Annotated in this window: 207 protein-coding genes, 3 tRNA genes, 1 other RNA gene and 1 pseudogene (2 of these 212 running past the window's edge); 105 read left to right on the forward strand and 107 right to left on the reverse strand. The window is 40.1% G+C overall.

Going from position 1 to position 230,686, the window contains the following annotated elements; translation table 11 throughout:
- The 10 genes from ettA to AAG807_RS04630 all read left to right on the forward strand — a co-directional run.
- Positions 1-379 carry the end of an energy-dependent translational throttle protein EttA gene (gene ettA, locus AAG807_RS04585; protein ID WP_341901206.1) on the forward strand. It extends 1,304 nt beyond the left edge of the window, so the window shows 379 of its 1,683 coding nt (coding positions 1,305-1,683); its start codon lies beyond the left edge, outside the window; its stop codon occupies positions 377-379.
- Between the two features lie 84 nt (positions 380-463).
- Positions 464-679: a VF530 family protein gene (locus tag AAG807_RS04590; protein ID WP_341901207.1), complete on the forward strand. Its 216-nt coding sequence runs from the start codon at positions 464-466 to the stop codon at positions 677-679.
- A gap of 107 nt (positions 680-786) precedes the next feature.
- A complete protein-coding gene (locus AAG807_RS04595) occupies positions 787-2,241 on the forward strand; it encodes an aminoacyl-histidine dipeptidase (protein ID WP_341901209.1) in 1,455 nt (484 codons plus the stop codon).
- 99 nt (positions 2,242-2,340) lie between these two features.
- A complete protein-coding gene (locus AAG807_RS04600; protein ID WP_341901211.1) occupies positions 2,341-3,549 on the forward strand; it encodes a sensor histidine kinase in 1,209 nt (402 codons plus the stop codon).
- Between the two features lie 45 nt (positions 3,550-3,594).
- Positions 3,595-4,443: a DnaJ domain-containing protein gene (locus tag AAG807_RS04605; protein WP_341901213.1), complete on the forward strand. Its 849-nt coding sequence runs from the start codon at positions 3,595-3,597 to the stop codon at positions 4,441-4,443.
- Between the two features lie 51 nt (positions 4,444-4,494).
- Positions 4,495-4,716 (forward strand): DUF3820 family protein, encoded by a 222-nt coding sequence (locus AAG807_RS04610; RefSeq protein WP_294862257.1) that lies wholly within the window; start codon positions 4,495-4,497, stop codon positions 4,714-4,716.
- A 1-nt stretch (position 4,717) separates the two neighbouring features.
- A complete protein-coding gene (locus AAG807_RS04615) occupies positions 4,718-5,548 on the forward strand; it encodes a J domain-containing protein (protein ID WP_341901216.1) in 831 nt (276 codons plus the stop codon).
- Position 5,549: 1 nt separating this feature from the next.
- Positions 5,550-6,326, forward strand: coding sequence for a DnaJ domain-containing protein (locus AAG807_RS04620; protein WP_341901217.1), 777 nt, complete (start codon positions 5,550-5,552; stop codon positions 6,324-6,326).
- 203 nt (positions 6,327-6,529) lie between these two features.
- Positions 6,530-6,706 carry a hypothetical protein gene (locus AAG807_RS04625; RefSeq protein ID WP_341901219.1) on the forward strand — a complete coding sequence of 59 codons (177 nt, stop codon included), beginning with the start codon at positions 6,530-6,532 and terminating at the stop codon, positions 6,704-6,706.
- 126 nt (positions 6,707-6,832) lie between these two features.
- Entirely contained in the window at positions 6,833-7,213 is a 381-nt protein-coding gene (locus AAG807_RS04630; protein WP_341901221.1) for a helix-turn-helix transcriptional regulator, read from the forward strand.
- On the opposite strand, the gene mnmA is transcribed toward AAG807_RS04630, so the two are convergent.
- On the reverse strand, positions 7,200-8,378 hold the full coding sequence (gene mnmA / locus AAG807_RS04635) for a tRNA 2-thiouridine(34) synthase MnmA (protein ID WP_341901222.1): 1,179 nt from the start codon (positions 8,376-8,378) through the stop codon (positions 7,200-7,202). The genes AAG807_RS04630 and mnmA overlap by 14 nt on opposite strands.
- A gap of 276 nt (positions 8,379-8,654) precedes the next feature.
- Between mnmA and AAG807_RS04640 the strand changes: the two genes are divergently transcribed.
- A complete protein-coding gene (locus AAG807_RS04640) occupies positions 8,655-9,377 on the forward strand; it encodes a hypothetical protein (RefSeq protein WP_341901224.1) in 723 nt (240 codons plus the stop codon).
- A gap of 63 nt (positions 9,378-9,440) precedes the next feature.
- On the opposite strand, the gene AAG807_RS04645 is transcribed toward AAG807_RS04640, so the two are convergent.
- Complete coding sequence (locus tag AAG807_RS04645) at positions 9,441-11,216, reverse strand: ABC transporter ATP-binding protein (protein ID WP_341901227.1); 1,776 nt, start codon at positions 11,214-11,216, stop codon at positions 9,441-9,443.
- A 93-nt stretch (positions 11,217-11,309) separates the two neighbouring features.
- On the opposite strand from AAG807_RS04645, the gene AAG807_RS04650 reads away from it, so the two are divergent.
- Genes AAG807_RS04650 through yajC form a run of 4 tightly spaced genes read left to right on the forward strand, consistent with a single transcriptional unit; the run spans position 11,310 to position 14,070 of the window.
- Positions 11,310-12,407 (forward strand): Glu/Leu/Phe/Val dehydrogenase dimerization domain-containing protein, encoded by a 1,098-nt coding sequence (locus AAG807_RS04650; protein ID WP_341901228.1) that lies wholly within the window; start codon positions 11,310-11,312, stop codon positions 12,405-12,407.
- A 21-nt stretch (positions 12,408-12,428) separates the two neighbouring features.
- A complete protein-coding gene (nusB, locus tag AAG807_RS04655) occupies positions 12,429-13,376 on the forward strand; it encodes a transcription antitermination factor NusB (RefSeq protein WP_341901231.1) in 948 nt (315 codons plus the stop codon).
- Between the two features lie 4 nt (positions 13,377-13,380).
- Complete coding sequence (locus AAG807_RS04660; RefSeq protein ID WP_341901232.1) at positions 13,381-13,785, forward strand: DUF1573 domain-containing protein; 405 nt, start codon at positions 13,381-13,383, stop codon at positions 13,783-13,785.
- 21 nt (positions 13,786-13,806) lie between these two features.
- Positions 13,807-14,070, forward strand: coding sequence for a preprotein translocase subunit YajC (yajC, locus tag AAG807_RS04665; protein WP_341901233.1), 264 nt, complete (start codon positions 13,807-13,809; stop codon positions 14,068-14,070).
- A gap of 63 nt (positions 14,071-14,133) precedes the next feature.
- On the opposite strand, the gene AAG807_RS04670 is transcribed toward yajC, so the two are convergent.
- Entirely contained in the window at positions 14,134-14,406 is a 273-nt protein-coding gene (locus AAG807_RS04670; protein WP_341901235.1) for a hypothetical protein, read from the reverse strand.
- Positions 14,407-14,999: 593 nt separating this feature from the next.
- Positions 15,000-16,178, reverse strand: coding sequence for an acetyl-CoA C-acyltransferase (locus AAG807_RS04675; RefSeq protein WP_341901237.1), 1,179 nt, complete (start codon positions 16,176-16,178; stop codon positions 15,000-15,002).
- A gap of 135 nt (positions 16,179-16,313) precedes the next feature.
- On the opposite strand from AAG807_RS04675, the gene AAG807_RS04680 reads away from it, so the two are divergent.
- Both AAG807_RS04680 and AAG807_RS04685 read left to right on the forward strand, forming a co-directional pair.
- Positions 16,314-17,297 carry a DUF3078 domain-containing protein gene (locus AAG807_RS04680; protein WP_341901238.1) on the forward strand — a complete coding sequence of 328 codons (984 nt, stop codon included), beginning with the start codon at positions 16,314-16,316 and terminating at the stop codon, positions 17,295-17,297.
- An 18-nt stretch (positions 17,298-17,315) separates the two neighbouring features.
- Entirely contained in the window at positions 17,316-19,397 is a 2,082-nt protein-coding gene (locus AAG807_RS04685; RefSeq protein ID WP_341901239.1) for a hypothetical protein, read from the forward strand.
- Between the two features lie 48 nt (positions 19,398-19,445).
- Here AAG807_RS04685 and AAG807_RS04690 read toward each other — a convergent pair whose 3' ends face one another.
- Positions 19,446-20,366: an SPFH domain-containing protein gene (locus AAG807_RS04690; RefSeq protein ID WP_341901240.1), complete on the reverse strand. Its 921-nt coding sequence runs from the start codon at positions 20,364-20,366 to the stop codon at positions 19,446-19,448.
- Positions 20,367-20,635: 269 nt separating this feature from the next.
- Between AAG807_RS04690 and AAG807_RS04695 the strand changes: the two genes are divergently transcribed.
- Positions 20,636-20,764, forward strand: coding sequence for a hypothetical protein (locus AAG807_RS04695; protein WP_281281538.1), 129 nt, complete (start codon positions 20,636-20,638; stop codon positions 20,762-20,764).
- Between the two features lie 36 nt (positions 20,765-20,800).
- Here AAG807_RS04695 and AAG807_RS04700 read toward each other — a convergent pair whose 3' ends face one another.
- The 4 genes from AAG807_RS04700 to AAG807_RS04715 form a co-directional block, all read right to left on the reverse strand.
- Positions 20,801-21,604 (reverse strand): hypothetical protein, encoded by an 804-nt coding sequence (locus tag AAG807_RS04700; RefSeq protein WP_341901243.1) that lies wholly within the window; start codon positions 21,602-21,604, stop codon positions 20,801-20,803.
- Positions 21,605-21,700: 96 nt separating this feature from the next.
- Positions 21,701-23,773: a M13 family metallopeptidase gene (locus tag AAG807_RS04705; protein ID WP_341901244.1), complete on the reverse strand. Its 2,073-nt coding sequence runs from the start codon at positions 23,771-23,773 to the stop codon at positions 21,701-21,703.
- Positions 23,766-24,227 carry a GNAT family N-acetyltransferase gene (locus AAG807_RS04710; RefSeq protein ID WP_341901246.1) on the reverse strand — a complete coding sequence of 154 codons (462 nt, stop codon included), beginning with the start codon at positions 24,225-24,227 and terminating at the stop codon, positions 23,766-23,768. The genes AAG807_RS04705 and AAG807_RS04710 overlap by 8 nt, the downstream gene beginning before the upstream one ends.
- A 72-nt stretch (positions 24,228-24,299) precedes the next feature.
- Complete coding sequence (locus AAG807_RS04715; protein ID WP_341901247.1) at positions 24,300-25,946, reverse strand: acyl-CoA carboxylase subunit beta; 1,647 nt, start codon at positions 25,944-25,946, stop codon at positions 24,300-24,302.
- Between the two features lie 99 nt (positions 25,947-26,045).
- Between AAG807_RS04715 and AAG807_RS04720 the strand changes: the two genes are divergently transcribed.
- On the forward strand, positions 26,046-26,690 hold the full coding sequence (locus tag AAG807_RS04720; protein ID WP_341901248.1) for a protein-L-isoaspartate(D-aspartate) O-methyltransferase: 645 nt from the start codon (positions 26,046-26,048) through the stop codon (positions 26,688-26,690).
- A 100-nt stretch (positions 26,691-26,790) separates the two neighbouring features.
- Here AAG807_RS04720 and AAG807_RS04725 read toward each other — a convergent pair whose 3' ends face one another.
- Entirely contained in the window at positions 26,791-27,573 is a 783-nt protein-coding gene (locus AAG807_RS04725) for a DnaJ domain-containing protein (protein ID WP_341901249.1), read from the reverse strand.
- Positions 27,574-28,473: 900 nt separating this feature from the next.
- On the opposite strand from AAG807_RS04725, the gene AAG807_RS04730 reads away from it, so the two are divergent.
- Both AAG807_RS04730 and AAG807_RS04735 read left to right on the forward strand, forming a co-directional pair.
- Positions 28,474-29,007, forward strand: coding sequence for a sigma-70 family RNA polymerase sigma factor (locus AAG807_RS04730; protein ID WP_341901251.1), 534 nt, complete (start codon positions 28,474-28,476; stop codon positions 29,005-29,007).
- Complete coding sequence (locus AAG807_RS04735; protein WP_341901252.1) at positions 28,994-30,106, forward strand: head GIN domain-containing protein; 1,113 nt, start codon at positions 28,994-28,996, stop codon at positions 30,104-30,106. Before AAG807_RS04730 ends, AAG807_RS04735 begins: the two co-directional genes overlap by 14 nt.
- Positions 30,107-30,267: 161 nt before the next feature.
- On the opposite strand, the gene trxB is transcribed toward AAG807_RS04735, so the two are convergent.
- From trxB to AAG807_RS04815, 16 genes are all read right to left on the reverse strand, one after another.
- A complete protein-coding gene (gene trxB / locus AAG807_RS04740) occupies positions 30,268-31,215 on the reverse strand; it encodes a thioredoxin-disulfide reductase (protein WP_341901253.1) in 948 nt (315 codons plus the stop codon).
- Between the two features lie 167 nt (positions 31,216-31,382).
- Complete coding sequence (locus AAG807_RS04745; protein ID WP_341901254.1) at positions 31,383-31,940, reverse strand: rRNA adenine N-6-methyltransferase family protein; 558 nt, start codon at positions 31,938-31,940, stop codon at positions 31,383-31,385.
- On the reverse strand, positions 31,933-33,207 hold the full coding sequence (locus AAG807_RS04750) for a dihydroorotase (RefSeq protein WP_341901255.1): 1,275 nt from the start codon (positions 33,205-33,207) through the stop codon (positions 31,933-31,935). The genes AAG807_RS04745 and AAG807_RS04750 overlap by 8 nt, the downstream gene beginning before the upstream one ends.
- Positions 33,208-33,210: 3 nt before the next feature.
- Positions 33,211-35,262 carry a BatA domain-containing protein gene (locus tag AAG807_RS04755; RefSeq protein WP_341901257.1) on the reverse strand — a complete coding sequence of 684 codons (2,052 nt, stop codon included), beginning with the start codon at positions 35,260-35,262 and terminating at the stop codon, positions 33,211-33,213.
- 233 nt (positions 35,263-35,495) lie between these two features.
- Positions 35,496-36,260: a TIGR02757 family protein gene (locus AAG807_RS04760; RefSeq protein ID WP_341901258.1), complete on the reverse strand. Its 765-nt coding sequence runs from the start codon at positions 36,258-36,260 to the stop codon at positions 35,496-35,498.
- A 40-nt stretch (positions 36,261-36,300) separates the two neighbouring features.
- A complete protein-coding gene (locus AAG807_RS04765) occupies positions 36,301-36,951 on the reverse strand; it encodes an ABC transporter ATP-binding protein (RefSeq protein WP_341901260.1) in 651 nt (216 codons plus the stop codon).
- The gene (locus AAG807_RS04770; protein ID WP_341901263.1) at positions 36,951-38,162 is read right to left on the reverse strand and encodes a bifunctional 3,4-dihydroxy-2-butanone-4-phosphate synthase/GTP cyclohydrolase II; all 1,212 of its coding nucleotides are present in this window, start codon (positions 38,160-38,162) and stop codon (positions 36,951-36,953) included. Before AAG807_RS04770 ends, AAG807_RS04765 begins: the two co-directional genes overlap by 1 nt.
- 53 nt (positions 38,163-38,215) lie before the next feature.
- Entirely contained in the window at positions 38,216-38,683 is a 468-nt protein-coding gene (locus AAG807_RS04775; RefSeq protein ID WP_341901264.1) for a DUF6265 family protein, read from the reverse strand.
- The gene (locus AAG807_RS04780; RefSeq protein WP_341901265.1) at positions 38,632-39,813 is read right to left on the reverse strand and encodes a glycosyltransferase; all 1,182 of its coding nucleotides are present in this window, start codon (positions 39,811-39,813) and stop codon (positions 38,632-38,634) included. Before AAG807_RS04780 ends, AAG807_RS04775 begins: the two co-directional genes overlap by 52 nt.
- On the reverse strand, positions 39,803-40,969 hold the full coding sequence (locus AAG807_RS04785; RefSeq protein ID WP_341901266.1) for a glycosyltransferase: 1,167 nt from the start codon (positions 40,967-40,969) through the stop codon (positions 39,803-39,805). The genes AAG807_RS04780 and AAG807_RS04785 overlap by 11 nt, the downstream gene beginning before the upstream one ends.
- Entirely contained in the window at positions 40,966-42,450 is a 1,485-nt protein-coding gene (locus AAG807_RS04790; RefSeq protein ID WP_341901267.1) for an LptF/LptG family permease, read from the reverse strand. Before AAG807_RS04790 ends, AAG807_RS04785 begins: the two co-directional genes overlap by 4 nt.
- A 35-nt stretch (positions 42,451-42,485) precedes the next feature.
- Positions 42,486-43,298 (reverse strand): choice-of-anchor J domain-containing protein, encoded by an 813-nt coding sequence (locus tag AAG807_RS04795; RefSeq protein ID WP_341901269.1) that lies wholly within the window; start codon positions 43,296-43,298, stop codon positions 42,486-42,488.
- Positions 43,299-43,322: 24 nt separating this feature from the next.
- Complete coding sequence (locus tag AAG807_RS04800) at positions 43,323-43,787, reverse strand: DUF4268 domain-containing protein (protein WP_341901270.1); 465 nt, start codon at positions 43,785-43,787, stop codon at positions 43,323-43,325.
- Positions 43,788-44,284: 497 nt separating this feature from the next.
- Positions 44,285-45,943: a T9SS type A sorting domain-containing protein gene (locus AAG807_RS04805; RefSeq protein ID WP_341901273.1), complete on the reverse strand. Its 1,659-nt coding sequence runs from the start codon at positions 45,941-45,943 to the stop codon at positions 44,285-44,287.
- An 855-nt stretch (positions 45,944-46,798) separates the two neighbouring features.
- Entirely contained in the window at positions 46,799-47,167 is a 369-nt protein-coding gene (locus AAG807_RS04810) for a hypothetical protein (RefSeq protein WP_341901275.1), read from the reverse strand.
- A gap of 9 nt (positions 47,168-47,176) precedes the next feature.
- Entirely contained in the window at positions 47,177-48,436 is a 1,260-nt protein-coding gene (locus tag AAG807_RS04815) for a Shedu immune nuclease family protein (protein WP_341901276.1), read from the reverse strand.
- 398 nt (positions 48,437-48,834) lie between these two features.
- Here AAG807_RS04815 and AAG807_RS04820 point away from each other — a divergent pair, with 398 nt between their 5' ends.
- Both AAG807_RS04820 and AAG807_RS04825 read left to right on the forward strand, forming a co-directional pair.
- Positions 48,835-49,875, forward strand: a complete 1,041-nt coding sequence (locus tag AAG807_RS04820) for an MBL fold metallo-hydrolase (RefSeq protein ID WP_341901280.1) — start codon at positions 48,835-48,837, stop codon at positions 49,873-49,875.
- Positions 49,876-50,233: 358 nt separating this feature from the next.
- Positions 50,234-54,631, forward strand: coding sequence for a T9SS type A sorting domain-containing protein (locus AAG807_RS04825; protein ID WP_341901282.1), 4,398 nt, complete (start codon positions 50,234-50,236; stop codon positions 54,629-54,631).
- 407 nt (positions 54,632-55,038) lie between these two features.
- On the opposite strand, the gene AAG807_RS04830 is transcribed toward AAG807_RS04825, so the two are convergent.
- From AAG807_RS04830 to AAG807_RS04840, 3 genes are all read right to left on the reverse strand, one after another.
- Positions 55,039-56,349, reverse strand: coding sequence for a hypothetical protein (locus tag AAG807_RS04830; RefSeq protein ID WP_341901283.1), 1,311 nt, complete (start codon positions 56,347-56,349; stop codon positions 55,039-55,041).
- Positions 56,350-56,612: 263 nt separating this feature from the next.
- Positions 56,613-58,289, reverse strand: coding sequence for a WG repeat-containing protein (locus AAG807_RS04835; protein WP_341901285.1), 1,677 nt, complete (start codon positions 58,287-58,289; stop codon positions 56,613-56,615).
- A 203-nt stretch (positions 58,290-58,492) separates the two neighbouring features.
- Positions 58,493-58,819 carry a hypothetical protein gene (locus AAG807_RS04840; protein WP_341901287.1) on the reverse strand — a complete coding sequence of 109 codons (327 nt, stop codon included), beginning with the start codon at positions 58,817-58,819 and terminating at the stop codon, positions 58,493-58,495.
- A 167-nt stretch (positions 58,820-58,986) separates the two neighbouring features.
- Between AAG807_RS04840 and AAG807_RS04845 the strand changes: the two genes are divergently transcribed.
- On the forward strand, positions 58,987-59,442 hold the full coding sequence (locus AAG807_RS04845) for an SRPBCC domain-containing protein (protein WP_341901289.1): 456 nt from the start codon (positions 58,987-58,989) through the stop codon (positions 59,440-59,442).
- Between the two features lie 5 nt (positions 59,443-59,447).
- On the opposite strand, the gene AAG807_RS04850 is transcribed toward AAG807_RS04845, so the two are convergent.
- From AAG807_RS04850 to AAG807_RS04895, 10 genes are all read right to left on the reverse strand, one after another.
- On the reverse strand, positions 59,448-60,401 hold the full coding sequence (locus AAG807_RS04850) for a hypothetical protein (protein WP_341901291.1): 954 nt from the start codon (positions 60,399-60,401) through the stop codon (positions 59,448-59,450).
- A gap of 284 nt (positions 60,402-60,685) precedes the next feature.
- A complete protein-coding gene (locus AAG807_RS04855) occupies positions 60,686-62,617 on the reverse strand; it encodes a M56 family metallopeptidase (RefSeq protein WP_341901292.1) in 1,932 nt (643 codons plus the stop codon).
- Positions 62,618-62,638: 21 nt separating this feature from the next.
- A complete protein-coding gene (locus tag AAG807_RS04860) occupies positions 62,639-63,040 on the reverse strand; it encodes a BlaI/MecI/CopY family transcriptional regulator (protein WP_341901294.1) in 402 nt (133 codons plus the stop codon).
- 266 nt (positions 63,041-63,306) lie between these two features.
- Complete coding sequence (locus AAG807_RS04865; protein WP_341901296.1) at positions 63,307-63,750, reverse strand: hypothetical protein; 444 nt, start codon at positions 63,748-63,750, stop codon at positions 63,307-63,309.
- A gap of 82 nt (positions 63,751-63,832) precedes the next feature.
- The gene (locus AAG807_RS04870; protein ID WP_341901297.1) at positions 63,833-64,690 is read right to left on the reverse strand and encodes a M90 family metallopeptidase; all 858 of its coding nucleotides are present in this window, start codon (positions 64,688-64,690) and stop codon (positions 63,833-63,835) included.
- A 109-nt stretch (positions 64,691-64,799) separates the two neighbouring features.
- Complete coding sequence (locus AAG807_RS04875; RefSeq protein WP_341901298.1) at positions 64,800-65,813, reverse strand: hypothetical protein; 1,014 nt, start codon at positions 65,811-65,813, stop codon at positions 64,800-64,802.
- A 113-nt stretch (positions 65,814-65,926) separates the two neighbouring features.
- Complete coding sequence (locus AAG807_RS04880) at positions 65,927-68,131, reverse strand: hypothetical protein (protein ID WP_341901300.1); 2,205 nt, start codon at positions 68,129-68,131, stop codon at positions 65,927-65,929.
- 3 nt (positions 68,132-68,134) lie between these two features.
- Entirely contained in the window at positions 68,135-69,163 is a 1,029-nt protein-coding gene (locus tag AAG807_RS04885) for a S8 family serine peptidase (RefSeq protein WP_341901302.1), read from the reverse strand.
- On the reverse strand, positions 69,163-70,281 hold the full coding sequence (locus tag AAG807_RS04890) for a hypothetical protein (RefSeq protein ID WP_341901304.1): 1,119 nt from the start codon (positions 70,279-70,281) through the stop codon (positions 69,163-69,165). The genes AAG807_RS04885 and AAG807_RS04890 overlap by 1 nt, the downstream gene beginning before the upstream one ends.
- 371 nt (positions 70,282-70,652) lie before the next feature.
- On the reverse strand, positions 70,653-73,826 hold the full coding sequence (locus AAG807_RS04895; protein WP_341901305.1) for a gliding motility-associated C-terminal domain-containing protein: 3,174 nt from the start codon (positions 73,824-73,826) through the stop codon (positions 70,653-70,655).
- A gap of 442 nt (positions 73,827-74,268) precedes the next feature.
- Between AAG807_RS04895 and AAG807_RS04900 the strand changes: the two genes are divergently transcribed.
- Positions 74,269-75,801, forward strand: a complete 1,533-nt coding sequence (locus AAG807_RS04900) for an alkaline phosphatase D family protein (protein WP_341901307.1) — start codon at positions 74,269-74,271, stop codon at positions 75,799-75,801.
- A 101-nt stretch (positions 75,802-75,902) separates the two neighbouring features.
- On the opposite strand, the gene AAG807_RS04905 is transcribed toward AAG807_RS04900, so the two are convergent.
- The 3 genes from AAG807_RS04905 to AAG807_RS04915 form a co-directional block, all read right to left on the reverse strand.
- On the reverse strand, positions 75,903-77,393 hold the full coding sequence (locus AAG807_RS04905) for a T9SS type A sorting domain-containing protein (protein WP_341901308.1): 1,491 nt from the start codon (positions 77,391-77,393) through the stop codon (positions 75,903-75,905).
- Positions 77,394-77,831: 438 nt separating this feature from the next.
- Positions 77,832-78,161, reverse strand: a complete 330-nt coding sequence (locus AAG807_RS04910) for a hypothetical protein (protein ID WP_341901310.1) — start codon at positions 78,159-78,161, stop codon at positions 77,832-77,834.
- Between the two features lie 179 nt (positions 78,162-78,340).
- Entirely contained in the window at positions 78,341-78,955 is a 615-nt protein-coding gene (locus tag AAG807_RS04915; RefSeq protein ID WP_341901312.1) for a hypothetical protein, read from the reverse strand.
- 184 nt (positions 78,956-79,139) lie between these two features.
- Between AAG807_RS04915 and AAG807_RS04920 the strand changes: the two genes are divergently transcribed.
- Positions 79,140-80,069, forward strand: coding sequence for a lipase family protein (locus AAG807_RS04920; RefSeq protein ID WP_341901313.1), 930 nt, complete (start codon positions 79,140-79,142; stop codon positions 80,067-80,069).
- Between the two features lie 81 nt (positions 80,070-80,150).
- Here the strand turns inward: AAG807_RS04920 and AAG807_RS04925 are convergent, their stop codons facing one another.
- Entirely contained in the window at positions 80,151-80,585 is a 435-nt protein-coding gene (locus tag AAG807_RS04925; protein WP_341901315.1) for a hypothetical protein, read from the reverse strand.
- Positions 80,586-80,814: 229 nt separating this feature from the next.
- Here AAG807_RS04925 and AAG807_RS04930 point away from each other — a divergent pair, with 229 nt between their 5' ends.
- The 5 genes from AAG807_RS04930 (at position 80,815) to AAG807_RS04950 (ending at position 85,341) form a co-directional block, all read left to right on the forward strand.
- Positions 80,815-81,186, forward strand: a complete 372-nt coding sequence (locus AAG807_RS04930; protein WP_341901317.1) for a hypothetical protein — start codon at positions 80,815-80,817, stop codon at positions 81,184-81,186.
- Positions 81,187-81,188: 2 nt separating this feature from the next.
- Complete coding sequence (locus AAG807_RS04935; RefSeq protein WP_341901319.1) at positions 81,189-81,887, forward strand: ceramidase domain-containing protein; 699 nt, start codon at positions 81,189-81,191, stop codon at positions 81,885-81,887.
- A 288-nt stretch (positions 81,888-82,175) separates the two neighbouring features.
- The gene (locus tag AAG807_RS04940) at positions 82,176-82,724 is read left to right on the forward strand and encodes a GNAT family N-acetyltransferase (RefSeq protein WP_341901320.1); all 549 of its coding nucleotides are present in this window, start codon (positions 82,176-82,178) and stop codon (positions 82,722-82,724) included.
- A gap of 212 nt (positions 82,725-82,936) precedes the next feature.
- Positions 82,937-84,091, forward strand: a complete 1,155-nt coding sequence (locus AAG807_RS04945) for an AI-2E family transporter (RefSeq protein WP_341901322.1) — start codon at positions 82,937-82,939, stop codon at positions 84,089-84,091.
- 107 nt (positions 84,092-84,198) lie between these two features.
- Positions 84,199-85,341: a WG repeat-containing protein gene (locus AAG807_RS04950; RefSeq protein ID WP_341901323.1), complete on the forward strand. Its 1,143-nt coding sequence runs from the start codon at positions 84,199-84,201 to the stop codon at positions 85,339-85,341.
- A 4-nt stretch (positions 85,342-85,345) separates the two neighbouring features.
- On the opposite strand, the gene AAG807_RS04955 is transcribed toward AAG807_RS04950, so the two are convergent.
- Genes AAG807_RS04955 through AAG807_RS04965 form a run of 3 tightly spaced genes read right to left on the reverse strand, consistent with a single transcriptional unit; the run spans position 85,346 to position 87,522 of the window.
- Positions 85,346-86,056 (reverse strand): diphthine--ammonia ligase, encoded by a 711-nt coding sequence (locus tag AAG807_RS04955; protein WP_341901326.1) that lies wholly within the window; start codon positions 86,054-86,056, stop codon positions 85,346-85,348.
- Positions 86,044-86,898 (reverse strand): aminotransferase class IV, encoded by an 855-nt coding sequence (locus tag AAG807_RS04960; protein WP_341901327.1) that lies wholly within the window; start codon positions 86,896-86,898, stop codon positions 86,044-86,046. Before AAG807_RS04960 ends, AAG807_RS04955 begins: the two co-directional genes overlap by 13 nt.
- Positions 86,899-87,522: a rhomboid family intramembrane serine protease gene (locus AAG807_RS04965; protein WP_341901328.1), complete on the reverse strand. Its 624-nt coding sequence runs from the start codon at positions 87,520-87,522 to the stop codon at positions 86,899-86,901.
- A 167-nt stretch (positions 87,523-87,689) separates the two neighbouring features.
- Between AAG807_RS04965 and AAG807_RS04970 the strand changes: the two genes are divergently transcribed.
- The 15 genes from AAG807_RS04970 to AAG807_RS05040 all read left to right on the forward strand — a co-directional run bounded on the left by AAG807_RS04970 (position 87,690) and on the right by AAG807_RS05040 (position 103,514).
- Positions 87,690-89,183 carry a L,D-transpeptidase family protein gene (locus tag AAG807_RS04970; RefSeq protein WP_341901330.1) on the forward strand — a complete coding sequence of 498 codons (1,494 nt, stop codon included), beginning with the start codon at positions 87,690-87,692 and terminating at the stop codon, positions 89,181-89,183.
- 124 nt (positions 89,184-89,307) lie between these two features.
- Positions 89,308-89,958 (forward strand): ribulose-phosphate 3-epimerase, encoded by a 651-nt coding sequence (gene rpe / locus AAG807_RS04975; protein WP_341901332.1) that lies wholly within the window; start codon positions 89,308-89,310, stop codon positions 89,956-89,958.
- Positions 89,959-90,372 (forward strand): hypothetical protein, encoded by a 414-nt coding sequence (locus tag AAG807_RS04980; protein WP_341901334.1) that lies wholly within the window; start codon positions 89,959-89,961, stop codon positions 90,370-90,372.
- A gap of 67 nt (positions 90,373-90,439) precedes the next feature.
- Positions 90,440-91,846 (forward strand): OmpA family protein, encoded by a 1,407-nt coding sequence (locus AAG807_RS04985; protein ID WP_341901336.1) that lies wholly within the window; start codon positions 90,440-90,442, stop codon positions 91,844-91,846.
- Positions 91,847-91,896: 50 nt separating this feature from the next.
- The gene (locus tag AAG807_RS04990; protein ID WP_341901338.1) at positions 91,897-92,367 is read left to right on the forward strand and encodes a hypothetical protein; all 471 of its coding nucleotides are present in this window, start codon (positions 91,897-91,899) and stop codon (positions 92,365-92,367) included.
- Between the two features lie 178 nt (positions 92,368-92,545).
- Positions 92,546-92,644: signal recognition particle sRNA small type (gene ffs, locus AAG807_RS04995), an RNA gene on the forward strand.
- 559 nt (positions 92,645-93,203) lie between these two features.
- Positions 93,204-93,860: a fructose-6-phosphate aldolase gene (gene fsa / locus AAG807_RS05000; protein WP_341901340.1), complete on the forward strand. Its 657-nt coding sequence runs from the start codon at positions 93,204-93,206 to the stop codon at positions 93,858-93,860.
- Between the two features lie 151 nt (positions 93,861-94,011).
- Positions 94,012-94,512, forward strand: coding sequence for a DUF6702 family protein (locus AAG807_RS05005; RefSeq protein WP_341901341.1), 501 nt, complete (start codon positions 94,012-94,014; stop codon positions 94,510-94,512).
- A gap of 2 nt (positions 94,513-94,514) precedes the next feature.
- Positions 94,515-96,803, forward strand: a complete 2,289-nt coding sequence (locus tag AAG807_RS05010; protein ID WP_341901343.1) for a M1 family metallopeptidase — start codon at positions 94,515-94,517, stop codon at positions 96,801-96,803.
- Between the two features lie 24 nt (positions 96,804-96,827).
- The gene (locus AAG807_RS05015) at positions 96,828-97,433 is read left to right on the forward strand and encodes a hypothetical protein (protein ID WP_341901345.1); all 606 of its coding nucleotides are present in this window, start codon (positions 96,828-96,830) and stop codon (positions 97,431-97,433) included.
- On the forward strand, positions 97,411-97,554 hold the full coding sequence (locus AAG807_RS05020; protein ID WP_341901347.1) for a hypothetical protein: 144 nt from the start codon (positions 97,411-97,413) through the stop codon (positions 97,552-97,554). The genes AAG807_RS05015 and AAG807_RS05020 overlap by 23 nt, the downstream gene beginning before the upstream one ends.
- Positions 97,555-97,588: 34 nt before the next feature.
- Positions 97,589-98,218, forward strand: coding sequence for a hypothetical protein (locus AAG807_RS05025; protein ID WP_341901349.1), 630 nt, complete (start codon positions 97,589-97,591; stop codon positions 98,216-98,218).
- The gene (locus AAG807_RS05030; protein ID WP_341901351.1) at positions 98,215-98,739 is read left to right on the forward strand and encodes an NADPH-dependent FMN reductase; all 525 of its coding nucleotides are present in this window, start codon (positions 98,215-98,217) and stop codon (positions 98,737-98,739) included. Before AAG807_RS05025 ends, AAG807_RS05030 begins: the two co-directional genes overlap by 4 nt.
- Positions 98,740-99,114: 375 nt before the next feature.
- Positions 99,115-101,070, forward strand: a complete 1,956-nt coding sequence (locus AAG807_RS05035; RefSeq protein WP_341901353.1) for a T9SS type A sorting domain-containing protein — start codon at positions 99,115-99,117, stop codon at positions 101,068-101,070.
- Positions 101,071-101,159: 89 nt separating this feature from the next.
- Positions 101,160-103,514 (forward strand): T9SS type A sorting domain-containing protein, encoded by a 2,355-nt coding sequence (locus tag AAG807_RS05040; RefSeq protein ID WP_341901355.1) that lies wholly within the window; start codon positions 101,160-101,162, stop codon positions 103,512-103,514.
- Between the two features lie 70 nt (positions 103,515-103,584).
- Here the strand turns inward: AAG807_RS05040 and AAG807_RS05045 are convergent, their stop codons facing one another.
- Entirely contained in the window at positions 103,585-104,733 is a 1,149-nt protein-coding gene (locus AAG807_RS05045; protein WP_341901356.1) for a metallophosphoesterase, read from the reverse strand.
- Between the two features lie 168 nt (positions 104,734-104,901).
- Between AAG807_RS05045 and AAG807_RS05050 the strand changes: the two genes are divergently transcribed.
- Positions 104,902-105,708 (forward strand): universal stress protein, encoded by an 807-nt coding sequence (locus AAG807_RS05050; protein WP_341901357.1) that lies wholly within the window; start codon positions 104,902-104,904, stop codon positions 105,706-105,708.
- A gap of 57 nt (positions 105,709-105,765) precedes the next feature.
- Positions 105,766-106,599: a S1-like domain-containing RNA-binding protein gene (locus tag AAG807_RS05055; protein ID WP_341901359.1), complete on the forward strand. Its 834-nt coding sequence runs from the start codon at positions 105,766-105,768 to the stop codon at positions 106,597-106,599.
- Between the two features lie 75 nt (positions 106,600-106,674).
- On the opposite strand, the gene AAG807_RS05060 is transcribed toward AAG807_RS05055, so the two are convergent.
- Positions 106,675-107,454: a response regulator gene (locus AAG807_RS05060; RefSeq protein ID WP_341901360.1), complete on the reverse strand. Its 780-nt coding sequence runs from the start codon at positions 107,452-107,454 to the stop codon at positions 106,675-106,677.
- The gene (locus tag AAG807_RS05065; RefSeq protein WP_341901364.1) at positions 107,451-108,488 is read right to left on the reverse strand and encodes a histidine kinase; all 1,038 of its coding nucleotides are present in this window, start codon (positions 108,486-108,488) and stop codon (positions 107,451-107,453) included. Before AAG807_RS05065 ends, AAG807_RS05060 begins: the two co-directional genes overlap by 4 nt.
- 73 nt (positions 108,489-108,561) lie before the next feature.
- Here AAG807_RS05065 and AAG807_RS05070 point away from each other — a divergent pair, with 73 nt between their 5' ends.
- The 3 genes from AAG807_RS05070 (at position 108,562) to yidC (ending at position 113,460) form a co-directional block, all read left to right on the forward strand.
- Entirely contained in the window at positions 108,562-109,521 is a 960-nt protein-coding gene (locus AAG807_RS05070; RefSeq protein WP_341901366.1) for a polymorphic toxin type 23 domain-containing protein, read from the forward strand.
- Between the two features lie 219 nt (positions 109,522-109,740).
- Entirely contained in the window at positions 109,741-111,351 is a 1,611-nt protein-coding gene (locus AAG807_RS05075; RefSeq protein WP_341901368.1) for a CTP synthase, read from the forward strand.
- A gap of 159 nt (positions 111,352-111,510) precedes the next feature.
- Positions 111,511-113,460 carry a membrane protein insertase YidC gene (gene yidC / locus AAG807_RS05080; protein ID WP_341901370.1) on the forward strand — a complete coding sequence of 650 codons (1,950 nt, stop codon included), beginning with the start codon at positions 111,511-111,513 and terminating at the stop codon, positions 113,458-113,460.
- Between the two features lie 75 nt (positions 113,461-113,535).
- Here yidC and AAG807_RS05085 read toward each other — a convergent pair whose 3' ends face one another.
- The 3 genes from AAG807_RS05085 to AAG807_RS05095 all read right to left on the reverse strand — a co-directional run bounded on the left by AAG807_RS05085 (position 113,536) and on the right by AAG807_RS05095 (position 117,020).
- Positions 113,536-114,705: a hypothetical protein gene (locus AAG807_RS05085; RefSeq protein ID WP_341901372.1), complete on the reverse strand. Its 1,170-nt coding sequence runs from the start codon at positions 114,703-114,705 to the stop codon at positions 113,536-113,538.
- A 201-nt stretch (positions 114,706-114,906) separates the two neighbouring features.
- Positions 114,907-115,386, reverse strand: coding sequence for a nuclear transport factor 2 family protein (locus AAG807_RS05090; protein WP_341901374.1), 480 nt, complete (start codon positions 115,384-115,386; stop codon positions 114,907-114,909).
- A 59-nt stretch (positions 115,387-115,445) separates the two neighbouring features.
- Positions 115,446-117,020 carry a S8 family peptidase gene (locus tag AAG807_RS05095; RefSeq protein ID WP_341901376.1) on the reverse strand — a complete coding sequence of 525 codons (1,575 nt, stop codon included), beginning with the start codon at positions 117,018-117,020 and terminating at the stop codon, positions 115,446-115,448.
- 100 nt (positions 117,021-117,120) lie between these two features.
- Between AAG807_RS05095 and AAG807_RS05100 the strand changes: the two genes are divergently transcribed.
- The 3 genes from AAG807_RS05100 to AAG807_RS05110 all read left to right on the forward strand — a co-directional run bounded on the left by AAG807_RS05100 (position 117,121) and on the right by AAG807_RS05110 (position 122,172).
- Positions 117,121-119,706, forward strand: coding sequence for a S8 family peptidase (locus AAG807_RS05100; protein ID WP_341901377.1), 2,586 nt, complete (start codon positions 117,121-117,123; stop codon positions 119,704-119,706).
- A gap of 38 nt (positions 119,707-119,744) precedes the next feature.
- Entirely contained in the window at positions 119,745-120,395 is a 651-nt protein-coding gene (locus AAG807_RS05105) for a DUF5606 domain-containing protein (RefSeq protein WP_341901379.1), read from the forward strand.
- 82 nt (positions 120,396-120,477) lie between these two features.
- On the forward strand, positions 120,478-122,172 hold the full coding sequence (locus AAG807_RS05110) for a M3 family oligoendopeptidase (RefSeq protein WP_341901381.1): 1,695 nt from the start codon (positions 120,478-120,480) through the stop codon (positions 122,170-122,172).
- A gap of 48 nt (positions 122,173-122,220) precedes the next feature.
- Here AAG807_RS05110 and AAG807_RS05115 read toward each other — a convergent pair whose 3' ends face one another.
- Positions 122,221-123,303, reverse strand: a complete 1,083-nt coding sequence (locus AAG807_RS05115; RefSeq protein WP_341901382.1) for an acyltransferase — start codon at positions 123,301-123,303, stop codon at positions 122,221-122,223.
- Positions 123,304-123,324: 21 nt separating this feature from the next.
- On the reverse strand, positions 123,325-123,714 hold the full coding sequence (locus AAG807_RS05120) for an START-like domain-containing protein (RefSeq protein ID WP_341901384.1): 390 nt from the start codon (positions 123,712-123,714) through the stop codon (positions 123,325-123,327).
- A 63-nt stretch (positions 123,715-123,777) separates the two neighbouring features.
- Between AAG807_RS05120 and AAG807_RS05125 the strand changes: the two genes are divergently transcribed.
- Both AAG807_RS05125 and AAG807_RS05130 read left to right on the forward strand, forming a co-directional pair.
- Positions 123,778-124,527 carry an isoprenylcysteine carboxylmethyltransferase family protein gene (locus tag AAG807_RS05125; RefSeq protein WP_341901386.1) on the forward strand — a complete coding sequence of 250 codons (750 nt, stop codon included), beginning with the start codon at positions 123,778-123,780 and terminating at the stop codon, positions 124,525-124,527.
- Between the two features lie 62 nt (positions 124,528-124,589).
- Positions 124,590-124,663: transfer RNA gene (locus AAG807_RS05130), tRNA-Met, on the forward strand.
- Positions 124,664-125,000: 337 nt separating this feature from the next.
- Here AAG807_RS05130 and AAG807_RS05135 read toward each other — a convergent pair.
- The gene (locus AAG807_RS05135; RefSeq protein ID WP_341901388.1) at positions 125,001-125,501 is read right to left on the reverse strand and encodes a DUF4402 domain-containing protein; all 501 of its coding nucleotides are present in this window, start codon (positions 125,499-125,501) and stop codon (positions 125,001-125,003) included.
- Between the two features lie 1,112 nt (positions 125,502-126,613).
- On the opposite strand from AAG807_RS05135, the gene AAG807_RS05140 reads away from it, so the two are divergent.
- Positions 126,614-127,153, forward strand: a complete 540-nt coding sequence (locus AAG807_RS05140; RefSeq protein WP_341901390.1) for a heme NO-binding domain-containing protein — start codon at positions 126,614-126,616, stop codon at positions 127,151-127,153.
- A complete protein-coding gene (locus tag AAG807_RS05145; RefSeq protein WP_341901392.1) occupies positions 127,150-129,945 on the forward strand; it encodes a PAS domain S-box protein in 2,796 nt (931 codons plus the stop codon). Before AAG807_RS05140 ends, AAG807_RS05145 begins: the two co-directional genes overlap by 4 nt.
- 152 nt (positions 129,946-130,097) lie before the next feature.
- Here the strand turns inward: AAG807_RS05145 and AAG807_RS05150 are convergent, their stop codons facing one another.
- From AAG807_RS05150 to AAG807_RS05195, 10 genes are all read right to left on the reverse strand, one after another.
- Positions 130,098-130,598 carry a DUF4402 domain-containing protein gene (locus tag AAG807_RS05150; RefSeq protein ID WP_341901388.1) on the reverse strand — a complete coding sequence of 167 codons (501 nt, stop codon included), beginning with the start codon at positions 130,596-130,598 and terminating at the stop codon, positions 130,098-130,100.
- 802 nt (positions 130,599-131,400) lie between these two features.
- Positions 131,401-131,757 carry a hypothetical protein gene (locus AAG807_RS05155; RefSeq protein ID WP_341901394.1) on the reverse strand — a complete coding sequence of 119 codons (357 nt, stop codon included), beginning with the start codon at positions 131,755-131,757 and terminating at the stop codon, positions 131,401-131,403.
- A 177-nt stretch (positions 131,758-131,934) separates the two neighbouring features.
- Positions 131,935-134,400: a carboxypeptidase-like regulatory domain-containing protein gene (locus tag AAG807_RS05160; protein WP_341901397.1), complete on the reverse strand. Its 2,466-nt coding sequence runs from the start codon at positions 134,398-134,400 to the stop codon at positions 131,935-131,937.
- A gap of 75 nt (positions 134,401-134,475) precedes the next feature.
- Positions 134,476-135,024, reverse strand: a complete 549-nt coding sequence (locus tag AAG807_RS05165; RefSeq protein WP_341901399.1) for a DUF4402 domain-containing protein — start codon at positions 135,022-135,024, stop codon at positions 134,476-134,478.
- Positions 135,025-135,035: 11 nt separating this feature from the next.
- Complete coding sequence (locus AAG807_RS05170) at positions 135,036-135,845, reverse strand: molecular chaperone (protein WP_341901401.1); 810 nt, start codon at positions 135,843-135,845, stop codon at positions 135,036-135,038.
- Positions 135,846-135,996: 151 nt separating this feature from the next.
- The gene (locus AAG807_RS05175) at positions 135,997-137,367 is read right to left on the reverse strand and encodes a sigma-54 dependent transcriptional regulator (RefSeq protein WP_341901403.1); all 1,371 of its coding nucleotides are present in this window, start codon (positions 137,365-137,367) and stop codon (positions 135,997-135,999) included.
- A gap of 3 nt (positions 137,368-137,370) precedes the next feature.
- Positions 137,371-138,459 (reverse strand): hybrid sensor histidine kinase/response regulator, encoded by a 1,089-nt coding sequence (locus AAG807_RS05180; RefSeq protein WP_341901405.1) that lies wholly within the window; start codon positions 138,457-138,459, stop codon positions 137,371-137,373.
- A gap of 216 nt (positions 138,460-138,675) precedes the next feature.
- On the reverse strand, positions 138,676-141,459 hold the full coding sequence (locus tag AAG807_RS05185) for an ATP-binding protein (RefSeq protein ID WP_341901407.1): 2,784 nt from the start codon (positions 141,457-141,459) through the stop codon (positions 138,676-138,678).
- Between the two features lie 86 nt (positions 141,460-141,545).
- Positions 141,546-142,115: a pentapeptide repeat-containing protein gene (locus tag AAG807_RS05190; RefSeq protein WP_341901408.1), complete on the reverse strand. Its 570-nt coding sequence runs from the start codon at positions 142,113-142,115 to the stop codon at positions 141,546-141,548.
- A gap of 4 nt (positions 142,116-142,119) precedes the next feature.
- The gene (locus AAG807_RS05195; RefSeq protein ID WP_341901410.1) at positions 142,120-142,620 is read right to left on the reverse strand and encodes a hypothetical protein; all 501 of its coding nucleotides are present in this window, start codon (positions 142,618-142,620) and stop codon (positions 142,120-142,122) included.
- Positions 142,621-142,774: 154 nt separating this feature from the next.
- On the opposite strand from AAG807_RS05195, the gene AAG807_RS05200 reads away from it, so the two are divergent.
- Positions 142,775-143,401 carry an NAD(P)H-dependent oxidoreductase gene (locus AAG807_RS05200; protein ID WP_341901412.1) on the forward strand — a complete coding sequence of 209 codons (627 nt, stop codon included), beginning with the start codon at positions 142,775-142,777 and terminating at the stop codon, positions 143,399-143,401.
- A 55-nt stretch (positions 143,402-143,456) separates the two neighbouring features.
- Here AAG807_RS05200 and trxA read toward each other — a convergent pair whose 3' ends face one another.
- From trxA to AAG807_RS05270, 14 genes are all read right to left on the reverse strand, one after another.
- Positions 143,457-143,753, reverse strand: a complete 297-nt coding sequence (gene trxA, locus AAG807_RS05205) for a thioredoxin (protein ID WP_341901413.1) — start codon at positions 143,751-143,753, stop codon at positions 143,457-143,459.
- Positions 143,754-143,834: 81 nt separating this feature from the next.
- Positions 143,835-144,152, reverse strand: coding sequence for a rhodanese-like domain-containing protein (locus AAG807_RS05210; RefSeq protein ID WP_341901415.1), 318 nt, complete (start codon positions 144,150-144,152; stop codon positions 143,835-143,837).
- A gap of 24 nt (positions 144,153-144,176) precedes the next feature.
- On the reverse strand, positions 144,177-144,410 hold the full coding sequence (locus tag AAG807_RS05215; protein ID WP_341901418.1) for a rhodanese-like domain-containing protein: 234 nt from the start codon (positions 144,408-144,410) through the stop codon (positions 144,177-144,179).
- 1 nt (position 144,411) lies between these two features.
- Positions 144,412-144,615 (reverse strand): DUF6132 family protein, encoded by a 204-nt coding sequence (locus AAG807_RS05220; protein WP_341901420.1) that lies wholly within the window; start codon positions 144,613-144,615, stop codon positions 144,412-144,414.
- Positions 144,612-144,818: a DUF2892 domain-containing protein gene (locus tag AAG807_RS05225; RefSeq protein ID WP_341901422.1), complete on the reverse strand. Its 207-nt coding sequence runs from the start codon at positions 144,816-144,818 to the stop codon at positions 144,612-144,614. Before AAG807_RS05225 ends, AAG807_RS05220 begins: the two co-directional genes overlap by 4 nt.
- Before the next feature lie 100 nt (positions 144,819-144,918).
- Entirely contained in the window at positions 144,919-146,652 is a 1,734-nt protein-coding gene (locus AAG807_RS05230) for an NAD(P)/FAD-dependent oxidoreductase (RefSeq protein WP_341901424.1), read from the reverse strand.
- A 309-nt stretch (positions 146,653-146,961) separates the two neighbouring features.
- Positions 146,962-147,288 carry a VOC family protein gene (locus tag AAG807_RS05235; RefSeq protein WP_341901426.1) on the reverse strand — a complete coding sequence of 109 codons (327 nt, stop codon included), beginning with the start codon at positions 147,286-147,288 and terminating at the stop codon, positions 146,962-146,964.
- Between the two features lie 69 nt (positions 147,289-147,357).
- The gene (locus AAG807_RS05240; RefSeq protein WP_341901428.1) at positions 147,358-147,696 is read right to left on the reverse strand and encodes a hypothetical protein; all 339 of its coding nucleotides are present in this window, start codon (positions 147,694-147,696) and stop codon (positions 147,358-147,360) included.
- Positions 147,697-148,794: a DUF695 domain-containing protein gene (locus tag AAG807_RS05245; protein WP_341901430.1), complete on the reverse strand. Its 1,098-nt coding sequence runs from the start codon at positions 148,792-148,794 to the stop codon at positions 147,697-147,699.
- 34 nt (positions 148,795-148,828) lie between these two features.
- Positions 148,829-149,917, reverse strand: coding sequence for a tetratricopeptide repeat protein (locus tag AAG807_RS05250; RefSeq protein WP_341901432.1), 1,089 nt, complete (start codon positions 149,915-149,917; stop codon positions 148,829-148,831).
- A 63-nt stretch (positions 149,918-149,980) separates the two neighbouring features.
- Positions 149,981-150,460: a hypothetical protein gene (locus AAG807_RS05255; RefSeq protein ID WP_341901434.1), complete on the reverse strand. Its 480-nt coding sequence runs from the start codon at positions 150,458-150,460 to the stop codon at positions 149,981-149,983.
- Positions 150,461-150,464: 4 nt separating this feature from the next.
- Complete coding sequence (locus tag AAG807_RS05260; RefSeq protein WP_341901435.1) at positions 150,465-150,917, reverse strand: DinB family protein; 453 nt, start codon at positions 150,915-150,917, stop codon at positions 150,465-150,467.
- Between the two features lie 476 nt (positions 150,918-151,393).
- A complete protein-coding gene (gene bshA / locus AAG807_RS05265) occupies positions 151,394-152,539 on the reverse strand; it encodes an N-acetyl-alpha-D-glucosaminyl L-malate synthase BshA (RefSeq protein ID WP_341901437.1) in 1,146 nt (381 codons plus the stop codon).
- Positions 152,540-152,686: 147 nt separating this feature from the next.
- Positions 152,687-155,638 carry a glycoside hydrolase family 3 N-terminal domain-containing protein gene (locus AAG807_RS05270; protein WP_341901438.1) on the reverse strand — a complete coding sequence of 984 codons (2,952 nt, stop codon included), beginning with the start codon at positions 155,636-155,638 and terminating at the stop codon, positions 152,687-152,689.
- Between the two features lie 284 nt (positions 155,639-155,922).
- Here AAG807_RS05270 and mutL point away from each other — a divergent pair, with 284 nt between their 5' ends.
- The 7 genes from mutL to AAG807_RS05305 all read left to right on the forward strand — a co-directional run bounded on the left by mutL (position 155,923) and on the right by AAG807_RS05305 (position 164,230).
- On the forward strand, positions 155,923-157,815 hold the full coding sequence (gene mutL / locus AAG807_RS05275) for a DNA mismatch repair endonuclease MutL (RefSeq protein ID WP_341901440.1): 1,893 nt from the start codon (positions 155,923-155,925) through the stop codon (positions 157,813-157,815).
- 1 nt (position 157,816) lies between these two features.
- Entirely contained in the window at positions 157,817-158,617 is an 801-nt protein-coding gene (locus AAG807_RS05280) for a rhomboid family intramembrane serine protease (RefSeq protein WP_341901442.1), read from the forward strand.
- Positions 158,618-158,625: 8 nt separating this feature from the next.
- Positions 158,626-159,519 carry a rhomboid family intramembrane serine protease gene (locus AAG807_RS05285; protein WP_341901444.1) on the forward strand — a complete coding sequence of 298 codons (894 nt, stop codon included), beginning with the start codon at positions 158,626-158,628 and terminating at the stop codon, positions 159,517-159,519.
- Between the two features lie 37 nt (positions 159,520-159,556).
- Positions 159,557-160,648 carry an endonuclease/exonuclease/phosphatase family protein gene (locus AAG807_RS05290; RefSeq protein ID WP_341901446.1) on the forward strand — a complete coding sequence of 364 codons (1,092 nt, stop codon included), beginning with the start codon at positions 159,557-159,559 and terminating at the stop codon, positions 160,646-160,648.
- A gap of 49 nt (positions 160,649-160,697) precedes the next feature.
- Positions 160,698-161,159, forward strand: a complete 462-nt coding sequence (locus AAG807_RS05295; RefSeq protein ID WP_341901447.1) for a hypothetical protein — start codon at positions 160,698-160,700, stop codon at positions 161,157-161,159.
- Between the two features lie 916 nt (positions 161,160-162,075).
- Positions 162,076-162,864 carry a pyrroline-5-carboxylate reductase gene (proC, locus tag AAG807_RS05300; protein WP_341901448.1) on the forward strand — a complete coding sequence of 263 codons (789 nt, stop codon included), beginning with the start codon at positions 162,076-162,078 and terminating at the stop codon, positions 162,862-162,864.
- A gap of 58 nt (positions 162,865-162,922) precedes the next feature.
- Positions 162,923-164,230 carry a DEAD/DEAH box helicase gene (locus tag AAG807_RS05305; RefSeq protein WP_341901449.1) on the forward strand — a complete coding sequence of 436 codons (1,308 nt, stop codon included), beginning with the start codon at positions 162,923-162,925 and terminating at the stop codon, positions 164,228-164,230.
- Positions 164,231-164,341: 111 nt separating this feature from the next.
- Here the strand turns inward: AAG807_RS05305 and AAG807_RS05310 are convergent, their stop codons facing one another.
- Positions 164,342-164,767 carry an acyl-CoA thioesterase gene (locus AAG807_RS05310; RefSeq protein ID WP_341901450.1) on the reverse strand — a complete coding sequence of 142 codons (426 nt, stop codon included), beginning with the start codon at positions 164,765-164,767 and terminating at the stop codon, positions 164,342-164,344.
- 547 nt (positions 164,768-165,314) lie between these two features.
- Between AAG807_RS05310 and AAG807_RS05315 the strand changes: the two genes are divergently transcribed.
- From AAG807_RS05315 to AAG807_RS05345, 7 genes are all read left to right on the forward strand, one after another.
- Positions 165,315-167,180 carry a carbamoyltransferase gene (locus AAG807_RS05315; RefSeq protein WP_341901451.1) on the forward strand — a complete coding sequence of 622 codons (1,866 nt, stop codon included), beginning with the start codon at positions 165,315-165,317 and terminating at the stop codon, positions 167,178-167,180.
- A 5-nt stretch (positions 167,181-167,185) separates the two neighbouring features.
- Positions 167,186-168,397, forward strand: coding sequence for a hypothetical protein (locus AAG807_RS05320; protein WP_341901452.1), 1,212 nt, complete (start codon positions 167,186-167,188; stop codon positions 168,395-168,397).
- Positions 168,398-168,547 carry a DUF5989 family protein gene (locus AAG807_RS05325; protein WP_294861244.1) on the forward strand — a complete coding sequence of 50 codons (150 nt, stop codon included), beginning with the start codon at positions 168,398-168,400 and terminating at the stop codon, positions 168,545-168,547.
- Between the two features lie 10 nt (positions 168,548-168,557).
- Entirely contained in the window at positions 168,558-168,935 is a 378-nt protein-coding gene (locus AAG807_RS05330; RefSeq protein WP_341901453.1) for a hypothetical protein, read from the forward strand.
- Between the two features lie 61 nt (positions 168,936-168,996).
- On the forward strand, positions 168,997-169,956 hold the full coding sequence (locus AAG807_RS05335) for an NAD(P)-dependent alcohol dehydrogenase (RefSeq protein WP_341901454.1): 960 nt from the start codon (positions 168,997-168,999) through the stop codon (positions 169,954-169,956).
- Positions 169,957-169,967: 11 nt separating this feature from the next.
- The gene (locus tag AAG807_RS05340) at positions 169,968-170,288 is read left to right on the forward strand and encodes a hypothetical protein (RefSeq protein WP_341901455.1); all 321 of its coding nucleotides are present in this window, start codon (positions 169,968-169,970) and stop codon (positions 170,286-170,288) included.
- Between the two features lie 96 nt (positions 170,289-170,384).
- Complete coding sequence (locus AAG807_RS05345) at positions 170,385-170,870, forward strand: hypothetical protein (protein ID WP_341901456.1); 486 nt, start codon at positions 170,385-170,387, stop codon at positions 170,868-170,870.
- A 65-nt stretch (positions 170,871-170,935) separates the two neighbouring features.
- Here AAG807_RS05345 and hisIE read toward each other — a convergent pair whose 3' ends face one another.
- From hisIE to hisG, 7 genes are all read right to left on the reverse strand, one after another.
- A complete protein-coding gene (gene hisIE, locus AAG807_RS05350; protein ID WP_341901457.1) occupies positions 170,936-171,523 on the reverse strand; it encodes a bifunctional phosphoribosyl-AMP cyclohydrolase/phosphoribosyl-ATP diphosphatase HisIE in 588 nt (195 codons plus the stop codon).
- Between the two features lie 126 nt (positions 171,524-171,649).
- Positions 171,650-172,447, reverse strand: a complete 798-nt coding sequence (hisF, locus tag AAG807_RS05355; protein WP_341901458.1) for an imidazole glycerol phosphate synthase subunit HisF — start codon at positions 172,445-172,447, stop codon at positions 171,650-171,652.
- A complete protein-coding gene (locus AAG807_RS05360; protein WP_341901459.1) occupies positions 172,434-173,162 on the reverse strand; it encodes a 1-(5-phosphoribosyl)-5-[(5-phosphoribosylamino)methylideneamino] imidazole-4-carboxamide isomerase in 729 nt (242 codons plus the stop codon). The genes hisF and AAG807_RS05360 overlap by 14 nt, the downstream gene beginning before the upstream one ends.
- Positions 173,159-173,797 (reverse strand): imidazole glycerol phosphate synthase subunit HisH, encoded by a 639-nt coding sequence (locus tag AAG807_RS05365; protein WP_341901460.1) that lies wholly within the window; start codon positions 173,795-173,797, stop codon positions 173,159-173,161. The genes AAG807_RS05360 and AAG807_RS05365 overlap by 4 nt, the downstream gene beginning before the upstream one ends.
- On the reverse strand, positions 173,797-174,933 hold the full coding sequence (hisB, locus tag AAG807_RS05370; protein ID WP_341901461.1) for a bifunctional histidinol-phosphatase/imidazoleglycerol-phosphate dehydratase HisB: 1,137 nt from the start codon (positions 174,931-174,933) through the stop codon (positions 173,797-173,799). The genes AAG807_RS05365 and hisB overlap by 1 nt, the downstream gene beginning before the upstream one ends.
- A complete protein-coding gene (gene hisD / locus AAG807_RS05375; RefSeq protein WP_341901462.1) occupies positions 174,930-177,296 on the reverse strand; it encodes a histidinol dehydrogenase in 2,367 nt (788 codons plus the stop codon). The genes hisB and hisD overlap by 4 nt, the downstream gene beginning before the upstream one ends.
- A 2-nt stretch (positions 177,297-177,298) precedes the next feature.
- On the reverse strand, positions 177,299-178,156 hold the full coding sequence (hisG, locus tag AAG807_RS05380; protein WP_341901463.1) for an ATP phosphoribosyltransferase: 858 nt from the start codon (positions 178,154-178,156) through the stop codon (positions 177,299-177,301).
- Positions 178,157-178,502: 346 nt separating this feature from the next.
- Between hisG and AAG807_RS05385 the strand changes: the two genes are divergently transcribed.
- Together AAG807_RS05385 and AAG807_RS05390 are read left to right on the forward strand one after the other, a co-directional pair.
- A complete protein-coding gene (locus AAG807_RS05385) occupies positions 178,503-179,369 on the forward strand; it encodes an SDR family oxidoreductase (RefSeq protein ID WP_341901464.1) in 867 nt (288 codons plus the stop codon).
- A 16-nt stretch (positions 179,370-179,385) separates the two neighbouring features.
- Positions 179,386-180,306 (forward strand): helix-turn-helix transcriptional regulator, encoded by a 921-nt coding sequence (locus AAG807_RS05390; RefSeq protein ID WP_341901465.1) that lies wholly within the window; start codon positions 179,386-179,388, stop codon positions 180,304-180,306.
- 189 nt (positions 180,307-180,495) lie between these two features.
- On the opposite strand, the gene AAG807_RS05395 is transcribed toward AAG807_RS05390, so the two are convergent.
- Positions 180,496-180,777, reverse strand: a complete 282-nt coding sequence (locus AAG807_RS05395) for a hypothetical protein (RefSeq protein WP_341901466.1) — start codon at positions 180,775-180,777, stop codon at positions 180,496-180,498.
- Positions 180,778-180,962: 185 nt separating this feature from the next.
- On the opposite strand from AAG807_RS05395, the gene AAG807_RS05400 reads away from it, so the two are divergent.
- A complete protein-coding gene (locus AAG807_RS05400) occupies positions 180,963-181,535 on the forward strand; it encodes a hypothetical protein (protein ID WP_341901467.1) in 573 nt (190 codons plus the stop codon).
- A 23-nt stretch (positions 181,536-181,558) separates the two neighbouring features.
- Positions 181,559-182,212, forward strand: coding sequence for a hypothetical protein (locus AAG807_RS05405; RefSeq protein WP_341901468.1), 654 nt, complete (start codon positions 181,559-181,561; stop codon positions 182,210-182,212).
- 169 nt (positions 182,213-182,381) lie between these two features.
- Here AAG807_RS05405 and hemB read toward each other — a convergent pair whose 3' ends face one another.
- Positions 182,382-183,353, reverse strand: coding sequence for a porphobilinogen synthase (hemB, locus tag AAG807_RS05410; protein ID WP_341901469.1), 972 nt, complete (start codon positions 183,351-183,353; stop codon positions 182,382-182,384).
- A 323-nt stretch (positions 183,354-183,676) separates the two neighbouring features.
- On the opposite strand from hemB, the gene AAG807_RS05415 reads away from it, so the two are divergent.
- From AAG807_RS05415 to AAG807_RS05425, 3 genes are read left to right on the forward strand one after another with little or no spacing between them, the layout of a single operon-like run.
- A complete protein-coding gene (locus AAG807_RS05415; RefSeq protein ID WP_341901470.1) occupies positions 183,677-184,564 on the forward strand; it encodes a hypothetical protein in 888 nt (295 codons plus the stop codon).
- A 12-nt stretch (positions 184,565-184,576) separates the two neighbouring features.
- Positions 184,577-184,999: a hypothetical protein gene (locus AAG807_RS05420; protein ID WP_341901471.1), complete on the forward strand. Its 423-nt coding sequence runs from the start codon at positions 184,577-184,579 to the stop codon at positions 184,997-184,999.
- A gap of 28 nt (positions 185,000-185,027) precedes the next feature.
- Complete coding sequence (locus AAG807_RS05425) at positions 185,028-188,105, forward strand: ATP-binding cassette domain-containing protein (protein WP_341901472.1); 3,078 nt, start codon at positions 185,028-185,030, stop codon at positions 188,103-188,105.
- A gap of 74 nt (positions 188,106-188,179) precedes the next feature.
- Here AAG807_RS05425 and fabG read toward each other — a convergent pair whose 3' ends face one another.
- The 7 genes from fabG to proS all read right to left on the reverse strand — a co-directional run bounded on the left by fabG (position 188,180) and on the right by proS (position 193,631).
- Entirely contained in the window at positions 188,180-188,926 is a 747-nt protein-coding gene (gene fabG / locus AAG807_RS05430; protein WP_341901473.1) for a 3-oxoacyl-[acyl-carrier-protein] reductase, read from the reverse strand.
- Positions 188,927-189,069: 143 nt separating this feature from the next.
- Complete coding sequence (locus AAG807_RS05435) at positions 189,070-190,779, reverse strand: putative porin (protein ID WP_341901474.1); 1,710 nt, start codon at positions 190,777-190,779, stop codon at positions 189,070-189,072.
- A gap of 74 nt (positions 190,780-190,853) precedes the next feature.
- Positions 190,854-191,105: a 30S ribosomal protein S20 gene (gene rpsT, locus AAG807_RS05440; RefSeq protein ID WP_341901475.1), complete on the reverse strand. Its 252-nt coding sequence runs from the start codon at positions 191,103-191,105 to the stop codon at positions 190,854-190,856.
- A 30-nt stretch (positions 191,106-191,135) separates the two neighbouring features.
- Positions 191,136-191,207 (reverse strand) — tRNA-Glu (locus tag AAG807_RS05445).
- A gap of 32 nt (positions 191,208-191,239) precedes the next feature.
- Positions 191,240-191,314, reverse strand: a tRNA-Glu gene (locus AAG807_RS05450).
- 69 nt (positions 191,315-191,383) lie between these two features.
- A complete protein-coding gene (locus tag AAG807_RS05455; protein WP_341901476.1) occupies positions 191,384-192,064 on the reverse strand; it encodes a hypothetical protein in 681 nt (226 codons plus the stop codon).
- A gap of 91 nt (positions 192,065-192,155) precedes the next feature.
- On the reverse strand, positions 192,156-193,631 hold the full coding sequence (proS, locus tag AAG807_RS05460; RefSeq protein ID WP_341901477.1) for a proline--tRNA ligase: 1,476 nt from the start codon (positions 193,629-193,631) through the stop codon (positions 192,156-192,158).
- Between the two features lie 86 nt (positions 193,632-193,717).
- On the opposite strand from proS, the gene AAG807_RS05465 reads away from it, so the two are divergent.
- Together AAG807_RS05465 and AAG807_RS05470 are read left to right on the forward strand one after the other, a co-directional pair.
- Positions 193,718-194,692, forward strand: coding sequence for a hypothetical protein (locus AAG807_RS05465; protein ID WP_341901478.1), 975 nt, complete (start codon positions 193,718-193,720; stop codon positions 194,690-194,692).
- A 9-nt stretch (positions 194,693-194,701) separates the two neighbouring features.
- Complete coding sequence (locus AAG807_RS05470; RefSeq protein ID WP_341901479.1) at positions 194,702-196,192, forward strand: hypothetical protein; 1,491 nt, start codon at positions 194,702-194,704, stop codon at positions 196,190-196,192.
- On the opposite strand, the gene AAG807_RS05475 is transcribed toward AAG807_RS05470, so the two are convergent.
- The 3 genes from AAG807_RS05475 to AAG807_RS05485 form a co-directional block, all read right to left on the reverse strand.
- Positions 196,183-197,715 (reverse strand): hypothetical protein, encoded by a 1,533-nt coding sequence (locus AAG807_RS05475; RefSeq protein ID WP_341901480.1) that lies wholly within the window; start codon positions 197,713-197,715, stop codon positions 196,183-196,185. The two genes, AAG807_RS05470 and AAG807_RS05475, sit on opposite strands and share 10 nt — an antisense overlap.
- A gap of 187 nt (positions 197,716-197,902) precedes the next feature.
- Positions 197,903-198,892, reverse strand: coding sequence for a glucosaminidase domain-containing protein (locus AAG807_RS05480; protein WP_341901481.1), 990 nt, complete (start codon positions 198,890-198,892; stop codon positions 197,903-197,905).
- A gap of 151 nt (positions 198,893-199,043) precedes the next feature.
- Entirely contained in the window at positions 199,044-200,087 is a 1,044-nt protein-coding gene (locus tag AAG807_RS05485; protein ID WP_341901482.1) for an acyl-CoA reductase, read from the reverse strand.
- Between the two features lie 101 nt (positions 200,088-200,188).
- Here AAG807_RS05485 and AAG807_RS05490 point away from each other — a divergent pair, with 101 nt between their 5' ends.
- The 9 genes from AAG807_RS05490 (at position 200,189) to AAG807_RS05530 (ending at position 207,725) form a co-directional block, all read left to right on the forward strand.
- Positions 200,189-200,536 carry a 4Fe-4S dicluster domain-containing protein gene (locus AAG807_RS05490; protein WP_294859937.1) on the forward strand — a complete coding sequence of 116 codons (348 nt, stop codon included), beginning with the start codon at positions 200,189-200,191 and terminating at the stop codon, positions 200,534-200,536.
- A gap of 56 nt (positions 200,537-200,592) precedes the next feature.
- Positions 200,593-201,714, forward strand: coding sequence for a hypothetical protein (locus AAG807_RS05495; protein WP_341901483.1), 1,122 nt, complete (start codon positions 200,593-200,595; stop codon positions 201,712-201,714).
- A 72-nt stretch (positions 201,715-201,786) separates the two neighbouring features.
- A complete protein-coding gene (locus AAG807_RS05500) occupies positions 201,787-202,101 on the forward strand; it encodes a DUF3276 family protein (protein WP_341901484.1) in 315 nt (104 codons plus the stop codon).
- A gap of 107 nt (positions 202,102-202,208) precedes the next feature.
- A complete protein-coding gene (locus AAG807_RS05505; RefSeq protein ID WP_300353786.1) occupies positions 202,209-203,021 on the forward strand; it encodes an AAA family ATPase in 813 nt (270 codons plus the stop codon).
- The gene (locus AAG807_RS05510; protein ID WP_341901485.1) at positions 203,011-203,925 is read left to right on the forward strand and encodes a ParB/RepB/Spo0J family partition protein; all 915 of its coding nucleotides are present in this window, start codon (positions 203,011-203,013) and stop codon (positions 203,923-203,925) included. The genes AAG807_RS05505 and AAG807_RS05510 overlap by 11 nt, the downstream gene beginning before the upstream one ends.
- Positions 203,925-204,476 carry a DUF5683 domain-containing protein gene (locus AAG807_RS05515; protein WP_341901486.1) on the forward strand — a complete coding sequence of 184 codons (552 nt, stop codon included), beginning with the start codon at positions 203,925-203,927 and terminating at the stop codon, positions 204,474-204,476. The genes AAG807_RS05510 and AAG807_RS05515 overlap by 1 nt, the downstream gene beginning before the upstream one ends.
- A gap of 40 nt (positions 204,477-204,516) precedes the next feature.
- Positions 204,517-205,239: a 4-hydroxy-tetrahydrodipicolinate reductase gene (gene dapB, locus AAG807_RS05520; protein WP_341901487.1), complete on the forward strand. Its 723-nt coding sequence runs from the start codon at positions 204,517-204,519 to the stop codon at positions 205,237-205,239.
- Positions 205,240-205,244: 5 nt separating this feature from the next.
- Positions 205,245-207,134, forward strand: a complete 1,890-nt coding sequence (locus AAG807_RS05525) for a S26 family signal peptidase (protein WP_341901488.1) — start codon at positions 205,245-205,247, stop codon at positions 207,132-207,134.
- A 3-nt stretch (positions 207,135-207,137) separates the two neighbouring features.
- Positions 207,138-207,725: a WbqC family protein gene (locus tag AAG807_RS05530; protein ID WP_341901489.1), complete on the forward strand. Its 588-nt coding sequence runs from the start codon at positions 207,138-207,140 to the stop codon at positions 207,723-207,725.
- Positions 207,726-207,915: 190 nt separating this feature from the next.
- On the opposite strand, the gene AAG807_RS05535 is transcribed toward AAG807_RS05530, so the two are convergent.
- Together AAG807_RS05535 and AAG807_RS05540 are read right to left on the reverse strand one after the other, a co-directional pair.
- Positions 207,916-209,295 (reverse strand): hypothetical protein, encoded by a 1,380-nt coding sequence (locus AAG807_RS05535; RefSeq protein WP_341901490.1) that lies wholly within the window; start codon positions 209,293-209,295, stop codon positions 207,916-207,918.
- A 92-nt stretch (positions 209,296-209,387) separates the two neighbouring features.
- Positions 209,388-210,455 (reverse strand): branched-chain amino acid aminotransferase, encoded by a 1,068-nt coding sequence (locus tag AAG807_RS05540; protein WP_341901491.1) that lies wholly within the window; start codon positions 210,453-210,455, stop codon positions 209,388-209,390.
- A 111-nt stretch (positions 210,456-210,566) separates the two neighbouring features.
- Here AAG807_RS05540 and AAG807_RS05545 point away from each other — a divergent pair, with 111 nt between their 5' ends.
- Positions 210,567-211,727, forward strand: a complete 1,161-nt coding sequence (locus AAG807_RS05545; RefSeq protein WP_341901492.1) for a hypothetical protein — start codon at positions 210,567-210,569, stop codon at positions 211,725-211,727.
- A 12-nt stretch (positions 211,728-211,739) separates the two neighbouring features.
- Complete coding sequence (locus AAG807_RS05550; protein WP_341901493.1) at positions 211,740-213,632, forward strand: ATP-dependent DNA helicase RecQ; 1,893 nt, start codon at positions 211,740-211,742, stop codon at positions 213,630-213,632.
- Here the strand turns inward: AAG807_RS05550 and AAG807_RS05555 are convergent.
- The 5 genes from AAG807_RS05555 to AAG807_RS05575 all read right to left on the reverse strand — a co-directional run bounded on the left by AAG807_RS05555 (position 213,601) and on the right by AAG807_RS05575 (position 217,501).
- Complete coding sequence (locus AAG807_RS05555; RefSeq protein WP_341901494.1) at positions 213,601-214,422, reverse strand: helix-turn-helix transcriptional regulator; 822 nt, start codon at positions 214,420-214,422, stop codon at positions 213,601-213,603. The genes AAG807_RS05550 and AAG807_RS05555 overlap by 32 nt on opposite strands.
- Positions 214,423-214,505: 83 nt before the next feature.
- Entirely contained in the window at positions 214,506-215,228 is a 723-nt protein-coding gene (locus AAG807_RS05560; RefSeq protein WP_341901495.1) for a hypothetical protein, read from the reverse strand.
- An 11-nt stretch (positions 215,229-215,239) separates the two neighbouring features.
- Positions 215,240-216,175: a YihY/virulence factor BrkB family protein gene (locus AAG807_RS05565; RefSeq protein ID WP_341901496.1), complete on the reverse strand. Its 936-nt coding sequence runs from the start codon at positions 216,173-216,175 to the stop codon at positions 215,240-215,242.
- Positions 216,144-217,082, reverse strand: a complete 939-nt coding sequence (locus AAG807_RS05570; RefSeq protein ID WP_341901497.1) for an ABC transporter ATP-binding protein — start codon at positions 217,080-217,082, stop codon at positions 216,144-216,146. The genes AAG807_RS05565 and AAG807_RS05570 overlap by 32 nt, the downstream gene beginning before the upstream one ends.
- Positions 217,082-217,501, reverse strand: coding sequence for a hypothetical protein (locus tag AAG807_RS05575; protein WP_341901498.1), 420 nt, complete (start codon positions 217,499-217,501; stop codon positions 217,082-217,084). Before AAG807_RS05575 ends, AAG807_RS05570 begins: the two co-directional genes overlap by 1 nt.
- 207 nt (positions 217,502-217,708) lie before the next feature.
- Here AAG807_RS05575 and AAG807_RS05580 point away from each other — a divergent pair, with 207 nt between their 5' ends.
- The 12 genes and pseudogenes from AAG807_RS05580 to AAG807_RS05635 all read left to right on the forward strand — a co-directional run bounded on the left by AAG807_RS05580 (position 217,709) and on the right by AAG807_RS05635 (position 230,368).
- Positions 217,709-218,878 (forward strand): class I SAM-dependent rRNA methyltransferase, encoded by a 1,170-nt coding sequence (locus AAG807_RS05580; RefSeq protein WP_341901499.1) that lies wholly within the window; start codon positions 217,709-217,711, stop codon positions 218,876-218,878.
- Positions 218,878-220,215: an MATE family efflux transporter gene (locus tag AAG807_RS05585; protein ID WP_341901500.1), complete on the forward strand. Its 1,338-nt coding sequence runs from the start codon at positions 218,878-218,880 to the stop codon at positions 220,213-220,215. The genes AAG807_RS05580 and AAG807_RS05585 overlap by 1 nt, the downstream gene beginning before the upstream one ends.
- Positions 220,208-221,161 (forward strand): methionyl-tRNA formyltransferase, encoded by a 954-nt coding sequence (gene fmt / locus AAG807_RS05590; RefSeq protein ID WP_341901501.1) that lies wholly within the window; start codon positions 220,208-220,210, stop codon positions 221,159-221,161. The genes AAG807_RS05585 and fmt overlap by 8 nt, the downstream gene beginning before the upstream one ends.
- Before the next feature lie 176 nt (positions 221,162-221,337).
- Positions 221,338-221,613, forward strand: a pseudogene (locus AAG807_RS05595) (HU family DNA-binding protein); the annotation flags it as partial.
- A 226-nt stretch (positions 221,614-221,839) separates the two neighbouring features.
- A complete protein-coding gene (locus tag AAG807_RS05600; protein WP_341901502.1) occupies positions 221,840-224,293 on the forward strand; it encodes an outer membrane beta-barrel family protein in 2,454 nt (817 codons plus the stop codon).
- 119 nt (positions 224,294-224,412) lie between these two features.
- On the forward strand, positions 224,413-225,081 hold the full coding sequence (locus tag AAG807_RS05605) for an RNA methyltransferase (RefSeq protein ID WP_341901503.1): 669 nt from the start codon (positions 224,413-224,415) through the stop codon (positions 225,079-225,081).
- Between the two features lie 181 nt (positions 225,082-225,262).
- On the forward strand, positions 225,263-225,505 hold the full coding sequence (locus AAG807_RS05610; RefSeq protein WP_341901504.1) for a 30S ribosomal protein THX: 243 nt from the start codon (positions 225,263-225,265) through the stop codon (positions 225,503-225,505).
- A 205-nt stretch (positions 225,506-225,710) separates the two neighbouring features.
- Positions 225,711-226,781, forward strand: coding sequence for a 3-phosphoserine/phosphohydroxythreonine transaminase (gene serC / locus AAG807_RS05615; RefSeq protein ID WP_341901505.1), 1,071 nt, complete (start codon positions 225,711-225,713; stop codon positions 226,779-226,781).
- Positions 226,782-226,892: 111 nt separating this feature from the next.
- A complete protein-coding gene (locus AAG807_RS05620) occupies positions 226,893-227,861 on the forward strand; it encodes an NAD(P)-dependent oxidoreductase (RefSeq protein ID WP_341901506.1) in 969 nt (322 codons plus the stop codon).
- A gap of 12 nt (positions 227,862-227,873) precedes the next feature.
- Complete coding sequence (locus tag AAG807_RS05625; protein ID WP_341901507.1) at positions 227,874-229,109, forward strand: DUF1015 domain-containing protein; 1,236 nt, start codon at positions 227,874-227,876, stop codon at positions 229,107-229,109.
- Positions 229,110-229,112: 3 nt separating this feature from the next.
- Positions 229,113-229,775 (forward strand): YggS family pyridoxal phosphate-dependent enzyme, encoded by a 663-nt coding sequence (locus AAG807_RS05630; protein WP_341901508.1) that lies wholly within the window; start codon positions 229,113-229,115, stop codon positions 229,773-229,775.
- Positions 229,772-230,368 carry a DUF1684 domain-containing protein gene (locus AAG807_RS05635; protein WP_341901509.1) on the forward strand — a complete coding sequence of 199 codons (597 nt, stop codon included), beginning with the start codon at positions 229,772-229,774 and terminating at the stop codon, positions 230,366-230,368. Before AAG807_RS05630 ends, AAG807_RS05635 begins: the two co-directional genes overlap by 4 nt.
- Before the next feature lie 12 nt (positions 230,369-230,380).
- On the opposite strand, the gene AAG807_RS05640 is transcribed toward AAG807_RS05635, so the two are convergent.
- Positions 230,381-230,686, reverse strand: the end of a protein-coding gene (locus AAG807_RS05640; protein WP_341901510.1) for a GDSL-type esterase/lipase family protein. The gene runs 405 nt beyond the window's last position; the window shows 306 of its 711 coding nt (coding positions 406-711); its start codon lies beyond the right edge, outside the window; its stop codon occupies positions 230,381-230,383.

The raw sequence follows: 230,686 nt of genomic DNA on the forward strand, positions 1-230,686 counted from the left end.
CCTGTCGAAATTCAACTTTGCAGGATCAGATCAAAGTAAAAAGGTAGGAGTACTTTCCGGTGGAGAGCGAAACCGTTTGCATTTGGCTATGACCTTGATGACGGAAGCGAATGTGCTCTTGCTGGATGAGCCTACGAATGATATCGATGTAAATACTTTACGTGCACTCGAAGAAGGAATTGAAAGTTTTGCGGGATGTGCAGTGGTTATTTCCCACGACCGCTGGTTCCTGGATCGTATCTGTACACATATCCTGGCTTTTGAAGGTGATTCCCAAGTTGTTTGGTTTGAAGGTTCTTATTCGGAATACGAAGAGAATAAGCGCAAACGTTTGGGAGATGCAGCGCCGAAGAGAATTAAATATAGAAAACTGGTTTAATTCAAAATGTAGAATGCAAAATGCAAAAATAGGAGTCTGGTATTTTTTTGAATTTTGCATTTTGAATTCATAATTTGAAGAAAAATGGATCCACTTCACGGAGTAACACTGGAAAAGATAGTCACCGAACTGGTAGAAGAGTTTGGTTTCGAGCGATTGGGGAAACTCATTCCGATTAATTGCTTTATCAGTAATCCAAGTATCAAATCAAGCTTGACTTTTTTGCGTAAAACCCCTTGGGCACGTACGAAAGTGGAAGAATTGTACATAAACAGAATTATAAACATCCGAAATAGTTGAATAATTCCGAATTCCTAATTCCGAGTTACGAATGGGAATTCTGATTGTTAAAATAATTTGACTGTCTAATTCGTAATTAGGCATTCGTAATTCGTAATTAGAAAAGCATGGAAGTAAGAGATTTAGAACCGAAAGCATTGTGGAATCATTTTGCTGATTTGAATGAAGTTCCTCGTCCCTCAAAAAAGGAAGAGCGTGTGATTGCGTTCATGATGAACTTTGGAAAGTCGCTTGACCTGGAGACGATTCAGGATCATATTGGTAATGTAATTATCAAAAAACCGGCAACCTCAGGAATGGAGAACAGGCAAACGATTGTGATGCAATCGCATTTGGATATGGTTCACCAAAAGAATTCGGATACGATCTTTGATTTTGATACGCAAGGAATCGAAATGTTGGTGGATGGCGACTGGGTAAAAGCAAACGGAACGACTCTTGGTGCGGATAATGGGATTGGAGTTGCCACGATCATGGCGATTTTGAAATCAACAGATATCGCACATCCTGCTATAGAAGCTCTTTTCACGATCGATGAAGAGACGGGAATGACGGGAGCTTTGCAGGTTGATGCTTCCAATATTTCGGGAACGATCTTGTTGAACCTGGATACGGAAGACGATGATGAATTGTCAATTGGTTGTGCCGGTGGTATCGATACGAATACGAAAACGGAGATCACTTATGAAGATCTTCCGAGTAACTATGTTTGTTTTGAGATCAAATTGAGAGGATTGCTTGGTGGTCATTCCGGTATGGATATTCATTTGGGAAGAGGAAACGCAAACAAATGGATGAACCGATTGTTCAAGCACGTGAAATCTCAGGTAGATTTGAAATTGTGCAGTTTGGACGGTGGAAGTTTAAGAAATGCCATTCCAAGAGAAAGTACGGCGGTTGTTGCTGTTTCAGAAGATGAGAAAACAAAATTCCATCAAGCAGTTGATCAGATAATCGCTCAAATCGAGTCGGAATATCAATCAATTGAAAAAGATGCGAACTGGACCATTTTTGAAAGTGGAGATTTAAATAGAGTAGTAAAAGATTCTGATTTTGAACGAATTATCAATTCTATTTATTCAGTTCATAATGGTGTTTATAGAATGAGTCCGGCTATTGCAAGCTTGGTGGAAGCATCCTCCAGTCTGGCGAAAGTGATGGTTGGTGACGATCAATTTACGACCCAATCTTTGCAACGTAGCTCGGTTGAATCTTCTAAAACAGATGTGGCAAATACCATTCGTGCAGCATTTGAAAGTGTTGGGATAGAGGTTGTTCAAGGCGGAGAATATCCGGGTTGGGAACCGAATGCAGATTCTGCAATTTTGAAAGTGATGGCTGATTTGTATCGTACGCAATTCAATGCAGAACCAAATATCAAAGCATGTCACGCTGGATTGGAATGTGGGATTCTTGGAAAACACTTCCCGGGAATGGATATGATTTCCTTTGGACCGAATATTCGTGGGGCGCACTCTCCGGATGAATGTGTTCAGATTTCCTCCGTCCAGAAATTCTGGAATTACTTATTGGAGGTGTTAAAGCAGATTCCAGTGAAATAATTGAAATGGCGCCAAAAAGGCGTCATTTTTTTGTTCCATTTTTTTCAATTTAAAGGATATCCAAAAAAAGATGCTTTATTTGTTCTTGAAATCTAAATGATGGATAAACTGAACACGAATTGGTTGGAGTTTCATGAAAAAATGAAATTCCGTCTGGTCTTGCATTTGCTTTACTTTTTCGCAGGGTTAATGGCCTTGGTGACGCTAGTCAACCTTTCCAATGAGCATTTTAGTGCCATGCCCAATTTCTTTGCTGTGGGAATGTGCATTGTTGGTTTGGTCGTAATTCATGTAACGAAAAATTACCGTTTGGTTGGTGCTATTTGTTCCATTTTGACTTTCTGTATTGTTTCCGGTGCATTCCTATTCCTGAAAGCAACGCATTATCTGACTCCGATTTGGATGATTGTGAATATCATGTTTACTTTTTTCATACTTGGAAAGAAGTGGGGGATTCCCATTTTGATAGTTCATTTCCTGGTATTGTTTTATTATCTCGTTTATATCCACGAGAGCAATATTGTTGCGGTAAAATCCTTCTCCGGGAACGATGTCACAACTTTTATCCTGGAATATTCCATTGTTGGATTTGCAATCGCCTATATCCTGAACCTATATGTTTTGACTACCAATTATTCGCGGATTGAGTTGATTGAGAATAATCAGAAGCTTTCGAATCAGAATAAGCTTATTTCTAAGCAGAATTCAGAAATGGAAGTGATGCTTCGTGAAATTCATCACCGCGTCAAGAACAACCTGCAGATCATTACCAGTTTGCTTCGGCTTCAGGCGAATAATATGGATGAGGAGCATGGCGGTTCCTATCAGGAAGCAATCGATCGGGTCACTGCAATGGCGATCATTCACGAGAAAATGTATCAATCCGGATCTTTATCCAAGTTTGATTTGGAGAAATACCTGAAGTCATTGGTGGATAGTTTGTTGATGAATTATTCCATCTCCAAAAAACCAACTTTCGAAATTCATGTGGAAGTGGAGGACATGAAGTCCAAAAGCATTGTCCCACTTGCACTTCTGATCAATGAGCTTTTGCTCAATTCCCTGAAACATGCTTTTCAAAGTCAGGATGATCCGAAGATTTCAATTAGTCTGAGTGAAAATGAAGCGGACAAGTCCAATCGCTTTGTTTTGGTTTACAGTGATAATGGATTGTGGGTTGCCGATTCTGTAGCTTCTTTCGGAACGGAGATCATTCAAGCTATGTCGGAACAAATGGAAGGCACATTTACGCTGGAAACGAATGATTTTGGGACGAAATATGTTTTTGATTTGGCTAATTTGAGCTAAATTTACCGGATTAAATGAAACACGCTAATACCTAAAAGGAATACGATGAGTTGGTCTTTGTTGCTGGATCTTTCAGCGAGTCATTTGCAGAAAATTGCAGAAAATGATCGGGAAGCTGAAAGGCAAAGGCTGATCGAGACATTGACTGGTTTGTCTCTTACGGTAATCATTATGTCAGTACCGGCATACTTTCTTATCCGATATGTTTATTTCAAGCTTAAAAAAGAGTTTCGTTTCAAAACAAAATTCAATCAGTACAATCATATCGATGCATTAGTTCTGCTCAGTATGAATGTGTTGAGGACCAATCCGGAGTGTTTTCAGGAAAAATGCATTTATCTGAAAGAATACATTGTTTACCTGTATCCTAAAAGTAATTCGTTTCACGAATCCTTGAAAATGTCTTACAATGATATATATCGTTCAGAGTCTATTGTGAATTGGTTGAATCGTTTTCATGTGGAGGAGGAGCGAAGGGATGTTGTACGCTTTTTGATTCATATGGCTGCTCAGGACGGTATAGTGGCTCCGCGGGAAAAATCAGAGCTTTTCCGGATTATAGATGCCTTTTCCCTTGCGCGGAAAGAATGGATTGATCTGATGGATGGTATCAATGATGCTTTTATGGAGCGACAAAATAGTTGGCGCAAAAGGCAAAGTTCTCAAAATAGAAATTATCGGGATGATTTGATTGTAAGGTCATTGGATTATTTCGGAATGAAGCGTGAAGCGATTGATGAGCAACTACTGAGGGATAAATACCGAAAGCTTGTGAAAGAATATCATCCTGACCGTCATCCGAATGCCACAGTGGAAGAACGCAACGAATTGGAGGTGAAGTTTCAGGAGCTTCAAGTGTATTATGAGGAATTATTGAAACTACTTGATAACTGATTTGGGGTGAAATTTGTTTTTGATTTGGCTAATTTGAGCTAAATTCACCGAATGGATGAACATCAATTAGTATCGTTGGCAAAAGCCAAAATGCCTTTTGGAAAGTATAAGGACCGCTACTTGATCCATTTGCCTGAAAATTACCTGGTTTGGTTCAAGCAGAATGGCTTTCCGGCTGGTAAGTTGGGGCAGCAATTGGAATTGATCTATGAAATCAAGTTGAATGGCTTGGAGCATTTGATTTATCCTTTAATGCCTAAATCGAACTATTGATATGATTCAGCTTAATTCATTTCTTTTAATTGGTGGTTACAGTCGTCGTTATAATTATTCACCGATGCCACCTGAGGAGCGTTTCTGGACGGGGATCATAGTTTTAGTATTGTTTGTAGGTGTGATCGGTTATGTGGTTTATAAAAGCCTGATAAGCAAAGATGCTGATGATGAAACTGATTCCGAATGGGATAAAGGAATCATCCCGTGGAACTTTCTCCCGACTACAGAGAATATTTATGAGATTTTTATAGCTTCAGCATGTGCGATTGTGGTGAGGGATTTGGATAATTACTATATGAAGTTCCCTTATATTGATAGCTATTTAAAGAAGAATTTTCGAGATCAATATTATTATGCGGAAGATTCGTATGCTTATTCCATGAGGCATGTGGTGCGAATTGATTCTCTTGCCGGTTGGTCTAATAGGAACCTGCAAAAAGGATGGAAGGTTAAATTGATTAACTTTTTAGCGGGAGTTGCTATATATGACGGTGGGATCAATAATGATGAGCAGCGCTATTTGCTGGCTCTAATGGCTAAGTTGAATTTAGATATAACTGATTTTGAGTCGATTTACCAGGAGAAACTGACACGAAAGAATGAAAGAACCTATCGCGCGGAGGCGCATTTTTCTAGGAAAGAGTCGTTTTATACCATTTTAGGTTTGGAAATGAATGCCTCCATGGAAGAGGTGAAGGCTACTTATCGTAGATTGGTTAAATTGACGCATCCGGATCGTTTTATGAATGAATCTCCGGAAGTTCAGAAACAGATGAGCGAAAAGTTTCAGGAAATTCAAATCGCTTATGAATCTATTGTAAATTCATGACATGTTGGTGATTGGGATCGTTTTTGGATTTTGTCTAATTCTTTTGGTTGTAATCTTAACCAGAAGACAAGTGAAAGATGTGAAAGAACGGAAAGTCAGTTCTGAATTGGTCCTGAAGCGCAGTTTTCAACCTCCTTCGGGAAAGAAAACTGAAAAAATGGTCTTTCAGATCTATGTTTTACTTGCTGCGTGGATGATGCGAAAAAATGCAGTTAAATCATTTGAAAAACAGTCTTTTATCGTTATTTATATCAATGAAAAGTTTAATATTGATTCGTTGATTGTGGCCAATGAATTGGAATTAGTGGGTGAAACATCCATTCATGTTCGAAGCGTTGCGAATTGGGTGATTCAGAAGATGACCGGATCTCAGGAGCGGGCAGAGCTGATCGATTTTCTCATTAATCTGGTTTTTGTAGATAATGAACTAATTGACCGCGAATTTACTGCGCTTGTTCGATTGGGCGAGTTGATTGGTGTGCAGTCTGTTTACATTGAAAAAAAAGTGATAGAACACCGTAAGCGTGTTTTTGGAGCTTCTGCAAACAATGAGCGACTTCACAGTATTGCAAATGTGGGGATCAGAAGAAAGATGGCGCTTGCAATATTGGATCTGGGACAAAATGCTTCGGAGGAAGATGTCAAGAAAAGTTACCGGAGACTCGTTAAGGAGTATCATCCGGATCGAAATCCTGATTTGGGTGAAGAGGAGCGAGCGATTCATGCTCAGCGGTTCCTGGAGATTCAGGATGCTTATGAAGAGCTTATTTCGAATTGATCTTCAATTTAGTTTCACAAATGTGCTTTTTGGTTTAAATGTCTGATTTTTAATTTTTTAAATCGACTTATTGGAATCGGTAATTAAATCAATTTCTATTTTTTTTCATTTTTTTTGATGGGATATGTAACCAAATGTGGATTCGTGGCGTAAATGGGTCAAAACGGAATCGCATTTAAGTTTTATATAATATGGAAAGCACAATGATTAATAACGCAGTAAGCTTGGCGAAAACAAAATTAGAGCGCCATAAAGCAATGGGAAAGAATAGCAACTTGAGTATTGTAGAGGTTGCCCGATTAATGGATTTGGTTACATTTGGACCGAATATGCCGTCGGTTACGAATAGCATGCTTTTCTTTGGATATAGTTCAAACTGATTGATTTAATATAGTATTGGAAGTCCTTTTCGCTACAGCGGAGAGGACTTTTTTTTGTGCTTAAATGTTACAAATGTGAAAATGAATTAGGATAGAATTGTAAATATTAAATGATACATTTGTATCATGGAGGTAAAAGACCGTTTACGTATGATTATGGATTCGCATAAATTGAATGCGGGATCCTTTGCGGATAGGATTGGTGTGCAAAGATCGAATGTGAGTCATGTGCTTAGTGGGAGAAATAAGCCGAGTTTCGACTTTGTGGAGAAGCTGTTGATTGCATTTCCGCGTGTTTCCGCTGAATGGTTGTTTACCGGTAAACAATCCAAGAAAGAAGTGGATGAAATGCCTGTGGCAAGCTCTGATGTTAAGACTGTCAAGGTGAATGATCCGGTTCTTTCGAAATTCCAAGAGGGTGGTGGTTCTTCACAAAAGAAGATTGTGAAGACTTTGGTCTTTTATGCCGATTTCACCTTTGATGTGTTTCTTCCTAATGAGAAATGATTCCTGAGCCTATCAATTCATCTACCAGATAAAGTGCTGCAAATTGACCTGGAGCAATTCCGCGTTGCTTTTTATTGAATAGGATGTAAAAGCCGTCTTCCAGGCGTGTTAATGTGCCTTTTTGAAGTGGTTGACGGTATCTGATACGTATATCAAACTCTTTCAAGTCCCCAATTTTCATCTGGAACAAAGGGTTGATCCAATGCATCTCGTCTGTTTCGATTTTTAAAGCCCATTTGTTTAGTCCGGGATGATCGTCCTTCTGACCGGAGTAAACCGTATTTGTTTCGGTGTCTATGCCGATTACAAAGGAAGGGTTGGGTCTTCCGCCGATGTGAAGTCCTTTTCGTTGTCCGATGGTGTAATAATGTGCTCCAATGTGTTTTTCAACTTCAGCTCCCATGGTTGGGGAGTAGATGAATTCCTTGCTTAGATCCACTACGTGGTTTAGGTCGACCGGAATATTGGAATAATCTACGAATTGATTTTCCAACTCGTTTATTTCTATTATTTTACCGTGGTTAACCTTAAGTTTTTGTTGAAGAAATTCGGGTAATGAAATTTTTCCTACAAAACACAATCCTTGTGAGTCTTTCTTCTCTGCTGTAACCAGGCCGATCTCTTTTGCAATGGCTCTAACTTCCGATTTTTGGAGGTTTCCAATGGGGAAGAGTGCTTTGGAAAGTTGTTCCTGGGATAATTGACACAAGAAATAAGATTGGTCCTTGTTGGGGTCCAGTCCTGCTAATAAGTGATGAATCCCGTCTTCTGTCGTGCTTTTCCGGCAATAATGTCCTGTGGCAACAAAATCAGCTCCCAGTTCCATGGCGGCTTTTAAAAACACGTCAAATTTGATTTCCCGATTGCAGAGTACATCCGGGTTAGGGGTTCTTCCGGCTTCGTATTCTGCAAACATGTAGTCTACGATGCGTTCCTTGTATTCTTTACTTAGGTCCAATACTTGAAAGGGAATTCCCAGGTGTTCGGCTACCAGAAGTGCGTCATTGCTGTCGTCTATCCACGGACAATCATTGGAAAGTGTCACGGTTTCATCGTGCCAATTACGCATAAATAAGCCAATAACCTCATATCCTTCCTGTTGAAGTAAATATGCTGTAACACTGGAATCTACACCGCCTGATAAACCAACAACCACTCTTTTCATGGTGCAAATTTACGAACTTTTAAAAAGCGTTTTTGAAAATTAGATTTCTTTCGAAAAATTAACAGTTACAAAAGTGAATTATTGGATAATACATTTGTAATCAGTGAATAGTGGCTTCAACTAAGCTCAGCCACCCGAATTGAATCTTTTTGTTTGAAGATGAAAGGAGACTGAGCGCTTGTCTGCCGAACAGGCAGGGAGTCGAAGTCTGCTTTGAATAATGTAAATATTAGTTAATGGGAAAGAAAGCCTCAAAAAAAGTCATATTTTCGCCCTATGAAACTGATTGTTCTAATCTTATTAATGGTATCGGGTAATGCTTTAGCTCAGCCATGCACAAAAGTTTGGTTAAGGGGGAAGGTAGAGGATACCTTGAATAAGCATACATTCCTGAATCTGATGGTGGTGAACACTTCCACCGGAAAAGGTGTTTTTGGTCAACCGGATGGAACTTTCGGAGTTTATGTGAGTAATAATGATTCGATTATCTTATCCGTCAAAGGGTATGAGCGTTATGGATTTCGGGTGATCGGAGATTCTTCCTGCCATTTTGATGTATACGCAGTTGTGGAACGGAAAGCGCGTCAGATTGATGAAGTAGTCATCAAACCGCTGAAATCACTTCAGGAAATCAAGGAAGAACGTGCTGCTTTGGCATTGAGAGAAACACGAACAATTACGGGGATTGAGGCTTTCCAAAGTCCGATAACGGCCTTGTATCAACGTTTCTCTAAAAGAGAACAATCCAAAGCGCTGGTTGCGCAAAAACAATACGAAGATTCGAAAGAAGAAGTAGTACAGGAATTGTTGAAACTCTATGTTTCTTATGATATCATTAAATTAAGCAACGACGATTTCATCGATTTTATTCGCTTCATGTCGATGGATGAGAATTTCCTGAAAACCGCAACTGATATCGAATTGATCACATTCATCAAGGATAAACTGGAGCACTACATGCTGCTTCATCCTGAAAAAGAGGTGGAAGACAAAAAGTAAAATGAGAAACAGAATGAATAGGAATTTTTATCCTCATTCTCGCTCTCATTCTCATTCTGAAAATTAGTCCTCAAACACCTTCGGTTCTTCCATCAATTGCTTGTCGTATAATTCACGATACTGACCGGTTGTCTGCAGTAGATCGGCAGGTTTTCCTTCTTCCACAATCCGACCATTTTCAAGGACCAGGATGTAATCTGCATTTCTTAAGCTGGAAATTCGGTGGCTTACAATGACGGAAGTTGTTTGTTGCTCCTGATTCAAGCGCTTTAAATTTCCAAGGATGATTTCTTCTGTTTCCGTGTCTACTGCTGATAAACAATCGTCTAGGAGTAAGATGTCCGGCTTACGGATCAATGCACGGGCAATACTCACGCGCTGTTTCTGTCCACCGGAAAGATTCACACCACGTTCACCCAAAATGGTTTCGAATTTATCGGGAAAGGCTTCTATGTTGTGTAATACATGAGCGTTTTTGCTTGCTTCGATTACTTCTTCCTTTGTGGTCGATTCCAGGTTCAATGCCCCGAATGTAATGTTATTGTAGATCGTATCCGAAAACAGGAATACATCTTGCGGAACAACCGAAAGGTGCTTTCTGTATTCTTTTAGATTGATGGTAGAAAGTTTTTCTGAATTGTAAGTTATCTCACCCGCACTTGGATCCAGTTGACGGACGATTAGTTGCAGGAGAGTTGATTTTCCGGAACCTGTTTTTCCAATGATTCCCAATGTTTCACCTCGTTTCAATGTGAAGTTGATGTTGGATAATACATCTGGTAAATCCGGTTTGTAGCGGAAAGACATGTCGGTGAATTGGATTTCCTGGAAGAGTTCCAAAGATGCTTCCGATTGGTTTTTGATTGCAGGTTCCGTTTTTAGAAATTCATTGATGCGTTCCTGCGATGCAGCTGCGCGTTGATTGATGCTCGTTACCCAGCCGATACTGGCAAATGGCCATGTTAAACTGTATATCAATAGAATGATTGAAACAATATCACCTGTTTTGATTGTTCCATCAAAGGTCAACATTCCTCCGACGTAAATGCTTAATAAGGTGCTTGCACCAATCAACAGTGAAATAGTAGGCATGAACAATGCATTGGTGCGAACCAGGCGCATGGTTTTGGTCAAATAGGATCTTGAACTTGCTTCAAAATTTTGCTTGGCGTGTTTTTCCTGAATATAGGCTTTAATCACACGAACTCCGGAGAATGTTTCCTGGCTTAGTGTGCTTAAACGGGATTGTTCCTGTTGGACTTCCTTGCTCAGTTTATTCATTCGGGAGGAAACCAGATAGATTAAGCCAGCCATAATTGGAAGCGGGGCAAGAGCATAAAGTGCCAATTCAGCATTGACTTTCAACATTTGATACAAGCTGAAAGGGAACAGTACCATTAGGTTGATGGTATACATGACTCCCGGACCCAGATACTGGCGGACCTGTGAAACATCTTCTGAAATGCGGTTCATTAAATCACCGGTCGATTGACTTTTATAGAAGCTGTAATCCAATTGCTGGTATTTATCGAAGATCTCATTTTTCAGGTCGAATTCGATGTAACGCGACATGACAATCAATGTCTGGCGGGTCAGAAATAGGAAAAATCCCTTAATTATGTTAAAAAGTATAACAAGTCCGGCAAGACCAAGTACAGTCCAAAACAAGGTTTGACCAGGGCTCAGTTTATTTTCTCCCGAAAGAAAGTTCATGGATTGACCTATAAAAACAGGGATTTGAGCACCAAAGTAATTACCGGCGATAATACAGAGAATACCAAGGAGGAATCGCCAACGGTATTTGAAGAAATATTTGTTTAAATAGCTTAGAGACTTCATTCGATAAATTTCCTATTTTTGCGAGCGCTAATGCGATTTTGTTCGAATTACAAAATTAGCCATTCGCATTGAAATAAAGATTAAAAGTCGCGTATGTTTGAAGTAAAAGAAGTCAAAGATTTAAATCTGGCTGAAAACCCCGTTATTTCTCAAATGAGTATGTATAACCACGAGCAATTGTTATTCTGTAACGATACTGCAACTGGTTTGAAAGCAATTATTGCTGTACATAACACCGTTCTAGGACCTGCTTTGGGAGGAACTCGCATGTGGATGTACAACAATGAAATGGAAGCTTTGAATGATGTGTTGCGTCTTTCAAGAGGGATGACTTACAAGAATTCAATTTCAGGATTGAATCTGGGTGGTGGAAAAGCAGTGATCATTGGAGATTCGCGCTCAATGAAATCAGAAGCTTTATTCCGTCGTTTCGGGAAGTTCGTAAACTCATTGGCTGGAAAATACATTACTGCAGAGGATGTGGGTATTTCACCTGTTGATATGGTTTGGGTTTCCATGGAAACAAATCACGTAGTTGGTTTACCGGGAAAAAGTGGAGATCCATCTCCTGTAACTGCTTATGGCGTTTACATGGGAATGAAAGCATGTGCTAGTCAACAATTCGGGTCTGATTCATTGGCAGGTAAAAAAGTGGCTGTTCAAGGTGTTGGTCACGTGGGAGAATACTTGGTGAAACACCTGGTTTCCGAAGGTGCTGAAGTAACGATTACGGATATTCATCAGGAAACGTTGAAAAGAGTTTCGGATCAATACGGAGTGAAAGTGGTTGGTTTAGACGAAATTTACGACGTACCAATGGATATTTACGCTCCTTGTGCGTTAGGTGCAACGATCAATGACGACACGATCAATCGCTTGAAGTGTTCAATCATTGCAGGAGCAGCAAACAATCAATTGGCAAATGAAAAAGTTCACGGTCAATTGGTAAAAGACAAAGGGATTATTTACGCGCCGGATTTCGCATTGAATGCAGGTGGTGTGATCAATTGTTATTCCGAAGTTGCAGGTTTATCTGCACAATGGTCTATGGCGAAAGCAGAAGAAATTTACTCGACCATTGGAAATATCGTTTCCCGTTCAAGTGCTGAAGGTGTTCCAACCTATCAAATTGCAAACAAGATGGCCGAAGAGCGCATCGAATCAATCGGTAAAGTGAAATTACCACTATAAAAGTTAGGAGAGTAGTTTATAATGCTGAATAGAAGACATTTACGAATTAAAGTTTTGCAAGCCCTTTATGCCTATTTCCAGGCAGACGAGGAGAGCATCAAGAAAACCGAAAACGAATTGATACAAGCTGTGGATCGTATTTACGATTTGTATTTGTATCTGTTGCTGAGTTTTGGTGAATTGAAAGATATTGCAGAACATCGTATTGAAGAAAATAAAAAGAAAATTCGTCCGACAGATGAAGATTTGAATCCCAATAGAAGATTTGTGGATTCGGTAATCATTCAGACTTTGCAGGACAGTTATTCATTGCGCGAGGCTTCGGAAGACCGCTCTGTAAACTGGATCGGTGACGAACACCATGAAATGTTCCGCAAGATCTTCATTCAAATGAAAGAAGGGGAAACCTGGTTTGCTCATATGAATAGTGAATCGACAGGTTTTGAGGAGGATAAGAACTTCATGATCAACCTGTTTAAGGCGGAAATCGCAAATTCACCCTTGATTTATCACTTCTTTGAAGAGAAAAGTATCCATTGGTTGGATGATATTGATTTGGCTTGTCAAATGGCTATCAAATCAATCAAGGCGATGGAAGAGGGTGAGAAGTTTGTCGCAATGCCTTTGTATAAGGACAAGGAAGATGAACAAGAATTTATTCGGACTTTACTTCGTAAGACCATTTCGATGGACTCTGAAAATTTAAAGTTGATTGATGAATTGACTGATAACTGGGAATTGGAGCGGATTGCCAAAATGGATATTCTCCTTTTGAAAATGGCGATTACAGAACTTCAGGTATTCAACAATATTCCTAAAAAGGTGACTTTGAACGAATATATTGAGATCTCGAAATTCTATTCAACTCCTAAAAGTCATGGATTTATCAACGGAATCCTGGATAAGGCCGTTGATAGATTGGTAAAGGATGGTAAAATTGCTAAACTCGGAAGAGGTTTAATGGATTAATGTTATGAGAAAAATGATGTTTTTATTCCCGATGGCTATCGGGATGGCTTTATTGACAGCTTGTGGATCTGATTCTCCTTCAGAAATTGTTGGATACAAGACCACTATGAAGATCGCCAGCGTTTTTAATGCAGGAAAAATTGCAAGAGGTGAAGTGATTCACGCTAATTTTGTAGTGGAAAACACAGGTGATTATCCGTTGGTATTATCTGATGTTTCAGGATCTTGTTCTTGTACGGTAGCAGATTGGAGTAAAGATCCGATTGCACCGGGAGAAAAAGGATTTGTAAAAGCAAACGTAAAGACGGAATCCTTTTCAGAAGGACCGGTTACCCGAAGTGTAACCATTTTGTCGAATACAACGCCTCCGAATACCAAAGTGGTAGTTGAGGCAAATATTATCAAGTAATTAAAAATAAAAAATAGAGTTATGCAAATTATAATGCTCGTGTTGATGTTAGTGGTGTTTTACTTCTTTTTAATTCGACCACAACAGAAAAAACAAAAAGAGCTTAAATCGTTTCGTGAGAATTTGAAGCAAGGTGATAAAGTAGTCACTATTGGTGGAATTCACGGTAAGGTCCTTGAGATTACAGATACAACAATTTTGATCAGTTGTGAAGGTACCAAATTGCGTTTTGAAAAATCTGCAATTTCTACGGCAGTTGCTGAAAACTTGGGAGTACAGGCTTAATCCAATCGGATAAAAAATTATAAAAAGGTCGGGGTGAAAAATTTTTCGCCCCGACCTTTTTATTTATGCAATATATGTCTTTGTGAAATTCATGGAGAAAGTCGTTGCATTCTCTCTTCTGTCACGACGTCTGTTGACTCTTCTTCGTGTGCGTCTTCTCACACGTCTGCGTTCTCCCGGAACTGCCTGTGCGAAAATTTGCCCTGAAGATTCTGTTGAGAATAAGGCACTGGTAGTATTTTCTGCTGAAATACCTTCTGGTGTTTCCATGCTAAGCATGCTTAAGGATAAAGCTCCATAAAGGAAAGTGCTCAAGATGATGTGTTTTGCTTTCATAGTTTTGAATTTAGTAAGTATGTGCTTTGTATAAGATTATCAAAATGCGGAAAAGTTTAAAACAAAAAGAATGCCATTTATTTCTCATACATGTCGATTGGTGGTGCTTTTTTTATTGTCTCCCGCAGATTGCGCAGAGAACGCAGAAGTTTGAATGTTTATTCACAATGCTTAAATTTATTTCCGGAATAAATAGGTCAACATTTTAATCATTATCATGAATGCATTCGAAATTTTAAAATTCACAAAAAAGTATTTCCCTTTGGTTAGAAAGGAAGGTGTTGAGTTTGATGATTATGTAAATACTATTGAGGGCTTCTGATTATCAAAATGCAAAAGTAAGATGTGTAGAAATTATTAAGGGGTAAAAATCAAATTATACGGACACTAAATTTGCTTTGTTAGAAGAAGCATTGAGTTATTTGCCTGCAACTAAGATAGATTTTATTTAGTTTCTATTTTTTTTCTGTGTAATCAGCGATATCAGCGAGAGAAATTGGTGCTATGCATCCGTGTTCCTCTGTGCTCGTCCATGGGAAAATTAAAAATGCCACCCCCGAAGGAAATGGCATTCAATTTATAGTGAATTTCTATTAGATATTCTCAATAATCATAGCAGAAGCGCCACCGCCACCGTTACAGATTCCGGCACCACCGATCTTTCCTCCGTTTTGTTTCAAAACATGAATCAATGTTACGATGATACGTGATCCCGAACTTCCAAGCGGGTGACCCAAAGCAACAGCTCCACCGTTCACATCCACTTTCGCAGGATCCAATCCTAAGATTTTTGTATTTGCCAATCCAACGACAGAAAATGCCTGGTTCAATTCCCAGAAATCTACCTGGTCAGTTGTCAAGCCAGCTTTCGCCAACGCTTTTGGAATTGCTTTGGAAGGTGCAGTTGTGAAAAACTCAGGTTCGTGAGCAGCATCTCCATAACCAACAATTTTCGCGATTGGTTTCAATCCGTATTTTTCAACAGCTTCTTTGGAAGCCAGGATCAATGCAGAAGCCCCATCGTTCAATGTGGAAGCATTTGCAGCCGTGATGGTACCATCTTTGTCAAAAGCAGGTTTCAACGACGGGATTTTATCTAAAAATACGTTTTTGTATTCTTCGTCTTCGATTACCATGATCGGATCACCTTTACGTTGAGGAACAGAAACTCCAACGATTTCATCATTGAATTTTCCAGCTTCCCAAGCGGTAGCAGCACGTTTGTAAGAAGTGATTGCAAAATTATCCTGATCCTCACGAGTGAACTCATATTTTTTAGCTGTCAATTCAGCACATGTTCCCATTGAAACTTTACTGTAAACATCCAATAAACCGTCTTTTGTAATTCCGTCCAACATCGTGATGTTTCCGAATTTCACACCGTTTCTTCCATCTAAATAATGAGGAGCCTGGCTCATATTCTCCATTCCACCGGCAACTACGATCTCATTATCGCCAGCTAAAATTGTCTGAGCACCCAACATGATGGCTTTCATTCCTGAAGCACAAACTTTGTTGACAGTTGTACAAGGAACCGTATTCGGCAAACCGGCACCAAGAGCTGCCTGACGTGCAGGAGCTTGTCCAACACCAGCCTGGAGTACATTTCCCATGAACACTTCATTGATTAATTCAGGCTTCAATCCTGATCTGTCCAATGCTCCTTTAATAGCAGTTGATCCTAACTGAGTAGCAGGGATGGAAGATAAACCTCCCATAAACGCTCCCATCGGAGTGCGGACCGCAGCAATAATGTATACTTCTTTCGACATAGCAATTTTAAATTTCGAACCCAAATTTACTCATTTTTCTTCTTTTATGGAGTTGTTTAGACGATTCTAAATCAGCTTTGTTTATTTAATATATGATTTAACTAAATTTGTAACTTTTTTAAAACCGAATTACTTATGAAAATCATTATTCTCCTCTTGACAATCCTGACGAGTTCACTTGTTTTTTCTCAGGCAGATCCTGAAAAGTTGCGTGACGAAATCAAGAAATTGGATGCCTTGCATGATTCATTGATGCCGAAATATTGGACGGTTACCAGTTTATTCGGATTGTCGGGTTCGCAAACAGCTTTTGTAAACTGGGCAGCCGGTGGTAGAAATAATGTGGCTGTTTTGGGATTTGTGGATTTTTCTGCGATTTATCAGAAGCGTCGGATCAAATGGACCAATGATGTGAAATTGGCACTGGGTGGAATGTATTACACGGATTCAACCGGTAAAAAACAAGGACTTCAAAAAACGGATGACCGGATCGATTTGGCATCTTCGGTAGGATATGAATTTAAGAAGTATTGGTTCTTAACTGCCATTGGAGGTTTTAGAACACAGTTTTTAGATGGATTTAGCTTTCCAAATGATTCTATGCCTATTTCCAGATTCATGGCTCCGGGATACGCTAGTTTCTCCTTAGGAATTGAATATGCTCCGGTGAATTATTTCAATGTGTATTTATCCCCGATTGCAGGTAAGATGACCTTTGTGAATGACCAGAGATTGGCAGATGCAGGAGCATTTGGGGTACAGGCGGCAGAATTGGATACCAGTGGAAATGTGCTGAAAAGAGGGTTGCGTTTCAGAAATGAGATCGGGGCTTACTTCAGATTGCGCTTCCAAAAGGAATTGTTCAAGAACATTGAAATGAAAACCCGTTTGGAATTGTTTAGTAATTACGTGAACAATCCACAGAATATTGACGTGAACTTTGAAAACATCTTCACTTTTAAAGTGAATAAATGGTTTCAGGCATCCCTTCAGTGGAACCTGATCTATGATGATGATATCGATATTCGCGACTCAAAAGGAAAAACCGGACCGAGAACACAATTTAAATCGGTATTAGGTATCGGAATTTCATACACTTTAACGAATACGAAAAAGTAAAAAGCGTATTTTCGTTGCATGAATTATTTTTCCGATCATTCTCTATGGTGGTTGCTTCCTATATCAATACTTGCTGTAGGCTTCTCGTTTTATTATTATTTCAGAACAGAACAGAAATCGGTCTGGGGAAGGAACCAATTACGCGTTCTATTTTCCCTTAGAACGCTGAGCCTTTTTCTTATTGGACTGTTATTGCTTGGATTAGTATGGGAAACCATTACGTACCGACCTGAAAAACCCTTGATCATCACTTTGGTCGATTCGTCATCTTCCATGCTGAATTACAAGGATAGCAGCCAGGTGAAGAAGCGGATAGGAAACTTCCGTCAAGAATTGCCAAAAGCATTGGGAGACGGATACGAATACCTGGAATTGGCAGTCGGAACGAATGTCCGTGATTTGGATAAGCTCGCATTAACTGATAAATCGAGTGATCTGGCGGCTGGTTTCAAACAGATTAAGGACCGGTTCTTCAATCGGAATATCGGTGCGGTGGTATTGATCTCCGATGGAAATTACAATCAGGGTGTACATCCGATGTATGAAGCGGAACGGATTGAATTGACTCCTGTTTTTTCATTGGCGGTTGGTGATACGACCTTGAAGCGGGATATTGTTGTCAGATCTGTCAACTCCAATGAAGTAGCTTTCCTGAATAATGAATTTCCAATTCAGGCTTTGGTTGATTTTCAACGTGTTCCTTTAGGTTCTTACCAAGTGAATTTGCTTCAGAATGGAAAGGTGATCCAATCACAGAAAGCGGTGGTAAGTAATTCAAACCTGGATCAGAAGGAATTCCTGTTTACTATTTTGGCAAAAAATAAAGGGTATCAGCGTTTCACGGTTTCCGTGCAGCGAATAGGAGGAGAGTTCACAAAAGACAACAACCAGCAGACTTGTTTTGTAGAGGTCATTGATTCGAAGAGCAATATCCTGTTATTGGCAAGTGCACCACATCCGGATATTGCAGCATTGCGTTCCGTCTTTGAGTTGGATCAGGAAGCGGTCATATCCTCCGAATTGATTACCAATTATTCACTGGGAGCGAAATTTCCAGATTTTGTGGTTTGGTATGAGAATGGTCTGCGCCCAAATGCGGGCTTATTCAAGCAATTGCAAGATAAGGGAATCCCGGTTCTAATGATTTTAGGTCCGAATGTCACCACAAGCCTACTTCAAACCTATGGATTGGCAATGAAAGCTCCGAATGGAAATCAGTATGAAGACGTTTACCCTTCAGTAGCCAAAGGATTCAATTCGTTTGGATTGTCTGCAGATTTCACATCTATCGTTCCTGTTTTAACTCCGTTGAGAACCAAGTTTGGAACCTATAAACTTCCATCAAACAGCGTGGTCGTTTTGAATCAGCGAATCGGAAATATTGCAAAGGAAGATCCGTTGATCGCGGTTTCTCAGACTCAGAAATCAAAAATCGGATTCATCCTGGGCGAAGGTCTTTGGCGTTGGAAAATGAAGGAATTCATGCAAAAGAAAACAACAGTCGGTTTTGAGGAATTCGTTCAAAAGTTGACCCAGTATATTTCAGTGAAACAGAATCGGGAACCTTTGCGGGTGACTTTGCCCAAACGATTCAATACAATCGAAGATATCATCTTTAAAGCGGAGTTTTATAATGAAGCGATGGAATTAATTACTACTCCGTCTGTTGAAATGACCATCACCAAGCGCGGTTCAAAGGGATTCAAACAATTGTTTTCTCCAACTGCGAATTTCTATCAATTGAATGTGGGTCAGTTGCAATCCGGAACCTATGACTGGAAAGTGGTTGCAGACAACAATGGAAAGAAATACACGAAAGCCGGTTCTTTTGCTGTGGATGAGATTTCATTGGAAGATCAGGATACAAGAGCCAACTTCTCGACATTGAACCAATTGGCTGTTCAATCGAATGGTTCTTATAAAACATTGGATCAGTACAAAGCGTTGATCCAGGAGATTAAAACGAGAGGAGATATCACCACGATCCAATACGAAGACACAGGATACCAGGAATTGATTGACTGGAAATGGATCTTTGTATTGATTATTTCATTGCTTTCAGCAGAGTGGTTCCTGAGAAGGTGGTGGGGATCTTATTAATAAAAATTTGTAGGGACGCGATGCATCGCGTCCCTACAAATTTTTAAATTATTTCTTCAGCATATCATTTGCGAGCAGCTGTTTTACGGTTTTTTCCATTCCTTCAATAGAACCGTCAAGGAAGATCACATTTCCTTTTCCTTTTTCTGCAAATTCTTTCACCGCTTCTGTCCACATCGAGAATAAAATCAAAGATGTATCCAAATCTGCAGCTTTCATTTTTTCAGCAGCCTCCGACATACCTTGTGCAACTTCCTCACGGAATAGTGCGATACCTTGTCCTTTCAATTGAGCAGCTTCCTTTTCAGCCTGAGCAGCAATCTTGATCGCATTTCCTTCCGCTTCCGCAGCTTTTGTTTTGGTGATCAGTAATGCCTGACCTTCGTTCTCAGCAGCAGCTTTCAAGTTGTTTGAAGCAACCACTTTCGCCATGGAAGTCGTGATCTCTGCATCAAACGTAATGTCATTCAATTGTAAGTCTATCAAATGGAATCCCCAGGTTTCCAAGGTATGATCCAAACTTTCTTTTACATCAGCTACAATTTCACCACGCAACAACAAAATTTCAGCTTGCTTTTTCGTTGCAACGAATCCGCGAACTGAACCTTCAATAGTACGAATCAATGCTTGAATGAAGTTTTGCTGATTCACGAATTTGAAGGCTACATTTTTGATTGTTTCTTCATTTGCATCTAGCACTGAGTAAACAAGCATAGCTTTGAAATACACATTTGCCTGATCTTGCGTAATTGCCTGGAATTCCATTTCAATAGCTCTGTTCTGAATGGATACACGTGTATTTAACCGTTCGAAAAATGGAATTCGAAGGTTTAGTCCCGGTTTCATGATTCTTCGGTATTTACCGAACATCGTCACAACTGCTATGGTTCCTTGTTGAACTGTTACAAAGCTGAAAATGAGAAGGAGTACAGCTACTCCGATTAAAATGTATTTAATTTCTACTACCATAAAAAGTGATTTGAAACAAATATACTCTAAATTCAATCCCGATAGTTTAAAAACCTTGACCCCAGCGTCAAAGGCTATCGGGATCAAAATGCAAAAATTAACTACTATTTGTTGTTCGGATACTATCCAAGGTGGCTGAGCGGAGTCGAAGCCACTGTTTCAAATTTTTCAGAAAAAGTTTTTCACTGTTATAAAATAAACTGGAATTAAAAGCGTTAAAAGAAAAAACGCCCTTTAATAAGCCTATGGTAAACAAATACTTGACAAACATGCAAACACAGGAAGTTACTGAGATTGCGAATCCATCCGCAGCTGTTATCAGTCAAATACTGAACTACAGCAAGTCATTGGAAGTAAAGAAATTGAAGCGCAAAAAAGTGCTTTTAAACTTAAACTAGAAAAGAAGGGTCCTTAAACGGACCTTTTTCATTATTCTATTTTGATCTCGAATTTATATAATCCCGTAAGGATTTCCCCTCTTCGGTAAGTTTGTAATTATCATGTTCCTTATCAAAAGCAATTAAATTTTGTGCAAGCAATATTTGAGCATCCTTATCAGATATTTCTGTTCTATCCACGATGTCATGCTCGGAAAATAATGATTTAAACTGTTCAACTGTTTTTGGAAACGAAAGTGCCAATGTTATATATAAGCTAAACTTATTGTTTTTATTTGAAGAAGACGATTTATTCAGTTGGTCTATCTCTTTTGATAAATTATTAATAGTGTTGTCTTTACTTTGCAGAATGGTGTTTAGCTCCTCAATTTTCTTTTCTAAAAATAAGTTTGATTTTGTTAGTCTTTCAAACTCACTTTCATTACTCATTTCTTCAAAGAATTTGTTTCTTTCGACTTCAAGTTGAATATCATCTTCTATATCAGCCATTTTTAAATTATATTGTTGCTCCCGAATTTTATCATTAATAGGACCTGTTATCCAGTTTGAAGTAACATTTATTACACTCTCTAATATCGGAACAATTAATAAGTAAATTCCAACCCCGATAAATGGACAAAAAAAAGTCCCCCATGTTGGTTGGGTATAATTGCTGGAAAGTTTGACCTTTATAGAATCACTTGAAAAGATTAAATACAATATACTTTTCCAATTAAGAATAATCCACGTAATTATGTATGAAGCTATTACGTTGGATTTTGTTCTGTGATTAAATTCTTTTTTAAGGTTGGTTCCAATTTTTTGAAACAAGTTCTCTGTTTTTTCTTCTTTTTCTGACATCGTAGTGAAACTGGTTAAGTTACAAATCTAAAAATTTCCAACAAAAAAAAGCACCATCCATTTCCGGATGATGCTTCAATTAATTTCGTTATTAGACTACCAGATCTTTGCGACCTTTTCGTCTGAATTTCTCATTTTATCTCCCGGCTTCACATTGAAAGCAGCGAAGAATTCAGGGCAGTTCATCAACGGTCCGTTCACACGATACATTCCAGGTGAATGCGGATCGGTAGCAATTCTCTTTTTCAATTCCGCTTCCGTATAATTGATCTTCCACAATTGGGCATAGGAAATGAAGAAACGTTGAGCAGGAGTGTATCCGTCGATTACCACGTTTTTCTTGAAATCATCCGTCATGGTGTAAGCGTAATAAGCCATTGTCAATCCACCTAAATCCGCGATGTTTTCTCCCATTGTCAATTCCGGATTCACACAGTTGTCTGAAATAGGGCAGAACGAGCTGAATGTTTTTCCTAAGATCTCCGTTTTGGAAACGAATTTTTGCTTGTCCGTATCTTGCCACCAGTCATTGTAGCTTCCGTCAGCGGCGAATTTGGAACCATTGTCATCAAACCCGTGAGTGAACTCGTGACCAATCACCATTCCGATTCTTCCGTAGTTCACCGCATCTTCCGCTTTTTCATCGAAGAAAGGAGGCTGCATGATTCCAGCAGGGAAAGCGATCTCATTTAAAAGCGGGTGGTAGTATGCGTTCACCAAATGTGCAGGCATTTCCCATTCCTTGCGATTCACCGGTTTGTTCAATTTCTCCAGGTTCTCTTTAAAGGAGAAACTACGGCAATTATCAATGTTTGCAACGTAATCAACCGGACTGATGATCAATCCTTTGTAGCTTTTCCACTCATCCGGGAAACCTAATTTTCTTCCGATTGCATTCAATTTTGCCAAAGCCTCTTTTTTGGTGTTGTCAGACATCCAATCCAAACCTTGGATTCGCATTCTGAAACTAGCCAATAGATTGTCGACCATTGTATTCACTCGGTTTTTAGCATTTACAGAGAAGTTTTTCTCAACAAACGCTTTTCCAAGTAATTCAGCTAAAGTAGAACCTGTGATCTCTTCGATGCAACGCTCATCAATCGGTTTCATGGTGCTTGTACCGCTTAAAACTCCGCTGTAGAAGTCAAAATTGTGTTTCACCCAAGTCTCATCCAATTTTCCGGCGTAAGCATTGATTGTGCACCAGGACAAGTAGTTATTCCACGATTGGAAGGAAACCTTATCCATCATTGTGTTCACTTGTTTCAGGAAGTCAGGCTGTCCAACAATCAGTGAATCAAAGTGTTCGCATCCGATCTTAGCAACGTATGCTTCAAAGTCGAACTTAGGCATGGACTTGGCAACATCGTCGAATGATAGTTTGTTGTATGTTTTTTCCGGTAAGCGCAATTCTGCAGGAGTCATCATGGCACCAGCCAATTCTTTCTCGAAATTAAAAATGTCGCTTGCTTTCTTTTTAGCTGCTTCTTCCGAATCACCCAATAATTGGAATGACTTCTGAATGTGCAGGATATACGCATCTCGGATTGTCTGCTTATTTTCCTGGAAATAGTAATCACGGTTCGGTAAGCCAATTCCTGCCTGTCCCAAATAAATGACATTCTTGTCGACATCTTTCAGATCTTGTCCGACACCAAATCCAAAAACAGATTCAACACCTAACTGATGCTGCTGAGCGATCACGTTTACAAATTCATCTTTCGATTTGATTTCTGCAATTTTCGCCAAACGGTCTTTCAAAGGTTTTGCACCGGTTGCATTTCGAACCGTCATATCCGTATAAGATGTGAAGTAATCTCCTAACAATTGGTCCTGACTTCCGGATGATTTTGTTTTTGATCCGGCTGCAGTTTGAAGGATTTCTTTCAAGGTAGCCTTGTTCCGTTTATCCAATTCATTGAAACTTCCCCAGCGCGATTCGGTATTTGGAACAGGATTGTTTTTGCACCAGGTTCCGTTTGCGAACTGAAAGAAATCATCTTGTGGCTTTACGGATAAATCCATGTAAGACACATCGATCGTTGTTGGTTTTGAAGAAAGATCAGAAGTGGAAGAAGCCACTTTTTCAGGTGTTTCTACAACAGCTTTTGGCTGGCATGCAATCAATGAAGTTGCAACCACTGCCAGTGGAAGTATTTTATTAACCATTATTTGCGGGTTTAAGCATTTCAACATGTGGGATCTCATCTTCATAGTATTCTTTTCCTGTAGAGACGAATCCGGATTTGTTATAGAATTTTTCCAAGTGTTTTTGAGCAGAAATGCGAATTGGAACGTTACCAAATTCTTCCTGGACAAATTGGACACATTTTTCCATTAACTCAATTCCAACACCGTTTCCACGACATTCGGATGTCAGAACTACACGACCGATAGCAACCTCCGGATACGAGATACCCGGGTGAAGAATACGTGCAGTAGCAATCACGTCACCTTTTCCATCACGTAAAAGTAAATGATACGCTTTCTTATCTTTTCCATCCAAATCCAGGTAGGAACAATTCTGTTCTACTACAAACGCCTTCAGTCTCAATGCAATGATGTCATGAAACTCATTCAGTGTTAGTTCTTTGTAAGGTTTAAACTGCCAATTTAAATGCATCTTTCTTTTAATTAAAAATTATGAATTCAAAATGCAAAAGGTTTTGAATTTTGCATTTTGCCTTTTGAATTATCAGGTTTGAATTACTCCAACGTTATATGGTTTTTCAGCTTTTTTATGGCTCGCCATTTCAATTCCAACGGATAAGAATTCTCTTGTTTTAGCCGGGTCGATGATTGCATCCAACCACAAACGGGATGCTGCGTAATACGGTGAAATTTGTTCGTCGTAACGCGATTTAATTGCGTTGTAAAGTTCTGCCTCTCTTTCCGGGGTAATTTCTTCCTCACCACGGGCTTTCAAGGAAGCCACTTCAATCTGAAGCAAGGTTTTCGCTGCCGCTGCACCGCTCATTACAGCAACTTCTGCAGTCGGCCAACCAACGATTAGTCGTGGATCATAAGCTTTTCCGCACATGGCGTAGTTTCCTGCTCCGTAAGAGTTTCCTACAACAACCGTGAATTTCGGAACAACCGAGTTTGCCATTGCATTCACCATTTTTGCTCCGTCCTTAATGATTCCGGCGTGTTCCGATTTAGAACCTACCATGAATCCGGAAACGTCCTGGAAGAAGATCAAAGGAATATTTTTCTGATTGCAATTCATGATGAATCGTGCAGCTTTGTCGGCAGAATCATTGTAGATCACTCCACCAAATTGCATTTCACCTTTCGCATTCTTGGACAATTCGCGCTGATTCGCAACGATTCCGACGCTCCAACCATCCAAACGTGCATAGGCACAAACGATTGTTTTTCCGTAATCACTTTTGTATTCTGTCAAACTGCCTTCATCAAAGATACAGTCCAGGATATCGTGTACATTGTACGGTTTATGTCTTTCCGAAGGAAGGATTCCGTAAACTTTCTTCGCTTCTTCTTTGGGGGCGATGGATTCAATACGGTCAAATCCGGCAGACTCTGAAGCTCCGATTTGTCCCATCATTTTGCGAATCGTCATCAGACATTCTTCGTCATTCGCCACTTTGTAATCGCAAACACCGGAGATTTCTGTGTGAGTAGTCGCTCCACCCAAGGTTTCATTATCGATATTTTCTCCAATTGCAGCTTTTACCAGGTAAGAACCAGCCAGGAAAATCGTTCCTGTTTTGTCAACGATCAATGATTCGTCCGACATGATCGGAAGGTAAGCACCACCGGCAACACAACTTCCCATTACAGCTGCGATCTGTGTAATTCCCATGGAACTCATCACCGCATTGTTTCTGAAAATACGTCCGAAATGTTCTTTATCCGGGAAAATTTCATCCTGCATCGGAAGATAAACACCTGCAGAATCCACCAGATAGATAATAGGTAGTTTGTTCTCCATTGCAATCTCCTGAGCACGGAGGTTTTTCTTAGCGGTTATTGGAAACCAGGCACCGGCTTTCACTGTAGCATCATTTGCAACAACAATGCATTGTTTTCCGGAAACTTTACCAATGACCATGACAACACCGGCAGAGGGGCAACCGCCGTGTTCCTTGTACATTCCCATTCCGGCAAAAGCTCCTACTTCGAAACGTGGGGTATTCGGATCAAGTAGCATATCGATTCGCTCGCGGGCTGTCATTTTTCCTTTTTCATGAAGTGCGGCGATGCGTTTTTCACCACCACCTTTCATTACGGTAGCTAATTCAGACTCCATTCGGGAGATCTTTAGCCTCATTTCGTCGTCGTTCTTATTGAATTCCAATTCTTTTGAATCAATTGCCATGTTTTTTCGTTTATTAGCGTTCCAAATATACACAATTCACTGTAGAAACTTTCTTGAAAAAAGGGAAAGAATGAGCGATTTCTAAATTACTTTTGTTAGATGCAAGATACTTACAAGCACAAAGGAATGAGAAAGCAGTTGATTGACCAATTGCGCCAAAAAGGAATAAGCGATGAACGTGTATTGACTGCATTTGATGCGATTCCACGACATTTCTTTTTGGATTTGGTGTTTGAAACACAAGCTTATTCAAATGTTGCCTTTCAGATCGGGGCAGGTCAAACCATTTCCCATCCGTATACTGTCGCTTTTCAAACCTCGATCTTAGAATTGAAAAAAGGGGAGAAGGTGCTTGAAATTGGGACTGGTTCCGGTTTTCAAACGTGTATCTTGTGTTCCATGGGAATGAAAGTATTCTCCATAGAACGTCAGAAAGAATTACATATCAAAGCCAAGAAGATCATTGATCACTTTCGGTTTACTCCGAAGTTATTTTTCGGTGATGGGTATGAAGGAAAGGAAACTTTTGCCCCATTTGATAAGATTTTGGTGACATGCGGAGCTCCTTTTATTCCTGAAAAACTGGTTAAACAGTTGAAAGTAGGAGGGATGATGGTGATTCCGGTTGGAGATCTGGAGTCTCAGGAAATGCATCGCATCACCAAGATTTCTGATACGGAATACAAGGAAGAAGTGTTTGGGAACTTCAGTTTTGTGCCGATGCTTGAAAAGACAGTACGGTAAAAGGTGCCTTCGACTTCGCTCAGTCACCTTTTGTTTTAGTTCTATCGGACACTGAATGCTTGCGCTAGAGCTACAGCATAGGCGCAGCGTAGTCGAAGTGTCAATTCAATAAGCTTTCATAAGCATTCTGAATCTCCACAAACTTCTCTGCGGCCATTTTCTGTTGTGATTCTGTTCCGGTTGCAAAATTATCCGGGTGGTGGATTTTGACCAGTTTCCGGTAAGCTTTCTTGATTTCATGCGGTGTAACACCTTTTTGGATTCCCAGAATTTCGTAAGCATAGGATGTCTTCGGTTTTGCTGAAGCTTTCTTTTTCTCGTTCTCTTTTTTGTGTTCGTTGTAAGAAGCATAAATAGCTATGATCTTCGTGAGGTTATCCGGATCCAATCCCAAATCCTGATTGATCTGTTTTAAGAAATTCAATTCGGACGAACTCACTTTTCCATTGATCAATGCCAATCCTGTCAGGAAATAGATGATTTGTGAACGCGTTCCTTCATTCTGTAAATGGAGCTTCATCCAATCGGTGATCGTTTGGGTGCGAATGGGGTATTGAAGCGAGAACAACAGGGAATCTCCAAAATGGTAGTTTGCTTTTGTAAAATAACGATTGAAGTAATTGTTGATGAACTGCACTCTCTCCTTGGATTCCTGGTAATTGAGGAGGATTAGTTTCGCTCCTAACGCCAGATACGCTTCCAGGTAATTGTCTTCTGTCGGTTTGAGCGTTTGAGGGAAAATTCCCTTGCGCCAGGAACGTGCATGACGGGTTTTATAGGCGTATAAGGCGATTCCACCAAAAAACGGAACTCCAAACAGCAGGGCTACCAACCAAATCGGAAGGTTAGTTGCTGGCTCAAAATAGGTTTGCAGAATTCGCATACGAACGAATTTATAAAATATTAATCCAAAAATTATTTAAAGTAACAAAAAGTGATTTTCGGGTTTAAGCGATTGGAAATTTTACTTTTGCGATCAGATGGAAAAAACAGGCAGTCTGAAGTATTTGAGAATAGTCACAATCATTCTTTTGATAGTGTATGTTTTGTTTATGCTCATGAATTTTCTGAAAGGAATTTGGGATTGGACATTTTATTTTGGTAATGGAGAATTGAATTCTTTGATACGAATCAAAAATTACATGGGAAAATTTCACCTGGTGATTTATGTGTTAATCTATATACTGGAAGTCGTTTTTTTGCTTGTTTTGAATCGGTTGGTAAAAAAGTATGGAATAGGAAAAGGATACCACTTTTTAATCATCTTACTTTCATTCCTGCCTGTAGCAAATTGCTTCCTTTTCTATATTATCAAGAGGAAATTGAATAAACAACTGTTTACTTATTCAGAAATGAGTGTTAGGAGATCTGATTTGAAAATTGTTACTACTTGGGTTTTGATGATCCTTTTCATCATTTATACATTTTTAATACCACTTCTGATGTTTTATGTAGTTGAACCCGAGTTGGTTTCAGGGGCTGATTATTATTTGCATTTTTCAATTTTGGTAACTGATTGCTATTTTTTAATAACCTCACTTATCTGGTTACTCTATTACCTTGAATTTAAACAGGTGCTGAATAAAATAGATTTAAATAGAAGCGGAATAGGTAACACTCAATTACTGGATAATTGATGCTTTTTATTGATAATCAATTAGTTATCTCGTGTTATCCATTAATCAATTACACTCTTTTACATTTCTTTTAAAAAAAGTTTCAATCCCGTGTCACTTTTCCGAATCTCGTTACACTAACTTTATCAAGAGACCAATTTAGCAGCATGGCGACCGCGAAAAAGAAACGTTTTATGGAACTGTATGAACCTGTGCATGTCAGGTTTGAAAAGTTCTGCAAAGCGAGAGCGTACGGAAATTTCAATTTCAAGGATTTGATGCATGATGCGTTGGTAGTCGCCTATGAACGATTTGAATCCCTGAAAAATGATGGAGCGTTTTTACATTTTCTCTTCGGAATCGCCATCCGATTGTTAGCGAATGAAAACCGTAAAATCAGTACGGAACGGTTATCCGACCATTCACAAGCATACAATTATTCGGTAGAAAGTGACCGGACGGATAAGCTTTTGGAAATTAATTTGCTTTATGAAGCGATTGCCAGTTTGCCTGACTTACAAAAGGAGAGCATCATTCTCTTTGAGATTTCAGGGTTTTCAATCAAGGAAATAGCGGATTTACAGCAATCTTCAGAAGATGCGGTGAAACAACGATTGGTCAGAAGTAGAAAAAAACTCTTGGAATTAATGACCGAGAACAGGAATGTGGAACAAAAAAGCTTGAGCTATGACAGAAGATAAACTGAACGGTTTGTTTGATGAGATTCGGAATGAATCTGCTCAAACTTCCATTTCCGAGGTCGATCAATGGATTGATGCAGCGGCAGCAGCGGCTGTAACAGTTGGACTCTTAGCAACATTGAAATTAATACTCATTAAAAAACCTTTGATTATGTGGACTACATTATTAACAATAACCGGGACAGCTTCATTGGGAGTTGCACTGATCTTCAATCAGCCGGAAGTAAAAGAAAAGCCCGAAAAGAAAGAAGTTGTTTCTTATTCTGTTCCTGCAAATACTCCTGATAACTATCGGGAGAAAGAAGAGAAAATAGATGAACCCACGGATACAGAGTCTCCCATATTGGAAGAACCAATCACAGAGCCCAATTCCGAAAAACCCAATTTGCCTGAAGATTTGGGAGCTCTTATTCCTTTGAAGACAATCAAGTCAGACCGCCAGGAGCGAATTCCTGTTTACAGGAGCTATAGAGTTCAAACGGGTGAATCATTTACAAAGATTCATGTTTCAGGTGCCTTGTATGTTGAGCTGTCCCAGGGTAATTCATGCAGTGTTCAGATAGAACCGGAAAGTGCAAAAGATTTGGTTGAAGTGGAAATCCAGAATGGAACGCTTTATCTGAAAAATGCATTCAATAAAAAGGAACGGAAAGAAAAAGTAGTCATCAAAGTGAGTGTGCAGGATTTAAAGGAATTGCATATGAGCGGAGCCACCAGCTTGATCAGTATCAATCAATTGGGGGTAGAGACTTTGACTTTGGAAGCGGACGGTGCGAGTAATGTAAATTTGAGCCTGAAAGCCACCAAGTTAAATGGAGATTTTTCAGGGGCTAGCGACGTGGAAATTGCAGGGACGTGTGACGTAATGGATTTGGATGTCTCGGGTGCTTCGGAAGCCAAATTAGCTGATCTGTCAGTTAGGAAAGTGATTCTGGATAACAGTGGTGCCGCACAGGTAAACCTCCTGATTTCTGAAGAGCTGAAAGCAGATGGTTCCGGAGCAAGTACAACTTATTACAAAATTGCTTCCGGCTCCAAATCAATCCGGGTGGATGCGAATACAACGGGTAGTGCAGTGATTAAAGATCGAAAAAATTAAAAATAATAAAGAAGCTAGTAACAAAGCAAAGTTAGGTAACCTAAGTAGAGTAAAGAGACGAAACATAACGTTGTTTCAAAAAAGCCCGCGATGGAGATCGCGGGCTTTTTGTATTTGAATATCTTTCGAGTTAGCCCAGTGGTAACTGAGCGCAGTCGAAGTTAATGCTCTAAACTAGATAAATAACGTTCTGCATCTAAAGCTGCCATACAACCTGTTCCGGCTGCAGTGATTGCCTGGCGGTAGTTTTTATCAGCTGCATCTCCGGCAACGAATACTCCCGGAACATTTGTCAATGAAGTACCCGGTTTTTCGTATTTGATGTATCCTGTTTCATCCAGGTTGATATAATCCTTGAAAACGTCTGTATTCGGTTTGTGACCGATTGCTACGAAAAATCCTGTAGCAGGAATATCTTTCTCTTCTCCGGTAATAGTGTTTTTCACTTTCACCGCTGTAACACCGTTTCCATCACCCAATACTTCAACTGTTTCGGTATTGTGCAAGATTTCAATGTTTGGTGTGTTGCGAACGCGGTCAGCCATGATTTTGGATGCGCGGAATTTATCCGTACGAACCAACATCGTTACTTTCTTAGCTAATTTAGACAGGTAATGTGCTTCTTCACAAGCAGAATCTCCAGCACCAACGATCACTGTTTCCTGTCCACGGTAGAAGAACCCGTCACAAACAGCACACGCTGAAACACCGCCACCGATTGAAAGGTAGTGTTGCTCGGAAGGTAATCCCAGGTATTTCGCAGCAGCACCGGTAGAAATAATTACGGTATCTGCATGGATTTCATGTCCGTCTTCTGTCCAGCATTTATGAACCGGCCCTGAAAAATCCACTTTTGTAATAAATCCAAAACGAACATCTGTTTCAAAACGTTTTGCCTGCGCTTCCAATTGAACCATCATTTCAGGTCCGGAAATTCCATCCGGGTATCCCGGGAAGTTTTCAACTTCATTTGTCGTTGTCAACTGTCCACCAGGTTGCATTCCTTGGTACATGACAGGTTTCATTTCAGCTCTTGCTGCATAAATCGCAGCAGTATATCCAGCGGGACCTGAACCGATAATCAGGCATTTTATTTTTTCAGCGCTCATGTTTTTCTTATAATGTTTAATTTATCATCAATCCACTCCCGTGGATTATTTATCAGAAGCGATGCTTCTTCTTGTTCGTTTTTTTTAGTTTGACTATACAAAATTAGGGTTTTCTTCCTTTGAAAAGGATTCCTCAAAAAGAAGCGAATTCCGGTAGGAATCCAAGTTTATTTTTTACAGTAATAAATAAAAGCGGGAGGGAAATTAGCAGGAGTAAAGGCAATTTCCACATGTTTGTAGAACTGTTTGATGTTCTTTTTCGCATTCAATGAATATTGAAACTGAACATACAACGCATCCTTGTGCATCACCCGGTGGCTTTCAGTCAGAATCCGGTTCTTCAACTCACTTGGAAAATTGGCAAGTGGAAGTGAGGAAACGACCGCATCCGCTTGAGAATGCCCGTGTTTTTCAAGGTATTCACCAATTTTTTCAGCCGAATCGTGAATCAGGATCACGCGGGGATCCTTGAACTCTTTCTGAAGCATATTCATGAAGTTGTCATTCAGTTCGAAAACCAATAAGATACCTTCCGGACTTAGTTTTTGAAGGATTTTCCGGGTAAAAACTCCTGTTCCGGGACCTAATTCCACAATAACTTTAGCTGTTGAGAAATCAATTCTCTCCAACATTTTCTTTGCTAAGTATTTTGAGCTTGGAGCCATTGCTCCAACCATTTTACGTTCTTTCCAGAAATTACGTATAAACGAACGTTTATCAGACATTTTCTCTTGTTTCTTTCAGTGCGAATTTACCATTATTGATAATTCCATAAACAAAACCGGACAATTGTTTATTCAATGCCGGTGTATTGGTGCACGGTATGACTAAATCTTCTTTTGTAAATACCCATGGTTTTCCAGGGATAAACAGGGATAAATCTGCTATTGTCTGGTCTTCAATGGACTTGGTGTCCAAAGATAACAATTCGCGTCCTTTCCCCGTAAGTCTATCGATAACCAATTCCAAATTGAAATCCGGACATGCACCCAATTCACCAAACAAGGTCTGTAGTGTACTGTTTCCGAAATTGGCGTGATCGAATTCCAAATCTGTTTCTTCCGTATCGTTTGGACGGTGATCTGAAACGATGCAATCAATGATTCCATCCTTCAAACCTTGCCACAATGCTTTGCGGTCTGTTTCCGTGCGAAGAGGAGGCATTAGCTTGAAGTTTACATCGAAGTCCAAAACCGCAGTTTCGTTGTAAATCAGGTGTTGCGCATGAACATCCGCAGTGACATTCAACCCTTTTGCTTTTGCTTTTCGAATCAGGTCAACAGATTCTGCACAGGCAATTCCTGTTGCATGCAGGTTTCCTCCGGTATATTCCAATAAGCGCAGGTTGCGTTCTAGTTGAATGATTTCACTGATTGCGGGATCGGCTTTCAACCCCGTTTTCGTAGATGCTTCTCCTTCATTCACCATTCCTCCACCGGAAATCGATTTGTCATGAGCAAAACCAACGACAATTCCATCAAAATTCCTGGAGTAGAGAAGGGCTCTGTACATGATTCCGCCATTTACAGGGACCAGGTCGTCAGAGAACAAACGGACTCCTGATTGGAACATGTCGTACATTTCTGCCAAAGCTTCGCCTTCATTCTTTTTGGTGATACAACCCATCGGATGCAAAGAAGTTGTCGCATTCTCGCTTCTTCTCAATACGTATTCCACACTGGTCTTGTTATCCAGAACCGGTTTGGTGGAAGGGAGAACGGTCACATGTGTGAATCCGCCATACGCAGCCGCATCCAAACCGCTTTGAATAGTCGATTTGTGTTCTTCTCCCGGATCGGCAAAATGTGCTTTCAGATCCACCCATCCTTTGGAGACGTGAAGGTTGTCCTCCTGAATTTCTAATTCGCACGAACGGGTTATTTTGTCTGCAATTTCATGAATTTTTCCATCTTCCAAATAGATGTCCACTTTCTTTCCATTCCATTTAGAACTTTTATCTATAACCGTTACTTGCCGAATGAGTAATTTCATATCTTATTTCTTGTAGAAAATTAGTAAAGCCATTTCGCACAGGACGAATATTCCTGCAAAGAAAACAAACCAAATCCAACTATCATAACTCTCTCCGATTTCTAAGAGAGAAGCGCTGTTCCAATTTGAACCGTCTTGCATTGCATTTACATGTATTCCAGCCTGTTCGAAAGCGGTTTTTATTTCTTTAGGTGTTGATTCGAGGGTTTGTGATTCGAGTCGGTTGTAGTTCATAGAGAGGATTCCTTTCGGTTTTCCATCCTGGGAAATGCTATAATTTCCGGCTTCCAAAATTCGAATGGCTTCCAGTCCCTGAATAGACAGGTAGGAGCGTTTGTTTTTGGTGAAAATGACCGGGATATAGTCGATTTGGGGTTGTTTCAAATGGACCGGGTTCTCGCTTGAAGTATTGATGTTCACGGGATAACTTCCGTCAGAACCGATAATCAGGTAGTAAGGGTTTTGTTGCTGACTTAAATTCCCGATGTGCAATAAAAGAGTAGAAAACAGCTGATTACTCGTGAAGGTGCTGAATTCGGGTTTCAGGGAAGTCGAGAACAGGTACGAATTGTTCTTTCCAGTGCTTTTAACGAAGAAAGGTGTTCCGTTTTGGTAATTGATCAGGTTGCTTGACAGGGTCTTCGAATTGCTCATCAGGCGATATCCTTTTGCAACTGCTGGAAGTGAGATGTTTTCAGGTCTTCCTTCGAAGATTCCCAGGAAGAAAGGGTCCTTGATATTCAGTTTCTGAATTCCGAGTCCGACGGTTTGTGTACCGTTTATTGCAGGAAGACTGAGTTTTTCAAGCAAAGCATTCCATCCTGTCGGGGAAATATTTGTTCCGGGAATGAGTAGGATGGAACCTTGTTCTTCGTGATAACCTGTCAATTCCGTACTGAGATTGCTGGGGATTTGGTTTAAGCCATTCAAAACCACCAGATCAATGGATTCCAGGTTTTCCTGTGTCGCCTGATTGGTAGATACTTCCTTAATCTTGTAGAAATCATCCAGTCCGAAAACGATCCCGACATTTTCCACGGCATCTTCGCCATTGATTATCAGTACAGAACTGCTTTTCTTTACTTCGTAGTTAAAGAAAAACGAATCATCCTGAGTCATTTGTTTGTCGTTGATGGAAATCTTCCCGCTCGCTATTCCGGCATCCTGATTGAAATAGTTCAGTTGAACCGTATCTGCTCCATTGGCTGGTAATTCAGCAAATAAATCGCGTTTCAATTTCCCGATCTGGATGCTTACAACAGCCGATTCGATGCGCTCTTTTCCTGTATTTACTACACGAATGGAAAGTGTCTGAGCGGACCCCAATTTTTGAATGGGTGTTTCAAACCAAATCGTATCCACATATAAGTTTCCGGTATTCTGAGGTGCCAGAATAAGCGGGGTGACAGAAGAAATGGACTTAAACTTTTTAATTGGATTGGATGATTTATTTTTTTGAAAATCAGATAGATATACAAGTGAAGGTTTGGATTTGATGTTTCCTTCCTTTTGAGCGTCTTCCACCCATTGATTCCAGTAGGAAAGCACCTCTTCCTTTGACCGATAGATGGAGGAGTAGTTTACTTTAGCTACCTGGTCCACGAATTTCACCTTGGTCAAGGTTTGTTTTTCGTTTCCACTCAATTCATTCGTAAATAACACGTATTGCGTATTTCTCGGAGCTTTATCGACAATGGAACCTGCCAATTCTTTTGCCTGCGCCAATAATTCACCTTGTCCACCAATGCGAGACATGGAAAACGAATTGTCAATATAGACACCAATCAGTTGAATGTCTTTCTTGTTTGCATTTGAATGTGGGAAATAGGGTTGGGCAAATGCGATGACCAAACAGGTGAAAGCCAACGCCCGTGCTATTAGAACCAGTAAATGTTTGATTTTTCGAGGGTTTTTCTGCTGTTGTTCAACAGATTTCACAAAGGCAATACTGGAGAAATACAGCGTTTTGTATTTTCGGAAATGAAAAAGGTGAATCAGGATTGGTATGACCAAAACGAGTAGGGCAAATAAGAATTCAGGATAGACCCATTTCATAACGCTAAATTAATGACGAATGCCGAATTACGAATGCCGAATTACAAGAGTTTTCCCAATTTTTTGAACAATTTTAGTTCTCTTTAACAGGTTTGACTTCGACTCCGCTCAGTCAACTCTGTTCGGATGAATTGAAAAGATTACGTAAGTTTTAGTGTTAAAAGAATTTAGGAATAGGAAATTTGAGCGAGAATTGAAAATTAAAAGGTGACTGAGCGTAGTCGAAGGCACAATCATTTAAATCCCTCAAAAGCTCCCAATCCAAATAAGGCGAAATCGTATTTGCATGGATCATTCGGATCGAATTGAACCAACTGTTCCTGAATTTCGGCCACACTCTTCCAATCGTTTTGTGTTCGGGTGAGGATTCCAAGCTTTCTTGCCACGTTTCCGGTGTGGACATCCAACGGAAGGTGGAGCTCCGACATCGGGATCGAATTCCAAATACCAAAATCCACTCCGAATTCATCTTTCCGGACCATCCAGCGCAAAAACATGTTGATGCGTTTGGCTGAAGATCCTTTCAATGGGTTTGCAATGTGTTTCTGAGTTCTATCTGGAAATGGTTCTTGTGTAAATGTATCTCGGAAGGAAACAATTCGCCCTTGAGCTCCTGAAATTTCTAAATGCGGTTTAAAAGCGGCTTCCAATCCTCCTTGTTGATAGATGCGTTGCAAGGAAACAAAAAAGGCGTTCAGGTCGTCACTGTTGAAGGTTCTGTGCACAAAGTGGTGTTTCTGCTCTTCGTAGTTACTCACGTATTCATAAGGCTTGAAATTCATGATTTCGAGCAATCGCTGACCACTTTTGATGATGGCTGTACGATTCCCCCAAGCCAGGGTTGAGATCAAAAAAGCACTGATCTCGATGTCTTCCTTTCTGGTGAATTGTTTGGGGATTTGAATCGGATCTGTTTGAATGAAATCTAAGTGGTTGTATTGTGCCACTTTTTCATCCAAAAAAGTCTTTAATTCAGCTTGGGATAAGAAGTTCTTCATTGAATCAGTGTTGACCGGGAAATCCCCGTCAGGTATTGGTTTAGATAAGCATTCCGTCAGCCATTACGATCGATCGGTCGGCCATCTCAGCAAGCAGGTTGTTGTGAGTGACGATCACGAAAGTCTGACCGAATTCTTTCCGCAAATCGAAAAACAATTGATGTAACTCGGCAGCATTCTTGGAATCCAGGTTTCCGGAAGGTTCGTCCGCAAAAATAATGTCCGGTTCATTCATCAATGCCCGTGCAACGGCTACGCGTTGTTGCTCGCCCCCCGAAAGTGCTGCAGGCTGATGATTCTCGCGATCCTTTAGACCCAGTTTATCCAATAATTGCTTTGCGCGATCTTTCGATTCCGTCATTCCTTTTCCTCCGATCAGTGCTGGCATGACCACATTTTCCAAAGCGGTGAATTCAGGTAATAACTGATGAAATTGAAAGATGAAACCGATTTTTTGGTTTCGGAATTCTGCCAAGCCTTTGGAGCTAAGTGAAAATGGATCGACTCCATTCAAGGTCAAGACTCCGGAATCAGGTTTGTCCAAGGTACCCAAAATCTGGAGTAGGGTAGTCTTTCCTGCTCCTGAAGAACCGACAATTGAAACGATTTCCCCCGATTGGATCTCGAGGTCAATTCCTTTCAATACTTCCAACTGACCATACTTCTTTTGGATCCCTTTCGCAACAAGCATTACTTATCCAATTTTAGAGAGTGCCCCATTTTGGTAACCTTTGTCTGCAAATAATTTTCGTTGTGTACATTACGACCAACTTCAATCGGAACATTTTCAATGATTTCCAATCCATAACCCACCAAACCGGTACGTTTTTTTGGATTATTGGACATCAGGCGAATTTTTGAAATTCCCAAATCATGTAAGATCTGAGCTCCGATACCGTATTCACGCTCATCGGATTTAAAGCCTAATTTCAAATTTGCTTCAACAGTGTCGTATCCTTCTTCTTGTAATTTATATGCTTTTAATTTGTTCAAGAGTCCGATTCCTCGTCCTTCCTGATTCAAATAGACAATTGCTCCTTTGCCTTCAGCCTCGATCATTTTCATGGAATGGTGTAATTGAGGTCCACAATCACAGCGGCAAGAACCAAAAATATCACCTGTCAGACAGGAAGAGTGCATCCGAACCAATACGGGTTCATTTGGCTCCCAACTTCCTTTGACCAATGCCAAATGTTCCTGACCGTTCGATTTCACTGAAAAAGCAATCAATTTGAAATCCCCGTGTTCAGTAGGCATTTCTACTTCCACTTCACGAGAAATCAATGATTCGTGCTTCATGCGGTAAGCAATGAGGTCAGCAATTGAGATTAATTTCAAGTCGAATTTCTTCGCAATTTCAAACAATTGAGGTAGACGTGACATCGAACCATCTTCATTCAGGATTTCGACCAGGATTCCTGCTGGTTTGAAACCGGACATGCGTGCCAAATCCACAGCTGCTTCCGTGTGACCTGTACGTTGAAGTACTCCGCCTTTCTTTGCGCGAAGTGGGAAAATGTGTCCCGGACGACCTAGATCCTCCGGTTTAGTATCTTCTGAAACCAATGCCTTGATGGTCTTTGCACGGTCAAAAACAGAAATTCCTGTAGTACATCCATGACCTATCAAGTCAACGGAAACAGTGAATTGTGTTTCATGAAGTACGGTGTTGTTTGTAACCATGAGGTTCAATTCCAATTCGTTACATCTGGATTCGGTTAACGGAGTACAGATTAATCCTCTTCCGTGAGTTGCCATGAAATTGATCATTTCAGGAGTCACCATCTCCGCAGCAGCTATAAAGTCACCTTCATTCTCACGATCTTCATCGTCAACAACAATAATAACTTTTCCTGCTTTTATATCTTCAATCGCTTCTTCGATTGTATTTAACTTTGACATACCTATTTAATAAAGTAGCACAAATTTACTTCGAATTCTGCAATAGCGGTCAACTATTTAACTTTTTTAAAGGTAAAGAAGATAGCGTTCGGATCGTTTTTGGTGTTTTCAATCCAAACAGACATTTTGTCGGCTTTCGGTTTGGCGTAATTAATCCGTTTCGGGAAGGGATTTTGGTTGTTTACAAATGTCAACGTGTCTGAATCCAGGTAGTTTTTACATTTGAAAACAAGGGTGTCTTTTTCGATGATTATCTGATAGAGGAGTGTGTTGTTCTCCTCGAATATTCGGAGCTTTTCTTTTTGAAATTTGTTCTCGTAATGCATGTAATTCTCTCCGGAAATACATTTGCCCTGAAGCTTCCAATTTTCATGAATAGTCTCATCGTCCAGAGAAGTAATCCAGTTTCCGTGAATCCAATCAGGTAAGTTGCTTTGATTTGAGCATGCTTGGAGAATAAGCAGGGCCATTAAGAGTGTGCTCGCAAGAGTTGTAATAGTTTTAGAGTTTGTTTTTCCCATGAATAGAGTCGTTCAATGTAGTATTTTCCATTTTTTGCGATTGAACTAAATTTACCTTCTATAACTAAACCTTCTGCTATTTTTTCGACAAAGGTATCGATATCTTCTGCCAATAAGATGTTTTCCCCGTCCGTACCACCCAAGGCATTGTTGGACAAAGGAGTAGTAATGCAAGGAAGTCCGCTCGCCATAGCCTCCAAAAGCTTGTTTTGAAGTCCTGTTCCGATGAAAAGCGGGGCGACAAAAATGCGTGAACGCTGATAACTGGTTCGGATATCATCCACCCAGCCGGTCACGGTAATATGCGGTGATTGCAATTCCAAAACGCGTTTTACAGGGCTTGCACCTGAAAGAAGTAGTTTGCATGAAATTCCTCTTTGATGAAGACGCGGCAGGATTTCTTCGGCCAGAAAAATGGCTGCTTCAATGTTTGGCGCATAGGAGAAGTTTCCGGTGAAAAGCAAATCGTAATCTTTCTCCACAGGCAATGTTTCGAAGAATGATTCATCAATCCCATTCGGAACTACTACGATATCCTGATTGTCCGGATGATAAATGAGTTTGCGGTCCTGCTCCGAAATGATGGTTTTGTGCTCGAAATAATCAAAGATTCGTCGCTCATACTGCTTCAGTCGTTTACTTTCCAAGCGGTAGAACCACTTCTTGTACCAGGCTTCTGTTTGGATCCGTCGTTCCATTCCCTTGGAAAGTGCATCCATGTAATCCAGTGTTTTTGGAACAAGGTGCTCGTTTTTAATGTATTCCGAGACTCGGATCAATTGGCAATAGATATGTGCTGGTTTCGACTGTGAAATAATCGCTTTGATCTTCCGGTGGATCGATTTGCGGTAGAAGTAGTGAACCTGAAGCGGTTTTGCTCCCAGAATCGTGCGTAAAAGCTGGAAGATCAATCCCAATTTGGTGAGTTGAAATAAGTGAATCTGTTTACAAAACTGATTCACTATTTGCTGATGGGCTTGTGATACGGGGATATCCGTGGTACAGATGAGTGTTACATTGTATTCTTTTGAAAGTTCCTTGAGCTGATAGAAAGCCCGCAATTTATCTCCCTTTTCCAAAGGATACGGAAAACGGGAAACGATAAACAGGATTTCTTCTTTAGCCTCCAAAGGTGTCTTTCATTAGTGCAATACAGGTGTCAAAACTATGAACTTTTGAGATATAATCGCGTGATTTTTTTCCAACTTCTTGCCTGAAAAGCTCGTTTTCACGAAATTTCAGGATTAGTTCGACAAAGGACTCTTCCGAATCGGCTAGTTGAATTCCCGATTTTTCGGTATCGATTCCTGCAGCTCCCAATTTGGTTGTGATACAAGGTACTCCGAGAGCCATGGCTTCCAGGAGTTTGATGCGGATTCCACTTCCGGACCGGATAGGGGTGACCAGTGTCCCGGATTTGGACATGAAATCGTTGCTGTCCTTGACCCATCCAACTACTTGAATGGCATCGGTAGTATAGAAACTGAAATGTTCGCTTTTGGAACCTGCAATTTTTAAAGGAAAATTTGATATGGTCGGATTACTCCAGAGATTCCTGACTAAAAAGTTGACAGCTTCCTGGTTGGGTTTCCAATCCATGGAGCCCAGATGAAAGAAGCCGTTGTTTTTGTAATCCACTTCAATGGTCGAATCAACGGTCACTGAAACCGGGAGCAAACGGGCATTTTTTTGATTGGTGTGCTGTATGATCCATTGCTGGTCTTCATCCGAGATCGCCCAAATGACAGCAGCCTTATTCAGGATTTCTATTTCTTCCCGACGTAAGGTTTTTTCCAGATTCCGAAGGTAAAAACGCTTCAAGACGGAAGTTTCCATGTTTGCCTGGAGTTTCCAGATCTCTGATTCCACATTATGTGATCGGATGATGACAGGAGCCAGGTCCTTGAAATCGAAATGACTCAATTGAGCAGCGGCGAACAAGCTGTCGCACACAATATAATCGTATTCTTTTGTAAGCTGTTTGGCAATCTCGTGATAGAGCTTTTCGGATCTGAACCGCGAAAGATTGTAATTTTTGCGTTGGATAAAATTGACTAAAGCGCCTGTCGGTTTGATTTCCGTATTGATTGGAACGACCATCTGACTCTTCAGGTATTGTTTTAGGATTCGTTCGGACTCTTTGGTATACGGATGTTTGTACGTTTCCAGGATGATTCCGTCCACTTCAGCAATCTGGCTCAATCCTTTCAGGCATTCCATCATGGCAAAACATCCACCATCGATGATTGGAGCAGGAGATTTCGGTGCGATGTACAGGATTTTCATCGTTTGGTACCAAAAGTGAGTATATAGCGCCACAATTTCTTGTCAAAGACGCCTAAATCATTTGCAGCTGCAATCATCAGGATGCAGGCAATCGGGATCAGGACGGCGGTTGGCAGCCACATTCCCCAGAAAGGAGAAAGAACGCCCGAACTTGCGAGGTTTTCACCGACACTGAACAATACGAAATAGACCATGAAGAGTAGGGCAGCGATCACCACCGGTGCTCCAAAACCACCTTTCCGAACGATTGCTCCAAGCGGGGCTCCGACAAAAAAGAGAACGATAATGGCACCTGATAGGGCGAATTTGCGGTGAAATTCAATCTGGAACTGTTCGTAATTGATCCGGAATGCATTCAGGAACTGTGCTTGCTCTTCATTTACTCCAGCCATACTTCGGGCACTGATAATGGCAGCATTCACTGCGGCAATGCGTTCTGCTTTGGTCAAGCTGGAAAGTTTGATTGTCTTTGAAGGAATAGCTTGTAATTGCTGAATTTCATTAGCTGCATTTACAGCTGGTTTACCAACTACGGTTCTGGGCAATTTCTCAAAACTGACCGACTGACTGAACGGTCGGTTTCTGACATTTGTTTTCCCGAAATCCGATAATACCTTGTTTTGTTTCCGTTGCAAGGAATCCTTTGCTTCATTGATCTGAAATACATTCAGCATTTCGTAATCATTCTTGAAGAGTTCTTCATCCGACTTATTCAGGTCGAACCCGATCAATTCCATTTTGTAGGTCGCGGCCTTAAATTGGGTGGTTCTGCTTGGTCTGAAATCACCGGTATGAAAAGGCTGACCCTGATTGGTGAAGACTGGAGCCTGAGCCTGCAATTCCTCGTGTACGATTCCGTTTGAAAGATGGAACAGGAGGTATTTCCCGTTATCGCCCTTATAAACCGTTCCGGAATCCGCCTTGACCGTTTTCAGGATATTCGGATTGGTGTAATCGTGAATGGTGATACTGTAGAATGTATTGTCCTTTGCGGATTTAACCTTGATCGCGTATCCATCAATTTCTTTGGAGTAGGAGCCGGGAGTAAGTAACATTCCCACTTTTGTTTCCTGGATATCAAAAATGATGGTGTGCCATTTCAGATTGGCAACAGGAATCACATAATTCGCGAAGAAGAAAGTGGAGATTGCAATGAGGATAACCGTTTGGGTTAAGGGTCTTAGAATCCGGAATAGGGATAAACCGGAGGATTTCAATGCTGTAAGCTCATTGTTCTCAGCCAGGTTTCCCAGGGTCATGATGGAACTCAGGAGGATAGCCAAAGGCAAAGCAAGTGGAATCAAACCTGCAGAAACATAAAACATCAATTCGATGATCACTCCGACACTCAATCCTTTTCCCATCAGGTCATCGATGTAGACCCAGGTGAATTGCATGATGAGCATTACCATCGAGATGCAGAAGGTTGCAACGAATGGACCGGCGAAAGATTTGATGCTAAAAACAGTGAGTCTTTTCAAAGTTTATACAGTTTGTTAGCCTTGGAGTCGTTTTTTTAGAGCTTCTGGACGCGTTTTGTAATGATTTGTCCGCTGTTTGTAGTCATTCGCACCAGGTAAATTCCCTGCTCAAATGTGCTCATTGAAATTGGATTTGCTTTTTCTTGCGAATAAATCAACGTTCCGGCAGTATTGTAAATGGAAACCTCTTTCAGATTTTCAGTTGAAAAACGGATCACATCGCTTGTCGGATTCGGGTAAATCGTCACATCCGTGTGCAGGAATTGTTCATTCAATGCCAACGGATCGTCTTTACGTACGTTGATGCTGTCTAAGAATAATTTGAATCCACCTTGTGTTTCCAGCACAAATGCAACGTGAATCGTTTCGTTGCTGCTATAACCCAATTCCGTTAGATTTACTTCATGCTGTGTCCAATCTTCCCATTCGAATTCCACACGAGACAAGGTATCGATGAAGCTTGAGATTTGAGTATCTGTAACAGAGATCAATACTTGGTAAGTATCCGGATAACTTGGATCAAAAGATTTTGCATTCCATTTTAAATAGTTTCCGAAAGTTCCGATTGTAATTGGAGGAGAAATCAACCAACGACTTGCTTTTTGAGCTACTGTGAAATAAGACGTTGCGGCTGCGATCGTATCATTGGTGTTATCCGGATCAACGATGGAAATCCAGCCTGGTGAAAATTCACTTACAGCTGCGTTTTCCGTGTAATTATCATTATTTATAATCGTCCAGTTGGCCGGGATTCCTTGTTGGAAATCCTCATCCAAAATGGTTGTTTGAGCAGTTGCTGAAAGCGCTGAAAGAAAGACGCTCGAAAAAAGGGCAATTTGTTTTAACATAAGGCAAAAATACAAAGACTTTAGCTACATTGCTAGATTTATCAAGATATCCTTAAATTCTTGGTAAAAGGCATCAAAATGAATTAAACGGTCAGCTAAATAGTTTATTATCTCGGGGTGATCTTCGGGTTTATAAAAGTTTAAATCGGAGCGTTCCCAAATGATCCGGTTAAAGTCGGAAACAACGGAAGTATTGGCGTTTTCAATCCAAACACCCTCGGTTCCCATTTCGGATTCCAATACAATTTTTAACTCAGTCACTTGTTCCCACAAAATTTGGCGTACACCGGCATCTTTTCCCTGAATATCGAAAGTCAGACGGGCACCTTTCCCATCAGCATCCACACGGATGTAAATGTCTTTGACCTCGGAAGGGTAGGAAAGCCAATTCATTCGTCGGCCGTTGGAAGAACGCGTTTTCTGCATCTGAACCTTGAATTGGTTCCAGAAATTGATTTTCAGTTGCTTCGCTTCTTCCTTGGAATACATGTGTTGTAAACTTTGGTGCAAATATACAGTTGTATTCGAGGAAAGGAAATTTAGGGGTTTCGATTTAACAACTTGTAACGAAAAATAAGAAGGATTTATTTACCGCAGATGCACAGATTTTATTGAGGCGCTTACCAGTCGCCTCTTTAAGCAACATGATATTTCAACAGATGTTTAAAGCGAGTGCGGTAGCCTCGCAATAATCTGTGCATCTGTGGTAAATATTCAAGTTCTCTGTCAATCAGGAAATTTTTGTGCTAAAAATAACCGCAAAGAGCAAAGAACGCAAAGGGGATAATGGTAAAACATGGTTCAAATAAGAACTCTGTGTTCATCTGTGCTCCTGCGTGGGAGATTTTTCAGGAGAATTTACATCAAAAAAAACCGCAAACCTGCCTGTCGGCAGACAAAGGAAGCAGAGAACGCAAAGGGGATTTGTATAAACTCTGCGATCTCCGCTTCTCCTGCGGTTAAAAAAAATAGGTGAACTTCTGTTCTTATTCAAAAAGCATCTTACGTGTTCCCTCTTTTCCTGCTTTCGTCTGTACTTTCAAGATTGCAACTCCTTTGTAGTCGGAATCAAGCGTGATTTCAGAGATTCCTTCCGAAACTTCGCTTTGATACAGGATTCTTCCATCCAATCCAACCAACCGGATGCTTGCAGTTTCTTCAATTGAGAGCTTAAATCGGCCGTTGCTCACCGGATTCGGGTATACGGAAAATTCAGTTTCTTCGGCAAGTTCTCCAAGTCCCAGACCACTGGTCGGACCGAATGCCAATTGCAGGAGATAGATACTTCCTTTCGTGGCTCCACCAACCGGATTGCGGTATCCTGTCAACAGGATCTTGTTGTCATTGGTGATATCCACATCCTCAAAATTTGCCAGTTTCCCGTTCCAGCCTGAAGAACCAACCATTCCGTGATCGAAGATCATGTAACCATTTCCGTTGAATGCCGTGTTCAATTGACCTTGCGCATTCATGCTGACAATCAATCCTTTGTTTTGGAAATTCCCACTGACATACTCAGTTGTAAATCCACAGATCAGGTATTCATTCGGACTTTTTTCAATGATCTTATTGAAGAACGTGGCGCTATCTTGGGTGAAATCGAAGTTTGAGAATCCGTTTGGAATGTTCATGTCTAAAGAACCGGTTGTGTTTACGAAAGCCACAAATCCCCTGTTCGCGCGACCGTATGAATAAACGTAATAATTGTTTACTGGCATGTTATAACCTGCAACTAGTAATTTCCCGGTACTTGTCAGCATAATGGACGCTGCTTCATCGGTATTATCCGTTCCAAAACGAAATATTCCATTTGTTCCGAATGTGAGGTCAGGAGTTCCGTTCGGATTGAGCTTAAAGATGGCATTATCCGTATAATTGGCAGAATCGTAAGAGAAGGTCGTCGAATTCCAGGAACTGGTTCTCAACAGTCCGTAAGCTTCCCCATTTGGACCTATCGCCATGTCTTTATACTGAGATCCGGTAATAGAAGTAAATGAATAGTATCCATTTGTTCCGTAGGAATTATCCGGGAAACCATCCGTGTTTAAACGCACAATCGCCGGTTTCCCATTAGGTCCGATTCCGCCGACCATGAATTTCCCGTTGGGAAGGATGTGCAGGCTTTTCGGAATGGAATAGGTTCCGGTAGTTCCGAATACATGATTGGATAACAAGTGTCCGTTTACTCCAAAGGTCGAGTCCAGACTTCCGTTTGTTTTCAAACGCATCATGATGAACTGACTTGCGCCGCAAATCCCGTTGATACAGTATTCCGATTCACCAACCAAAACAATTTTCCCATCTGATTGAATGGCAACATCGTATCCGCGGCTGTCTTGTCCGCAGAAAGTGGAAACAGCACCGTTCGTTCCGAAAGTCGGGTCCGGCATTCCGTTCGACAGGTACCGGTAAATGTGCATCGACAAATCCGGTGTGTTCGGGTCTCTTTCGAGTACGGTAACAATTTTTCCGTCCGCCTGAATAGCTGAAGCGTTAGCACGTCCTAAGTTTCCTTCGCTATTGGAATTGGGTCCGAGGTAGGGGAGGTATCCGTTCGTATTGAACGTAGAATCAATGTGTTGGGCATGTGTATTCATCGAAAAAACGGATGAACCTGCCAAAAGTGCAAGTAAAATTCTCTTCATAGTAAATGTATTTAGTATTGGGTTCGAAAGGAAGACTCTGTTTTAACAACAATAGTTCGGTGGAAAGCCGGATTTTTTTGATTGATTTATCAATGAAACAAGGAGTTTGAGCAGATTTATTCTATTTAACATAATTCGGATAATTCCTAATTCCGAATGAGGGATTTAGCATAGTTGTTTCGAAATGGAGTTTTGGTTGAGATGAAGAACTAGTCAACGTTGGAAAGTCCGATAATTCGATATTCATTATTAGAATAGGATTCTTGGCATGGATTCAGAAATCGTTCAGCATTGGAAAATCCAATAATTCCGCAGTCGTAATTAGAATAGATTATTTCAGACGATTCTGCAGAAAGAAAATTCTACGCAATTCTCATGAAGGAGATTTTTATGGAATATTCTGAGAGGTTCTAAGAAAGACGAATTCTGAAGGATTTGTAGAATCAATTAAAATTGGGCGATTGTCCGGATGAAAAATTTTAGACGATTCTCGGGAAGAAGATTTTTTAGTGTTCGAAGATTCGAATAGTTTGAGGAATTGTCGATATGAGAAATTTGAGCCGATTCTAGATTTGATTATTTCAAAGGGATTGTGCAGAAAGAAAATTCTACGCGATTCTCAGAGAGGAAGATTTTGGATTAGATCGTGCAGAAATGGAAACGATACCGGAGCAGAGAGCATACTAATTATAGAAGGATGAAAGGAAGACTCGTTTGTGGATTGGAATAAAGTTTGGATAATCTATTTAACATAATATTAATTATAGGACAAATTGGATTATCCTATAATGTCACATTATGTCTCCGTAAACTACGCTTGTGTGGTGGTTAATTTAAAATGGGAACCCGGTTATTTTAAAATGTGGAATTGATTTTCAAATCACCATGGTTGAGATATTCAAAGTCATCAATACACTTAATTGTGAATATTTGAGTGTCCATATATTCCAAAGTATTGAGATTATTGAATTTATCAAACTCAACGTTAAAGATTCTTTTTTCCGCATCTTCGAAAATACGATTGATCATTCCATCAGTCCAATTCGATTTGTTTCCTTCTAAAATTAAGGTAAACATAATTCGTTGTTGTGTATCTTCGTACTGAGGAAGATAATGGATAATTACAATTGCTCTGTGATTTCCGATTAACTGAAACACGTCAACATATCCGATAGATGATTGACCACGTTCAGCTATTCTTTTCCATTCATAATTTAGTTTCATATAGTTTAGTTAAATCGATAGTAATGTTTGAAAAGCCTCAATTTTTTGAAGTAATTCGCTAAAAGTTAAAATTTCAGCATCTTTACTGTTTGAACGGAATAATTCGAAAGCATCCTTCTGTTTTTTATTTAAGGAATTGATATCACCAACTAGAACGATGCATTTTGAGTTTAATGTTTTTACTGGGTCATCAGACTTACCTTTTAAAGTATAATATTCCTTTTGGAAATTATCCCGTTGGTTCAGTACTTGACCTATTGCACCGGAGAGGTCTTTCGTAATGGCGAAAACATCTGACCCTCGATAAGGTTTTTCTTCCATTAAATCTGTTTTATGGGTCTTAATTTCGAGAAAGGTTACGTTTTCACTTAATGTGTTTTGCAGAAGAAAATCATTGAATTTACCATCTTTGTTATCCATGTTTTTTCCTCCAACATATGCTTCCCTTTTAAATAAGATAACTGGTTGAGTAAATATTGCAGAAAATATCCAACTGTGTTTGTGGAGAAATTCCTGCCATTTTGCCTCTAAGCGATCTCCATCAGTTTTGATTGCAATTAGTGTTCGGAATTCATCGAGAGTCTGCTTAATATAGCTACTATCAATAATTTCCTTCGTTTTCGCAAGTGAAGAGGCTGAAAAGAAAGATGGAGTTAATGTGAGTTTTTCAAATAAATCCTGAAGGGATGTTTGGTCTTCAATAGAGAAATCATTAATGTTTCCACTCCATTTGGATAGAGCATCGAAAATACTATTAGACTTATATTTTTTAGTTGGTTTTTTATATGCTTTTGGAAATAGCTTATTTAATTGTTCCTGCAATAAAAGGTTATTTGATACACGATATCTGTCAGATAATTGTTCAGAACTGTCCTTTAAATATTTCAGTGCGTGCTCATTAAGATAAAGGATTTTGTTTTTGGTATCAATTTCAATTTTTCCTCCTTTTTCTATTATTATTTCCTTGACGTCTAAATGATTGTCAACAAATTCTCCGAATTTCTTGAGTTGTCTGGTAAAACCATATCCTATTGCTGAGGATTTGACAATACCTACAGGGAGCTGGTTTTTGAACCCTTTGTAGGTAAAACGCTCAATTTTTTTGTATTTTGAACCACCATTAAATCCGCGTGGATAATGAATTATTTGATCAATCGTTTTAAAAATTTCTGCCGAGAGCTGATTAATTTTTTTATCCTGATCAATATAGTTCAGGGTAATAACTTTAGTAGTTTCTTTAACTTGTCTTTCTCCAATAAAGCTTGCCATAGATTCTTAGTTGATAATGCAAATAAAATATGACAAGTATCGTGCCTGCGTTGATTATTAGCAGTTTATAGAGATTGAAATGCCATTTTGGCAGAAATGCATATTTAGTTAATCCTTGAAATAAAAGCTTTAAAACTATTATAACTCAACTTCTCCTCCAACTGATTATTCACAATCTTCATAATACTGGTAACCTTTAATCCCAATTGCTGGTATTCCAGGATCTGTTTCCGGAAAGGATTGAGTCCCCCTCCCCTTTCGGTTTTGGTTTCCTCTTGGCCGGCCAACTTTATTTCCTTGGTATTTCGAAGCGGTAAATTTAATTAACCACATAATTATCAATACAATAGCTTTGTGAAATAAAAAAAGTTATTTTTAAAGAACTAATTACTATTTACATGAAAACCACATTCTTATTATTGGTCGTTTTAATAACGACAACTGCGAAAGCAGACGAATTCATCAGCCATTTTGTTAATGTAGGTCAAGCTGATGCTACAATTCTAGAGTTTAGCAAAGGAATCGTGATGATTGACATCGGTGGAGAGAATAACGCAGTTCGCGAAAGCCAGGACTCTCTGGAGAATTACATGGGCAAGCTATTTAGCCGCAGAAGCGACCTAAGTAAAACAATTGATTTTTTGATTCTTACACACAACCATGCTGATCATGTCAGCTTAATTGGATGGTTATCTACAAATTACAAGATCAAGCGAATTATTACAACTAATTATGAACTTTGGAAAAGAAAAGACGTCAGTAAAGCTGCAAGTGATGAGGGAGTTACCCTTGAACTCATAGATTATAAATTAATGGATAAGCTTATGCCAAATGGATTTTCAGTTGACATAAGTAAGTTAGTAGATGGTGAAGTAATACCTAAACTTGTGCTTTACTCTGGTCAAATTGACACTGTCAAACAAGAAGTTAATAATGTCAAATTCACCGAATCTGCATTTAAAGAAACAGCAAATAACCACTCCATTGTTTGCAAGTTGACTTACGGAGAAGCTTCAATGCTTTTTACCGGAGATCTTGAGTTAGAGGGAATCAAATATTTGCTCGCAAAGTACGATAAAAACCCTGATATATTCGAGGTCGACTTCTATCATGTTGGTCATCATGGTGCTGAAAACGGAACAAATAAAGAACTTCTTGAAAGATTGAAGCCAAAGGTGGCAATTATAAGTGCAGGTAATCCAAAACATATCAATAGTGGTTCTGCCAATCAACATGCTCACCCAAGAAAAAAAACAGTTAAACGATTGAATGATTTTGAAACAATACAAAAATCCAATATAACAAAAATGGTTCTTGTTTATGCAAAATTCAAAGCTAAACCAGCACCAATTGAAATCACGAAGCAAATTCACTGTACATGTTGGTCAGGAAGTTTATCATTTACGATCAATTCGGACGGAAGTTATTTGCAGAACTGATATGAATTGCTTAAATGAATTATAACTCAACTTCTCCTCCAACTGATTATTCACAATCTTCATAATACTGGCAACCGGTAAGCCGAGTTGTTGATATTCCCGGATTTGTTCCCGGAAAGGATCGAGCGCCCTCCCCTTTCGGTTCTGGCTTCCTTTTGGCCGACCGAGTTTCTTTCCCTGGGCTTTGGCAGTGATTAATCCCCTATTCCACTCCAAAATCCCATTACAGCTTATTAGGTAATTCCTCCCAGTATCCAATCGAATCTTTGATTCTATTCATGCATGTTCATTATTGATTTCAAATCAATAAATTAAACCAATACAATTTTCTTAAATTTGCAACCAAGAATCAATCTATATGAAACGAAACCTCTATTTCTATTTTATCTTAGGCTTATTAATAACTCTAAGTCAGTGCGCTTATTCACAGGTGTTTAGCTTGGTGAATTCACCTGTTTCAAAACTGAACTATGCGGTTGTAAATGATCAATATGGTTTTGCAATGGTCGGTGGAACCAATCAGTTTAAATCAATAGATCAGGGACAGACTTGGACGCAGTTAAATAGTGCTTCAGGTTCTCCGTTATACTTTTTTGAAGCGCAGAATATCGCGATTTCTTCTGCATCTACGATGTGTCTTGTTGGATTCAGTGCTTTTACAGGAACATATACAATTGTACGGACCACTGACGGTGGAACTTCTTGGACACAGGTTTTGTCAACTCCAAATTCAGAGCCTCTGAGAGACCTTGCTGCAAACGGAAATACACTAATAGCAACTGGCGTCAATGGAATTTACCGTTCAACGGACGCGGGTTTGAACTGGACTTTTACAAGCTTGTCTTCAGGTGGAGAATCTTCTCCGTTTGTTCGCTACAATACTGCTTCATCATCTTGGTTAATTGGCGGATATCAATCCTATTTTCAATATTCTTTAAATAATGGTGTTTCGTGGCAAAATCTCGGGCTTAATTTTAGTCCGGATGCAAATATTGTTGCAGAATCTGTTACTGCAAACGGTTTGTTAATTGCTAGAAAAACATCCACAACTACTCAAATGTTACTTTTGAATGCTACTAATACGATTGACACAAACGCTATTATTGAATCTGATTTGGTGATGAATGGAACGCCATGTCTGACCGGAGCTTTTTTTAACGGCAACCTGCTGACACACAATCAATCTTTATTTTATAGGGTTGATCCGACTACCAACAACGTTTACCACTTTGGTTTTCCGGCTCCCGGAGGATCTTATTTGGCCGAAGAAATTTCATTAGGTACAAATTACGGGGTAGCAATTACTTCTACTGCTAGCGGAAGCGGTCGGATTTACAGGATTGATTTGACGCAAAATCCAAATTTGTATGTTCCCTCCTACTTTACCATTCAGGGGCCCGGACCTTGTGCCGGTGATCCAATCATTGCTACAGCAAGCGCTGACTATGCAGATTCACTGAAATGGTATGTGAATAATATAGCGGTTTCTACCGCTAACACATTGAATTATCCGACTTCTGCAGGTATTTATATGACTTATAATGTGAAATTAGTGACCTATTACAACGGAGTTTCTAATACTACCACAAAACCGGTTGTCATGACTGCTCCTGCTGCTCCACATGGTTATACTTATTCGTTGGACGTAACTGCATGTTATGGTTTGCCTTTGAGTGTGCTGATTGATCCAAATCCCTCTACGCCATTTAACAATACCTTGATTAAAATGCTTTACAACGGTCAATTGGTTTATGGCCCGGTGGTTATGAATGTCTCTAACATTAATGTGAATACAACCCCATTGACAACAAGTGGTACGCTTCAGATCATTACCTACAAGGTAGCTTACTGTGATCCAAGTGCAGATACGGTGAATATTCCAATTACGGTTGGTCCTAATTTATTTGATTTTAGTATTTTGCCGCATGATTCGGTTATCTGTACAGGAATAAATCCTGTGCTTGATTTAACAGGAACAAATTCCCTTTACAACTATGAGTTTTATCCTACGTACTCTTATCTAAGTCCTACGGTGAATTCAAGCATCACTCCCGGAAATTCGGCGGGTATTTTATCAGTTACTCAGATGGGGGCAGATAGCTATATCGATGAAAGTACAAATCCGGATACTTATGGTAATATGTATATGTATGTCAATCTGAAAATTACAGATCAGGCTGGTTGTACTCCTGAAAAAATAATTGACACTATTCGCATTCAAAGGCGAACAGCTTTTTTTGAATTGCATTCACACTCTTATTTGAGTGGGGATACCGTTGGAATATCCAATGCCTACATCAGACCAAACCGTTTGTGGTCGTCGTTGGAGTTGAATCCGGCATTTATTGCGAATGAAACAGACACAATTCCTCAGATTATTGCTGATACTACGGGCTTTTTTGGAATAGAACTGCGCACCGAACCGTTGGCTGGTTGTGCAGATTCCATGATTAATTATGTACATTATGCAGATCCTGCACCTTTATTTGAGTCGGTATGTGAATCAAAAAAAGTACGGGAAAAAGTTGATCATCATCTTCATCATACACGCATTGACCAGTTTGGAAATATTTATGAAGTGTGGGTGTTTCAAGGAATGTACCACTACCCGTATTATATTTTGAGAAAGAACGATCCCTCAGGAAATTTCCTATGGGAGAAAAAGGTTTCTAATTCTACCGTTATATTGACTTGGTACAACGGAATTGTCATTGAAGATATTGATTTTGATTCAGAAGGAAACCCGGTTTTAGCAATGTGGATTCAGGGAGATCATGATTTTCAGGATGAGTATATTAATTATCAGTATGATAATGGAGCGCAGGCTCACGTAGGCTGTTTTATTGTAAAGGCGGATAAAACAGATGGCTCTTTAATCTGGAGTGTTAATTTGGGAGAAGCTGCCCCATCCGTAGATTTGGATTTGTACCAGGGAGTGAGAATAACCGACGTAGTTGTTGATGGAGATTTGGTTCATGCAACAACCTATGCAAGTTATGAATTGAATTTCTTCACCTTGAATTCCTTGGATGGAAGTTTGGTAAACACCACTCCTTTTGAATTTGGTGCCTGGTCCAACACGCCATTTATAGCTCCTGGATTCTTTTTTCCTTACGGTTCAAACGGAAGTTCTGAACAGTCTTTTTGGTCACCTCAGATTGATGTGCTTTCTACCGGAGAAGTGGTTGCTATAGGACATTACCAGAATGTGCCATTGAATGACTATCCTCAGTTGACTATGACAAACTCAAATTCTGGAATATTTATCATGAAGTATCATCCGGATCACGGTGTTTATGATATAGAAAATATTGCCCAGACTGGAGCTAACGAGTTTGCTGTGAGTAGTGATGTCGGGTCTTCAGGCGTACCCAAAATGGTGATAGATAAAAACGATAACATTACGGTTGTCAGTGATTGGGAATATCTTCAAGGCCCAGTATGGGGTTGGGGTTATCCACCATTGACAATCAAAGTTTTGGATTCTGTAATTCCAATGTCATCGGGTACATTTGTACTAAACATGGATAGAGATTATAATATGAATTGGTTGTCAGTGGGAACACACGGTAAAATCCAGGACTTGGCTTATTCTCCTGCCAGCAATGAAACTTTCATTGCAGTAAGATCAAAGGATAACTTCAGTATGGGAAACAACGAGGAACACTTGATGATGGGTGAATCTCAGGACTACGACATGGAATATACCAGCATCCCGCTTCATGATTTAAACTTGTTGGATTATCCTCAGAAGCACTTGTTTATAACCAAACTGAACACTGCGGGCGAACCGGTTGAAATGAAGGAGTTAGCATATGATGTATTGTTTGATAACATGGAAAACAGATTGTATATGAGAATGGCCGCAACTTCTTGCGGGGATTTGGCAATATATACTTGGGGTGTTAATAATACTCAGAACCTGTTTGTGGATGGTCAGACTTTTCCCACAGATTCTGTTATGCTATTCTTGCAGTATTCAAACTGTGTTTCTGACGATTGCAGTTACCTGGAAGTGAAAGATTCGATGGAGATTTGTTCTGTAAATGGAGTTATTAATGGCCAATTCAGAGATTACTATAATTTAAATTCATTTACATACGATATTCTTTTTGGAGGAACAACAGTTGTTTCAGGACAAACTGCTTCTGCTCTAAACGGACATTTTTCTATTCCATCACCTGCGACCAATGGAACGTTTACTATTTCCTTTACGTCTCCGAATTTCGACATGACAACTGTTGTGGTGAATGACTTGACGATTGATTTTGGTACGTTATCGGATGATACTTTGTGTATCTATAGTTCTGGAATTACACTTGGAAATAATGCTATTCCTGCTGGAGGAACATATTCCGGAACAGGGGTGAATGGCTCACAATTTATTCCTTCTTTTGCCGGTCAGGGATTACATGAATTAACTTATACGTATACAAATCAGATGGGATGTACAGGAAGTGATTCATTAGTGATTTTTGTAGATGCCTGTGCGGGTATTGAAACTCTCAACCCAAGCCTTTTCTTGATATTCCCGAATCCTTTCTCCAATGAATTAAATTTGAAATACAGTGGTGGAACTATGTTACCTGAATCTCGTGTGATTATATATGATCAAATCGGACGAATTGTTTTGAATCAATCACTTGATGAAATAAATACAAAAATCAGATTTGATTTTCTTTCAAAAGGAAATTACACATTAGAGATTGTGCAGGCTGGCACATGTGTTCATCGTGAACAAATCGTAAAAATGTAGTTCCAATGAGTCAGAGTAATAAGGATGGAATTTATCCATCCTTATTACTCCGTTTTGGTTGACATAATCAAATGCTACTGATCTCAATTAAATATTATCCAATTTGATGGGGATTTAGAAATCACCTATTAGGTAATCCCCTCTTCCTAACCAAAACTCCTCTCCCAGCTTATTAGGTAATTCGTCCCGGGAACCAATCGAATCATTGACCGGTAGCGGATTCCAGACATTTTCGTATTCCACACGAAATCGAACTCAAAAAGTCTATTCCACTTTTTAAGTCAAATCATTGAAAGGTTCGGAAAGTCTTTTGAGGATTGGGATGTTTTAAGGTTGGTACCAATTCCTAATTAGCCACTACAATTCATTTCGGGATTAGCGCGGGTTGTTTCTCGCTATTGTATCGATCAATTGAAAACCCCATAAAATCCCCAATAAACAAAAAGCCAGATTAGAATCATATAAACAAGATTATTCAATGCAAATAGAACTTTAGCAAACACACTCCAGCTCTGTTCTTTTAAGAGTTTGTAGTTGATAACGCAAAATGGTATGATGATGAGTAATAGCAGAAAGGGAGTGTATGCCATTAAACTGATAAAAACACTTGCCGGATCTTTATACGGCGCTGGAAAATAAAAACGATTAATGCTGCCAACGCATAACACTACCACATAACAGAACATTAGGAACCCAAGAAGGGACATCCATACTTGAATGTACCGGTATTTGCTATTTTGTTTTCTTCTGAAATATCGGATCAGGAAATAGATGGAGGAAAATAAGAACAAACCTGCGGAAGCGATAAGGAACAGGGCGATTAACGTGTTATTTTTAGGGGTTTTGTAGTTCCGCAATTTTTCGAATTCACTGTTTTTTGGAAACAAGGTGTCAATCGCAATGAGATGATCGCCTTTCCCCAACTCTTCTTTTAAGTTGAATTGAACGGTAGTTTTGTATTGGTGATAGAAATACAGGTTCACTGTTCCGGTATTCAAATCCCAAATAGAAGTCAGCAATGTTCCGTCGCCGATTTTTTCTCGACATACGTGCATGGTATCTGATAAAGCCTGACAGAATTCAAGCGTAGTATCCATTTTATTTTTCAAAAAGGCAACTCCGTTTCGGTACCGATCCAGTTGATTGGCGTCTTGTTTTGAAGTAATCGAAGGACAAAAATTGGAGATGACGTAGGATGGATCGCTTCCAATGGTTAAGGTGTAAGGCTCTACAACCAGGTATTTACCGGATTTATCTGCGTAGATAAAGATATCTTCCATAAAATAGCTGTGGTCAAATGTGCTGATGTATTTCTGAACTTCCTCCACTGTTTTACACCTGTGCAGAATGTCTTTTAAATACTTCGTCGGATTGGTGATCGGCTTTCGGTTTGCCACTTTTTTGGATTCTGGATGGTAGGAAGAAAGTCTTTCAAAGACAAGTCCCATTTCATTCATTCCGGATTGAGGCGCATATCCGTTTTCTCCATCGTATCTTGAACCTGTAAATGCTGCTCCATATTCACCCTTCCCTCTTGCGTTTTCAAACCAAATATGAGGAGTTACCCTCCAGGCATCTTCATTGCTGCCGAAAAGGGTTTTATTACCAAGCGTTACTTTGTACCCACTACACCCAAACCCATTCTGAAAAGGGATAAGCCATAACAGTGTCACTAAAACAAGTTTTAAAAATTGCGCTGATTTGATGGTGTTTTCCATAATGATAGTTTTTGTTACTTGTGCGTATAAACTACAATGTACTATTTTTCAATAGTAACAGCTCCTAACAAAATAACCTCGCCTATTTGCTCCGGGAAAGAATAAAACGTTTGCACCCTTTTGAAATGAGATAAATCTAAGCCCTCCCCTCCTACCAGAATTCCCCAGCCCGAGTACCCAAGCTATAATAATAGATCGCAATAATAGGATAGGACCTGTTATATACAAGAACCGCACTTACTCCATTTCCGAAAAGCGTTTCATTACCTGCGCTGAGTCTTGTAAAATTCATACTTACCATTCGGTAAGATCCTGTAATGACGATGAATCAGTCGCTCAACTACCTTCAACTTTTCGTTCAACAATCCATATTTACCATTCTTTTGAACGAGCAAAAGGTCATTTCTAAAGGGATCAATCAAATCATATTCGATGGGCAAAACAATGTTCCCTGTTCTGTCTATCATTCCAAATTTTCCGCCTCGCGTTACACGGGCAAATCCCTGTTTTCCAAAATGTTCTTCATGAAGTATGGTCATGGTATCATTCGTAACGGAATTTACAATCCATCGTGATTCATGGGCGCCGGTAAAGTGGATAAACTTCGGGTCTAAGGACTCAAAACCTTTATGTTTTAAGGGGTCTACCACTACTCCATTTCGATCAATGTATCCAGTTCGATTATCTATTTTCACTTGAATTTTCTCTTTATCAATCACGATAATTTGATCATACACCATTTCACCTTGGACATTCCCCGTGCGATCTACAATGCCCATTTTTTTATTCAGCTCCACGATAGCCAGATCATTGCTGAAGGGGTGAATCTTGTCATACCTGAATGGAATAATGGTATTCCCCAATGTGTCGATCATACCGTACTTATTACCTTCATCCGACATTTTTAAAAGAATAAACGTCCCATCAGAATTTTCTAAATCTCCGGATGGTTCAAATTCAAATCGGGTAATCTGCTGACCCGACATGTTCAGGATAGCTAACTTATTGCTGCCTGCTGTCAAGACTCCGTAACCGGTTGGAAGAGCACCAACCCTTCTGTAGATGGGGTTTGTTTTAAAGGTCAGATCGTTAGATAGGATCCCAAATTTAGTTTCACGGTCTTCGATTGTTGAATAGATAAAATCGGTACTGAAACGACTTTTTTCAAGGCTCTTAAATGGATAGCTTATCATGAATTCACCGTTGCGATTCATGATTCCACCATTTTCACCATAGCTCACATACCGATTGTATTCGATGCGTTCGATGGCATCAACGCAGTAACCGTAGGTTTTATTAAAGGTACTGTCATAAATGGCGTACGTGTTGCTAATATCAAGCATCGCTAAATATTCTCCTTGAAAATATTCGATCGTGCGCTGGGCGGGTGGAATAACAACGTTGCCCAATGTGTCCAGCATCCCGAATATATGATACGCCTGTTCCGGCATTTCAGTTCTTCGTTCTCTGCTAGTAATAACAGCAAACCGATACCCATAACCGTTCCCGTCTTTCCATGTAAACGATTGATCGTCGTATAGACTCATTACGGAGTTCAAATGTTCCTTGTGCGTTATGATCGGCGCTTCATCCGGAGGAAGCAAATAGATACCGTCTATGTTGATTCCATACGCTTTCAACACCTTTCCTTTTGAATTCCTCAGAATGTATCCATTCGTTTGTTCACCATCTACATGTTTGGAATACCATAACGGGTCTTTGGATGGTTTAACGAATCGTGTTATATATTCGCGTTGCGAGTAAGTGTAATAGTCCACTTCTATGAGTTGAATATCGTTGTAAAATGGAAAATAGTAAATCGGCGGACTATTTACTGGTTTCTTCGCATGTTGGATTGCCTTGCAGATCCTGGCGTTCAAACTGTCCTGTTGAGCAAAACTTTGAAAAGAGAAGAGCATACATATAAGGAGTAATCGCATACATTCATTTACAATTGGAGTGTTGTTTGGTTCAAGACGATGGTAGTTTTGAGTCAATCAGCTAACAAATTAGTGATTTTAATTCGACAAGAGCTTCGATTGATGGGATTCAATGTCCGTTTTCCTCCTCAAAAAAAGAAAATGCATCTTCCGACTCTCTCCAAGCTATATGAACATAAAAGAAGTATCGCTTCGAGATAACGCTACCACAAAGCTTCCTTACTCACAGTTTCTTCCGAAATTCCAATGAAATGTGGAAGCCAGCAATCTGCTACAATTACGCCGATTTCGGCACTGCAATTCGGGCAAACCTGGTTCAGAACGCTTAAATCACCCGGTCCGCAACAACCTGTCAATAGCTTGTAATCTTTATGATTATTAAGTCTGACGCTTTCTTCATTTACGAGGAAATCAATTTGTTTTTCAAAAATAATTTCTATTTCGCTGGCGTTTAGGTAGAGTCCCGGACCAATCAGAGCTGCCTGGTCTTCTAGATTTGCTTGATCTGAAGACACCTGCTGTAATTCCATCACAGTCAGTTTATGGTTGCATTTTTTGCAGTACAGTTGCATGATCGAAATAGAATTAACCCTTTTAACAATTAACCGAATTTATACATTTTTGGTTTTCTTAATCCTCATTTTCTCTAAATTTAATCTGACTGGTTCTGCTGGTCTCTCATTTAATAGCATTCAATATGAAAAAGTTAAACTATAACATCGAAATAAATTCCTCGCCCGAAAAAGTCTATGACAACATGCTTGGCCTGAGTGACAAACATACTTACGAACAATGGACGGTGCCTTTCAGCCCAAATTCTTCCTGGGAAGGTGGATGGAATAAAGGTGATAAGATTGCGTTCGTCGGGATATCGAAAGATGGCATTAAAAGTGGAATGCTTGCCCGTATTGCTGAAAATGACCCGGGAAAATATGTATCCATTGAACACTATGGTATGTTGGAAAAAGGTGTCGAAATAACAGAAGGAGAAGCAGTGGAAAGTTGGAAAGGAGCCCACGAAAATTATCGTTTTGAGCCCACAGTAAAAGGAACGCGCGTAACAGTTGAAGTAGATATGGTAGACGAGTATATTTCCCACATGGACGAAGCCTGGCCAAAGGCGCTGAATGAGTTGAAGAGGATTTCTGAATAATCGGTTTAATGATACGTATAAGTCTTCACAATCGCGATTTCTTCATGCTCGCCAGACATCTTTGTGGCGGTTTTTAGCAAACCATTGGAATAATAAATGTAGGTGGTAAATGTATCTATTGGGTCTTCAGAATAATCACAAAACGTTTCATTCACGAGAAACCCGTCCCTGAATTCATAGTCGATCCGAATGACAGTGAGTTGGTCGTCGTTTTGCATGACTTCCCGGATTAGATTACCGTTGGTGTCGTAAGTGAAAAAATATTCCCAGCCTTTTCCTTGCCCAAAATCACGCTCAAGTTCCTCTTTGATTGTTCTTCCCAAGCTGTCGTAAGTATAACGCCGTGTAGTATTATGCTGTTGGCTCCGGAATTCAACAGTTTGTCCAAACTCATTCATAACGCGCTTTGATTGATAGCATTCTCCGGTACTTGCGCTGGAATCAGTGCAATAAACGGTATTGCCATTCCTCACATAAACCTGAGAGCTAATAAAGTGGTCCTTATCATCGTAATAGATTCTTACCCGTGTGGTGGAATCGTTCAATTGATCGTAGAAATACAAATGTGGTATCAATCGAGATGGAATGTTTTCAACCCGAATCAAAGAGTCAATCTCATCATAATAAAATACTTTTCCGTATCCGTTGAGCTCTGTTTCACTGTGTCTTTTTCCATTGCTGTGATAGCGAATAGTAGTTTGAGTGGAATCTCCGCGATTGTTTAGAATTCCTTTTACAATTACTCTATTACTGTCGTCGAATGTGTTCCACATTCCCCAGGATTGGACCTCATTACCTGTTCCTGTTTCGGTATTAACGACTTTTACATCTACATTGTGAAAACCCAGAGATAACATTTTCTGTCGCTGGTTCATGTGAAAATCACCGTTTTGTGTGTCAAATGGAAATTGAGCAAGACATCCGAAAGGAATGAATAGCAGTAACAGATAAAATTTCATGTATAATGAATGTCTCAATGTGTTATTGGTTACATAGAATAAACAAATACTCTCCCCAAAAAAACAAAGAGATATCAGGAGTCTCTCTTTGTGTGTTCTCCAAAATATACGCCCCTGTTGGCTTTTGATGAAATATTATGAAACAAAGTATGTACTTCTTCATTTCAACTAATTCAGACTCTTTCTTCCTAAGACACTAACAAACAAAGCCCCGACATGTTACGATCGGGGCTTTCATCTTTAACTGTACTCATGTCCTACTTAGGCTTTGTTTTAGACATGCTTTAATCCACATCAATGTTGTATACGATGCGCATACCAGGTTTGATGTGTTTTTTTACTTTTCCGAAGAGCGATTCGGATTGGGTTTTTCCGTTAATGATCAAGGCTCTCTCGTTCAGTTCGAAGGAATCGATTTTCCCTTTGTAACCGGCTTTTTTCAGATCGTCCATAACCACTTGAGTAATATCTTTGCCGGGTGATAAGGGAGGTAAATCAGCAGTAGATTTCGGATCCTTTGCTATAGGTGGTATTTTTAAGTCCAAGCGATTTAGCTCTTTTTCCTGCAATTTCATTTTTGCATCGATCTTGCGCGACTGCTCATCAATCTTGCGTGATTGTTCGTCAATTTTGCGGGCTTCGCGATCGATTTTTTTCGATTCGATTTCGATCTTCGCCTGTTCTTCTTCAATCCGGCGCTGTGCCTCATCGTGTTTTTTCCAGTCAATCTTCCCGTCTTTTTTGCTGGTTTCGGCATCAATGATCTCTACTTGTTTGTCAATAACCGCTACATGTTCGTCAATAACTGCTGAATGCTTGTCAATGATTGCTGAGTGTTTGTCTATTATGCTGGATGCCTCATCAATGATGCGTTCTTCTTCTGAAATGTCGGTAGCAATGGCTGATTCATACATGGCAATCAACTCCTTGATTTCAGGAAGGTGTTTTTCCCGATCTTTTCCGGTGATTAATTGACCGTCGACCTTAAAATGTTCCAAATTTTCCGGCACCTGGTACAGCACGCCATCATTCTTGAAAATGTATACGTGAGACTCCTTCCCTTTCACATTATCTACATATCGGATGGAAGTTCCTTCCGGAATGTCCTTTGGATTGTATTTGTCATCACCGAGGAGTTCCGAAGTAGGTCCTTTAATTTCCTGAGCGGAAGAGGAATTCACGTTCAAAATCACCAGAAAGAGAACAACACTCATGGCTAAGCAAGCAGATAGAAAGTATTTTTCACGGATACTGAGCATCTTGTTGCTGTTGAAAAGAATCCGTTTTGCACGGTCTGCCAGCTTCATTTTCTGATCACCGAATTGCAGGGCGAACCGCTGTGTATTCAGGTTGTATTCCTGGAAGGAAATCAGGGCATTAACAAATTCTTTTTTATTGTTTGTAACGCTAATAGCTAAATCATCGCAGCAATTTTCACGTTCGTCTTTCAACAAGGAGGAAATCCACAAAATCCCGGGATTAAAGAAAAACAAGATTTCAATGAAGGTTTGCATGAGATTGACTACGTAATCACTGCGGCGAATGTGTGCAAGCTCGTGCAGTAAAATAGCTTCTACCTGATCTTGGGGAAGATTGTTCAACAGTCCCACCGGAACCAAAATAACCGGCTTGAAGAATCCTGTTACCGATGGAATCGATACTAATTTGGACTCCAATAATTGAACATTGCGTTTGATCCGGAGTGAAACCTGAAGTTCAGACACACGTTTCAGCCAGATTTCCGGTGGAGAAACCGTTTGGTAATTTCGTGCCCGGTAAACCTGCCGGATATCCCCCGTCATTCGGATGCATTTGAAAATAAAAACGACAAACCAGATAAAAACGATCCAGGAACCGGATTTGCTGATGAATTCCGTGATCATTGAAAGTGTCTGCTGCGGCGGATCAGCCTCTTCCTTCATGATTGGACTGGAAACTGAAACAAGGGGTTCCGTTTGAAGATGGGTTTTCACCGATTTATCCGCTTGTAAAACCGGTGTTTGCGTTTCGAATTCGTTATAGAATAGGAAACCGATGGTCACCAGGAATAAAATACTCACTCCTGCGAGCAAATTGTATCGGATTGCCGAAGTGGCTTTTTTGGTAAGCAAAAGAATAAGTGCTGCCACGATGGCGGCTGCGAGTCCCAGCCAAAGCGAATGGATCAATGTCCAGCTGACTGCTTTAATAAGTGAGTCGTTCACGAAAGAATTCATGGTATCGGGTTTTAAAAGTTTTTATTTTTTGTCCAGTTGATCGAGCATGGCGCGGATTGCATCCAATTCTTCTTGTGAGGTTTTTTTGTTCCCCAGCAGCTGCATCATCAGGTTGGTACTTGAACCGTTGAACATCGTATCGATGAACTTGTCCAATAAAACGGTCTTCGTTTGATTTTCTTCGATTGCCGGGCTGTAAATATGCTTCATGCTCGATGCATCGCGCAGCAACATTTCTTTCTCAGTCATGATCTGCATCAGCTTCAATGTAGAAGTATATTGTACGGCGCGTTTCTGTTCGTTCAGATAGTCATTTACGAAACGAACTGTTGAAGGACCGTTTTTCCAAAGAACCTGCAAGATCTCCAATTCTGATTTTGTCGGTTCCGATTGCGGATTATTTTCAAGGCTTTTTGCTTTCATTTTTCAAAGGTAGGAAATTTTTCGTACGAAACAAGTGCTAGGTGAATTTTAACAAAAAAAAGTGCGATTTTGTTTTTATATAATCAGGATTAGTCGTCAAATAACCAAGGTTTACACTACTTCAGAAGCTTTGTTTAAAATCAATCTATGAAAAACGCAATCATCTGATCTCTTTTGGCTTTGCGCTTGCAATATCATCGTTCAGTTAGGTTTCTGAGCTTATTTTTGGACGAGGAGCTGTTCTGTCGCCAATATTAAATCTATTTTTAATCAACAACTAAAGTCCAGGTTGCTTCATGTTTTTCATTCGATTGATTAAATATATTTGAAGTTCCTCTGTTTCTGGCTATAATAATAGTGTCAGATCCTTTAATGATCTCTAATCGTTTACACAATACGAAATCGGAAAGATGATCCAAATCCTGATTCATAACATTCACAAGTGTACAAGTCCTTTTTGGAGGGATGAAAAAAGTATATGTTTTAGTAAGACTATCATATTTTTGATCAATTGATCTAACGGTATAACTAGGGGTTATCCCAGGATATCCACCTATGTAAAGACTATCTGTGAAATCCAATCGGACATAATTTACCTGAATACTATCAACACTCTTATTCTCAATTTGAATAGTGAAACGATTGCCATCACACGAAGTCAAAAAGATGGAGCTTATTACTAGAATGCTGGATATAATAAGTTTTAGCATAGGGCAATGTAATTAAAGAAGTCAAAAACCTTTGTGCTCTTTTGAAATAAAACCTGATTCTACCTCCTACCAGAATTCTCCCTCAATTCATCAAAGCCGATTTCACCTCTCGCGGATCTTTTGGCGGATTCTTCTGTTGCTCTTTCGGTAGATTCTTCGATTTAGGCTTCGGATTGTAAAATTGATCCAGGGTTTGATAAAGCTCCGGATGCTCGGTTTTCATTTTCTCCGGATTTTCAAAAAAGAATTCACTTACGACTGCCAAAAATTCGGCATGATTGGTCGATCCGTACTTGCGGATGCTCGAATTCCCCGTATGAATGTGGTTGATTTTGTTATTGATCAGTTGCAGCCAGGGCATGATGTCAATTTCATTCATGACTTTTTTCAACTTTCCATCGATGTTTCCATCTTGCTTATCCAGGACATGCACAAATTCGTGTATGGCCACATTTTTCTGGTCATTGGTATCGTAAAACCCGTGAGCAAGCGCCTTTCTGGACAGCTTGATTCTCCCTTCCATTGCTCCCCAGCCAACCAGTCCATTGGCATATTGCTGTGTGTTGGGAATCAGGAATTTGTCCGGATGAATTTCTACCACCTCCAGATTGGAATAATGCCAGGAATCAAACCCGAAAATGGGAATGATCGCACCGGAAGCTATTAGAATGCGGTCCAAATGCGTCACTTCTGTATCAATGCCGACAATTTGAACATTCAACAGGAAGATGTGGATCCGGTTTTCGAATTGAGTTCTTTTTGGTGGGTTCAGACGATTATAAAAAGCCACATGCTGAACCAAAATCTCCCTCCATTGATGCGGAAAAGGCCGATCCGGCGTTTTTTTTGAACGATTCTTTTTTAAACTGTAACGGGAATAACCGATCAATATCCCAATCGTAATTCCTATGGCTAAAAAAATAGATGTCGTCGAATTCATGGGTTCAAAGATAATTGAAAAAATTGCACTCCTCTCCTATCAGTTAAACGCGCGGATTGATCTGAATTCCCAAGTCATACTGACAAAAGGTGAACCCATTAGGACGAACTCAATACTTGAGTTTGATCCACACCGGCCGATGGTCGGAATAGGCTGCTTTCAGATCATTATGAGATGCCTGACTCTTGGCATTTGGAATATATCCTATTCCATTCGTTTCATCATAGGAAATCACCCCAAAATCAGAATTGAATATTCCTTTGTCGCGGGGTGAGTTATAGTTGTCTAATAAGGATTTGGAACAGATGATCATATCATAGACATAGGTATTGCCATCTGCAACTGTAGATGAGACCAATTTAGGATTGTCGTTTGGAACTCCCTTGTTCTTGATATGCTGTTTTTTTACCTGCCCCACCTTGTTTAATCCGGGGTCAAAAAACTCGATATTCGGAATGAAATACTTGGACAAGTCGTACTTGATTCGCTTGTAATCATCCACCATTGCTGCGCGATTGAAATCTCCAACGAACAGCAGGTCCTCGTCCCCAAATTGTTTAAGCGGGTCATTAAAAAATCCGTAAACCAACTCCAGTTCCTTGAGTCTCCGTTCCAAAGTTTCCTGTTTTTCAACTTTGGTTTTATTCTTCCCATAATACAAATGCCCCGAACCAAGGACAAAATTGAAGGTTCCTTTTGACCAACGGGTGAAGACAAAATCTCTTCCATCCGGAACGTCTATTACCTGGTAGGCAGCTCCATTCTGTTTTTCCGGTGAAAGGACATCGGGTTTATAAACAAAGGCAATTCTTTCTTGATCTCTAAAACCGTCACCGATATTCGGACTGATAACTGCTTTATAATTCAGATTAAAGGAATCCTTTAGATAGGTGATCAGTTGGTTAACGGCATTTTCACCCTTGACATTCATGACTTCCTGAATTGCAACCAAGTCAAAATCACCCGATGATAACACTTTCGCTGCATTGTATGCCTGAATGCTATTATTTAGTCCAAAGGTGTAAATATTGTAGGAGGCAATGTAAATGCAGGAGTTCTCCTGTTTCATCACTTGCCCGTAGGAACTTGCCGAAATAAGTATGCAGAAAAGAAGTGCTCTCATGGTAATTTGTTTGAGTTTGAATGAGTGAAAATAACTGAATTAAATGAATCTAACCGGAGCTGTCAGTCTGATTCCAACAGCTCTCCCTTTTAAGCGTTCTTCTTTTCAGGGTATCACCTCGACTTATTATAAAAAGACATCAATGGGATATCTACTGTAATCCCTACAGTGATGCGTCCCGGATTGGATTTTATGGTATAATTGTCCGAATTGACGCTGGAAATGAAAGGTGCGTATTGATATCCCGCAATGAAGGAAATAGGCGCTCCCGGAAAGCCATAAATGAAAAAGACTCCCGGAGAAACGATCTGGTTTAGCTTTACCTTTAATTTATAGTCCGAAGTATCACTTTGTGTGCGGAATGTCGCCAAAGCACCGACATCGATCACGCTTACGAAAATGGAATACGATCCGGGATTCTTTGGTTTTTTCCGGCATCCACCCCAGTTATAGCCCACTCCTACCAAGCCTGTCACACCATACGAATTGTCGTGTTTAAAACCGTCATTACTTCCATAAAAACCACCCAGATAGGAGTTTAGCGAGATACTTTCCTTCATTTCTTTCTTGATTCGGGCGCTTCCCGCTGGTAATGCAATGGCTTCTATGGCAGCTTCAGCTTCTTCTTCCGTCTTAGCCCCCACAAGATTGGCTGCCAGTGTACCGTAGCGAAGAACTTTCTGCATGGCTTCAGATTGATTTTTGTCGGCTAAACTAGCCACAATGTAGCTGCTCAGGTTTGCTTTTAAAGTGGAATCTTTGATGAAATTCTTCAATTTATCAAAATCATCCAGTATATTTTTATCCTGTGCAAGAGCTGATTTGATAAGACGGAAGATTTCTTTCTCCTTTCCTTTTACAACCAGTGAGTCCAGGCTTTTCCAGGTACCGGCATATAGCATTATAGAATCTTTGAGTCTATTCAAACTTTTCTGACTGTCGATGATTCCCAGCACCGTATCCACTAACAGGCTGACATTGATAATTGCTGACCCGTAGTTTTTCTTCGCAATATCGATGTAAGTCTCGTTAGACAAGCGGCTGATATATATCCCCGACTTGAAGTATTCAGGAACCTTAAAGTTGGGAATGCTCTTTGTGATAAGATTTACATTTTCGATTTCAAAGGAAGCTTCGGTCAAATTAATGAATGAATTGAACAGGTCGTACAAATGTTGATTGTCTGCTCCTTTATTTTCACGAACCAGCTTTAAATCCCGCTCAACATCATCGATTTTCGGAGCCAGGGATTGGAAGTAATCCACTAATTGATCTACATCCTTATTGGCAATAGCTACTGAATCAATGAGTCGTTCTCTTAGTACGGAACTTCCATCTTTAGTTTTGAAAACAATCTTGTATTCTTCCCCTTTCTCTTTCTGCACCAGGAGTCCCAGGTAAATCTTTCGCAAGATTGGGTCTGTTGCCAGCATCTCCAGGGTATCGGCTGAAACCCAATACTTCCCTCCGCTTTTCGAAGTGCGGAATGACTGCAGGATCAAATCCAGGAAACGGACCGTATTTTTAATATTCGAAATGGTAGTATCTGTATCTTCTGCTAAACTTTTTACTGCAAGACTGTGGATGGCATTTCCGGGATGTTTTCCATTGGCAAGAACGGCAGATAATTCTCCCGCCAGATTCAGTATTTCAAGAATTTCCGGATGGTCTGCAAAGAATGCCCGGTATTTTTCCTGTTGCCAAACCTTTGGGATGTGTTCCGTCATCTGTGAAAGGTCTTTTTCGAATGCTTCTCTCAGAACCTGCAGATAAGCATTGTATTGAGTCGTATTCTCGTCAAAGGCTTTTAAGGTTTTGTAAGTTGCCGGAAACAAGATTTTTAATTCGGAAAACTCCTTCTTTTCAAGGTCTTCCTTGAATTTATCAAAGAAGGTCATGGTCAACTCTTCTTTTGCCCGTTTGACCATAAAGCTTGCCAACGCATTCGCAAACTGGGTTACGTCTGCTCCTCCGATGGAGGAAAGACCGTTGGAAAGGAATTCATCGAATTTAGATTTACTAACAGGCCCGGCAACATAAGGAGTCTGCTCATGTAAAAAAGGATTTTCTTCAATCCCCCCTTTCGCTGTTAAATCAAATAACTGGGTATAAGATGTCAACAAAGAATCCGGTTCTTCGTTGAAGTATTTTTTATTTAACAAAGGGAGTACTATTTTTTTTGTCGAATCCCCTTTATAGAATTGACCGGTTTTTGGATCGATCAGTTTTTTCAGGGTAAATGCGTCTTCAATCAGGCTTTGACCTGTTAAGGTCAGGCAACAGAATGTAACTAAAAGAGTTGTCAGGAATGTTTTCATAAGTTAGAATTTGAGTATGGCTGAAGGATCGATGATTTTTTTTGACCCATCTTTTGAAAATGTGTGGTTGTTGTTGATGTATTCCAGTGCCTGGGCTGGACTGAATGTTTTGTCGGTTTGCCGCAGCAGTGCAAAGATTGCAGCTACGAATGGAGCTGCAAAGCTCGTTCCGGTATCTGTAGTATAACCTGTTTTATTAGTCGTTTGGATATTCACACCCGGTGCTAGGACGGTAAATGTCCCGTTTTTACAGGTGTATGGTGCGTATTGGCCTTTTTCATCTACCGCGCCCACTGAGATTACTCCGGGGATGGATGACAACAGGTTTGGTGGAGTATCGGTATTCCCATGCGCTGCGATAACGATGATATTTGCATTGATTAACCTTGATATGGCACGGGTCATTCTGTCAAGCAACTTGACATCCACAAAAACGTAGGAAATGGAGACCACGTCCACATCCAGCGGGATGTTTTCTATCGCACAGATCATATCTACTTCCTCTGAGCTGATGTTTGAATAGCCTTTGAAAGCTCTCAGATTTGCTTCGAAAGCAATGCCTAGCACTTTCTTGCCATTTGCGGAAGTGATTCCGGCACATTCCGTTCCGTGACCATGGTCATCTTTGTAATCATTCGTGATGACTTGATCCATAAAACCTTTTCCGGATATTTTCGTGTAATCGAATCCCGGATGAGTGGCTACAATTCCTGAATCAACGATACAAATAGTCGTTCCTTGTCCATTCAATCCCTTATCATGCAGTGCTTTGATCTTGTAGTCTTTTAAATGCCAGGCGTCATAACATGCAGGATTGATTATTCCGGCAACAGAATAGGTTGTTGCGCCAGCCCAGTAATAGTTGCCCGCCTTGTCTTTCAGCCATTGATTGCTCCCTTCGAATACATCACCATTGTAAGTAGCGTCTTCCACTTCCAGGATGGTTCCCGGGGCAAGGTACTGGTAGGTCGGTGCATTGAGGCTCGCTTTGCCTACCCTGACATTCAGGAAATCCGTGACAGTTACTTTCATTACCCTTTGATATTAGTTGGTGTCGGTTTTGAGCTATTCGTTTCCTTCCCGTCGTCCTTTCCGGAATTGATGGTTCCCCGCAGTTTCATCAGTTTATTCAGCAGGTCGAACCAAAAAGGTGCTCCAAGCGATAAGGCAAAAGCGGTGATCAGCCAACCAATGATCGTATCAATCCGAAGGTGTGACCGAATGCAGACATCTTTACCATGAAAACACTTATTCTCATGTTCTTTCACTGATGTACACTTCCAGCCGATTCCCAGTGCTTTGTTCACGTCAGCTATATCTGTCTTCAATAGACTGTCCGCTCGTTTTTGCAGCCTTTGTAAAGAAGCTTCAGTCTTCTGGTCTCCTTCTTTCAGCAGATCCTTGTGCGTCTTGATGTAATTATCGGCTTGTCGGATAACCTGTTCCCGTAGCTCGGGATTTTTGGATAATGTACCCGCCAGTTTGATCGTGTCAACATTGAAAAGCATGGCAATTAAAAAGCCGAGGATCAGCAATACGCCCTGTGTATGCTTTTTGTACCAGCCGGTGGTCCGCTCCATCGTCACATCGAACCATTCTTCAAGCGCTGTCCGGAATTTGGCCACATCTCCTTGTGCATCCGCCCACAGAGCTCTCAGGTAACTCAGCGTTTCTGCATTGATCTGCACGGGTTTTCCGTTACTCTTCCATTGCGTAACTCCACTTTCCAGTGCTGTTTTAATGAATTTACCGGGATCATCCCCTGCGGCAAAATCATTCCCCTTCAACAGATCCAGCATGGCTTGCGAAAAATTCCGGGAAGTCAGGTAAGAAGGTTTGTTTTTGTAATCGTCTTCCGCCAGGTATTTGATCAGCGGATGATTGTAAAAAGCTTCCGTTAGCGGAAGTGATTGGCTCGTAACATTTTTCCTGAAAATCACACGAAAAAAAGCTCCGATCCTATTTAATAGCGTGTCAGCCGTTTTGGCATTTTCATCCTCCAGCATTCGAATGATTGCCTTCTGAAGAAATTTTGCCCGGAAACTTAATACGTTTGCTAGAGCTTCCTGTAGAATCGTTGTCAGCAGGGAATACAGTAAATAGACAAATACCAATCCCAATACTACATCTAAAGTGGTTGATCCGGTCATGATAGTGCAGTGAAATGATTACAGCTGAAAGACTTTAAGAACAAATATTCGCGTTCTGATTGTCTTGTTTCGTTTAAGGATGTCGGAATTCCGTAGCTTTCGCCTAGGGAATAGAGGTTTCGTTCTTGATGCATAGTGAATAGTGTTGTAGTAACGCAACCAAATTAATTAAAAAATGAGAATCTTCAAAATTAATTGATCCGACTTTAGGGGTCATTTAATGAACCATTGATACTAACTGTTGAACCGGGTAAGAATAATACAGGCTACAAAACTTTGTAAGCAGTTTTTGTTTTGAGGTGATTAATTCGAATTGAAGCAAAAAACTTTGCCCCTCCTCTCCTACCGGAATTTGAAATCCCCCTGCTCTTCTAGCGCAACAGCGTAACCGACCCGGTCGCAGTGGTCATTCCATCATCTTTCAGGTGTTTGGCAACAATCGTCCAAGTATAAGTGCCGGAAGGCGATTCCAATCCTTGGACCGTTCCATCCCAGCCTGCGTCCAACTCCCCACTTTCAAATACCACTTCTCCCCAGCGATTGTAAATCGATAGATTGAATTTATTCGTGTCAAATCCGGAGGAAAAGAACGGTCGGAAGATATTGTTGTGCCCGTCTCCATTCGGGGTGAAGGAGTTCGGGATATAAAATGATAAACCGTTTTCCACAATGAGTTGTAGGTAAGCCGTATCTATACAACCACCAGCAGTGTGGACGATGAGCATAACTTGATAAACAGCTTCCGAATCTGCCGGATACAGATGTTGCACATTCGGCGCCTCAGTGGATGTGCCGTCACCAAAGACCCAAATCAGTTCTTCGTTATGTGGTTCTCCGCTAAATGTCACCAGCGGATTGTCTATTAGTGCCGGATTCGGTGAAGCTTGTATGCTCATAGGAACATGGTTAATCAGTTCTACTGTGGCTTGTGCAGTTCCCGAACAGTTCCCGGCAGCATTTGTTCCAGTAACGGTATAAACGGTGGTTACTGATGGAGAGGTTGTTACCTTGCTTCCGTCGGGTAAAAAGAAATCCACATTCGGGCTCCAGGTATAGCTATCTGCTCCACTGGCAATCAATACGGCCAAACCACCAGAGCAAATCTGTAAATCATTAACAGTGAGCTGTAAACCTGATGTTACTGTAACTGTTGCTTGAGCTGTGGCAGAACATCCGTCATGAGTGCCGGTGACAGTGTAAACTGTCGTGGCGTTTGGTTGAGCAATCACCACCGATCCGTTCGCTGTATCCAATGAAGTTGCTGGAGACCAACTGTAATCGCTTGCTCCGCTGGCAGCCAACGTAGCTGAATAACCCGGACAAATCGAGGCGTCGTTGACGGCTAGTTGTATAGCAGGATTGACAATCACTGTAATAGTTGTATCACCCGAACAGCCATTGGTCGTTCCTGTAATGGTGTAGTTAGTCGTTACAGTTGGGCTTGCCCATACCATGTTCCCAGTTGTAAAAGAAAGGCCTGTAGCAGGCGACCACGTATAGTCCAAGGCTCCTGTGGCATTTAGAATAGCTGTTTCGCCTTGGCACAGCACTGCTCCTGCCGATTGGATGTTTAGTCCATTAGTCAGTGTAACAGTGGTCTGAACAGTATCACTGCACGCTCCGATATGACCGATAACGGTGTAAACTGTTGTTACAGCTGGGGAAGCAATGACGCTGGTTCCTGTTGTGGAGCTCAAACCAGTAGTTGGAGACCAGCTGTATTGCGCAGCACCTGTTGCCACAAGTACTGCGGGTTGTCCTGGACAAATGGTTGCTCCATTCACATTGATTTGGAACGGAGGAATGACATTTACTTGCAAAGTATCGTATACAGGGCAGTTATCTTTGATTGCATCAATAAAATAGGTCGTGGTAACAGCAGGCGAAGCAATGACCTGCGGACCAGATGTGGTGTTCAACCCGGTTGCAGGCGACCATGAATAGTTGCTTCCACCCGATCCGGATAAGTCTAGTGAAATACTTTCTCCCTGACAGATAGACGTATCGCTTGCAGCACCAGTAATGGAAGCCACTGTTATCGTGAATACCTCGTATGCAGAACAGGAACTGAATGGGATGTTTTGCCCTACCACATAAGTGGTTGTAACCGATGGTGTCAGATTGACGGTGTCGCCATAATATACCGTGTTATTGCCCCATTGTGTCCAGTAAAAATCCTCACCGATCAATCCACCTGAAACTGAAAATTGTGGACTTTCTCCAGCACAAATAAGGGTATCGCCAACGAATGCGATTTCTGGAATGGGAATCACAGTAATCGTAATGGTATCAGTATCGGTGCAGATTCCATGGTGTCCCGTTACGACGTAAGTTGTAGTAACCTGTGGATCCATCACGACCGTATCTCCCACAGTGGTATTCAGATAAGTTGCTGGTTGCCAAGTGTAGGTATCGGCTCCCATTGCATATATATATGTAGGTTCGCCCTGGCAGGCAGCTGTGCTATCGTCGTAAACACGGGCATTAATGGATAACAGATTGAGGGTCATCGTCACTTCCTGTGTGGCAGAATAACAAGTGGTGCCAACCATTTTTCGTACGGTATAATCCCCTGTCCCAAAAGAAACAAGCGAAATAGACGATGCCGTCTGTCCTGCAAGTGCAATGCCGTTTTTGTACCATTGCCAGTTTCCTCCTACAGGTCCGCCGTAAGCATTCAAAACGCCAGTACCCATACAAAAATCACCCGATTGGTTGATGAAAACTTCATTGAAAGCAGTTGCAGTATTGAGTCGCAAATTGTCTACCAGAAAGTAGGGTGCGCATATATTATCTCCATTATAATCGAAGGAAAGGTTGGGTGCAGGACCCAATATAATCTGTGCCACATCGAAGGTCGGAACAAAGGTCATCACCAACTCTTCCCAGTCTTGATTGGGGACAGGCTGAACAGTCACGGTACCTATTGGTACGAAAGGCGGTGGTACTTCGAATACGCCAATCGGAGAAAAAGCCAATGGCAGCGGATAACAGGTCGGAGCGCCATATAGGGTAAAGTTCATCGGTCCTACAGGATTTCCTGGCGGACATGGAGACTGCCCTAATCCTCGTCTCCGATTATAAACTACATCAAACTTGATGGTATAAGGGGTGCCACTGACCAATGGAGTTGGCAGGCAGGTACCAATGAATTCCTTGTAGTCGATGATAGCAAACATACCAACACACCCATTGCCGTTCATGGTAGGAATAAAATTCTGCGGAAGGGCTGTTTGGCTGGTATAGCCACAGGTATTCAGGTAGTCGACCGATCCTTGTGGAATCGCCCGTTGCCAGTAAAGCAGGTTCATTTGTGAGCTTCCGGTAGGACATTGAAAGTATTGTTCGAAGGAAGGATTGGGTAATAATGATGAAGGTGTAAGTGGTCCTGGACCGTTGCAAACACACTGCGGGTCATTCAGATCAATCAGGCCATTTCCATTGTCGTCGATTCCATTGAAGCAGTTTTCCTGTCCTGAAACCGTTACGCATAGAATCAAAGCTGGCAGGAGCAGAAGAGCCTTAGAAAGAGTAAAGAGTTTCATAAGAGTCGATTTTAGGATTAATTGAAAGGTAGGTTGTTTTTAACTCCTGCTTGCAACGGATGACTCAACGAAAGAAACAGGAAGATAGTTGATTAGACTCCTCCCCTACTTTGCAACGATAAATCATGCATTTGGATAACGTAAACGCATGATTTGTCCAAAGATTGTACGTCTTATAAATACCTGTAAGGCAGAGTCTGCTCTCTTATTTGTCTAAAACCTTCCTCTTCACCAACAAATAAGCCATCGCCGCCGCGGTAAAACACATCAGCGTACAAACCCACAAAACGATTTGATAAGCGTTTAGGAACGCACGGTGATACAATTCCTGATTTTTCCTTCTGAATTAGCTGAAAATCGATAACCTTCTAATTCTTAATACTTCAATAACTTCCAAATGCTTCATTCTATTTATCTTTCGCCTCGAAATAATAGGAATGAAATGATCAGAAATTCAGGAATAATTGCGCTCTTTTTGTTTGCATGTATGTATGCATTTGCTCAGGAAAAATTACACATTAACCCCGAATTGGTTGCGAAATTGGATCCGGCTTTGGCTCCTTTTTATCATGGAGTAGCTTCAGGTGACCCAACACAATCTGCCGTAATTATCTGGACAAAACTGACACTTGAATCAGTACATACCAAGGATGTGGAAGTAAGTTATCAGGTTTCCGAGGTTCCTGATTTTAAAACGATTTATAAGAAAGGAATTGTAAAAACGAATTTAAAGCGTGATTATACCATAAAGGTTGACGTTACCGGTTTGAAGGAAAACAAGGAATATTATTACTGTTTCTTTTATAAAGGACATCGCTCATTAACAGGTAAAACTAAGACGCTTCCTGCACATCCTAATGAAATGAGCATCGCTTTTGCTGCATGCAGTAATTACGAATGGGGATATTTTACCAATTACCGGTTCATTGCTGAAGATCCGAAGATCGATTTGGTAGTGCATTTGGGAGATTACATTTATGAGTATGCTCCTGGTGGTTATGGTGATACGACGATTGGACGCAAACACGTTCCTGCAAAAGAAATTACCACCTTAGACGACTACCGAACACGCTACTCACAATACCGTTTGGATCCCGATTTGAGATTGGCGCACCAGCTGAAACCATTTGTTACAACTTGGGATGATCACGAAATCGCCAACAACTCTTATGTTGATGGCGCTCAAAATCATCAGAAAAATGAAGGAGATTGGTACACCCGGAAAAATGCCGGAAAACAAGCCTACTATGAATGGATGCCTGTCAGGGAAACTCCGGAACAGGAACTTTATCGTGCTTTCCAGATTGGTGATCTAATGAACTTGGTGATTCTGGATACGCGTATTACCGGACGCTCAGTGCAGTTAGATAGCATCACCGATCCGCATTTTCAGGATCCGGAACGTACCATTTTGGGAAAAAAGCAATACGATTGGTTGACTAAACAATTGGAAACCGGTTCGAAATGGCAGATTATCGGAAATCAAGTGCCTTTTGGTCCGATGTATGTCGGAACAAAAAATGGTGAAAAAGAAGTGTATATGGACGGCTGGGATGGATATCCTCAGGAACGAAAACGGTTGATTAACCGAATAGAATCCAGGTCTTTATCTAATGTGGTTTGGGTTACGGGCGATTACCACGCTTCTTTTGCACTGGAAAATGATCTGTTGGGTACAAGCGATACATCTGACAATGTTTCGGTGGAATTTGTGGTAACGAGCATTACTTCTGCAAACAGCGATGAATACACGAATGATCAGAAAGAATTGGATGCGGAGCATGCGGCATATCTGAGAAATAATCCACAGGTGCGTTATTTGAATGGTGTTGATCATGGTTTTGTCGTGTTGCATGTTACTCCCGAACAAACTGTGGCTAAATTTTACTACGCTACCGATATCCGAACTCCATCAGGGAAATTGCGTTTGGAAAAGACGTTTACCGTTCCATCCGGTCGACCTGTTTTGAAATAGCTCTTTTTATTTTTAACCGCAAAGATTATAAAGAGCCCAAAAGTAATCTCTATTTATCTTTGGGTTCTCTACGCCTTTGCGGTTCAATTTTTACAGGAAGATTATTGTTTAATGAAGTGTCTGCGTTGTTGGTTGCAATTTACATGATACAACCCGGGAGCCAAGAAACGGATATTCAACTCATTGTTGGTTAAAGTTCCGCTATAAACAACAGCTCCTGCTGCATCTGTGATTACAATCGGAGAATCGCTTGTTTCGATGTGAATTACATCCGTTGCCGGATTCGGATAAAGCAAATCGGAAGTCAATTCTTGCTCGGAAAGTCCCAAAGGTCCGCTACAACTATATGGTTCGATACAATCTACGGTTTCCGTAAGCATATTATCGGTGAAAGCTCCGGTTAGCACAATCAGACTGAATGTCGAAGATGCAAGAGTTTGCGTATTGACAGTGATCGGATGTTTTGTAACCGTATTAATTGGTGTCAGATCACCTGGAAAACCAGTAATAGCTCCACAATAGACTTGATCTTGTGAAATATGTGCATACCGATCACCCGGCCAGCTGGAAGGAAGTGCTACCAAATAACCGCAATCATGGCGTAAAATAATGGAAGGAGTACTCGAAATGGCGCCGGTTGCCGTTGAACCGATAATGGTTCCTTGTGTATTTAGGTTTATGATATCGCCATCGGATGACATACTGCTTGAAAACATGACGCCACCTTCATAGGAAGCGCAGATTGTTCCCAACACTCCAACCGCATTTTTACACCAAACCGGCTGTAGTTGTTCATTCAGTTTCAAAATACCGTCAATTCCTGTTGAAGCATTAAATTTCAGGTAAATGGAAGCAGGATCATAACTGTCAACATCCGTGAATTTGTATCGGTCCACATCAATGGTTTCTATTCGATAATAGTTGCTACTTCCAGTATTTCCGTTCAAATCGGTTTTGAGAATATAGGGAAAGGTGACTTCTGGAAAACCGGCCTGCGTATAATTTCCAACAATCAGGAGCGAATCCCCATGTTGTTGAACGTCATGAAAGAGCAAACGGGGAATGGTTGGAATCGAATAAGACTTGACCCAAATAACTTGTCCGCTGTTATCCATTTTTAAGAGTACGGGAACACTTGGGGATGATATGGATGAATATTCGTTTTGAATTCCAGTTAGATAGAAACCGCCGGTTGTAGGAGTAATTGAATTCATTCGATAAGGACTGGAATTGAAATACCGATTGAAGATAATTGTTCCTGTTCGGTCCATGCGCGTCAGACCGTTGTAATCAAGTGAAGAATAAATTAAGGTAAGGACATTGTTTTCATCTGTAAAACCTTTGAAATTATTCAAATGACTTACCCAGATTTGTGATTCCTTCGACCAGATTAATTGTCCGTGTCGACCGATGTAATGAACCGAAAAACTATTGATTCCACATCCCGGATGAATCGATACAGTATAGTAAGTTGAATCCTGACAAGGAATAATCGCGTGAACATCGTCATCGTAGTTTCGAAGATATTTGTATTGACTTTGAGCCATAGAACAAAAGAGTAGCGATAATAATATCGTTAAGCAAGTTTTCATAAATAAATTTTTATAGGTTTAGTAATTTAAAATCACCGGTGATTGTTCTGAAAACAAAGACTTAAGAATGTTTAAAAAGGTTGCTTGAACTTTTTTGAATGACAAGAATTATGCCCCTTGCAAATAAAAACCTCGTGCTCCTCGTGTACTTTGTGGTTAATATAAACCACGAGGATCACGAAGCGCACAAGGATTTTTTGTGCCATACATTGTTTATAAAATAAAAACCGCGCGTTCTTCCTGTCCTTAGTGGTTAAAATATCCAAAGAGAATCCCAAGGCGACAAGAAAAATAATTCCATTACATACTACTCCAAAAATAGAAGCCTCGTGTCCTTCGTGCTCTTTGTGGTTCAATTCCATGGAGGATTTTGTAAACAAAAAAAACGGCCATTAGCCGTTTCATTTTCTCATCTTTCAGTAATTTGAATATAGTTGACTATTTCTGTACCTGAAATTTGAATGTGTAATGGAAGGTGTTTCCGATCAAATTTTGGGGTACTTTGATCTTGATTTGTTGCACTTGTTTTTCGATTGCGGCCTTCATTTCCTCCGATGCCGAAGCTATTTCCAGTATTTCGATTTGATTTTCTGCTAAAACACGCACCTTTAGATAAACGGTTGTTTCGATTCCTTTTGAGCGCAATGACTCAGGATAGGAAATTTTGCGGTGCATGATGCGGTCCAATAAGTTGTCACCGTTTCCTGCAAAAACGAATGAACCGGTAGTGGTTAAAAATAGTGCGATAAATAGGATTGTTGCTTTCATATCTAAAATTATTATTGGTTTCTCGTAAGACCAACTCATCCTTGATTTGTTACAGCTCCTATTATTTTTTAATTGTTAAAGAATGTGAAAGCCCATTTCTCAACAGTAAAATGAGCAATGATATAATCTGCGTTATCTGCGGAATCTGCGTGCAAAAAACGGGAATCTTCGCGAGTATCTTACTTCTTCAATGCGCTCTGACGTTTTTTGATGTCTTCCGGAATTTCTCCCGCAATCAACCAGTCCGGATCCATTCCGTAGTGAATGGCAGCTTGATTTAACAATCGGTTTGCACGAATCAGTTCGCCTAATTGTTCCAGATCCGACCTGAAATCCGCCTGGTAATCCTCATGCATCGCTTGGATCAGGATCAATATCTTGAAAACCCGCGCAAGCACATACAAACTGAATTTATGTCCTTTTATTCGTGAATAATTCGCAATTGTCTGATTGTTTGCCTGAAGTATTTCATTGAGCATTAGCAGATTGAGACTAATTTCCCCGAACTTGTCCTTGGTGATCTTCACCTGTTTGGTGATTTCCCCGCTTAAGGAACGCATATCAGCCAGAAGATCGTGATTCGAGAAACGATGTTTACTCATACTCGCCACGCGTTTTGAAACCATCACCTCCAATTCGGCCCGGCGACCTTCCACAGTTTGCGTACTGACCAATTCAAAATACAACTGATCCGCAAGGGGCACATCCTTTTTCAATAACCTCAAAAGCAATTTATCTTTTTCCTTTACAGGTAAATTGATCAAAGCATCCTTAAACTCTTTTTCAAATATCATGATCGTCTCTGAATACTTTCTTTGTTTGTTTGTTCAGGATGAAATTAAGAATAGAACGGGAAATAACCAAAATAGCATGGATGCAAAAAGGATATTCCCGAAAATTTAGACACCAGATCCGTTGCTGTTTCGGTTTTGCTTTTATTTTTACAGGATAAATACTTTAAACCAAACACTATTCATTATGAGTAACATTTCATTGCCCTGTCAGTTGCTATGTGCTTCTGCCTCAGCCTATGCCATTACTCCTACCGACCCGAGCGGTCAGTACAATCCGCTAGGTTCCGATTCTCCTTTTCAAAATCAATACGATGCGGTTGGTTTCATTGGAGATCCTTACATCGTAACCGCAGATCAGATCGAAGCTGCCCTGGTAGGACAAACCGCAAACGGAATCATTGTAGCTTTCAGGGGAACCCTTCCTCCTGCTATGAATTGGGATTCTTTTTTCGATTGGTTACAGGACTTCATGGCTCCGACAACCAGTAATGTCAATCTTCCGGGAGAAGTACATGAAGGATTTCTTTTCGCTCTGGGTTTGTTGAGGGATGGAATAATGGATGCTATCCGGGAACTCGACCCGACAGATTCGCTCCCTATTTATATTACCGGACACAGTAAAGGCGGCGGAATTGCTCCGATTGCAGCCATGTATTTTAAGAATGCATACAGCCTGAATATTACTCAGACAATCACCTTTGCCGGTCCGAATTGTGGAAACACTGATTTTGCGAACACATACAATGAAACGTTCCCCAATCATGTGCGCTACGAGAATTACTTGGATATCGTACCGCTTTTGCCTCCTGACAGTGAGTTTATTGCGCTTTTGGAAGCCATCCCGGATCTGCCAACTTCCTTTGTGAACAAGTTGAACGACATGAAAGCGTATGACTACCAACCTGTAGGAAGTTTGATGTACATCGATTCCAGTGCCGTAGCAAAACCATACTCTACTTGGGAAGCCGATTTGCTATTACCTGTCCGCATGGCTGAGATCACGGAGAAAATAGTAACATTCGACCTGTCAGCAATTGGAGATGCGCATCATGCGAGTTGCGGACATCGTTACATGCAGGGAACCTGTTCCGGAACAACCATTTGTCCGGTATAAGAACCGATTCACTAAGTTGTTAAAAGGTGGTCTGAGAAATTGGATCGCCTTTTTTCTGTCTTGTCAGCTGAATTCAGGGAATTAAAAATCCAGGATATCTGAATCGATTCTTCGGTCTTTCACCGGTTCCGTAATCGCCTTGGTAAAAGATTGTGCGATCAGGATGACTTGGCAAATCAGCAGGAGGTAAAAGCCGCTGAGCATTTCATCGGGTAATGGAGCTTCGTGTCCGTTTGATGTTCCATAGATGAGCAATCCCAGGGAAACAATGAAAACGCAGGTGGTCAAAATGGCTGTAACCAGTGATTTGGGGAAAAAGAAACGGGATAACAACAGGACTAGTGCAATCAACAGATTGGTGAGTGCAAACAGGGACCCGAAACCATTGAAAACCCAAAGCGTCAGTCCAAAATCCGGAGATTCATAGATCTTCACGATTACAAAACTGTCTTCCGGAATGCTTCCCTTCACTCTCGGACCTTCATAAAATGGCAGGAACATCGAAAGTAGAATCATTCCAAAGCAAATGAGAGTAAGGATTTTAGTATTGCTTTTCATGCAGAAGATCGGTCAGATCCATTTTCAGTTTAGTGAACTAATTTAAGGTTTTAAGCGAACAAAGTTTCAGGAAAGACGAAGATTCAATCACTAAATCATTCGTTTTATTCATTTAGAAGTTCATTAGGGAGCTTAAATTGATTCATTTTGAGAACTTTTTAGTTAATTTGCATAAAACTTACTAAACATGAAAAAACTAATTTTCCTATCTCTTTGTATCGTTTCAGTATATGGTTGTACGAAAGAAAAGTTTGCGATTAACCACTCTTTTTGGTACAGGTCAGCTACAGCAGATGATTTGGCAGCTTATGGGATAGATGAATTGACATTGTTTGTAGATGGAGTTGAGATTTCCACAAATGATGCCTATGTGCATTATACAGGTGAACCTGCTTGTGGTACGGGTAATTTCGTTTACATGGATAATATGTTCAAGAGAGAAAATAAAACCCATTCATACACGATTTTGGATGAAGGTGATAGCTTGATTTTCTCAGGTTCATTTCAGATGAAACAAAAAACCGGTTGTGAAGCAACAGAATTGGTTTTCGGTTTCTGATTTTGTCCCTGTACTCCTTCATTCAACTTGTTTCGGTACCTGATTCCGGTCCCATTTACCGGGAGACGGTTGATTTATCATTATGGATTGTTGAGCCATGGAACGCTTGGTCTTCATTGACCTTTCTGATTCCCGTATTCATCTTTTTGTGGCAACTTCGCGGGCGCTATTCCGAATACCGATTCATCGTCTGGTTTTGTTGCCCGCTATTGGTTCTGGGTGGATTTGGAAGTACCTTTTTCCACGCTTTCCGCTCTTCCACCCTGTTGCTACTAATGGATGCCATCCCAATTGTGATCTTGGTGATTGGAATCAGTATCTGGATGTGGTTGAAAGTGCTTCCGAAAAAAAGCCACATCATCTGGGTTCTGTTGATTTTCTTTGGTCTGACTTTTTTAACCACCTTTTTCCTAAGTGGTCAGGATCGTATTTCAGCCGGTTATTTTATCAGAGGATGGATGTTACTCCTTCCCTGTTACCTGTTTCTGCGTCAAACCAAATTCAAAAATGCAAGCAGATTGTTTGTCGCAATTGTGTTTTTTGCACTTGCCCTCCTCTTCCGGTTTTTGGATGAAAAAATAGAAATCACCTGGATGCCTTGGGGCACACATTGGTTATGGCACATCTCAACAGCTTTTGGCGCTTATTTTTTAGGCGAATATCTGATTCACAGTTATAAAGTGAAAAGAGAGAAAGTTTGAACTCTTTGTAATTCGTTTCGCACATTTGTAAATCCTGCTCTTAATGCGAATTCGCACAAAAAAGTTAGTGTATGGATCAAGCATAGATAGAGCATAGATAAAGCATAGATAGAGTATGAAAGTGTTATGGATTTAACACGCGTTTTTACTGCGATTCAGCAATGTTTTGCGTCAAAAAGCAGCATTTTTATTTTCGCGCCTCACACTAAAAGTGACCTTTTCACTACACATAAATGTGAATTATAGAAAATCCAACAATTCGGCATTCGTAATTCGTAATTTCGCATAATGAAGTTTTCCCCAAAAACAGTTGGTTTAAAAGACGGGCGTACCATCTTGCTTCGTCATGTGGAAGTTTCCGATGCACCCAAAGTCATCGAATTCGTTCATGGCTTTGTCTATGACGAAGAATTCGTTCCTTTAAGTGAAGGAGAGTTTAACCCGACACTTGCCGAAGAGGAGCAGATTCTGTCCAATTACATCGAACGCCCGAATTCCCTTTTTTTAGTAGCGGAATTCAACGGGAAGCTTGTTGGGAATATTAACGTCGACGGACATCAGCGAAAAATCATGCGGCACACAGCCGTTTTTGGAATGGGGATGCACAAAGAATGGCAATCCTGCGGACTGGGAACAGCACTATTGAATGGGGCAATTGATTGGGCCAAAAATGATTCCGAATTGGAGATTCTTTACCTGCAAGTATATGCCGAAAATGAAGCAGGCTTGGCTTTGTACCGGAAAATGGGATTTGTGGAACATGGACGAATTCCAAATTTTTTCAAGCAGAATGGCCGTTACCACGATGAAATTTCCATGCACCTGCTCTTGAAATAAGTTATTTTCAATAAGTTGCTCCGGATATTTTGGTAATCGTGGAAAATAAGCTACTTTCGCTCCGAGATTACAGCGACATAAAACTAGATTTCTGAGTTAAAATTGCTAAGGGAGTATTGGTAAAACAGGCTCCCTTTTTTTTATGGCTTTTAGTTTATTAACAGATAAAGCCCGATTATCTTCTTATATTTAAGAAAAGTCAAGGTCAGTCTATGGAAAATTTGCAAGTCAATTATCAGAAACGTATTTTCACAATTCTCCTCCTTTTTGTGATAGCCGCTATTATTTATTTAGGAAGCAGTATCCTGTTCCCTGTTGTTCTGGCTTTCATATTTGGGGTTTTGATTCGACCGATAGATTCATTCTTACAGAATAAATTGCATTTCCCGAAAATAATTTCCGTCATTATTACTGTAGCGATTGCCGTCGTCATCTTTGCGGGAGTCTTGTTTTTACTCGGGCTTCAGTTGAAGGATTTCTTTAGCGACCTCCCTACTCTGGAGAAGAACATGATGAAAGTCATTCACGATGTGGGAGATTGGATCAATAAGACCTTTGGAATGACAAACTTCCAGCAGGAGAAGCTCGTGAAGGAAAATTTCATGAAAGGAGGAAGTTTGGTTTCCATGGAAAGTTTCGGAAACATTACCGGAGCGTTGGTGAACTTTATTTTGGTGCCGCTTTACCTGTTCCTGTTTTTGTTCTATCGGGAGCTGTTATTGGGATTCCTGATGAGATTGGTCCCTGCGAAAAGTGCTGAAAGAATGCAGATCGTAGTGAATGACATCAAAGTCATTATCCGCATGTACATTTTGGGCTTGTTAATTGAAATCGCGATTGTAGCGGCTTTGACAACCTTGGGATTGTGGTTGATAGGTGTGAAATATGCTTTGTTCCTTGGACTGTTGGTTTCCTTGCTGAACCTGATTCCATACGTTGGAATTCTCATTGCCAATTTCTTGAGTTGTTTGATTTCGCTTTCTAACAATCCGAATCTGGAGCAGTCTGTCTTGGGAGTTTTAGCCATTATCGGTGCTGTACAGCTGATCGATAACAACGTGATCTTGCCACGGGTTGTTGGTTCCAAAGTGAGGATCAATGCCCTTGCATCTATTTTATGTGTGATCATAGGAGGTACACTCGCGGGAGTTCCCGGAATGTTCCTTGCAATTCCGATTACGGCGATCCTGAAGGTTATTTTTGATTCAGTTCCGAATCTGGAGCCGTATGGCTATTTGTTGGGAGATGAATTGCCGAAAGCCCTGTCCTGGACGAAAAAGAAACGGGTAACGAAGGAAATAGTCAAGGATCAGATAAAGAATCCGAATCCAAAGGAGTCAACCACAACTAAGTCTAAAGAGGAATAAGTCCTGAAATCAGGAGCCAAAAGCGTGTTCATGAGTTCGTTATTTTTTTGTTTTTTTGCATGAAATAGATTAATAACGCACCGATGTGTAATACCCCAAAATATAAAATGGTGATCCTGATTTTGCTATTGGTGATGTTCCAAAGCTATAGTTACGGTACTTCAGGTAACGAATATAGAGAGACTATTTTTAATTCAGAGCTGGAATCCGACAGTCTCAAGCCATTAGCGGCTTACCAATATGTTTATTCGTTTAAGGAAGGGCGCGCAATTGTTGTAATCAATAAAAAATATGGGTTCATTGACAAAGAAGGGAATTACACGATACCTTGTCAATACGATTATGCCTATGATTTCAGCAATGGATTTGCACTGGTAAAATACGGTGAAAAGTTTGCTTTCATTGACCCTTCCGGTAAAGCGCTTACCTCATTTAAATATGATGCTGCAAGCGATTTCCAAAACGGAAGAGCATTGGTGAAGTTTAATATGAAATGGGGCTTTATTGATGAAAAGGGAACAGAAATCATCCCGTTGATCTACGATAGTGCCAATGAATTTGAAGACGAAGAATTAACCACTGTTGAAGAAATGGGCCACTGGTTCATAATCGATAAAATGAATAACCGAAAACCGGTAATCCATGATGCGGATCATATAGGTCCCTTCAATGACGGGCTTGCGGCCATCAGGATCGGAGTAAAAAGCGGTTGTATGGATAAGCAGGGAAACATGGCTGTTCAGCCCAAATACGACCTCATATTCTATTTCCGGGAAGGACTGGCTCTGGTTGAATTGAACGGAAAGCGTGGATTCATCAACAGAAAAGGACAAGAAGTTGTTCCGTTAGTATATGATGGTTTTCCGGGTTTTAAGGAAGGAATGGCAGCTGTAAGTGTTGGTGATAACTTTGGCTTTATTGATAAGAACGGTAAGATGGTTGTTGCACCGAAATACAGGAATGTCTATAGTTTTTACGATGGCCTGGCACGGGTAAAGATCGGGAGTAAATTGGGCTGTATCAATCAGAAAGGTCAACTGATCATTCCGGCAGTTTACGATGAAATACAAGTTGGAGAAGGAATTCTTGGTGTTATAGCCGATAAGAAAGGGCAATTTCTTGATTTAAACGGGAACCTACTATTTCCTGAAGTGTATGAGAATTTATACGGTTTCAGCGATGGAGCCGCTTTGGTGTTGAAAAACGGGAATTGGTTTTTCATTGATAAACAGGGACATCGATTGTTTTAAGAATTTAAACAGGAATAAGATCCTGAAACCAGAATCCGTAGCTAATGGCTTCACCGTCTTTGTTTTTTGATTCGTATGTTTTCAGGACTTGCTCTCCTGGCTCAAATTCGATGGGCTTTGAAAAGAGCGGACCATCGAATACAAAGGTGTGAAATTCGCCATTTTCTCCACATGGATCTACAGTTTCAGGTAAGTCTGCAAGAAACTGCGCGTCAATCACTCGGCCAACAAACTCTTTTCCCAATTTGGATGAATCCACGCACACCACAATGGTTTTAAATCCGGAATTCACGAATTCATGAACCAAATTGCCAGTGTCTTCTTTCCAAAGCGGGAAATGTGCGGAAATACCAACCTCTTCCAGCTTTCGTTCGCGGTAAGTTCTGAGGTCTTCCAGGAAAATATCACCGAAAATACAATCAACAATCCCTTCCGATTTTAATTCCTGAATGGCAGTGTTCATGACCGATTCGTAAGCCTGCATGTCTGAACTGCTTGGTAATTCAATGGTCTTAGTGGGAATCCCGATAGATTCAGCTTGTCTGAGCAGCAATTCCCTGCGAACTCCGTGCATGGAAATACGATCCGCTTCCTGGTTCAGGGTCGTGAGTAAATACCGAATGTCGAAGGAGGGATTTTGAAGGATTCGATAAAGTGCCAGTGTACTGTCTTTTCCTCCGCTCCAATTGAAATAAGCTGGAATCACACGTCCCATTCTTCATTCAGGAAAGCCACGATTTTACGAGCCGTCGTATTGAAATAACGTTTCGTACGGTATCCACCGATCCAGGTGATTCCACGAACAGCATTCGTTAGGAATACTTCGTCTGCTACCAGTAAGTTGGATGGCAGGATCGGACATTCATATACTTTCAATCCGTTTTTCAATGCCAGGTTGATCACCTGCATGCGCATCGTACCGGCTAAACAGCCATCCGAAAGACTTGGTGTGTAAAGAACACCATTACTCACAACAAAGATATTGCTGTGTGAGCTTTCAAGGATCTGACCGTTGTCATTGGTGATCAGCATATCGTCCAAGCCTTTTTCTTTTGCAGAAATGGCAGCCAGAACATAGAGGATTCCGTTTTTAGTCTTGTAATTTGAAAGGATATTTTTGGTTTTTCGAATATCCTGGTAAAGATCCACTTCCAATCCTTTTGCATTCAGACTGAATAGGTTGTTTTCAATGGGATAAACCTCAATGAAATAACTAACTTCATTTGAATCAGGAAGATAAGTGCCTCCTCCTAAACGATCAATTGAAAGCCTGATTCTCCCACCCTCTGTTATTTTGGATGCTTGGATCAATTCGTCAATTTGTTGCTGAAAGAATTCCGTGGTATAAAAAGCCGGAAAACGCATTTTCAAAACTTTTGCAGCTTCAGATAAACGTGAAAAATGATGCGCCAGGTTCAATACCTTCCCATTCATTACACGAATACTTTCAAAAAGTCCGTCTCCGTAGGTGTATCCTCTGTTTCCCGCAGCAATGGAATATCCTGTGTTACTGAGTATTTTACCGTTGTTATTTACGAATAATTCTTGATCGCTCATTTAAAGAAGGTTTTGAAATGCAAAAATCACTTGTTCAATATTAGTAATTAAAATGAAAATAATCCCGAAAACTGCCCCGGATATATGTGCATCGTGTGCAATAGTTGTTTTTTTGTTGCGATCCGAATAAATTTCGAAGGCGAGATAAAGCAATCCGAAGATCCAGGCAGGTATTGGAATGGGAAGAAGTATCAGAGCAATCTCCATACTAGGAGCAAGCATGATCATCGCAAACAAAATGGCAGATGTAACACCTGAAAGTCCTAAAGATCTGTAGTTTGGATTGTCTTTGTGACGGAAATAGGAGATTGAACTGGAAGCAAACATGGCAATCAAAGCAAAAGCCCAGAAGATGATTTCTCCCGGCAACGGACCGTAAAAATTGAACAAATATTTTTCAAAAGGTTTTCCGAAGAAAAAAAGCGTGATCCCGTTAAAAAGTAAATGATTGAAGTCTCCATGCAGAAAGGCATGTGTGATAAATCGGTAATATTCCTTTTCATGTTTTACCAGGTAAGGGCTAAACAGGTATTTCTCCATGAAATCACGGTTATTAAAACCCGTAAATGACATGATTGCCATTGTTCCTAGCAAGATGTATGTTGAATAAATTTGAGGCTCCATATTTGAGGAATAAGTATCTTGCGGTAAAATTGCTCATTATTTTTTGATCCTTTATGAAAATTAGCAGACTTATCTTACTATTTCTCACACTTTCACTCACGTTTGCGCTAATAAGATGTTCCTCCGAAATCGATAATCAAGATCCCATTTTTGACCAGAAAGTTTCATTGAAAAAGAGAATCGCATTGGCAATCGATGCTGATTTATTAACAAAATTAGAATTTCCGGAAGCGATTAAGGATTCGGTCTATGCCTTTTACAAATCACGCGATTTCAGACCTGTTTGGGCAAATGACTCCATGCTGGTTGAAAAAGGTGTCAAATGGAAGGAATTATTGGATTTCCCATGCGCATTAGGACTTCCGGATAACCGACTGTTTCAATTTAAAACAGATTCGCTGTGCAAAACTTCCATTATCCAGGAATTTCTGCTTACGGCGCGCTTAGCCCAGTTGCAGCAGGATCTAAAAGTTGGTTTTTTGGATACAGCTGTAAAAGCATACCGGCCAATCACATCCATTGATGTGAAGTCATTGACCCGATCTGTGAAGCAAATGGATACGGTGAAGAACTGGGGAGTTTGGTTTTCGAAAATGGGACCTTCCAGACCGGAGTATCAGGTGCTTGCCAGAGCATTGTTCAAATATGCATCAAAAAAGGAGCTTTCAAACATTCATTTTGAAGTTCCTGCTTTAGTAGAAGATTCTCTTCGCTGCCTGGAATTGGCGGAAGAATCCTTGATAGATAAAGGCTATCTGGATCCTAAAAAGACAGATGATGAATCCTTTTGGGATGCAATGAGTCGTTTTCAGGGAGATAATGGGTTGAAACCGGACGGAGTGATTGGAATATATACCCGAAAAGCATTGGACGAATCGGTACGTTACAAATGTCACCGCGCCATTTTGTCCATGGAACGCTGGAGATGGCGTGCTCCTTTCCCTGAGCGCTATTTGTGGGTGAATATCCCGGAATATAAGTTGCGTCTTTTTTACAACGACAGTTTGCTTTCCGAACACCGCGTGGTTGTTGGAAAACCCGAAAATCAGACACCGCAATTGAGCTCCAGGCTGCGCGCAATTATTACACTGCCCTACTGGACACAACCCCAAACGATTGCCAGTAAGGAGTTCTTACCTGCAATTCAGCGCAACTCAAATTATGCAGCTAAGAATCACTACAAAGTTTATCGCGGTGAAACGGAAGTGGATCCGACTACCATCAATTGGAAACGCTACAAGGAAAAGAATTTCCCGTTCCGGGTAAGACAGGAACCCGGTAGTGACAATGCATTGGGCTTGGTGAAGTTTGAATTCAATAACAAATACGGAGTGTATATTCACGACACACCTTCGAAAGGATTTTTCAACAAGGATATCCGCGCCTATTCCCATGGATGTATGCGTTGTGACATGCCCGATTCCCTGGCGCGATTCATACTTACACGCGATGATAGACAGAAAATGACACGTGACTCACTGGATACGCTGATAGCCCGCCAGGAGCATTTTTCTATTCCCTTGAGAAAACCGATTCCTTTACAGGTCGATTACATTACAGTTGTTACAAATGAAAAGGGCGCCTTGTTGTTTTTCCCGGATGTCTATGATCGGGATAAGGAATATTTGAAGATGATGAAGGTCTACCCTAAAGTGAATTAAAAATTCAAAATTAAAAATGCAAAATTGACATGAAATCGCACGCTTAGATGAGATCAGTCATATCTAACTTTTGCATTTTGCATTCTACATTTTGAATTTAAAGTATTTTTGTAAAAAATACTTTATGTCTGTTATCATTGCTCCTTCTATTTTATCATGCGATTTTGGAAACCTGGAACGCGATTTTGAATTGATTAATCAAAGTGAGGCGGATTGGTTTCATGTAGATGTGATGGACGGAGTATTTGTTCCCAATATCTCTTTTGGCTTCCCGATAATCTCGGCTTTGAAAAAAGTGGCTAAAAAGACCATTGATTGTCATATCATGATTGTGAATCCGGATCAGTATGTCACTGATTTTGCGAAAGCCGGAGTAGATATCCTGACAGTTCATTACGAAGCTTGTACGCATTTACACCGCACCATTGGGGCGATTCATGAAGCGGGAATGAAAGCTGGAGTAGCTTTGAATCCACATACACCTGTTTCTGTTTTGGAAAATGTGATTGCAGATTTGGATTTGGTTTTGATTATGTCGGTAAATCCGGGGTTTGGCGGACAGAAATTCATTCACCAGGCAATTGAAAAAGTGAAACAGACCAAAGAATTGATCGCAAAATCAGGATCCAAAGCAATCATTGAAGTAGATGGAGGTGTGAATACCGAAACCGGAAAATTATTGGTTGATGCCGGAGCTCAGGCCTTGGTTGCAGGTAGTTTTGTATTCAATAGTCCGGATCCGAAAGCAACCATTTCTTCCTTGAAGCAGCTCTAAATGCTCGATTTTTTCCAGCAACGATTTTCTTACATCCATCAATTAAATTTGAGTTGGATTTCCCATCTGACCAAAGATGATACGGATATTCCCTGGGATATCAAAGTAGCCATTTCCCAATTGATCAACGCACAGCACATTGCGGTTTGCGGAATCCTGGATTTGGAAATAGAATCCGATCTGAACGATGTGCTTCCTGAAATGCATTGGGATTCTTTGGAACGCGACAACTACAAACAATGGATGAATGTCTTCTTGCAATTCAACCAGGGACTTCAGGATAACATAGAATGGCTGACTCCGCTCCTATTCAAATCACTCCATGAAACTGCACAATACATCGGACAATTGAAATTACTCGTCGCACAGCACGGAATGGAAGAATTGGATGAAACGCTTTTAAGAGTTGATTAGTCATTTTTCTTTTTTGAGGGAATTTTTGAGGGTTGTTTACTTTTTTTCATTCTCGACATCTTCCTGTATGAAGTACTTGGTTTCCCTTTTTATTTTGTTTTTAAGTCTTTCGAATCTGCAAGCCCAAGAGGAATTTTGCAAAGCAAGCAGTGTTTTCTTTGATTTGAATAAGTCCAAATTGAGATCAGAAGGTCAATCCACCTTGGATAGCTTGTTTTTGGCCATGAACGGCTATGAATTCATTCTGGAAGCTTATGGATATGCTGACACTTCCCATACTTCGGTGTACAATCGAAAACTTTCCCAGCAAAGGATAGATGGTGTTTTGAGTTATTTGAAATCAAAAGGAGTCAAGCCAAAGGAAATCCGTGTATTCAATGAAGGTGAGGATTTCAATGAGCTTATTTTTAGTAAAGTGGCTGCTTTTCAGCGCCGGGTGGATATCTATTTAACACCAGTTGAAGGCGATGATGTGATATTCAAATCAGAAACCGGAGTTGTCATTACCAGAGAGCTATCCTCTTTTGGAGATTGCGGAATTTGTGCCTTAAAACCAAAAATGAAATACCTTCAGACGGAAAATGAAGCCAATGCGAATGGGATCGATCTGATCACAGACAAAGGGGAGCGTTTGGTGACGTATGGAATGGTTTTGTTTGACACCGATACCTGTGCATCTATTCCGGAAGAAAAACAAAGAACAATAGAAACTTGTATGGAAATGCCTGCTCCTGTCTGGAACAATCAGGTGAAATTGTTCGAATTGGTGGAGCAATCCGGGAATGACAATTGGAGACTGTTGGGAGATACGGTTATTTATGATTCAATAGCGCATGTAGTTCGATTCTGTTCGCGTGCACGGAGAGTTAATTGTGACCTGGTTTTAGATAATTATAATCCTACGCCTCTGAATTTGATTTTGCCCGAGGAGACACAAACAGGAAAATCGTTCTTCATACATGTCTCACCGAAGAACTCCGAAAAATTATACAACGATACGGTGAAGTTTCCAAATGATATAGAAACAGTGATCAGTTATTTTAAGATAGGAAAAGATTGGTATTTGTTCCGAGACGAACGGACCAGGATCGTACGTCAGTTTCTTAACAGGGATTCTGTTTCACCAACATCTTGTTTGATTTATGCTTCCGATTACAAAATTGCTCCATCGATTGGTGAGATAGAATTGAAGGTGAAGTTGAAAAGCTACGATAAAATCGGTTATTACAATAGCGATTTCGATCTTTTTGTTCCGCTCGAAAGACAAGAGGGAAGCACCTACTATGGACAAATGTACCAGAATGGTTTTGAATTATGTTACCTCAAGAATGATCGATATTACATCGAAAAGAACCATGCGAAAAAACTGAAGGTGAAAATGAAAGATGGACATGCGCATGCAAAAATCAAACAGACATACTTCTTGAAAAAGAATCGTTTGGGTTGGAAACGGGCGAAACGGATCATCCTTTAGTGAAAATGCATTTTTTCCTTAATTTAGTGGAAGATTAACTTAACGTGTAAATGCGTCTCATACTTTCCATACTTGTTTTACTTTCGCTCACTCTTTGTTCAGTTTCCTGCGAGCACAAGACCAAATCGCCTCAAAACACAGACGAGCGCTTGTCATTTGTGAATGATTCTGTAACAGATTTGGAGCTGGTTGCCAAACAATTAAAAGACACTTCTAAGGAAACAGTAACCTACGAATTATCTATTCTGAATCATTCCTCCAGAGTTCGGACATTCAAGTTTTTTGCAACAATGGATGTAGGAATCCGTTGTGAAGGAGGTTCACTGGTTGTTGATGAAATCCATTGCAATTCGTCGCCAACCTATTATCAGCCGGTTTTGGCTCATGGATCGTTTAAACACAGAGTTGAACTGATACGTGAAAGTTTACGTAACCCCAAATTTTACTGGAAGTTGACCGAGGTGGATGGTATCAATTGGGATTCTGCAATTATTGGGACGATTAATTTGGAAACTCAGTAGAAATCTATTAAAATTCTACGTAACGCTATGTTCTCTGTAGTTTCTTAATTTACCACATAGAGCTGAGGGCGCAATTCATTTGTTTGATTGTGAGTTAATTAACAGTCTGAATCAAATGATTTGAGAAAAATTCCTTTTTTGAGTTCATTATCTCTAAGAAAACACTAATTTTGCGGCGGGGTAAGTCTTTTACGACCAGCTCCCTCTTAATCCTCCAGGACGGGAACGTAGCAAAGGTATGAGGTTGTAGCGGTGCGATAAGAGTAGCTTACCCCTCTTTTTTTGTCCAAAATTCCGGGTTCCCCCATTCACATTCTTTTTTATCCCACAGACGGGCACAGGTGAACACAGAAGATTTTCTGTGTTTATTTATCAGATGTTGTTTGCGTTGTTCAGCATAACTAGGAGAAAAACAAATATGTGAAGCATTCTTTCACCTCATATTACTCATTTATTATCTGCATCCAATAAACATCTGTGTTCCTCCGTGTACCTCCGTGGGAAAATAAGAATATCTCATCTAGGTTTATCTGCACCCTGCATCAACGCTGAATAGGCGTAACCGTTCCGCTGGATAATTTCTGTTACTCACACTCTCACAAATAAGAATCTGCGTAAATCCCCTAAATCTGGGTAAAAATAAACCTCTGCGCGCGCGTTCCTTCGTGAGAGAAAATCTACGCAATCTATTCACAAATAAACCTATGCACCTCCTCTAAGGAAACTGAGCGTAGTCGAAGTTCCGTTCTCTTATGTGGAAAAAAAATCGGCATTCGGCATTCGTAATTCGTAATTAGTTACTAAATGGGTTTACTTTTGCAAGAAATACATAAAACATGAAATTTTTCATCGATACAGCAAACCTGAACGACATTCGCGAGGCATACGATCTGGGAATCCTGGATGGTGTCACAACCAATCCGTCTTTAATGGCTAAAGAAGGAATCACAGGTCAGAACAATATTTTGAAACACTATGTGGAGATCTGCAAAATTGTAGACGGACCGGTTAGCGCGGAAGTGATTGCAACTGATTATGACGGAATGATCCGTGAAGGAGAAGCTTTGGCTGAATTGCATAAGAATATTGTGGTGAAAATTCCAATGACAACAGAAGGAATTAAAGCAATCAAGTATTTTTCCACAAAAGGGATCAGAACCAACTGTACCTTGATTTTCAGCGCAGGACAAGCATTATTGGCAGCGAAAGCAGGTGCAAGCTATGTTTCTCCGTTCGTTGGTCGTTTGGATGATATCTCCACAAATGGAATGGACTTGATCCAACAAATTCGAATCATCTTCGATAACTACGGATTTGAAACGGAAATTCTTGCAGCTTCCATTCGTCACCCAATGCATATCATTCAATGTGCGGAAATCGGTTCGGATGTCATGACAGGACCATTAAGTGCAATCCTGGCTTTGGCAAAACATCCTTTGACGGATAACGGATTGGCTCAGTTCCTGGCGGATCACGCTAAGGGCAATAAGTAATACAAATATTTAAAGTTCAAGTAATTCATCATTAGGAATTACTTGAACTTTATCCCACTTTTTCGCGTGCTTAACCAAATTATTCCTCCTTTGGTCAAAAAGTGACCCGCTTCTAAGTGCATTCTGTTATTTTTGCGGTAATATTCTATTTATGAAGAAACTCTTTGCAGTCTTTGCGTTTTTCTCTGTCTTGTTTTCAGCAAATGCTCACGAGTATTATTTTGCTTTTGGCGAGGTGGAATACAATGAATCGACCAAAAAGCTGGAAGTGACTTTAGAAGTGAATGCACACGACCTGGAGTTTGACATGAAGAAATCAGATGCCAAATTAACTGGTCACATCGAAGAACAGACTCAAAATCCAAACTTCAAAACACAACTGGAGGTTTATCTCACTCAAGGATTCAAGATAACGAATAATGATCTGACACTGACCTTAAAGCTGGTCGGTTTCGACGTTTTACCCAATGGATTGCTTTACGCCTACATGGAAAGTCAGCCGGTGGAATTGGATAAACAATTGTTCTTTACGTTCAATCTGCTAATGGATTCCTTTCCCGACCAACAAAACAAGGTCACATTTATTCGGAATAAACAAAAACAAACAGCTGTATTTTTGCCTTCCAAACCTACAGAAATGATAACCCTGTAATTATGAAAAAAATCTTTGCTCTGACAATTGCGCTTTCAGGATTGAGCGTTTCGGCACAAACCAAATTTGCCCAGTTGGATATTGAATTGCCGACTCCAAATGAATACCGGACTGCTGCAGGAGCACCTGGTCATGGATACTATCAGCAAAAAGCGGATTACAAGATGAATCTGACCTTGGATGATACCAAGCAAACCATTCGCGGGGAAGAAGTCATTACCTATACCAATAATTCCCCGGATGTATTGGAATACCTTTGGTTGCAGTTGGATCAGAACATCTTTAAACCGGATTCCGACAGCAAATTGATTGCAGTGGAGAAAATGGAGGATTTCCAGTCCATCAAGGATGTGGAGCGCAAATTGATGACCTTTGAAGGTGGTTTCAACATTGAAATGGTGGCTACTGTGAATGGAGAGAAAATGCATTATGCGATCAATAAGACCATGATGCGTATCGATCCGGCAAAACCACTCGGACCAAAGCAAAGCATTTCATTCAGGATCAAATGGTGGTACAACATCAATGACCGCATGAAATTTGGAGGAAGATCCGGGTACGAATACTTCGAAAAGGAGGACAATTACTTGTATACGATCGCACAGTTCTTCCCAAGAATGTGTGTCTATAATGACGTAGAAGGCTGGCAGAACAAACAATTCCTTGGAAAAGGGGAATTCACTCTTCCTTTTGGTGATTACGATGTGTCGATTACGGTTCCTTCCGATCACATTGTGGCTGGAACAGGTGAATTGCAAAATGGAGCTTCGGTAATGACTGCCGAGCAAAAACAGCGAATGGATAAAGCTAAAAGTTCCAACTCTCCTGTTTTGATCGTGACTCAGTCTGAAGCTGAAAATGCAGAGAAGAATAAGGCTACAAGTACCAAAACCTGGAATTTCAAAGCGAAAAATGTGCGTGATTTTGCATTCGCGACTTCCCGTAAATTTATCTGGGATGCTCAGAATACGGTCGTGAAAGGAAAAAACATCTTGTGCATGTCTTATTACCCGAAAGAAGGAAATCCATTGTGGGAACGTTATTCAACCAAATTGGTGGCGCACACGATTCAGACTTATTCGAAATACACGATCGATTACCCTTATCCGGTTGCCATTTCGGTTCACTCCAATCAAATTGGTATGGAATACCCGATGATCTGTTTCAATGGCGGAAGACCGAATGAGGACGGAACTTACTCGGAGCAAACCAAATACGGAATGTGGGGCGTTATTATCCACGAGGTCGGACACAATTTCTTCCCGATGATCATCAATTCGGATGAACGTCAATGGTCTTGGATGGATGAAGGACTGAATACCTTCGTTCAATACTTGACAGAACAGGAATGGGAACGCGGTTATCCGTCCAGAAGAGGTCCGGCGGCAATGATCACGGATTACATGCGTGGAGATCAAAAGTTCATTTCTCCGATTATGACCAACTCAGAGTCAATCTGGCAATTCGGGAACAATGCTTACGGAAAACCGGCAACAGCTTTGAATATCTTGCGAGAAACAGTCATGGGACGTGAATTATTCGATTTTGCATTCAAAACGTATTGCGAGCGCTGGAAATTCAAACACCCTACTCCTGCTGATCTGTTCCGTACAATGGAAGATGCATCCGGTGTGGATTTGGATTGGTTTTGGAGAGGATGGTTCTATTCGACCGAGTATGTGGACATTTCATTGGATTACGTAAAGAACTTCGAGTTGAACTCCAATAATCCGGAAGTTGAAAAAGCGGCTAATAAGAAAGAAGCAGATTCAAAGCCACAATTTATCGGAGATATCCGAAATAAGGAATCCATTAAGCAAACGGTGAACGAAAGAGATACGCTGATTGACGATTTCTATGCGAAACGGGATATTTACAAAGTAGATCGTTTGGATAAGAAAGAATACGATGAATTCCAGGCAAAACTGACCCCGGAACAAAAGAAATTGTTGAATTCGAAGAAACAGTTCTATGAACTGGCTTTCACGAACAAAGGCGGATTGGTTAGCCCGGTGATCATTCAGGCAAAATTTGAAGACGGTTCCACGGAAGAAGTGCGCATTCCGGCTGAAATTTGGAGAATGGACGATCTGACGGTTACCAAAGTGTTGATCTTTGATAAACCGGTGGTTTCATTTCAATTGGATCCGTTCCTGGAAACAGCAGATTGCGATGTGAACAACAACTCCTTCCCTCCTGCTTCCAAACCGTCGAAATTCCAGTTGTTCCAGCAAAAACAGAGCAACGAGAATCCGATGCAGCGCCAGAAACGTTTGGAGAGTGGGAATTAATCGGTTATCCAATAAATTAGCAAGATGAAAAACGGGATTGTGGGCTTGGCTGCATTTGCTCTTATAGTAATGTCATTCACTACTTCGGAAAAGAAGGAAGTGGTAAAAGTAAGCGCTTTTCAAAAAGAGATCAAAGCCATGGGGCTTGAGTTCAGCATGCCTGCTGGTTATGAGGAATCGGACGTGAAAGAGAATCGTGATTTGCAGTATAGTTTCGCTATTAAAAATAAAACTGCAGATTTTGAAGTTCGTTACTCCGTTTGGTCGCTTAAGCCTGAACTGGAGGAATATGAAAAATGCAAAAAGGATCCGAATTGCCTCATGGTGCATCCGAATAAAACCTACACCGGACGAATTCAGGCAAATGTATTGAACATGACTGGTGGACAGGATTGGGATATTGGAGCCTTTCCTGCACAAGCTGTGAAAAGAGAATTCAATGCAGATGATGGTGGCTCTTCTTTTTTTGAATTCAATTGTGAATTCGGGAAAGGATACAAATATGGTCAGATGATTTACCTACACAAAGACAATGTGGCGGATGTGATTATCACCTACATGAGTAACTATAAAGACTCACATTCTGATCTAATGGAAGTTCCGTTTCATGCACTTACTTTTAAAAACTGAGACGTTTAGCGTTTCTCCATCCACAACAACCTCCATCCCATTGCCGATCCTAATCCTGATGGGAGCTGTTCTGATCGGAATGCTGTTTGTGTGGTGGAAATCGAAAAGAGACAAGAAATAAGCATTATCTTTGCCTCGAAATCATCTGAAAGCTCATGAGAAAATACATTTTAGCCACCATCCTGTTTACCATTCTTGGAACCTTCACATTCGCTCAAAAAGGGGAAGAGAAATTGGTGCGGGAATGTTTTGAAAAATACCGGACAGATTTATTGAATGATGATGGAGTTGCAGCAGCAGAAGATGTGAGTGTAAAAACGCTTCAGTATTATACCGACCTGTTGGAATTGACAAAGACTGCAGATTCGTCTAAGATCGAAACCCTTTCTGTCATGGATAAAATGATGGTCTTGATTCTTAGACTGAAAGTTTCAAAGGAAGAAATTCTATCACTTGACGGAAAAGGTCTTTTCATTTATGCCGTAAATAAGGGAATGGTTGGGAAAGGAAGTGTTGCAAACAATACGATAGGAGAAATTAAAATTAATAAGGATTTTGCAGCAGCCCAATTTGTTGCAAAAGGAAAGCCATCTGAAATATATTTTGAATTTTACAAGGAAGGAAGCTGGAAGTTAGATGTCACTTCATTGTTTCCAATGGCGACGATGGTTTTTGATAAGTTGATAACGGACAGCGGAAAGAGTGAGAACGAATTCTTATTGCCACTCATAGAAGCTTCAACGGGTAAAAAAGTCACCCCGGAAACCTGGTTGCCTCTGAAATGAAAACAATCCTGGCAATCATCGGAAGTGCAAGTGAAAACTCCACGAATCAACGACTGGTGGAATTCCTGGCTGCTCAAACCAAAAACGAGTTGGATTGGATTATTTTCAATGATTTGAAAAACATTCCTCATTTCGACCCGGAATTATCTGCGAACAATCCTCCGAAAGAAGTGATAGCTTTTAGAAAACAAGTCGAACAAGCGGATGGAATTATCATCTGTACTCCGGAATATGTATTCAGTATTCCTTCCGGATTGAAAAATGCAATTGAATGGTGCGTTTCAACCACCGTCTTCTCTGATAAACCAACCGGATTAATTACTGCATCTGCACAAGGAGAAAAAGGTCACGAAGAATTGCAGTTGATTATGAAAACGCTCATGGTGAAGTTCACGAATGAAACCACGCTGCTGATTTCCGGAATAAAAAGTAAGATTTCCATGTCAGGAGAACTCACAGATCCCAAAACCGAATCTGAATTAGAGCGATTTGTAAACTCTTTTTTGAGTTTTATTGAGTGAATGTAAACAATTGATTACGTGTAGATTTACTTTTTAATAAAGCGTGAATATATGAAAAAACAAACCGCTTTTTAACGAAAAATTCAACAAGTCAAATCGACCCGGATTCCGGAATTTTCTACTGCTTATTAAATCCAAAAACCAGTCCAAAATTTGATTTTTTCTTTTTTTTTAAAGAAAGTACACATGGCTCATCTCCATTTTCTCAGTTCTAAATCGATTTTTTGCTCTGAACAGTTTGTTGAGAATTAATATAGCTTTCAATTTACCCGAAAACTTAAAGCATTGTTATTACTGATTTTAAAGCTTTAAAATCAGTCGGTTGTAAATTTACTTCGGTTTCGAAACCATTATTCACTTTAAAAAAATTCGATTATGAAGAAAAGAAACAACACAATGAAACAATTGGTTGCCACAAGTGCAATCGCATTGATGGGATTTGTCGCAAATGGACAAATTTTGGAAACAATGGGAACCCTGGGAAGCGGTACTCAAACAATCGCAGCCAGAGAATCTGCTGGTAATTTCGCTCTTGTCGCTCTTACTTACACCGGGTCTGCAGACATGAGAACAACTACTCCTTCAACAGGTTACGCAGGAGCTTCAGGAGGTTACAACACCTTGATTCAGGCACAGGAAGATTTTGAAATGCAAGGAATCAATGCTGCTACTTGTACCACTGCTGATTCTATCCGCTTTGGTGTATTCAAATCAACGAATGCTTCCACCGGGATTGATTACTTGGTTTTGGAGTACAGTAACGATAATGGAGCTTCTTGGAGTTCAATGAGCTTTCCTGCATTACCAACGGGAACGGGAACTTCAAAATGGTACAAAAGAGCAGCGGCAATGCCTGCTGGAGCTTTAGTAGCAAACTTGCGTATTCGTTTCCGCAGCACATTGGTTGGAACTTCAAGCTCCAATCCGCAATTCAGAGTAGATGATATCTCAACGACTTGTGGTTCTACCGTTTCTTGTGGAGAGCAAACAGCAACAATCGCTGTTACAGGATCAACGATCCTTTGCGCGGGAAGCACTTTGCCGCAATTTACAGTTACTACTGACATTGAGAACCCTTTCTACCAATGGTTCAATCAAGATGGAACGATTGCAGGTGCAGATTCAGACGTTTTGACTGCGACAGGTTCAGGAACTTACTATGTAACTGTGAGCAGCGAAGATGGTTGTGAAGCTACATCTGTAAAAGAATATGTATTGGTTTACCCGGCAGCTCAATTCTGTCAGCCAAGATCTATTCAAGGTTGTCCGGAAGATGTGACACAAGTTTGTGTGAATGTAAAATCATCCGATTTGATCTTCTCTCAATACGTTGAAGGAACAGGATTCAACAAATACCTGGAGATCTTCAACGGAACATGTGCAGATGTAGATTTATCAGGATATGAATTGAGAGCATACCACAATGGTGCTTCATTCGCTGGTTTACCAACATATACTATCGCACTTTCAGGAACATTGGTTGCAGGAGACGTTTTTGTAGTGGCTCATGATTCTGCTACTGTTTGGACTGGAATTCCTGATTTATATTCAAAATTCCTTCAATTCAACGGAGATGATGCATTGGTATTGTACAAATTGGGTACAAGCAGCGCTGTAGATATCTTCGGTTCGGTAGGAAATGATCCGGGATCTGCTTGGAGAGATTCAGTAGCATTAAGCCCGACTTACCTTTGGTCAACTGAAAACAAGACTTTGGTAAGAAAAGCATGTGTTTACTCAGGAATCACTGTAAATCCTGATTTGGCTGGAATCTATGGTTTTCCAACTTTGTTTACTGAATGGGATTCATTGACTACCAATGATGTAACAGGTTTGGGAGTTCACGCTATCGGTGCTTCTGCATACAATTTCAGCGTAACTACCGGTGATGCAACTGTAGCATCAACTACTGGTAACTGTGCGAATATTGAGATCGGTACTGTAAACTCTGTAGTTACTGTAACAGGAACTTTCTGTGGATTCAATAGCTGTGGTGGTAGCACTACTTTTGCTGCAAATGTAAATGTGGATGGATGTGGTGAAGGTCGTAGCGCTTTGACAACTTCAGGAAATTCACAACTTGAATTGTTCCCTAACCCTACAACTGGTTTGGCAACTGTAACATTTACAACAAATTCAGATGAGCATGTTTCTGTAGTAGTATTCGACCTTTCAGGGAAAGAGCGTATGACTCTTGCTAACGAATTCGTAGCAAAAGGAACACACCGTTTACAAGCTGATTTGTCAAAATTGGCAGCAGGAACGTACCTTATCCGTATAGCTTCTGCTACTGAAAACCAAACACTTCGTGTAATTAAGACGGATAAATAGACATTCGTTAATTTATCTAACTACTTGAAAGAGTTCTTCCGTTTCGGCGGGGGAACTCTTTTAATAATTTAATCAAGCAAGACAAAAACATGAAAAAACAAGTATTGATTTACATTTTGCCCCTTTTCATTTTCGGAATGGGTGTAAATAACTTAAAAGCACAAACCCCATTTAGTCCGAATACTTATTCGGGATGGGTCTCAACTCCAACCAATTCTTTTGCAACAATTCCCGCTGCGCCAGGTGTCTTATTTACACAAGTTACACGGGGAGCTGGAAACACCTTTTCAACCGCTGCAGATGGAATCAATTCAAGTAAATGGAATAACCCATCAGCAAACGCTGCAATTACAGCGAATCAACACCTCACTTTTTCGGTTAGTGCCAATAGTGCAACGACATTCGAAATTGATAGTTTATCAATCATCCTTGGAAGATCGAATACCGGACCTGATTCCTGTATTCTTCAATATAAATCAATAAATACGGGTAACAGCTTTGTGTCTGTTGCTTCCGGAGTACGGATTATTCTAGCCCCGTCAAGTAGCCCGACTACCATTTTGTCCTTTGTTCCACCATCACCTATTCTGGCTTCTGCTAACGATACCGTCGTTTTCCGTTTGGTAGCATGGCATGCCAGCAGTGCGCTCGGAACTATGAAAATGATGAATAATTCAACTGTTTATGGGAAAGTGACACCTGTTGTGACGAATTCCATTGCAGCACCGGTAGTTCAAACAAACCATGTGAGTTGTGTTTCCTCGATTCAGGGAGACAGTGTTCAGATCACATTCAATTCCAATGGTGTTTTCAATCCTGGAAATACCTATTCCTTGGAATTATCAGATGCATCCGGAAGTTTTTCCTCACCGTTGGTTCTTGGTGTTTTGAACAGTAGTTTGAATACGGGAACCATTAACGGATTTATTCCAGCTAGTACTTCAAGTGCGAATTATCAATTGCGAATTAAATCAAGTAATCCGGTGATTAATGGCTTGGATACAACTCATTTGATGGTTTATCCGGGAATGATTTTGAATGCTTCGGTCCTTCAGCCAAGTTGTCCGGATAGCACAGGAGAAATCGACTTGACAATAACCGGAGGTACGGGAACAATTCAATACAATTGGTCGAATAGCCAATCAACGCCGGATTTAAACAATTTGACCGGAGGAACTTATGGTGTGAACATAACAGATGTTGCGGGTTGCACGGCCGATTCATCTTTTACTATTCAGTCTGTTCCGGGTTTTGTTATAACTGATTCCATTTCGCCGGTTTCTTGTCATTCGGAATTTACAGGGATGATAGAACTAACCGTTGCAGGTGCTACTGCTCCCTACTCTATTTCCTGGAGCGGAAATGGGATTAATCAAACGGGACTGGTTGCAAATAACCTTGCTGCGGGAACGTATTCGGTAAGCATTACAGATGCAAACAATTGTCCGTATAGCAATTCATACTTGGTAACTGAACCTGCTGCTATTACGGTTTCCGACTCAATTGCGAATGTCGCTTGTCACGACGAATCCAATGGAAGTATTTCCGTTTCTGTCGGAGGTGGAACCGCTCCTTATTCTATTAGTTGGAGTGGAAATGGAATTAATCAAACAGGGCTGGTTGCAAATAACCTTGCTGCCGGAACGTATTCGGTAAGCATTACAGATGCAAACAATTGTCCGTATAGCGATTCATATGCGGTAACTGAGCCTGCTGTGATTACGGTTTCCGACTCAATTGCGAATGCCGCTTGTCACGACGAATCCAATGGAAGTATTTCCGTTTCTGTGGGAGGTGGAACTGCTCCTTATTCTATTAGTTGGAGTGGAAATGGAATTAATCAAACAGGGCTGGTTGCAAATAACCTTGCTGCGGGAACTTATTCTGTGAGTATTACAGATGCAAACAATTGTCCGTATAGCGATTCATATGCGGTAACTGAACCTGCTGTTCTGAATGTTTCTGCTTCGATAACGAATGCAAGCTGTTCATCATGCAACGGAAGTATTTCGTTGAGTGTGAACGGAGGAACTGCTCCTTATTCTTTTGATTGGGACAACAATTCCACCTTGCAAACCATTTCGGCAGTTCCGGGAACTTATTGTGTAACCGTTTCGGATATGAATGCATGCGAGTCGGATTCTTGCTTCACTATTTCAAGTACGGCTGGATTAGCGGATGATGCAACTGATTCAGGAATCCAATTATTCCCAAATCCAGCAACGGAGGCTTTCCAAATCGTCTTCTCACAGACATGGAATGGAAGCGAGAAAGAATTGACTATTCTGAACTCATTGGGAGAAATTATTCTTCAAAAAACGATTGATCCTTCTGTTGGACAGGAAGTTGTCCATGTACAATCCTGGACCCGTGGAGTATACATTTATCAAATCCGAAGCGAAAGCGGCGAGATTGAAAAAGGTAAAATCAACCTAGTCAACTAATTGTTAGGTACTCATGAATGAAAAGGCTGTTTACTTCGGTATACAGCCTTTTTTGTTGCTCAAAATAGGTTTATGCTTCTTTATTGACGCTGTGAAGTTTAATCAACGTAATCTCCGGATAAATACCTACTCTGCCCGGAAAACCCAAATAACCGAATCCACGGTTGACATAAAGAAATTGCTTTCCAATGTTATACAATCCTGCCCATTTTTTATAGCGAAAAGAAACCGGACTCCATTTGATTCCAAAACGTTCAATTCCAAATTGCATTCCATGTGTATGTCCGGACAAGGTCAGGTCGATATCTGTTTTCGCAGCGACTTGTTCATCAAAATGACTTGGATCGTGTGAAAGCAACAACTTAAATGAATCAGATGGAACGCTCTCCAAGGTCTCTTCCAATTTTCCACTTTGCCTGAACGGAGCTGTTCCCCAGTTTTCCACACCAAGCAACCAAAATCCCGGTTTCAACTCAACGGCTTCATTCAGTAAAGGGGTAAATCCGATTTCCTTGTGAATGGCAATCAATTTGGTCAGATTATTATTCTTGGTTTCTTCCTTATCCCACGGGACATAATCTCCATAATCGTGATTCCCAAGGATGCTGTATTTTCCAATTTTCGCCTGTATTTTCGAGAAAATAACCTCCCACCCCAACATTTCTTCCGCAATATTATTGACCAGGTCACCGGTAAAGAAGACAAAGTCGGCTTCTAATCGGTTGATCTGTTGAATCGCTTTTTCTACTTTGTCGTATTTATTGAAAAAGCTTCCTACATGAATATCACTGATCTGAACAATGCGCAATCCGTCTGAATCTGCGGGTAAATTTTCAAATGGCAATTCAATGGTATGTGTTTTCCAATTCCATCTTCCCCAGATGATCCCCGAAAGAATCGCGAAAAACATGCTAATAGTGATTCCAAATCCGATGTATTCAATCCATGCAATACCTGTAATGAGATAAACGATTCCAAAAAGAAAAAATCCCAAAGCCGGAACACCTGAGGCGATCATTACACCGAAAGCATTGAATCCTCTTCGGTAGTCCGTCGTTTTCCGATTGCGGATTGAACGCATCATGACGAGCATGCTTCCAAAGAACAAAAGTAATTGCAGCATACCAAGTATGATGAAGAATGGGTGTTGAATTTCGAAAAGTGCGTAAGAAAGGGTAGCTTGAGCTAAAATGATGAGTAAGAGAACGATTCCGAACATAAAGTTATTTTTTAGAACGGTAAAAGTAGACAGCAGTCAATGACTCTCAAGCCAATCTTCGTTAAAATCGGTGAAATAATCGGCGAAATATTCATCAACATTAACTTGTTAAAAATTAATACACTTACTGAAACGATTTTTTGGCTATTTTGGTGAAAAATAATCGCTATGAGTAGAAATTTGTACATTGTCCCGCATGATTTGACTGAGGTTGGAAACACTGCTTTGGACTATGCCTTATTCCTTGGTAGACACGTAAGAACAGATATCATGCTGTTGCATTTGGTTGATAATAAATCCAAAATTGCCGCTGTTGAAGCAAAGTTATGGGAGATTGTTAAATCCAAAGTAATTGCGGAAAGTGTGGAAATGTTCGTGCTGGTAGCGGTTGGGGATATTTTTAGCGACATCAATAAAATCGCAAACAGAGAGCATGCCCAATTGATTCTAATGGGGACTCATGGTGCGAAAGGTTTCCAAAAATTGACCGGAAGCTTTGCAATGAAGGTCATTACAAGTTGTGATGTTCCGTTTATTATCGTTCAGAAAGAAACCAAACATCAAGAGATCAAAAACATCGTTGTTCCGATTGATTTATCGAAGGAAAGTCTTCAGATTGTAAGTTCTGCCGGCGATTTGGCACGTATTTTTGATGCAACCGTTCACGTGATCGGTGAAAAACATACGGATGAAGGCTTGTCTCAGCAAACCAAAAATCGGGTATTGTTGATTCGAAACAAATACGACGAAAAAGGAGCGAAATGTGAAGTGAACCTGCTTCCTTCAAGTGGAAGTTACTCGAAGAAAGTGATGGGATATGTGAAGGAAAAGAACATTGATCTGATCGCATTGGCTTATCACTCAGAGAGTTTACTTCCTCAATTCGATAATTTCGCCCAATCGTTGATTACCAACGAGATGAGATTACCGTGTATGATCATTGCCGCAAAGCAATCAGGTAATCTATACTTCTAATTTGCAATTCGTAATTCGTAATTCGTAATTCGGATTTCTTTTGACTACTTTTGTTCTGTGGAATTAGGAGTTTATAATGAATTGCGTCTCGACCGTTTTACGAGTCCGGGAGCTTATTTGGAAGATGAAGAAGGGAACGACGTATTGTTGCCTACAAAATATGTTGATCCGTCTTTTCAGATAGACGACATGATTAAAGTGTTTTTGTACAAGGATTCCGAAGGAAGAATCATTGCTACAACACTGACTCCTAAAATACTTGTCAATCAGTTTGCATTCCTGAAGATTGCAGAAGTTAACCAATACGGAGCTTTTGCTGAATGGGGTGTTGAAAAGCATTTACTCATTCCGTATCGCGAACAACCGAAGCCTTTGGAAGAAGGAAAGCATTATTTCATTTACATGTACATCGATGAAGCTACTGAGCGTTTGGTTGGTACTTCTCGTATTGGAATGTATATGGAAACGGTTGAGGATGAACTCCAAGCTGATGATGAAGTGGATCTGATGGTTTGGGAATTTACAGAACTTGGACTTAAAGTGTTGGTTAATAATCGTTTTCAGGGATTAATCTTCAAGAATGAATTGCACCGTCGGGTTAGAATGGGCGAAACCTTGAGGGGATTTGTAAAAACAGTTCGACCGGATGGTAAGCTGGATATTGTCCTGGAACGTCCCGGTTACGACAAAATTGACGCACATGCTCGAAAATTCCTGGCAATTCTTGAGAATAATGGAGGTTTCTTGGATTTAACAGATAAATCCGATCCGGAAGAAATCCAATACAGAACCGGTTGGTCGAAAAAAGTATTCAAACAAGTTATTGGAAACCTTTACAAACAAAGACTAATCAGTCTTCATGAAAACGGAATCACATTAGTTGAGAATTGAAAAGGTGTTTTCGACTACACTCAATTCACCTTGAATCTTCGTAAACAGGTCACTGAGCGTAGTCGAAGTGCCTGTTTAAATAGAGAATAGCTCCTTAAACTTAATTGCTTGTCTTCTCGAGATTTCAATCTTCTCCCCTTCACGGATTTCCTCTCCGGTAGCTGTTTTAATGATCAAAGGCTTCAGTTCCACTTGTAAACCGCCGTTAAACCAGTTTTCTACCTTTTGGATCCAGTTCAGGTTGATGATGTATTTTCTATTCGCTCTGAAAAAATGCTGTGGCTCCAAGCGTTCTTCCAAACTATTCAACGATCTTAAAATCAACGGTCTGCTCTTATCGAAGTACACTTTTACATAATTTCCGTCACTTTCAAATAGGCGAACCTTGTCCAATGAGACATAGAAACACTTCTCCCCGTCCTTAATAAAGATCGAATCGGAAATGGTTAATGGTCGTGAAGAACGGTCAATCTTCGGAGCTTTGGCAGTGGATTGAAAATCAGCCTCGGAATTATTGAGCAATTTTTTTAAGGTTTCATCCAGGCGCGCCGGATCAACAGGCTTCAATAAGTAATCCAATGCATTCACTTCGAAAGCTTTCAAGGCGAAATCGTCAAAGGCAGTAACGAAAACAACCTGTGGAATTTCATCCAGTTTCTTTAACATGTCGAATCCGGTCATTCCGGGCATTTGGATATCCAGGAAAATCAGGTCCGGTTTTAATGCCTTGATCTTTTCAATTGCTTCCTCCGGATTCTTTGCTTCGTCAATGATCTCAATTTCGTGATAATCTTTCAAGAGTTTCTTTAACTCTTCACGCGCAAGTCTCTCATCATCAATGATTATGGTTCTCATATTTCTTTAATTTCAATGATTGCAATAACAGTTTTAGGGGTGTTCTGTTTTAATTCAAAATTTGCTTTTCCTTTGTATTGAAGTTCCAATCTTCTAAGCGTATTAGATATTCCTATTCCCATCGAATCTTTTCGGGAAGAACGCAGATTTCCATTGTTCTCCACTTCCAGGATGATGGACTCCGTTTTTCTTTTAGTCCTGATCCAAACGGTCCCTCCTTCAATTAATTGTGAGACTCCGTGTTTCAGTGCATTTTCCACCAGTGTTTGAAGAATGAAAGGAGGAATCAGAAAGTGCATTACTTCAGGGTCCAATTCCTGTACGATCTCCAGACGCTCTTCAAAACGGACTTTCTCCAGGTCCAGGTAATCCTGAACGATGGATAACTCCTCTTCCATCGGAACCAGTTGCTCACTTCCGATAATCAATGATTTCCGCAACAGATTGGACAATTTCGTAATGTTCTCCTGGGCACGGTAGGGTTCGATATCTATCAATGCGCGAATAGAATTCAGGGAATTGAACAAGAAATGTGGATTGAGTTGCGAACGCAGGTTTTTCAATTCAATTTCATTGTGACTGGCTGTAAGCTGTAAGTTGCTTACCTCCTGTTCGCGTGACCGCTGGAAAAAGTGAAACGTAAAGTAAACACTGTTCCACAACACGAAGAAGATCAGGGTTGCCGCAACGTTCAGTGAGAATTCAACAATGGAAAAACTGAAAGGAGTTCCTGAAACAAAATGCGAAACGAGCGTGTTTAAAATCGACATGATCGCCGCAAAGAAGACCGAAGTAAGCAGAACGCGCGGAATCAAATTCGATAAGCGCATATTCAGCCAGCCCATTGCAATGAAGAAATAACGCATCAGGTGAGTCAGTACGATTCCCATCACGAAGAAACAACTCGTGGAAATAACGATTGTTTGCAGGTCGATACTTTGATTTGAAAAGGTGGATGCCGAAAAGATAAGCAGGGAAAGCAAAGCCCATCCTCCTATTTGTGCCATCCAATATGTCCTTCTTGCTTTAAACATAAACCAAAGTTAAATGAAATCTCAAGCGAAACACACGAGTTTGGACTAAGCGGTGTTTTAAATGGTTGATTGGATGTATTTCATGAAGACAGACTATTTCGGTCTGAAAATTGTAAATTCGTTTTCGATGAATCGCTTCTTGTTTTTAATCCTCTTGCTTCCGATAATGGCATTTAGCCAAAATCGCTGGAAACCCGGTGCTGGGATAAAAGCAACTGTATTGATTGCGTTTGGCTCCCATCAGAATTCATTTGGATTCAAATTGGATGGATATGCAGGCAATGACTTTTTACAGATGAATGCAGGAGTCACTACACGCTATTTTCTGACAAATCTCGGAAATCGCTCTCATTTTGGGGAACTGAGATTAAGTACCGGTGGTGTTCTAATGTTTGGAAAAGGTAAGAATCCATTGAATATTGATTGGGATGGTCCTTTACATCAATCCAAATCGGAATATTCAATTGGTTATGCACATTATTGGTACCTGGATCGTGTAGGAAGCGCTCAACGTTCCGGAGCCTGGAATATCGGGATTCAACGGGTAGATATTCTCCTGGAAAATGATGTATTTGGCGGACAGGCAAAGGATCGTTTTCGTACCGGAAGCCTGGTTATTTCTTATCGTGACAGTCTATACAAAGTCAGTGTGGGAATGACTATCTGGACAGGTGAATCCGGTGAAACGCATTGGGACAGGAATCCGCTTCCCGGCGCACCAAATGGCTATCGGGATTTGACCGGAAAACCTTATGGAAAGCTGAATCACGGAATCTTATACGGGGAATTCAAACATCGTTTTGTAGGAATCCAGACTGCCGGGACCAGAATTGGATGGGATAGTGAGCAGATCAGACATGTCTTTCAGAATAAACTCAGTCACGACCTGATTCTTTTCCCGAAGAAAATGGAACGCAGAACTCCGCATTATCCGCGCTTGAACGAATCCGGAAACAATGTGTTTACCCGAAAAGAAGCCCGAAAACCGCGGTTTTATTTCCAAACCTTTTTGAATGATGGACTACCTTATTAATTCTAAAGGGCATTTCGACTGCGCTCAATGTCCTTTAGATTAACCTTATCATTTGTGAAAGGTGACTGAGCGGAGTCGAAGTCCCGTTCACCGATTTTTAAAACAGATATAATTGTAGTTTTCCACACTTCGCCTTTATTTCTGAAAAAGCAATCAAAACATTCGTGTTTATTCATTTATTTGATGTAATTTTGCGCCCCGTAGTTACAATTTTTATATATGTCCAATTCAACAAAATACGTATTTGTAACCGGGGGGGTAACATCATCCTTGGGTAAAGGAATTATCTCAGCTTCGCTAGCAAAATTGCTTCAGGCACGCGGTTACTCTACGACAATCCAAAAATTAGATCCTTACATCAACATCGATCCGGGAACATTGAACCCATATGAGCATGGTGAATGTTTCGTAACAGACGATGGAGCTGAAACAGATTTGGACTTAGGTCATTACGAACGTTTCCTGAATGTTCCTACTTCACAAGCCAATAACGTAACTACCGGAAGAATCTACCAAAGCGTCATTGAAAAAGAACGTAAAGGAGAATATTTAGGGAAAACAGTTCAAATCATTCCTCATATCACAGACGAAATTAAAGAACGCATTCAGATCTTGGGTAAAACCGGGAAATTTGATATCGTGATTACGGAAATCGGTGGTACGGTTGGTGATATTGAATCACTTCCATTTGTGGAAGCAGTGCGCCAGATGATGTGGGAATTTGAAAGTGATTGTTTGGTTATTCACCTGACATTGATTCCTTATTTGTCTGCTGCAGGCGAATTGAAAACAAAACCAACACAACACTCCGTTAAGCAATTGCTTGAATTGGGTGTTCAACCGGATATTTTATGTTGTAGAACAGAACATGAACTGGATTTGACGATTCGTAAGAAAATCGCAAAATTCTGTAATGTGAGCATGAATGCGGTGATCGAATCGCGTGATGCGGAATCAATCTATGACGTTCCTCTTTTAATGCAAGCAGAAGAATTAGATAAAGTAGCTCTGGAAAAACTGGGCTTACCTTCTAAAAATTCTCCGGATTTGACTAAGTGGAAAGAGTTTTTGACTCGTTTAAAGAATCCGATTCAGGAAGTGAATATCGGTTTGGTTGGTAAGTATGTCGAATTGAAAGATTCATACAAATCAATTTCTGAGGCATTTATTCACGGAGGTGTTGCAAATGAAGCACGTGTGAATGTGAAATGGATTCACTCCGAATCATTGACAAAACAAAACATTGAAAAGGAGCTTGGAGGATTGGATGGAATTTTGGTTGCACCAGGATTCGGTTCTCGTGGGATCAGTGGTAAAATTGAAGCGGTGCGTTTTGCACGTGAAAACAAGGTTCCGTTTTTTGGAATCTGTTTGGGAATGCAATGTGCAGTCATTGAATTTGCACGTCACGTCTTAAAATATGAAGACGCACACACCACTGAAATTGCAGAAGACTCGAAATATCCGGTAATTTCTATGATGGCAGAACAAAAAAGCATTTCAAACATGGGAGGAACCATGCGTTTGGGAGCTTATAAATGCCAGTTGAGACCGGACACGCAAGTTGCTTCAGCTTACAATACCGAATCGATCGAAGAAAGACACCGTCACCGTTATGAATTCAATAACGAGTACCTGGAAGCTTTCGAAAAAGCAGGAATGATTGCTACAGGAAAAAATCCGGAAACAGGATTGGTTGAAGTGGTTGAAATTCCGGATCATCCTTGGTTTGTTGGTGCGCAATATCACCCGGAATACAAGAGTACCGTGGATAATCCACACCCTTTATTTGTTGCCTTTGTAAAGGCAGCTATTGACAACAAGAGATAAGCCCGGTGGGCTTATCGAAAAAAAGACAAGCGGCAGTGCAGTCATGAGTAGTTGCAATGTGGGCTTATCGAAAAATATATCCGCGGTAGTGGATAATGAGATGTTAAACCGAAAAGAATTAATCAGCCTTAGCTGATTAATTAAAACAAATAAACACGAATGGATAGGAATACAGTTATTGGTCTTACGCTTATTGGTGCCTTGTTGGTAGTGTTCACATACATGAGCCAACCAAGTGACAAGGAAAAGAAAGCCACGCAGAGAGAGCAAAAAGAATTAGCCGAGCAAGCGAAAAAAGATGCGGATTCAACAGAAAAAGCGGAGAAAAACAAACCGAAGCTTGTTGCTAAGAAAGATAAGGATGGAAATCAAATCAAGGATGACAAAGGGAATCCGGTTTATTTAAACGAAAAGACTAACGAAGATACAATCGTTGCTCCTCGTGTGAAAGCTCCTACGAAAGTCATTGCAAAAGGAGAAATCGTACGTTTGGAATCAGAGAAACTGATTGTGGATTTTTCCACGAAAGGTGGAATTGTTTCTGCTGTTCAATTGAAAGAATATGAGTCTTACCTGAACTTTGCCAAGAAAGACGGTAAGATCACACCGCTTTATTTGTTCAAGGATGGAGATCAGACCAATCAGTTGATCTTCAATATTTCCGGACACAAGTATGCAACGGGGAACAAACAGTTTGAGATTGTTTCAAAAACCAAGCACAAAGTTGTTTTCAAACACGATGTGGCTGATGGTTCAATCATTTACACATACAACCTGAAAGGCGGTTACGATTTGGGATATACCATCGAATTGAAAGATTTGAACGGGAAAGTGTTACCGAATTCAGTAATGTTGGATTGGCAAATGGAAATGCTTCGTTCGGAAAGATTACTTTCGGAACAACGCAAGGTTTCTACGATTTGTTATGAATCAGCTGAAGGAAAGTTGGACTGGAACAGCGAGGTTGCTGAAAGTTATAAAGTTGCAGAAACAGATATGAAATGGGTGGCTTACAAACAAAGCTACTTCTCCTCTATTTTGGATGCGGATAATGGATTTAAGGTGAAAGGCACCAAATTCACCGCAACGAATTACAAAGAAGGTTCCAAGGAATTCTTTACACACATTCGCAAATACCGTTCAAAGTTGAATTTGGGAATGCAGTCTGTGAAAGATGGGAAAGCAAGCTTCTCTTGGTATTTCGGACCAAATGATTACGACGTGCTGGCATCTTATGATAAAGATTATGATGATATCCTGAATTTAGGATGGGGTCTTTTCCGTTGGATCAACTTGTATGCAGTACAACCTGTATTTGCATTCTTCATGAACTTGGGAATCAATGCCGGACTTGCGATTTTGTTATTGACCATTATCTTGAAATTGGTTTTGATGCCGGTTCAGTGGAAAATGTTCGTTTCATCCGCTAAGATGAAGATCTTGAAACCACAAATTGATGATATCAATGCAAAATATCCGAAGAAAGAGGATGCAATGAAAAAGCAAATGGATATGATGGCACTTTATCGAGCTTCGGGAGCTTCTCCTCTGGCCGGTTGTGTCCCAATGCTCTTCCAGATGCCGATCTTATTGGCTGTCTTCCGTTTCTTCCCTGCAACATTCAGCTTGAGACAACGCGGATTCCTTTGGGCGGAAGATTTGTCTTCATTCGATTCCATTTGGGATTTCGGAACGTATCTTCCATTATATGGTAACCACGTTTCATTATTTACCTTATTGATGGCAGTGACGACTTTGGCATATACGCATTTGAATTCGTCAAACATGACGCAACAGCAACAGCCCGGAATGCCGAACATGAAAATCATCATGTACATGTTCCCGATCATGATGATCTTCTTCTTTAATAACTATTCTTCAGGTTTGAGTTACTACTATTTCATCTCCACATTGATGACGATCATCTTGATGTTCATTATCAAAAAATTCTTCGTAGATGAAGAAAAGTTGAAAGCGAAAATGGCTGCAGCTCAAACAAATTCAGCGAAGAAAGGTACTGAACCTAAAAAGAAATCGAGCTTCATGCAACGCCTGGATGACGCACAGCGTCAACAACAGGAACGAGCAAAAAACAAGCAAAAGAAATAGGAAAAGAAATTTCCAAAAAAAAGTCGGGGCGAAAAATTTTTCACCCCGACTTTTTTTTATTCAGCTCTACTCTTACTATCTTCTTTTTCCTCCTCCGTTTCCAGGTCTGACAACCGGTCTGTTTTGAGGGACTTGTCGAGCCGGTTGAGTTTGTCTTTGTGGTTGCGGATTGACACGCTGAGGACTTCTTTCTACCGGTCTTTGCTGCGGAGTCGTTGTCGGATTTTTTCTGACAGGTTCAACCGTTCGGGTATTTCCATTGTTATTGTCCTTGTTTGTTCCACCATTGTTAATGGTTCCTCCGTTGTTCGGATTAGTTGGTCTCGGAACGGCTTGCTCACGTACTTTTGGTTGGGGATTCGTTGAAGGACGCGTTGTTTCAATTTTTGTCCCGTCAGTTCTCCCCGTGCTTTTTACAGCATTACCGACTTTCCCGTTCGTTGTTTCCATACGACCTTTAGATCCGTTTGCAGATTGATTGTTAAGAGGTCTGCCTTTATAAGCAGCTTGCTGTGGAGCATACCTCGTTCTTACGGAAGGACTACTTGATCTATTGTTCAGGTAGATCCGGTGTGCATTCGGAACATGATAAACGTTGGTGTATTGACACCAGCCATGATAATAATACATCCGGTCATAATAAACATAATAATAGACCGGTCTCCATGGATACCACCAAGATGGATAATAATCCCAGTAATAAGGAGAATACCATGGATCATAGTAAGGATCGTACATGTATTGAACACAAGGCCAATACCAGACATTTACAAAGACAACTACAGTTGGCGACATCAAAGCCGGACCGGTGGTTTTTTTAATTTCCTTCTCATCGATCGGTTCCATGATGGTTTCTTCACCATATAAGGTTTTATCACCGATAATTTGTAATTGTGCTTCAGAATCGCTGCGTTTTTCTATGACGATAGCTGCAACGTCCTGTATTTCTGTCTTAGTGATCGGAATTTGCAATAAAATGGCGTGATTATCTCCATCCTTCTTATCCACTACTCGGATGTAGTCGATTTTGTAATTTCCATCCAAATCTAAATTATTGACTCCGTTTGACTCGGTATTGAGTTTCTTTTCGAAGTCTGGTAGATCTTTGGATTGTTTAAAAAGATTCAATGCTGCCTGTAAATCAAAATTGTCTCCAGGCATTCCTGTACTGTCACTTTCCTGAGCGAATGTGTTGAATGATAACCCGGTTATCATAATCAACCCCAAATAAACGAATCGTTTCATATCAAGTGTTTTCTTAGTGATAAGATAACAAAAGCGATGTCACGGTTTACATAGTTAACTATTATTGGGAGTTGATTGAAAAAGGCATTTTCCGCCGTGCGAACTAAATGACCTTTCCAATTTTTTATCCGGAAGACGGCTGAATGCTAGAGTTCTTGCCTTCGCATAGCTTCGGCAAAGCAAGGATAGCATAGTCGAAGTCTACTTTGTTGCTTCTCTAAGCTTGATGAAATCCTGAATCTTATCGTTTTCAATGAGTACCGCCAGGTTGTATTGACTGAGTTTCCATTCTTTTCCCACTTTCATCAGGACACCGCTTCCCCGGCAATCTTTCATCCAGGTAGTGATCTTTTCATCAAACCAGGCAAATTTCCCGTCTTTGGAAATTTCAATATGACGTTCTATTTTTCGGAAATCCCATCCTTTTCCCTGATCGAAGTAAGGTTTGCAAAATGCTCCGAATTGTTCCTTGTTCCAACGTTCAGCAGGATCTGTCCCAATGAAAATGAAATTGTCAGCCATGAATTGAAAGTACTCTGCATAATTGGCCTTGGCAGCTGACTGATGCCACTTGTCGATCAATTGGTCTATTGTTTCTGTTTCACTGGGTTTTGGAATTGTAAATCCGGTGATGAAGTAGAATCCGATAAAAAGGATTGGAATGAGTTTAATTGTTTTCATAAGCAAAAAAAATACCGCCTCAGCTTAGCCAAGACGGTATTAAATATAAGGATTGTGAATTACTTTTTAACTTTTGCCTGACACATTTTCACAGCAGCAGAGATATCAATTACTCCACCGGTTGTTGAAAGTGTTCCGAAGTCAACAGATGTTCCTGTTCCCGGAGAAGGAATCATTGTTCCTTTGTATTGTTTTGCTGAAGCCAACATGATATCCTTGATTTCCTTCATAGTCAATGATGGGAAGTAAGATTTCAACAAAGCAGCAACACCTGAAACCATTGGAGCTGCCATTGAAGTACCTTGAAGGATCTTGTAATCACTTTGAGGGATTGTGTTGTAGATCTCAAATCCGGGAGCGAAAATATTCACCTGACGGGAGCTGAAGTTTGAGAATGTCGCAGCCAAATTCTTTTTATCACGTGTGGATGCACCGATACACAAATACATGTCCAAAGGTTTTGCCTGGAAGGAGTATTCATTTGTCGGGAAGTTCGGATTCTCATCCAGGTTTACACCGTCGTTACCTGCAGCGTGAACCAATAATACTCCTTTAGCATCTGCATAAAGCATCGCTTCATAAACTTCTTTTTGGTGTTTCGAGTAAGCTTTACCGAATGACATGTTGATAACGGAAGCACCATTGTCAACTGCGTAACGAATTGCCAAAGCAACGTCCTTGTCTTGCTCATCTCCATCCGGAACTGCACGTACAGACATCAAACGAATATTTTCAGCAACTCCGTCACCACCTAATTCATTGTGTCTAACAGCACCGATAATTCCACCAACGTGCGTACCATGCAATGCGTCCGGTCCTTCAACGTCACTGTTTCCGTAATGAACATCATTGAAATCATCCGGATTATCTCCGATATTCTGACGATCGTTATATTCCATATTCAACTGGTAGTTCGCACTAGCATTCAAATGTTGGATTCCTTCTTTGATTGCCTCTTCCGATAATTGACCATTCGCAATGTATTTACCTAATTGCTTCAATTGAAGATCTTGTGGGCTTTCCGCTTTCCATGCATCTACATCTTTCTCCGTGAAGTTCTCCCCCAGTTTCTCGATCAGTTTCGCTTTCAACATCGGTAACATCTGCTCCAATTGAGTGTATTGCTCCAATGCAGAAAGATTCTCCTGGCGCTCAGCTTCAATTGATTTTAGAAGCTCTTTGTATTTTGCGTAATCAGCTTTGTCAGCATCTGAAATGTCTGATTCTGATTTGTCCTTGAATTTTGTATGCAATTCAGCACAGATTCTGGTTTTCTCCAAACGAGCGAAATCCTGGTTCAGACCACCCGGGCTACCCAAGAAGTTCCAGCCATGAACATCGTCAATGTACCCGTTTTTATCATCATCTATTCCATTATTTGGAATCTCATCTTCGTTTGTCCAGATTTTTCCCTGTAAGTCTTTATGCTCGATGTCAATACCTGAATCAATAACTGCAACGATAACGGTTGTTGACTTTTGCTTTTTCAAACTGGAATAAGCTTTTTCAGTATTCATCCCAGGTGTTGGGCCATTATACCAGTCTTTAATCTCTTCAACTTTCTGACCGTAAATAAAGTTCATTACACCTACGGAAAAAAGGGCAAATGACAATGTGAGGATTCTTTTCTTCATGATTATTAATTCTTTTTTGAGCGGAATACAGTTCCTTTTAAACAAATATCTTAATTTGCAGAAAGATATTTAGAGTATTCTATATTAAAGGTTAAAAAAAATGTTCATAGGAAAACTACTACAACAAGCGGTGAAAGTAAATAAAATATTATTTATAGCAGGATTAATTTTGTTTAATTCAAGTCTGGCTTTTGCACAAACGGATAATTTCCGTTTCAAAAAGCTAATGGAAGAGCAGCCTGCCATTCCTTGTGCCTTTGCAGTTCCTAATTCAGGAAATTTGGATGCCCTATTAGCTGTAAAAGAGATTTCCGTGAAACAAGTAACGCGTGAATGGATTTACATTCAGGCAAAACCAAGTTGGATCAAAGAAGCGATGGATTCGAAGATAATCAAGTCATTCTATTTGGAATTTTCAGTCCCCAAGCCATTAAATGACACCAGTTTGGTAACACACTTTGTAAAACCGGTTCACCAGGGATTGGGAGGTTTGCAAACACCTTTTAAAGGAAAAGACGTAATCGTTGCATTTGTGGACCAGGGATTGGATTATAACCATCCGGATTTTAGAGATGCAAACGGAAATACCCGCGTGCTTTATTATTGGGACCATACACTTCCAGTTGCCGCAAATACGCCACAGCCTTACGGTTACGGACAATTGTGGACCGGAGCTGAAATCCAGGCCGGAACCTGTGGGAGTATGGAAGAATCTTCTGCTCACGGAACATCTGTTGCCGGTGCCGCAGTTTCCGATGGATCAGCCACAGGAAGAGAAACCGGAATGGCCCCTGAAGCAAATATTATCGTCATCGAAACAAACTTCAATTTACAGAACTGGACACTGACTGTAGCTGACGCCTGTGATTTTGTATTTAAGAAAGCGGATGAATTGGGACTCCCTGCTGTTGTTAATTTATCTGTAGGTTCTTATTTGGGAAGTCACGACGGAACGGATCCGGCAGCTGTTCTGATGGATAATTTGCTGGATGAGAAAAACGGACGAATCATTGTCTGTGCAGCCGGAAACTCAGGTTCATGGGGGAAATACCACGTTCACGGAGATGTAGATGCCGATACTTCATTTGTTTGGGTAGTTCCGAATCCGGGAAGTCAATTGGGTCCGAATACCGTTTATTTAGACTTGTGGACAGATCTTACGGATGCTGCTTGGAGTTATTCCTGGGGGGCAAATTTATCCGGTGGAAGTTTTGAAGAGCGTGCCGAATTGATTTACCGGGCAGCAAATACAGGTATTGGGACAACTATTAAAGATACCTTATGGAATGGGTCGAATCGAATTGCAACGTTGGAAATCTATCCTGAAATTGTAGGTCCGAACTTGCATTTGGAATTCTATTTCACGAATGTTGATTCAACAAGTTATCTCTACGCATTTAAAACCAAAGGATTAGGCAGTTATGATGCCTGGAGCGGTTCAGCAGCAATTGCACTGAATGACATGTTAACAACAGGTCTTCCGTCTTCAGGTGTTTACCCGAATATTCAACACTATCATATGGCGGATACACTGATGACAATCGTTTCTTCCTGGAACTGTTCTCCGAAAGTCGTTACTGTAGGGAACATCAGAAATCGGTTCGGGCATCTGGATAAAAATGGTAACTACTACACTCCTGCTCCATCTTATACGGCAGTTGTGGGACAGCTATCTCCGAATTCCTCAAAAGGTCCTACCAGATACGGGCATATCAAACCGGATATTTCAGCTTGCGGAGACGTTAGTTTAAGCGCCGGACCGTATTGGTTATTGAACGATCCGGGATGGAATGCTTCCATGTCTGATGATGGAATGCATGTACGCAACGGTGGAACTTCCATGGCTTCGCCGATTGTAGCGGGAATTGCTGCTTTGTATCTTGAAAAATGTGGCAAAGGGAATTACCAGAGTTTCCTGGATGGGATTCACTCCACAGCATTCACGGATATCTTTACAGGAACAATTCCAAATAATGCTTACGGTTATGGTAAAATTCACGCCTTGAACCTCTTATTGCAATCTAATTTCACCAATACAATAACTGCCGATGCATTGTTCTGTCCGGGAGACAGTGCGGTTTCAACTGCATCCATACCGAATTACTCCATCAAATGGATGAACGGTGATACGACGCTCAATTCCGCATTGACAGCTTCAGGAGATGTTTATTTCACTGCATACGATCAGAATGGATGTATTTCGTTATCAGACACCCTCACTGTTTTGGCACTTTCCGCTCCACCCGCTGCAATCATTTATGTAAACGGAACATTGCTTTCAACTGATCCATATCCGAGTTTACAATGGTACGAGAATGGAATTGCAATTCCCGGAGCTACAAATACCTCTTACACGATCACTTTACCGACCTCTTCAAACTTTACAGTTGCCAGAACAAGTATAGACGGATGTGAAGTTTTTTCACAACCTTACAATCCTTCGTTAGGAATTGATGAATTGTCGAATCAAATTCAAGTTTATCCAAACCCGACATTGGGGAACCTTTCAGTAGACTCCTCTATTCCATTGAAGGATATTCAAGTTGTTGATGTTCAGGGAAGAACAGTGAAAATAATTTCAGATGGGAAGCATGAATTTTCGATTTCAGAATTGAAAAACGGAACTTATTATTTAATTATTCACACAGATGTTCAATACTTTCAGGTGAAAATTGTGAAGAATTAAAAAGAAGCCGTATTTTTGGAGGCAAATAAATTAATCGAATGAATTTAACAGGTATCATTGCTATTTCGGGAAAACCAGGACTTTATAAAGTTTTGGCACAAGGTAAAAACAACATTATCGTAGAATCTTTGGAAGATAAAAAACGTGTTCCAGCGTATGCTTCAGACAGAATTTCTGCTTTGGATGATATTTCTATCTATACCTATGATGAAGACAAACCGTTAAGAGAAATCTTCACTTCGATTTATGAAAAAGAAAGTGGGAAAGAAACCATTTCTCATAAGGAAGATCAAAATAAGTTGAAAGCTTATTTGATTGAAGTGTTGCCCAATTTCGATCAAGAGCGTGTTTATGCTTCAGATATCAAGAAAATTTTCCAGTGGTATAACTTATTACACAAAGCTGGTGCATTGATTCTTGACGAAGAAGTGAAAGAAGATGCTGCAACTGAAGAGGCTCCTAAAGCGAAGAAAGCAGCGAAAGCAAAAGAAACTGACGCTCCTGCAGATGAAGAAAAAGCAAAAACACCTGCTAAAAAAGCTCCGGCGAAAAAAGCGGCTACTGCTACCAAGTCTGCAACTGCGGCTAAAGCTCCTGCTGCTGCGAAAGGACCTGCAAAAGCTGCCGGTAAAACAACAAGTGCGAAAAAAGTTGCTGCTCCTAAAACAGGTTCATCAAGAGGTAAATAATAATTACATAATATTTCTTAATAAGTGGGGGCGCGATTAATCGCGCCCCCACTTATTTTATTCCTTTTTTTATTTTTGTGTTATGAGAAAATTTGTTTCGCCCGACTTTACTTGTGAAAGTTGGAAATCAGTCGAAGGATACCTTTTGGATCTTCAAAAAAGGGATATTTCTTCAAAGGAATCATTCAAACAATGGTTGTCGGATAAAAGTGAATTGGAAGCTGTTCTGGAAGAGAATATGGCTTGGCGTTATATCCGGATGACCATTAATACTTTGGATGAAAAGTTGACAGAATCGTACCAGTTTTTTGTAACTGAAATACAACCCAACCTTGCTCCTTTTGAAGATTCTCTGAACCAAAAGATGATGGCTTCTCCTTTTGTGAAAGAATTAGCTGCTGATAAAGCTTATTCCATCTATTTCAGAGGAGTTCAATCTGCATTGGAATTGTTCCGGGAGGAGAATATTGCACTGGAAACGGAATTAAGTACCTTGAGTCAGCAATTCGGAGCGATTTCAGGGAAACAGATGATTACTTATCAGGGGAAAGAATTGACAATGCCTCAGGCATCCAATTTTTTAAAGGACCCGAATGAAACAGTTCGCAAGGAAGTTTACGATCTGATCACGACTCGCAGACTGCAAGATCGCGGAGCATTGGACGACTTATTTAACCTCTTGATTCAATTGCGCAACAAAGTGGCTAAGAATGCAGATTGTGTGGATTACCGCGAATATAAATTCAAGGCACTTGGCAGATTTGATTATACCGTTGAAGATTGCCTGGCTTTTCACGATGCAATTGAAAAATTGATCGTTCCTATCGTGAAGCAATTGAATTTGAAGAAACTTGAAAAACTGGGTAAACCGAAATTGAAACCCTGGGATACGGAAGTAGATCCGGATGGATTAGCTCCTTTGAAACCTTTCGAAAACGGAACAGAATTGTTGGATAAATCAATTACTGTTTTTCAAAAATTAGACACCTATTTTGGGGATTGTCTGAAAACCATGAAAACTGGTGGATTCCTGGATTTGGATTCAAAAGCCGGTAAGGCTCCGGGAGGGTATAACTATCCACTCTACGAATCCGGAATCCCATTCATCTTTATGAATGCTGCGGGTGCGCAACGAGATCTGACAACGATGGTTCACGAAGGAGGACATGCAGTTCACTCGTTCCTGAGTCGTGATCTGGAACTGACCGGATTCAAATCTTTGCCATCAGAAGTTGCTGAGTTGGCTTCCATGTCGATGGAATTACTGACAATGGAATTGTGGTCTGAATTTTATACGAATGAAAACGATTTGAGACGCGCCAAATTGGAACAATTGGAGTCTGTAGTAAAAGTATTGCCTTGGATTGCGCAGATTGATGCTTTCCAGCATTGGATTTATACACACCCAACGCATTCTACGGAAGAAAGAACCCGGGAATGGTTGAATTTGAGTAAGCGTTTCGGAACCGGATTGGTAGATTACGATGGTTATGAAGCCGTACTGGAAAGTTCTTGGCAGAAACAATTGCACTTGTTCGAAGTTCCTTTCTACTACATTGAATATGGAATAGCTCAATTAGGTGCTCTGGGTGTTTGGAATAATTACAAGAAGAACCCTGCAAAAGCATTGAATGATTATAAAAACGCATTGTCTTTGGGTTATACGAAGTCCATTCCGGAGATTTATGAAACAGCCGGACTGAAATTTGATTTCTCTCAGGTTGCTTTGGAGGATATCAGTAAAAATTTGATGGATTCGATTAATGAATTGAATTGAAACCAGTAGTCACGCGATTAATCGCGTGACTACTGGTTAATTACGTGCCTATTGTTTAATGATTTTTGTGTCGACAAAACGATTTAAAATTCGTTTGATCCATTTTCCTACAGGTTTTTCAATGAAGACTGTAATTCCTGTAGCGATTAAAATGCATACCGGCAGAGCAATTAAAAATGCAGCTACGTAATAGTTTACTCCAATCTTCATCAGGTTCGGAATTAGGAAATAGATGGAGAAATACTGATGTATCAGGTATAATGCAAAAGATATTTTCCCCAGGAATAGCGTGGTTCTATTCACAATAAATCTCAATTTTCCAAAAACAAAAAGGAAAAACAAACCAAAATAGATTGCCAATACGGCTTTGTATTCGGGATGCGAAATGTAATAGTTTGCCCTCCCCACTTTCGTAAACAACAGTATTTGCAGAAAGTAGCAGCCAATAATCAAACAGATATTCAATAGCAGACGTTTATCCTTTGTAAATAACCGGTAAAATAGAATTCCGGAAACGAACAAGGGTAAGGATTGTGCCAAAGGAAAATTCTTGAAATAAGCCATGGAGAAAGGTTGGAACCAGTGAAATTCAGTCAATATGGTTCCGAGAAGAATAAGTGGGATCAGGATTGCGACAGCGCTTTTTAGAGTTTTAGTCAGGAATAAGTAGCCCATCACCAGATAAAAGAGCATTTCTATGATCATGGTCCAGTAAGGTCCATCCAGGTCCTTTACACCAAAATAATATTGGAACATCGTCAAGTTATAAAAGAAATCGCTGATTGGAAATGTATTCTGTGGCTCGTAGCCAAAGAAGCTTTTATTGATGCAGATGATTACAAAGGTGAATACAACTGAAGTCCAATAAGTTGGATATAGCCGGCTAAAGCGATTGATTATGAATTGGTAGCCGAATTGAATGCGCTCCAAACTCATGGTAATCACAAATCCACTGATGATAAAGAACAAATCGACCCCGGTTACACCGAATTTGGTAAAAGTCAATAAATCTTTCTGTAATAAGGAGTAATGGAAAACAAGTACAACAATTGCTGCAATTCCTCTTAAAGAATCAAGTTCTTGAATACGGTTGACTGAGTCATCCTTTTTGATGGAAGAACGAGCAATCATAGTTAGAAATCAGCTGTTAATTTACGCTCCGATGACTCTTCTTAAATCACTGATTTGTGATTCCCAAAGTCGTACAATTTCATCTTTTTCAGTTTTTTCAGCAAAATCGGAGACAGTTAGGATAACCACTTTTGTCATAGGGTCAATGGTGTATTTCATTTCAAAGAAAGTTTCCAAATCATCTTCTTCGTCGTTTAACCATTGCCATTTAATGTATTCTCCGGCCTTTTTAGAGATTAGTCGCGCTTGTTCCTCACTTCCATCCCAATGAAAGGTGTACATATCATCTTTTACAATAACATCATCAGCAAACCATTCGCTCAATCCATCAGGTGTCGATAGCAATTTATCCAAAACCCGAGGAGAGGTTCTTAACACATATTCTAATTCGAATCGTTCCTTTTTTGTCATAGTAGTTTAATAATGTTAACTTCGCGCCGAAAAATCATTTTCGAAATATACACATTTCTTTTCATGGCGTTAGTACATTCATTTGAAAAAAACGGAAACAAACTCTTCAAGTACAGAGGACAAATTCCGATTATTTTATTCGTTTTAGCTGTTCCGGTAATCTATTTTACAGATGTTCAATGTATTATGGATGATGCCCGCTGGTATTATATCTGCACGGGTGCGGCAATTGCTATGTCAATTTTAGGACAGGTAATCCGCGCTATTGCGATTGGAACGAGTAACAAGAACACTTCGGGTAGAAATACACAGGAGCAGGTAGCGGAGGCATTGAATACCAAAGGAATCTATTCCACGGTTCGTCACCCACTCTACCTGGGTAATTACTTTATGTGGATTGGAATTGTTTGTTTCACATTCAATATCTACTTCATTGTTATCGTAAGTCTGTTGTTTTGGATCTATTACGAGCGAATCATGTTTGCGGAAGAACGTTTCCTGGAGCGTAAATTCGGTGATAGCTATGTGAATTGGTCGAACACTGTTCCTGCATTTTGGCCAAGTATGAAAAACTACATCAAAGGTCAGATTCCTTTTTCAATGAAAACGATTTTACGTCGGGAGTATTCAGGAATTTCTGCAACCGTATTGGGTTTTGTTTTCGTAGCAGGATTGCGTGAGTTTTTCATGACAAATACCATTGAAAACCCACTTTGTTATGTTTATTGGATTGCAGGATCTTTGTTATTTAGCTTGATTTTCAAGTTACTAAAGCACAAGACAAAAGTTTTATACGAAGAAGACCGTTCTTAGTCTTGCATAGAAGAAAAAAGTAACTATATTTGCACCGCCTTTCAGGGAAACGAAAGGCATATGGCGAGATAGCTCAGTTGGTTAGAGCGCAGGATTCATAACCCTGAGGTCCGGAGTTCAACTCTCCGTCTCGCTACAAAAAGCTCAGTTTTTACTGAGCTTTTTTTTGTATAAATTGGTCCAGAGTTCATCCCGATAGCTATCGGGACTCCGTCTCGCTACAAAAAAGCTCAGTTTTTACTGAGCTTTTTTTGTTTGTATAAATTGGTCCGGAGTTCATCCCGATAGCGATCCCCTTAAACGGTCTAGTTAAAAAGAAGAGATCTTCCTTTTTTTGATGATTACATTTAGCATCGCTATAAACACAATGCAAAAAGAGGAAGTGTGTGCTTCCCCTTTTTTTGTTAGTTAAGGTTTGTTGTAGTTCGTCAGTCGGACTAGTTGTAGTTTTTAGTCGAACCTTCGTGTAATTTTTAATTGTACGCAACTGTTACATCGAAAGAACCAGTGTATAAACCTACCGCTTGGTTGGCATCAACGTTCAATGTAGCTCCTACTTTCAATGCTGCAGCTCCTTGAGCGTCTAAAGCTGAAGTAGCTCCCAATGAAGAAACAAAGTTGTCTACTTGCATGTTATTTGCACCTGAAGCGATCAAGATAGAAGAAGGCAATGAGATAGTGAAAGACGCATCCGGGTAACCGATGATATCGAATGCAGCTGCGTTGGAAACGTTGCCTGCTGCGATCAAAGTAACACCACCTGCAGCTGTTCTAACATCTGTGATTGCCATGTCTACTGTTCCAGCTACCGGTCCTGCAGCAAGGTTACCGAATTTAAGGTCAGCTGTTTTTGTAATTTGCAAAGGCGATACGATACGAGCGCTTGCATCTGCTGATACTGTTGATTGAGCATAAGATGAAGAGAATCCAACAACGAATAATGCTCCTGCGAAAATTGTACTTAACTTTTTCATAATTTCTAAGATTTAAATTGTTTTAATTGTGTTTTTGTTACTACTCTACTTTCAAACGGAATGCCACATCGTGCCAGAATAATCGGAAATCCAGATTTATCAAGGGTTTCAGCATTATGCCAAAAATTTCACCTTCACTAAAAATATTCGAAAACAAAGACTGATTATTCGAAAACGAAGAATACTACCTTGAAAAGGAATCTTCTATTGCGGAATTGTTCAAGTGATTGGATGAAGCTCCAAAAGAAGAACTGAAATCAGGAAAAAGAACACGCCAAACCATTCTAAAAAGAAAATGGAGATAGACGGGCGTCGTATCTCCATTAACTTATCTAACCTAACCACTATTCACTGAATTCGATAGAACAAAAGAAATGCCAAACAGTGTCAATCGTGTCGTATTCCCAGTATTATCAAGGGGGTAAAGCATTTTACACAAAAAGTCAGTGTTGAAAATATTCTTCGGAAACGAAGGGTTGCTATTCAGAAACGAAGACGTTTTGGTCGAAACACTTCTTCTATCGGTTGAATGATTGGATGAAGTTAAAAAAGTAACTGGCAAGCGAGGCCAGATTGAAATGAAAATGGAGATAGACGGGCGTCGTATCTCCATTAACTTACCTAACCTAATCTAACCTAACCACTATTCATTGAATTCGATAGCCCAAAAGAAATGCCAAACAGTGTCAAACATGTCGTATTCTCAGTATTATCAAGGGTTGAAGCATTTTATACAAAAAGTCAGTATTGAAAATATTCTTCGAAAATGAAGGTTTGCTATTCGAAAACGAAGTACAATACTCCATAACCCATTTTGGTTGTCCTTCATAATCAATAAAAAAACGTATTATTTATTCAAAGGATAAGATTGGTTATTGAATTAATTTTTTAAATTAAGTGTTAAATACATCACTATGATTAAGGCAACTAACATTCACTGTTTCAGAAACGATTCAACTTAAAGAACTTATTGCTAGTGCGTATATGATGCTTCCTGATTTTGAAGTACCCGATCTAACATTGATTTCAGGAGGATTTCTAAGGAATTAACTATTAGAGAATTGATTATTAAATTGATTTCTCAAAGAATAACAAAACAAAAGTGCTGCTTTATGAAAGGAATTGTGTTTACGGAATTTACAGAAATGATAGAAAATGAGTTTGGATTATCCATGCTTGATGAAATCATTGAGACAAGTAACCTCCCCTCAAAAGGGATCTATACATCAGTAGGGACCTATAGTCATCACGAAATGGTGATCATGTTAACCAAGTTTAGTGAGTTGACAAAAATTCCAATTCACGAAGCATTACGCATGTTTGGAAGTTGGTTGTTTAACAGCTTTTTTAATCAATACCCTGATTTTTTCAACCATACTCAACATGTTTTCGGTTTCCTGGAAAGCGTTGAGCATCATATTCATGTAGAAGTTTTAAAACTATATCCGGATGCCCAATTGCCTCATTTCATTTGCACTCAGATAGATCAAAAAACTTTTTTAATGGAGTATCACTCCGACAAACACATGGAATGGTTAGCTGTTGGACTGATTGAGGGTGCATTGAAACAATTTAACGAAACCGGAGAGGTGAAAATTGTTGATTCGCCGGATCCTTCAAAAGGGTGTCTAATTCAAATTAAACTTCAATGAAGAGTGAGATCGAATTGTTGAGACGGCAAATAATCCGAGAACGAGAAGCTAGAAAACAAGCAGAATCTTTATTGGAAAATAAGTCCAAGGAACTATTTGACAGTAATCAAAAATTAGTGCAGTTAAATATTCGATTAGAGGATTTGGTTGGAGAAAGAACCTATCAACTGGAGAAAGAAAAGGAACAGTTGAAGCAAATGATTGATGAGCATCCTTTGCCAATGCTTGTAAGTACCGGGGAAAGAAATATGATCGTCAATGCGAATAAAAAAGCACTGCAATTATTTAAATGTGAATTGAACGATTTAATAGATCGCGAGGTGCCGGACCTCGTTAAATCGGAAGCAGAATTTTGTGAAGAAGATTTGAACGGGACTTTTTATACGCTGATTGATCAGGTAAAACATGAATTGAGATGCCATTGTTCCAATATTCAAATCGACGAAATTCCCGGTAAGTTGATTTTGCTTGAAGATATTTCCGAAAAAAGTGAAATGCTGGACCAGATAACAAAAAAAGAAAAGCAGTATAAGAATCTAGTAGAGAATAGCAGTGATGTTATTTTTATTTGTGATTTGGATGGAAAATTCAAATATGTGAATCCGATGGGATTCAAGTTAACTGGATTCGATGAAGAAGAATTGATGGATACTCATTTTTTCAAATTGGTTCGTTCCGATTATCAAAAGAAGCTAAGAGGATTTTACAATTTTCAAGTTAAAAACAAGATTCAATCTACTTATATCGAATTTCCGATCATCTGTAAAGACGGAAAAGAACTTTGGCTGGGACAAACCGTTGATATAAATACCAATTCGAATGGAGACATCGAATTTTTCGCGCTGAGTCGTGAAATTTCTGATCGTATTAAATACGAAAAAGCGATGATGAGGAGTGAGGAGAAATTCAGGAGTATTATTGAAAACCTGGAATTGGGGCTACTCGAGGTTGATAGAAATGGGATAATCCTGAAAGCATATCCTCAATTTTGCAAACTAATCGGTTACAGTTCAGAGGAATTGGTCGGACAAGATCCACTTCAATTAATGGTTGATGATGAAAACAGAAACATCATATTGGATGAATCCAAAAAAAGAAAACAAGGAAATTCATCGGTGTATGAAATCAAACTGTTCAAGAAAGATAAAACGCCTATATGGGTAATGATAAGTGGTGCTCCCTATTACAATGAAAAAAACGAAGTTGCCGGTACTGTTGGAATTCATCTGGATATTACCAAGAGAAAGTTGATGGAGGAAGAATTAAAGGAGGCTAAATTATTAGCAGAAAACTCCTTGAAAAGTAAAGATCTCTTCGTTGCTAATATCAGCCACGAGATCCGAACACCTCTTAATGCGATTATGGGGATGAGCCAATTATTGGAACAAGGTATTCTCAATCAGAAGCAACATCAATTTGTTCAAGCCATTTCAAAAAGCTCGGAGAACCTGCTTATGATAGTCAATGACCTACTTGATTTCTCTAAGTTGGAAGCGGGAAAAATGGACTTAACCTTAGGAAGCCACAATATTTATGAAACAATCACAGATGTAGCTAATTTATGGGGATATAAAATAGAGGAAAAAAATATTGACTTTTCAAAAAACATTAGCGTTCCCCAGAAAAACTATTTGTACGATGCTACCCGGTTGAATGGGATCCTTTCAAATCTATTGCATAATGCACTTAAGTTTACAGAAAAGGGAATGATTTCATTGAATGTGGAAATTGTTAAAGAGCATAAAAACAAGTCTGTTTTCTTGTTTAAGATCGAAGATACCGGTATTGGTATTTCGGAAAGTCAGCTGGCTCAGATTTTCGAAAGCTTTGTTCAGGCAGAACCGGGAATCGCCCGGAAATACGGAGGCACCGGTCTTGGATTATCTATTTCTCGCAATCTGATCGAATTAATGGGAAGTCAACTGAAGGTTTCTTCGCAATTAAATGTGGGAACGACCTTTGAATTCGAATTGACTCTTGAAAAACAAAGTGAAAGCAATTCCGAAAAAACTAAAGAACTAATCGAGGTTGGATTGCTTAAGGATCTGAATGTCTTGCTTGTAGAAGATAATCAGTTCAATCAAATAATGGCACATTCCATTTTGGAAAATTGGAATGTGAACGTGGTGATTGCAAACAATGGAAAAGAAGCAATTGAAAAGATTCAGGAACAAGAATTTGATCTGATTTTAATGGATATACAAATGCCGGTAATGGATGGAATTCAATGTTCCTGGAAAATTCGTCATGACCTCAAATCCACCACCCCTATTCTCGCCCTTACCGCCAATGCAATGCCTAACGATGTGAAAAAATATCTGGATGTAGGAATGAACGGGTTTGTTTTGAAACCGTTTCGGCAACATGAACTCTATATCAGCATAAAAAATGTTTTGTTCCCTGATATGAATGAGAAAAATCCGGTAACAAATGGCGTTAATGAAAAAATGAAATCAATGTATTCAGACGAAATTTGTGATTTATCGAACCTTACAAAAAACTGTCTGGGAAACGAGGCATTTATGCGAAGAATGATTACTGTTGCTATTCAAGAAATTGGAAACAACATAATCAAACTGGAGGAAAATTTAAATGCAAATAAACCGGCTGAAATAAAAAATATTGCTCACTCATTAAAACCAACCATTCAAAATGTAGCTAATAAACAGGCTTTTGAATTGGTTAGATCTGTTGAATTAGACGAACCGAATGAAACATGGAAAATAAATGTGAATGTTTTGATATCGAAATTGGATTTGCTAAAAAGCGAATTGGTCAAAAGAAATGTCTGATTCTCCTTACAGCATTCATTTTATCTTGCAACAGGGACTTTATATGAACTAAAAAAGAGGAAGCTTTCACTTCCTCTTTTCCGTTAGTTAAGGTTTGTTGTAGTTCGTCAGTCGGACTAGTTGTAGTTTTTAGTCGAACCTTCGTGTAATTTTTAATTGTACGCAACTGTTACATCGAAAGAACCAGTGTATAAACCTACCGCCTGGTTGGCATCAACGTTCAATGTAGCTCCCACTTTCAATGCTGCTGCTCCTTGAGCGTCTAAAGCTGAAGTAGCTCCCAATGAAGAAACAAAGTTGTCTACTTGCATGTTATTTGCACCTGAAGCGATCAAGATAGAAGAAGGCAATGAGATAGTGAAAGATGCATCCGGGTAACCGATGATATCGAACGCTGCTGCGTTGGAAACGTTGCCTGCTGCGATCAAAGTAACACCACCAGCAGCTGTTCTAACATCTGTAATTGCCATGTCTACTGTTCCAGCTACCGGTCCTGCAGCAAGGTTACCGAATTTAAGGTCAGCTGTTTTTGTAATTTGCAAAGGCGATACGATACGAGCGCTTGCGTCTGCTGATACTGTTGATTGAGCATAAGATGAAGAGAATCCAACAACGAATAATGCTCCTGCGAAAATTGTACTTAACTTTTTCATAATTTCTAAGATTTAAATTGTTTTGAATTAATTACTGTTGCTAGTATACTTTCAAACGGAATGCCATGTCGTGCCAGAATAATCGAAAATCCTTATTTATCAAGGGTTTCAGCTTCGTGCCAAAAATTTCACCTTCACTAAAAATATTCGAAAACAAAGACTGATTATTCGAAAACGAAGAGTACTGCCTTGAAAAGGAATCTTCTATTGCGGAATTGCTCAAGTGATTGGATGAAACTCCAAAGGAAGAACTGAAATCAGGAAAAAGAACACGCCAAACTATGCTAAAAAGAAAATGGAGATAGACGGGCGTCGTATCTCCATTAACTTATCTAACCTAACCACTATTCACTGAATTCGATAGTCCAAAAGAAATGCCAAACGGTATCAAGCATGTCGTATTCTCAGTATTATCAAGGGTTGAAGCATTTTATACAAAAAGTCAGTATTGAAAATATTATTCGAAAACGAAGGTTGGCTATTCTAAAACGAAGTATTTTTTTGCAAAAAAGATTCTTGGTGATTTTGAAAAGGTATTTGATATCACAAAAAAAGAGGAAGTGATTGCTTCCTCTTTTTTGTAGTAAAGGTTTATTGTCGTTCGTTATCCAGACTTGTTGTAGTTTTTAGTCAGATATAGTGTTCGTAAACACAGTTATATCGAAAGAACCTGTATATAAACCTACCGGTAGTCAGCATCAACGTTCAATGTAACAACTTACTTTCAATGATGCTGCTCGTAGTAAATTGAAAGCATAATTCACCTATGGATAATGCTCCAGCTAAAATGACTGTTGTATTTTCAAATTTCAAATGCCGGCTTTTTATGTTTGTTTCTCGGCTTTATGGTGTAAGTAACAGATAGACCTCCGACAAGTCCGCCAATTGCAGTCCATAAGATGTCTCTATCATCAGCAAAAGTTTTCTTTACGTATTGATCATAAGCTTCTTTTCCAACTGCTACTACTGTGGATACGGAAGTTGAAAGAAGAAGAGTTTCAAATTTATTGTCTGAAATCCCAATACGTTCACTTACGAATGCGGTTATTCCTCCAACCAAGACGCCCGCACCAAAATGAAGGGATTTGTCTTTTCTAATGATCTGTGAGTTAGCTATATTTGAAACTACTACGAACAGAATGATTATTGTTGCTTTCATGGTATTGATTTTTAATTGTTTTGAATGTTGCAACTGTAGTTTCAAACAGGGTGCCGCACTGTGCCAGAACAATCAAAAACCCTTTGTTATCAAGGGATTGGAGATGTGCCAAAAATATCCGAACGAAATAAACTCTTCGAAAACGAAGGTTTGCTATTCGAAAATGAAGTGATTATGTCAATCCTGAAGGGTGATTTCTATTCCATCCACAAAATCACCTTGTACGGATGGTTTTATTTCGAAAGATGTTGGCGAATATTTGGAGGATAATCCCAATCCTTTCAGCTGTTTTTCATCAAATTTAATTTGATAATTTCCCGGAGGGAGCCCTAAAAATGAAAAGTACCCGTCTTGTTCGGTCAACCCTTTTCCAACTTGACGGTTATTTCGGTCTACAATGTAGATGATCAGTCGATGAGCGGGAGTGATTTCTTTGTTTTTAACCAGTGAGATTTTCATTTCAACCTCCCCCATTGGTTTTACCGGAATGAATACTTTTTTGATCTGATTTGGACTGGTGACAATAGACCAGGTTGATTTTTCGATAATCCAGGAAATAGATGGGAATCCATTATTTGCGACAGTTAATAAATAAGGAGAATACGGCTCAAGTGAAGCAAAACGATGTATTGAGTCGTTTTCATTGAAGATTTGTTTTCCTCTATTGATTGCCACAGATGCATTCTTGATTAACGGTTCATTTTCATCTCTTTTGTCGTTGTGATTGATATCCAAGAAAACCAAAACGTCTAATCCGGCTCTACCGACGCCATTGCTATTGGAAACAAAAACAGGATTCGGTCTGGAAGTAAAATGAACACTTCCGGCTAAAGTTTGTGTGCTTGACAGTTGTTTTTTTTGCATACTGACATTAACAGCAGATCGCATGAAGTTGAAATTAAGGTAAATGGAAACTCCGGCTTGTAAGCTTTTAGTTGAATAGGAATAAGTCAAATTGGTTTCAGCAAAAAACAGTTTATTGAATTTCTTTTGGATTTGAATGCTGCTACTTACAGGTCTTTTATTAGAAATGTTATACAGTGAAGTATGAAGAATGGACCAGTTTTTTTTAAAATAAAAAGATGTGTTCCAACTCAAAACAGATTCTTTACTGGTGATTAATGTGAATCCTGTATTTATTCGTTTATAAAAAAACGAAATAGCGGATTCGCTTATAAAAGAATGTCGGGCAACCGTAAATGCAAGTCGATTGGTACTTCTCAAATAGATTTTTAACTTTCGGTTCCAAACCGGAAGATTCATTCCTAATTCAGATTCTCCCCAACTAGTAGTTTGAACAATTGTTTGTTTTTTGAGATACTGACGATGTTTTCCTGTTATGACAAAATTGCGTTTGGTTCGATACATTAATTCTACATAGTGATTCGATTGGTGTAAGTAGGAATAATTAAGGAGCAAATTCTTTCCCAAAGCAAGATTGAGTGAACCTGAAAAAATATGGTTATTCAAAGGGTTTCCTTGAAAATATTCATATCCTGCATTGATTGTTGCCCAACGACTCAGACCATAAGATACTTTTGTTTTATTGAAAAGAAATCGTGAGGAATCAGCTGTAATGCCCGAATACGTTTGATACTCTACTTTTTTGTGAGTAGTAAAGGAAAAAGGGATGCTAATGGGAATTTCTTCCGAGCTTTCTTGTCCCCATGGACCATAATAGCGAATCAAAATGATTGAATTACCAAATACGAGCGGAACTTCAAAATTGAAATCACCATTCATGTCAGCAGTTGTGAAATTCACCAATATCCCGTTAACGTAGATCTCTACCTCCCACCCCGGATTGGTTCTTCTCTGAATAAGGTAACTTCCGAACGTTTTTTTAATGGTATAGGGTGTATTGGTTAATTTGATTCCATAAAAGTTTGAGATAGTTTGACCGGTAAGGCTGACAGTGACATTTCCTGCTTCAATTTGTTTCAAGATGGGCAGTTTGTCATTCACATATCTCCATTTAATACTTGTACTTTCGAATCTAACCGAACTATCCCGTGTAACCGTCGATCTCCAATTCAATTCACCTCCAAGGAGTTCCATTCCAAAGGAACTTCTGAATTGCTGAACGTTTGAGCCTGAATTGTCTTCTTTTGATTGTAAGTTCCAATCCATTACCGCTCCCCTGATCCAATTCCATTTTCTTGAAATCGTTGTGTCAGCAGTAGATTCTCCGGTTAAAGTGAGCAGGTTTGCTCTCATTTTCTTGATTCTTAGCTGTTTGATAATGGGAAGCTCTATATCGGAACGAAGAAAAACGGTCAATTCTCTGAAATTGAAATCCATGGTCATTCCAAATAGTTCCTGATAGACTTTTCCCGGGAGATAAACATCCTTATAATCAGAGATTATCTGCTCGGGTTTTAGAGTTTGGACCTTGTCCCGAAAGGTGATCTTCCCTGTATTTGAATTGAATGAATAGGAATTGTCATTACTAAGTATAAATCCGTTAATCGTATCTAGCTGGACGGAATGATTTAAATAAATATCCAGTTTGCGAAACAGATCAATTATCGGTAAATAAATGTTCTCATCGTAATAAATAGCCTCCATCTCATAGCTACCTAGTTTGTCGACATTCAGCTTGATTGTAAATTGTTCATACTCTGTTTCGTCTTGACCAAACACTTCCTCCCGACTACTTATACAAAAGAAGCAAAGGATAAGGGATACTATTTGTAGTGAATGGTGAAACATCGGATTCTATTCGAGTATGATAAAAACATTCATTCTTCCGGAATACTTACCTGTAGATTCAAATGATGCATCCTGAATATTCAATTTGGCACCAACACTATACAGGAAACCGGATTCAGCATTATTGGGACTAACGAAATGGGTTGGCTCAGTAATGATTGGTTCGCAAATAATGGTTTCTCCTGATTCATTCCGTAACTCAATTCTATTGTCGATTACAATCTGAATCAGCGTATTGGAGGGACATTTGATCTCAAAAATAGCCGCTGAAGCATTTGATTCTGAATTTAGTAGGATGACAGATCCGTTTGCAGATCTGATACCATCTTTATTGATTTCAATACTCCCCCCAAACTTCCCCGGATAAAAAGCCCCGAAACTAAACTCGGATAGATTGGTGATTGAAATGTGTTGTTCTTCTTGACTGATAGTAACTGATTTCTCATTCAAACCAGAGGATTCTTTCTCCAAATTGTTTTGAGCAAACAAAAAACAAGGGAAAGCAATTACTATAGCCAGTAAAGACTTTGGGTATGTCCAATTTGAAAAACACATCTGAAATGCAATTACAAACTGATCGGTTGATTGAAATAATAGATTTCTTTCCCATCAATTTTTGAGTAATATTTGAGTGAAAGTGTTCCCTTGGTAAGATCTACTGTCTCCGGAATTGTTAAAGGAATCGAAATGTCTCGCATGTGGATAGGAGTGTAAACTGCAACACCATTTACTCTTCCAATCAAGGTCTTAACACCTGTTAAAGAAGTATGTTCGACTTCCAATTGACCAAAGGTTGAAATGTTTCCATATCGTTCGATTTTACAATCCACTTGTTTGGAACCGTTGACATCCGTTATTTTCACCTCTGTTGTTGTCGCTTTTACTTGAGATTGACCTATTCGGATGATCACCGGAATCGTAATTCCATAAACAGGCACTAATTTGAACCCAATTGCAGTGGTATCTCTTTCAGTTCCCATATCCGGAGTTTCATCCACAATAGATCTGAAATATAAATGGGAGCGATATTCTCCTGATGCTAAATCGGCCGGTGTTTTCAATTGAAGTCTCACCATTTGAGCTTCATTTGGCGCCAGAGTGATGGATTTAGGAAAAACACGTAGGTATTTATCGGCGAACAAAATACTATCTTCAGCCAAATCTATTTTTTCCAGTTTCCCGGTACTAAGCATTTTGTATTGTAAAAAACTGATGGTATATCTGGCAGTATCTTTTCCTGTATTTGCAACGGTTAGTTCTTCGATATTTTTACCGTTTTCAAATACTACACGGAATGGAGTAATTAATAAATCACTTTGTGAGTTTGCATTGATTCCAGCAAATAAAGTGAACAATAAGAATAGTTTGTTTTTCATGGTTTCTATTTTTAACCATTCAAATCAACTCTCATTCCGTTTTTTATAACATACAGTATATCTTTGTTTTAGCTTCTTTTTTATTTTTTTATTTACCGGTTCATTCTTCGTTTTTAAGGATCAACTATTCGAAAACGAATAGTTGGACTGATTAAGTTAACAGGTTATATTTTTGTAGTCTTCTATGAAGGGCATTCCACTCAATGTTCAATAATCGTGCTGCTTCTGCTTTGTTGTAATCTGTTTTCTCTAATGCCCGAAGAATGGTGTTTTTTTCAATTTCTTCCAGGTCAAAAGTTTCATCCAATCTTTTCGTATTCGAAAATGATTTGATGATATCGAAATGTTTGCTTTGAAGTTCATTCTCATTGCAAAGTATCACAGCACGCTCCATTAGATTCCGTAATTCCCTGACATTCCCGGGGAAACGGTATTCATTAAACAATTCCAAAGCATCCTCACTAATTCCTCGAATATCCTTCCCCATTTTGCTGTTGAGGGAATTCAAAAAATGATTTGCTATTATCGGAATATCCTCTTTCCGCTCCCGAAGTGGCGGGATATGTATGATAAATGTTCCTAAGCGATGAAATAGATCAAGTCGGAAGCTGGTATTCTCCGTCAATGTCTCAATACTTTTATTGGTCGCAGAGACAATTCTGACATCAAATGGAACACTTTTTTGTGTACCAACCTTCGTATATTTTCGATCCTCCAATACGCGTAACAATTTTACTTGCAGATTTAAGGTCATTTCGCCAATTTCATCCAGAAAGAGAGTGCCTTTATTGACTGTTTCAAACCAACCGGCCTTATCTGTTGAAGCATCGGTGAAACTACCTTTGGTATGCCCGAAAAATTCGCTTTCAAAAAGAGCATCCGGAATGGCTGACATATTGGAAGCGCCGAATATCTGATCTTTTCGATCGCTAAAATCATGAATTGCTCTTGCGACCAATTCTTTTCCAGTTCCGCTTTCCCCTATTATTAGAACAGAAGTGTCAGGAGTTTGAGCAACCATTTTAATTTGCTCTATGACATTCAAAATCGGTTTTGATTTCCCAATGATACTTCCGATTTCACTTTTCAATTCTTTTTTCAGAAAGACATTCTGTTGCTTTTGTTTATCCAGATCCTGCTTGAGTAGTGAGTATTTCATTACCCGTTCGATGGACATCCAAATATCGGCGGGAGTGAATGGTTTTTTAAAATAATCGGCCGCTCCTTTTCTTAATGCTTCAATTACAGTATCCATATCTCCGGAGTTACTGATCAGGATCACCTCGATATCCGGGTACTCCTCTTTTACTTTTTCCAGCAATTGTAACCCGGTCATTTCCGGCAAGATGTAATCTGAAACAATAAAGCTGATTTTCTCCTTTTTCAAGATTTTCAATCCGTCCGATGGACAATCAGCAGTGAACACGGTAAATTTTTCACCCAAAATTGAGGCCGACAAACGTCTGTAAAAGGGATCGTCATCAATAATCAAAAGGTTGAGTTTAGTTGTGTTTTCTTCCATGTTTTAAATAGATTTATCGATGATTACTGTGAAAGTTGTCCCTTCTTCTGAGATACTATCGACTTTAAGTTCTGCATTGTTTTTCTTAACGAAATCCTTTATTATCAGCAGTCCCAAACCGAATCCTTTTTCTTTGTTTGTTCCGTTGGTTTTATAAAACTCATTGTTTTCAAATATTTTTTCCAGCACTTCTTTAGTCATTCCAATTCCCGAATCTTTCAGTTGTATGAATACTTTCTGAGTGTTTTCTTCGTTTGAAAAAGTGATCTTCCCTCCGTCCGGAGTGAATTTTATTGCATTTGCCAGTAAATTACGGAATATAACCTCAATGGATCTTTCGTCGCAAATTATTTTAGCCTTTTCATCGATGTTGTTTTGTATTTCCAATGCTTTAGAGGATGATTGGTGCTCTAAAAATGTAATTACACTATCTATGATCGGTTTAAGATGTTTCGACTGCAGTTGATTGTGATTTTCATTCATTAACAATTGTCCCCATTCAATTAATTCGTCAATTAATTCATTGGTCTTTTGAGTTTCGGTGTTTAATAAATCCAAAAGCGCTTCATAATCGCCGGAATCTTTATCAAGATATCCCTCATTCAGCATTTGTAAGAATTGAGTGATCTTATTAAACGGAGACTTGATATCATGTGCTATGATAGAATAGATAAAATCTCTGTTTTTATAAAGCTCTTTCAGTTTTCGTTTGGAAAGAAACAGATCAAGATGCGTATTAACCCTTGCAAGAAGCTCTAATCTATTGAATGGTTTGAATATGTAATCAACACCGCCTGCTTCAAAAGCTTCCAAAATATCATTTGTTTGAGCCTTTGCAGTTAAAAATATGAGCGGGATTTCTTTTAAAGAGTCGATACATTTAATTCTACGACAAGTTTCCAAGCCATCAATTTCAGGCATCATAATGTCCATTAGAATCAAATCAATTTCATTATTCAGAAGAATGTTAATTGCACTTTCCCCGTTTAAAGAAACGGCAATATCAAATTTTTCCGATTGCAGAATGTTTCCGACAACCTTCAGATTCTCTATGTTGTCATCAACAATCAATATTTTTGGAGTGTAATCCATAAATAGCGGTTTGAACGTGTTTGCTGATTGCTACTTATTCCTGTTCCGATCTGATAAAAAACGGAAATATAAAAGCAATCTTAATTAGTATGTACCAGTGTAGAAGTTGGAATTGCTTGTCTAATTATTTCTCTTAAAACTTCAACAACTTAATATTACAATATAAGAATTGTTTTTTTGATATTAAGATGTTTGATGCAATTACTTCCTTAAAAATTAGTTTAAGTTTTTATTTCTTTCATCAATTAGATGTTGAATTTTCTTGAGTATCAATGGGAATTCACCCAAGGTAGATGAAAGCTCCATGAGATTCACATTATCAACATGGTTCAAGAGCAACTTGGCATAGTTTTCCAAATATTCAAACTGATACTTTTGTGCGAATTCCAGTAAATTGACGCCAAACTCTTCAATTCTAAACAGAACCATTCCATCCTTTATGAGTGAATGAGCAGGTAGGAAATCGTGATTTAAAACAGCCAGAATCTCGGAAAGTTTATGACCTACTTCCGGATTGATATTCAGACTCAAACTCTCGTCTAATTGATTGGATGCTGAATCCGATGAATGGCTTTTATAAGGTAAATATTTCATGAGCACATTGACCAATTCTGCTTTATTAGTGGGTTTATACAAAAAACCATCAAAATGCACGGATAACTCCTGATCCGTTTGAGCTGAAACAGATGCCGTTAATGCAATCAGGGGCACATGTTTGAATTTAGGGTTCGATCTTAATTTTTCTGCCACCTGGTATCCGTTCATGTTTGGCATCCGAATATCCAATAATATCAACGAGGGCGTTTTTGTTTTTAGGATCTCCAATGCCATTTCACCGCTATCGGCAGAAATGATTTCCAACCCCATTTCATCCAATAATCCTTCAACTGCCATGATATTGGAAAGAACGTCGTCTACCACCAAGATCAAATTGTCTTCGAAATAGACATGATCGATCGGTAAAAAAGGATTTGGTTTTTCTATAAAATCATTGCAAATTTCAACTTCCGGAATGATGAGTGAAAATTGAGAACCTTTTCCCAATTCACTGCACAATTCGATTCGACCATTCATTTTTTCAGCCAATCGTTTGGAAATGGATAATCCCAAACCTGCGCCTGCGTAAAGTCGGTTCGAGTAAACAGATTGTTGCCTGAACGCATCAAAAACCACATCGTGCTGATCGGCAGGTATTCCAATTCCGGTATCAATCACATCGACCCTTAATTGACCTTTCATTTCGCTTATAGCTTCAAATGTTAAGTTGATTCTTACGTATCCTTTGTGCGTGAATTTAATGGCGTTACCTACTAAATTGAAGATTATTTGCTTGAACCGAATCTCATCAAGCAATAATCCTCTGGGGAAGTATGGATCTATTTCAACAGAAAGTGAAACACCTTTTTTGAGGGTTTTTTCAAAGAAAAGAAGCTTGATTTCGTTGACGATATTAATCGTGTCAACAGGCATTTTTACAATATCAATCTTATCAGCTTCAATTTTTGAGAGGTCCAGAATGTCATTTAGAAGCGCTAAAAGCAAGTTTCCACTATTTAGAATAGATTCGATCATCTTTTTAAATTGCGGATTATCCGTTTTGTGATAGAGCGTTTCGCTAAAACCTAAAATGGCATTCATCGGTGTTCTGATTTCATGACTCATATTGGCCAAAAATTCAGTTTTTGCCTTGCTTGCAGCTTCTGCTTTTTGTTTTTCATCAATCAGTTTGCGCTCCAAATCCGCTCGTTGTTTCACATTCACCAGCATTCTGGAAAATACAGAAAGCAAAGATTCTTCCTTTTCAGTGTAAACATGATGCTCTTTAACGGAATCAAAACCGACAAACCCGAGACATTCATCACCATCCATCATTGGAATTGCAAGGAGACTTAATATTTCTTGCTGTTCAAGTGGAATGCGCACTTCATGCCCTTCGGGTAATTCGTAAACATCGGGAATGTTCATGTTTTTCCCCTTCCGATGAGTTCCTGCCCAAATTTTTATATGATCCAATGGTATAGCCTGTAATTCATCTATCTGTGGGGAAACACCTTCTTCACACCATTCATGAGTATTGGTGCAAATACCATTAATCCAGTCATAACTAAAAACATAAGCCCGGTCAGCACCAACAAATTGACCCAATTCTCTTAATGAGGTGTGAATTGCATCTTCCAATTCATTCAATGAAATGTTAATATACTTAGAGGAAATATCCATCAAGATTCTCTGTAAAGCAGCTTGATTCTCAAGGGCTTCTTCCGTTTTTCTTCTTCGGCTGATATCATTATAAAGCCAAAGATTTTCCACATATCCGTTTAGAAAAACGATGGGAATGTATTCTCTTTGAAAAAGTCTCCCGTCTGATAATTCCAATTCCTCACCCAATACGGCCTGCTTTTCATTTTGAATAGCGCGTGTTCTGCTACTAAAAAAATCAGGATCTTTAAATAATACTTTTATGGTCTCAATGAGGTCTGCCGTATTTGTTCCTTCCAATACATGCTCGTCTATTTCCAATCCCAGCAAACTGCAGAATTTCTTATTCATCTGCTGGATTTTAAAGTCTGATGTTTCTATCAGAATTCCACCCGGAAAATTGGTTAAAAAAGTATTGAAACGATTGACGTGATTATCCAATTGACCGTAATAATAATCAGCTTCTGAGAACAAACAAATGATCTCTTCCTTATTTTGAGGAATCAGCTCCACTTCATAGATTCTGGTCTGATCAAAATCATTGAAACTAAACGATTTTTCCGTCTCAAAATTGATTAGATGAGTGAGTAGTTTGCCCCAATCAAAACCAGTCTTGTCTAGTTGCAATTCTTTGAATGACTTGGTCAATAAATGCGTTTGTTCTAGTTGGGTTATTTCTGTGAATGACTGATTTAATTGAAGTATTCGGGCATCGGCAATAAGACCGGCTTTATCCAAAATGAGTTGACATTTCGCAAATCCGAAATGCATGGTGTGTGAAGTGGTAGAATTATTGAGCATAAACTAAACATTACTTAATTCGTTTCAATTTATGTGGCCTTAGTCAAAGTCAAAATAAGAAAAAAAACAATTCGAAAAACAAGTAGTTAATCCTTTATAACTAAATCATACTTTGAGAGCAGACCGATCAAGCCATTGGAAGAAAAAACAGTCTTTTTTATTCTGTTCCGTTCCGGATTGATGTCGAAATTGACAGATGTACTGAAATCCGCTTTGTCCAAGACACTTCTATCAAAAATGGTTCGTGTCAGGTCACAATTATTAAAGACTGCCTGCATTAAATTCACTTCGGAGAAATCCACTTCTTTCAGGATACTATTGGTGAAAACCGTATTCTTCATACTTTTTGAATGGAATGTGGCATAATCCAGGGTACAATCTGTAAACTGAACGGTGAACAGGAAGTCATTGCAGGCGCTAAAGTCCACTCCTACTATTTTACAATCCTTGAAATGGATGTTCTTCAAGCCGGCAAATTTCAGAATGGTTAAGGCAAAATTACAGCCAACAAACTCACAATCCACGAAATCGATATTGCTGAAATTGCTTTTCTTGAAATCGCATTCTACAAATACACAATTACTGAATTCGTTATTGATAAGTTGCTTGTTGACGTAATTGACTTTGTTGAATGTTTTTCCTTCGTGAAGTTTCATGGTATCAGTTGGTTAATTTTAAAGAATCGAAAAATCGTTGAATTGTTTTCTCGAAATCCTTTGCATGTGCATCATCGTTGTAAATTGCTGAAATAATGATCAGTTTTTTTTGATAGAAAGTAAACTTCTCATCTGTTCTCAATTTTTCCGGAGGATTATCGGATGTTCCGACTAAGGACACCTGCACAAATTCATAATTCCCGCACTTGATCCGATCACGCTTCACACTGGTTATGTGATCCAGTCCCGAATGATTCAGCACATCTTCTTCGTATTCCTCGAGTGATCCTTCATAGTTTACGATCTCGAATCCCACATAAAAAGAAGGGCTTTGTTCAGAGTCCATCAACGCAAAGTTTTGGTCATTTACTCTTTTGAAAATCCACTCAGAAGGGTATTTGATAGAATACCATTCTGTTTCCAGTGTTTTCCAGGTAGTTTGAGTCCCTCCAATGAGTGGAATGACTAAGAGTAAAAACAGGATAGCCGAATTTTTCAGTTTCATCAGGATAAATTTAGTGATATTCTTTCTCGATTGAACGATTACTTCCGGATTGGAAATCTCTTGTAAGTTTCCTCAAGGAAACCGGTTTCCTAAAGTATATCCATATCTTTTTGAAACTATTCAAACTTACCTTTATCCCTAAATATATCATACGATGAATTTAATAGACACATTGAACTGGCGTTATGCCGCAAAACGCATGACTTCTGAAAAAGTATCAGATGAAAAAGTAACTGAAATACTCGAAGCGATCAACCTGACAGCAACATCTGCCGGAATGCAACCTTTCAGGGTACTGGTTATTTCAGATCCGGAAATCAAACAAAAATTGCAAGCTGCTTCATTCAATCCACAAGTAAGTGAATCTTCTCATCTGTTGGTTTTTGCTTCTTATACGCACGTTTCCCAAGCACATGTTGATGAATATATTTCTTTGGTTGCAAACACACGAAACATTCCGGTCGAAAGCTTAAATGATTTCAAAGAAAAATTGTCCGGATTTGCAAGTATGCCTGAAGAATTTGTAAAGAACTGGGCAGCAAGACAAGCTTATATCGCTTTAGGTACAGCACTAATTGCTGCCGCGAATTTAAAAGTTGACAGTACTCCGATGGAAGGATTTGACAATGCTGCTTTTGATGAAATCTTGGGGTTGAAAGAAAAAGGATTGCAATCTGCTGTGATTCTTGCTTTGGGTTACCGCAATGAAGAAGCTGATTTCCTTTCAAAAGCGAAAAAAGTGCGGATTCCTTTGGATGAATTGACTATTACTTTGAACTAACCGACAATAACCAACCAAAATGAAAGAGTCTGTTGTGGCACGGCAGGCTCTTTTTTTACTGATGCTGCTTGATGATTTGCGCCAACTGGTTTGCCGGAACGACACCCGATTGTCTCCAGACCGGTTTTCCTTTTTTGAACAGGATCAATGTCGGGATGCTTTTTATCTGGTACTTACTTGCTGCATGCGGATTCTTGTCCACATCCACTTTCAGAACAGAAGCGGAACTACCCAATTTGGTTTTTAAATCTTCCAGGATAGGTTTCATCGTTTTACATGGACCACACCATTCAGCAAAAAAGTCAACCAAAACGGGTTTGTCGGAGTTTATTATTTCAGAAAAAGATGCCATAACTTTTGTGCTTATTTTTCAAAGTTAGAAATTCAATGAGGGATTTACCCTTTTGCTTTTGCAATAATTGTTAATACTGTTTTACTTTCGAATCTTTTGTTGAAGGCTCATCCACCCTCCTCCGTTATGAACTTCCCGATATCCTTTCGAAGTAAGAATACTTCTGGCCGATGCACTCCTCATTCCGGAAGCGCAGCAAGTAATGACAGGCTTGTCTTTTTTGATTTTGGCGAGATTCTCGGAGATATTGGACAAGGGAATGTTTAAAGAGCCTTTAATATGTCCGCTGTTGAATTCTGATGGGGTTCTTACATCTATGATCTGAGCTCCTTTGCTCATTAATTCAATGAAATCTACTTTCGGACCTAGTCCGAATATTTTTTTTAAACCTTGTATCATATTATCTGATTTAACTATTCACATTTACAGATCCATCCAACTTCCACCGTCAGAACATTGGATGCCGTTATTTTGAAGAAATTGAGCTGCTTCTGCACTTCTGTTCCCGCTTGCACAACACAAAATAATCGGCTGGGAAAATTGCCGTATTTCATCTAATCTATGGGGAATTTCCTGTAAAGGAATCAGTACGCTTCCCGCAACATGTCCGCCCAGGTATTCCTGATAAGAGCGAACATCAATGATTGTTCCTTCCATTTTATTCTTTTTTTGCTTTGGTTTTGAAACTGCTAAAAAGTAAAAATCCCATAAACGAACCGTATAGCGTACTGTTTATCGGTTTTGATGTGATAGCACAGGAACCACTGGAGCAGCCAATGAAATGATAATAGGCATACCCTCCGATTCCACCGATTATTGCACCGATAAGATGTAATCGGTAGTTCTTTAAAAATTGCTTCATTTGCTTTTCTTCCTGGTGGATATTCCAACTAAGCTATACAACGGACAGAAACCAATCAGGCTGGTCAATGTGAAGATTACTGCTACAACCAATGCAATGATTGCGAGTGTCCCGGAAAGGTAACCTAAAAAATAAAGTGTTACTATTGCAAGGGTAAGTAAAACCCGTATGATCCGGTCTATCGTGTGCATATTCATTTTCATAATCACTTGTTTTTTACAAAGTTGAGACAATGAAAATTGATATACAGTGACTAAAGTCACAATTCGATAAATAATTTGATTTTTCGCTTGATTTATTCGATCAATCTTGTTTTACATCGCTGCTTTCCCCCTCTTCCCGTCTCTTTACTTTCTTTTGAGCGGGAGTTGGATCCTTGATCCAGGAATTGTCGTACTTCACCAATAGATCGGAAGTTCTCAATTCATCCGTTCCAATCTTGCCATCCATGTATCTGGAGAGCAGCTTGAAACGTTTCTTGTCTTCTTTTTGCAATACCAATAAGGTTGTATTGATGGAAGATTTGATCGCAATCGGAATTCCTCCTCCCAAATCTGCCCAATGACCGCTCAGGAACAGGTTTTTAACCGGTGTGATGTAGGAAGCCACTTTTCCCTGGTAATTTTCCTTGCCCGGTTTTTGCGCCATCATGGTCCCGTTCTTATTTCCTGTATAGCGGAAGTGTGTGATTGGAGTTGCCACATCGCAATACAAGATATGCTTGCGCAGGTTCGGAATCAACTTCTCTTCCACCCGATCAATCAAGATATTCGCGTATTCATCCTTGATTCGGTTGTATTCTTCTCCGCGAATGTAATCGCCATTCTCATCGATTTCGCACCCCCAGAAATTATTGTTTTCCATCCATGCAGGAATGAATAAGGTGATTGTTCCGTGTTCCGGTAAGGATAAGGATTTATCCCGTACGGTTGAAGCCAGGATGTGAATTCCGCTCAAATGAGGATCTCCCTGACCTAAATCTTCTCGCGCAACAGATGTGTCGGCTAAAAAGATGATTTCCTCTCCTAAACCCAATTCTTCCGAAGGACAATCAATTCCAAGTGCAATTGTAATCGCCGAAGCGTATAAGGGCGCTCCTTTCAAGCGATCCTTCATCTTCTTCGGAACGGTTTTTTGAGGTAGCATTTTCTCGAACAAGGTTTCCGCATCGCAAGCAGCAACAACATATTTGCTTGAAATCGTATGGATAGTTCCACGATGGTCGAATTTTACGCCTTTGGCTACATGATCTTCCACTAAAACTTCTGTAACCTTGGATTTGAAGAAAATCTCGCCCCCCATCTTTTCCGTTGTGTACATCAGCCATTCCGGAAAACTCTGACTCCCTCCATCCGGTGGAAGTTGGAAATCCTTGATGTATGCCCAGGAAATCGGGATCAGACAAGAAAGTACATCCGGTTCCGAGCAGAATACCCGGTGCAGTTTTTCGTCGGTAAAATACCTGTTTAATCCTTTTTTTAATTTTTCTTCGCCGGTATAGCGCACGTGTGGAATGAAAGGCAAAGCAAATCCAAGCATTCTCAATCCATGTATAGGATATTCATACCAGGCCATGGAATTCATGGTGCGACTTAAGTTTGCGTAGCGGTCAAACGATTTTCCGATGCGTTTTGCATCCCTGAAAAAGCGGATAATCCCTTTCTTTTCGTGAGGAAACTCTTTGATCCACTGTTCCTTCAGTTCATCCGGATTATTGGTCACCAGGTAATCATATTCATCACTTACAAAGCGACGAATGTTCTTTTGATCCTTGCATTTCGGGTAATCGTCTCCGATAATCTTGAAGATCTTCGTCACCAATCCGTTTGGTCCGCAATTGTTGAGCCAGTGAATGGCAGAATCGAATCGGAAGTCATGACGGCGAAATCCTGCGAGGTAACCACCCGGACGATTGTCCATTTCAATGACACAACAGGAAATTCCGGCCTTACTGAAAAGAGCCGCAGAGGTTAATCCACTTATTCCACCACCAATAATGACAACATCGTAGTGTTGTTTAGGATCAATTCCTCGCATTGCTTAAGTTAAGAGCGTGCAATTTAGGAAGAATTGAGCAAATGGAGATGATAAGTAACTGTTTTAGTTGGTGTAAATGACACTTTTCATTAACCGCAGAGAGTGTAAGATCGCAAAGGGACTTCCCAACTTAGCGCACTCTGCATCTTTGCGGCTTTTTTAATGTAAATTCTCTTTAAACATCTGCCACGGAACGCTTACGCCTTAACTACAGCGTTGGCGCAGATGAACACAGGGTTCTTATTTGAACCATGTTTTACCATTATCCCCTTTGCGCTCTTCGCTTATTAGCGGTTAAAAATGAAGCACTTACTTCTGGTGCAAGCACAAACTGTTTCCGTCCAAATCCTTCAACCATGCAAATTTTCCCCAGGGAGTTTTGTGCATGTTTTCTACCTTAATGTCTTTTGCTTTCAGTTCCTCCATTTTTGCAGCAATATCCTCTGTTTCGATAATGATCCCGTGAAATTTGGCCAATGAAATCGTTACGTCTGAATTTGGCAAACCCATTTGAATCCACATTTCACCATGTTCAGAAGGTGCTTCCATAATCAGTTCGAAGCCCATTTTCAAATAGAACTCCTTTGCTTTCTGTTGATCCACAACCGGGACCATGATGATTTCGATCTGTTTCATATAATCATTAGTTTAATCTTCCGTGTTCCTCAGTGTTCCTCCGTGGGAGAAAATTAGGTGTGATTTTGCCTACTCAGAATTCGATCTAAATGCATCTTCCCGATCCATCTGTTCCGAAATATCACGTGCACGTTGAAATAGGTTTCGAATCATGTTTTCATCAACCAGTATTTCATCATCTCCAAAGTATTCATAAAATTCCAATAGGACTTCGGCTTGTTTTAGTTCATTGATTAGTTGAAAAGTAGCTACTTCCTTTTCATCTTCCAAGGTATCAAATTCAAAAATCGGTTCGTGATTCACAAATCTGCTGCGGATTTCTTCCAGACTGAAAGGAGTGTGCTGCTGCAGTATTTTGATTGCGCCAACTGAAGGTTTGTCTGATTGAGATTTGATCCGGACTTTCATTTATCCCTGATTAAAACGGTCAAACCACTTCCAGTATTTGTCTTTATAAATTTCATAACTTGTTTCGAAATGCTCCGAATACTTCTGCCGAATGCTGTAAAGTACTTTTGATGGCAAACGAAATTCCCTGCAAGCAAAGAAGATTTCGCGTTCACCGTCTGCAGTTTGCCGTCCCAAATTCAAATATCCGTCGTGATCTTTTAACTGCTCCATGATCTCGTCTTCGATCTGATTCATTAGCTCATAATCTTCATTGTTAGGTAGCCCGCTATCTTTTGTCCCTTCAAATTTGGTCCTGAAAATAACGATCCACGGGTGTGACGCTTTTGCATCCCAATCCAACAAAGTGGTATTCATAATGGCAATCAATGGATTTCCATTCTCGAGCGTGGCTTCAAATGTAGAATAGAGATCGTTTTCCGTATCATGTCGAAACCCCTCGTATTTCTCAATGAATTCCTTTTGGCGCCAGAGTAAATAGGATTTTAATTTGGTGACAGGAATAATTTCAGTATCAGCTTCTCTCCTGCTAATAACAGAAAGGTTGTCAATATTCATTAATGAATCCAGTTCGCCAAGGTAATTATCCAAAAAGATGTAGACACCATTGCGGACCGTACCTGCATTTAAATCGGTTAAACCATCATAAATGATACTGATATCAATTTCATCCGGATAATCTTCTAATTGATTGACGCAAAAATGAATATTCTGATGATTGAACTCGCACTTATCCATAGTAATGACGAATTTATCATCATTATTAGGTTGTTTTAATGCGGTAAATTTCCATCCTTCCATTTTTGGAGCGGAAGCAATCAATTCTTCTACAAAAACGATATTTGGAATATCTCCATCTGCTGTAATGATCAGTTCTGCCGTTTGCTCGTCGAACATCCCTGCTAAAAAATAGTACCCCTCCTTCAGTTCATTTAAACGGGGACTTATCCTATTAAAAAAGTCAGTTTCCACATCTGCCTTTTTATTATTCAGGACATTGAAAAATGTTTTTTCATTTTGCCGGAACCAAGTCCAGAATTCAGAATTTGACGTGATGGGCACGTGTTTACTCCCGAAAATTTTATTAAACAGACTCATTCAGTTAAATTAGTTTTGATGACTGGCAGGGGGCTTAAAACTGCCCGCTGTAGAATTTATTCTCGTTCGTGATTTCTATCTGGTTTTCGTTGAACCATTTCCCGAAAGCTTCAAATTTTTCCTTGTTTCCGTCGTACCATTTCTGAAAACCGGCCTCATCCCCTTTCATCAGGATCCAATGGTTGTAGGCTTCCAAATGTCCTGCATCTTTCACCTTTTTCTGATAAGTGAATAAAACGGTCGGATAATTCTTGTCATTCCCACTGCTGAAATAGCTGTCCAAAAAGGAGGTTCTCACGGTATTCAAAGAAGTCAGATTGATGGATTTAACAGGAAGCAGCGCCATCATCAAGGTAGGTTCGTAAAATCCGACACCGTAAGGTAATTTCAACTTGCCTGGATCGCTCAGATCCGAAACATTGATCGTCGCATTTTTACTGAAACTAACAGAGAAAGAACTGTCACTTGTAAATGTAATCTGACTTTTATACGTATCAAAAAGCAATTGACTGATTTCTGCTGTACGTTTGCTGTTGCGCTCCAGGTTCATGAAGATTTCACCGTAAATCATTCCCCAGACTTCTTCGCTGGATCCGCAATAAATGCGTGCTGCGCGGTAATAATTGGATGAAAATGTAGGATCAACCTCGATTCCCTTTTCATAAAACGGAATGGCTTTTCCGTATTCTTTTTTCATCCAGAATACATTTCCTTTTTCCAGGTAAATAGATCCGGAATTTGGGAATATTTTCAATCCGTCGTCGTAAGCTGCCAATGCTTTTTCAGGGGCTCCTGAAACATCGTAGCTATTTCCAAGTAATTGGTATAATTGTTCGGTGACATTCTTGTGTTTTCTGTTCTTTTCCAGAATACTGATCGCTTTCTTGTAATCTGCTTTGGCGTAATAAGCATAAGCCATTTCATAAGGGTAATCAAAACGTTCAGGATCCAGTTTTTCCGCTTCTTTCAAAAGTTTGATACTTTCATCAAATTCGCCTTTATCCATTAGTTTAATGGCTTCCATTCCTTTTTCGAGGGCTTTTTCCTGATTGGTTTGTGCGAATGCACTTTGATTCACTGCCAAAAGAAGCAATAGACCAAACAATTTGATTTTTTTAGTCATGGTTGAAATTATTTGCACGCAATTTAAGCAGTAAAAACCAAACCGAAGTTATTTGCTATCGATTTAAAAATTGGGATTAGTAGTTAATACGTTATGGGAAAAAATAAGATGATTCGTTTTCGGGTCTCTGCATTCCCAAATTTCACCAAGAGCAGACACGTCTTTATCTTCAAAAATGACTACGCTTCTCAGTTTCTTTTTCGAATGATTCGGAAGAATGAGCATGTGTCCTGCTGTTGCACATTCCTTTAACTGATCCCAGAGAAGGTTTTGTTGTTCCGGCTTGAATACGGAGAATGGATTTTTGAGGTTGATAGAATCATTCTGATCGGCATATTCGTCAAACATCCCGATCAATAGCTCGTTTTGGATATTCAGGAATTCAGGCTTACTCACATAAACAGAATACTCCGCGGTATAGAAGTGAACAAAACCTTGCTCTTTCCACTCCAATTTAACGGTACTCTCCTTTCTTGTTTGTCCAAACAAGGAAGATGATGCTGACATCAGCAAGACTAAAAAAAAGGTAGCGCGCTTTTTCATAAGTTCAGGAATTAAATTGTCTCAAATGATGGTCTGTGTGTTTGTAGGCCATTAGGCCAATTTGTTCTTTCGTCATTTTTCCAAAAAAATCATGAATGAATGTCGGATTTGAATAGTTTTCATACGATTCTATGAGTTGGATCCATTCGTTCTTTTTTGGTTCAATAGCTCCCGTTGTCTCTTTTATTTTAAATTGAGTAGATGTCGGGACACCTTTGTCGAATGGTTTGTCATCCCCGACCATGCGTTTCAGAGCCATTTTACCGAATACCTTCCCGATGAATCCCTGTTTGTAAGCCGGATTTCCTTTTCCCTGAATCCATTTTTCCCAGATGATACAATGCATCAGCATCTGATAGAGATTCATTTTCCCCCATTGAGCCTGGGAAAGCTCATCTATGTTCTGAATGCGGGTTATCAGTTCGTTTCGTGTAATTGGGTCAAAAATTGTTTTCATAAGTATTACCAGCTTTGTTTTTCCGAGAAACGTTATTCCAGGATCGTTCGATGATCCGTAACTTTTAAATGTGGTTCCACTTTCCGGAAAGTATTCAATGGTGTTAGTGGAGTATCTAATATATTGATTTTTCGAAAGAAAACAAAAAATCGCCAATCTGCTTTCACAAACTGACGATATACTAATGATTTAAATAACCGCATAGAAGCAAAGAACGCTAAGTTTGAATGTAAAGCCTTTGCGTTCTTCCATTCTTAGCGGTTGAAGAGGAAAAAATCTACTTTATACGCATAAGAAAAAGTGCCAAATAGTATTCTATATATATATCTGCTCTGTGGAAGAAAAAATCGCCGGAATAAACTCCCGACGATCACAATATAGTATCAATTAGCATGCTGATTTTTACTTCTTCCCTACCAGTTGATCAAATTAAAATCCGCGCTATCTGCGAGATCTGCGGGAGGAAAAGATTGGTCTTACACCTTCACGGCATCTCCATGTCCTTTCAAAACCGATTCATACAATTCTTCATACAATGGAAGAACATTGGATAAGTCGAACTTCTTTGCTTGCTGCAAGGCATTTTTACGAAAGATTTGATGTGTTTCTTTGTTCTCCAAAATACGGATCGCATCGATTGCCATGGCATCCACATCACCCACATTGGATGTAAACCCGGAATAGGCATCAATATTCACTTCGGGTATTCCACCGGTATTCGATGAAACCACAGGGACCCCTTCTGCCATCGCTTCCAAAGCCGCTAAACCGAAGCTCTCTGTTTCAGACGGTAAGAGGAATAGATCACTGATTTCTAAGATAGGTCCCGTTTCGCGTACTTTTCCTATAAAGATAATCTTGTTACAAATTCCTAAGTCACGTGCCAAACGTTCTACAATTGCACGATCCGGACCATCACCGGCCAATAGCAGTTTCGCAGGGAGTTTTTCCTGTACCTTCTGGAAAATGCGAACCACATCTGTAATGCGTTTGACAGGACGGAAATTGGAAATGTGACACAGAATGAATTCGTTATCCTGTGCATAGTGTCTGCGTTTTTCCATATTGATCACCGGTAATTCCGCTTTCGGTTGAATGAAATTCGGAATAACGTGGATTTTACGTGTTGTCTGGAAATGGGTGTAAGTATCTTTCATTAAACTCTTCGAAACAGCTGTAACTGCATCCGAAGCATTGATACAAAAGGAAATCACCGGTTCAAAAGAAGGGTCTTTCCCTACGAGTGTAATATCCGTTCCGTGAAGTGTTGTAATGAACGGGATGTTGATTCCCTGTGCTTTCAGGATTTGCTGTGCCATAAATGCTGCAGAAGCATGAGGAATGGCGTAATGCACATGTAACAGGTCCAATCCTTCGTATTTCACCACGTCCACCACTTTACTCGCCAATTCGGTTTCGTAAGGCTGGTATTCGAAAAGTGGATAATCAGAAAGTTGTACTTCGTGATAAAAAATATTTTCACGAAAGCTTCCCAAACGAACGGGCTGCGAATACGTGATAAAATGGACCAAATGTCCTTTCTGAGCTAAGGCCTTGCCCAATTCTGTGGCTACTACACCACTCCCGCCAAATGTGGGATATAATACGATTCCGATTTTCATATCTGTTTGTCTATTTTAATTTGATGAAGTCAGCTATGATGCGTATTTCATCAAAAGCAGTTTCTATTTGATTCTAAAACTGCACTAAAGTTTGTTTGTTTTTATCAATTAGCCACTGCTGGTTATTATCGAAAGCAGTGCTTTCTCTTATTTTTGGCGTGCTTCAAAAAGTGCTTCGTAGATTACTCGCTGAATCTCCGTTCGCACGCTCATCTTTGTTATTTTCCAATTGTCCGCGTCCGGATAAACCCGGTTCGATAAGAACACGAAATTCACCTTGTTCTCCGGGTCTGCCCATGTGATCGTTCCTGTAAATCCGGAATGCCCGAAAGTGGATGGGGAAACCAGGTCACATGTCGGACCGTTCTTAATACTTACTGTCGGTTTGTCAAAACCAATTCCTCTTCTGTTTCCGGGACAAAATTGGCACGATGTGAACTGATCTACAATCTCTTTTTTGATGATCGATTGGTCTCCTATCTGACCTTTATTCAGCAAGAATTGCATCAAAGCAGCCAAATCTGTGGCATTAGAGAACAATCCTGCGTGACCTGCAACACCTCCCATCATTGCTGCGCCCGGATCATGCACATATCCGTGAATCAATTGCTTACGGAATTCCTTGTCGAATTCGGTAGGAACGATTCGTTTCTTATTGAATTTCTTTAATGGTAAATAGGTCATTGTTTGCAATCCCAAAGGCTGATAAATCTCCTTGTCAACAAACTCATTCTGTCCCATTCCACTGGTAAGCTCAATGTATTTGTTGAAAAAGTAATAACTCAGGTCGGAATACTCGTAAGACTTCTTACCTGTCAAAGGAGTTTCAACGATGATCTTCAACATGGTTTTCCAGTAATCGTCCTTGATGAAAATGTTGTCTGCAACTGCCCGATTATAAACTCCTTTATCCGTTGTACTGTAAATGGTTGGGTTCAATTCTCCATTCTCCATTGTTCGCTTGTAAAATGCGATCCAAGGAGTTAATCCCGCTTGGTGAGTCAATAAATCAATTGCTTTCAGATCTGCATAGGGAGTTCCTTTTACATATTCCGGAACCAAATGGTTCAAATCCATTTTTTCATCGAATTTATTCAGCGTCTTCAGGCGCATCAAGGCTGTTGTTGACGATGCGATTTTAGTGATGGAAGCCAAATCGTAAATATGATTATTTGTAATACTGTCTCCATTTTCGTAAATGGTTGTTCCATAAGACTTCTGAATGACCATTTTTCCGTCAATTGCAACCACAATCTGACAACCCGGGAATACTTTCGCTTCAATTGCTTTTGCCACAATTTCATCTATTTCCTTCAGTTTCTCCGGATTCAACCCCAATTCTTCCGGCGACGAATATTTCAATCTCCCATTGTTTTTCAGGTCAATCCCGAATCCCAATTTCCATTTGTCATTGATTTCCATCGCCAATTTTCCATTCACATCAAATGCTCCCATAATTGCCTGAGCAGTGCGTTCCTGAGCCGGCGCAGTGTTTTCATAAGAACAAAGAATGGATTTCACGGATTTAGGGAACTCAGATTCTTTTTGAAGCGTCAATGGATTTCCAAACAGAACAACCGTTGTTGATGCATTTTCAGGAAGAAGTTCCAACACTTGTTTCCAGTTGCCGAAACCATAATTGTTGCGCGCCCGCTGACCGTCCGAATGGAAATCCACCATATAAGTCGCATTCGGATCCAATTTGATTTCTTTCAATCTCCGAATAGCTTCTTCCGGTGTAAAGTATTTGTAATGAGTTACTTTTGCATAATCATTTAAACGATCTCTGAAAGCAGCGGTATGCGTTCCGACTGCGATACGAATGATTTGTTTGTCTAATCTGTCAATGGGTAAATTGTCTTGTTCATTTTTAACGCACACCAAAGCCTTTTCATAGATTTGATCAATAATCAGTTTCCGTTCCGGTGCAGGATCTTTACGCTTCACCATTGGTTTGTGAATGATTGCGTGGTATTTGGCTCTCAAAACGCGTCTACAGTGCTCATTTACGTCTTCTTTGCTTAATTCCCCGCTTTCAACTTTACTGGATATCAATTTGATTGCATCCGGAACATTCTCCGGAAACAACAAGATATCACATCCGGCAAGATACGCCTTCGCAACCACTTCCGATTTCCCGTATTTTTCAGAAACTGCCTTCATGTTCAGGGCATCTGAAATAACCAATCCTTTAAAACCAAGCTTTTTGCGTAAATAGGTTTCGATCACCACTTTCGATAAACTGCTTGGAGTTCCGCTTGGGTCCAGGGAAGGAACGTTCAAATGGGCAACCATCACAGAACGTGTTCCTGCATCGATGGCACTTTTAAACGGAAGAAAGTCTTTGGTCTCGAATTCATTGACACTGTGGGAAACCGTTGGAAGCTCTTTGTGAGAATCCTTATCCGTATCACCATGTCCGGGGAAATGTTTTACGCAGGAAATAACTCCTGCATCTTCAATTCCTTTCACCATAGCTGCCGTTTGTTTTGCAACCTGTTTCGGGTCGGAACCGAAAGCCCGGAATCCGATCACCGGGTTTTGTGGATTGAGATTTACATCGGCAACGGGAGAAAAATTCATGTGAATACCGAGCATGTCACATTCAACTCCCATCTGATAACCTATGCGTTCCGTGAGGTTCAAATCATTCGCTGCCCCAATTGTTTGTTGATAAGGAAACCGAGGTTCACCAGAAAGTCGCATGGCTACTCCCCACTCTGCATCCATCCCGATTAATAAGGGGATTTTTGCACTTGCCTGCATTTGCTGAATGGCTTCCTGTAAATTGTCGCGCTCCCCTTGAAAGAAGATCAATCCACCTATTTTCTGTGTACGAACCAGTTCTTCTGTTTCTGCCAAATGCTCTTTCCCCTTGTTCGACCAGCAAGCGACCATAAACGATTGGGCAATGCGCTCCTGCATCGATAATTTTGCCATTTCCGAATTGACCCATTGGTCTTCGTCCGTTACAACACTTGTTTGGCGTTTCTTAGCAGGCTTATGAGTTGGGGACTTTAAAAGTGCAGAAGTGATCAATCCTGATCCTAGGACCAGGAAAAAAATGAAAGTTGCTTTGCGAAATGTCTTTCTGTTCATAGAACAAAATTAAGCTAATTGATTTTAGATATGAATCACTTTGGAATAGTTTTCCACATCGTCACCTTCGACTCCGCTCAGTCACCGATCTCTTACCCGATTCAATTTGTATCATTTCCCCCACCCAGTTGGCTAAGTAAATTGCACAAAGGTGGCTGAGCGGAATCGAAGCCACCTGACATGCTGTCAGATGGAAAAAAGTGGAATGAGAATTGTTAAAAAGACACGGATAAAACTAAGAGATTATCTTAATTTTGTTGGTATTGCAAAAATTGAACTCATTCATGTCAGATATTATTCGTTTACTTCCGGATCACGTAGCTAATCAGATTGCCGCTGGTGAAGTGGTTCAAAGACCGGCTTCAGTAGTGAAGGAACTCGTAGAGAATAGCATTGACGCAGGTGCGACCAAGATTGAATTGCATATCAAGGATGCCGGTCGTACGCTGATCCAAATTGTGGACAATGGAAAAGGAATGTCCCCCTTGGATGCCCGGATGAGTTTCGAACGACATGCAACGAGTAAAATTGCAAGTGCTGCCGACCTGTTCGCCTTAAAAACGAAAGGATTCAGAGGTGAAGCTTTGGCTTCCATCGCGGCAATTGCGCATGTGACACTTCAAACACGTCGTAGTTCGGATGAGTTGGGAACTAAAATCCTGATTGAAGGAACAGAAGTGATCAATCAGGAGCCTATTCAATGTGCTGTCGGATGTAATTTCGAGATCAAGAACCTGTTCTTCAATGTTCCTGCACGTCGCAACTTCCTGAAATCGGATAACGTTGAGTTCAAGCATATCATTGATGAATTTGAACGCGTGGTCCTTCCCCATCATGATATTGCCTTCCGTTTGGTGCACAACGACCAGGAAATTTACAACCTGGCACCGGGACATCTCAGAAAGCGCATTGTGGATGTTTTCGGAAAGAAATTCAACGACCATTTGGTTCCTGTAACGGAGCAAACAGATATTGTGGAACTCGATGGTTTTGTAGGGAAACCTGAAGTGGCAAAGAAATCGCGTGGAGAGCAATTCTTATTCGTGAATAACCGTTTCTTCAAGGATACTTACTTCAATCATGCTATTTCTGCCGCTTTTGAGCACTTGCTTCCTTCCAAATTGTTCCCTAGTTACTTCTTGTTCCTGGAAGTAGATCCGAAGCAGATTGATGTGAATGTGCATCCGACCAAAACTGAAATCAAATTCGAAGAAGACAAGGCGATCTACAGTATTATCAGAAGCGCCGTCCGATTGGGATTAGGGAAGTTCAATATTACTCCGACCTTGGATTTCGAGCGTGAAAGCGAGTTCGATCTTCCGATGTCGATGATCAATCAGACTCCTGTTGCACCGGAGATCCGGGTCGATAAGACCTATAACCCATTTCATGTTCAAAATACGCGTGAAGGACAATTTTCTGCCAATAATTCCGTTTCAAATACTGCTTCAGGCTCAAAAGACAAGTCCTTTTCAAGTGCGTTGAACAAAGCTGGTTTCGGTTCTCAATTTCAATCGGGAAGCTTGGATGAATTGTGGAATTCCGAAGGAGCGAATGAAATTCCTGACAATTATCGGGAGGAAGAAAAACACATTCAGATAGAATTGGACGTGGAGGAGTTAAAGTCAATCGGGCCGTTTATTTTAAAAGGTTCTTTTGTGATTGGCTCTGTTCCGGAAGGATTATTAGTTATTCAATACAGAAGGGCTTACGAGCGACTTTTATATGATGATCTGATGCGCGGTTTCTTTGTAAATCCGCTGGCATCACAGCAATTGATTTTTCCGATGGAGAAACAGATGTCCAAGCAAGAACAACTGGCTTGGAATGAACACGAGAAAACACTCTCCAGAATCGGTTTCAACTGGTCTTGGGTAGAGCAAGAATTACATATTGACGGAATTCCGGAGATTTTGGATGAATCGACTGTTCTGTCCTGTGTGGATAAGATCATCGAGCAATTGCAAATGGGTACGCTTGATAAAGGGGAAATTGCACATACGGTATTGGCTCAAATCGCATTTGGCGGCAGTATGTCATTCAAATTGCAAAATAACCAGGAAGCAATTACAGACTTTGTCACCCGATTGTTCGAAGCGGATGAACACACTTTTTCACCTTCAGGAAAACGCATTATTGCACAAATTACGAATGAACAATTAATTCAACTGTTTTAAGATGTTTGGAAATATACAACCCGTAACCAAGAATATATTATTGCTGAATATAGCAATGGCTTTGCTCACCGCTTTTTTTGATTCTCAGGGAAATGGGATAGATTTAGGGAGCATATTAGGCGCTCATTATTTTGGAACACCTCTATTTCAACCTTATCAAGTGGTCTCGCACTTTTTTATGCACCAAAGTATATTGGCTCCAAATGGTGGCTTCCTTCATATCTTCATGAATATGTATGTTTTAGTGATCTTCGGGAGTTTTTTAGAGCGTTTATGGGGTCCTAAACGATTTTTCATCTTCTATGTTGCATCTGCTTTGGGAGCTTACCTGCTTTATGCCGGAGTTGGCTTTTTTCAAATCATGGAAATGAAGAGAATCATCGGCGACGAACATATTATTGCAGGGATCAATGGGATTATCAAGGAATACGGACGTTCTGATGCCGCTATCAGCGAATTGAACCAGTTTTTAGGATCAATTCAGATCAGTTCTGCTCAGAATATGGCTATTCAATCCTATGTCTTGAAATCATTCATCCCAATGGTTGGTGCTTCCGGTGCTATTTTCGGAGTAATGGCAGCCTTTGCTATTTTATTCCCAAATACCCAGCTGATGCTGATCTTCCCTCCTATTCCAATCAAGGCAAAGTGGTTGATCGGAGGTTATTTTGTTTTTGAATTATACAACAGCTTTCAAAACAATTCCGGCGACAATGTAGCTCATTTAGCACATGTTGGCGGAGCAATTGTAGGAGCAATTCTCGTTTTAATTTGGCGTAGAACAGGTAAAAACTTTTATTAAGTATTAAGATGCAAGATCGAAATTTATCTGAGGAATTGAAATTTCAATTCAAACATGGTGGAATGCACATCAAATTGATTTTTGTCAATGTGCTTGTTTTTGCTTTGATTATGTTGCTTGCACTGATCGGTAGGACTACCGATCAGGAAGTATTGTTTAATACAATTCTTGATAAAGGATTTACGCTACAGACAAACCTGCGCGATCTGGCTTTTGCTCCTTACGGACTCATTACCAGTATTTTTTCTCATTTCAGTGTGCTTCATTTCCTGTTTAACATGATCTTCCTGTATTTTGCCGGAAATATGTTCCGTCAATTTTTTTCCGATAGAAGACTTTTGCATGTCTATATTGTGGGTGGAATTGCAGGTGGGATCGCAGAAGTGATTGCGCGACAATTTATGGGGCAATATCCCGCAGTACTTGGAGCTTCCGGATCTATTATGGCTTTGTTTATTGCAATAGCTGTTTACAGACCCAATATCCAACTAAATCTATTGGGAATAATTCCTTTAAAACTATATGTTTTTGCATTAATCTATTTGGGTTCTGAATTGATTCAAATGACTCAGATTGATGGCATTGCTCATTTCGCCCATTTAGGAGGAGCTTTGATCGGTTTCCTTTCTGTTCAGAATATCCATTCTTCTTCCAATATCATCAATTGGACAGAATCTTTGCAGCAGCGGGTTTTAGGTTTTTTCAGTGGCAGAAAGCGAAAAGGTCCGAAATTAAAAGCTCAAAAAGGTGGTCGAGTGGCGAAAACTGATGAGGAATACAACATGGAAGCGAAGGCCAAACAGCAGAAAATTGATAAAATTTTAGACAAAATTTCTAAATCCGGTTACGAATCTTTGACGAAAGCCGAAAAAGACTTCTTATTTTCACAGAGCAATAAATAATTTGAGTTGGTTTAAAAAGATAGCGCGATTTTCCACCGTGATAAAGATTATCTCTGTCACGGTAATCTGCTGCCTGCTATTAGCCTACCTGGCTCCGTATGTCCGTCCACAAACGATTCGCATTCTGCCTTTCTTCGGGTTGACCTACCCTATTTTCATTTGTCTTGCTTTGGTTCTGCTGATTTATTGGGCTTTTGCGCGGTCAAGGTGGTTCTTTTACATTCTGATTGCTATCCTTTTTGGGGGAAACCTTCATTTCCGTACGCTTTCAATCGATTTCTCGGACGACAAGCCCCAAACGGAAGATGCTTCCTGGAGTGTCATGAGTTATAACGTCCGCCTGTTTGATGTATACAATTCATCGACTGCAGACCGAAACAAATCGCGTGACAGCATTATAAGCTATGTTCAACGAATCAATCCGGATGTGGTCTGCTTTCAGGAATTTTTTCATCAGGATAAACCCTCTGCTTTTTCTACACGGGATACTCTGATAGATTTAATGGATTACAAATTCTACCACGAACGTTATTCACACCGGATTCGCAACCGACAGAACTTCGGAATTTGCATGTTATCGAAATACCCGATCATTGCCAAAGGAGATGTGATGTTTGAGAATTTCAAGACAACGGATAATTACTGTATTTATGCCGATGTGGTAAAAGGAACCGATACGATCCGTTTTTACGATATCCATTTACAATCCATCAAATTACAGCAGGAAGATTACGAATTGTTCGGGGAAAAGAATAAACAAGCCGGGGGAAAGAAATCTACTTTGAGTTTATTGATCGATAAGCTTCGAATCGCTTATCCTGCAAGGGCAGAACAAGCTGAACGTGTTATGGAACATATGAAAACTTCCCCCTATCCCGTTGTGGTTTGCGGTGACTTCAACGATACACCGATGTCCTACGTTTACAATCAATTCAATACGGATTTGGTTGATTCTTATCGCGAGACAACTACAGGAATAGGTGTCACTTATGTAGGTCGCGTTCCCGCAGGAAGAATTGACTATATTTTCCATTCAGGAGATTTGGGAGCTTATGACTTTCGTATCCAAACGGCTGCGTTTTCTGATCATCGGGCTGTTCATTGCAAGATTTACAAAAAATCACTTTAAACTATTTATTTAATTGGGATTGTTTGAATTATTCGATTATATTTAATCCATGAAGTATTCGACACGTAATCTTTTATCCTTATTCTCACTACTACTACTTTTAGCATCTTGTACAACAGACGTCAAAGAAGTTAAAAATGCTCCGGCAGCAAAGGAGATTTCCGTTATCGGCAGATGGGTTTTGATCAAGTCTGAAGATTCGGATTCCCGAAAAACAGATCATCAGAATCAACCTTCCGATGTTGTCCTGAACTTCAAAAAGAATGGATTCTTCATTATTTACGATACGCTGGTTGATCCGAAATGGCGTAAAAAAGGCCTTCCATTAATTGAGAAAAGAACATCCGGGCAATGGAAACTGGAAGACTCTCTTCTTACCATGATTCATGATGATGACAAGGACAACTCTTTCAGTGAGGAATTCAAAATCTTACGTTGTGATGGAAAAGAATTGATCACGGAACGTTCAAACAAGAAAACAACAGTCTACAGAACTTACGGTAAACGGTAAATCCCGATTTGTTAATGATCTGAGTCTGTTTGAAAAATTGGAGAATCATATTGACTTGCTGTTTTTTTGACTAATTGCCCAGTTGAAAGGCTTTTCCAATTGCACGCTATCTAAATTTCGAATTTTCTATATAGGGTTTACTCCCTAGATAATTTACCCTTTGAAAATTAAGGTCTTTTGGTCCGGTAACCAATTCCGGAAAGTGCTTGCCATTTGGGATCCTGATCCCGTCTTTCCGTGAATAGGTGCGGAACGAAAGACTGCTTGAAGGGTGCAATTGTTGCAAAGGCATTTTTGCTTACTTTTTTTGCCTTAAAAAAGTAAGTGGGAAACTAGAGATATATTGCTGAAATGAAAAAGAAACCCACGCAGCGTCCGTCTAGGACGGATAATTCTGAACGCCTCAGAAAGCACGATTTGGTTCGCTGTTTTTCTTTGTAATCTGCCGTTCATCAGATGATGAAACCCGAAGGTTGCAGCCCGCCATTGAAAAATCAAGACTCCCCGTTCGCAAGAAAATGTTAGACGTCAACAATCTCACTGCATGGGTTTTGTCTGAAATGAATCAAACTGCCATTTACACTCCGTCACAGACGGACGAATGACCTGATAAAGGTACGAAATTCGATTGCAATTTTCTACTATCAAAAGATCAAATGCAGGTAATTTAACAAGATGGATTCGATTTCCCTCAGATAGAAATAAGGAATTGCATATACAGGTTGTTAGTTACACATATTTTACCGCACTCGCTTTTAATTCATTAAGTATTTGTCAATAAGTTTTGGTTTGTTTTAAAAGAGGCAACTGGTAAGTGCCTCCGTTATCTGCGAATCTGTGGCAACAATTAATTAAACGAACTCTTAGCCTCACATCTTCGTTAGAATAACCTTACTTTTGCTTCAAAATTGTTAAAATGGAAAAGATCGGGATTATAGGATGCGGAAACTTGGGATTATCATTGTTAAAAGGATTTCGCAAGCAATACCCCAATGCCCGACTTTACGGTACCCGAAGAAATCTTTCCGGATTGACTCATTTGGAAGACGAAAAAACGCACTTCACATCCGATAATCAAGAAGTGATTGCTCAATGTGATTATCTGATTATCGCGTTGAAACCGTATACTATTCTTTCTTTTCTCGAAGAATACAACTCATTCATTGACCCGAAAAGGCATACGATCATCAGCGTTGCGACGGGGATTACCTTGAGTGAAATCAAGACGGCTTTGAAACTGGATGAAATTTCTTTGTACCGGGGAATGCCCAATACTGCTGCAGATGTTCAGGAAAGCATGACTGCTCTTAGTGGATTGAATGATCCGTTGAATCGGAAGGGACAAGTGAGTGAACTATTCAATGCAATCGGAGAGATTGTTTGGATCGATGAACAATTAATGGAATCTGCTACCATTTTGGGAGCTTGCGGAATTGCTTATGTATTACGTTTCATTCGCGCAATGATCCAAGGTGGGATCGAGGTCGGATTTGATGCGAAGACAGCCAATAAGATTGTGAGTCAAACGGTTAAAGGTGCTGCTCAATTATTGATTCAGAATGGCTTGCATCCGGAGGAAGAAATCGACAAAGTGACCACTCCGAAAGGATGTACCATTGTTGGTTTGAATGAAATGGAGCACAGTGGATTCAGTTCGGCATTGATCAAAGGGATTGTGACGAGTTATCAGAAGATTGAGCGTTAAAACGACATAACTGTTCACGAATGGCTAATCACTAGTTAGTAATCACTAACTTTGCCTCATGAATACTCCACAATCCAATTTCTCTCTTGAAAAACTAGGTATTACGTCTTTGAATGAGATGCAGCAGGAAATGCTTCAATCTTCCGGGACGAATAATGAAATCATTTTACATGCACCGACAGGTTCCGGTAAAACGGTTGCTTTCCTCCTGACAGCTTTAGGAAAATTGAAAAAGGACCAATCTTCCGTTCAATTACTGATTATCTCACCTACCCGTGAGCTTTCCATTCAAATTGAAGATGTGTTCAAGAAATTGAGTACCGGATTTAAAGTAAACACCTGTTATGGAGGTCATTCCATGCGTGTGGAAGAAAACAATCTTTCTGTTCCACCAGCAGTTCTGATTGGTACACCAGGTCGTTTGGCCGATCACGTGCGAAGAAAGAATATCGATCTGTCTGAAGTTCATACGATGGTTCTGGATGAGTTCGACAAGTCCCTGCAAATGGGCTTTGAGTCGGATATGACGGAGATCATCCAGGAATTGACTTCCCTGGAAAACAAATACCTGGTTTCAGCGACCAAACTGGAATCCATCCCCGCATTCACTCAAATCCGTAAACCTGTAACAATTGATTTCCTGGTTGAAAAGAGCCATCAGATCAATTATTTCGGAGTGGAAATGACTGACGATAAACTCGGTTTATTGCTTGAGTTATTGTGTAATCTTCCGGAAGGGAAAACGATTATTTTTTGCAATCACCGGGAACCTGTTGTCGAAATAACCGACTTCCTGAAGGAGAATGGAGTACTTGCCGTAGCTTATCATGGTGGAATGGAGCAAGATGACCGTGAACGCGCATTGATCCGCTTCAGAAACGGAAGTTCCGACTTTTTAGTATCGACCGATCTGGCAGCTAGAGGATTGGATATTCCCGCTGTAGAACATGTGATTCATTATCAATTGCCATTGAAAGAGGCAGAATTTATTCATAGAAGTGGTAGAACCGGTCGACAGGATGCAGACGGAGTTGTTTTCATGTTCCTGGATTCAGCGAAAAGTGTTCCTGATTTTATTCCTGAACACCACCAGTACGAAGTAATCCCGAATGAACCGCTTCCTGAACCACCGAAATGGAAAACCATTTACATCAGTGCCGGGAAAAAAGACAAAGTCAATAAGATCGATATTGTTGGTTTCCTGCACAAAATGGGCGGATTGAAACAAGATGAAATCGGATTGATCACCGTGATGGATTATAGCTCCTTTGCAGCAATCAGTAGTGATGTGGCTGAAGATGTCGTTCCTGAATTGAGAGATCAAAAGATCAAAGGAAAGAAACAGAAGATCGGCTTCGCACGATAATTCCTAATTACGAATTGTCAGGTTGCCTTCGACTACGATCAGTCACCTCTTGAAATTAAATTGTTTTGAAGGACATTGAGCGTAGTCGAAATGCCCTTCAAAAATTACGTATTAAGAATCAATCCCTGGGAATTTCTTCATCGTTTCAATGATCATCTCCGGAGTCGGGTTTGCCAATTTGCGTTTCTCCGTATCGATCCAGGCTCCATCTATGGTGATTGTTGCACACAACTCCCCTCTTTGGTTTGTCAATACATGTTGCATGGTCCAACGGGAACCATCTTCAGTAATGGACTTGATCGCCAAACTGATCGTCACCTCGTCGTGCATGTGGATCTCTTTCCGGAAAATACATTCTTCGCGGAATAAGATCGGACCGAAATGATTTTCCTGCATCACCTTTAAGGATAAGCCCAAGCCATTTAGTACCTCCACGCGTTGTTGTGCTCCCCAATCATAGTAAGCACTGTGTCTGACGTGATAATTCGGATCCAAATCCGACCAACGTATGGATACGGTTTTACTAAATGCTTCCATGCTTTTTTGGTCAAAAATACAAAATATTTATGCGTGCAGAGTATTTGTGCTTATAGTTCACATACAACTATTCGGTAAAAGGAATGATTTGTTAAAATGAATGATAGCAGCGGACAAAGTTCCAATTGCATACTTATCCCAACCCTGACTTACAAGTGAGGATTGCTACTTATACCAGTAAATAGTATACAGAAGTAAAAGTCCTCTGTTTCAGATACTGATTCCGAAAAGTGCTTGTCATTTGGGATCCTGATCCCACCTTTTCGTGAATCGGTCTGAAATAGAGGACTGCTTGAGCGATGCAATTGAAGCAAAGGCATTTTTGCTTACTTTTTTTGCCTTGGAAAAAAGTAAGAATATAGAAATTATTGAGTTCGAAGCTTGATTGATCGATAACGAAAATTTTTAAGGGGAAATACTTCCTAATACTAATTCTTCATGAATAATCTTCCTATCAAGTTGCTTACTACAATTAATGAATTATTTTTGCTCCTCATCAAAATGAACTAACGTTTTTACCGTTAGTAAAACAGACTAAATTGCGCTAATGAAAAAAATCTTAGGGATTTCTGCTTTCTATCACGATTCGGCTGCGGCCTTGGTTATTGGAGGTCGAATTATTGCCGCAGCGCAGGAAGAACGATTCACACGCGATAAACACACACCCGATTTTCCGGTAGAAGCAGTTAAATACTGCCTGGAAGAAGCTGGATTGGAATTGGATGATTTGGATGCCATCGTTTTTTATGATAAACCTCTACTCAAATTCGAACGTTTACTTCAGACCTACTATTCTTTCTCTCCTAAAGGATTGATCTCATTCCTGAAGGCAATCCCGGTTTGGATTAATGAGAAAATGTTCCTGAAGAAAATGATTCACGAAGGCTTGAAGGAAGTTGGACCGTATGATAAGAAAAAAGTGAAATTGCTTTTCCCGGAACATCATTTATCCCATGCTGCCAGTGCTTTTTATCCTTCTGCCTTTAAAGAATCTGCAATTCTGACAATCGACGGAGTTGGAGAATGGTGCACGGCTTCTATCGGTTTGGGAAGCGGTGAGAAAATCGAATTGAAGCGTGAAATGGAGTTCCCGCATTCTGTCGGACTGCTTTACAGTGCTTTCACTTACTACCTTGGTTTTACCGTCAATTCAGGTGAATACAAATTGATGGGGCTTGCTCCATACGGAAATGAACACGCCGATCAAACCAAGCAATTTATTTCAAAAATTAAATCAGAATTAGTTGATATTAAGGAGGATGGATCCATTTGGTTGAACCAGAAATACTTCAACTATGCAACCGGACTTCGGATGGTTCACGACAATAAGTGGAAGGAATTGTTTGGCGTTGCCCGCCGGGAAGGTGAAACAGAATTGGAACAGGTTCACTGTAATCTGGCAATCGCCATTCAAAAGGTAACGGAAGAAATTGTGATCAAAATGGCTAAGGAAGCCAAACGCATCACCAATTCCGATTACTTGTGCATGGCTGGTGGTGTAGCACTGAATTGTGTTGCAAACGGTAAATTACTGGAAGAGAATATCTTCAAGGAAATCTATATTCAGGCAGCTTCCGGTGATGCCGGAGGTGCTTTGGGAGCGGCATTGGCAGTTTCCCACATGTATTTCGAAGAAGAACGGGTCATTGATTACAAATACGATCAGATGAGCGGAACCTATTTAGGTCCTGATTATTCCGAGAAAGAGATTCAATCCATGAATAAACATACGAATGCGGTTTATGAAAAGCATGCCGATTTCAACGAACTGACATCTTTCGTAGCTTCCAAATTAGCGGAAGGGAATGTGGTCGGGTGGTTTCAAGGGAGAATGGAATTCGGTCCTCGTGCATTGGGTAACAGGAGTATCCTGGGAGATGCGCGGAATCCTGAAATGCAGAAAAAACTGAATCTGAAGATCAAATACAGGGAGGGATTCAGACCATTTGCTCCTTCTGTTTTGGCTGAAGATGCGCGCGAATATTTCGATTTACAGGCGGATTCCCCCTACATGCTGGTTGTTGCACCTGTAACCGAAAGCAGAAGAAAGAAACTGCCGGATAATTACAACGATTTACCTCTTTGGGAACGTTTGTATCATCAACGAAGTGACTTGCAATCGATTACTCACCTTGATTTTTCCGCACGTGTCCAATCGGTTTACAAAGAAACAAATCCAAGATACCATGCACTGATCCAGGAGTTTAAAAAACAGACTTCTTATGGATTGGTGGTGAATACCAGTTTCAATGTGAGAGGAGAACCGATCGTCTGCACTCCTTTTGATGCATTCAGATGTTTCATGAGTACCGAAATGGATTACCTGGTGATTGGAGACTTTGTTTATACCAAAACAGAACAGATCGATTGGGAGAACAAAGAAAAATGGATGGTGAAATTTAAAATAGATTAAACCCTATGCTGAATAAATTCAAATCTTTCGTCAAAGCGAATAAACGGACCTTTATTGTTCTGGTTCTGGCAGTGATCAGCTTGTTTTGTTTCAATGTAACAAAAAACGGGATTGGTTCTGAGATCTTTGGCTGGCTTAGATTATGGAAATACGCTTCTCTTCTGGTGATACTGACAACTTTCTATCTCCTATTCCTGAAAGGAAAGCGGGTGATCCTCGCAAACTTAACTTTGATCGCACTCCTACTCTTCCTTGTTGAAACAATCCTATTCTTTGTCCTGGGAATGCCGTCCGCATTCAAGAAGGATTTCAGCATTCCCGATTTTCCCGAAAACCACATGATTCGTCAAGTTGGGGCAATGTATTATCCGGACAGCATCTATCACGAAGTGAAACTGGGAGAGAATAATGATACCGTTTTTGATGTACATTATTCAATTGATCACATGAATAAGCGGATCACACCGGGTTTTGATTCCAGTAAGACAAACTACGCCTTATTCTTCGGTTGTTCGATTGGCTTTGGTTATGGTTTGGAGGATGATCAGACCTTACCTTATCATCTTCAGGAGCAATCTCCGAATACCAATTCGTATAACTTCTGTATTTCCGCTACTGGAACCAATCACATGCTTGCTGAATTGCAGTACCGGGACCTATCCAAACAAGTGGCTGAAAAAGACGGTTGTGGATACTATATTTTCTTCTGGGATCATATCTACAGAGCCATCGGAACAATGCATCGCTATACGGAATGGCTTCATTTGGGGCCTTATTACGAGATGAAAGACAAGAAATTGGTGCGGAACAAATTGTTTAAGGACGGACGCTCTTTTATTTCCAGTTGCTATGAACGTTTATACCAAACCAATATCGTGAAGTATTTCAAAGCTGATTTACCTTTGAAACTGAATGAGACACATTTCGATTTGGTTTCGGAAATGGTTCTTGAATCCAAGAAAGCTTATGAGAAACAGTTTGGAAACGATCAATTCTACCTGGTTTTCTATCCGAATTATGTGGTGTATACTCCGGAAGAAATGCGGATTTTTAAATCGGTTTTGACAAAGAAGAAGATTAAGTTTATAGATTTGTCGAAAGTTATCGTCTATCAAGGGAAATACACCTTAGGTGGTGACTCACATCCGAATGCGGAAACGAATAAATTAATTGCAAAAATCCTTCTTCAGAGAACGAAGAAACAACGCTTTAACTAAATGGAATTTTTACGCGACTTATGGCGCTTTATGAAAGAGCGAAAGAAATTTTGGTTAGCACCTGTAATCATCATTCTGCTGTTGATCGGAGTGTTGATCGTATTTGGTGGTTCCAGCGCCCTTGCACCATTTATCTATTCCTTGTTCTAAGTTTGTATTCATGAGCGCTCCCAAACAAAAAGCATCCAATCCTGCCAAAACAGTCCTGACGATTGTCGTTGGATTTATCCTGGTCTACCTGATCACGAAAATGAAATGGAGCTTGTCGGTTGCCTTCTTTGTCGGTTTAGCGGGAGTATTATCCAATTTCATTGCCAAACAAATCGATTTTGTATGGATGAAACTGACATTGGTACTCAGTTACATCGTTCCGAATATTGTCTTGAGCATCATTTTCTACTTGTTCCTCTTCCCCATTGCACTGCTCACCAAGCTCTTCGGAAAGAAAGATCCGATGAATCTGAAAAACACCGCTTCCAGCCTCTTTAAAAGCAATAATACCGTTTTCGATAAAGCTTATTTTGAGAAGCATTGGTGAGAAATGGGTAGCTGTTTTTAAACTCAGATAATCATCCGGAAAAAGAAGTAAAGCTACAATCATGAAAGCCGCTATTAGAAGACAATATGGTTCACCTCAGGTAATTCAAATTGAGGAAATTGAAAAACCCATTCCAAAAGACGATGAACTCTTAATTCAGGTTCATGCAACTACTGTAAATAGAACAGATTGTGCAAATCTCACAGCTAAGCCATTCATTATGCGCTTCTTTCTCGGACTTTTTAAACCACGAAAAGTCATTTTGGGAAACGACTTTGCAGGAACAGTAGTGGCAATTGGGAAGAACATTCAGTCTTTCAAGGTAACTGATCGGGTATTTGGATTCACAGACCTGGGATTGGAATCGCTGGCTGAGTACCTGGTAATGAAACCAAAAGGAAATGTATTGACAATCCCGGAAAACACCGATTTCAAGCATGCTGTGGCAAGTATGGAAGGAGCACATTATGCCTATTCATTTATCCATAAAGTAACCATCAAACCAGGGCAAAACATCCTGATCAATGGTGCAACGGGGGCAATTGGATCGGCACTTTTGCAATTAGTTAAACAGTTTGACGTACAAATAACAGCTACTTGTAATACGAAAAACACAGATTTGATCCGGTCTCTTGGAGCCGATCAGGTTATTGATTACACAAAAGAAGATTTCACACAGAACCGGGAAAAATACGACTTCATATTTGATGCAGTTGGAAAAAGTACTTTCGGAAAATGCAAACCCATCTTGAAAGACAGAGGTGTTTATATTTCATCAGAATTGGGTCCTAATGCGCAAAATCCCTTTTTAGCACTCTTTACCTCTTTTGGAAGTAAAAAGAAAGTAATCTTCCCGATTCCATTCAGTATTCAAAAAACACTGCCATACATTAAGAACCTTCTGGAACAAGAAAAATTCAAGCCCCTAATTGATTGTGAATATCCGTTGGAAGACGTTTCAAAAGCCTATGAATATGCCATGTCCGGAGAAAAAACGGGAAATGTGATTATTACTTTTTAAAAGAAGCAACCATGTTAACAGTAAGCTACCGTTTCAAAATCCATCCGCAAAAAAGCGAAGTATTCGAAGAAGCTTGGAAAGAAGTCACGCAATTAATCTATCTACATTGTGGAAGCTTAGGTTCTCGATTGTACAAGTCAAGTGAAAACTCCTATTTCGGAATTGCACAATGGCCAGATAAGAGAACCTTGGAAGAATCGAATCTGGAAAGTTTTGATACAGACAATTGGCGCTCCAAAATGAGAGCATGCTGCGAATCAATTGAAAAATTGGATGAATTGGAATTGATCCTTGATTTGTGGGAAGACAAATCGTCTAACTCTAAAGTTTAATCATTGAAGCAACTTAAATTCCAGTTTAAAGATTACCACGACATATTCAATGTTCAATTGGAAAGACGATTTTATAATTGTCATAAAATTGATCTTATGAATGAAGAGGAGATAATTCTATCCTTTATTGTCAATGAAAAATCAGGAATCATTTATGCCGACGAAATTTTTCAGGTTCAAATAAAAGGCAAGTCTTCTATCTTTTCTTCTGATCATAATGACGATTTGTATCTCAATGAAGTTTTTTTCTGTAATTTTTACATTGCTAATCCAATGCGAAATCTATTATCTTTTTCCCGTCAAAAAAACCTATTGGAATTAAGTAATGGAAAAATCATTTCATTTCACACCTCACCTTCAAAGTTTAGCCTTAAGGAACTTAAAGTTATCTACGAGCTAAAAGAGAATGGGGAATTAATCGCTCAGGTTAATGCAACAAGACACTTTAAGTATAACTTAGATCAAACACTTGTATACAAGGGAGATATTATTTTCAAAGACAATATCCCCGAAATAGAATTGATATTCTTTATTCATTTTATATTAATTGACCGTCTTTATTTGGAGCGAAGACACTATTAGTTACCGCGAGCACCTGTCCCGAAACTGCGGGATCGCGCTCATACTTTTATTATAAAAGATTGTAATCATTCTTTCTCTCTCCCACTCAATACACCCAATATCTCATCCAAAGAAACTTCCTTAGCTCTTAGTAAAATCAAATAATGAAACAACAGATCGGCAGCTTCTTCCTTGAACAGTTCCGGTTCGTTACGCATGGCTTCAATCACAATTTCCACTCCTTCCTCTCCCACCTTTTGGGCAATTTTCGGTAATCCTTTCTCAATCAACGATTGGATATACGAGCCTTCTTTTGGAATACGGAATCGTTCATTGATCGTGTCGATCAGCTTGCTTAAAGTGTTCAACGGAACCGGTTTCACTTCGCCAAAACAGGAAGTTGTTCCTGTATGACAAGTCGGTCCTGTGGCTCTCGCCTGAATGAGAAAGGTATCTTCATCGCAATCCAATGACCAGTCAATCAACTCCAGGTAATTTCCCGAAGTGGCTCCTTTTACCCAGATTTCATTTCTGGACCGGGAAAAGAAGGTCACTAATTTGGTTTCCTGTGTTTGTTTGAATGATGTTTCATTCATATAACCCAACATCAAAACTTCTTTGGTTGTCGAGTCCTGAATAATTGCCGGAATTAATCCGTTGCTATCGTATTTCATAATTTCAATTTAAATTGGAGACATCCTTCTCCCATTCCACTCTGATGAGTGTCAAAGGAGAAATCTAAATATCCCGCTGTTGTTCTAATTTTCCTGCTACTCACTTAATAATTACTCAACCCAACACTAAAAGAAAAACTTCCGTGTTCGTCCGTGTTCATCCGTGGGAAAAGTTCTAATGCGCATTGTTTTACTCAATTCTTTTTTCAATTCAGGAATGGGGATTTCTCCGAAGTGGAAAATACTCGCTGCTAATCCTCCGGTAACAGTGGTTCGGGAGAACAATTCCTTAAAATGTCCGATTGTCCCAGCTCCACCGGAAGCGATGATTGGAACAGAAATTAATTGCTCTGCTTCTTTATAAAAATCCAATGCAAATCCGGTTTTCGTGCCATCTCCATCCATGGAAGTGATCAATAACTCTCCCGCTCCCAATGAAACAACTTTCCGGATCCATTCTAGGGCATCCATTCCGGTATCGCGCTTTCCTCCGTGTGTGTGAACCGTCCAGCCTGTTCCCAGTTTACGAATATCGATTGCAACTACAATGCATTGGCTTCCGAATGATGCTGCCAGTTCCGTAATGAGTTCCGGACGTTTGACAGCTGATGAATTCACTGAAATTTTATCTGCTCCACTTCGAAGTAACGCTCTTGCAGTTTCAACGGAAGAGATTCCTCCCCCGACCGTAAAAGGAATGTTCACTTGAGCTGCAACGGCTTCTACAATCGGGATGAAAGTGCTTCGTTCTTCATTGGTTGCCGAAATATCCAATAAGACCAATTCGTCTGCTCCCTGATCTGCATAAAATTTTGCCAATTGAACCGGATCTCCGGCATCACGGATCGATTCGAAGTTGATTCCTTTGACAGTTCTTCCATTTTGAACATCCAAACATGGAATGATTCGCTTATAAACGGACATCGTTAAATTTTTTTAGTTCGTTTAAACTGATTTTCCCGTCGAGCAAGGCTTTACCAATGACGCAGCCATAGCATCCCGCTTTCCGAAGTTCTTCCAGATCCGACATGGATTCTACACCGCCACTCGCAATCCAGCGTTGATCCGGAAACTGCTGTATGAGCTTCTTGTAAAGATCAATACTTGGACCTAATCCAGTGCCATCTCTGCGGATATCGGTTGTCAGAATGGTCAATCCGGTGAATGGACGGAAGGACTTCATTGTTTCTTCCAATGTCTTTCCGGAAGGATCTTGCCATCCGTTGATCTTCAGATTCTCCCCATCCGTATCCAGTGCAAGAATAAACCGGTCTATTCCAAATCTCCTGATCCACGCCGCCACTGATTCCGGTTCCTTCACACACAAACTTCCGATTACCACCTGATTCGCTCCCGATTTCAAGAGTCGTTCAATATCTTCTTCGGTTTTTATTCCTCCTCCGAAATCCACTTTCAGATTCGTTTGGGAAACGATTTCAGATAGGATTTCCTGGTGAACCAATCGCCCGGATTTCGCGCCGGAGAGATCCACTAAATGCAAGTATTCCAAGCCACTGGCTGAAATATCAGTTGCATAATCAACGGGATTTAGTGAATACGCCGTTTGTTGCTGATAGTCGCCCTGGAATAAACGGACAACTTGATTATCAATCAGATCAATTGCTGGTATCGCGATCATAATGCTAAGAATTGAGTTAATAAATCTTCTCCCGCTTTTCCACTTTTTTCGGGGTGAAATTGTACTCCATAGAAATTATCCTTCTTTAAAGCAGCGGAAAATGGGGCCGGATAGGATGCAATTCCCCAGGTATCTTTGCAGATTTCGGCTGCATAACTGTGCACGAAATAGAATACTTCCGATTTTCCATTCAATTGAACATCGTTCCATCCCATGTGAGGAACAGGGTAACTCAAGTTTCCTGCGCTAAAACCCTCGTCATCACTAGCGGTTCGCCATTTGGCAAACTGGCAAATTTGCGAATTGGCGAAGTGGGGTTTGATTGGCTGAATTCGAGTTTGAAAAATTCCTAACCCATTCAGATTTCCCTCCTCATTCCAACCACACATCAATTGCATTCCCAAACAAATCCCCAATACAGGTTGTGTCAAAGTCGGGATAATCAGATCCAACCGGTTTTCCTGTAATTGATTCATGGCGCTTTTGGCATGCCCTACTCCGGGAAAAATAATATGTGTGGCCGAACGGATTTCCTGTTCGTTATTCGTCAGGATCGTTTCGTATCCCAATCGTTTAAAAGCTTGCTGAACGGAAAATAGATTTCCGGCTCCGTAATCGATAACTGCTATTTTCATTACAATTCGTTTTTAGTTGTCGGTAGAATATCCCTATTTCCCGATCTGCGTTTGGCCATCAAAATGGCTTTTGCAAAAGCTTTGAAAATGGATTCAACCTTGTGATGTTCATTTTCACCTATTGCTTGAATGTAGATGTTGCAACGTGCTGTAAAACAGAATGATTTAAAGAAGTGTTGAACCATTTCAGTTGGCATCTTCCCAACAAATTCACGCTTTAATTCCACATCCCAGATCAGTTCCGGTCGACCTCCGAAATCAATCGCACAAGTTGCATAACAATCATCCATAGGCAAACAAAAGCCGTAGCGTTCAATTCCTCTTTTGGAACCCAAAGCCTGATCGATTGCCTGACCAAGAGTCAGGGCAGTATCTTCAATCGTGTGGTGCTCATCGATTTGCAAATCTCCTTGCATGGTCAATTCCAAATCCAGTTGTCCGTGTCTTGCAAGCTGATCCAGCATGTGGTCGAAAAAGTCTATTCCGGTAGCGATTCTCGAAACTCCTGTTCCGTCCAAGTCCAGTATGACGGAGCAATCCGTTTCTGCAGTAGTTCTGTGGACAACCACTTTGCGGATTCCCAAGCGAAGATCAGTAATCAAATCGGACCAGTTTGTTACTTTGCGTTGAATAACGGATTCCAATTCCTGTTCGGAAAACTGGATTTCCTTTCCTACTTCGATCGGTTGGGTTTGAATCAGAAATGCCTTGCACCCCAGATTCTTTGCCAATTCGATATCCGTCCAGCGATCCCCGATCACGAAGGAATTTTCCAAATCGTATTCCCCGGATAAATACTTCGTCAGCATTCCGATTCTTGGCTTCCGATTAGGTGAATTGTCTTCCGGGAAAGAACGGTCAATACATTCTTCCAGGAAAGTAATCCCTTCGCTTTCCAGGATATCCAGCATCAGTTGGTGCGGTCCGGAGAAATCTTCGAATGGAAAGGTTTTCGTACCCAATCCATCCTGATTCGTAACCAACACCAGCGTGTATTCGTCCCACGAAACAATTGTTTTTAAGGCTGAAATTGCGCCATCCAAAAATTTCAGTTTGGCGTAGGAATCAATCTGATAATCTGCCGGTTCTTTGATAATTGTCCCATCGCGGTCAATAAAGATCAGTTTCTGTTTCATAAATTCTGCATGATTTGAATGAATTGATTGTTTTCGATTTTAGATCCGATGCTTACGCGTAAAGTTTCCGAGCAGTTGAACTGGCTGCTTCGATCCCTTACAACTATCCCGTTTTCAATGAGCTTCTTATAACTCTCGGAAGCATTTGGAATGCGGAAAAGAATGAAATTTGCTTCAGATGGAAACACCTCTGTAACCAATTGATGTGATTTCAGGAAATCGGCCAAGCGTTCTCTTTCGGAAATAATTTCAGTTTTTATCTCATCCCAGGGGATTGTTTCCAGCTCCTTGATCGCGGTTTTTTGGACCAATGAACTTAAATTATAAGGAGGTTTTATTTTATTCAAAGCAGCAATCCATTCCGGTGAAGCAATGGCCATCCCAATTCGTAAACCTGCCATTCCATAAGCTTTTGAAAGCGTCTGAACCACTATTAAATTGGAATAATTATTCACTTCGTCTGCCATCGAATAAGCGGGACAAAAATCAATGTAAGCTTCATCAATGACAACTACCCCATCGAATTTCCGAACGATTTCAAGCAAACGGTCTTTCGGAATCACATTTCCCGTCGGATTATTCGGATTGCAAAGAACCAATAATCGCGAACCTGCTGCCTGGGCAAGAATTTCAGAATCTGCAATTTGAAAGTTCCTGTCCAGATCAATGGTTTTCGTTCTTAATCCATTGATTTTGGCAAGTACCGAATACATTCCATAAGAAGGATTTAAGTACGTCACGAAGTCTAAAAACGGGGTTGTTGTCAAACGAAAGATCAAATCCAATACTTCATCTGATCCATTTCCCAGGAAAATAGTTTCAGTTGGAATATTCTTCACCTCTGAAATAGCAGCTTTCAGTTCTTGTTGCAAAGGATCCGGATAGCGATTGTAAGCGGTCACCATTCCATTTTCATTCGCGTCCAGGAATACTTCCCCTTTTCCTTCAAATTCATCGCGTGCAGAGCTGTAAGGCTTTAAATCGCGTAAATCTTTCCGGATAAAACCTTCAACACTCTTTCTTGATAAAACGGATCCTTTTCCGGTCAGTTCGAGTTCTTGCAGTTTATCTGAAGGAATATCCGGAAAGACGGAGTTTAAGCGCACTCTTACCGCATTCGCATGTCCCTGTAATTTTTCTGCTTCGGCCATAGTGATCACTGTTTGCCCCAGATTCCGCAACCCTTCATCCGTAATTTTCTGATAAGTGATTTTCTTTACAAAAGAATCCAGAGACACACCGCTGTAGGCACGTGCAAATCCCGAAGTCGGCAAGGTGTGATTTGTTCCGGAAGCGTAATCACCAAAACTTTCAGCGGTATTCTTTCCAATGAAAACACTTCCGGCATTGGTGACTTGTTGCACGATCTGTTCTTCGTATTTCCCCATGATGATCAAGTGTTCAGGAGCATAGGAATTGATCAGATCACCCCATTTTTCAGCTTCAACAACGATTACCGTACTTGAATCCAATGCTTCAGCGGCAATTCCGGCTCTTGGGAGTATTTCCAACTGTCTTTCCACTTCCTTTAGAGCTTCCTGTGCATAGGATGCATCATTCGTGAGAAAAATAACCTGTGAATCGATTCCGTGTTCTGCTTGAGCCAATAAATCAGCAGCTACAAAAGAAGTGGGAATTGAATCGTCGGCCGTAACAAGCACTTCAGAAGGACCTGCCGGAATATCAATGGCAATTCCCAAACGCTGAGCATAAACCTTGGCAGCTGTTACATATTGATTCCCGGGACCAAAGATCTTATCTGCTTTCGGAATGGTTTCCGTTCCCAGGCTCATTGCTGCAATTGCCTGAGCACCACCAATTTTATAAACGGTATCAATCCCCGCAGTTTTAGCTGCAAACAAAATCGCAGGATGGATCTTACCTTGTTCATCGGGTGGTGTACACAAGTAGCGAATCGGGTTCTCCGCAATTTTGGCAGGAACTCCAAGCATCAATACGGTCGAGAACAAGGGAGCAGTTCCCCCGGGAACATACAAGCCGATAGTTTGAATGGGAACGGACTTCCTCCAACAAATCACTCCGAAAATTGTTTCCACTTCCATTTCCCTGTTTTCTTGTGACCGGTGGAAACGCTCAATATTTTGAGCCGCAATTCGAATCGCTGTTTTCAATTCCGTTGAAATTGCCTGCTCCGCTTCGGTAAATTCTATTTCAGAAACCACGAGATCATCAATTTCGACCTGGTCAAATTGAAGGGTGAATGCTTTCAATGCCTGATCCCGTTTCTTTTCAACTGTGGAAAACACATCGGAAATCAATGAATCGAGATTCGCGGATTCCAATTTCGGGCGAGCCAATGCTTCTGCAAGCTCTCTTTCTGATGGATTGATCACTATTTTCATGATTAAGAAACCATTTTTTCGATGGGACAAACTAAAATTCCTTCGGCACCAGCTGTTTTCAACTGCTGTACAACCTGCCATACCTCTTTTTGTTTTACCACAGAGTGTACGCTTACCCAACCCTCAATTGCCAGAGGCAGGATTGTCGGACTTTTCATTCCCGGAAGAATGGTGCAAATGGTCTCCAGCTGATCCTTTGGGGCATTCAACAAGATGTATTTATTCTCATTTGCTGCCAAAACAGATTGAATCCGGAAAACCAGCTGATCCAATAAGGGCTGTTTTTCAGGATCGAAATTCAGTCCTTTGATCAAAACTGCTTCCGAATACAGAAAAGGGAATACTTCCCGTAAATTATTCTGAAACAAGGTATTTCCTGTCGAAACAATGTCCGCAATTGCATCAGCCAGATTCAAAGACGGAGCTATTTCCACTGATCCGGAGATGGTGTGAATGTCAGCTGTTACTCCTTCCTTCTGCAAATATTTCCGAACCGAATTCGGATAGGAAGTGGCGATTCGTTTCCCTTGGAGATCTTGTGCAGTTTGAATGGATGAAGTTTTGGGTACTGCAAAGGACAATCTGCATTTCGAGAAATTGAGCGCCTGGATGACCTCCACGGGAGTTTCATCTTCTTCTAATAAGTTTGAGCCCACAATTCCCAAGTCCACCACTCCATCGGCTACATATTGAGGAATGTCACTGTTGCGCAAGAACAAGAGTTCTGCCGGGTAATCGGAGGTCGTTACTTTAAGTTGACCATCGCGGTAATCGACTTTCAGACCGCATTCCTTCAGTAGTTCCAAAGAACCTTCCTGGAGTCGACCTGATTTTTGTAAAGCAATAATTAAACGTTTCATGTTTTAAATTAAAGCCTGACCTTCAAAGGAGTGTTGGAATAAAAAGACAACAAAAAACCCGCTTGAAAGCCAAGCGGGTTAAGGAGTTATATGGATACAATCATCTCACCAAAGCGCCTAGCTGAGCAAACAATGATGATGTTGATGTAACGTTGTCATTTTCATGGTACAAATGTAGAGCAATAATTTAAAAAACAAGCGGTTTGACCAAATTTCTATTTTGGAATCGTTTTTTTGATTGCAAATGACAGGTCAAAAAGTCAGTTTTGACTTGCACACCGATAGATTTGGATAAGTTCGCTTCTACTTTGTTACGGAACTTTGTATCAACTTAAAAACAGATGAAATGAATAAGATATTGGTAACAGGTGCAACAGGAATTTTGGGTAATGCGGTAATCGAGACATTACTTAAGAAGATCTCCCCTCAACAGATTCATGTGCTTTCCCGCAATGAAGAAAAGCTATTGGAAATGCAATCCAGGCGATTGAAGACCTTTCATGGCGATTATGATGATTTAGATTCGTTGGTGAAAGCGATGAATGGTGCGGATACTGTCTTGCTGATATCAGCCGGTGATGAAGGTGATCGGATGCAACAACATAAAAATGTCATTGATGCAGCTAAAAAAGTTGGAGTAGCAAGTATTGCCTATACCAGTAGATGTCTACGTGATCGGAATACATTGGTAAATACTTTAATGTTCGATCATTTTGATACGGAGGATTACATAAAAGAAAGCGGTCTGAATTATACTATTTTCAGAAATATTCTGTACATGGATGTCATTCCCTTGTTTGTCGGGAAGCAAGTATTCGAAACGGGAATTTCTCAACCGGCAGGAGATGGAAAAGTGGCTTTTGCATTGAGAAAGGAAATGGGAGAAGCAATGGCCAATGTCTTGCTGAATGAACCTTGTGGAAATAAAACCTATCAGTTTACAGGAAATGAAGCACATTCATTTGATGATGTAGCAAGTACTCTTACCGAATTATCGGGAAAAGAAGTGAAATACACTCCTGTTGAAGCCTCTGTTTTTGAAGTAAGTATGCTGGAAAAAGGATTGGCTGCATCGATGGTCAGAAAAACAATCGGGTTCAATACGGATATCAAAAACAACCAGGAATCCGAAATAACTGACGATTTGGAAATTCATCTGGGTCGCAAACCAACTTCATTGAAGGATGGATTGAAACTACTATTCGATTTATAATCAATAACTTTAGGATATGAATGCATCCGTTCCAATTCAGATCAAGACTATCGCAGAATACCATCGTTTGATGGAGTTGCCGAAACCGGAACATCCCTTGGTGAGTGTCGTGAAGTTTGAAGATATCAAACGGAATCCTAAAAGTGGACCAGGTAGCATCATTCATCATTTTTATTCCATTGCATTGAAGAAGGATTTTCATGCGAAATTGAAATATGGACAGCAGGATTTCGACTTCGATGAAGGAGTGATGCACTTCATGGCACCCAAACAGGTTTTATCCGTTCATTCACTGACAGAAGAAGAGTTGAAACATTCGGGGTGGTTGTTACTGATTCATCCGGATTTTTTATGGAGTACCTCACTTTCAAAGAAAATAAAGGAATACGAATTTTTCAGCTACCAAGTCAACGAAGCATTACATCTTTCTGATAAAGAGGAAACATTGGTTGCAGGGATCATTCAGCACATCGCGGATGAGTACCACACTGCCATTGATCAATTTAGCCAGGAAGTGATTATAGCACAAATAGAGCTGCTTCTCACCTATTCCGAACGGTTCTACCAGCGTCAATTCATTACCCGGAAAATAGCGAATCATCGTGTTTTGGATCAATTGGAGGTTTTGCTAATAGATTATTTCGCGAAGGATGATCTGGCAAACAAGGGAATTCCTACGGTTCAGTTCATAGCTGAAAGACTGAATATTTCCCCGAATTACCTGAGTCGCTTACTTCAATTATTAACCGGTCAAAGCACGAAACAATTTATTCATGACAAATTGATCGATTTGGCAAAGGAAAAACTTTCCACTACCGGTTTATCCGTAAACGAAATAGCTTATAATTTGGGCTTCGAACATCCGCAATCATTCAACAAATTGTTCAAGAGCAAGACGAATTTATCTCCATTGGAGTTTAGACAATCGTTCAATTGAAAACACTTCACGGATCAAGGATAGGTAGAGCATGGATAGAGCGTCTTTTGTATTAAATTTTAACATCCTGAAAATAGAACGGATGAAAATCAATAGTCACTCCCGTGTTCCTCCGTGGGAAATAAAAAAAGTCCTGATCTATCCGCCGCGGCGGACAAACCAGGACTTTATATCTTTTCAATCAGTTAATTAATCAATCTTAATACAACCGTTCTTGATAGTGATTTTCTGACCATCTTTCACTTTCACCCAGCCGCATTCTGTTTTGATCTCTACTTCAGAAGCACTTGTCTGAACGGATGCAGAACTTGTTGTGGAGCTGCTGAACTCGATTTTTTGAGTCGAACCGTTGGAGCGAACTTCCATGGTATAACTTTTAGAATCGTTGTTGTAGTAACGGATCGTGAACGCACCGGCAACATTCGCCAAAAGCAAAAATGCAACCGATAAAAATGCCATTTTCAATTTCATAATTAATGAGTTTTAGTTAATAAGTGATCTAAATATAGGTATTATCAAAGCAATCCGGGACGATGCGAATGCATTAAATTGATATTCGCTGAAAACAAATTAATAAGCGTCGATGAATATACAGAAGTAATTGGACATTCAGTAGCAAAGTTCAGATCGCTAATTAATTGTACTATCTTTAAACTATGTTTGTTCAAAAAGCACTTTATCTCATTATCCCGATTCTCGGTCTCTTTTCCTGTTACAAATCGCCTTCTTCCAATCATTATTTTGTGCCCGATTTCATGAAACAGGATACGATTCAGTTAAGCAATACCCTTTTCTTTATCGGACCAGAAATGGATACTGCAAAAATGGAAATTTCGGCACCTTGCGACTGTTGTGCAAGCTATCTTGCTTTCGTAAACGACAGCGTTTTTGTTTATGAGTCTTTGTGTTTGGAGGGGGATGATTATTTTAAAGGAACGTATTTTAAATACAGAAGTCTGATTTTCCTTAAATTTGACCCTTTGATTGTTTCTTCTACGCATTATCCGGGAGTAGATCTGGAAACAACCTGGGAAAAAGAAAACAGTGTTACTTTCTATTCCAGACTTAATTTTTCCACATTGAATTCAGAATGGGTAATCTCGGCTGGTGATAAAGAAAACATGGATTACGGCATGTGCAATCAAATGGGTTCTGCCAGATCGTATCTTTTCAAACTGAAATCAGAAGGAATCTGGGATCGAATGGAACTCTCAAATGAATTAAAATAACTTCAATACCATAAATAGAGATTATGTCTGAATTTATCACCTATGAAAAGTTTGCAACGGTTCCTGAATTGAAAGAAATGGTAGAGCTATTGGAAGCAAATAATATTCCGTATGAGTTGGAGGATGATGTGCAGGTTTTCGATGCCAGTTTTGCAAATATCCAACACCATCGGGATTATCGGATCAAATTACTTCCGTCGGATTTTGATAGGGCAACTGAGCTTCGAAACAATGCGGTTCTTTCAGAATTGGATAAAATAGATCCGGATTATTATTTATTCGGTTTTACCGATGAAGAATTAATTGACTTAATCTCGAAGCAGGATGAATGGAGTCCGTTTGACTTTCAATTGGCTCAAAAACTTCTAAAAGATCGCGGAAGAGAAATCAGTTCTCAAAAGATCAATGAACTAAAAGAAGAACGTATAGAAGAATTGTCAGAGCCAGAAAAACACGATACATTTTGGATTGGTTTGGGGTACGTTTTCGCTTTTCTGGGAGGTTTAATTGGTATCATTATCGGATACTACATTATTTCTAGTAAAAAGGTGCTTCCAAATGGTGAACGAATTTATACGTATTCAGATTTAGATCGAAAACACGGTACACGAATTCTCTTAATTGCCATTACAGCAATTATTATTGGGATAGCTTTTCGGATTATTAATGCAGTCTGATCTTTAACGAGTTAGCAAGATTCAGACTGCTGTAGTTTTATCGATTTATTTTAATATTCCTTTTCAATTTCCGCAATTTCACAACATGAAATCGTGCGTAAGGTTTCTTTCGAAGAATCCAAACGAGATTGAAGACAATAACAATTAACCAAAGAGAAGCAATTGCCATTTATCTTTTCATGATTTTTGCTGCATCCGGTGCGAAATAAGTTAAAATCCCATCTGCCCCTGCTCTGCGGATACTTAGCAACATTTCCATGACCGCTCTATCGTAATCCAACCAGCCGTTTTTTGCAGCGGCATAAAGCATGGCACATTCCCCGCTGACATTGTAAGCTGTGATCGGAGTGGCGAAATTCTCTTTCAACAAATGAATGATATCCAAATAACACAAAGCCGGTTTCACCATGATGAAATCTGCTCCTTCTGCAATATCCAGTTCCGCTTCAATCAACGCTTCACGTTTGTTAGCCGGATTCATCTGGTATGTGAGCTTATCACCACTTTTGGGAGCGGAATTCAACGCATCACGAAATGGCCCGTAAAAAGCACTCGCATATTTCGCCGTGTACGACATGATCGATACATCCTGGAAACCTGCGGCATCCAATTCATCTCGTATAAATCCTACTCGTCCGTCCATCATGTCTGAAGGTCCGATGATATCAATTCCGGCTTGTGCCTGAGCAACGGACATTCTTCCCAGGATATCCAATGTCGGGTCATTCACAATTTTCCCGTCAATCACCAATCCGTCATGTCCGTCCGAAGAATAAGGATCCAATGCCACATCGGACATCAAAACCGCTTCAGGGAATTTTTCCTTCAACGTACGGATAATGTGCAGGTAGAAATTTTCGTCTGCATAACTATAACTTCCGACTTGGTCTTTCAGATGCTCATCCACTGCCGGGAACAGGTCAAAAGTCTTGATTCCGAGGTTCATCCAGTTTTCAAACTCAGGAAGCAATTGATCAATGCTCCAGCGATAATTACCCGGTAAGGAAGAAACTTCTTCCCGGATATTTTTTCCGTCTTTTAAAAAGAGTGGATAAATCAAGTGTTGGGGACCTAATTGCGTTTCTTCAACCATTGCTCTGATTGCTGCACTCTTTCGATTTCTTCGTGGACGAATATTCATAGATTTATTTTTTAAAACTAAAGAATGTAAAAGATGTTCGTGGTTACTCTAACACTTTGCGCCTTTGCTTCTTTGCGGTAAAAGAAATGGTATAATGAACCGCAAAGAGTGAAAGAACGCAAAGACTTAAACCTGGAATAATAGGCTCTGTGTTTACCCCCTACATACATCTTTTACAAGTGATGCAAATTTAATTAGAATCTAGAACTATTCGTTCAAATCATCGTTTTAAACAATTCTCTATCAGAATTATCAACAAGGAAGTTCCATTAACATTTTTTTGTATATTTTCGTCAGTACATAACGAAGAAACGATGCGACTTATGAATAAGCTATTAACTACTTTCACAATAAGTACAGGAATTGTACTTATGATTAGCTCCTGTGGTACGGAGGAGGAAAAGAAGCCAGAAATAAGTAAGGAGGTAATTGACCCCAACAGCTCCCTGAATGCGAAGTTTGATGATAAAATCTTCAGTATTCCCTCTCCCATGCAAATGGCGGTGTTATTGGAAGAATCAAAATCGCCCTATAATGAGCTTTTGTTGAATGATTTGGATCGTGTAGGTGATTACACTTCAGAATACAAAAAAGCATTGAACCTGGGAGTTTACGGAACTGACTTGGGATATGTATCCATTTACAAACAGAACAGTATTGCTTTGAAATACCTTTCAACAATTGAAAAGTTGACTAGTAAACTGGGATTGGAAGGAGCTTTTGACAAGGACTTCATGTCTCGTTTCGAACGCAATTCGACAAACAAGGATTCCATGATGGTCATTGTTTCTGATGCATTTAAAAAATCAGACAACTTTTTGAAATCGAATAATCGAAAAAGTGTTTCGGCATTGATTTTGGTCGGTGGCTGGATCGAATCCATGTATTTGGCCTGTAACTTAAACACGGAACATGCAAATCAGAAGATTCTGGACCGTATTGCGGAACAGTCAGAAACCTTGAATACGATCATCGAATTACTTACAGACTACAATAAAAAAGGTGAATGGGACGAATTGATCACTGATATGAAAGGGTTGAAATTCTATTTCGACCAGATCACGATCGAATACGAGTTCGTAGAACCAATTACAAATGCCAAAACGAAAACAACCACGCTCAGACATAAAACGGTTGTATCTGTTGACTCGAACACCTTGAATTTTATTAATCAGAAAATTGAATCCATTCGAGGAAAAGTAATCGAATAAACCCTACTCATTATGAAAAAGTTAGCACTATATAGCATTTTTACTTTATTCGTTGGATTTGGAGTAAAAGCACAGGATTGCGAAACCCTGGTAAAGGATTGCGAAGAGATTCTGAAAGGGAAACAGAAGAATTTTGTTTCTGACGGACAGGTTTACACTGCATTCCTCGATCGGGAAAAGGCAGAATTCAAGACCACCTTCTTTGGCGGAACCACTTATCGGATTGCTGCAACGGCAGGAACAGATGATGAATACGTCATTTTTACCGTGAAAGATCTTCAAGGAACCGTATTGTTTTCCAATAGAAAATATAAAAACTCAAACTATTGGGACTTTAAAGTTCCCAGAACGATTCCCGTTATTATTGAAACGGAATTGGATATGGACAAGAAAATCACAGGCTGCGCCGTAATGATGATCGGATTCAAGAGATAATTAATAGTTAAATAAATTCCAGAAAAGCATGAGTGAACGCATACTCCGCGCTCTAATGCAGTTATTCGCGATTATCGCGAAGGTTGATGAAGTAACAGACCCAACAAGTGAAGCCATTGAAAGTTCCAATGGCAGACGGATTGTAGAAGCATTTTTAAGGACAGAATTAAATGATGAATTACTACAGAAGTATATTCAATTATTTGATGAGTTTTTGTTGGTTCACCATTCCGGATCAAGTAAGAAAGACGGTCAACGTAAGAGAACATCCGTAAACTCGGTAAAAGTTCTGAGAATCTGTTCCCAGATCAATGAAGAACTTACCCAGCGACAAAAAATGATCGTGTTGCTGCGCATCTTCGACTTTATTCATGCAAATGATCAGGTTCATGAACAGGAACAGGAATTCGTTCATACCGTTTCAGAATCATTCAACATCGCTGATTTTGAGTATCAACAGCTAAAATCATTTGTAGAAGCAAAAATCGAAACGATCCTTGATGATGAGCATTTCATGTACATCACAGAGAAACCGATCGAGCTTTCTCATGCAAAGCTGATCAAGTTGGATGGTCTGGAAGGTTCTATCTCGGTCATCCGGATAGAAAGTGTCAATATCCTTTTCTTCAAGTATTTCGGACATGATGAGTTGATCCTGAATGGTCAGATCGTTTCCAATGAAAGAAGACACATCCTGAATCAGGGATCTGCCCTGCGTACAAATAAATCCGCTCCGATCTACTACAGTGATGTGATTTCAAGATTCCTGAATGACGCAAACCAGGAAAAGATCACTTTCAAGGTAGATCATTTACAATTCCACTTCAATAGCGGAAAGATTGGTTTACACGAAATCAATTTCATAGAACAATCCGGGAAACTATTGGGCGTAATGGGTGGTTCAGGAGCAGGCAAATCAACTTTTCTGAATGTCCTGAATGGAAACTATGCACCTTCTCACGGTGCCGTTACTATCAACGGTGTTGATTTGCATCGCGAGAAATCAAAACTGGAAGGTGTCATCGGTTTCGTTTCACAGGATGATTTGTTGATCGAAGAATTGACCGTATTCCAAAACTTATATTTCAACGCGAAGTTGTGCTTCAATGATTTGTCGGAATCCCAATTAAAGAAAAAAGTATTGGATTTACTTTCCGATATTGGTTTGGGAGAGGCGAAGCATTTGAAAGTGGGAAGCCCGTTGGAAAAGACTATTTCCGGTGGACAACGCAAACGATTGAATATTGCACTGGAATTGATTCGTGAACCGGCAGTGATGTTCGTGGATGAACCTACGTCCGGACTTTCTTCGCGCGACTCTGAAAATATCATGGACATGCTCAAGGAACTTTCTTTAAAAGGAAAGTTAATCTTTGTCGTGATCCACCAACCTTCATCCGAGATTTTCAAGATGTTTGATAAACTTCTGATCCTGGATCAGGGAGGTTATCCGATTTTTGACGGGAATCCGATTGATGCGGTCGTTTACTTCAAGACACATGTCCATCACGTAAATGCGAATGAGCGTGAATGTCCGATCTGTGGTAACGTAAACCCGGAACAGATCTTCAATATCATTGAATCCAAGGTGGTTGATGAGTATGGAAACCAGACAAAGGTCCGGAAAGTAAGCCCAAGGGAATGGAACGAACGTTATCTGTCCAATTCGAAGGGAAATGACATTGAGGAAATTATCACACCGATCAAAGGAACTTCACGCATTGCTAATAAAATCAAACAATTTAAGGTTTTCTTCCTGCGTGATGTCCTGAGTAAATTAGCGAATAAGCAATACATGTTCATTAACATGTTGGAAGCACCTGTTTTGGCTGCAATCCTTTCATTCTTTGTCAAGTTCTTCAATTCGGATGGAAAAGGACATGAGGATTATGTGTTCTATGAAAATGAAAACATCCCGCAATATTTATTCATATCCGTTGTAGTCGCCCTCTTCTTAGGATTGACAGTTGCTGCGGAAGAAATCATCAAAGACAAGAAGATACTGAAACGAGAAAGTTTCCTGAATCTTTCCCTGGGTTCTTATTTGTGGTCGAAGATCTTGATCATGTTTATAGTTTCAGCTATTCAGACAGCGTTTTTTGTGCTGATTGGGAACCTGATCCTTGAAATCCATGGTCTTTGGTGGGAATATTGGGTGATTTTGTTCTCAACGTCCTGTATGGCCAATGTTCTTGGATTGAATATTTCAAGTGCGTTCAATTCTGCGAAAGTTATTTACATCATCGTTCCTTTATTGATCATTCCGCAATTGATCTTTTCGGGGGTGATTGTGAAATTCGATAAGCTCCACCCTATTTTCTCTTCAAACAATGAAGTTCCGTGGGTAGGAAATGCGATGGCTTCACGTTGGGCTTACGAAGCTCTTGCTGTTGTTCAGGCTACCGAAAACACCCACGAAAACAAGCAATTTGCGTTGCACCAAAGTCAAAGCAATGCAAGCTGGAAAAGAGATTACTGGATTCCGGAGATGAAAAACCAGTTGACTATCCTGGCGGATAAGAAATCATCCGTAACTGATTTTGAAAAGGCGAAACGCATTCTGACAAATGAAGTTGAAAAAGAAATCTCCAATTGGTCAAATTTGGAATGCAAGGACTGTATTGCCGGATTGAATAAATTGCAGAAAGGAAAATCATCCGTTCAGGAAGTCCAATTTAATATTGGTGCGTTCTTGGAAATGATGAAAAAACAATACAACGTAACATACAACAAGGCTACCGAAGATTTGGATAAATTGGTTCTTGCAATGGGTGAGAAAAATTACGAAGCGTCTCAAGCAGCTTTTGTCAACGAAAGTTTACAGGATTTGGTGACCAATCGTTCGGAAGTTCAGAAAATCATCATTACCGATGATCAGTTGATTCAAAAGGACGATCCGCTTTATATGGATCAAAAGAACACGCGTTTATTGGATGCTCCGTTCTATACATGTAAAAAGTATTGGTTCGGTATTCCAATGAGTACTTTCCTTGCCAATATTCTAGTCCTTTGGGGAATGACTGTCCTGATGATTATAGCTCTCTATTATGACATCCTTCGAAAGCTACTGGGGATTTTCTCCCGGGTGAAATCGAATAACGCATAAAGAGAATAAGATACAAACAAGAAGGGCGTCCCGTACATACGGGACGCCCTTCTTGTTTTAAATATAAATTTGAATTACATCAACATTCCTCCACATACGTGGATTGTTTGACCTGTAATGTATGCAGACATATCTGAAGCCAGGAAAACAACTGCATTTGCAACGTCAATTGGCTGACCACCTCTTTTCAATGGAATTGAATTTCTCCACTCCTCCACTACTTTCTGATCCAATGCACCCGTCATTTCAGTTTCGATGAATCCCGGAGCAATCGCATTGCAACGGATATTTCTTGAACCTAATTCCTGACCTACGGATTTTGTGAATCCGATCAAACCTGCTTTGGAAGCGGCATAATTTGACTGACCGGCATTTCCACTAACTCCAACAACAGATGACATATTGATGATTGATCCTGAACGAGCTTTCAACATCGGGCGTTGAACCGCTTTCGTCAAGTTGAATGCAGATTTCAAATTGGTATTGATTACATCGTCCCACTGCTCTTCTGTCATACGCATCAAAAGCGTGTCGCGTGTAATTCCGGCATTATTTACAAGAACGTCAATCGTTCCGAATTTCTCCACAACATCATCAACTAATTTCTGAGCCTGATCGAAATTTGCAGCATCCGATTTGAATCCGATAGCCACACCACCATTCGCAGTCAATTCTGCTTCCAATGCACGTGCTTTTTCTTCTGAAGACAAATAGGTGAAAGCAACTTTTGCTCCTTGCTTCACACATTCCTCTGCAATTGACTTACCGATTCCTCTGGATGCTCCAGTAATTAATACCACTTTATTATCTAATAATCCCATGTATTTTTTTTTGGTCTTCAAATATAGGAAAGGTTTCTTGGATATAAATGAATTCTTAGGTGAACTTATCCTCAATAGGACGTTCAAATGTTTCAACATCTCGTAGGGGGGGGGAATTTTTTGCCCCTACGAGATTCTATAATTTAATTGAAGAAATCCCAGGAAACCCCAAAACGGAATTGGAGACGTGTAACAGGATAACCCAGCGCTTCGAAATTCCCCGGTTTCACAAATGTTTGCTCGATATTTTCCACACGGATAAACCATCTAAAATATCCAAGATCAAACTGGGTGAAGAAATGTAATTTCATCATATCCCTGAATTGTTGTCCTGTACTCAGAAGTGAATAGGTATTGATTTGCGGAACAAAATCAATCAATTGATAGTGGCTGATATAACCGACTTCGATTCCAGTCACTGTTTTCAATTTTTTAGCTTTGAATAGTCCGCCATTGTAAGCAATCCTTCCTGAAATGAGCCAATTGGGAAGTAAATCACCTGTACTCTCCCTGTAGCTTGCTCTCCCTTGGATCAATAGTTTTTTAAAGCTGTATTCAAAACCTGCCTGAACCCCAAGTACGTTCAGAGATGTCAAGGTGTCTTGTCTCCATCTGTTTTGGATGAAAACGGGCATTTTTGAATTGTTCTCCATAAATGCCTGAAGAAAGAAAGGAACAAAACGGTTCTTGCTGTTCCAATTTAATTTCAAAGTGGTGCGTGTACTTAAAATCTTACTTCCCCAATTATAAGCCAGGGTATTTCCATAATACGACCGCTGGTAGTTTTCAGGGTATTGACTGATGAATCCTGCATTCACTGAAAAGATGTTCGTCCGGAAAGATTTTTTAAGATCAGCCAAAATTTTTGTTTCACCATTGGCCCCGACAAAAGTGTAATTTGCTAGTGCATTCAAGGTATATCCTTTTACATTCAGATCCAGGGCTGCAAATCCGGATACTTCTGTTGTGTCTTGATGAATGAGCATATTGTCATAATCCCAGTAGCGCGCACCGAGACCAGCCTCAATATTGAAACTTCGATTCTTGTAAAACACTCCACCATTTAATTTCAATGAGGAAAGTTCCCAGTAATCGTAGGTGTTGATCGTGTCGTAATTAGAAAAGCCATAGATTTTTTCTACCGTATCTCGCTCAAAGTAACGTTGGTTCTTAATATCCAATCTTGGCTGCAGAATCACTCCGACCTTCTGCAAGGAATCCTTGGTAAAGGAGATGTAATTTTTCCAATCGATGTGAAGTTCCTTGGTTTTGTTTCCGGCATTCTGCTTTTCAACTTCCTGCAATAGAATTGGAATGTCGGTCCTTACGGAATCACCGATCAGACCATTACTGAATTGATTGCTGTTCCCATAGAAAGAAACATCCAGGATTGTTCCGTAGTATTTGGAACGATGCATCAATCCGAGCTGAACCGTGTTTCGTTCAAAACTGGAATTCCTTAGATTTCCCCCATTATTTCTTCGGATATAATCAAATTGGATAAAGGTATTCGAATCGAGTGCCTGTGTATATGTAATTTTTCCAAATTGATCCAATCTGGAACCCATCGAATATTCAAAAGCAATGTGTGGGATAGCGGAGAATCTTTTCACTTGAGGTTTAAGCCACGAGGTGTTCAGGTCCGAATAAGAGAAAATGAATGTGAAAGGATTGAAATCCGAAGGGAGTGTATGCTGATAATATGCCAGGTTTACATCTACCGAATCCAATTTCCCTGAAATGCGATGACCTGGTTTCAATGAGTCCTGGAAGTAGTTCCCAAAGGGAGATTGTGCCAAGCTAATAAGCTGGCAGAAGGACGTAAAGAGGATGAACAAAGCCCATTTCTTCATGAAACTTTATTAAAACACAAAAAGGTCTCATCGCCATTGGCAGACAAGACCCTTTCAATTCTTAATGAATATTCTTATAATTTATTCACTGCAAGTGTCAAACCTGATTTCAAGTTTGCAGCCTTGTTTTTGTGAATGATATTACGCTTTGCCAATTTATCCAACATGGAATTTACAACTGGTAAAAGATCGCTTGCTTCTTTCTTGTCTTTCAAAGAACGAAGTTTACGTACCGCGTTACGAGTTGTTTTGTGTTGGTACTTGTTACGCAAACGCTTAACATCGTTAGAACGGATTCTCTTTTGTGCTGACTTGTGATTTGCCATTTTTTTCTTTTATTATCAAACTAAAGTTTGCAGCCCATAGGAGAATCGAACTCCTGTTACCAGGATGAAAACCTGGCGTCCTAACCACTAGACGAATGGGCCGTAACCGACTTAACGGTCTTTTCTTTTTTTTTTGGTAGCCCATAGGAGAATCGAACTCCTATTTTACGGATGAAAACCGCATGTCCTAACCGTTAGACGAATGGGCCGTTTTTTATTTTCGGAGTGCAAATATAGCTGGAATTTTCCTATTTGCAATAGCTACCCTCCTTTTTTTTCTAAAAAATATCTTTGTCTTCTGCTTCAAATTTGAAACCCAGCCGTTTACCGGTAGACATTTGACTATTCGCTTCTATCTCGTGCATTTGAAACACCGTTACTTTTGACACGATTTCATAGGGAGGAGTAAGCAAATCAAACTCCAGCGCATAGGAAAACGACACGTGAATAATGTTTGTAAGAATGGGATCAGTAAGCACTGAATTGGTCAAATCACGGAATAAAAACCCGAGTTGCCCTTTTCCCTCAACCATGAAATGTTCATCCTTGTTGATGAAGATTCTCCCAATCAGATATCCTAGGTCATTTACACGGTTTTTAAGGTACGATTCAGCAAGAAAATTATAGATGTTGATAATCCCGAAATACCCTCTAGCCTTGTCTTCTTTCAGGTAATCTGTCTGCCAGGCGTCGTGGTTGTCCGGCAGTCGGAATACATTGGTATGCATTTGAAAAACAAGCACATCACTACCAATATAAACTTGGATCTGGAACTCTCCCTTGTATTCCACATGCAAACGGATTCTGCTGTCTTCAATCGATGCGCGAAGTACTCCGATCTCCTCCAGTAAGTGCTTTTTGAAACGTTCAAAATGGCTCTTGGTATCCTGGAAAATATCCTGTTTCAATCCGGCTTTCCGAATCAAAATATCCTGTATGACTTTACGTGCCTCTTCCATAACTCAATTTCTTAACAGGTGACTTCGACTACGCTCAGTCACCTGTTTATTTCAAGGTCATTGAGCGTAGTCGAAATGACGCCCTCAATTATTAATATGCTTTAGCAAAAACCACGCGCCCTTTCGAAGGAGCCCCTGTCACCATGCACTTGCCTGGCTCTGCAGCTATTTCGATTGGAATACAGCGTATTGTTGCTTTTGTTTCTTCTTTGATCTTAGCTTCCGTTTCTTTCGTACCATCCCAATGTGCCAAATAGAATCCACCCACTTCCTCTAATTGTGTCTGAAACTCTTCGTAAGTGTCCACTTCATGCATATTGTCAACTCGGAACTGCTGTGCTCTCTTAAGGAGATTATCCTGGATATCTGAAAGTAAACTCTCAATCGAACTTCCAATGTTTTCGATATTCATAGCATACTTCTCTTTCGTATCACGACGAGCAATTTCCACTACTCCATTTGCCAAATCTCTCGGTCCGATTGCGATTCTGACAGGAACACCTTTCGCCTCGTATTCAGCAAACTTCCACCCTGGTCTCTTTTGATCATCCGAATCATATTTCACCTTGATTTTCAGGTCTTTCAATTCAGCAGAGATTTTAGCAACTGCATCATTGATCAGTTGAAGCTCTTCCTCTGTCCTGTAAATCGGAACGATCACCACTTGAATCGGCGCCAATAAAGGAGGAACAACCAATCCTTCATCATCAGAATGCGTCATGATCAATGCTCCCATCAAGCGTGTAGAAACACCCCAGGAAGTAGCCCAGACATATTCAAGCTTCCCTTGGGCGTCGCTGAATTTAACTTCGAACGCTTTAGCAAAATTCTGACCCAGGAAATGAGAAGTTCCTGCCTGAAGCGCCTTTCCATCCTGCATCATCGCCTCGATACAATACGTATCATCAGCACCTGCAAAACGCTCGCTTTCAGTTTTGTGACCTTTAATCACGGGCATCGCCATGTATTTTTCAGCAAATTCAGCGTAAACATCCAACATTTGTTCCGTTTCCCGGATAGCCTCCTCCTTTGTAGCATGAGCCGTATGACCTTCCTGCCATAAAAACTCCGATGTACGAAGGAATAAGCGTGTTTTCATTTCCCAACGAACTACATTTGCCCATTGATTGATCAATATCGGTAGATCCCTGTAAGATTGGATCCATTTTTTATAGGAGTTCCAGATAATTGTTTCAGAAGTCGGACGAACGATCAGTTCCTCTTCCAGCTTTGCATCCGGATCAACAATCACACCACCCCCATTCGGATCATTTTTCAAACGGTAATGAGTTACAACAGCACATTCCTTTGCAAATCCATCCACGTGAGAAGCTTCTTTACTTAAATAGCTTTTGGGGATCAATAAAGGGAAGTACGCGTTTTGATGACCGGTTTCTTTGAACTTTGCGTCTAATATATCACGCATGTTTTCCCATATGGCATAACCATAGGGTTTGATCACCATCATTCCTTTAACATCCGAGTGTTCAGCTAGATCAGCTCTGGATATTAAATCATTATACCACTTTGAATAATCTTCGGCGCGAGTAGCGTACTTCTGTGACATTTTTGAGTATGTTAAATTTTAAGAATAAAACCGTAAAATTAGAAATAATTAAGCTATCTTTAATCAACCATTTAATCTTTATCAATATGTACAAGATGTTAAAATTCGGAGTGTGTTTTGGAGCAATCGCATCCCTTGCGAGCTGTAGCACTTCCGAGCATTTTATGCAGGACGACGTTTACAATACCCGTACACCTATCATGCCTCCGGGAACAGATTTAAATGACGTAACAGATTACGCCACTTTCGTAGCGAAAAAAGAACAAACAGAAGCTCCAGCTGAGAGAACGACTTATGTTTCTCCTCGCCAGTACACGGACTATTTTTACAGATCACAATACATTTATTACGGTTACTCACCCTATTCCTCCTTGAGTGGATTGGGTTATTACGGTTATGGTAGCTACTACCATCCGAATGGATATGGATATGGTAATAATTTGTATCCTTCAGTAGGATTCGGTTCTTACTATGGAACGGGATACAACATGTATGGTTATAATCCTTATAGTTATTATGGCAGTTCATATTATGGAGGATGCGGCTATTATGGTCAATCCTACCCGTCCTATGGAGGTGGTTCATGGTATACACCTGTCAGCAAACCGAATACAGGACGCAACTTATCCGATATGCACGCAGGAACTTCCGGTGGAAGAATGGGTTCATCAACAAACGGTGGGGTGATCACTTATCCGAATCAAATCACAGCTAATCCAAATCATGGATATACCGGAGTTGGAAGAAATACAAATGCCAATATAAACTCGTCGCCTGTTGGGGTCGAAAATGGGAGATCTGTCAGTACAGCAACTAATCGCGCTTCAGTAAGACCAGCTGTTTCCCGACCTTCAACATCAGGAGAACAAACAGGTACTTATCAGCGGGTCGGAAATCCAACGATTAATTCAGGAGGTAACAATAGCAACAACAGAACGATTAACAACAGCAATAATTCGAATACCAGAACCACTCCAACCTTGAGAGGTGGAAGCTCTGGCGGAGGAGGAAGTGTTAGTTCACCAAGTTCAGGAGGATCAAGAAGTGGTGGTAGACGATAAATTGAATAAATGATAACAAAAATAGTTTTGGCTTCAGTTTTTACGGGAGCCTTTTTTGCATTCGGGCAGAATGAAGTAGATGTATATCGATTATCGAACACTTATGTGCAGGGTTCTGCCAGGTTTGATGCAATGGGAGGTTCCTTTGGAGCCCTTGGTGCAGAAAGTGGTTGCATCGGTATCAATCCCGCAGGATTCGGACGGTCTTCCGTAAGTTCTTTTTCATTTGGGATAGCAGGAACAAGTGTTAAGAACACTGCTCATTTCAGAGGAAATGGTGAACCGGTTTCAAACGGCTCTTCTTCAATGGATGCGTTTAAGGTGAGGATTCCAAATCTGGCTGGCACCGTGGTAAGCGATGTGTCCAGCTCAAACTCAGGCTTGATCTATACCCAGATCTCATTCGGGATGAACCGTGTTGCAAACTTCAATAATTCATTCAATTACAGCGGGCAACAATTCGAATCCTTATTGGACGTTTTTGCGTCCGGAGCAACAGGTATTGATCCAAATTCTTTATTCGATGCTCAGCCCTACACCTCTTCCCTGGCATATCAGACTTATGCAATCGATCCGGATGCAAACAATAATTACTATCCGAGATTGAACTCGGGAGACGTGATTCACAATCGAACCGTATTGAACAAAGGTGGTATTAATGAGTTTTACTTTGCAATCAGTGCAAATTACCTGGACAAGATTTATTTTGGAGCGTCTGTTTCGTACAACACCCTTAATTTTTCGGAATCAGTTATTCACAAGGAAACTCTTACCGATACAAGTGGTGTTTCTTTGCGCTCATTTATCTATCAATACGATTATACTTCAAAAGGTGGCGGGACCAACTTTAAACTGGGAGCGATCTTTTTACCTGCAGACTATGTTCGATTAGGAATAGCACTACATACTCCTACTTTTTACCAAATAACGGATGAATCTACTGCGACTATGCAGGCCCTTCATAATGATGGTCTGAAAACGGTCGATCCAAGCTTGATTCCAAGTGACAAGTATAAATACCGTATTTGGACTCCATTGAAAGCTGTCGGATCCCTTGCATTTGTTTTTGGGGATAACGGATGCATCAATGTGGATTTGGAATACCTGAACTATGGCTGGGGGCGTTTGAAAACAACCAATGACGAAGCTTATGTTTCCTATGATTACTCTCCTGAAAACAAAGTGATCAAAGGTCAAATGGAAGACGTTCTGAATGTTCGCGTTGGAGGTGAGTGGGCAATCAACAATACCGTTTTCATTCGTGGAGGTTACGGTTATTATCCTAAAGGCGACACTTTGATGAAAACATACGGGAAAAGTTATAACCAGACCATTAGTGGTGGTTTAGGATTTAGAGTCGGGCGTGTTTATTTGGATCTATCTGTGCGCTATTTGATGCAAAGCAGTGTTTACAAAGCCTTCTACGAAAGCCGGGCAGATTTGAATATTGTCAACACAACTTTCAATGTAGGAATGCAGTACAAGTTTGATTACAAATGATTGTACTCCTTGATAGATTTGGAAAAGTCAACCTTGTTCAACTTTGAATCGATCCAGGCAGGAAGATGGAAATAATCCAGGATAACACGTTCTTGTTGGTCCTTCATTAATTCAGCAACTTCAATTTTCATCTTTGCAAGTATCTCATTCCGCTGCGTGATATTCATGCTTTTCGCTAGTTTTCTCAAATGTTTGATCACCACATTTTCGATCTCATAATCACGGTCGTGCTTACTCAGGTAACGGTTTGTTGATTTAATGACGTACTCCAGGAAATCATAGTTTTCCAATTCCAAATGAATGATCAGGTTGAAAATTCGTGCAAAACTATAGATATCCTGTCTTAGGCGTTGTTCATTGTCATTCAACACTTCATTCAATGTAGAAAGCGCTTTCTTGTAATCTCCAATTCCGAAATAGGTATACGCTTGATTGTAGCTGAATAAGATGTTTTGCTCTTTTGAAACCTTGTCATCTAAATCCCGCAATCTGATCCGAACCTCTTCTGCCAATTTTGCCGAAGCTTCAAAATTCCCGGTAGCATGATTCAATGCAAATTCCCCATTATAGGAAATCGTGAAAATGCGTAAGGATAAATCCATTGAATTGAAACCTTTACCTCCTTCCAATGCGCGGATTTCATGAATGACATTGGTAGCTTCCTTGAACTGCTTATTATCAATATAACATCTTAAAAGATGAGAAAGTGTCAGGATGTAGCGTTGACCTAAATCTTCTTTTATAAGCGGATTGTTATCAAGAATATCTTTTGTGCGGTTGAAAAACTGAAAGCTATCTTCGTAATTTCTATTTGTTGCAGCACATAATCCCTTGATATAATAACACATCGAGGATGCTCTTGTCGATAAGGCTGTATTTTTTCCTTTGATCAGGTGATAATCAGAGATATCGTCTACGATTTTTCGTTCTTCCTCATTTCGTGTAAAACCTCCGGAACGGAATATCAGGTTTATTTTGGAGTAAATCACCTGGTATTCTGCCAGGTTTCGAAGTTTCGCAATCACGAGCTCCTCTTCTTCTATGATATCATCCAGGTTTCTTGAAAACTCACCATCTTCATAAGCGGCCTCAAGCAATCTCTTTTCCCAGGATATCAATTCATACCAATAATAGAATTCCTCATGTTCAACAGCCAGACTTTTTGCCCGTTGAACAAACTTTTCACATTCCTTATAGAGTGCTTTATTGTATAGTATTTCTACATTTTTCAACTCCTGTTTCAGAATACTGGAAGCGGATTGTTCCGAATAATAGACCCGAAGACTCTTCAATATCAGACGATATAAGTGGTTCTTCTCAGAGGGTAAATGCTTTACAAACGTCTCGTTTTGAAAGAATTCCTTCAAATCCTCCTCCCGATATGCACCTTGTTTTTCAATGAAGTCAAAAATCTTCAGGTAGTTCTTTTCACCCGATTGCAAAGCAGACGAAAGCTTGAAAAACCGCTTCTCGGATTTCGTCAACGACTTGATTAATTTATACAGTTCGTTTGAAGGTTTCATAACGTAGGAGTTTCTCAAATTTAACAATATCTTTTAATCCTAGCAGTTTTTTTAAAACTATTTATCTCCTTTGAAGCACTGTATGGGACATGATTTCACTCGTGGCTATTGAAATCCTAAAACAAAAAAAGGTTGCATACCGCAACCTTTCACAAACAACAACAATAAACTTCAACCTAGAATCAAACTAGCGAAGAAGGATCTTTTGTCCTTTTTGGACAGTTACTTTTTCAGATGTATATCCGTTCATCTTTACCAATTTCTTCAACTTGATTCCTTCTGCCTGAGAAATCTCTATCAATGTTATATCTTTCGTTGCTACAAAAGTAGCTCCTTTACTTCGTGCTCTATTTCTCTTTGGTTCGATATAAACGATATCACCCGGCTCAAGCAGATCTTTCTTGTCCACAAAATCATTGTACTTATACATCTGCCACATAGCCAATTCATATTCCTTTGCAATCTTGTAATAGGTATCACCTTTGCGAGCAATAATGAATTTCACATCATTCTTATTCTCTTTCAAAATGTGATTTTGGTATTTCAAACAAGATTCGTCAATCTTCATGGATGATGCAGACTTATTGACATTTGTTTCTTTTGTTTTCGTTTTAGAAGTTTCTTTGGCATTATTAGCCAATAATTCCGTTCCGTTATTTTGCGGAGCAGTCTTATCGTCATACTCGTACAACTTCAAACGCTCTATCAGGTCGATTAATTTCTCTGCATATTCCGGATGTGTGGCGTAACCAGCTTTTTTCAATCCTTTGGCCCATGATTTATAATCATCAACCGGAAACTGGAACAACGCGGCATAACGCGGTTTCTTAGTAAGAAATAAACTATGATCGTTATATGATTCGGTTGCAGTCGGATACTTTCTAAAGCATTCCCCTTTCGCATCGTCATCAAAATAGATCTTTTCCCCCGTCCAATCACTGCACTTGATCCCAAAATGATTATTTGCCTCAGTGGCAAGTGGTGAATTACCATTACCGCTTTCCAATAATCCCTGAGCGAGTGTGATACTTGCCGGAATCCGATAAGTAAGCATGTGTTCAACAGCTACATTCGACCACATCGATACGTAATCCGTTTGACTCATTTTCGCTGGAGTTTCTCCTCCAAACGAGAAGAAAGAAATCCCAAATCCTACAATTGCTAAGCTTTTCATCATTTCAAAAGGCATTGAATTCTGTCTAGAATACGCAAAAGTAGCAACTTGGTTACAAAAATTGTTGAAAACTCTAAAGTCAATTGTTAATAACTACAATAAACCACCTTATTATTAATAACATAACCCCACTCTTAAATGAATCAATTCGTAATTATAATAAATTTAACCACGTACAAGTATCCACTCCATCGGCGAAATCGGTTATATCAGGAGCTTGTGCTTTTCCAAAAGGAATAAAATCGTGACTGACAATTGCCTGAAGGTTTTCTTTCATCTCTTCCAATTTATCCAAAACGAGCGCCTTGTCCGAATAGAATTCGTAATAAATTACAGATAACGGGGCGTGAATCCCCTCATCTTCCTTCAACATAAACACATTATTATCCAGAAAAGGAATCTGATTCATCAGGAAAATGGTTCTATTGTAATCGTAATTGTTTCCGTATTTATGGTGCTGAATCAAATGAGCCTGATCCAGGAAGTTTTCAAAAATTCGGTTCAGATCAAAACCGGTTGGCAAATAGAGTTTAGAAACATTGCGACATCCCATTCCGAAGAAATCAAAACAATCGGATCCAAGGCTTTTTAGTTCCTGGTCTGTTTCCGAACCATCCAATAAAGCGACTGAAGACCTGTTCTTTCGGAACAGATGAGGAACATGACTGAAATAGGTTTCGAATTGAGCAATCGAATTATTGCTTCCGGTTGCAATAACAGCGTCGTAATTCTTGATTGGTCCTGCTGAAATCTGGATGCGCTCCTTCAATTCCGGGTTCCATTCGCACATCCATTCAATTAGTTTCATTGGAATACGGGAATCCGAGCTGCTTAATTTGCATAAAGCCTTGTTTCCCGTGATAAGAACACATAACAAATCGTGAAACCCCACAAAAGGAAGGTTTCCGGCCATTATCAAAGCAACAGTGCGTGGCTTGGTCGTGAATTGATACTTACCTGAAAATTCATTAAGTGATTCTTTTTCAGTTAAATGAATAATTCCATTTAAAGCTTTGATACAATTTTCTTTGGTGAACCAGGGATTGATCTGCACTTCCTTATTGATGATTTTCCGTAGGCTCAAAAACTCCTCTTCCGTTAATCCGCATTCGTAACCAGGCCATTGTTCATTGAGTGTGAATGCACTTAATGCTTTTCTAAGTTGACCAAAAACTTCTATGATTGCTTTTTTTTCCACCTTGCAAAATTAATTCCTCCGGGACGAAAACCGTTATTTTTTTAAAATATTTCACCGTTTAAATCGGAGACCTCCTTATATTTGCACAAAAAAAGTCTCTTATGGCAATCATGATTACAGACGAATGCATCAATTGCGGTGCATGCGAGCCGGAATGTCCAAATAACGCAATCTACGAAGGTGGAGCTGAATGGACATATGCGGATGGCACGTCATTAAAAGGATTGATTACAACATTGAATGGTGAAGAGGTTCAGGCTGATGCTAATTTCGAACCTAAGGACATGGATGTTTACTACATCGTAACAGATAAATGTACGGAGTGTGTAGGATTTCATGATGAACCCCAATGTGCTGCAGTTTGTCCGGTTGATTGTTGTGTGGACGATCCGGAGTATCGTGAAAGCGAAGATGAATTGCTTGCGAAGAAGGATTTTATGCACTTGTAAAAGAGCAGCATTATTCTTAAATTGTAACACATTTACTTTTTTAGCGTTTTAGTGTTATGAAGGTTTCATTCGGTTTATTAATTACACTTTTGATCAGTCTCCAATCCTTGGGACAATTCGACGTGTATTCCAGAGAACAAGAACTCTCTGTTTTACTGGATTCTCTTCGTGGCTCACGGAAGAATGACCAAAAAGAATTCTGGAACAAACAATTCAAAACACTTATTGACCAAACACTTCACGAACCAACTGTCTTTGATTTGGCGTTTCCTAAATTGAGAACGCTAGGAGTAATCGATAGTCCGGATAAACTGGTCAGAATAGTTAACTGGAATGTGGAACAGGAAGATGGAACTCAAAAGTATTATGCCTACGTCGTGCATCGAAACTCCTTAAAGGATACGAAGCACAAAGTCATTGAATTGATTGATAACTCGATGATGTTGACAGCTAAGCCGGAAGAAACTTTAGAGGCAAACATGTGGTATGGCGCATTGTATTATCAGATCATTCCTGTCGAAAAAGCAAATAAGACTTACTATACCATTTTAGGATGGGATGGCGGAACCCGAATGAGCAACACCAAGTTGATTGATGTGATGTATTTCACGGGAAACAGCCTGAAGTTGGGGTATCCCCTATTTAAATCCGGAACTGCAACGGTGAAGCGTTTATTTTACGAGCACTCAGAACGTTCCGTGATGTCCTTGCGTTATGAACCTGAATACAACCGGATCATCTTTGATCACTTGATGCCTGAAACACCGACCATGGTTGGTTTTTATGAATTCTATGTCCCCGACATGTCTTACGATGCTTTTGTACTGGACAATAATCGTTGGGTATTGAAGGAAGATGTGATTGGGATCAATAAGAAAGATGTAAACGTTTCGGTAGCTTCGGTTGATGACAGAAACGGAGATGTGACAACTTCTTCTACACCGGGAAAATGGATTGATCCGACAGGTGAAGGCAAAGGAAGTGCAAATGATGTTCACGTAGCTGTTTTGCCGGATTCAGAAGCAACCAATACAACAGAAGAAAGTAAAAAACCAGTCAAGAAGGATAAAAAGACCATGACAGCTCTGGAGAAATACGAGGCTAAAAAGAAACATAAAAAAGAGGAAGACCCTTCTGCTACTCTCAACTCAGGCAAGAAGAGAAAACCGAAAAAGTAAATTTCTTAATCAAAATCTTGTATTTCAATAAATAAAAATTAATATTTGTTTTGCTGCAACCTTAAATAAACTATGCAAAACGAACTCGATTACGATTCTCAAAGAGAGGTCTTCACTAAAATTGTCAAAGCCGGAAAACGCACTTATTTTTTTGATATAAAAGCTACTAAAGGTCAGGACCACTACATTACCATTACAGAAAGTAAAAAGGTAAACATCAATGGAAAGGAAGTTTTTCAAAAACACAAGATCTTTCTTTACAAGGAAGATTTCGAGAAGTTTTCAGAAACACTTTTGGAAGTCATGAATAAAGCAAACGAATTGAATATGGGAGAAGGTTCAAACTCTTCTTATGTCAAGGATGTTCACTTTGAGGATTTAGAATAAACTTCCAAACAATCTTTCAACATCTGATTCGTTGAAAAAATAGCAGAAATAAATCCGTTTAGGTCATTTCAATAACGTATCTTTATCCTCAAATTTACAGTGCTCTTATGGGTAAAATAATCGCAATAGCGAATCAAAAAGGTGGTGTTGGCAAAACAACTACGGCAATTAATTTGGGTGGATGTTTTGGTGTTTTGGAGTACAAGACATTATTGGTCGATGCTGACCCTCAGGCAAATGCTACGTCTGGTGTTGGTCTGGATCCGAAAAATTCACGCAATATTTACGATTGCCTGATCAACGATGTTCATCCATCTGAATTGATTATCCCAACAAGCAATCCGAATCTGGACATTATTCCATCTCACATTGATTTGGTTGGTGCTGAATTGGAAATGATCAATATGCCCAATCGGGAACACATGTTGAAACAGGCTTTGGATAAGATCAAGGATCAATACGACTTCATCATTATCGACTGCTCTCCTTCCCTTGGATTAATTACTGTTAATGCGCTTACAGCTGCAGACTCCGTGATGGTTCCGGTTCAATGTGAGTATTTTGCATTGGAAGGTTTGGGTAAACTATTGAACACCATCAAAATTGTTCAAGGAAGGTTGAATCCTGAATTGGAAATTGAAGGAATCGTTCTTACAATGTACGATACGCGTTTGCGCCTTGCCAACCAAGTGGTTGAAGAAGTCAAGACTCATTTCCAGGATTTGGTTTTCGATACGGTGATCCACCGGAATACCAAATTAGGGGAAGCTCCCAGCTTTGGTGAAACAATCGTGATGCATGAAGCTACAAGCAAAGGAGCTATCAATTATTTGAATTTCGCTCGTGAAATTCTTCAACGAAACGATTTGACAAAAATCGGCAATAATGACAAACAATTTCAAGTAGGGAATGACATCTAATCCGAAAAAACGTTCAGCTTTAGGTAAGGGATTGGGGGCTTTATTAGAAAGTTCTTCAACAGATATTACAACAACAGCAGCTCCAACTGCCAGTACTGGTGGCGTGGCTTTGATTCCCATTGGTTCAATTGAAGCAAATCCATTCAATCCGCGTACGAATTTCGAGAAAGATGCGCTGAATGAATTGAAGGAATCCATTGCGATTCATGGAATTATCCAGCCCTTGACCGTACGTAAACTGGGGAAAGACAAATACCAGTTAATCTCAGGAGAAAGACGTTTCAGAGCTTCTCAATTAGCCGGATTGGAAGAAGTTCCTGCCTATATTCGCGTTGCGAATGATCAGGCGATGTTGGAAATGGCTTTGGTTGAGAATATTCAACGTGAAGATCTGAATGCAATCGAGGTTGCTCTCTCCTACCAACGTCTGATCGATGAGATCGGATTAACCCAAGACCAATTATCACAAAAGATATCCAAAGGAAGAACCAGCATCACGAATCATTTGCGTTTGCTGAAACTTCCCGCTGAAATCCAATTAGGTGTTCGCGATAGCCTCATTTCAATGGGACATGCACGTGCATTGGTTTCTGCCGGTGATGAAAACCGTCAATTGGATCTATACAGACAAATCATCGATTTCCAACTTTCTGTTCGTGAGATCGAAGAGTTGATTCGTACCAATACTTCTCGTGCCAGTGAGGAAACTCCAAATGCACCGAAAACAGTTTCCACTCCGGAGTTATCATCCATTCAAGAGGTGTTCAAAAACCATTTGAGTGACCGTATTTCTTCAAAAGTGGAAATCAAAAAGACACATTCCGGAAGTGGTAAGATCCTAATTAACTTTTCATCTGAAGTAGATTTAAATCGAATTATTGAATTACTGAACAAATCCAAGTAATGCACAAACTGCTGGGCGTTTTCTTTTTAGTTTGGTTTTCACTTCAGGTAAATGCCCAGGATTCTCTTGCTGTTGTCCAGGATACCGCTAAGACACACTCTTGGAAAAGAGCTGCACTCTTCTCTGCTGTAATTCCCGGATCCGGTCAGATCTACAATCACATTGCAATGCCCAAGGGCAAAAAGAAAGCCTATTGGAAAGTTCCATTGATTTATGCCGGACTGGGTGCAACGACTTATTTTGTAGTGAAGAACAACATCCTTAAAAACGATTTCCGTTCGGAGTATGAGTCACGTAAGATAGGGAATGCTCCTAGTAATTTCCTGGAATACGACGACCAAAGTTTGCTTACACTTTATACCACACATCGGAATAAACGCGACTTTGCCATTCTAGGCCTGGGATTGGTTTACTTACTGAACATTGTTGATGCCGCAGTTGAAGCACACTTTGTGAATTTTGATATCAGTGAAGATCTGTCACTTTCAATTCACCCGACAATGTATAACTCCTCTTCCTATGGAGTTTCATTTCAATTTAAATTTCGTTAAAAGTTAAATTCAGAACCTGAAAACAGTATTTTTGCGCTACATGAAAATAGGATTAATCGGATATGGTAAAATGGGGAAAGCAATCGAACGAATTGCTTTGGAACGTGGACATTCCATTGTTTACAAAATAGACTCCAAGACTACCATTGACCAGGTTGATTTATCCTTGGCAGATGTCGCTATCGAATTCACCCAGCCAGCTTTGGTGATCAATCACATAGAACAGTGCCTGGAGCAAAAAACTCCGATTGTGGTCGGTACAACAGCATGGCAGGAAGAACTTCCTTACGTAGCAACTTTGGTAACTGAAAAAGGCGGATCGTTATTGCATGCGTCGAACTTCAGTATAGGTGTGAATATTCTTTTCAATATCAACGAAAAATTGGCTGCGCTCATGTTCCCTCATCCGGAATATAAAGCCAGTATTGAAGAAATTCATCACATCCAAAAATTGGATGCACCAAGTGGCACTGCTGTTTCATTGGCACAAGGGATCATTCAGAACAATCACCAATACACTTCCTGGAAATCCGAAACAGGTTCTTGGCCGGAAACAAATCCGCATGAGCTTCCGATTCAGGCATTAAGAGAACCTGATGTTCCCGGGACACACACGATTTCTTACACTTCAACTATAGACACTTTAACCTTGAGCCATGAAGCACATTCCAGAGATGGTTTTGCTTTAGGTTCGGTCATTGCAGCAGAATTTCTCCTTGGTAAAAAGGGAGTTCACACCATGCGTGACGTATTAGCATTTTAAGCCTTATGGAATTTACACATTACAAGTATTATTTACTTTTTCTAGTTCTTATTCATCCCATTATTTCTCTTTGGTGGAAATCCTTTGAGCGAATGGGAGCGAAATCATGGCAAGCATTCATTCCGGTTTACAACTATTATGTTGTATTCAAATTCGGTTCGGGAAAACCTTGGTGGTCCTTACTAATGTTCATCCCCGGAATTCATATTGTGATGTGGATGGTGGCGAATGTTTCATTTATTAGAAGATTCGGGTTCTTCTCCATTGGGGAAACGCTTCAGGGACTTTTCTTTCCGTATTTGATCTTATGGAAAATTTCCAATGCTAAAGATGCTACCTTACCTGTTCTTGCACCGACAAACTGGGCTAGTCCTGTAGAAGCGGCTAAAAGAAGCAACAGTGATCATCTTGCTTTGTTTCTGGCCTTACCCGTTATTGGACATGCTGTAGCTTATGTCTTTTCATTTCGTTCAAAACGGATTGGAAAAAAATCAGCAATCAAGGAATGGGGTGATTCGATCATTTTCGCATTGGTTGCAGCAAGTATTATTCGTACCTATGTTTTCGAACCGTTCCAAATTCCTACGGGATCCATGGAGAAAACCTTATTGGTGGGTGACTTCTTATTTGTAAATAAATTGGCTTACGGTCCGAAAGTTCCTGTTACTCCCCTATCTTTCCCATTGGTTCACAACACGATTCCCTGGATCAATGTAAAGTCCTATTTAGGAATTGAGACTTGCGATTATTATCGTTTACCGGGATTTGGAAAAGTGAACCGAAACGATGTGATGGTTTTCAACTATCCTTCCGGAGATACGGCTGTTTATGACCCGAGAGTTCCTAACGGATTGATGGGACATGATTATCATCAGGTATTGAATAATGAAGCATTGTACTTCTGGTTTCAGAGCCTGCAACAAAATCATTCCGAAGCAATTCAAATTCTTCAGCAAAAATCAATTGCTACCAATACCAACCTGGATGCATTGGTTCTAGATAGTCTTGGAGGAGATTTTATTCAAAATATTGAAACTTGGAAAACAAAAGCACGAATCTCAATTGCTAGCGGTGTAACCTACTCACGTGGAGGAATGCCTGAAGCAGGGTTAGATTATATCAAACACTATGGTGTGATTTATAGACCTGTCGACAAGCGTGAAAACTATATCAAGAGATGTGTCGGTTTACCTGGAGATGAGATTGAAGTCATCAAATCTGTTCTTTATGTGAATGGTAAAAAAGCGTATCGTGCTCCAAATCAAAATCTGGCTTATGAAGTTTCAGGAGCTCCTGTACTCGAACGATATTTGACTTCAATTGGCTTGTCCGAGGCGCAAGGAGATTACGTTATAGGTTCGACTGGAACAGTTGAAGTTGTTTATTTGACGGATTCAAAACTGGAGGCCTTGAAAAAAATCACACCAAAAACGTTCCTTACCTTGAGTTTAAGACCTCAATATTCAGACGTTAAAGGATACAAGCCGACAAATGCTGAATTGATTGCAAACCTGGATAATTTCCCGAAAGATTTTTACATCAATAATACAGTGAGTGATTTCACCAAGATCCGAATCCCTAAGAAAGGCGCTACAGTTAATCTTTCCAAAGAAAATATTGCTTGGTATCGAAGAGTTATTACTGCTTACGAAGGTCACAAACTTCAAGAGAAAACAGATGGTATCTACATCGATGGCAAGAAAGTGACTACATACAAGTTTGCTATGAATTATTACTGGTTAATGGGAGATAATCGCTACAACTCAGCAGATTCCAGAGTTTGGGGATTCGTTCCTGAGGATCACGTAGTAGGAAAAGCATCCATTGTTTGGCTTTCTTCAAAAGGTGGACTGACTGGTATTCGTTGGAATAGAATCTTTACTAAGATCAACTAATTCATGGCTCCTGTTTTTCCGATTGCCTATTTTGGGAGTGTTCGTTATTTCCAGGATTTGGCAAGGTTTAAGCAGGTTGTTTTTGAAAGTGCGGATCATCTGCCAAAACAGACTTTCCGGAATAGAATGGTGATCTTAGGTTCTCAGGGACCACAAATCCTGACCATGCCTTTGGAAAAACCTTCCGGCTCAAAGACCGCGACGAAAGATGTATTGGTTTCTTACCAGCAAAACTGGCCTTTGATTCATTGGAGGGCTTTGAAAACATCCTATGCTTCCGCCCCCTATTTTGAGCATTACGCATTGGATATTGAAAAAATACTCTTCAAAAAACAGCGCTTTCTTATTGATTTTGATCTGGAGATCACCCGATTCATTCTGGATGTTTATCAATTGCCTATTGATTTATCTTTTACCGAAGAATACGAAGCTTCTTACCCGGAAGATTATCGGAATTCGGATTATGAAACATTGGAAATGGATGGGGAATACAATCAGGTATTATTCCATCAAAAACAGTTCAATCCGCAGGTTTCCGTACTTGACCTGTTATTCTGTGAAGGACCTATCGGAAGAAAGCAAATCATTTAAGTGTCGTTGTCCAAAAATTAATTCACTGAAAATCAATAATCTAATATTTTTATCGATTTTTAAACTGCTTTTTTTTACTTCTATTATTGCAATTTAATTTTCTTGTTGTATATTTGTTATGATTTAGGTGGTTAGGTTAGGTTGATTAGTGAATGGAGTTAGGACGCCCGTCTTAGCTCCATTTACGCTTTTAGGGCTTTTCCAATTCCACTCTCGTTCCTTTGTTTACTTTCTGCGATTGATATTCGACCGGTAAACGTTCACGATACAGGTATTTTTTTTGGGTCGATTCAAAAGGACGGTAGATGTAATACACACTATTCCCCTTGATTTGAATATTTTCAGGATACTTGAATTCCAATTCTATCGGAGAGCCTAATTTCCCGGTATTCGTATTGAAATGTCTTAATTGCGCCTTCCCGGTATTTTCGTAATGAATAAAGATTTCCCCCGTTTCATAATCCTGAATCAAATGCTTTTTCCAACCATTCTCTTTAGGTTGTAAGTGATAGTAAATCGGAATACTATCGATCAGATCACCTTGATAAGAATATCTGAAAAGCAGGTTTTTATAATGATCGAATAGAAAAATGGAATCATTTCGCTCAAAGATCGGAGCATACAATTCCTTGTAATAGATTGAACCGGTGAAATAGTACATCCCGACCCAAATCTCCTTATCAATCCCTGTTTCATTTTCTTTTTCCTTAGCCCACAACTTCGTTCTTACGTCAACCCATTTGAATTCGGAACGATACAGTTCCATCATCAGGTCATCCTGAACTTTGGCAATTTTCCGATAAGTGGAATCCACAACATCAAAAGTAAAGTAATCGAATGCCGGATAATTGGGATTGAAGTTGGAAAAATAATATTTGGTGAATGAAGTATCGACAATCGGAGCAATATAAGTCATGTAATACTCCTTCTCAATTTGCGCAATTTGGATCTGCTTGTTGTTCTGGCTGATCCCGTAAACATGTTTATCCGTCAACACATGTGGATTTCCACGAAAGTCGCGAATCAATTCCTGACCCTTTTCAGGTAAGGGAATTTCTCCTAGCAGCTTGAACCCATCATACAGGATTAATTCTGTTCCCTTTTTCAGATTCTTGGGATAAGTCAATAGAAGCAGGTTGTTATCCGGTAAAAATTCAAAATCGGAAACAGAGACTCTTGCTGATTCAAAGATCGTATCCGGAACTCCGACAGGTTTAATGACAACCTCTTCAATCAGATGTTCTTTGCTGTAATACATTCTCACTACAATCGTTAGTGTATCAGTGGGTTTTCCGGAAAAGACTTTTTTGGGTATTTCCTCTGAAGGGTTGAATGCGATGTGAGCCAATTCAAAAGATGTAACTTCTTTCGTAGAGACCTTGAAATAAGCGGTTCCTTTTAATGTGGTGTACTGGGAAGTAATCAGTGAATCTCCTTGGTATTGACGAATGTAAACTCTGGAAACGGGATCTCCATTACTTCTGTCTTTTGCAATGATCCGAACAGTAGTTTGACTGAATGCACTTGTTGAAAGTAAGATCAGAAAGGCAAGTTGTAAAATCGGCTTCATGGCTGTGAATTTCTGTAGAGATGCAAGCGTGATTAAAATTCCATAAAAAAAGTAAGGGTGAAAAATTTTCCACCCTTACTTTTTTAACAAGATTATAATTTTAAAAGCCAACCGAAGCTATCTTCTATTTTCCCTAATTTCAAATCATCCAGATAAGCGTGTACTTTCAATGAGAATGTACGTGTCTCAATTGGAGGAAGAATCAAATCTTCATCCCTGAAACCTATCTTGGCAATATGTGCTATTGTAGCAGCTGTTCCAGCCCCGAAAGCTTCCGTCAAACGTCCTTCTTTATGAGCCTGAACAACTTCAGCTACTGAAACTTTGCGCTCTTCAACAGGCATTCCCCACGATTGAGCAATTTCAACAACTGAGCGCTTGGTGATCCCTCTTAAGATCGTATCGCTTTCCTCAGAAGGAGTGATCAATACGCCGTCGATAACAAACATCACATTCATAGTTCCTGATTCCTCAATGTACTCATGTGTTTTTCCGTCTGTCCAAACCAACTGGTGATATCCTTTCAATTGTCCCAATTTAGCCGGATACAAAGCTGCAGCGTAATTACCGGCAGTTTTAGCTCTTCCTACTCCACCAACAGAAGCTCTTGTGTAAAACTCTTCAATTTTCACATTTACAGGCTCATTGTAGTATGCCCCAACGGGACAAGCAAAAATCACAAAACGATATGTATCCGACGGCTTGATTCCAATATATTCATCTGTACCGAACAAGAACGGTCTTAAATACAAGGAGAACCCCTCTTTATTTGGAATCCAATTGCTTTCAATTTCAACAAACTTTCGAGTCAACTCAACAAATACATTCTCAGGAATCACCGGCATACACATGCGCGCGCAAGATTCTTCGAATCTTTTTGCATTCATATCAGGTCGGAAAATTGCCACTTCACCTCCATCCATTCGATAAGCTTTCAATCCTTCAAAAATTGATTGCCCGTAATGAATGACAGATGTTGCGGGGTGCATGGAAAGAGGACCAAAAGGCACGATCTCAGGATCTTGCCAGGCTCCGTCTTTGTAATCCATAATTAGCATGTGATCTGAAAACACTTTCCCAAACGGTAAATTGTCCCAATCAACAGCACTTAGTTTAGACTCTTGGGTTAGAGTAACTTTAATGTTGTCTTGTAATACCATAACGACTAATAGTTATGCGAATATACCTAAATTAGTTGACGATTCCATGAACATATCGGAAGTAATTCCAATATTTGTAACAACATGTATCTTTAATGTAATCAAACAAAAATGTCAACACTTACTACGCTTTCGTTGAAAAGCTTTTCGAAAAGAACTGTGCCGCTTTTATTTTTTCTGTTCATTCTTTGCTTCAGTAAAATTTATGGACAAACTCATTCATTTAGCGGTACAATCGGGAAATACCCGATCTATCTTCAAATGGTTGTTGACGGAGGTCGGGTTAGCGGTTACTATTTCTACAAGAACAAACTTATCGATATTTCATTGGAAGGAACTTCTAAATCCGGACAGGTTACATTGAAATCCTCCGATGAATACGGACAGGACATTTCCGATCCTGAAACTTTCAAATTCAAATGGCCCAATAAAACAATTCAAGGCACCTGGTCTCAAAAAGGCAAATCGCTTCCTCTCAAGTTAGCTGCATTGACATCGAAGGAAACCGGCAGTCCTAAATGCTCCAATCCGTATTTTAAAAAAGAGGTTTATGCTACCAGCGACCTGACCAAAGTGAAAGTCGGGCTCTTTAAACTGAAGGAAGTAAATACGGTCCAGACAATCAATCACGTCAAGATCCGTCATTTTGAAGAAACCAACACCAAAATCACCTTATTTCGTATTGACTCAGGATTAGTTGCAGACAGGCAAAAAGACGCTAATCTATACCTGGAATTTTTGCAGATCTCAGAATGCCTGTCAAGCCTGGGATGTGCCAGCTACTCCACTTATGGTTCCGATTACAGCTACAGCGTTTCTGATATCAACATTTCAAACGATTTGATCAGTTTTTCTGTTTTCGCAGCATACTATTGCGGTGGAGCACATCCGGAAGAGAGCAATTATGGGATCAGTTATGATTTGACCAAGCACCAACCCATTAAATCATCCGACTTCCTGATTCCGGGTAAAGAAAGCATCTATGAAGAGCGTGTTTATGCCTATCTGGCTAAAAACAATCCCAAATATTTCAGTGAAAACAACGAGTCCGAAGAGTACGATGCAAATATGGATTGCCAATATTTCCAGCGCGAATTATGGACTGCAGATTGTGATTTTGTGCTGACATCGGATGGGATAAAGCTCCTTCCCTCATTTGCTCATTATGCCGCTCCTTGTCTGGAACCGGAATGGGCCGTGATCCCCTATTCGGAATTGAAGGATTTGATAAAACCTGAGTATTACGGCAAATTGAATCAGTTGAAGCCTTAACTTTGCATCCTTATGTCAAAAAAGAGCGAAGAAATTCTTTCCAATTATTGGGGCTATTCTCAATTCCGACCTCTACAGGAAGAGATTATTGATGCCGCAATTTATGGAAAAGACGTAATCGCCCTGTTGCCTACAGGTGGTGGAAAGTCGATTTGCTTCCAGGTTCCGGGCATTGCACGTGAGGGAATCACGATTGTCGTCTCTCCTTTGATCGCCTTGATGGAAGATCAGGTTACTCAACTTCAAAAAAGAGGAATTCGTGCAAAGGCACTGACTAGTGGACTCTCATTCCGTGAGATCGATATTTTGCTTGATAATGCCAAATTCGGCGGATTGGATTTCCTGTACATTTCTCCTGAGCGCATTCAGACGCGATTGTTCCAGGAACGCGTAAAACAAATGGAAATCGGGCTATTTGTTGTGGATGAAGCGCATTGTATTTCGGAATGGGGACATGATTTCCGTCCGGCTTATACAGACATTGCCAAACTCAGGGAATTCCATCCGGAAGTTCCGATCATTGCTGTAACAGCAACCGCAACTCCGAAAGTGAAAGAAGATATTGCGACCCATCTCAAATTGAAGAATCCGGAATTGTTTGAAGCTCCTTTTGAGCGGTCGAATGTCAGTTATGAAGTATATCACGTTTCGAACAAGCTGGATGCCATTACGAAATGGATTCATAAGAACCCGAATGATGTGGGAATTGTTTATTGCCAAACGCGTAAAAGCGTGAAAGATGTGATGGTTTATTTGCAAACTCAAAAGATCAAAGCAAACATGTATCACGGAGGCATGAATGGAAAAGAGCGAAGTCTCGCCTTGACTAATTGGCTTTCAGAAAAAACGCCGATCATGGTTGCCACGAATGCTTTTGGAATGGGAATTGACAAGCCGAATGTCCGATTTGTGGCACATTATGAAATCCCCAATAATCCTGAATCTTATTTCCAGGAAGCCGGTAGAGCCGGTCGTGACGGAAATGAATCGCGGACATTTGCTTTTGTTGAACCTGCTGACATCCGTGAGATCGCTGAACGGGTATTGGCTCAATTTCCAAGTACGGATAAGATCAAATTGATTTACAGGGCGCTCTGCAATTATCTGAAAATTGCTATCGGTTCGGGTGAACACGAGTCATACGTATTGCAATTCAACGATTTTGTAAAGAAGTTCAACCTCCAAATCACCGAGGTTTATCCTGCATTCAAGCTACTTGAAATGAATGGAAGCATCCTTTTCTCGGAACAAGGCTTGAAAGGTTCACGAATCAAGATCAGCATAGACAATACACACCTTTATGGATTTCAACTGAAGAATCCGGTCCTGGATCCATTGATTACCTGGATTTGCAGAAATCACAGTGATGTATTTGAATCTTTTTGTGAATTGGATGAAGCGGATGCTTGTCAGAAACTGAAAATATCCAGTCAGGAATTGGAACGTCAGTTGAAATACCTGGAAGAACACGGACTCATGGACATCACTTGGCGAACGGATTTACCGATGGTCACTTTTCTTCATGAACGATTCCCGGATGACTATGTAGAATTGAAAGCGGAAGTATATCATTTCAGGAAAGAACGCGCTTTGGAACGGATGAACGTGATGAAGCGATTCATTGAAGAAAAACACTGCCGACCGCAATTCATCATCTCTTACTTCGGGCAGAAAAGTGCGCCTTGTGGAAAATGTGATTATTGTCTGGAACAAAACTTATTGGAGAAACATCCCAGACTTGAATTGGAATTGATCGCGTTGCTGCAAGATAAAGCAATGACTTTAGCTGAAATAATTGCCGAATTCGACACTTCCTTCTCTGTGAAAATAAAATCAACACTTAGGGAACTGATCAATCAGGAACGTATTGTCTTTAATGCGCAACGTTTTTCGCTCCCCCGTTAACCGTTCGTTTCAAATCCATAATCTCACGCTGTAAATCCTGGATACTTCTGGTAAGTAAAGAATCATCAATGCGCATCTCGGGTAAACTCGGTGAAATGTAGTTTACAAATTTCCACATCTCCACAATCTCATTCACGTTTACAAAGTAAGGCAAGTATAAGGGATTTGTAGAACATAGCTCGAAAGACTGCTGGGATTCAATGAAGTTGTTTACAATCTTGAATACGATCCCATCGTCCTTTGTCACGACAATGCATGGTGTTCCGCTACGGACACTTCCCCAATTCTGAATGTATTCTGCAACGACAAAAGAACCTTCCTCCACCGGCGGCATGGAATCACCGACAATCGGAAAAGAACGGTATTTTCGATCCTTAGACAGGAATGGCAAGCTGAATGTAGGGAGCACTTTTAAGTAATCGGGATCAGCATAACCGGTTGTATAACCAGCCCGCGCTTGCTGAGGAATCAATTCAATCATCTCATTATCTTCCGCATCCACCACTGAAGTCAAAACGCGCAGGTTCTTCCCATTGATATCTGCATACAGTCCTGAACTGATTGTCGTCCAATCACTTTCTGTAAACGTGGTGAAATCTTTGGTCAACAAGGCATCTATCGGAACAGCATAGTAATTGCTTAAAGCAATCAAGGTGTCAATTCCAGGCTCTGCAATTTCATTCTCATAACCGGAATAACTGCTACGTGTCAAACCTAAGTCTGAAGCAACTTCTTCTTGCGATTTTTTCTTGCTTTTGCGAACAAGTTTTAGATTATTTCCAAGTTTCATACTGACCATATTTTAATCAAAAGTATGATTATTTTTTAATCTTATTGCATTTTTTTGAAAAAAATCTTCACGAGGCTTCATCACTAATACCTTCTTGCACCAAGAATATCACCGCTTGGAAAAGAACTAAAGCTATTGAAATCAATCCTAAATAAGGAGATTTCTGATTCCGTTTGTATATAAGAAAAGTATAACTTTGTGTTTTCTTCCTGTTCCAAACAAAAAGCCATTTTTTGATATTCTTCCTCAGAAGGATAATAGGCCAATTTGGTTTTATGGAAGTTCGTTATTTGAACGTAATCGATCAATCCTTTTATTTCTTTGAACTCCTGCTTTGTTTGCGGCATCGTTTTAAACAAATCCTCTATCTTTCCTTCTTTGATCTGCTGAAGATTCTTTTTAAACAAGTTGTATGTCTTTTCGCAGAAAGCCAGACTTTCCGGAGTGTACGAATACGGTTGCCCACTACCATCGCTTATAACAACAGCTAAATACTCTGTATGTGTCTGCTTCAGCTTGGTTTGAAAAACCCTTAACTCTTCCAGCCAATCCGCAGTCGTATTGCTGTGTTTTAGATTTAAATAAATCGTTGGTACGGGAGATTTTACCACCGAACTAAAGAGCAATTCCGTTTTTTGTTTATTGACCGACTGATTAAAAAGTCTCTCAAATTTCTTCTGGAACTGCCACTCTTCTTCCAGTTCGATTGCTTTCTTAATTTTCCCCGGACTTGGACAGGCCGTTAGTAAAAACACCAGCAGAAAAAGTGAAATCGGTTTAAACAGCGTTCTAAGTGGTTTTTCCATGGAATCATTTTTCATCCCTTCCTTCTTTGCTGCATATTCTGAAGCAGTTTATGCACTTCAAAAGTGATGGGTTTTCCAATCAGTTCGGAATAAACCTTGATGAATTTCGCCCCAAGAAAAATGATCTGGGAAGAATAATACATCCAGGCCAGGAATATCAATAGAGTCCCGGCAATTCCCATTTGACTTCCGAAGAAGTACTTCGTGAAGTAAAACTTCAAACCGATCTGTCCGACATATAATAAGCAAGCAGTTAATATCCCTCCTGAAAAGGCCAATTTCCAAACTACTTTTCCATCGTGAAGAAATTTATAGACTAGGGCAAACAAGATCGTGTTGATTCCAATAGCGACCAAATGTTCCAGGGTATTCATGATCCACTGCTGATGCAAGTGCAGTGATTCGTATAATCTCCCGCTGATAGACATGAAAACGGTTTCACCTGTATAAAGCAGAACAATGGAAACTCCGAACACTGCCAGCATGAAAACCGAAACCAGCTTCGTGAAAACCGCGTGAAAAATTTTGGTCTTCCGGTCATCAATTTTCACATCGATATCATAGAATTCATTGATACTCAAACGAAGCGATGAAATCAAGGCAGAACTTGAAAACATGAGCGCTACAATCCCGATGATATTAAGGATCATGCTACTTTTTTCAAAATGCACATCCGATAAAAAGGACAGGATTCCCGAGCTGTCTTTTAAGCCCACGTTTTCTTCCAGTAATTCTTTAATTAACCGCAGGATTGCCTCTTGTCCCATGATCTTTCCGAAGCTTATCAAGGAAAGGTAGATAATCGGGATAATGGCAAAAACAGCATAATAGGCCAATGCGGCTCCATGGAAAAATGAGTTTTCCTGGAAAAATTCAAAAAAAGTCCTTTTAAAAAGTTGTAAGACTTCTTTCCAACTAAGCTTTGGTCCTTTTACTCTTGAGTTCAATGCGTTTTACTTTTTTTAGCGGTTTATTGGCATGCAAGATAATGGTTTCCTTGTTCCCGGTTTTGAAAAAAGACTTCCAATACGCTCCGAAGAAAACGGAATCGGTGAATTCCACCTCCATCCCACCTTTTTGTACCACTTTATATTCACAAGGTCGAAATAAAATTTTAGTTTTCCCTTCTTTTATTTCATTTAGTTCTCCGAAATAAGCTCCTTCATTGAAGTTCGAGGGCTCGAAATAGAAAGCCTGTGGCTCATCCACCCGACTAAACTTCCCTTTATTCAAGAAGGCGATCTTCTCACACCATTGCATCACTTCATCCCCTTCATGCGAAACCAATATGCAGATCGTATGGCGGATTTCCACCAGTTGTTTGATATAAGCTCCGATCTTCGATCTTAAATGGGCATCCAGATGTGAAAAAGGTTCATCGAGAAGCAATACTTCCGATTCCAAAGCCAAAGCCCTTGCAATAGATAACCGTTGCTGTTCTCCTCCGGAAAGATAACGTGCTTGCTGAGCTTCCATGGATTTCAATTCCACCAAGTCAAGTAACTCATCACAAAAACGGATGCGGTCTTTTTCGGTTAAATGAAGGATTTTCACCAGGATATTTTCTTTTACCGTGTGAAAAAGATCCAAATTAAAATCCTGGTTGACCAATTGGATCTCAGGATGCCCCGGGATCAATCGCTCACTCGGACCTTTCACCCGTTCATTATTCCAATAGACATTCCCTTTGGAAGCATCCAATAATCCCGCAGTGATTTTCAGTAAGGTAGATTTTCCACCTCCACTTGCACCGACAATCCCGAAAATCTCGCCCGGTTCCAGATCGATGGAAACGCCTTGCAAGACCTTCTTTTGTTCGTTGTATGAAAAATGGATCTGCCTGATCGAAAGCATCAGTTTCTCAATTCCTTTGGAAATGCACTTAGTACAATATAAACTCCTGGTACCGGATTCTCCACCACCTCGTCATCATTCAGGTAAACTTTCAATTTTTGATGATCGTGGTCAATGATGTATTCGTCCAGGCACTTTTCAGAAAAAACAATTGCCGTAGCTCCATTTTCTCCATGAAAGATGAATTGGATAACATCCTGGATTTCGTAATGGAAAGATTTCCCATCTCCAATTTCTCCTGCCAGAATAAAAGGTTGGTCGCGCACGATCTCCAATACATCCGAAGCATCTGTTAAGCGGAATTCATCTTCCCATTCATAACGAATGTTTTCAGGCGAATCTTTTCCCTCATGCTTCTCTTGAGCATATTCTTCTGAAAAAGAATTATTTTTTAGAAACACTTGAATTGAATAAGACATTTTTCTTTTTATGAGATAGGATACAAAGATAATTTAAATTGAATTCCGAATGTCGAATTCCGAGTGCCGAATTATTTTTCAACCCCCTTTTAAAATACAGGTTCTAATTCTGGACGGCTAACTTGTCGAGTCCAAACACACTTTCAATTCGTAATTGGGCATTCGGCATTCGTAATTAATAAGCTATCTTTGCACAAAATTCGTGATATGTATCCCAACGTTCAATTACTTCCACACAAAACACAATCTATGGAAAGAAGACATCCATGGATCTTTTCCGGTGCCTTGAAAGAGATGCCGAAAACGATTGAAGATGGTGAAGTAGTGACTGTTTTGGACTCACGGAACAACGAAATTGCGAAAGGACATTTCCAACATGGTTCAATTGCGGTTCGCATCCTGACTTTCAACAATGACCAGATCGACCAGGCATTTTTCAATAAACGCATTTCAGATGCAGTTGATCTGCGCAAGAAGCTTCACCTTTTCAGAGAAGACAATTCGATTTGCCGATTGGTTCATGGTGAAGGAGATGAATTACCCGGATTGGTAATTGATTATTATGGCGGTGTTGCAGTTATCCAATGTCACAGCTTGGGAATGTACTTGCAAATCGACCTGATCAAGAATGCATTGGTTCATGCCTTAGGAGACGATCTGAAGGCAGTTTACAATAAATCCAAGGAAACTCTTCCCGGAAGAATTCCAATCGAAGACGGATATTTATACGGGACGTGCGAAACTCCACATATCGCATTGGAGAATGGAGTGAAATACCAATTGGATTGGATTACGGGTCAGAAAACAGGTTTCTTCATTGATCAACGGGAAAACAGGGCTCTATTAGCAAAGTATGCTGCAGGAGCGAAGATCCTGAACACCTTTTGCTATTCCGGTGGATTCAGTTTGGCTGCATTGAAGGAAGGCGCGAAAGAAGTCCATTCATTGGACAGCTCCAAAAAAGCAATCGAACTCACTGATGCGAATATTGAATTGAACGAGTTCAAAAATCACCAGTCGATTGTTGCAGATGCGATGAACTTCATCCGTGAAACCGGAGAGGAATACGATATTATCATTTTGGACCCACCTGCATTTGCGAAACACCGTGACAAGAGACATCAGGCAGTTCAAGGGTACAAAAGATTAAACTCGATGGCTATTCAACATATCCGTCCGGGAGGTTTATTGATGACTTACAGCTGTTCCCAGGTTGTGGACAAACAATTATTCACCAATACCATTATTGCTGCAGCGATTGAATCCGGAAGAACGGTAAAGATCCTTGAGCAATTGCACCAACCTGCAGATCATCCCATTAATGCTTTTCATCCGGAAGGAGAATACCTAAAAGGATTGCTTTTACAGATCATTTAATGTTAGATATTCGATACAAGAGCATTCTTACGGTTGCTCTGCCCATGATGTTAAGCGGATTCATTCAATCCGTTATTTCCATTACTGATGCCGCTTTCCTAAGCCGATTCAGTAAATTGGCCTATGATGCTTCGGGAAGTGCTGGTTTGTGGTATATTACCATGTACATGGTTTTCATCGGGCTTGGTGATGGTGCTCAAATTGGCATGGCTCAGAAAGTCGGGGAAAAGAACACGAAAGGATTTGTTGCCGTATTTCAATCAAACTTTCTCATCTTACTCGTCGCTGCTGCCATACTGACTATTTTGGTTCAGCTTTGCATGCCTTCACTTATGGGATACCTGGTGACAAATCGCGAATTGGCGCAAGCGGAACAGTCGTTTCTCGAAATCAGGAGTTATTCCTTTTGGGCCGCGACCATCACTATCAGTATTCAGGCATCTTACCTGGCTGTAGGAAAAACGACCTTGGTACTGATTGCATCCTTGATAACCGCTGTTTCCAATATCATTCTGGATTATTTTTTGGTTTTTGGAATCGGTCCTTTTCCGAGATTGGGATTGGAAGGCGCAGCAATTGCTTCCACTGCGGCAGAATTTTTAGCCATGCTATTCCTCTTATCCACGTTAATAGGTGGAAAACTGAGAAAACAATATCCGATCTGGAAAGAAAGTCTGATCAGCAAGTTGCAATTGAAAGAAAACCTGATCATTGGAGTACCTCTTCTATTTCAGGGAATGGTAGCACTTTCTATCTGGACCATCTTTTTCATCTGGATCGAACAGATGGGAGGAGACAATCTGACGGTTTCATTGAATATCCGGTACATCTACTTCCTGGCCTTCATCCCAATCTGGGGATTTGCCGCCGCAACAAAAACATACATCGCACAATACTACGGAGCAAAACAGTTTGATCAGCTTCCTGTCATCCAGCGAAGAATGCAGCTTTTAACGGTCAGTTTTCTGATCCTGACCTTTCACGGAGCAATTCTTTATCCGGAAGCATTGATCCGTTTGGTTTCGGATCAAGCAGAACATGTAAGAAAGAGTGCACAGATACTCCGGATTGTAAGTGGCTCCATCTTGATTTACGGTATCGGAAGTGTTTATTTTCAAACCATCAGCGGAATTGGAAAAACACGAATCACTTTTTTAGTGGAATGTTTGTCGACAAGCTTATACATCATTTCTGCTTATCTTTTCATTAAAGTATGGAATTGGCCCATCCAATGGGTCTGGCTGGTCGAATATGTCTATTTCATCACGATGGGATTAGGCTCATTCAGCTATTTGAAATGGATCAATAGAACAAAGGAAAAAATAGAATATGGATAGTTTACGCATTGTTTTTATGGGGACCCCCCATTTTTCAGTTGGAATTCTTCAAGCAATCAAAGAAGCAGGAATGAATTTGGTCGGCATTGTCACAGTTGCGGATAAACCCGCAGGCAGAGGTCAGGTGATGCATGAAAGCCCGGTGAAGCAATTTGCCTTGGAAAACAACATTCCGGTATTGCAACCATTAAAACTGAAGGATTCGGATTTTTTGAGTGATCTGGAAGCACTTCAAGCGGATGTTTTTGTAGTGGTTGCATTTCGTATGCTTCCTGCTGAAGTCTGGAAGATGCCCAAAAAAGGAACATTTAACCTCCATGCTTCCCTTCTACCCGACTATCGTGGAGCCGCCCCGATTAATTGGTCTATTATAAACGGTGACCGAAAAACAGGAGTCAGCACGTTCTTTATTGATGAAGCGATCGACACCGGCAATGTGATCGGTCAAACTGAAATGTCCATTGCGGAAAATGAAAGTGCCGGAGAATTGCATGACCGGATGATTCAGGTTGGTGGTGATTTAGTAGTTGAGACACTTCAATGGATTGCAAACAACGAGGTGAATCCGATTCCTCAAACAGAATTGGGAACTTCCATGAGACCCGCACCCAAACTATTTAAAGAGAATACGCAAATTGACTGGAATAAAAACCCGGAAACTATTCATAACCTGATCCGGGGATTGAATCCCTATCCTGCGGCTTGGACTACCTGGAAGAATTCAAAAGGAGAATTGAAAAATGTAAAGGTTTTCAAAACACTGATAAGTGATCAAACCGGTTCCGGATCGCTTCAGTTATCTTCTACAAAGACCCAATTATTTGTGGATACGAATGAAAAACAAGTCGAAATTGTCGAATTCCAAGTGGAAGGAAAGAAAAAAATGACGGCAAAAGAGTGGTTGGTGGGGAATAGTTCATCCGATTGGTCCATTATTTTCAACTAATTTTTATCGAAGAAAACCACAAATTAGTCGGAAAGCCCCCTAAAACAGGGAGGTTTATCAACAAATACGTTTATTTATCAACAAAATCGGCGCTTTTTAGTGTTTGGCCTTGGTAGAGAAGCTTATTCCTATATTTTTGTTGTGTTAATTATTAGAAATCATTCAAAAAAAACCAAACTATGAACAAAGCAGAATTAATTGATGCGATTGCTTCTGAAGCAGGATTATCTAAAGCTGATGCAAAAAAAGCATTGGATGCATTTGTAGGTGCTACAGCTGGAGCATTGAAAAAAGGAGACCGTATTTCTTTAGTAGGATTCGGTTCTTTCTCAGTTTCTAAGCGTGAAGCTAGAACTGGTCGTAACCCACAAACTGGAAAAGAAATCAAAATCGCAGCTAAGAACGTAGTACGTTTCAAAGCTGGTGCTGAGTTATCTACCGCAGTTAACTAAGAACGATATTCTTTAGAGAAAAGATCCTTTCGTCAACCGACGGAGGGATTTTTTTTGTTCCCATAATTCCTGTTACGCCCTACCGAACCCCATTTTTCATCTTCCAGTCAATTTCGATTACCGCTCAACATGTGAATAAGCTCATTTACATAAATTATCCCTTTTTTACACGCAACCTTTCCCCAAATAGAACATCTTTGTGCTACAGTTCTATTTTTAAAACCCGATGACCAACAAAAACTTTAACTACGTTATTCTCTTTTTCACTTTTTTCCTTATTCAATCTCTTCAATTTGTTTCAGCTCAACATGCAACAATAACAGGAAAAGTAGCAGGTGGAACCCCGGAAATACTTCCGGTTGTACGTTTATGTAATTCAGCCGACTCCACATTGGTAAAAGCCGCCATCTGTGATTCTTTGGGGAATTTCGAGATTGAAATAACCAAAACAGGTTCTTTCCTGATTATCATCGATCAATTGGATTATCTGAAATTTGTTAGTCAGCCCTTTGAAGTGGCTTCTGATTCTTCTCAAATTCAATTACCTCTAATCACTTTAAAAGCAGCTTCAACACAATTGCAAGATGTTGTGATTACGGTCAAGAAGCCTTTCATCGAACGGAAAATTGATCGGGTGATTGTAAATCCGGATGCATTGGTTGGGAGCACCGGAACAACAGCTCTTGAATTATTGGAAAAAGCACCCGGAATCATCGTCGATTTCAACGGAAATATTTCACTGAAGGGAAAATCCGGAGTTCAGGTATTCATTGACAACAAACCTACCTATATGTCCCAGGAGGACTTAGCCGGTTATTTACGTTCCTTACCTTCCAATTCGGTTGCTTCCATAGAGATCATGACCAATCCTCCCGCAAGATACGACGCATCAGGAAATGCGGGGATCATCAATATCATCCTGAAAAAGCTCAAGGAAAAAGGATTTAACGGCGGAATCACCCTGAGTTATGGTCAAGGACGATACATGCGGACCAATAACAGTTTTACTTTCAACTACCGTGTGAATAAAATCAATTTGTTCACTACCCTTGGTGTAAGCCAGAATAATTCTTACCAGGACCTGGATATCAATCGGTACTATTACACTCCCGGCGGTCAATTTAGCTCCGCCTTTTTGCAGAACTCCTATATCAAGAGACAGTTCGGTGGGAAAACAGGGAAAATCGGAATGGATTGGTATGTGAGTAAAAAGTCAACGATTGGTGTCGTGTTCTCGGGTTCTCATGATCCATCGTTAACAACAAACAACAACTCTGCAAATATTCTTGCTGCCGACAGTTCGATTGCAGCCGTGGTTTCAGCTTACAGTAAGTCCAGAAATCTTTGGTACAATGGAAGTGCAAACATCAATTACACTTTGAAGATTGATAGTTTGGGAAAAGAGCTGAGCATCAATGCGGATTACATTCGCTACAAATCGGAGCACGATCAGACATTGGAGAATACAACCCGTGCGAATGACGGGACAATTATAAATTCCTTGAATCTGGAATCTTCACTACCTGCAGACATCGATATCAAAACGGCCAAAATAGATTACGTCAACCCATTCAAAAACAACGGCAGACTAGAATTTGGAGTAAAAACCGCTTTTGTAAGCACGGATAACACAGCCGACTTTTATGATGTGGTAGGCACTTCCCTTGTTCCGAATTATACTTTTTCAAACCGGTTTCTCTACAAGGAAAACAACAATGCAGCTTATGCAAATTACGCTCAGGAAATAGGGAAATTTGCATTCCAGCTGGGTCTGCGCTTCGAAAGTATCCGCATGCAGGGAAATCAATTGGGAAATCCATTGGTAAGTGATTCTAGTTTTTCACGGATGTACAACAGTTTGTTTCCAACCGCTTATTTCTCCTATACTCCCGATAGTTCGAAATACCACCAAATCGGCTTGTCTTTCGGCAGGCGAATTGATTATCCCAATTATCAGGATATGAATCCCTTCACCTACCCGATGGATGCCTACACCTATTACGCAGGGAATCCGTTTCTAAAACCAACCTTTTCCTATAATTTCGAACTGACCTACAGCTACAAAAACGCATTCTCTGTTACTGTAGATTACAGCCTGGTCCATAACCTGATCAATGAGACAAATGAACAGGTGAACAATATCTACTACAGCAGACCCGGTAATTACGGAAATCAAACTGCCTATGGCATCAGTGTTAGCGGTGAGTTCAGTATAACCAAATGGTGGAACGTACAATACTATTCGGAGATGAAGAATATCGGCTACAACACTTCCATTTACAATCAGCCCTTGGTGGAAAACCGCTGGTATTGGTATGTCGGACCGGCTTTCAAATTCCAAATCACTCCGAAATTCACAGCCGATCTTGCCGGATCTTATCAGACACGCATCTTATCCGGTCAGTTCCTGACTATTCCTATTACTCAAATGAGAGTAGGTCTGGCATATAAGATTCTAAAAGAAAAGGGTTCGATCAAATTGAGTCTTTCAGACGTTTTTCACTCGAACAAGCCTGGTGGGGATATTCGGAACATCGCAAATTCGGAAGCAAATTGGTTGAGTAAACTGGATACACGTGTGCTTACTATTGGTTTCTCTTACCGTTTCAGCAAAGGAAAGGCTTTGAATGCACGTGAGTCAGGTTCATCGGATTCGGAGAAACAGCGGGTGGACCACTAATCTATCCCACGGAAGTGCCCAGAAGTTTATTTGATTCAAATTTTTTAATTATTAAATCCTTATTGTCTTCTGTGTTCCTCTGCGCTCGTCCGTGGGAAATAAATCGCTAGTTTTGCAAAATGAAAAATGAATTGCTTCAAGCATTTTACGAATTGATCCCTGAAGTGAAAGGTCAGCTATTTGACGAAGTTGCTTCAAAACGCACACGCCATTTGACGGTTTTATTGGAAGAGATTTTCCAGGAACACAATGCAAGTGCCGTTATTCGGAGCTGCGACTGCTTTGGTATTCAGGAATTGCATGTGGTTGAAAGCAAGAATAAATATAAGGTGCAACGTGATATTGCCCGTGGTGCAGGAAGATGGGTTGATTTGTTTAATTACAATGAAGGCACTTCCCCACTCTTAGATGCGGTTACTAAGTTGAAATCTCAAGGATATAAAATTGCGGCGCTCACTCCTGATGCGGAGCATTCGATCTTCGACTTGCCATTGGATCAGCCTATCGCACTTTCATTCGGAACGGAATGGGAAGGAATCTCAGACGAGATCCGTGAAATAGCAGATTACCAGGTTTCTATCCCCATGGTTGGATTTACGGAAAGCTTCAATGTTTCCGTTTCGGTAGCACTTACCCTGCAAGCTCTAAGACAACGACTGATAGAATCGGATATCGATTGGAAGCTCAGTGAAGCCGATCAGGTAGACGTCAAATTGAAATGGTGTCAGCGTTATATGCGAAATGGCGATGTGGTAAGGAGAGAACTCGAAAAGCGTTTAGAGCGTTAAAAGGAATTTCGACTGCACTCAATTTCAATTACCTTTTAAATTATTGTTTCAATAACGTTTTTCTTATTTGAGCACACTGAGTGAAGTCGAAGTGTGAACATTTTGAACTTTTTTACCCGTTAACTCAAAGAGAACGTTATATTTGTATCACTTTTCGAACTTAAAAAAACAGAAAACTAATATGGGAAAAGGTGATATCAAGACTGCAAAAGGAAAACGTACAAACGGATCCTATGGTAATACTCGTAAAAGAAAAACAACTGCGACAGTTAAGCCCGATGCAGCTAAGAAAGAAGTAAGCGCTGAGAAAAAAGTGGCGGCTAAGAAACCGGCTACTAAAACTGCAACAAAACCTGCAGCTGAGAAAAAACCTGTAGCTGAGAAAAAACCGGCTGCAAAACCAGCGAAAAAAACTGAAGAATAATCGAATGAATAATCCTTCAACATATTAAAAGCTCTGCCACTTGGCGGGGCTTTTTTTGTGAAATATTTTAATGTAAAACGCTTCTCTTTTCGTTCAAAATTCTCGAAATTTGTACTCTTCCGAAAAGAGAAAGCACTGCTTTCGATAAATCAGCTTTCAAGCTGATAATGGCGAGCAAACAAAACAATGAACCAAAAACGGACAAATGAAAAAACACAACTTTGGCGCAGGACCATGTATTCTTCCGCAAGACGTATTTAAAAAAGCTTCAGATGCTGTACTGGATTTTAATGGATTATCCATTCTGGAAGTTTCACATAGAAGCAAAGATTATGAAGCTGTGATGCACGAGGCTCGCGAGTTAGTAAAAAAAGCTTTGAATATTTCAGACGAGTATGAAGTGCTTTATCTGCAAGGTGGAGCTACACTTGGATTTACGATTGCAGCTTTGAACATGATGCGTTCGACAAAGAAAGCAGGATATATCAATACCGGAACATGGGCTTCAGGTGCAATCAAGGAAGCTAAGAAAGTGGGAGTTGATGTCAATGTATTCGCTTCTTCTGAAGACAAGAACTTCAGCTACATTCCAAAAAACCTGGTGGTTCCGACGGATGCTGATTATATCCACTTCACTTCAAACAATACGATTTTCGGTACTCAGTTCAAGGATTTCCCTAAAACGGATCTGCCATTGGTTTGTGATATGTCATCGGATATTTTCTCTAAGGAAATCAATGTTTCAGATTTTGATTTGATTTATGCCGGAGCTCAAAAGAACCTGGGACCAGCCGGAGCTACTTTATACATTGTAAAGAAGGACGTTCTTGGAAAATCCACTTCTCAATTCATGCCAAGTTACCTGGATTTGAAAGTACATGCAGAAAAGGATTCCATGTACAATACTCCTCCTGTGTTTTCAGTTTATGTTGCCATGTTGAATTTGCAAGATCTGATGGCGAATGGAGGTGTTCCTAAAATGGCATTGAAAAACCAGGCGAAAGCAAAAATGCTTTACTCCGAAATCGACACCAACCCATTGTTCCAGGGAACTGCAGCTATTGAAGACCGTTCCGAAATGAATGTCAACTTCCTGTTAACCAATGATGCCTTGAAAGATGAATTCGACGCAGCCTGGAAAGCAGCCGGAATTATCGGCTTGAACGGACACCGAAGTGTTGGTGGATACCGGGCTTCTATGTACAATGCACTTGAATTGGACAGTGTTCAGGTTTTGGTGGATGTGATGAACGATTTCTCTAAAAAACACGGATAAGAGCCAGCGATAGCTGGCGAAGACCGATGGCTCCGTCAAGAGACGGAAAAGCCGAGGGATATAGAACTATTGAATAAATCTTCGGATTTAGGACAAAATGAAAAAAAGCACATGAAAATATTAGCAAACGACGGAATTTCCAACGAAGGAAAAGTTGCTCTTGAGAAAGCCGGTTTCACGGTAATTACGGATAAGGTAGACCAGGATAACCTGATCAACTATGTGAATGCAAATAACATCGAGATGATCCTTGTAAGAAGCGCTACAACTATCAGACAGGTAGTTATTGATGCTTGTCCGGGATTGAAATTGCTTGGAAGAGGTGGCGTTGGAATGGATAACATCGATGTGACTTACGCCCGTGAAAAAGGCCTGATCGTAATCAATACACCGGCATCCTCCTCCCAATCCGTTGCGGAATTGGTGATGGGACATTTATTTGCCGGAGCGCGCTCATTACACGATTCATTCAAGAAAATGGAAACGGGTGATTTCTCTGCATTGAAAAAGAAATACGGAAAAGGAATTGAATTACGTGGAAAAACCATTGCTATCATCGGTTTCGGTAGAATCGGACAATCTTTAGCAAGCTATGCCTTGGGTTGCGGGATGAAAGTCATTGCTGTAAATAATCACGAGATCAACACAGAGATTTCCCTGGGTGAAATTCAAGGATTGGGTGAAATAAAGGTTTCGATCGAATCCACAAGTGATTTGAATGGTGCTTTGAAAGAAGCCGATTTCATCTCGCTTCATATTCCGAAACAGGACGATGGGTCTGCTGTGATCAAAAAAGCGGAGTTCGACATCATGAAAAAAGGTGTTGTATTGGTGAATGCTGCGCGTGGCGGAGTGGTCGATGAATCTGCATTATTGGAAGCAATTGCAGAAGGTAAAGTTGCTTATGCTGGATTGGATGTTTTTGAAAACGAACCGAATCCAAGAGCAGATCTATTGAATAACGAAAAGATCGGAACGACACCACATATCGGAGCTGCAACAAACGAAGCTCAAGATCGGATCGGTCTGGAGTTGGCAGATTTAATTGTTAAACAATTTGGAGTGCAAGTTCCTGCTTAGTCATTTGAATAAATGTCTGTAATACACCCTTTTAAGGCAATTCGTCCAACAAGAGATAAAGCTCAGCTGGTATCAACGAGACCTTTAGCAGCTTATCGCAAGCATATTTTACGTGCAAAGTTGGATGAAAATCCTTATACATTCCTGCATATCATTCACCCGGAAGGCGATAAGGAACACCATTCGAAAGCAAATTCCGTGGAGCGTTTTGAAGCAGTGAAAACCCGCTATGACTCGTTCATCGATCAGGGGATTCTGATCCAGGATACCGAAGAATCATTCTACATTTACAGACAGACAAAAGGAACACATCAATTTACGGGTGTCATTGCCGGAGTCAGCATAGAGGAATACCGGAATAATTTGATCAAAAAACATGAGGCAACTATCACTTCGCGTGAATCCATGTTTACAAATTACCTGAATATTACCGGATTTAATGCGGAACCGGTTCTCCTGGCTCACAAACATTTACCTGAACTGGATAAGTATTTTGACAAGGTTACCAAATCAAGACCTGAATACGAGTTTTCAACGACAGATAAGATCAAACATGAACTATGGGTGATCGACGCAGATAAAGATTCGAAACTGATTTCCATTTATGCGGATCTGAACGAATTGTATATCGCCGATGGCCATCATCGTTCTGCTTCCTCTGCCCGATTGAAAGATACGATCATCAAGAACGGACAAGCCCAATTTCCGAATCAGGATTTCTTTCTGGCTTATCTGATCGATGAACAGAAATTGGAAATCCTGGAATTCCAGCGTTTGGTGAAACACCTGAACGGATTGACTCCGAAGAGTTTTCTGAAAGCCTGCGAAGCTCATTTTGAAATTGAAACACTCAAAAAAGCACGCCGACCAATTCAACGTCATGAACTAGTTTGCTTACTCGGACGAGAAGCTTATTCTTTCAAGCCGAAAAAAGACATTGCATCAGAAAAAGATGTAGTGAAACAATTAGACGCTCAAATCCTTACGGATTATATTCTGACTCCTATTTTAGGAATAGAAGACCTGAAAACAAGCAGGGACATCGATTTCATCCCCGGAACAAAGGAATTGAAAAAGGTGGTGGACCTGGTAAAAAAAGATGATTTTAAAGTAGGCTTCTTACTTTATCCTGCTTCCATCAATGAAGTGAAGGAAGTGGCGGATCAAGGCGGGATCATGCCTCCGAAATCTACGTGGGTCGAACCTAAAATGCGCAGTGGATTGACCATCTACAATATCAACGAATAGAACATGTCTTTAGCAGATCGATTATCCGAATTAAAACAGGAATTGCCAGAAGAAGTGGTTTTAGTAGCCGTTTCAAAAACAAAACCTGCATCACTTGTACAAGAAGCTTATGATGCCGGTCAACGTGTTTTCGGAGAGAACAAGGTACAGGAACTGGTGGATAAATGGGAAGTGCTTCCCAAAGATATTGAATGGCATTTGATTGGTCATTTGCAAAGTAACAAGGTAAAATACATTGCTCCTTTTGTTTCCCTGATCCATTCGGTGGATAGTTTTAAATTACTCCAGGAAATCAATAAGCAAGGTGAAAAGAATAACCGGGTAATTCCGTGTTTGCTTCAATTCCACATTGCACAGGAAGAGACAAAGTTCGGTCTTTCGTTTGAAGAAGCGGAAGAAATCCTGCAAAGCAGGGAGTTTGTTGAAATGGACCACATTTCCATAGTTGGATTGATGGGGATGGCCAGTTTTGTGGACAATGAAGAACAGGTTCGCGATGAATTCAGGCACCTGCACAACTATTTCGCTATCCTGAAAAGCAATTATTTCAAATACAATCCGGATTTCAAAGTCATTTCAATGGGAATGAGCGGAGACTACCAATTAGCAATTGAAGAAGGAAGCACGATGATCCGTGTTGGAAGCTCATTATTCGGCAGCAGATGAAAAACTATTTGATCTTACTTACAAGTATCCTTTTGGTCGGAACTTCATTCGCTCAAAAGACCTATACAGATAGTTTAACTCATGAGCGTGAACAACATGATAAAGAGTTTCTTTCAAAAATACTAAATGAGGAAGAACGAAAGATCCATCCCGAAATCTGTTATTTCCCGATCAATACATCATTCATCATTGAAGCCGATTTTGTGAAGGAAGTTGGAGATGCCTTCGTAATGCCGATGTCGAAAGAACGGACTGTTTACTATCGGAAAATGGGCTATTTGACTTTTAAGGTGAATGATACCATCTGCAAATTGAATGTTTACAAGAACCTCGATCTGGCTGGACAAAAAGAATACAAAAATTATTACTTCGTTCCGTTTAAAGATGCCACTACCGGCATTTACACCTATGGAGCAGGGAAATACCTGGATTGCTACTTCGGTAAAAAGACGAAAAAGGTAAAATTGGATTTCAACAAATCTTATCATCCCTATTGCGCCTATTCCGATCGCTACTCCTGCCCCATTGTTCCGGCTGAAAACCGAATTCCGGTTGCGATTCCTGCCGGTGAGTGTTATGTGTCACATGATTAAACCAAGCATTTTTCAGTAATGGGTACTGATATACTTTTTCAGGCAATCTTTCCAGATCACATAGCCTTTGTAGTTCAAATGAATTCCATCTACCGATAAGGCATCATTTAGATACGTGTTGGAAACCAACATCCGGGATTGGACATTTAAAAAAGGAATCTTCCTGGAAATACAGATGCGCTTCAAGCTATCATTCATTTCCTTGACCCGTTTTGCAATAACCCCGTTTTCAGGGAACCCTCCATATTGAACATCATACGAATCCGTGGTCGGAATAACCGATTGAATCACCAGGTCTATCTGGTGTTTTTGAATCGT

The sequence above is a fragment of the Fluviicola taffensis DSM 16823 genome (assembly GCF_943372375.1).
Classification (GTDB): Bacteria; Bacteroidota; Bacteroidia; order Flavobacteriales_D; family Crocinitomicaceae; genus Fluviicola; species Fluviicola taffensis_A.

Bases quoted from the DNA above. Each gene is read 5' to 3' on its own strand.
- rpe (WP_341901332.1), top strand. From the start codon at position 89,308: ATGTCTGTTATCATTGCTCCTTCTATTTTATCATGCGATTTTGGAAAC.
- AAG807_RS04835 (WP_341901285.1), bottom strand. From the start codon at position 58,289: ATGCGATTACTCCTTATATGTATGCTCTTCTCTTTTCAAAGTTTTGCT.
- AAG807_RS05340 (WP_341901455.1), top strand. From the start codon at position 169,968: ATGTTAACAGTAAGCTACCGTTTCAAAATCCATCCGCAAAAAAGCGAA.
- AAG807_RS05250 (WP_341901432.1), bottom strand. From the start codon at position 149,917: ATGACTAAAAAAATCAAATTGTTTGGTCTATTGCTTCTTTTGGCAGTG.
- AAG807_RS05110 (WP_341901381.1), top strand. From the start codon at position 120,478: ATGAGAAAATTTGTTTCGCCCGACTTTACTTGTGAAAGTTGGAAATCA.
- AAG807_RS05040 (WP_341901355.1), top strand. From the start codon at position 101,160: ATGAAAAAACAAGTATTGATTTACATTTTGCCCCTTTTCATTTTCGGA.
- AAG807_RS05305 (WP_341901449.1), top strand. From the start codon at position 162,923: ATGAATACTCCACAATCCAATTTCTCTCTTGAAAAACTAGGTATTACG.
- AAG807_RS05295 (WP_341901447.1), top strand. From the start codon at position 160,698: ATGAAGTATTCGACACGTAATCTTTTATCCTTATTCTCACTACTACTA.
- AAG807_RS05215 (WP_341901418.1), bottom strand. From the start codon at position 144,410: ATGGAAGGAACAATCATTGATGTTCGCTCTTATCAGGAATACCTGGGC.
- AAG807_RS05405 (WP_341901468.1), top strand. From the start codon at position 181,559: ATGTCTGAATTTATCACCTATGAAAAGTTTGCAACGGTTCCTGAATTG.
- fabG (WP_341901473.1), bottom strand. From the start codon at position 188,926: ATGGGATTATTAGATAATAAAGTGGTATTAATTACTGGAGCATCCAGA.
- AAG807_RS05140 (WP_341901390.1), top strand. From the start codon at position 126,614: ATGAAAGGAATTGTGTTTACGGAATTTACAGAAATGATAGAAAATGAG.
- AAG807_RS04640 (WP_341901224.1), top strand. From the start codon at position 8,655: ATGAAACTGATTGTTCTAATCTTATTAATGGTATCGGGTAATGCTTTA.
- AAG807_RS04965 (WP_341901328.1), bottom strand. From the start codon at position 87,522: ATGGAGCCTCAAATTTATTCAACATACATCTTGCTAGGAACAATGGCA.
- mutL (WP_341901440.1), top strand. From the start codon at position 155,923: ATGTCAGATATTATTCGTTTACTTCCGGATCACGTAGCTAATCAGATT.
- AAG807_RS04890 (WP_341901304.1), bottom strand. From the start codon at position 70,281: ATGACCGGATCAACCACTTTAGATGTAGTATTGGGATTGGTATTTGTC.
- hisB (WP_341901461.1), bottom strand. From the start codon at position 174,933: ATGAAACAGAAACTGATCTTTATTGACCGCGATGGGACAATTATCAAA.
- AAG807_RS04675 (WP_341901237.1), bottom strand. From the start codon at position 16,178: ATGTCGAAAGAAGTATACATTATTGCTGCGGTCCGCACTCCGATGGGA.
- AAG807_RS04615 (WP_341901216.1), top strand. From the start codon at position 4,718: ATGATTCAGCTTAATTCATTTCTTTTAATTGGTGGTTACAGTCGTCGT.
- AAG807_RS04800 (WP_341901270.1), bottom strand. From the start codon at position 43,787: ATGTATTCCAAGGAAGAAGCGAAGCAACTGAAAATCAATTTCTGGAAC.
- AAG807_RS05280 (WP_341901442.1), top strand. From the start codon at position 157,817: ATGTTTGGAAATATACAACCCGTAACCAAGAATATATTATTGCTGAAT.
- AAG807_RS04725 (WP_341901249.1), bottom strand. From the start codon at position 27,573: ATGCGAATTCTGCAAACCTATTTTGAGCCAGCAACTAACCTTCCGATT.
- hisF (WP_341901458.1), bottom strand. From the start codon at position 172,447: ATGTCCGTTTATAAGCGAATCATTCCATGTTTGGATGTTCAAAATGGA.
- AAG807_RS04895 (WP_341901305.1), bottom strand. From the start codon at position 73,826: ATGAAACTCTTTACTCTTTCTAAGGCTCTTCTGCTCCTGCCAGCTTTG.
- AAG807_RS04980 (WP_341901334.1), top strand. From the start codon at position 89,959: ATGCTCGATTTTTTCCAGCAACGATTTTCTTACATCCATCAATTAAAT.
- AAG807_RS04670 (WP_341901235.1), bottom strand. From the start codon at position 14,406: ATGAAAGCAAAACACATCATCTTGAGCACTTTCCTTTATGGAGCTTTA.
- AAG807_RS04755 (WP_341901257.1), bottom strand. From the start codon at position 35,262: ATGAAATGGGTCTATCCTGAATTCTTATTTGCCCTACTCGTTTTGGTC.
- nusB (WP_341901231.1), top strand. From the start codon at position 12,429: ATGCTGAATAGAAGACATTTACGAATTAAAGTTTTGCAAGCCCTTTAT.
- fmt (WP_341901501.1), top strand. From the start codon at position 220,208: ATGGATAGTTTACGCATTGTTTTTATGGGGACCCCCCATTTTTCAGTT.
- AAG807_RS04805 (WP_341901273.1), bottom strand. From the start codon at position 45,943: ATGAAGAGAATTTTACTTGCACTTTTGGCAGGTTCATCCGTTTTTTCG.
- AAG807_RS05100 (WP_341901377.1), top strand. From the start codon at position 117,121: ATGTTCATAGGAAAACTACTACAACAAGCGGTGAAAGTAAATAAAATA.
- AAG807_RS04860 (WP_341901294.1), bottom strand. From the start codon at position 63,040: ATGAAAGCAAAAAGCCTTGAAAATAATCCGCAATCGGAACCGACAAAA.
- AAG807_RS04865 (WP_341901296.1), bottom strand. From the start codon at position 63,750: ATGCTAAAACTTATTATATCCAGCATTCTAGTAATAAGCTCCATCTTT.
- AAG807_RS05490 (WP_294859937.1), top strand. From the start codon at position 200,189: ATGGCAATCATGATTACAGACGAATGCATCAATTGCGGTGCATGCGAG.
- AAG807_RS05155 (WP_341901394.1), bottom strand. From the start codon at position 131,757: ATGAAAGCAACAATAATCATTCTGTTCGTAGTAGTTTCAAATATAGCT.
- AAG807_RS04915 (WP_341901312.1), bottom strand. From the start codon at position 78,955: ATGATATTTGAAAAAGAGTTTAAGGATGCTTTGATCAATTTACCTGTA.
- hisD (WP_341901462.1), bottom strand. From the start codon at position 177,296: ATGAAAATAGTGATCAATCCATCAGAAAGAGAGCTTGCAGAAGCATTG.
- AAG807_RS05060 (WP_341901360.1), bottom strand. From the start codon at position 107,454: ATGAGAACCATAATCATTGATGATGAGAGACTTGCGCGTGAAGAGTTA.
- AAG807_RS05230 (WP_341901424.1), bottom strand. From the start codon at position 146,652: ATGCGAGGAATTGATCCTAAACAACACTACGATGTTGTCATTATTGGT.
- AAG807_RS05415 (WP_341901470.1), top strand. From the start codon at position 183,677: ATGAATAAGCTATTAACTACTTTCACAATAAGTACAGGAATTGTACTT.
- AAG807_RS05185 (WP_341901407.1), bottom strand. From the start codon at position 141,459: ATGCTCAATAATTCTACCACTTCACACACCATGCATTTCGGATTTGCG.
- AAG807_RS05570 (WP_341901497.1), bottom strand. From the start codon at position 217,082: ATGCTTTCGATCAGGCAGATCCATTTTTCATACAACGAACAAAAGAAG.
- AAG807_RS04610 (WP_294862257.1), top strand. From the start codon at position 4,495: ATGGATGAACATCAATTAGTATCGTTGGCAAAAGCCAAAATGCCTTTT.
- AAG807_RS05510 (WP_341901485.1), top strand. From the start codon at position 203,011: ATGACATCTAATCCGAAAAAACGTTCAGCTTTAGGTAAGGGATTGGGG.
- AAG807_RS05105 (WP_341901379.1), top strand. From the start codon at position 119,745: ATGAATTTAACAGGTATCATTGCTATTTCGGGAAAACCAGGACTTTAT.
- AAG807_RS04620 (WP_341901217.1), top strand. From the start codon at position 5,550: ATGTTGGTGATTGGGATCGTTTTTGGATTTTGTCTAATTCTTTTGGTT.
- AAG807_RS05635 (WP_341901509.1), top strand. From the start codon at position 229,772: ATGAAAAACTATTTGATCTTACTTACAAGTATCCTTTTGGTCGGAACT.
- AAG807_RS05630 (WP_341901508.1), top strand. From the start codon at position 229,113: ATGTCTTTAGCAGATCGATTATCCGAATTAAAACAGGAATTGCCAGAA.
- AAG807_RS04795 (WP_341901269.1), bottom strand. From the start codon at position 43,298: ATGTTAAAACAAATTGCCCTTTTTTCGAGCGTCTTTCTTTCAGCGCTT.
- AAG807_RS05625 (WP_341901507.1), top strand. From the start codon at position 227,874: ATGTCTGTAATACACCCTTTTAAGGCAATTCGTCCAACAAGAGATAAA.
- AAG807_RS05515 (WP_341901486.1), top strand. From the start codon at position 203,925: ATGCACAAACTGCTGGGCGTTTTCTTTTTAGTTTGGTTTTCACTTCAG.
- AAG807_RS04930 (WP_341901317.1), top strand. From the start codon at position 80,815: ATGAAAAAACTAATTTTCCTATCTCTTTGTATCGTTTCAGTATATGGT.
- AAG807_RS05220 (WP_341901420.1), bottom strand. From the start codon at position 144,615: ATGAAGCAATTTTTAAAGAACTACCGATTACATCTTATCGGTGCAATA.
- AAG807_RS05285 (WP_341901444.1), top strand. From the start codon at position 158,626: ATGCAAGATCGAAATTTATCTGAGGAATTGAAATTTCAATTCAAACAT.
- mnmA (WP_341901222.1), bottom strand. From the start codon at position 8,378: ATGAAAAGAGTGGTTGTTGGTTTATCAGGCGGTGTAGATTCCAGTGTT.
- AAG807_RS04750 (WP_341901255.1), bottom strand. From the start codon at position 33,207: ATGAAATTACTCATTCGGCAAGTAACGGTTATAGATAAAAGTTCTAAA.
- AAG807_RS04595 (WP_341901209.1), top strand. From the start codon at position 787: ATGGAAGTAAGAGATTTAGAACCGAAAGCATTGTGGAATCATTTTGCT.
- AAG807_RS05400 (WP_341901467.1), top strand. From the start codon at position 180,963: ATGTTTGTTCAAAAAGCACTTTATCTCATTATCCCGATTCTCGGTCTC.
- dapB (WP_341901487.1), top strand. From the start codon at position 204,517: ATGAAAATAGGATTAATCGGATATGGTAAAATGGGGAAAGCAATCGAA.
- AAG807_RS05435 (WP_341901474.1), bottom strand. From the start codon at position 190,779: ATGAAGAAATGGGCTTTGTTCATCCTCTTTACGTCCTTCTGCCAGCTT.
- AAG807_RS05390 (WP_341901465.1), top strand. From the start codon at position 179,386: ATGAATGCATCCGTTCCAATTCAGATCAAGACTATCGCAGAATACCAT.
- AAG807_RS05455 (WP_341901476.1), bottom strand. From the start codon at position 192,064: ATGGAAGAGGCACGTAAAGTCATACAGGATATTTTGATTCGGAAAGCC.
- AAG807_RS05150 (WP_341901388.1), bottom strand. From the start codon at position 130,598: ATGAAAAAGTTAAGTACAATTTTCGCAGGAGCATTATTCGTTGTTGGA.
- AAG807_RS05115 (WP_341901382.1), bottom strand. From the start codon at position 123,303: ATGATTGCTCGTTCTTCCATCAAAAAGGATGACTCAGTCAACCGTATT.
- AAG807_RS05210 (WP_341901415.1), bottom strand. From the start codon at position 144,152: ATGATACAAGGTTTAAAAAAAATATTCGGACTAGGTCCGAAAGTAGAT.
- AAG807_RS04775 (WP_341901264.1), bottom strand. From the start codon at position 38,683: ATGGGAAAAACAAACTCTAAAACTATTACAACTCTTGCGAGCACACTC.
- AAG807_RS05620 (WP_341901506.1), top strand. From the start codon at position 226,893: ATGAAAATATTAGCAAACGACGGAATTTCCAACGAAGGAAAAGTTGCT.
- AAG807_RS05310 (WP_341901450.1), bottom strand. From the start codon at position 164,767: ATGGAAGCATTTAGTAAAACCGTATCCATACGTTGGTCGGATTTGGAT.
- AAG807_RS04850 (WP_341901291.1), bottom strand. From the start codon at position 60,401: ATGAAATTTTATCTGTTACTGCTATTCATTCCTTTCGGATGTCTTGCT.
- AAG807_RS05145 (WP_341901392.1), top strand. From the start codon at position 127,150: ATGAAGAGTGAGATCGAATTGTTGAGACGGCAAATAATCCGAGAACGA.
- AAG807_RS05500 (WP_341901484.1), top strand. From the start codon at position 201,787: ATGCAAAACGAACTCGATTACGATTCTCAAAGAGAGGTCTTCACTAAA.
- AAG807_RS04925 (WP_341901315.1), bottom strand. From the start codon at position 80,585: ATGATTCTACTTTCGATGTTCCTGCCATTTTATGAAGGTCCGAGAGTG.
- AAG807_RS05165 (WP_341901399.1), bottom strand. From the start codon at position 135,024: ATGTGTTTTTCAAATTGGACATACCCAAAGTCTTTACTGGCTATAGTA.
- AAG807_RS04600 (WP_341901211.1), top strand. From the start codon at position 2,341: ATGGATAAACTGAACACGAATTGGTTGGAGTTTCATGAAAAAATGAAA.
- AAG807_RS04730 (WP_341901251.1), top strand. From the start codon at position 28,474: ATGGCGACCGCGAAAAAGAAACGTTTTATGGAACTGTATGAACCTGTG.
- AAG807_RS05365 (WP_341901460.1), bottom strand. From the start codon at position 173,797: ATGAAAATAGCAGTTATCGATTACGGAGCCGGAAATCTATTTTCCGTT.
- AAG807_RS04690 (WP_341901240.1), bottom strand. From the start codon at position 20,366: ATGGTAGTAGAAATTAAATACATTTTAATCGGAGTAGCTGTACTCCTT.
- AAG807_RS05200 (WP_341901412.1), top strand. From the start codon at position 142,775: ATGAATTTAATAGACACATTGAACTGGCGTTATGCCGCAAAACGCATG.
- AAG807_RS04660 (WP_341901232.1), top strand. From the start codon at position 13,381: ATGAGAAAAATGATGTTTTTATTCCCGATGGCTATCGGGATGGCTTTA.
- AAG807_RS05550 (WP_341901493.1), top strand. From the start codon at position 211,740: ATGTCAAAAAAGAGCGAAGAAATTCTTTCCAATTATTGGGGCTATTCT.
- AAG807_RS05190 (WP_341901408.1), bottom strand. From the start codon at position 142,115: ATGAAACTTCACGAAGGAAAAACATTCAACAAAGTCAATTACGTCAAC.
- AAG807_RS04945 (WP_341901322.1), top strand. From the start codon at position 82,937: ATGGAAAATTTGCAAGTCAATTATCAGAAACGTATTTTCACAATTCTC.
- trxB (WP_341901253.1), bottom strand. From the start codon at position 31,215: ATGAGCGCTGAAAAAATAAAATGCCTGATTATCGGTTCAGGTCCCGCT.
- AAG807_RS05610 (WP_341901504.1), top strand. From the start codon at position 225,263: ATGGGAAAAGGTGATATCAAGACTGCAAAAGGAAAACGTACAAACGGA.
- AAG807_RS04905 (WP_341901308.1), bottom strand. From the start codon at position 77,393: ATGAAAACTTGCTTAACGATATTATTATCGCTACTCTTTTGTTCTATG.
- AAG807_RS05420 (WP_341901471.1), top strand. From the start codon at position 184,577: ATGAAAAAGTTAGCACTATATAGCATTTTTACTTTATTCGTTGGATTT.
- AAG807_RS05315 (WP_341901451.1), top strand. From the start codon at position 165,315: ATGAAAAAAATCTTAGGGATTTCTGCTTTCTATCACGATTCGGCTGCG.
- AAG807_RS05195 (WP_341901410.1), bottom strand. From the start codon at position 142,620: ATGAAACTGAAAAATTCGGCTATCCTGTTTTTACTCTTAGTCATTCCA.
- AAG807_RS04810 (WP_341901275.1), bottom strand. From the start codon at position 47,167: ATGAAACTAAATTATGAATGGAAAAGAATAGCTGAACGTGGTCAATCA.
- AAG807_RS05135 (WP_341901388.1), bottom strand. From the start codon at position 125,501: ATGAAAAAGTTAAGTACAATTTTCGCAGGAGCATTATTCGTTGTTGGA.
- AAG807_RS05575 (WP_341901498.1), bottom strand. From the start codon at position 217,501: ATGTCTTATTCAATTCAAGTGTTTCTAAAAAATAATTCTTTTTCAGAA.
- hisG (WP_341901463.1), bottom strand. From the start codon at position 178,156: ATGAAACGTTTAATTATTGCTTTACAAAAATCAGGTCGACTCCAGGAA.
- AAG807_RS05345 (WP_341901456.1), top strand. From the start codon at position 170,385: ATGAATGAAGAGGAGATAATTCTATCCTTTATTGTCAATGAAAAATCA.
- yidC (WP_341901370.1), top strand. From the start codon at position 111,511: ATGGATAGGAATACAGTTATTGGTCTTACGCTTATTGGTGCCTTGTTG.
- AAG807_RS05010 (WP_341901343.1), top strand. From the start codon at position 94,515: ATGAAAAAAATCTTTGCTCTGACAATTGCGCTTTCAGGATTGAGCGTT.
- AAG807_RS05600 (WP_341901502.1), top strand. From the start codon at position 221,840: ATGACCAACAAAAACTTTAACTACGTTATTCTCTTTTTCACTTTTTTC.
- AAG807_RS04785 (WP_341901266.1), bottom strand. From the start codon at position 40,969: ATGAAAATCCTGTACATCGCACCGAAATCTCCTGCTCCAATCATCGAT.
- AAG807_RS05180 (WP_341901405.1), bottom strand. From the start codon at position 138,459: ATGGATTACACTCCAAAAATATTGATTGTTGATGACAACATAGAGAAT.
- AAG807_RS04825 (WP_341901282.1), top strand. From the start codon at position 50,234: ATGAAACGAAACCTCTATTTCTATTTTATCTTAGGCTTATTAATAACT.
- AAG807_RS04960 (WP_341901327.1), bottom strand. From the start codon at position 86,898: ATGAGCGATCAAGAATTATTCGTAAATAACAACGGTAAAATACTCAGT.
- AAG807_RS04820 (WP_341901280.1), top strand. From the start codon at position 48,835: ATGAAAACCACATTCTTATTATTGGTCGTTTTAATAACGACAACTGCG.
- AAG807_RS05075 (WP_341901368.1), top strand. From the start codon at position 109,741: ATGTCCAATTCAACAAAATACGTATTTGTAACCGGGGGGGTAACATCA.
- AAG807_RS05085 (WP_341901372.1), bottom strand. From the start codon at position 114,705: ATGAAACGATTCGTTTATTTGGGGTTGATTATGATAACCGGGTTATCA.
- AAG807_RS05255 (WP_341901434.1), bottom strand. From the start codon at position 150,460: ATGAAAAAGCGCGCTACCTTTTTTTTAGTCTTGCTGATGTCAGCATCA.
- AAG807_RS05240 (WP_341901428.1), bottom strand. From the start codon at position 147,696: ATGAAAGTCCGGATCAAATCTCAATCAGACAAACCTTCAGTTGGCGCA.
- AAG807_RS05225 (WP_341901422.1), bottom strand. From the start codon at position 144,818: ATGAAAATGAATATGCACACGATAGACCGGATCATACGGGTTTTACTT.
- AAG807_RS04760 (WP_341901258.1), bottom strand. From the start codon at position 36,260: ATGAAGAACTTCTTATCCCAAGCTGAATTAAAGACTTTTTTGGATGAA.
- AAG807_RS05035 (WP_341901353.1), top strand. From the start codon at position 99,115: ATGAAGAAAAGAAACAACACAATGAAACAATTGGTTGCCACAAGTGCA.
- AAG807_RS04950 (WP_341901323.1), top strand. From the start codon at position 84,199: ATGGTGATCCTGATTTTGCTATTGGTGATGTTCCAAAGCTATAGTTAC.
- AAG807_RS05170 (WP_341901401.1), bottom strand. From the start codon at position 135,845: ATGAAAAACAAACTATTCTTATTGTTCACTTTATTTGCTGGAATCAAT.
- AAG807_RS05585 (WP_341901500.1), top strand. From the start codon at position 218,878: ATGTTAGATATTCGATACAAGAGCATTCTTACGGTTGCTCTGCCCATG.
- AAG807_RS04765 (WP_341901260.1), bottom strand. From the start codon at position 36,951: ATGCTTGTTGCGAAAGGGATCCAAAAGAAGTATGGTCAGTTGGAAGTA.
- AAG807_RS04900 (WP_341901307.1), top strand. From the start codon at position 74,269: ATGATCAGAAATTCAGGAATAATTGCGCTCTTTTTGTTTGCATGTATG.
- AAG807_RS04700 (WP_341901243.1), bottom strand. From the start codon at position 21,604: ATGTCAGAAAAAGAAGAAAAAACAGAGAACTTGTTTCAAAAAATTGGA.
- AAG807_RS05020 (WP_341901347.1), top strand. From the start codon at position 97,411: ATGCACTTACTTTTAAAAACTGAGACGTTTAGCGTTTCTCCATCCACA.
- AAG807_RS05535 (WP_341901490.1), bottom strand. From the start codon at position 209,295: ATGAAGCCGATTTTACAACTTGCCTTTCTGATCTTACTTTCAACAAGT.
- AAG807_RS05465 (WP_341901478.1), top strand. From the start codon at position 193,718: ATGTACAAGATGTTAAAATTCGGAGTGTGTTTTGGAGCAATCGCATCC.
- AAG807_RS05090 (WP_341901374.1), bottom strand. From the start codon at position 115,386: ATGAAAACAATTAAACTCATTCCAATCCTTTTTATCGGATTCTACTTC.
- AAG807_RS05580 (WP_341901499.1), top strand. From the start codon at position 217,709: ATGTATCCCAACGTTCAATTACTTCCACACAAAACACAATCTATGGAA.
- AAG807_RS05005 (WP_341901341.1), top strand. From the start codon at position 94,012: ATGAAGAAACTCTTTGCAGTCTTTGCGTTTTTCTCTGTCTTGTTTTCA.
- AAG807_RS05065 (WP_341901364.1), bottom strand. From the start codon at position 108,488: ATGTTTAAAGCAAGAAGGACATATTGGATGGCACAAATAGGAGGATGG.
- AAG807_RS05015 (WP_341901345.1), top strand. From the start codon at position 96,828: ATGAAAAACGGGATTGTGGGCTTGGCTGCATTTGCTCTTATAGTAATG.
- AAG807_RS04885 (WP_341901302.1), bottom strand. From the start codon at position 69,163: ATGAAAGTAACTGTCACGGATTTCCTGAATGTCAGGGTAGGCAAAGCG.
- AAG807_RS05095 (WP_341901376.1), bottom strand. From the start codon at position 117,020: ATGAAGAAAAGAATCCTCACATTGTCATTTGCCCTTTTTTCCGTAGGT.
- AAG807_RS04705 (WP_341901244.1), bottom strand. From the start codon at position 23,773: ATGGTTAATAAAATACTTCCACTGGCAGTGGTTGCAACTTCATTGATT.
- AAG807_RS04910 (WP_341901310.1), bottom strand. From the start codon at position 78,161: ATGAAAGCAACAATCCTATTTATCGCACTATTTTTAACCACTACCGGT.
- AAG807_RS04605 (WP_341901213.1), top strand. From the start codon at position 3,595: ATGAGTTGGTCTTTGTTGCTGGATCTTTCAGCGAGTCATTTGCAGAAA.
- AAG807_RS04685 (WP_341901239.1), top strand. From the start codon at position 17,316: ATGAATTATTTTTCCGATCATTCTCTATGGTGGTTGCTTCCTATATCA.
- AAG807_RS05070 (WP_341901366.1), top strand. From the start codon at position 108,562: ATGTATTTCATGAAGACAGACTATTTCGGTCTGAAAATTGTAAATTCG.
- AAG807_RS04710 (WP_341901246.1), bottom strand. From the start codon at position 24,227: ATGCATTTAAATTGGCAGTTTAAACCTTACAAAGAACTAACACTGAAT.
- AAG807_RS05605 (WP_341901503.1), top strand. From the start codon at position 224,413: ATGAAAAATGAATTGCTTCAAGCATTTTACGAATTGATCCCTGAAGTG.
- AAG807_RS05325 (WP_294861244.1), top strand. From the start codon at position 168,398: ATGGAATTTTTACGCGACTTATGGCGCTTTATGAAAGAGCGAAAGAAA.
- AAG807_RS05120 (WP_341901384.1), bottom strand. From the start codon at position 123,714: ATGACAAAAAAGGAACGATTCGAATTAGAATATGTGTTAAGAACCTCT.
- AAG807_RS04590 (WP_341901207.1), top strand. From the start codon at position 464: ATGGATCCACTTCACGGAGTAACACTGGAAAAGATAGTCACCGAACTG.
- AAG807_RS05495 (WP_341901483.1), top strand. From the start codon at position 200,593: ATGAAGGTTTCATTCGGTTTATTAATTACACTTTTGATCAGTCTCCAA.
- AAG807_RS04920 (WP_341901313.1), top strand. From the start codon at position 79,140: ATGAGTAACATTTCATTGCCCTGTCAGTTGCTATGTGCTTCTGCCTCA.
- AAG807_RS04955 (WP_341901326.1), bottom strand. From the start codon at position 86,056: ATGGGACGTGTGATTCCAGCTTATTTCAATTGGAGCGGAGGAAAAGAC.
- AAG807_RS04745 (WP_341901254.1), bottom strand. From the start codon at position 31,940: ATGTCTGATAAACGTTCGTTTATACGTAATTTCTGGAAAGAACGTAAA.
- AAG807_RS04990 (WP_341901338.1), top strand. From the start codon at position 91,897: ATGCGTCTCATACTTTCCATACTTGTTTTACTTTCGCTCACTCTTTGT.
- AAG807_RS05235 (WP_341901426.1), bottom strand. From the start codon at position 147,288: ATGAAACAGATCGAAATCATCATGGTCCCGGTTGTGGATCAACAGAAA.
- AAG807_RS05360 (WP_341901459.1), bottom strand. From the start codon at position 173,162: ATGATCGCGATACCAGCAATTGATCTGATTGATAATCAAGTTGTCCGT.
- AAG807_RS04985 (WP_341901336.1), top strand. From the start codon at position 90,440: ATGAAGTACTTGGTTTCCCTTTTTATTTTGTTTTTAAGTCTTTCGAAT.
- AAG807_RS04830 (WP_341901283.1), bottom strand. From the start codon at position 56,349: ATGGAAAACACCATCAAATCAGCGCAATTTTTAAAACTTGTTTTAGTG.
- AAG807_RS04840 (WP_341901287.1), bottom strand. From the start codon at position 58,819: ATGGAATTACAGCAGGTGTCTTCAGATCAAGCAAATCTAGAAGACCAG.
- fsa (WP_341901340.1), top strand. From the start codon at position 93,204: ATGAAATTTTTCATCGATACAGCAAACCTGAACGACATTCGCGAGGCA.
- AAG807_RS04625 (WP_341901219.1), top strand. From the start codon at position 6,530: ATGATTAATAACGCAGTAAGCTTGGCGAAAACAAAATTAGAGCGCCAT.
- AAG807_RS05560 (WP_341901495.1), bottom strand. From the start codon at position 215,228: ATGGAAAAACCACTTAGAACGCTGTTTAAACCGATTTCACTTTTTCTG.
- AAG807_RS05045 (WP_341901356.1), bottom strand. From the start codon at position 104,733: ATGTTCGGAATCGTTCTCTTACTCATCATTTTAGCTCAAGCTACCCTT.
- AAG807_RS05260 (WP_341901435.1), bottom strand. From the start codon at position 150,917: ATGAAAACAATTTTTGACCCAATTACACGAAACGAACTGATAACCCGC.
- yajC (WP_341901233.1), top strand. From the start codon at position 13,807: ATGCAAATTATAATGCTCGTGTTGATGTTAGTGGTGTTTTACTTCTTT.
- AAG807_RS05320 (WP_341901452.1), top strand. From the start codon at position 167,186: ATGCTGAATAAATTCAAATCTTTCGTCAAAGCGAATAAACGGACCTTT.
- AAG807_RS05425 (WP_341901472.1), top strand. From the start codon at position 185,028: ATGAGTGAACGCATACTCCGCGCTCTAATGCAGTTATTCGCGATTATC.
- AAG807_RS04880 (WP_341901300.1), bottom strand. From the start codon at position 68,131: ATGAAAACATTCCTGACAACTCTTTTAGTTACATTCTGTTGCCTGACC.
- AAG807_RS05540 (WP_341901491.1), bottom strand. From the start codon at position 210,455: ATGGTATTACAAGACAACATTAAAGTTACTCTAACCCAAGAGTCTAAA.
- hemB (WP_341901469.1), bottom strand. From the start codon at position 183,353: ATGAATATTCGTCCACGAAGAAATCGAAAGAGTGCAGCAATCAGAGCA.
- AAG807_RS05475 (WP_341901480.1), bottom strand. From the start codon at position 197,715: ATGAAACCTTCAAACGAACTGTATAAATTAATCAAGTCGTTGACGAAA.
- AAG807_RS05125 (WP_341901386.1), top strand. From the start codon at position 123,778: ATGGCGTTAGTACATTCATTTGAAAAAAACGGAAACAAACTCTTCAAG.
- AAG807_RS05555 (WP_341901494.1), bottom strand. From the start codon at position 214,422: ATGAAACTTGGAAATAATCTAAAACTTGTTCGCAAAAGCAAGAAAAAA.
- serC (WP_341901505.1), top strand. From the start codon at position 225,711: ATGAAAAAACACAACTTTGGCGCAGGACCATGTATTCTTCCGCAAGAC.
- AAG807_RS05395 (WP_341901466.1), bottom strand. From the start codon at position 180,777: ATGAAATTGAAAATGGCATTTTTATCGGTTGCATTTTTGCTTTTGGCG.
- AAG807_RS05335 (WP_341901454.1), top strand. From the start codon at position 168,997: ATGAAAGCCGCTATTAGAAGACAATATGGTTCACCTCAGGTAATTCAA.
- AAG807_RS05385 (WP_341901464.1), top strand. From the start codon at position 178,503: ATGAATAAGATATTGGTAACAGGTGCAACAGGAATTTTGGGTAATGCG.
- AAG807_RS05245 (WP_341901430.1), bottom strand. From the start codon at position 148,794: ATGAGTCTGTTTAATAAAATTTTCGGGAGTAAACACGTGCCCATCACG.
- AAG807_RS04630 (WP_341901221.1), top strand. From the start codon at position 6,833: ATGGAGGTAAAAGACCGTTTACGTATGATTATGGATTCGCATAAATTG.
- AAG807_RS04940 (WP_341901320.1), top strand. From the start codon at position 82,176: ATGAAGTTTTCCCCAAAAACAGTTGGTTTAAAAGACGGGCGTACCATC.
- trxA (WP_341901413.1), bottom strand. From the start codon at position 143,753: ATGGCATCTTTTTCTGAAATAATAAACTCCGACAAACCCGTTTTGGTT.
- AAG807_RS04680 (WP_341901238.1), top strand. From the start codon at position 16,314: ATGAAAATCATTATTCTCCTCTTGACAATCCTGACGAGTTCACTTGTT.
- rpsT (WP_341901475.1), bottom strand. From the start codon at position 191,105: ATGGCAAATCACAAGTCAGCACAAAAGAGAATCCGTTCTAACGATGTT.
- AAG807_RS04720 (WP_341901248.1), top strand. From the start codon at position 26,046: ATGCAAGATACTTACAAGCACAAAGGAATGAGAAAGCAGTTGATTGAC.
- AAG807_RS05025 (WP_341901349.1), top strand. From the start codon at position 97,589: ATGAGAAAATACATTTTAGCCACCATCCTGTTTACCATTCTTGGAACC.
- AAG807_RS05030 (WP_341901351.1), top strand. From the start codon at position 98,215: ATGAAAACAATCCTGGCAATCATCGGAAGTGCAAGTGAAAACTCCACG.
- AAG807_RS05505 (WP_300353786.1), top strand. From the start codon at position 202,209: ATGGGTAAAATAATCGCAATAGCGAATCAAAAAGGTGGTGTTGGCAAA.
- AAG807_RS05545 (WP_341901492.1), top strand. From the start codon at position 210,567: ATGTCAACACTTACTACGCTTTCGTTGAAAAGCTTTTCGAAAAGAACT.
- AAG807_RS05050 (WP_341901357.1), top strand. From the start codon at position 104,902: ATGAGTAGAAATTTGTACATTGTCCCGCATGATTTGACTGAGGTTGGA.
- AAG807_RS04855 (WP_341901292.1), bottom strand. From the start codon at position 62,617: ATGAATTCTTTCGTGAACGACTCACTTATTAAAGCAGTCAGCTGGACA.
- hisIE (WP_341901457.1), bottom strand. From the start codon at position 171,523: ATGAAATACGATAGCAACGGATTAATTCCGGCAATTATTCAGGACTCG.
- proS (WP_341901477.1), bottom strand. From the start codon at position 193,631: ATGTCACAGAAGTACGCTACTCGCGCCGAAGATTATTCAAAGTGGTAT.
- AAG807_RS05270 (WP_341901438.1), bottom strand. From the start codon at position 155,638: ATGAACAGAAAGACATTTCGCAAAGCAACTTTCATTTTTTTCCTGGTC.
- AAG807_RS05330 (WP_341901453.1), top strand. From the start codon at position 168,558: ATGAGCGCTCCCAAACAAAAAGCATCCAATCCTGCCAAAACAGTCCTG.
- AAG807_RS04650 (WP_341901228.1), top strand. From the start codon at position 11,310: ATGTTTGAAGTAAAAGAAGTCAAAGATTTAAATCTGGCTGAAAACCCC.
- AAG807_RS04735 (WP_341901252.1), top strand. From the start codon at position 28,994: ATGACAGAAGATAAACTGAACGGTTTGTTTGATGAGATTCGGAATGAA.
- AAG807_RS05525 (WP_341901488.1), top strand. From the start codon at position 205,245: ATGGAATTTACACATTACAAGTATTATTTACTTTTTCTAGTTCTTATT.
- proC (WP_341901448.1), top strand. From the start codon at position 162,076: ATGGAAAAGATCGGGATTATAGGATGCGGAAACTTGGGATTATCATTG.
- AAG807_RS05530 (WP_341901489.1), top strand. From the start codon at position 207,138: ATGGCTCCTGTTTTTCCGATTGCCTATTTTGGGAGTGTTCGTTATTTC.
- AAG807_RS04715 (WP_341901247.1), bottom strand. From the start codon at position 25,946: ATGGCAATTGATTCAAAAGAATTGGAATTCAATAAGAACGACGACGAA.
- AAG807_RS04815 (WP_341901276.1), bottom strand. From the start codon at position 48,436: ATGGCAAGCTTTATTGGAGAAAGACAAGTTAAAGAAACTACTAAAGTT.
- AAG807_RS05470 (WP_341901479.1), top strand. From the start codon at position 194,702: ATGATAACAAAAATAGTTTTGGCTTCAGTTTTTACGGGAGCCTTTTTT.
- AAG807_RS04870 (WP_341901297.1), bottom strand. From the start codon at position 64,690: ATGAATTCGACGACATCTATTTTTTTAGCCATAGGAATTACGATTGGG.
- bshA (WP_341901437.1), bottom strand. From the start codon at position 152,539: ATGAAAATCGGAATCGTATTATATCCCACATTTGGCGGGAGTGGTGTA.
- AAG807_RS04875 (WP_341901298.1), bottom strand. From the start codon at position 65,813: ATGAGAGCACTTCTTTTCTGCATACTTATTTCGGCAAGTTCCTACGGG.
- AAG807_RS04645 (WP_341901227.1), bottom strand. From the start codon at position 11,216: ATGAAGTCTCTAAGCTATTTAAACAAATATTTCTTCAAATACCGTTGG.
- AAG807_RS04695 (WP_281281538.1), top strand. From the start codon at position 20,636: ATGCAAACACAGGAAGTTACTGAGATTGCGAATCCATCCGCAGCTGTT.
- AAG807_RS05480 (WP_341901481.1), bottom strand. From the start codon at position 198,892: ATGATGAAAAGCTTAGCAATTGTAGGATTTGGGATTTCTTTCTTCTCG.
- AAG807_RS04845 (WP_341901289.1), top strand. From the start codon at position 58,987: ATGAAAAAGTTAAACTATAACATCGAAATAAATTCCTCGCCCGAAAAA.
- AAG807_RS04770 (WP_341901263.1), bottom strand. From the start codon at position 38,162: ATGTCAAAGTTAAATACAATCGAAGAAGCGATTGAAGATATAAAAGCA.
- AAG807_RS05175 (WP_341901403.1), bottom strand. From the start codon at position 137,367: ATGGAAGAAAACACAACTAAACTCAACCTTTTGATTATTGATGACGAT.